We start from the raw sequence: 227552 nt of genomic DNA on the forward strand, positions 1-227552 counted from the left end.
TGTTCAGATATAACCATGTGAACGTGAATCATGAAATCAGGGGAGGTCAATGCACCTCTGTTCCTGAAATACTGAAGAATGGTCGGATAAGACTGCATGAAAAATGGAAGTGGATGGATCGTGAACAAAGCGAAGGGGAATCGGTAGTAGAGGAGTATTAAGGGGAGCAGGGGGACGGTTCTCATGCTCCTATAATCGTGACCATGGAAGCAGAAGAACCGTCCCCCCGCTTCCTAGCGAATAATCCCGAGTTGTTTTTCAACTTGTTCAAGCCTCTGGGACAGTGAGTATACCCTTCGATCCAGCATGGCATATTGTTTCCTGAGAATATCTAACTGTGTTTCAAACCCTCCAGGATATTGTCGCGTATAGCATTCTGAGGGATTGGCATATGGTGCTTGATGATTTCCTCTGTAATAAACCATAATCGTCACCTCCATTAACAGAATAGAAAAGGGAAGCACGGGGACGGTTCTCGTGCTTCTAAAGTCGTGTCAACGGAAGCAGAAGAACCGTCCCCGCGCTTCCTCCATTAAAAAAACATTCCCATCGCAAAGGAATGTCCCCAGTTGTCTCTACGAACGTTTTCTTGTTGTTACTTTAATTGTGGGAGAGGGATGAGTGGATGCCGGCTTCTGAGTGGGATGGGAAGGCGATGATAGCTCTTTTTCTATGGTGGCAGGAGGTTTTAACTTGTCATATGTGGTTCCGATGTATAATTGTCCCTTCAGGTCTTTAATTCCGAGATTCCCGAAGTTGTTACTCAGGTCGGCGTGATCGATGTTTACATTTTCAATGGATAAGTGCTCAATCACAATTTTTGCAGGTTCCTGCTGGCTGGAGATCGTGTCTTTGACGTCTGAAGCTAAGCCCTGTTTCAAGGATTGAATTTCCTTTTCAAGGGCCTGGATCTTGTCTTTCATCTCATTTTGCTCAGCATTCATGCTTTTTTGAATGTATGAAGTTAGTTTTTTCTGAAAGTAAGTATACAACATGTTCTCACATTCTTTTTAGTATTTTTTCATTGTGAGCCTCCGTGTAATGAAACGTCTTCTATTTTCCGGGGGTAGGCCACTTGGATGAGGCCATTGAGAAACTGGATGTTGATGGATTTAGCCTCGGCCGGTTCGGGGAGGGGAATCGTTCGTTCGAATTCCCCTGAGAACCGTTCTGCCTTGACTTCCATTTCTTTTGGGTATACGGGTCTGATCTGCCCTTTTATCAGAAGGTTTGTGTTGGAATTCAATGAAAACTTAATATCATCTTGGGTGATCCCCGGGGCATCCAGGATGATGCACACATGGGATTCGTTCTGATACACATCATAACGAGGGAATTCGTCATCTGTAGAAAAGAACTGGGAAGGGTTATTGTTTTCGAATACGCTGTTCCAGAAATTATCGCTTTTGTATTGGTTGGTCAGTTCCAGCCATTTTTTCATTTTTTCCATATCCATGGATTATCACCTCTTATGAAAACGCCTAAACTTGAACGGTATAAGGGATGGCCGGGTTGGCGATTTGGTCTTGATCGCTGACGTCCGGATCGAGTACCCCTGTATTCATTTGTGAGCCGGTAGGCGAGAAATCACCGAATGAAAAGTTGGCTCCGAATAGTTTCGCATTGGCGGTATGACTGTTGTGAACCGTCGGACCGATATCGACGTTCCCGTTCTGCGTCACGCCATTGACTTTGATATTAAATATGTTGATCTGATACGGCATGAGGATCCTCCTCTTCGGTTTCTCTTGGGTCTACGGGTACAGGAACCGGCAAAGGTGTTCCCGCATTGACTGAATCCGCATTGCTTAAAGATGATTGATCATTCACATCTGGATCGATATATACATTTTCCATCATTGATTCTGTCGGGGAAGTATCACCATAGGAAGAGTTGATTCCCTGGGACTTATTATTCGACGTATGACTGTTATGAACAGCTTCTCCAATGGTGATCGAACCATTGCCAGAGACGCTATTCACCTTCATACAGTATAGGTTTACTACAGTCTGCACAGTTTCCCACCTCTTTTGTCTTTGGGATACTATATGCGTTCGTCAGCCCATACGTTCATGAATTTATGCGTGGGAGTAAACGGAAGGGAGCGCCGACACCCGGTCGACGCTCCCTTTCTTACGGCTATTTTTAATGAATGTCCCTCTTCTTAAACCGTCCCCCGCGTACTTCATTGATATCTGCGACAGCAAGGAAGGCTGAAGGATCCAATTCTTCCACGATCGATTTTAATTTGGCTTCTTCCAGACGGGTAACGATGCAGAAGATGACTCGCTTATCGTCTCCGGAGTATCCGATGGGGAGGGAGAGGTGGTTATGGAGAATTAGAGGACCAGGGGACCAGTAAAGCCCCCGCCTTCATTTCTGACTCTTACTCCGTCATATACTCCTCCACCAACTCATAACAACGAGCCTTCGTCGACTCATACAACGAAATATACCACGCCACATTTTCGAACGTGCCGCCTTCATACTTCAATCTTTCCTTCTCTGCCTTTGCCTCTTTCTCCTCGATCCATTTCACTTGTTCTGATTTTAACTCAGCCATGACTTCAGGAGAAAGCTTTTCTTTCAGAAGGGAGTATATCTCATTCAACGCATCGTCATACTTTTCGTAGGATACGCCATAGTAGTTTTTCATGGCATTCGTGACACCTTTATCTGAATCCTTCTTATCAGGCATGGCATCCAGTTCCTTCTGGATGTTGTCCAGTTTATCTAAGTATGCCTGTTTTCCTTCCACCTTTGTGACGGCTGATTCTTGTTCCGGATGACTCTCTTCAACAGATGTCTCATCTGACTGAGCCTGTTCGTTTTCCCCGGATGCCGTCGTATATTCAGCCTGTGAATCATTGGAGTCATTACTCGCTGCAGACGCCTCGGAATGAGGTTTACTAGCGGCATCCTCCTCAGAAGATTGACTACAGGCAGACATTCCGACGAAGACCATCGCTGATAAAGTCGTGACGGTCAACCAATTGCTTTTCTTCATTATTACAGCTCCAATCTTTTATAAAAAATGCTCACTTGGATTATTTTAACATACCCAGATATATCCTTCTAATCTGGTCAGGGAGAAAGTCCGGGAGTCGATGCCATGACCTCCTTTACAAGCTATCTATTTTATATATAAACTGGTAAAATTAGGGTTACCAATCTAGTAAACGACAATGGAGCCTGGGGACTCATGGCTCACTGGAGGTGCCACATGCTTGATATCAAAACGGATTACGTGTTTAAAAAAGTCGACCCGATCAACAAGGGATGGTCGAGTGATAAGAAATATTTTGTGGAAACCGAGACGGGGGAAAGGCTGCTGCTCCGGACGGCGGATCGTTCTGAGTATGAAAGTAAGAAGAGCGAGTTCGAGGCGATGGAGCGTTTGGCCAAAACGGGGATTCCGATGTCTGTGCCCCTGGAGTTCGGGTTGTGTGAAAACGGCGATCAAGTGTATTCGCTCTTTACATGGTGTGAAGGGAAGGACGCCGCTGAGGTACTGCCTGGATTTACGGATACGGAGCAATATGAGCTTGGCTTGAAGTCGGGTCGTTACCTGAGGGAAATCCATTCCACTCCTGCACCGCCCGATGAAGAACGGTGGGAAACGAAGTTCAATCACAAGGTGGATAAAAAGATTCAGCAGTACCACGATTGTCCCCTTAAGATCGAAGCCGGCGATCTCATATTAGAATACATAGAAGCAAACAGACACCTCCTGAAGGGGCGACCGCAAACATTTCATCACGGTGATTACCACGTCGGGAATATGGTTATTTCGGAAAGCGGCGAACTCTCCATCATCGACTTCAACCGTCATGATTTCGGGGATCCGTGGGAAGAGTTCAACCGCATCGCCTTCAGTGCATCGGCGAGTCCCCATTTTGCCACGGGACAGCTGAACGGCTATTTTAACGGATGGCCTCCCGAAGATTTCTTCAAGCTCATGGCCTTTTACATCAGTAGCAATATGCTGTCATCCATCCCGTGGGCGATGAGATTCGGTGAAGAGGAATTCTCCTTCATGAAGGAGCAGGCGAAGGAAGTGCTGGGCTGGTTTGACGGGATGAGGAATCCGGTGCCGACGTGGTATGTGGAGGACTTTTATGTTCAGTACGTGGATGACATTCCGTGTAAATTAAAGGCACCGTTCGACTTTTCTTTTATTAAAAAGTACGGAGAAGTCTTTAAAGTCTATGATGATCAGGATTCGGGCAATATCTGTTTCGGGGTCAGGGACGGTGAGGAGAGACTGTTCATTAAATTCGCCGGTGCCCCGACCTCGCGATATGAAGGGAAGCCGGAAGAGGCGATCACCGCGTTGAAGGCTGCCGTGAACGTGTATGAAGACTTGCGTCATCCCCATTTAGTGAGATTGATTCGCGGAGAAGAAGTCGGTGGTGGGTTTGCGGCCATCTTTGAATGGAGCGACGGGGAGTGTATGGGGAAGATGTATCCCCTGTCCCGGGAAACATTCATGCAGCTTCCGGATAGTACAAGGCTAGACGTCTTCCATGCCATCCTCGATTTCCACATCCATGCAGTGGAGAAAGGATATGTGGCCATCGATTTCTATGACGGCAGCATACTCTATGATTTTTCCAAAGAAAAGACGTTGATCTGCGACATAGACCTATATTCCAAACGCCCTTATACCAATACGATGGGCAGGATGTGGGGATCGTCACGCTTCATGTCTCCCGAGGAATTCAGGGAAGGTGCCGGGATCGATGAAATCACGAATGTGTATGGGATGGGAGCCACCGCCTTCGCGTTGTTTGGCGGGGAGAAGGATCGGTCCAGGGAAAAATGGAGACTGAGCGACGGGTTATATGAAGTGGCGCTGAAGGCTGTGAGCGATGACAGGGAAGCACGTCAGCCGTCTTTGCTGGAGTTGAAGAGAGAGTGGGACAGGGAGACAGGTTCGGTGTCCCGATAAGGATCCAGGGGGCTGGCCCCCTGGATTCTCAATCCATTAAAGGCAGGCCCATTCAGAGCCTGCCTCTTCACCATCCATCAATCTCTCCCCACCTTCAGCGGCAGCGTGAACCCAACCGTGGTCCCTTTCTGATTGTTCCTTCTAATCAAAAGCTCCCCATGATGATGCTCGATGATTTGTTTGCAAATCGCCAGTCCAAGCCCGACTCCTTCTGTATTCTCGTTCACTTTATAAAACAGGGTGGACACATGCCTAAGGTGCTCTTCTTCAATTCCCTCGCCCTCATCTTCGACTTCAAACGTTAGATCATGTTCTCCCTTCCCATAACGAACCGTGATGGTGCTGTTTCGACCGGAATATTTGATGGCATTCTCGATGAGGTTGATAAGCACCTGACGGATTCTATTCTGATCAGCTACGAGTTTCAGGGGTTCATCATGGATCACGATGATCTCCTGTTCTTTTTGCTGGCGCTTTTTATCCAGCTGCAACAGAACTTCCTTCACAAGCTGGTCAAAATGAAAAGGGGACGGGTTGATTTCGAATGTCCCGTTTTGATAGCGGGAGAAGTCCAGCAGTTCCTCCACCATGTCGATCAGTCTGTCCGTTTCTTTCGTGATGATGGAAAGTCCCGTTTGGGTTTCTTCCACATTCTCCGGGTCCCCTGTCTGCAATGTCTCGCTCCACCCCTTGATGGAGGTGAGGGGAGTCCGGAGTTCATGGGACACGGAAGAGATGAATTCGTTTTTCATTTTTTCCGTCCTGAGGAGTTCTTTCCCCATATTGTTGAACGTCTGGCTCAGGGTGTGGAATTCATCTTTGTACTGCCCGTCCACCCTTGCTTCCAGGTCTCCTTCTGCCATCCGGTTCGAGACCTTCGTCAATTCGATGACGGGTTCCGTGATGATTCGTGAGAAAAAGGTACTGACCACGAATACGATCCCGAGGATGCCGATTCCGATCGCTGACAGGGTGATCAGGATCGTTTGAAAATTATTATCCAAAGCTTCGAGTGATGTGACAAAGCGGAGGATGCCAATCGTTTTATCGCTGGATTCTAATGGGACCGAGACGGCGAGGATGCGTTCGCCTGTTGCGGTATTGGTCCCGAACCAGGTTCCTTGTCCTTTTGAGAAAGCATCCTTCACGTCGGGATAATCCTGTTTTCCTCCTGGGATGAATCCACTTGAGGACGATAAGATTCTGCCGCTTCCGCTCAAAATTTGTGTTTCTGCCTGATCAATGGAGAAGTTGCTTTGAAGATCCTGCAGATTCTCCCTCAGATTGTACGTCGATAAATGACTATAACGCTTCGCAAATGAGGCCGAGTTCTGTGCATGATTTTGCAAAATTTCAGCCGTGCCGTTGTAATAATAATGATAGATGCCGGAAGTGACAATGCCGAGGAATAATAGGATCGTCATGGCGATCAGCGTCAGATTCTGTATGAGTAATCGCCGTCTAATTCCCATTATGCTTTCCTTCCCCGGATTCATCCCATCGGTATCCGTACCCCCATACGGTTAACAAATAACGGGGGGAGGAGGGATCTGCTTCAATTTTCCGACGGATCCTCCTGATGTTGACATCGACGATTTTCGGATCCCCCATATAATTGATCCCCCACACCTGGTCCAGGAGGTCATGGCGGCTGATGGCTTTCCCTTTTGCTTTCAGGATGGTGCTGATCAGCTCATATTCCACCGGGGACAAATCGACTTCCTTTCCCTTCAACTTCAGGAGGCGCCTGCTTTCATCCAGATAGATCGATGGAGCAGGCGCCTCCGGTTCAACAGGCCGGATCCGCCTCAGTAACGCTTCAATCCTCGCGATCAATTCATTCGGACTGAAAGGCTTGGAGATATAATCATCGGCCCCGTTCATCAATCCATGGACTTTATCCATCTCCTGTACTTTCGCCGTCAACATGATGATGCCGATGGATGAGTTCCATTCTCGGATCTCCTTGCACGCGTCGAACCCGTTCATTCCGGGCAGCATCACATCGAGAAGGACGATGTCGACGACCGTACCCTCCTCTTTCAACTGCTTGATGCCGGACTCGGCATTGTCCGCCTGAAGCACACTGTATCCATATCGTTTTAAATTGATTTCAATGAAGCCTCTGATCGATTCTTCATCTTCAATGATCATGATTCTCTTCATTTCCAACACCTGCATTTCATTTGAAAATAAACCGGTGGCTCCTATTCGGAAGACAGCGGATGAAAGGACTTCTTAAATTGGGACACCGGTGATTTCGTCAAATAGACAAACTGATTGCTTTCCATTAGGACATTCCATCCTTCGAGGGATTCCTTATCGTCTTTGTCCGCGACATACACATCAAAAAGAAGGGAACCATCCTCTTTCGAGAGGAATTTGACATATCTCCGTCCGTCGGATGCTTCGATGATGATATCAGGCCAGTCTTCCGGTAGCACCAGTTCATACTGATATGGATAGTTCTGATAGGAGCGCAGGGTGAACTGCGGTTGGCCGTCATCGGATAATTGATAGTACTCATGTATGAACGGCATGTCCACATACGGTTTGTCCGGGTTCGCCTCGATCAGAAGGGGAAACTCCAGGATGCCGTCCCCGTTTTTGTCTTCGCTGTTGGCGGATGTTGCCCGAAATAATTGATCTTTGAATTCTTTTGGCACAAGTTCCACGAGTTTCTTATTTTTCACACCGACGATGAACGAAGTCGAGGAATGGGCCCCTACAGTGGAATCGAATATCACCCCTTTGACTGATGGGGTGACATAGCCCGATGCCGAGTGATAGTAAGGATAGACATACGGATCAAGCTTCAGTTCATCCACCTTCTCCGATTTTCCTTTTGGAAAGGCATAAAGGGAGACCGTATGTTCCTGATTAGGTATCAATGAAGAAAGCAGGAGCTCGCCCTTGCCGTCTTCATTGTAATCATCCGCGAAGAAGGCGCTGTATTGGGATTCGAATAGTTTGTGAGGCTTTTTCCCTTCCAAATCATAAACGACTAGGGCAGAGTCAGACGCTTCTGCCGCATAGGAAAAGCCGATCAGGAGTTCCTTCGTTCCGTCCCCGTTTAAATCAGAGGCTTCCACCTTCATCAATTCCCTCCCGATATTTTTGATTCCGGCCACCTTCGTCCATTTGCCTTCTTTATTCTCAAGGACGATTCCCTCCATTTGAGATGTTTCCTCGGGAAGTCGGTAGAAGACGATCAACTCTTCTTCCCCGTCTCCATCGAGATCCGTCTCCTGGATGGTGTCTGCCGTTTTATCTTCGTTTGGAGAGAGCCACTCCGCCTGAGGAGGGACGAAGCTTTGAATGGCCTGTTTCAGTTCCTGCTGTTCGACAGGAAGCTCAGGAGGCTTCATCAAAGAAGAATTGGACTGAAATAACGAACAGCCGCTTGTGACAAACAGGATCCCGGTTAAGAGAACGATCATTTTTTTCATCTATATTTCACATCCTAGCCTTTGCTTTCAATAGTATAGTGTAAATCCATTCGACAAAAGTAACAAGAAAGTAACAAATTTCGCACCTTCATTGTAACCGCCTCGTAACCCTTTCCAACCCTTTTTCTCTTACTATAAATAGAGAATAAAACAGCCGGAGGAAAGGTGAAAAGCATGAGCAGAAAGAAAAGACGATTAAAGAAAAGACGATTAAAGAAAAGTGTGCGGCTGACATTCGCACTGATGTCAGCCCTCTTCATCCTAGTATCGACCATTTGGGTGATGGATATAGGCGAAGCGAAAAGTAACGAGGGACAGGAAAGCTTAGAAAAGGTCATGGCAAAAAAAACCGGAGAACAGCAGCCTGACGAAAAGCAAACTGAAGATGTGGAAGAGAAAGAGCCAGAGGAAAGCGTAGAGCTTCCTGGACAAGAGGCTCAGGAAGATGAACCAGTCGATTCTGTAACGGTTGATGAACCGGTTCAACAAGAGGAATCGACGGTCGACCAGCCTGGAGTGGAGGAATCATCCGAGGATCAACAGGATCAGGAAGAACAAGCCGTACAACAGTCGGTCTACCTCACATTTGATGACGGTCCGAATGAAAACACAGAAGGCATCCTGAACGTCCTCGAACGCTACGATGCCAAGGCGACATTCTTTATGCTTGAGCCGAATATGAAGAGATTCAAAGATTCCGTAGAGGACATGGCGGCAGAAGGCCATGCAGTCGGCATGCACGGTGTGACCCATGATGCGTCGAAATTCTATCAATCTAGTCAAACGGTTGTGGGTGAAATGAAAAAAGGACAAGAGACCCTGGAGTCCATCACCGGAATTCACAGCAACCTGATCAGGGTCCCTTACGGATCGGTGCCGAATATGACGCCAGCCTACCGGGAAGCCGTTGATCAAGCAGGGTTCCAAATGTGGGACTGGAACATTGACAGCGAGGACTGGAGGCTGTTAAGCGAAGAATATGTTCCGAATGTGATGGAACAGATCGATGATTTTCCTTATAAAGAATCTCCGAAAATCATTCTGCTTCATGAGAAAGATGTAACCCTTGAATATTTGGAAGAGCTTCTCGTAGATTTGACGGAAAAGGGATACAGCATGAAGGCACTGACAGAACAAATGGACACCGTAACATTTTAACGAAAGAGGAGCTGTAAAGAATGAATAAGAAATGGAAAGTAGGCATAACCGTCCTGATTGGATTGACGGTCTTATCAGGTGGACTTCTGTTCTTTGTTTTTTCAAAAGTGGGGGCGTTCTTCGATGAGACGTATGAACCAATTGACGTTCCTGACGCAGGAAATGAAGAGAAAGAACCTGCCCCAGACGATAAAATCCACATCCTGCTGATGGGAGTCGATAAACGGCCACATGATAAGGGAAGGCCGGATGTCATGATGGTAGTGGAAATAGATCCGAAGTCTGACAAAACCAAGGTCGTCAGTCTGCCCAGGGATACCAAAGTAACCATCCCGGGTCGAGATGAAAGCACCAAGCTGAATCATACGTACACATATGGAGGGACAAGCCTCACCGTGCAGACCGTTCAACAGTTATTGGACATCAACATTGACTATTATGCGAAAGTAAATATGAACGGGTTCGAAGGAGTCATCAATGAAGTAGGAGAACTGACCATCGACAATGAACTGGACTTCACGTTTGACGGTTACCACTTTTCCAAGGGGAAACTGACGTTGTCTCCCGACGAAGCACTCGCCTATGTCCGAATGAGAAAACAGGACCCCATGGGCGACGAAGGCCGGAACGAACGGCAGCGGAAAGTCATCAAGGCATCCGTCGATAAGCTCCTTGAGCAGAACGATTTCGGCAAAATCCTTGAGTTACTCGATACGGTATCTCCTTATCTCCAATGGAATATTCAAGAGAAGGATTTGAAAACGTTATACAGCCATTATTCACACGCCATGAAACAGATCCAATCGTCGGAACTGCCGGGTGAAGGGAAGCTTGGTGAAGATGGATTATGGTATTTTTTCGCAGAGGATCCGGAGCGGGTATTTTCGGACTGAGCAATTGAGGGGAATATGAGCCATTGATCGACGGGGAGGTCTGGTCGATAACATGCACACTGGACCTGTCCCTGTAGTTTTCATCAAAAAACAGAGGCTCCCAAGCAGTAGATTCTGCTTAGGGGCCTCTGTTTTGATTTATTCGCTCTTTTCCTTTTTTAATTCAAAATATTTATCCATCACCCGTTTGGAAATGACCTTATTGATGTAAGGGTCATGTTCCTGATGGGACCAAGGGACGACAGTTGAGAAGGCAATTTCCGGATGGTCGAATGGTGCATATCCGATAAGGGTCGTGTTGTAGGTTGGCTGTGCACTCTCCATGTCCGGTCCTTTGTAAAATGCTTCTGCTGTTCCTGATTTCCCTGCTCCATTGTACGGAGCATCCTTAAATAGATTGGCCGTACCTTCTGGACCATGGAAGACCCGGTAAAACCCTTTCTGTACATGTTCGATTTCTTCACTGGATGCATCGATCCGGTTCAGCACCTCTGGTTCCTGCTTGTACACGACACTTCCTAACCGGTGTGGCTGGTTGGAAGGTTCACGTACTTCTTTTAACAGATGGGGCTGCACGCGTTTTCCTCCGTTGGCGATTGTCGATACGTATTGAGCCAGCTGCAGGGGTGTGTACGTGTCGTACTGCCCAATCGCAAAGTCAAGGAGAAGTCCCGGATGTTCAGCGGTTCCTTGATATCCCGGAGATTCCCCTGGGAGATCGATCCCTGTCGGCACCCCCAGTCCCATTTGGGCAAAATGCTCCCTGAACGTACGGAATGCGTCACCTTTCAGTTCAATCGGTGCGTGAGGGACGTAGCGGTTCCCGGCAATCCGGAGGGCGACTTTCCACATATACGCGTTGGAGGATTTCTCCAGGGCATAGAGGTCACTGATCGGCCTCGTTTGATTTCCCCATACATTGAACCATGACGTTTTCTTTGGCGTGCCTTTAATATAAAGGGGTTCATCGACAATCATTTCACCGGGCTTGATATGATCCGTCATATAACCGGTCAGGAGGGTGGCACCTTTCACAACGGAGCCCGATTCATAGGACGTCGTGTATGTCCCCAATGAATAATCTTCGAATTCGATTTCCCCGTTCGGATGGATTTCCTTCACTTTCTGACCGACCATCGCTTCGATTTCCCCTGTATATGGGTTCATCATGACGACAAAAGCACGGTCGAGATAAGGAGATCCTTTCGTTCCAATATGTTTCGATAGTTCTTCCTGGACGATTTTCTCGATTGCTTTTTGCAATTCGACATCAATGCCGAGTACGAGATCTTTTCCGCTCTGTCCCTGCTGGATGACCTTTGTCCCGACGACCTGCCCGTCTTGTATGATGTTTTTCACTTTCTTCTTCTGACCGTTCAACAGGTCTTCATACTTTAATTCCAGGTAGCTGGTTCCCACGCGGTCATTCCGGTTATATCCTTCTGCCAGATATTCCTGGATCAAATCTTTCGGAATCCCTTCCCTGGTCGAAGACACGTCTCCGAGCACGGAACGGAGAGTGTGGTCAAGGGGATAAGACCTTGTCCAATCCGTGGTCACGTCCACCCCGGGCAATTCATCGAGATGTGCGCTTACCTGTGCATACTCCGTGATGGTCACCCCTTTATTCTTCACGATTTGAGGGGAAAGGGCGTACCCTTTGGAAATCGTTTGATAGATTGCGAGCACTTCATATTCTTCTTCTGAAAAAGAAGACCATTCCTTTTCACTGATGCGTTCAAGCTTCAATTGATAGATTTTCTGATCGGCCTCTTTGGTTGAGAGATCCTTCTCTCCCTGAATGTGTTTGATTTCTGACGCGGAGACTTTCTTATCCGCCTTTAAAGGATTCATCAAGATCCAGAAATCCTTTTTATCACGTGTCGTGAGGGAATCGGTCTCGACGTCAATCATGTCGGCCAGCTTCTTCGACACTTCCAATAAATCCTTCTGAGACGAATCCGACGTCCGGGTGAAAGTGATGGCCCTCTCTGGTTTATTATCGACGATCAACTTTCCGTTCCGGTCATATATGCTCCCTCGTGGCACGGGTGAATCCACCGTCACACTTTCCTTCTTCTCAACCGCCTTTTCATAAGACTGTCCATTCGCAATCTGAACCATCCCGAGCCTGACAATCAGCGTGCTGAATAAAAGAAACACGGTGACAAAGAGAATCTTCATGCGCTTCGGAAGGACCATTTTCTTTGTTCGCTCTGCTCTATTCTTGTCTTTCATACAATCACCCATTTTATGTATTTGACTTTATTACAATTAAAACAAAGCGATGACAAAAACCCAAGGGATATGATGAATCGTTCACGAAATCGTTTCATTCAGCCCTTGTTCCAAAAAACTTCCCATCCTGTACATAGATTGTTAATAGTTTCGTAACATTTACCCTCTAAGATGAAATCAACATCAAAGTTCAACAGGCAAAATCAATCGAGGAGGAAATAAACATGTTTGAACATAACAATCAAAATGAAGAAATGAATTCTACGGAAACAACCGATACAGACGTCCCTCAAAAAGAAGAAATGCAGCGTACCCCGAAACAGAAAAAGCCGTTTAAAGGCAGGGGGTTCCTCAACACGGTTGGTGCGGGGATCATCGGTTCGGTCCTGACGCTGACGGTATTGCCACAAACGGACTATTATCAGCACCTGGCTCAGCCAAGCGTCGAGCAATCGGCAGACAACGGACAGGCAAACACATCATCAAATTCAGGTATCACGCCCACATCGGTCTCAACCGGGGCAGGCGGCGATGTAGCGAATATTGTAGAGGATGCATCCCAATCCATCGTCGGCATCGTCAATTATCAGAGCCAAAGCCGAATGGGAGCCGCAGAGGCCACTCCGGCTGGGACAGGGTCCGGCGTCCTTTTTAAAAAAGAAGGGGATAGTGCTTTCATCATCACGAACAACCATGTGATTGAAGGGGCATCAAAGATTGAAGTTTCTCTCTATGACGGTGAAAAGACCGAGGGTGAGCTGATCGGAGCCGACCCGCTGACGGATCTTGCCGTCGTGAAGATCGACGGTAAATATGCAGACAACCTGCTGGAAGTCGGTGACTCCAGTGCCCTGCGCGCCGGTGAACAGGTCATCGCCATCGGGAACCCGCTCGGACTGGATCTTTCAAGAACGGTAACACAGGGAATCGTCAGTGCCGTCGACCGCACGATCCCTGTTCAGACATCCGAAGGGGAATCTGAACTGAACGTCATTCAAACAGACGCAGCCATCAACCCTGGTAACAGTGGGGGCGCACTCCTGAATTCCAAGGGTGAACTGATCGGGATCAACAGCGCGAAAATCTCGAACTCCGGTGTCGAAGGACTCGGCTTTGCGATTCCGAGCAAGGACTTCATGCCCATCGTCAGCGAAATCATCAAAACAGGTAAAATTGAGCGCCCATATATCGGAATCGGGATGAAGAACCTGGCAGATATCCCGCGTTCATACTTACCGAATCTGCCTCAATCCGTTGAATCCGGTGTGGTCGTCGCCAATATCGACCCGACCTCCGCAGCAGCGGACGCCGGAATCAAAGAAGGTGACGCCATCACCGAAATGGACGGCAAAGCAGTCGAGAATGTCGCCGATCTGAGAAGACAGCTGTACGGTGGCTTGAAAGTCGGGGATAAAATCGATTTGACCGTCTATCGTGATGGTAAAAAAATGACGGTGAGCCTGAAGCTTACCAGTAATTCGATGATGAATGGGTAATGGGTGAGGTGTGATGTGATGTGTGTACCTGGTACAGATCGGGTGACTGGTACCAGGTACAATCACTCCAAAGTGTACCAGGCACCAAAAAAACGACCAATAAACAAACAAAAAAGGAGTACGATTAAGTGACTAAAAAGAAACAAACGATCACATTATGGAGCATTATCGGAGGCGTTGTCCTCATCGGATCGCTGCTGGCGGTGTTTGGTTTTTCAAAAGAAGATGCAGTGGCCAAAGTGGGAAGTGAGACCATCAGTAAAGACGATCTGTATACGACGCTTGTGGATCAGTATGGGGATGGCGCCCTTGATACATTGATCGCGGAGAAGATCGTGAAGCTTGAGAGTGAGAAGAAAGATCTCACGGTTAAGGATAGTGAGATTAAAAAGGAATTGGAGAATATTAAAGGTCAATATGACAGTGAAGAGGCATTCAATGAGGCCCTCGCTTCAAGCGGGTCGGATCTGGACAGCGTCAAAGAAAATATCAAGACGTACCTGTTGACGGAGAAGTTGCTGAAGGATCGGGTCAAGATCACGGATGATCAGATCAAGGAATACTTCGAAGTGAATAAGGATACGTTTGCGCAAAAAGAGCAGGTTGAGGCCAGTCATATCTTAGTGGACGATGAAAAGACGGCACAGGAAGTGAAGAAGAAACTTGATGACGGCGGAGATTTTGCCGAGCTTGCGAAAGAGTATTCCACAGATACGTCGAATGCCGATTCAGGCGGGGAGCTTGGTTATTTTGGCAAAGGTGAGATGGTGACGGAGTTTGATGATAAGGCGTTTTCAATGAAAAAGGGTGAAATCAGTGAGCCTGTGAAGACGGAATTCGGCTACCATATCATCAAGGTGACGGGCAAGAAGGAAGCGAAAGAGGCGGTCCTTGCCGATCACAAAGATGAAATCAAGGACATCCTGTTTGATCAGGCCCTTCAGACGGAGTATGGTACGTGGCTGGCTGAGAAAAAGAAAGAGTATAAGATCGAAAAAACCTTAAAAGATTCATAAACCGGTCATGGTTTGTTCATGATTTGGCCATAACTTCTGGAAATAATGATAGAGCAGCTGCAACCTATAAAAAAGGAGGAAATCAATATGAACAATAAGAGAGCACTCGCACTCGCAGGCGTGTTAGCAATCGGGATCGCAGGGGCCATCCCGGCTTTTGCGGCAGAGGAGGATGCCGGGAAGACGGATGATACGGCGGTTGTCCGTGAAAAGTCCGAGCCGGTATTTGGCGGTCATCATGGCGGACCCGGGAAGTTCCAGTTGAATGAAGATCAGCTGAAGGAAAAAGCCGATGAACTTGGCATCGACACCAAGAATAAGGATACACGGGAACTCGCTAAAGAAATCATGGATGCAGAACTTGAGAAAAGAGCGGAAGCATTGGGAATTGATACCGATGGAAAAGAACCACGTGGCATCATGGACGAAATCCGCCAGGCGGAGCTGAACAAGAAGGCGAAGGAGCTGGGTATTTCGACTGACGGAAAAGATGGGAAAGAGCTCGCTCAAGAAGTAAGGGAAGCCTTGGTGAAACAACAAGCGAAAGAGCTTGGAGTCGAGACCGAGGGTAAGGATTTGAACACACTTGCTGATGAAGTGAGAGAAGCCTCTCTTACAAAACGAGCGAAGGATCTTGGCATTGAGACCGAAGGAAAAGATCATCATGAACTGCAGCAGGAAGTATTCGAAGCGTCGATCTTGAAAGCTGCGAAAGAACTGGGAATCAAAACAGACGGGAAAACGTCGAAAGAGCTGATGGACGAAATCATGAGTGATCATGCAGATGAAACGAATAAACTTGATTTCTTCCCTTTTAAAAAGGAAGAGGGCTTGTTTTTCCACATGGGAGGGAAAGGTCATCACGGTCCGGGACATGGGAAAGGAACTCGCCCATCAGAGCAGCCTGATCCATCATCTTCTGAAACTCAAAGTGAATCTCTATAAGGAAGGAAATCCCCGCTTATGCCGCGGGGGTTTTTCTATTGAAGGATATCAATAGAAGGAATTGGTCAAAACGACTATAATTTAGATAGAGAGAAATCGGGAAGGGAGCGATGTTCATGAACGTATTGGTCGTTGAAGACAATCAAAGCGTCACAAGTATGCTTGAGATGTTTTTTTCTAAAGAAGAGATAAAGGGTGAGTTTGTTCATGATGGCGCTGAGGGGTACCGTCGTTATCGGGAAGGCGAGTGGGATCTTGTCATCCTCGACTGGATGCTGCCCGGGATGGACGGTGTGACGATTTGCCGGAAAATCAGGGAGGAAGGTTCCCGGGTGCCTGTGATCATGCTGACGGCGAAAGACAGTGAGTCCGATCAGGTGCTTGGCCTTGAGCTCGGTGCCGATGATTATGTGACGAAGCCTTTTTCACCTCTTGCCCTGATGGCGAGGATCCGGGCGGTGACCCGTCGCTACCAGGGTCAAGGGGAAAAGAAAACGACTGAAACTCAGGATGTGGCCACGTCCGACTTCCGTATCAGCAAGGAAACCCGTGAAGTGTTCCTGAAAGGCGTACCCCTTACGAATTTGACACCGAAAGAGTTTGAACTTCTCTATTATCTTTCCCAGCATCCGCGGCAGGTGTTCTCCAGGGAGCAGCTCCTTGAACGGGTATGGGGCTATGATTTCTACGGGGACGAGCGGACGGTGGATGTACATATCAAACGGCTTCGGAACAAGATCGGCAGCAAGGACAAGCCGTATCTTCATACGGTGTGGGGCGTAGGGTATAAGTTCGATGAGGCGGCGACCGGGGATGAAGTTTAGGTATCTGTATCAGCTGCTTCTCAGTCATACGAGCGTCCTCGTCATCGCCTTCATGATCCTCGGACTCCTGTTTTCCCATTATGTCGAAAACCTGGTGTATGAAAATAAGGTGACGGAGCTTCGGACGTATGGGGATAAAATTTTATCAGATCTTGAACGGCCAAGTCCGAGACGTCCCCTGTATCTGGACGAATACAGCAACCTGCTTCACGCCCGGAACATTGATGTGATCACCTTTAATCGTCAGGGAGAAGTATCTTTTTCAAGTGGGGGGGTCTACCCCCGTATCGAGCTTTCAAAAGAAGAATGGCAAAAGATTGAGAGCGGGGAAACCGTCCCGTTGAAAAAAGATTTCGGCCGCTTTGATCAGGCGGTATCCCTCGTCATCATGCCCCGGGTGGTCAATGACCAGCTGACAGGCGGATTGATCCTGATTTCCCCGATCAGCGGGACGAGGGAAATGCTCAGTGAGATCAATCAATATCTGCTGTATATCGTCCTGCTGGCACTCGCCATCTCCGTTCTCGTCAGCTTGTTCCTATCGAAGCTCCATGTGAAACGGATTCAGCGGATGAGGGATGCCACGTCCAAGGTGTCGTCGGGAGATTACGATGTACATGTTCCAAGCTCTAACTTCGATGAAATCGGTGATCTGGCTGAAGACTTTAATGAAATGGTCACGAAACTCAGGGCATCGAAAGAGGAAATCGACGCCCTGGAGAATCGGAGACGGCAGTTCATGGCCGATGTGTCCCACGAACTGAGGACCCCGCTCACGACGATTCGCGGAGTCATGGAAGGAATCCGGAACGATATGATCCCGGAAGAACAGAAAGAGAAAAGCTTCGGTCTTGTGAGCCAGGAAACGATGCGGCTGATCCGCCTCGTGAACGAGAATCTGGATTATGAAAAAATCCGGTCCAATCAGGTGGTCCTTTCGAAAGTGACCCTGCCGTTACTCGATCTTTTCGAAGTCATCAAGGACCAGCTCGATCTGCAGGCAGAGGAAAAAGGCAACACCATCACCGTTCTTGCAGACGAAGGGGCAGTGGTACATGCCGACTACGACCGCCTCGTCCAAATCCTGATCAACATTACAAAAAACAGCATCCAGTTCACCACGGATGGAACGATCACCCTGAGTGGATCTTCTTCCGGAAACGAAACGGTCATTGAAATCCAAGACACCGGAATCGGCATGGACCCCGGGGAAATCAAGTCCATTTGGCGCCGTTTTTATAAAGCGGACCTGTCCCGGACGAATAATCCATACGGTGAATTCGGCATCGGACTCTCCATCGTGAAGCAATTGGTCCTGATGCATGAAGGGTCGATCGATGTGTTCAGTGAGAAGGGTGAGGGGACGAGGTTTGTGATCCGGCTGCCGCTTTGACGGGTGGTAAAGCCATGGGGACAGGCACCTTGGTCTTCTTAAGACGAGGTACCTGTCCAGCCCACTACGGCTTAATCCCAAGATATCTTTCAATACGCTCGACCCTCTCAAGCAGTCGCTGCACTTTTCGATTCAACTGGGAATAGTGTGCTTCGATCATATGCACATGGGTATCATACCCTCCTGTATATTGTCTGTGATAAGGATGGCACATGGGGTCAGGTGGAAAGACAACATGATTCACCGGTGTTCGGTATTGATACATACGGTCACTCTCCCATTTCTTTGGTCTATTCGGACGTTGAGATACTATATGCCTTTATCTGTCCATTCGTTCACTGCCGCCCGGGAGATGATCTTTATAAAGGTCGATGAACAAGGTGCCATTGCTGTTGATCACGGCATAATAGATGTCGTTCAATGTGATGCCTCTCTTGTTCGCTTCACTCTCCAACCATTGTAATGTGTAGGGGGGAGCCAGGTTTTTCGGAATGATCTTACCCTCCATCATTAATTCAATAGGGATGGAAGCAGAGGGGGAAGGATCCATCTTCATGTCAGCCTTCGTGAGTGGCAGGAAACGGTTTTTCTTTTTGATGGACAGTACCCCGCTCACTTCTAACAGGGCATATTCCACCTCGTTTATGTCAAACACCCCAAGTTCCCGGAGATGCTGATTCAAGTCATCCATCGTGAACTTTAATTTTTTCATATTCTCATCCAAAATTTTCCCCTTTTCCATCAGGATCGTGGGACGTCCGGATAACCATCGTCTGAATAGCCGGTTTTTCGAAGACAATATCAGAAATAAGTAAAATAATAAGACCAGCACGATAAAAGAAATGAAGATATTTGAAAAATCAAGCTCCGTATCAAAACCCATATTGGCAATGCAGGAACCTACTGTGATCGACAGGGCAAAGCTATAATGATTTTTGTGTGAGTTGATATGTTTGCCAATGGCTAACGTGACAATGACCAATAACAGAAAACTGATCACCGTTCTTCCGACAGCGATTAAAACTCCATCCATAGGGTATCTCCTTATCCAAAAAGCGTTCATTCCCATTATGGACAAAGGAGAGGGAATGAAGACGAGCATGCAAAATTCTGTCTAATAAAAATAAAACACAAGCCGTTCATTTCAGTTATAATAGAGTATAAAGTATGATTTTTTAAAATCTTTTAAAATTACTGAAAGTAGGGAAGAAATACCGATGAATCACTTTGAGCTATTGACCGGTCTGCTTCTTAACCTTCTTGCCATATTGATCATCATTTTACTGATAAGTTTTCATTACCTTTCCCGAAATAAAGTACATAAACTTCACATCAAACCGCTGTCGATCTATTTGGCCAGTTCGCTTCTTCTGTTACTCAGCCTGGCATTAAGTGTCCGATTGGAAGATGGATTTATGTATGACTTGCGGTTCATCCCTTTTTTAATTGGAGGGATATACGGCGGGAACCGGGTACTGCCCTGGCTCGCTCTTACAATGATCGCGGTCCGTGCCCCGATGATGGGACCTGGATTATGGGTGACCGTGGTCATGGCGGTTCTATTCACGCTGCTCATCCTGTATATGCGTCCGAGATGGGAGGGGAAAACGTGGATGACGAGGGTGTACTGGTATACGCTCTTTGCGTTCGGATACTCGGTCCTGTCTTTATGGATTCCGTCCATAATTTTTCATTTCGGGTATGACAATTCTTTCTTGATCTATTCGGCTGTCCTGACGGGATCGACGTTCTTCGTCTTTTACCTGTGTGAAATTATCCGGACCATCTATATTCTTCAATTGGAAGCGATCAAATACGAGAAGATGCAAGTGGTCAGTCACCTTGCGGCAAGCATGAGTCATGAAGTGAGGAATCCACTCACCACGGTAAAGGGATTCCTCCAACTTATACAGGAAGATCCAACCAATGTCAGTACAAATAGTGAGCTGTCGAAGGTCGCTGTCAGGGAGATCGACCGGGCCACTGAGGTGATCAATCAATATTTGGACTTCGCCCGTCCCCACCCAGAGGTTGAGGTGGAGGTGGAAATCCGGGGTGAAATGAACCGATCACAGGAAATCATCATGCCCCTGGCGGTGAAAAAAGGAATCATCCTGAAGGCGAACATCCTTCATCATCACTCCATTAAAGGGGATCCCAACAAGCTCCAACAGATCCTCATCAACATCATGAAGAATGGACTCGAGGCAATGGAAACGGGTGGTACGCTACGGATTTTCAGCTACCAGGACAATGAAAGGGTGTTCATCGTCATCAACGATACTGGGATCGGAATGACCAAAGAACAACTCATGCGCCTCGGCGAACCCTACTTCTCCATGAAAGGCAAAAATGGGACCGGCCTCGGCATGATGACCGTCTACCAACTCACAGAAGGCATGAAAGGCACCATCAAAGTCCAAAGCAAGCCAGGCAAAGGAACCTCCGTCATCCTCTCCTTCCCCATCTACAAAGAAGAAGGAGAAGGAACCCTTCCAACCCCGGCCCATTCCACAAAGGTCCGTCCCTCACTGCGGTAGGGACGGACTTTTTGTTGTGCGAAGGGAGAGGGACGGACCTCTGTTTTCAGCCCAATTTGGGGGTGAAACCCACTGGATATGGGATTTCAGCTTGAGTTTCAGAGGTCCGTCCCTCTCCATTTGAAACTTTTTACATGTCCGACCGTATAGATAAGTAAGAGTAATCGAGAAAGGATTGAATGGTGTGGATGGGATATTCTTGATCATCATATTAGCGGCCATCGGTTGTGCCATTGTGGGGACGGTCTTTCTAGCCAATAAAGCACTGGGTCAATACATGCACAACAAGAGAGGGATCGATCAGCAGTCAGTGATCGTCACTTGTCCGAAGTGCGGGGCAAAGAATAAGCGCCAGATGAATGGACAGCATTGCAGAGAGTGTTATGAGGCTTTTTAGGAAGTGGGTTGAGTTTCTTGAAAAGAGCCTTGCGATTTAGAAAGGAGGGTTTTCATATGATCTGGTTATTCCTATTGGGTCCGATCATTCTGGTCTCTGGCATCGCTATTTACTTGGAGAAAAAGTCAGGGATGACGCCTCCAGACCTGACGGAACACTCGATGAAAATCGATGAGGCGGATAAAAATGCTAATATGCACCAGAATTCGGGAGGTTTATAAAGAATGGTCAGCGGCTATATGCCCTGGCTATTTTTCGTTAAGGGACGGACCTCTATTTTCTGCCCTTTTCACTGGTGAAATTTATTTAAATCAACCTTTTCATTAAAATTTATGAGGTCCGTCCCTCTCGCCTAACGGCCGTTTCTTCTGTAAAATAAACAGAAAGACGAATGAAGGAAGTGAGCCGATTGATTAAGTATGAATGTCTACATCATGTGAGTTTGAATGTGACGGATCTTGAGAGGGCTAAAGCGTTTTACGATGAAATCCTTTGCTTAAAGGAAATTCCGCGTCCGGACTTCGGTTTTCCGGGAGCCTGGTATGACATTGAGGGCCAGCAGCTTCATCTGATCGCGGACGCGTCTTCCCAGACGATCCGGGAGGACAAGCATTTATCCAGCCGCGAAGGTCATTTTGCCCTTCGTGTGGAGAACTACCATGAGACGCTTCGGTGGTTAAAGGAAAGAGATGTGGAGGTTCTTGAGAAACCCCATTCCAAAAGCGGCTTTGCCCAGATCTTCTGTGCAGACCCGGATGGAAATCTGATTGAATTGAATGTGGATCAAAAAGAGTTGTAAATGAAATCAACAGGAGTATTTCCTCTCATGACAGGGATCTCTTGTTGGTTTCTTTTTTTGCGCCATGACCGTAATCATCCCTTTACCATTCAAATTTGCCATTCGTTTCATTGAATGTTCTTTCGGCCTTTATCAAATACTGATTAAATAGTAGATCAATCCAAAAGGGTGGTTTAGTTGAAAGAACAATGCAATAGCACGACGAAGATTAGCAATTGGTGTGTGGTAAGTATGGCATCGATTCCTTTGGTCATGACCTTGGGGAATTCCATGCTGATTCCTGTTCTGCCGATATTTGAAAAAGAGGTGGGGATCACTTCTTTTCAGACCAGTATGATTATTACAAGTTATTCGATTGCGTCGATCTTCCTGATTCCAGTGGCGGGATATTTGTCGGATCGCTTCGGCAGGAAGGTGGTCATCCTGCCGAGTTTGCTGATTGCGTTAATTGGGGGATTGGTCGCAGGCTTTGCTTCCTGGAAGATGGACGATCCTTTTACGTGGATCATTATTGGCCGTGTGCTCCAGGGAATCGGTGCAGCCGGGGCGGCTCCGATCATCCTGCCCCTGGTGGGTGATTTGTATAAGGATGATGATGAAAAGACGAGTTCCTGTCTTGGATTGATCGAGACGTCCAACACATTCGGCAAAGTGTTGAGTCCCATCTTAGGGGCTTTATTTGCTGCGTATTTATGGTATCTTCCGTTTTTCTCTATTTCTGTGTTCAGTCTCATTTCGATCGTCCTTGTTCTCTTTTTCATAAAAGTTCCTAAGAAGAAGGAAGAACCCGTAGCCCTTTCAGCTTTCATCCAGAGTACGAAGAAGATTTTCAAGCAAGAGGGAAAATGGATCTTCACTGTCTTTCTCGTCGGAATTTACATTATGCTCGTCCTGTTTGCCGTCCTGTTTTTCCTATCGGATTCATTGGAGAAAACCCACGGACTGTATGGGGTGAAAAAAGGCTTTGTTCTTGCCATTCCGTTACTGGCTCTCTGCATTTCTTCCTTTATTACTGGCAGGAAGATCAAGGGAGAGTTGAAGGTCATGAAGGTGATCATGACGGTGAGTTTGATCCTGATGAGCATCAGTGTCGCCTTGATCGGGTTTGTCGATCAGCGACTGGTTCTTCTCCTCGCTGTCTCAAGCTTCCTTGGCCTCTCGATCGGTGCACTCCTGCCGACGATGGACGCGTTGATCACTGAAAACATCGAGAAAGAAGAGAGGGGGACGATTTCCTCCTTCTATAGTTCTTCCCGTTTCATCGGGGTGGCTGCGGGTCCGCCATTGATGGCCGTATTGATGAAATCCCTCCTGAATATTAGTCTCATCGGGGCGGGGGGCCTTGGCATCCTGATGTTTCTGCTTGTATTGATTTTTATCAAGCCTGAAAAGTCTGGTTCAGCAGCATAAGAAAACCAACCTTACGAGGATAATGTAGCGTAACGGAGGAATAGTATAGAGACATACCCTTTTCCCTCTTCACTTGAAGAGGGATTTTTAGCGAAAGGACGGAGATGACATGGACTTGGATTGGATTTGGAAATCCATACTCATAGTGCTGGCGGGCACCTTATTGCTAAGGGTCGCCGGGAGAAAATCGATCTCCCAGATGACACTTGCCCAGACGGTCATCATGATCGGGATTGGGTCATTACTCATACAACCGGTGGCCGGTCAAAATATTTGGACGACGATCGGAGTCGGGCTGATTCTTGTCCTGACCCTCATCGTCATTGAGTACCTGCAAGTGAAATCAGATCGTGTCGAACAGTTCATCACCGGTAAGTCCAAAATTCTGATGGAAGATGGGGTTATCAATGAAAAGAACTTTAAAAAGTTACGGCTGACAGTCGACCAGCTTGAAATGAAATTAAGGCAGCAGGGAGTCAGTCAACTGTCAGATGTAAAATGGGCGACCCTTGAGCCGAATGGACAAGTGGGAGTGGAATTAATGCCTAGCGCAAAGCCGGTTACGATGAAGGAATTCGCCCAGCTCCAGGCAGAGGTCAAGAGACTGATCAATCTACTTCAAGTCCCGCAGACTACGGGCAGACCGGTCAGCCGGCAACTGGAGGGGGAGGACATTTTTACGGAAATTAAACACCATTCCTCTGTCAATCCTCCCCCAAAGCATCTTCAGTAATACAAGCAAACGAAGGAACTTCAGAAGACCCCTCACCTGAAAAGGTTTGGGGTCTTTTTCAGGATGGAGGGGACGAACCAAATTCCACATACCCGTCATGGCTGAAGTTCCTTCTGCATAACAATAGAAAGATATTGCCAAATCAGGAGGGAATACCTTGCATACGAATTATAAAGCGTATTATCCATACGTCAGTCCTTTTGATCCTTGTCCGCCGATCAAGAAAAAAGTGTACTCGACACCTCCAAATCTCTATATGGGATTTCAGCCTGCAAATCTGGAGCAGTTCACCCCGCGGGAGGCACTGCGGAACGGGACGCTCTGGAAGGCGTTCTACGATCCTTACTACAGCCCTTATGAACTGAATGGGGATGGTGATTCATGATGAAGCAGGTTCCGGCTCATTATTACGAAGTGATGGAGGAGCTACAGACCGTTGATTTCGTCATCGTCGAACTGACACTGTACTTAGATACTCATCCTGAAGATTACGAGGCCATCAAACAGTACAACGAATACGTACGGATGAGGAAAAAAATCAAAAAGAAATTCGAAAAGGAATTCGGTCCCCTGACCGGGTTCGGATACAGCTATTCAAATTATCCGTGGGACTGGAAAGACGCCCCTTGGCCGTGGCAGGTCTAATACGGAATAAAGGAGAGGATCGACACTATGTGGGTGTATGAAAAAAAACTTCAATATCCTGTACGGGTCAGTACATGTAATCCGAAGCTGGCCAAATTTCTGATCGAGCAATACGGCGGTGCCGACGGAGAGCTGGCGGCAGCTCTGAGATATTTGAATCAGCGATATACGATTCCCGATAAGGTCATCGGCTTACTGACCGACATCGGGACCGAAGAATTCGCTCATTTGGAAATGATTGCCACTATGGTGTATAAACTCATCAAAGATGCCACACCGCAGCAAATGAAAGACGCGGGACTCGATGCGAACTATGTAAATCACGACAATGCCATTTTTTATCAAAATGCGTCCGGTGTCCCCTTTACCGCCTCCTATATCCAGGCAAAAGGTGACCCGATCGCCGACCTCTACGAAGACATCGCCGCCGAAGAAAAGGCGAGAGCCACATATCAATGGATCATCAATATGAGCGATGACCCCGATTTGAATGATGGACTTCGTTTTTTGCGGGAAAGGGAAATCATCCATTCCCAACGTTTCCGGGAAGCGGTGGAGATATTGAAAGATGAGCGGGATCGGAAGGTGATCTTTTAAGTTGGACTGAAAGAAAAAAATGGTCAGCGGCTAAAAGCCCTGACCATTTTATATTATCCTTCTACAGTCGTTTCGACCGCAGCATTGGGTTTGAAGGCAGTGGCCAGTATGACGAGCATACTTCCAAGGCCAATCCAGACAAGCGTCGAAACGGAAGAACTCCATGTCAATCCCTTTCCGAAGAAGAACAATTCACGTAACCCTTCTACCATGAACTTCATCGGAAGCCATGAATAGAACCAATCCCGGTAAAATGATGACATCATTTCAGGGGCCATGGCAAGAAGCGGTGCCCCGAAGAACAACATTAATACAAAGAGAGGCATGCCCCTAAGGCCGATGAGAGAAAGGATGGCTGATATCATCAGGAAAAAGCTGAATGACGTGATACTCAGGAACAAGGCAGTATCCGACAAATCAGGAATATGGAACCCGATAAGTCCGTCGGCGATCCAAGTCAAGCCAAATCCGATGACAAGAGCCACAACCGCTCCAATCAGGATTTGCATGAATCTCGCCCTAAACTCTTTTCTTCGGCTGGAAACTGTTCGTTTGCTGACAGCGAGATAAATGACCGCAGCACTTGCCATGCTTGCCATCCAGAGTGGTTGGAACAATGACACAGGGGCATTTCCGTTAGCGCTATGCGTTCCGATTTCATTGACGTTCGTCACCGACTTGGTGAAAGGGGTTACAAGTTTTGAAACTTGTTGCGGCGTCAGCGTTGCACCCTGTTTCTCGAATCCATCGAGCAGTTGCTCGCGGACCGTACTGTTTAGATTGTCCACGACGCCATTCAGGATTTGGCCCGCAGCCGTGGCAGCCATTGTGTTCATCCCTTGATTGATGTAGATTTTCACTTCAGGGGAGGTGGGGTCCGGCGTGCGCAACGAAGCCTGCTTTGCACTGAAATCATTGGGGATGACGAGGGCTGCATAGTATTCCTGGTTATCCAGTCCTTTTTGTACAGCTTCTTCACTTTTCACGCTCACCCATTTAACTGGGGGGAGATCACCGGCAGATTTCCCCTGCATCTTTTCAACGATGGTTTCCCCCATATTCATCTTTGGTTGATCCGGCAACTGTACACCCTCGTCTTCATTCACGACTGCAATCGGCAGATTCTTCGGCTGAGGTTGAACCGATGGGAACAAAGTCAGGGAGAAAATAAAGACGATAGCCAATGCGATTAGAGGGGATGCGAGTACCAGTTTATTTTTGAAAATGGTCATGTGTTGGAACCTCCTTTAAGAAAGAAATATGATAGTGAGTAATCACTCACAAATAATATTACTTGGTTTTTTCGGAAAGTCAACAAAAAAGTGAGTGATCACTTTTTTACGGTTGTGTTGTAAATTAGTTATGGAGGAATGATTATGGTAAAGGCTCTTACATGTGTCGTCATGATGGAGTGGAGAGAAAAATGAGAGGGTTGGAAAGATTCTTTTCTTTGGTTTGTCAGGTGCAAAAGTCCTTCTGGTTTAATTGACAGAATTTTCAAATCTGGTATATTGGTAATGATTAGCAGGAATCATTACTGGAGGTACAAGATGAAACAACTCAAACAATCCGGCCTTGAAGCCGTTCTCATTATCATCGGGATCATTCTCGTCAGTGCCACATCCGGCCTGTTCACAACTCAGGCGTTTTCCCTCGTTACATACGGAAAGGAATTGATGGAGGTATGCAAGGAGCTAGTCGAGCCTCACCATCTGGTTTATACGAACCCCGTCTCGCATATCGAACGTCCACTATTTCCCATCATCCTGAAAGCTTTCCTGAGCAGTGCACGTATCTTTTTCCTGGCACTCGGTATGGCGTTAACATGTTCAATCCTGCTGATGATCCTCTATTTTTCCGTGGGGAAAAAGGTCCGGAAAGGAGTGGAAGGTGTCGCTTTCTTTATCGCCTCGCTGCCGGATATTTTTGTGATTGGTTTTCTTCAACTATCGGTCATCTGGTTCTTTAAACAATCCGGTATTCTGCTCCTCGATATCGCATCCCTGGGCGAAAATCAGGTCATCCTGTTCCCGGCGATCACGCTCTCGATCCTGCCGACGTTCTTTTTTCTGGGATCGATGGTGTCTTTTTTGAAGGAGGAAGAGGGGCTTCCCTATGTGGAGCTTGCGAAGGGGAAGGGTCTCGGCCGATTCCGGATCATGTTCATCCATATGATGCGGAATGTGCTCGTCAGTCTGACCTATCACGGCAAGCAGATCATCTGGATGATGCTGTCGAATCTATTAATCTTGGAATATTTATTCAATGTGTTCGGGGTCACGTCGTTTCTCTTTTCCTATAACACACCTGCGATCTTCGCGGTTACGTCGATCATGTTATTCGTTCCACTCTATCTCCTTTTAAAATTCATGCAGTTCGTGATCTCAAGAAAAATAGGAAGGGAGATGAGTCTATGAGAAAGTGGAATCGGCATCATGTCACCATCAGCATCTGTTTACTGTTCATCGTCGTGCTCGTCGGGTGGAGTATGATTTTTAATCTGACCGATGACAAAATTCCGAATACATATATCCTCTATGATGATGAGGCAAATATCATCGGGGATGCCCCGTTTCCTCCTTCAGCGGACTTTCCGTTTGGCACGGACCGGGAAGGGGACCACCTGTTTTACAAAGTATTGGAGGGGGCGCAGTATACCATTGGGGCCGCCATCCTGATTTCCCTTATCAGTTTCATCCTATCCTTTGCCATCGGGGTGCTGGGAGGGTTTACAAAATCCTGGGGGAAGAAGTGGACGCAATCGATGTTCACGTCCTTTTATTTTATCCCGCAATCGATCATCGCCTTCAATATGCTTTACCCCTTGCTATGGGAACCCAGGCAAGGATTTGAAACAAGTTTCACCGAACGGGTCATTTGGCAGTCCCTCGCCCTAGCCGTGATCATGGCTCCGACTACGGCGATTCTCCTAGCCAACGAAACCCGTCAGATTCTCGACAAAGAGTTCGTGACGTGCGCCCGGGTCCTTGGTGGAAGCAAGACTTTCCTGTTCAAGAACCATGTGCTTCCACACTTGAAGCCGCGGCTCTTTATCATTTTTCCGAAAATCATGATCCAGGCGCTTCTCATCATCGCCCACCTCGGATTCTTCGACCTATTCTTCGGTGGGACCGATGTGTGCTACGGCCCCATGTGCCCGCCGCCGCAACCCTTCGTCCAGGAATGGGCGAGCATCATGTCCATGAGCTATGTCGAATTGACCAACGCCTGGTGGATCTTTATGATCCCGATGTTCTTCTTCGCCCTGACGATTCTTTCCTTAACGGGGATTGCGCGAGGGCTTGAGGGGTTGTTGGAGGAGGATGAGGTGAAGTCGGGTTCGGTTGAGAAGAAGGCTGGGCGCAAGGAAAACGGTGCTTTGACGGAGAGGGATTTTATTTTGGTAGACCAGGGTGTTGATAGGGGCAGATAATGGATTAACAATAATCTCCTAACCCGTCACACCCAACTTTCTGCTATATTTATAGTACAATGAAGGAAAACGGTTAAGGGTAGGGGAGATGGATCATGACATTGAAAAAGATGAAAAGCATCCTGTTCATGTTGCTCGGGTTCATAGCCCTAGTGTGCGGGGTTGCCGGAACAGTCCTGCCCGTTCTGCCGGGTGGCCCGTTTTACTTGCTGGCGGTTTACTTCTTTTCCAAGAGCTCGAAGCGCATGGATGCCTGGTTTAAAAACACGTACATCTACAAAAAATACGTGGTTCCCTTTCTAGAAAAAAAGGGAATGACCCTGAAAGAAAAAATCAAGATCAATCTGACCGCAGACTTCTTTATTTTGCTTTCCGTCCTGTACGTCGACATTCTCCTTGTCCGGATCATCCTCATCGGACTCGCATTATATAAACATTATTATTTTATCAAGAAGATCAAGACGATCCCTCCTCAGTCGTATCAAGTGGAGGAAAGCCAGTGATCAGCGGGCTTTAGTCAACATGAAGAGATATCAATTAAAACGTGATTTCAGGGGAGTCAAAAAAGGCTCCTGTTTCTATCTGGTCGTTGAATCCGAATATATCGGCATCAAGGAATATGTCGTACGAACGCAGGATTTTTCAAGGAGACTGATCATCTCTGAGAGGGAGATGGAGAAGTATTTTAGAAGGATGATATAAAGGGCCCGTCGAATGTGACGAGGCTTTTTTTGTTGCCGAATAACCTAGCATGATTATGGTTAGAAACGGCATGAAAAGTAGGAATCCCGCATGAATATTCTGTAGCCCGCTCGATTCTTTCTTATCTCGCATGATTGTCCTCAAAACCGGCATGATTCTGGGGTTGAAGTATTTTCCAGTATACGCTAAACTAAATCTATATTGTATTGCAATATAGTTCCAATCCGGGAATTTTTTTAGATAACTATATTGCTTTGCAATGTAGTTGGGGTGTGGGAGAGGAGAAACGAGGATGTCGTCGAGTCAATTATTAAAGGGGATCCTGGAGGGGTGCCTGCTTTCCATCATTTCAAAAAGTGAAGTGTATGGATATGAAATGATGGAGAAGCTTGCGGCCAATGGATTCAAAATGGTCAAAGAAGGAAGCATTTATCCGTTGCTCCTTCGGATGAAAAAAGAAGGACTCGTGACAGCCTGTCAGAAAGAAATGCCTTCCGGCGGGCCGAAACGGAAATATTACTATATCACTCCAAAAGGAAAAGAGGAGTTGGAGGATTTTAAACTAAGATGGAGAGAAGTCTCTGAGAGTGTAAATCAATTATTGGAGGAGGAGTAAGCATGTCATTATCGAAAGAGAGCGAAGACTTTCTGGGGAATCTGAGAATCTATTTGATTTCAAGCGGGAAGAACGAACAAGAAGTAGATGAGATCGTGGGGGAACTGGAGGATCATTTGGTTGAAACGGAGAAAAGGGGAAAGAGCGTATCAGAGGTTACCGGTTTGACACCCCGGCAGTACATGAATCAAATTTCCGCAGAGATGCCCATCGATTACAAGAGTATCTTCGAGTATATCGTGATGGTATTAGTGAGCGCTTTCTCTTTTATCGTATTGAGTGACGCCTTAAGCGGGGACCTGACCTATTCGTTATTTGAATTAATCGGTTATCCACTTGTCATGATTGGGTTTTTATTCTGTACCTCAGTGGTGTTTAAATATGTTTCAAGCCATCCGGTGTCAAAAGCAAGAGAATGGACGTTATTTTCGATTCTTGGAGGAGTTCCCATCTTATTGTTCATGGGATTGTTATTTCTTGGACAGAACGTCGAGGCACCTACCGTTGTAATGGAAGGAATCGGAAGGCTATTTGCGCTCATTCTTGCCTTCGCGGCCATCATTGCCGTGTCTCTGTGGTCAAAAACGTGGATCATGATCATCCTGGCAATCCTTGTGAATGGACCGCAACTACTCATTCAACAAAGCTCCTTTCCAGAAGAAACGAAACTGATATTGACAGGTCTTTCCCTCCCCGTTTTTGTCGGTGGATACTTTTTGCTTCTTTTCGTCAAAGAGAAGAAGAAAGAAAAACATGCAGGGCCAGTGACATAATAAAAAAGCTTGAAGGACGATCCGTTTGGGGAGCGTCCATCTTTACATTCTCCAGGAAAGATAGGAGAAAATCCTGTCATAGAGGTATCACAAAAAGGAATTCGCCTCAAGAAGGGAGTATATATAACAAAAGGAACAGAACGTAAAAGGACGTGTTATCACATGATGAAATGGTCACTTCCCCTCCTTATTGGAGTCATGTCAGTACTTTATTTATTCATCCCATCCGATCCATTACCCGTGAAAGTGATCTTTAAGCTTATCCCCATGTTTCTCATTATCGTCTTTTCCTTCCGGCAGTTATCTTTCAACCCGGCAACGGCACTGCGTTTCATCCTCTTTGGCCTCTTCTTTTGCACGCTTGGAGATGCGTTCATTGCGGTTTCATTTATAGCAGGCCTCGGGGCGTTTCTGGTCGGACATCTTTTCTACTCGTGTGGCTTTATTACATTATCCCGCATGAACAAGTGGCGACTTGCAGCTGCCCTCCCGATTGCACTGTATTCGTTCATATTCGGACAGCAACTGATTTCAGCACTCCGAACAGATGGGGATACTGATCTCGTCATACCGGTCATTGCCTACATGCTCGTCATTTCCATCATGGCTTTATCTGCGATCCTGACCGGAAACAAGTGGGCCATTGCCGGGAGTCTCCTGTTCGTTCTATCCGATTCTATTTTGTCGTGGAATATGTTCGTATCAGAGATCCCTTTTTCAGCCGTCTTCATCATGACCACCTACTACTCCGCGCAGTTCCTGATTGCGTGTAGTCTCTCATCCCTCCAGCAAACAAAAGAAACAATTGTATGATCTGGAATGTTCTGTAATAATAAAAGCGGGCACTGACCCGTGAAAGCCTGCCCGAGGAGACTCGACAGGTTTTTATTTTTGGTTAAAATTGTAAAAAAACAAAACTTTTATCATTTGGGCTACGTCTAATGAATGATACATACAAAGCAGGTGAATTTTCTAAAATGGAAGAGCGGACGAAATCCGAGAAAGACCGGCTACTTGAGGAAGCCATGACTCAGTTCGGGAATGATGTCTATTATGTGGTTTATTCCTATGTAAAGGAACACAGCCTGGCCGAGGACCTGACACAGGAGGTCTTCATCAAGTTTTATCAAAAGATGGATACATTCAGGGAAGATTCCTCCCTGAAGACATGGATCATCTCTGTTGCCATTAACCACTGCAAGGATTATTTAAGGAGATGGGATACGAGGATGATCAGTATCTCCAATAAGATTAATGACATGGTGAAAGGGAAAATGGGGGCACCGGAACAGACCGTGATCAAAAATGAGCAGAATTCAGAGTTGATCCAAAAAGTCTTGGACCTGCCTGTTAAATATCGGGAAGTCATTTTTCTATACTATTTTGAGGAAATGAAGTTAGCCGAGATCGGTGCGAGTCTCGACATCAACACGAATACGGTGAAAACGCGGCTGACAAGAGGCAAGGCCCTGCTCGGTTCCACGATTAAACGAAGTGAGGTGTATAGGAATGGATGAATTGAAATCATTGCGCGGGTTGATGAAAGAAGAGACCTTCAAGGGGCGTGGTTTTACCAACAAGATGAGAGAGAATATCTTAAATGAAGTCCATTCTAATCCATCCAAGTCGTTTTCTATCTGGAAAAAGCCGATTTTTGCCCCTGTCCTGTCATTTCTATTTTTCACCGCATGCCTCTCGATCTTTGTATACTTTGGCGGAACACAGCTAGGGATCATCGGAAACAATGCGAGCGCGCCGTTATATGAAGCAAGCGATCGTCCGGATTTTCTGGGGAAAGAGTTCAAATTCATCACAAAAGTTCCTTTCAAAGTGGAAAATGTCAACACGGAAACAAAGGAAGGCCCCTACGGAAACGCACAAATCGTCACTCTCATGGGTCCGGAAAAGCAGACGATCACGATGTCATTTCAACTTCTTGAGCCTGGTTTAGATCTGACTTTATCTGAAGAACCGGTGAAGGTCGGTACTTCTAAAGGAAGCTATTCTGAAACAGAGGGCCCTTTAAAGATAAGTAGGCTGACATGGATGGAAGGCGAGGCGATATATGAAATGAAATACATGCCCGCAAGGTCCGGTATCACTCTCACGAAACAAGACATGATACAGATGGCGGAGTCTTTCCGTTAAGGAAAAAGGATGATGGCTGCCTGCGCCATCATCCTTTTACTGTTAGTCACCGTAGACCACTTTCACGATTTTTCCGCTGCTGTCATATGTGACCCTTTTCCACTGACTGCCGCCATTCGCGCTTATATATAAGACAACTGTATAACTGCCCGATGTAGTCCGGGAGGCTACTTTCCAAGTGACGCCACCTTGGCCACCGCCGTCTTCAATGACTTTCGTTCCGTCATTCATCATAGATCAACTCCTTTTGTTAGTGATTACCATTAATACATGACTATTATACTGTAAATCTTCTTGATGCCTCTTCTTTTTATACAGGGATGGGATGAGGCAATCGCCGGTAAAGATCTGGATAGCTATCGAAATCGACTCGAGATATTAATATTTTAATAAAAGTTCATAGAGGATAGGTGAAATAAAGGATATTCGATAAGTTGGCATGAATATCGAAAATCCCGCACGATAAACCCAATTCTTGCACGATAAATCTGAATCCGGAATGATTATGCAGAATCTCGCCTGAAAGTGAGTGAATTCCGCATGATTCAGGGGGGATTGTTTAAAACCTGTTTGTTTGAAATAATTGGTAGTGTGATACACGATTGGTTTTCCAAAAAGGAAAGATTGTTAGAAAGATTGACTCATTATAGGAGGAATGCCCCGATGTACACTCCCTTTATCCTTTGCATATGCCTGGGACTATTAATTGTATACACAGGTTACTTGATCTGGGTGAAGAAAAAGCTCAACCTCATTGCCGGGTATCAGGAGGATGTCTTTAAAGGTAATAAAGAAAAGCTGGCGAAAATATTCGGTCTCTATACAATAGTGGTCGGCATTATGACAATGATCCTTCCTTTTGCCCTTGAATATGTCGGTCTCTATACGGGAACGGTGTTTGGGATTGTGATAGGAGTGGGTGCCGTCGCCCTCAGTGTGTATGTGATGGGGAATCAGATGAGATCATGAGGGGAAATTCCAATCCGACCCAGAAAACAAAAGAAAAGGAAGTGAATCTTCTTGAGCACCGATCAATCCTCCGAACAGGCCAAATGGAGTGCGAAATACGGAAGTCTGGTTATTGCCTTCTGCAATTTGATAACGTGCATAACAAGCTGGGGAGAGAATTGGATTCTTACTGTTCTTTTAGGAATGGGCGTATTGGTTTGTGGAACGATAGGTATTTTTGACCTTAAGCGCCATATGAAAGGATAGTTGTTCCCTGGATTACCAGGGTTAATGATTAGTGAGACAGTAGAATCTGTTTCTTCCTACCACTACATTTGGTACAGAAATGATTGAAAAAGGAAGTTAAAAACATGATTGAAAATAAAAATTATCTCATCGCTTCGGGTATGATCCTGATTCTTTGTATGTCATTCTATTTCCCGTTTCCGAATGCCCCAATGGTTTACAAACGGATGGCGTTCATGTCTTTTCCTATCCAAGATCAAGATGGATACAATGTGCTGGCAATCATCGGTTCTTTCCTATTTATCTTTGCAATCGTTTTACTTGTAATAGGTCTTTCCAACTATCACATCCGCACTGTGATGGTCGTTGCAATTGTTTATTCTTTATTACCATTTGGACTTATAAAGGTTTATCAGGAAACCGTAGCGGATGGAATTAATGCCATTTCGTACAATGGGAAGGGTACCTGTGATTTTGAGAAGATAGAGGAAGAAGAATTTACAGGGGAATGTAACTTGCTTATCTCCAATCATAGCGGGGAGCCAGTGACCTTTGACATTGAATTCCTGGATACGTTCTTTCCAGGATCCGAGACGAGATTCACCTCTCTCATGAATGAAAACGGTCCCTACACCGTCACCATTGAGGCGAATCGTAAAAAATCAGTCAGTCTAAAGGAGGTTCTTGACTTATCGGATATTCCCAATCATGTGGATGGAGGCAGCTCGACGGAGGTCCATTTTAAAATCGAAGATGGGAGCAAAGAAAGGATTATGTAGTGAGCATTGGTTTTAATGTACTATAAAGGGTACCATTTGGAGGGAGAAACATTGACACTGATTGTATTGATCATGGGATTAATCGTGTACTTTATCGGAAGCACGAAGAAGAATCTCACCATTAAAGGAATGGGCATTGGATTTATTCTTGCACTATGCATTTTTAAGATTCCTAACTTCATTGAAGGATTTATTCAAGGAGTAACGAAGGGTTTCATGGGTTGAACATAAAACAGAAAGATCGACAGTACAGCATCATAAGGAGAGTAGCAGCATGGAAACACACCTCTTAGAATGGTTCAACACATTAGGCATCTATGCCATCGCATTAAGTATTTTACTAAACATCATCATTAGTGTTCTAGGTGTCCTACCGAGCGTCGTGATCACGGCTGCGAATATTACTTTTTTCGGATTTGAAAAAGGATTGGCTGTTTCAATCGCAGGAGAAGCGCTGGGAGCCATCGTCAGTTTTTATTTATATCGCAAGGGTATCAAGAAATTATTTCAACATAAGGAGATAAACAACGGGTTGTTGACACGATTACAGAATTCGAAGGGAGTTGAAGCTTTTTGCCTGATCATTGCCCTCAGGATCTTTCCTTTTATTCCATCCGGTCTGGTGACATTGGCTGCTGCCATCAGTAGAGTCGGGATCATGAACTATTCTATAGCGAGCACGATTGGAAAAATGCCGGCTCTGGTCATTGAAGCGTATTCGATTCAACAGGTGCTGGTGTGGAACTGGAAAGGAAAAATCATTTTGAGTGTGTTTTTACTTTTCATCATTTGGCTTGTTTTAAGCAGGAAGAAATCAGCAAAGGAGTGAACCGATTGAAAATCACCAAACGAAGGCTGATATGGCTCATTCCAAATGTATTTTGTTACCTCATGTGTGTAGGGGTGGCCCTTTTTATCACAATCTATTTTTAAGGGAGGCAAGAAATCCATCGTCCGGGAATGATTCTTCTTTTGATCGTTACCATGAACGACAGTTATACCATTTGGAAATGGATGAAAGAAGGAAGGAAGGCTGTAGGTGTAACGGTACAAGGCTTCGATCGGCCACTTGAGACCGATTAGGTAAAAACCTCAATTTCCCCCGAACTTCCTATTTTCGTATTCAGCACCACAAAGATCTTCAAAAAGTGTTAAAATGGAAATGAATCCCATAACGTGGCACGCTGAAAGGAGTCTCTTCATGTTTAAAAAAAGTATTCAATTACCCTTGGGTTTTTTTGTCGGTAAGATCCTCTACCAATTCATCAAAAACGAAGAAATCAGGTGGATTGAAAATATCAGTATCAGCTTCGCTATATTCTTATTTGTGTTGTTGTTTCATTGGGCAGATAAGCCTTATAATTGGAAAAAAGACAACGTTCAGGGGAAAGGCAAGTAGAAACGAAAGACGGAGAAAAAATGTGTGGGGTTCATGCTCTAATATGTTACCGTTCCACCCGGTTCTCAAGGTTGAATACCCGTTTATCGATGTCTGTCAGCCTTGTATTTAAGTAGTGAAATTCAGATTCTGTATGCTGTTTCTTCACTTTTAACAGAGTAATGACATCCTCGGTTTGTGATAGTTCAATTCGATTGACGGTTTCCTTGATATCCTTCACGTCAGCTTGGGTTGTTTTAAGGTCAGAGCGTATGCTGCGAACGTCAGCCTGGGTTGTTTTAAGGTCAGAGCGTATGCTGCGAACGTCAACTTTAGTTTCTTTCAAATCAGAACGGATGCTTCGAACGTCAGCTTGAGTTTCTTTTAAATCAGAACGGATGCTGCGAACATCAGCTTGAGTCGTCTTCAGCTCACTTCGAAATTCCTTCATGTCAGTGCGTACTTCTTTCATCTCACCGCGTAAATCCAACAGTATTTCAAGTATCTGCTTTTCCATTTTTCTCACCTCCTTCCCATAATTATAAAACAATTGAATGAGACATTCTCCCTTGAATCATTTCCTTTTTGGAAGAAAAAAGGGGACGATGAGATCGCCCCTCTGCTTCATTCATCCCGCATGGATCCTGCTTCCCGTGAAGTCATGGAACCTTGTCCCGCGGCGACATCTTTTTGAATTTGCTTTTTTACCTGCTGTGGGTCCGTCCTTGTTGTCATGGATTTCATCTCATTCTGATCAGGCTTTTTCATATACCAATCACCTCCAAATTTGTTTAGGCTCTTAGTATGGGCTGTGGACGGAGGGGATATAAATTCTCCTCTTGTCCAAAAAAAGGAAGAGAGATATAATAAGTATGAATCTTACATATTAAAGGAGGGAATATCATGCATACGTTCACTGTAGACATCAAAAAATATCGACTATTAATGATGTCTATTATTGGAATTTCAGCCGTCCTCGGGACACGTCTGTCCTTTTTTAGCTGATTTTTCATAGTGTGAACGAATGTATGATTTCCTGTAATAGCGAAAGCCATGGGGAATGATTATTCCCCATGGCTTTTTTTGATTTTATGTAGCGGTGGCGGCTCTGGAGTGGCCAGCTATTTAAGCTCCTGAAAATCCTGTTGGTGTTCAAGCCGCCTGCGCTTTTTAACGAGGGGACGAATCGAAATGATGAACATATTAAAAACAAAAAACAATATCTATTTACTATACTTTTATCTCTTTTTTGCCCAGCTGTTTTTCGACCGGGCCCTATGGGTCATCTATCTTGGCGACAAGGGGATGACGTTGGGCGAGATTGGGGTCCTTGAGGCGCTTCTCCACTTGGCCATTGTGTTATTCGAGGTACCAACCGGAATGATTGCCGATTTGTACGGGAGGAAGGTCAGCCTAGTGATCGGGAATCTGTTCAGTCTCCTATACGGACTGTTCATGCTCTTGAGCGGAAACTTCTCCATGTTCACCTTGGCGTTTCTGTCCATGGGGCTCATGGTCACCCTTCATTCCGGTGCCGAGCAGGCATTTGCCTACGATACATTGAAGAATGACAAACGGGAAAAGGATTACACACGGGTCATCGGAAGCATGACGGCGATATCACTGTTATCCCTGAGTCTCGCGAAATTCCTCGGTGGCTTCATGGCGGAAGTGAGCTGGGAATGGGTGTACGGGTCCACAATCGTCACCCACGTCCTGGCGGTGATTCCCCTTTTATTCATGAAGGAACCGGAGCGGGAGAAGACCGAAGAAATCAGCGGACGTTGGTACAACCAGTGGGTTCATCAATTCCGGCTGGGGGTCAATGTGTGGAGGAGTAATCGTATCATTCACGCACCAGTTGTCCTCTTTATCCTGGCAAGTGCCGTCATGGTGATCATGGTCTTCTACGGACAGGAATATTTCGTAGAACTGGGCTATTCGTCCGTCGTCGTCGGTGCCGTATTTACCATCGAAGGACTTCTCGGCGTCGTCATGGCAAAGATTGCGTACAAGGTGGAGGAACGATTTAAATTCTTCAACATCCTATATTACGGATTAGGCCTTTTTCTCGTATTTTTCGCCTTATTCATCTTCGCAACAGACTGGGCGATCCTGCTATCGTTTCTGATCCTAGCCCAGCTGTTAAGTCTGTTCGAACCGATCTTCAGCTCATTCGTGCAGGGCTTTTTGAAAAGCAACATACGGTCGACTTTCCTTTCCCTGATCGGTTTGATGGAGAGCTTTGTGATCATGATCAGCTTTCCGCTCTTCGGTTATGCCATTGAACGGACAGGATTCACCGACGGATTCGCCTGGCTGCTCTTGATTTTTTTTGTGTTGGCAGGTGGGTATTTGGTTGGTCAGAGGATGAAGATGAAGGGACGTATGTAAGAAAGGAGCTTCTCACTTTTTAAGTGGGGAGCTTATTTTTATATCGTAAAAAAGGAAAAATGTGTTAAAATTTGACTAGTAGAACAAAAGGAGATATGGACGTGAATGGTGAAAAAAGGAATGAAACGTTTCGAGTCGTTGGATTAAAAGGGAAAAGCAATTTTGCCGATTTTAGTACGGAAGTGCCAAGGCTTGCAAAGCAATTCTTGGAAAGGGTAGATGAACTCCAAGCTGTAACAGGTCCCGAAGTTGCAGTTTATGAACCGAAAAGGGACAGTGATCATGCTGAAGGAATTTATTATGTTGGGGTGATAGTGAACGAACCCCTCAACAACGTTCCTGACGGAATGACTTATATCGAATTGGACGAAGAATATGCTCTAGGGAAAGGTCAAGATATCGGGAATCTTCATAAAGATTTAAAAAAGTGGATAGAAGAACAGGGATATCAACGAAAAAACGAAGCGTATATTGTGGAGACGTATCATCCCTTGGAGGATGGCGGGGAGGAAGTGGTGGTTTATCTGCCGGTTCAAGGTGCTTAATCTAATGAGAATCAAATGTAGTAAGCCTGATAATTACACTATTATCCTTTGTAGAAAAGCTTCAGGACGGTGTTTTCCTGATAGCTTAACTTTAAAGAGTATGGTGCACCCACATTTAAAGACCACCAAGAAAAACGGTCGGAGGAATCAAACATGAAAACAGGTACGCTTTTATTCATTACAGGATTACTTCTCTTTATGCTGGGAGTCTATATATCTACATATATCGCAAGCCTGGGTGTGTTACTAAGTGTCGGTGGTGGGATGATGCTTGGCGTCAGCAGTTATTTCATGGGGACGCATAAGGTGAGACCAAGAAGAAGGGTGAATAAGTCATGAAAAAAGAAAGGCTCGTCACCAGAGAACATATTGTAAAAGATTTAAAGAAACTCGGTGTCACGAAAGGAATGACCGTCATCGTCCACTCTTCCTTAAAATCAATTGGCAGAGTCATAGGCGGACCGGTTTCCGTGATCCTGGCATTGGAGGAAGCCGTCGGTACCAGCGGGAATATTGTCATGCCTACCCAAACCGAGCATCTTTGCGATCCGGCGGAGTATGGAAGTGGCTATACAGATGAGGAACTGGAACTCATCCGGGAAAACATGCCGACTTTTCATCCCGATTTAACACCCACCTCGTTTATGGGATTCATCCCCGAGACGTTCAGAAAGCAGGATGGGGTGTACCGGAGTCCCCATCCACATACATCATTCGCTGCCTGGGGGGAAGATGCTGCCGGCATCACGCAAGAACATGGTCTCGACTTTTCCATGAATGAACACTCCCCATTAGGAAAGATATATGAACTGGGTGGCTACATTCTTCTCCTTGGAGCCCCGACGAATTCAAACACCTCATTGCACCTCGCTGAATACAGGCAAAACAACGCCTTTGTGAAAGAAAAAATATGGGATGTCAAAATAAAAAAAGGCATGAAAGAAGTGTGGACTACGTATCGTGATATCAATAATGAATCAGACGATTTTGACCGGTTGTTTGAGGATTTTTACAGTGAAACAGGCGCTGTGAAAGAGGGGCTGGTGGGGGAAGCGAGAACCTACTTCATACCGATGAGACAGATGGTGGACTATGCTATAGGTTGGATGGATAAGAACAGAAACTGACAGGGAGGTATTCTTCATGTCAATTGACGTGTTAACGTTGGTCGTTATCGGAGCTGTAGCTTCATGCGTTTTACAGGCTTTACAGAAGTATGGTATGATCCCTTCCTTTTTGAATGTGAAGTTATTCTTTGGGCTGGTCCTGATCTCTGTTTTATGCTGGATCATAAGTCTGGCCGTTGGCGGATGGGGCGGTTTGAGCTTAACTGCAATCGGTTTGAACGGATTGGTAGTAGCGGTATCGGGGGTGGTTTGTTCGTTTCTATTGAATATCCTATTACAGGACGGATAAAGAATGATTTTAATAAATCCGACATATGTAGATTAGAGAAGAGGAGGGGTACAATTGAAAAAAGTATTCAGTCTAGGTTCATTCATTATCTTTCTTATCGGTCTTGTATTCTATTTTTTAGCATTTTTAGGGAAAGACACATTCTTACTTCCGGCGGTCATCATGGCAGTCGTAGGATTTGTAGCAGGCTTGTTTGGTGAAAAAACAATCTACAGAAAAATCGGCCTGTTTGGAAATGGTCTCATACTAGTGGTCGGTCTGCTTCTTCCGTTTGTGGTGACGACGTTTTTTTGGAATAAGCCTTAAAGCCAGGAACTTCTTTCATAAAGAAGTTCCTTTATATTATAGAAGACGCTAGAAGAATAAGGGGCGAAACACAATGAACTTAGGAACTCCCGATGCAACAGGGAACACAGCTAAAGTCTATCTCTACAAAAATAAAATATACAAGGTCTTTAACGATTCATTACCTGGCGAGGAATCTATAAAAGAAGCAAAAAAGCAACAATACGCCCATTCATGCGGGCTGTCCGTACCTGAAGTCGTAGATGTCACAACCATTGACGGAAAACAGGTTATCATCATGGAGCACATTAAAGGAAGAACACTAGGTGATCTCCTGACTGACAACATGGAAAAAGCGGAGTACTATATGGGCATGTCTGTAGATATCCAAATGGGCATTCATCAGATCAAAGCTCATTCCATTGAACCGATGTCTGAAAAGCTGTATCGCCAAATAGAATCTGCACCAGAACTGGATAATGAGCTAAAGTCCGCTTTGTTCAAAAAACTAGAATCCATGACCTATAAAAAAACGCTCTGCCACGGTGATTTCCATTTATACAACTTAATTCTGTCAGATAATAACGTCACCATCATCGACTGGGTTGATTCCAGTGCAGGGGATAGGCGTGCCGATGTATACAGAACATATCTCCTGTATTCCCAGGTTTCCGTGGACCTCGCTGATATGTACATTCGCCTTTATTGCGAGAAAAGCGGGTTGTCAAAAGATGAAATCCTCGAATGGGCACCCATTATCGCTGCGGCAAGATTATCAGAGAAGGTTTCTTCCGAAAATCCAAACCGACTTTTGGAGATTGTGTATCAGGTTAGGTGAAAAGTCGTGGGGACAGGTTCGTTGGCACAAAATAAGCCACGGTACCTGTCCCCATGGCTTTTTGGTGATTACTGTATAATATTCTTGTCAATCACAAGGGACAGGCTATCAGCCATTTCCTGATAAGTTGCATCATTTGGATGGAAGTTGTCACTTGAAAGATCTCGTTTGGCATCCGTGACCAAATTGAAGGTGTCCACCACTTGAATGTCGTATTTCAAGCCTAATGTGCGGGCGGAGTCATTCCATTTTTGAATGACTGAGTCAAAGGAATCCCCGTCCGGTAATTCCTTAAAGGGATTATATAGTCCCATATAGAGGATGACGGCATCCTTATTAATATCACGAATGGTTTCAAACGTTTTTTCCAGGTTAGGAATTTCCGTTTTCAGAATGCCAAGGGCGGTGGCTTCTGAATAATTGTTTAAGATCTCACCAGAATTAAAGAGATTGTTCCCTCCAATTGTGATGGAAATGATTTTGGCGTCCTTAAGAGATCTCTTGACCTCCTTCTGTTCTAACTGGGCCAGTAAATCTTCCAACCTGGCACCCCGTATACCTAGGTTTTGGTACCGATCCACCTTATTGGTTTCTTTAAGTGAATCTCCTACCAGCGGGACAAAACCTTCTCCTTTTGAAGATCCTACCCCTCTTGTCAATGAGTCGCCAAGGGCAATATACGTTTCTCCAGGTGTAGCGGGGGCTTCTTCAGATTCTGCTGTGATCTTCTCTTGGGGAGGGTTGGCGATATCCGAATAGGCTCGCGCAAATCCATATCCAAATAGAACGGTCAGTGCAAGGGAAAGGGTGATAAATAGTTGCCACATCCATTTTTTCATCTCTTAATCTCTCCTTCTATTATGATTGTACCAACTTTTACTCATGCTGAGTATTGAAAAGAGCAATTGAGAAAAAAGTTCGCTAGAATAGATATAGGGTGATAAACATGAGCATAAAGCCAACCGTTCAATTGAAAAATGTAACGAAAGTAATAGGGAAAAAGACGATTATTGATAATATATCATTTGATATCTATCCAGGAGAAGTATTTGGATTCCTTGGTCCCAATGGTGCTGGGAAAACGACGACGATCCGGATGCTCGTCGGTCTGATCAAGCCAACATCGGGAGTTATTAAAGTCTGTGATTTTGATGTGAGAAAGCAATTTGTTCAGGCGATGCAGCGTCTTGGTTCGATCGTAGAAAATCCAGAGTTATATAAGTATTTGACCGGTCGGGAAAACCTGCAGCTGTTTGCACGGATGCTGCCTGGGGTGGACAGTGAACGAATACAGGAGGTCATTGATCTGGTTGATCTGACTGCACGGATTGATGACCAGGTACAGACCTATTCATTGGGGATGCGTCAGAGGCTTGGGATTGCACAAGCATTGTTGGGCCGGCCGGAAGTGCTTATTTTGGATGAACCTACGAACGGGTTGGATCCAATGGGAATAAAGGACCTTCGTACATTTATAAGGAAACTGGTCGATGAAACGGGTCTTTCCGTTCTTGTATCCAGTCATATATTAAGTGAAATCGAAATGCTTGCCGATCGTGTGGCGATCATGAGCCATGGGAGAATCGTGAAGGTAGGAAAGGTGAGGGATTTAGTGGATGAATTGTCATCAGGTGTGGACTGGAGAGTCAATGATGCTTTTCGTGCACTTGAAATCGTTAATGCATCTCCCTATGTCCAATCTGCAGAATTGTACGATGATCATACGATCCATACACTGATGGATGAAAGCAAAACATCGATCCTGAATGAATCGTTACTCCAGGCTGGAATCGAGGTATGGACCATTGAAAGAAAGGTCCAGACATTGGAGGACTTATTTATTGGTTTGACAGGGGGCGATCATATTGTCTAATCCGAATATGATGGGTCTGGTTCATAATGAAGTCATGAAAATTGCTTCTAAAAAACGCTTTGCCGTTGTCATCGCGATCTTAATCATTCTCGTCTCTATGTTTACATATGCACAATACCGAGAGATACAAGAGAAGATAGAAAAGCAGGGTACGCTGGACTGGCGGGTGGAGCTGCAGCAGGAGATCGTCGATCGGCAAAACCGACTGGCATCCAGTGGGATCCAGGATGAGGCCAGGCAATTCCTCGAATTGGACTTGAAGCAAAAGCAATACTACTTGGACAACAATATCAATCCGAACTATCCTGGAGCACCTACATTCATCCGTATCTTCTTCTCCCAGGGACTCACACTGGTCCTGCCTTTACTCATCATTATCATTATGGCGGATGTTGTGAGTGGGGAATACAATGATGGGACCATCAAAACATTACTATCCCGACCGATCAAACGATGGAAGATCCTGATGGCCAAATGGCTGACCGTTTTACTGTATACATCGATGCTGATAGCGGCTACGGTGGTTGTCTGCTATGGGATTTCGGGGATTGTCCTCGGATATGATGGTTGGACGGCACCCATTCTGACTGGCTTTCAAGCTTCTCCATCGGGTGAATTTTCGACGACCTATATCCATACCCTCCCGATGTGGGAATACTTGCTGATGTCAGCAGGTCTTGCATGGGTCGTGACAGCGACTGTTGCCACCATTAGCCTGATGATTTCAGTGCTTGTGAAGAATACAGCAACCGGTATCGGGGCGATGATGGCTGTGTTGATTGCAGGTACGCTCTTATCTTCTATCGGTTCAAGCTGGACGAGCTCAAAGTATTTGGTGAACTTGAATTTTGATCTAATCAATTACTTAGAAGGCCAAGCTCCTCCAATCGAAGGGATGTCACTGCCGTTTTCATTAACCGTACTTGCAGTATGGACTGCCGCTTGTCTTGCCGTTGCGTTTTGGAATTTTACTCAGAAGGATATGTATTAAGTGAAACGTAACAGAAGAAGCCCCCCTCCACAAACATGGAGGGGGGCTTCTTCTGTTTTTTCCCATTCCCGTTCCCTTTTGAAGAAAAGGACGATGATTGAAACGGAACATTCAATCAAGGTGATGAGATGACCCAGCACATAATAAACCATGATACCTGTCCCCACGGCTTAAAGGTCAGAATGGTATAAATCCATTAAGGATAGTTCTTTCGTGTGGTCTTTGTATTGGATCGATATTTTGTCATCAGCTGTCAGTTTTTTCTCTTTCCCATTATCCAGTAATAAAATGTTTTCATCCAAGAAGGTATAGGTAATGTTAATCTCATCCTTCAGGCTTTCTGGAGTTGAAAAATCTTCGCGCTTCTCATAAATAATCATCCAGTCTATATAGTCTTGATTCAGCTGTTCTTTTCTAGGTAAAAGGAAGCGGTTGTCTTGTTTTGATGTAAATGTCAGTGTAACCGTGTTTCCGTGTGTTTGGATGGTCGTTTGAACATCACTTGCATCTGCTATCCACATTCTTACAAAGAGCAGGTAATAGCTAAGCATCAAAATGAGGAAAAGGAATAGGAGAGAGGAGACAATCGTGAATATTTTCTTTCTGTTATTTGATCGTACTTTTTTGAAGTAGTCCACATTTCTATCCTCTTTTGCCTGTATATGCACATGTTCTGACATCCATTCTTCTCGCATGTCATGTACATATTCTCTACATTCTTTGCACTGCTCCATATGTACGTCCATCTGCCTATTGGTCTCTTCGCTCGTTAAATGTTCCAGATAGCTCGGAACCAGATCTTTAAACACATGATGATTCATTTAATGATCACCCTTTCTTATCTGTTGTTTGGCACGGTAAAATGTGACTCTTGCCCAATTCTCTGTTTCTCCCAATATTGAGCCGATGTCTTTGAACGATAAATTCCCCAATAACCTGAGATAAAGAAGTTCGCGTTTTTTCTCGCTAAGTTGTTGAGCCTGTTGAAAGAAATGGACTTTGTCTTCGTTTTGAATATATTGTTCTTCCACATTGTAAACAGGAGTGTGTTCACTGCTTAGTGATTCCACTAACCGGTGCTTCTTCCTTTCACGATTCACTTCTTTCAGCCAAACGTTCTTGGCGATTGAACAGAGCCAGGTGGAAAAAGAGGCTTTTCCGTTTTCTTGGAAATGGTCGATGGACTTAATGGCCTGATAAAATGTTTCTTGAGTCAACTCCTCTGCAGATTGAGCGTCATTTGTCAGGGTTACTAGGTATCTGAATATAAAATCTGCGTATTCTTGATAAACTTTTTCCTTATCCACGTCTTACCTCCTTTTCGATAAAGTTGTGGTCACAAGAGAATGAACCCTTTTAAAGACTTAATCATCTATTACTCCAGAAAACCGTTCATTCGTTACAAAAAATATGTAAAAATTTCTCAAGGACTAGATTACAGGAAAAACTTCCTTTAGAGAATGGTTTTTTTCTATTGTCATTGATTTCACACGCCGCGGTACCTGTCCCCATGACTCACAACGAAAAAGCCACCCGCAACTCGCGGGTGGCTGAATTCATCTTAAGCTACTTCCGTTTCTTCCTTCTCCCCAGTCCCTTTCGCCTTAAAGCTGATAAAGAATAGAACGGCTAGAAGGACGATGATCGAAACGAATACCATCATATTGGATTCAATAAGACTGACAAGGTTTCCAAGCACGATACCGACCAATCCGAAGTCTGCATCCCCAAACGTGGTTCCCTGGAATCCTAATGAGCTTAGCACCGGTAATAGTAGGGCCGGCAGGAAGCTGATCATGACTCCGTTCGCCATGGAACCGATGACGGCACCGCGGCGTCCGCCGGTTGCATTACCGAACACTCCGGCTGCTGCCCCTGTGAAGAAGTGAGGGACAAGTCCCGGAACGATAACTTTCAATCCTAGTAGTGGAAGGAAAAGCATGCTCACAAGTCCGGCGATGAAGCTGAATAGAAATCCGATGATGACGGCGTTCCCTGCGAATGGGAAGATTGCCGGGCAATCAAGGGCTGGTTTGGCATTTGGAACGACCTTATCTGCAATTCCTTTAAATGCCGGTACGATTTCACCAAGGAGCATACGCACTCCTGCTAAGATGATATACACACCAACGGCGAATGTGATCCCTTGCATAAAGGCGAAGACCAGGAAGTTCTGTCCACCGCTTAATTCTCCTTCGACGAAGGCTGAGCCTGCTGCGCCTGCTACGACGAAGAACAGGATGACCATCGTCAGTGAAACAGAGACGGATGTATCACGCAGGAAACCGAGTGATTTAGGTACCTTGATTTCTTCTGTGGATTTGCTTCCTTTTCCAACTGCCTTCCCGACCATGGCTGACACCAAATACCCGATGGAGCCGAAGTGACCGACGGCAAAGTCATCGGAACCGGTGACTTTACGTGTGAATGGCTGAAGCATGGCAGGTGACAGGACCATCAATGCCCCAAGGATGATCGAACCGAGAACGATCAACGGTACTCCCGTGAATCCTCCGGTTGTCAGGATGACGGCGATCATGCAGGCCATGAACATGGTATGATGTCCGGTTAAAAAGATGTATTTAAAAGGACTGAATCGTGCAATCAGAATATTGACCACCATACCGAACAGCATGATCATCGCGGTTTCCGTCCCGAAGCTTTCCTGTGCAAGAGCCACGATCGCTTCGTTGTTCGGGATGACTCCGTCGACTTCGAACGCATGATTGAACATGCTGCTGAATTGCCCGAGGGACTGGACGAGTACATTCGCACCCGCCCCGAGGATGACGAAGCCCATGACCGTTTTAAGGGTTCCGGACACGACATCCCCCGAATTCTTCCGTTGAATAAGGAGCCCGATTAAGGCGAATAGACCGACAAGGATCGCAGGTGTACCGAGTATATCCTTCATTATGATATCAATCATGTGTATCGCTCCTTCTTTTTAAAAGTGGACTAGATATTTTGTTCCAATGCTGCGCGAAGTTCATTCTTATCCATCAAGTTCTTCAACTTCACCACATTCTTGCGGCCATCTTCCAGGCTTTCGACGATATCCTCAGAACCGAGGAATAGATCCGCTTGTTCCGTTTTCGCTGTAGTCAGATCCGTGTGGGATACTTCCGCTTCTTTTCCCATATCCTTCAGTGCTGCCTTTACGTTCATTTCTACGATCATGCTGCTTCCTAATCCGTTTCCACATACCACTAATACTTTTTTCATTTTCATTTCCTCCTCAAATTTATACTTCGACTGTTTGATTGATTAATTTGATGATGGTTTCTTGATCGTTTGCTGCAATCAACTTTTCAACATTGCCTTCATTTGATAATAATTCGGTAAGCTGTGCGAGTGCTTTCAAGTGCGTTTGATTATCGATCGCCGCGAGCACGATGATGAGTTGGGCGCGGTGCTTTTCTTTTTCGGAAAAATAAACCGGTTCCTCAAGTCGCAGGAAGCTCATCCCCAGCTGTTCGACACCTGTTTCAGGACGTGCGTGGGGGATGGCGATATTCGGTGCGATGACGATATAAGGACCCAATTCCTTCACGTTCGTGATCATCGCTTCCACATAATCCGGTCGGATCGATTGCTGTTTGACAAGGGGCTCACTCGCCACCTTGATGGCTTCCTCCCAATCCGTGACACGGTCTTTCAGCTGGATCGTCTGTTCTGTCAGTAATTCATTAAGCATAGGCTTTCTGAGCTCCTTTATCGTGGGAGTAGTTTGTTCTAAAAGCTGGACCAGTTCTTTCTTCAATGCGTCTTCTTCATGGACGGTTGCGTATCGCTTGATCACATCCATCAGAAGATCGGTCCGGTTCTTTTCGGTCGGCTTCGAGTCGAAAAGCTCGTTCATCCTTTGCATGACCCGTTCCTTTTCGGAATTGGTCAAAATGGCGGGCACGTGGATGACGGGAATCTCTTTTTCTTTTATATAATTGGTGGAGAATATAATATCCGCCTCGTACTCGTTCGTTCGATAGTCCCTCATGGAGAGCGTCGTGATGACATTCAGCCCGGCAATCAGATTCTCGAGCTGGGTCCGGAGCATATTGGATGTCCCGATCCCGTTTTCACAGACGATCAGGGCTTTGAACTTCGTCTCGACCTTTTTCTTCTCTTTCGTCAACCACCCTCCGAAATGAAGGGTGATATAGGCTGCCTCTTCATCCGGTACCGCTTTTCCGACATAGAGTTCCAGATGCCTCATGACCCGCTTTGTCAGGTGAAAGATGTCCGGATACGTCGTTTGAATGCTGTCAGACAGATCATTCGCGATGGAGAGACCGTACTTAAGTCGGTAAAACGTCGGTTTAATATGGGAGATCAGGTTTTCCTCCAGTCCCTGTTTGTCATCGAATACGACACAGGAGTAAAGCTGGAAATCATGGATCATCCGTTGAACGACTTCCTTCAGCCCGGACAATTCCTGTTCCGTATAGCGGTTGAAGTTATCCTGCTGGACTTTCGATCCGAGCAGGTTCATCGTAATGAAACAAACCTCATCATCCGGGAAAGTGACGTCCAGCTTATTGGTGATATGAAGGGCTGCCCAGTAGGCTTCAGTCTGTTTCAACACTTCTTTTTCCTCGTCAGGGACCGAAATGAACCTGTGCAGCTCGATCCGCTTCATGATCATCAGGATTTGAAGCGACAGGATCTCGACCATTTCATCGGTCAGCGTCAATCCCAATTCCTTTTCCGCTTCATAAAGAATTTCCCGCACCAGGCGTCTTTGCTCCGTTTCCTGTGACCATGTATCCGCTTCCGGCTGAATCATCCGATGAACCTCATTCCGGACATTCTGCCAATCCTGATGGGAGAAGATGGTCGCAAGAATCGTGGAAAGCATCGTTCGCTTTGCCTCTTCGGGACCCTTTAACCGGTAGCCTGATCCCTTTTTGTAATAAAGGTGAAGACCGGCTTCACGAAATTCCTTTTTAATGTCTTTAATCACCTTCGCGATCGTTCCCCGGCTCATACTCGTAAGATCCATGAACCGCTGCATCGACGCATCCTGTTCCTCCAAGAGGATGGAGGCTTTAATCAGGACTTCGCGCTCTTCTTTCGATAACTGATACTGCCAATCTTCAAAACTCTGATCCTTCGAAATCATCAACTTCGATTTCGATTCAGGGGGTAAGAACAACCCCTTCCCATGCTGACTCTCGATTGGTTCCAACCCTTCTGTCCTTAACCAGCTGTTGATCTGATCAAGGTCGTAATAAATGGTCCGCTGGGACAAGTTCATCCTGGCGACCAGTTCCTTCGTCGGGACCGGGTGGGGCGAATGTTGAATGATGGATAATAAGTGTGCACGTCTTTTATCCAGTACCATGAGGATCCTCCTCTAGTTGATTTTGCATATTTATATTCTTGTTTAGTAGATGATCATCTTATGAGTCTAGTATATAGCGGATTAATCAGTAATGAAAGGGGTTTCACTGTGTAGAGTTTGTATGAGGTGTTTTTGCAAAATTGAACACTTAAGTGAAATAAGTGACGCTACGGGGATTTGGGATTGTCAAAGGAAGGGAGGTTTGAAATAATTGGAAATAGAAATTGTATTAGGGAGGTCAAACCATGACGAATGATTTTTATTGTGATGAGGTATTAAGCGGGAAAACAGAAGTGAAAAAGGTGCTCGAAACAGATAATGTCCTTGCCTACCATCACACCAGGCCGTTTTACCCTGTCCATATCGTGGCGATTCCCAAGAAACATGTTCCATCACTCCTCACACTGGAAGAAGAGGATAACGAATTATTGCTCGAACTATTAGGCGTCATAAAAAAAGTTGCGCGAATGGTCACGAATGAGCATGGTGCGTGTAAAGTCATCACAAATATGGGAGACTACCAGGACTCGAAGCACCTTCACTGGCATATTGTTTCTGGTAAGGCCTTGCGATAGAACTGAGAGTAAGAAAGGAGGAAACACATGACCAATCAAGAAACCTGTCCATTCTGCCATCCGGAACAGGACAAAGATCAATACATCGTATTCGAAAATGAATCCTGCTTTTTCTTGCAGCATAACAAGCACCAGGATGTACTGCAAGGGTCCGGGGTCATCGTGCCGAAAAGTCATCACGCCAATGCTTTCGAGTTAACAAAAAAAGAATGGAACGATACATATGAGTTGTTACAGCAAGCAAAAGTGTACCTAGACGAAGAGTATTCCCCGGACGGCTATACTCTTGGTTGGAATGTCGGAGAGGTATCCAATCAGTTTATTTTCCATTGCCACCTGCATGTGATCCCGCGATATAGTGACGAACCGCTGGCCGGAAAAGGGGTTCGTTACTGGTTAAAGCAACCAGAAAATAAAAGGAAGACTTCGAATGTAAAATAGGAAGAAATTTGAAACCTTCTGCACCCTTATCGCGTAAATATTTATATAGATAGATAGGAGTGATCAGAATGGAAGTAAAGGTATCGAGGAACAATGAGAATCTGCGAATCAAATGGCAGTTAAGTCGAATAGACATACCTCTTTCAGAAATCAAAGACGTATCGATGGATGATACATATGGTGGTGAGGATAAGAAGGCCATCCGAATCGGTCTTCCATATGGGCACACAGACCGAGTCGTCATCAGGACCCATTCTGAAACGTATATTCTGTATACGAGTAATGGTGGATTGAAAGATAAGATTCTCTCATTCATGGAAGCGAGTTAGATGGGTTTCTGGATGTGGGTCGCCATTTCCTTACCACTGGTTGGCGGTATCGTTGCTGCTCATTCCGGTAAGAAAAAAATGGAAAGAAAACATGTGGTTGCCCTGCTGGGATTTATCGTGGTCGTGATACTCTTTTTCTTTTGGTGGTTTAACAGAGGAATTTATTAGGGGGTGGCAATATGTTGATGTTAGAGGGATGGATGCCAATCATCGTGCTTTTTATCCTATCAGCTTGCCTGATTGTCGTGATGGCCAGGTATACCCGTAATCACATCGTACTAAGTTTGTCCTCACTATTGGGCCTGGTCTGCCTCGGTACCGTTCTATATAGTATCTTCATGGTCGGAGGCTGGGACGGGATGGCCATCGGTTTCTATGCCATTGCTGCGTTTCTTGGTCTAGCGATCGGAACGGCGATCAGCCCGTTCGTTAAGAAAAAGGCAGAGGTGGGTGAATGATTGCGCTATTGACGGCGATAGGAGATGTCATCGCGGCAGTTGCTGGCTCGCTTTTGAAAGAAAAGAAGAAATGATCCCCGGATCTACAAATGATCCCGCTTCTCTCCATGGAAGCGGGATTTTTAGATGGTTTTTGCCAAAAATCATCCTTATTTACCATAAAATAACGTGTGGTTTAATAGGGAAATATATATAGCTTCCTTTCGTTTTTCAGTAAAATAGAAGGTGTAGGTCAATTCACCCACCTGAATATTGAAAGCGCCTTCTGAAAATAAGCCATATAGGCCAAGAAAATTTCAGGGAAGGCATATAATATCGTTCAACAAGATTGTTCGGAATCCGATATAAATAAGAAAGCATCCCTTGACACCTTCTGCAGCGAAAATTCGTCTGGAGAAGCATAACATGATCACCTCACAAGGGATTCAACAGCTGCATGATCATAGTAAAAGGGGAGAGGTAGATGGAGTTTGTCCTGTTAGTCGCCATTTCATTCATTCCTGTCATCATATCAGGATCGCTATTATTCTATTCAACATCCACCTTAAGCAAAGCGCTATCCTTATTTTTATTCCTATTATGTTTATGGCAGATTGATATTGCCTTTTTATATGCCAATGACTATTTTTCGAAAGAATTGATTGATCATGCGTTCAGGATCTTCCGGATCGGTCCGATTCTGATCATGCCGGTCATGTATTATTTTGCGTATTACCTTGTAGAAAGGCATGATGAATTAAGGAAATATCACATGCTCTTCAATAAAAAGGTTCTCCTGATCCTCGTTGGATTCAGTCTCGTTGTATACGGGATAAATTTTACCAAGATCGGAGTCACCTCGTATGCGCTCGTTCCTGAAACGACGTTCGCCCCTTCTCATTTCATTCCCGTGTACGGGATGCTTAACTCTACTTTTATCATTAATGTGCTATTGGTGTTTGTTCACACGTTTTTCCTTCTTGGTCTTACATTAAAGCTGCATGACGCCTTTTTCCGTCTTTTTTATTCAAAGCTTGTGTTTGGTTCCTTCTTTGTTTTCTTAAACGGGGTCATCAGCGGTTTTGGTGTGCTGCCTTTATATTTCTCTAGTTTCAACTCCATCCTTGTCGCCATCCTCCTGTTTCTCGGCTTCTTCCAAATGCAATCCGAACAACTGAATGTGGCGAATGACAATCTCGTGAAACAAAGCAATCTGTTGGAAGAGATTATGAATATCAACCCGAACTATCTTGTTGTGTTAGATAAAGAGAATCGGATCGTAAAGATCAATCATTCCATTTGTGCCTTATTGTTGATATCCGGAGAACAGATGATGGGCATGAGATTTTCCAACTTCCTGAAGGCACATCAGTTGAAAATCACTCGCGGGGAACTGCAGAAACTGACACGTATCAATGGGGAAGTCCATTATATCCAATGGGGCACCTCGACCTTGCGCTATCATGACAAGGAACTGTACACCCTGTTTTATGGAATCGACTTCACGAATCAGAAGCAGAATGAACAGCTCCTACTCTCCACTGAAAAAAGCAAGGTCATTGGGGAACTCGCGGCAAGCATTGCCCATGAGATCCGAAATCCACTGACGACGGTGAGGGGCTTCATCCAACTCATGAAGGAAAAGAATGTGGACAGTCAGTATGAAGGAATCATGCTCGAAGAAATCGACCGGGTAAACGAAGTATTGAGGGAGCTATTGCTGCTCGCAAAGCCCGAAGCGAATGACGAGGCGGACTTCCGTGAAGAAGACATGGAGCTCAATATCCATCACGAAGTCAACCATGTCAGGATCCTGTTCGACGCCGTTGCCGCTGAGCAGAATAAAAGGATCTACATGTCGAGTTCGCTCCCGTCGGACACCCTGGTTGCCTTTCATGAATCTCACTTTAAACAGGTGCTCCTCAATACGATCAAGAACAGTCTCGAAGCAGTCGAGGAAAAAGGCATGATTAAAATTAAGCTTGATCAGACAAATGAGTGCATCCGGGTCCGGATTATCGACAATGGAAAAGGTATTTCCAAAAAACGTTTAGCCCGGATCGGAGAACCTTATTTCACCAATAAGGACAAAGGAACCGGGATTGGTCTCACTATCTGCTTCAAACTCATGAATGATTATAACGGTCGCATGACCGTAAAAAGTAAATTAGGTTGGGGGACCACCGTCACGCTCCTCTTGCCGAAGAAAAGCTGAGCCTCTTGTGAAAACGAGAGGTTTTCTTCATTGAAGTGAGTAGGGGATTGTGAAATGGTCTGATTTTTGAAATAATTGGGATTGAAGGATCAAACTGGTTTCATGGAGGTAGCTTATGTCACGCGAAGAAAAACTGACCGGCGGGAATGTCTCGGCCGTCTACCGCTCCGGAGATACTGTCCGTCGGGAACTGAAGCCTGAGAGCGCCCGAATTCACAAGCTTCTGAGTCATCTAGAAAAGAAGGGATTCCGGCACTCACCGGCGTTTCTCGGCATCGATGAGAAAGGCAGGGAAATCTTATCCTTCATCGAAGGGGAAGCCGGGAATTATCCGTTAAAGGAATACATGTGGTCAGATGAGGTACTGAGCGGTATTGCGAAGATGCTCAGGCATTATCATGACGCCGTGAGCGATTTCCCCATCGACGACGGCTGGGAGCCGATCGATCACACACCAGAGCCATTTGAGGTTTTATGCCACAATGACTTCGCTATATACAACATCATTTTCAACAAACAGCATCCTGTAGGAATCATCGATTTCGATGTGGCCGGACCCGGTCCAAGACGATGGGACATCGCCTATACATTGTACACCTGTGTACCTTTGAGCCGTGTACGTTATTCAGAGACGGGTGACGCTATGCATTACGATCGGGAACGGGATGCAGCGAGGATCAAAGAACGGGTGAAACGATTCTTTGAATCGTATGGTATAGATTTTGGACTGGAGGATCTTCAGATGGCTATCCGCCGATTGGAAGCAATCTGTCAAACCATCCACCGGAAAGCACGGGAAGGGGATCCCGCTTTTCAAAAGATGATAGAAGAAGGGCATGTGGAACACTACCAGAAAGATATCGCATTTGTCCGGGAAAACCTTAATGATTGGATAGAGGAGGCGTAAACGATGGCAGAATTGAAAAGCGTTGGAGAAGTGAAATTAGTGGGGTTCAGGGTCGTATGCCCCGGTGACGAGTACGTGAAGGAAATCCCGAAAGCGGCAGTGAGGTTACAAGAAAGAAAGGGAGAAATCCAAAACGCGTTGCAACCGGATCAGCAGATAGGTGCCTTTATCGTTGAAGAATCATCCCCGGAAGAAGACGGTTACTGGATCGGATTGCAGGTAAAGGAGTATGGAGACATTCCAACAGACATGACCAGCTTGACTATCCCGGCTCACACATATGGAACGATACTTCACCAGGGACCAAATCATGACATCCGGCAGAGCTACGAGCAGCTGCACCAGTGGATCCGTGAAAACGGGTATACCCGTTCCACGAAGAGCTGGAATCTTGAAATCTATCAAAAAGAAAACCAGCCTGGGGATCCTTATGATGTGCGGGTGGAATTGTATGATGCCATTCTGCCTCAAGTGGAGGAGTAGAGTTGAAAAGGACTTCCTTCATGATCGCAGGTTTATTATTGGTAGGCGGCTGCCAAGGCATCGATTCGGACCTGACGGAAGAACAGGCAAAAGCCATCGTCATGAAGCACCATGGAGGCACGGTTGAAATCATCTCCGTCACCAAGGGATGGAACAAGTTTATTGTTTCTTGGGAGAATGAAGAAAATTGTGAGTGGGGAAAAGACACGGTGAATTCTAAAGGTGAAATTGAAAAAGGGGAGACCTCTATATGTTGAGGCGTGGATCCACAATATTTATTGCGATTCTTATAATCCTTGGGTTAGGAGCCTGCACAACTGATATTGCAGGAAATGAAAAACAAAACATCGTCGTCGAGAAGCAGGTCGGAAATGAAGATGAATATGAAGAGTTTAACAAGGTCACGGATACCAAACAGGTGGAAGAGGTAAGGGGAATCCTCCGTGATGTCCACTGGCAGGATGCACAAGTTGACTTCATACGACCTCCTGATTATCGATTTATGTATGAATTTAAAAATCCAAATATTGATACAAAGGCCATGTTGCACCAGGTGTGGATCAGTCCGATGAAAGATGAACTCGAGGTCATGCAGGGGACAGATGAGTATGCCAAGCTGACAAAGGAAGACTCTGCTCGTTTGTTTGAAATTCTGACGGGGGAGAGTTTAGGAGACTGAGCGGGTATTTAAGTGTAAAGCTAATTCGACCAACCGGCACGATTATCACCTATCCCGCATGATAAATGTGAACCCCGCATGATTGTGTCAGATCTCGCATGAAAATGGTTGAAACCGGCATGATACCTACTTTAGGTGACCACCCAAGAGAGAAGATTGATCCATCCCCATTATAAAAAGAAAAATTTTTAGAGGTGAAAGGAGGAAATCAAAGTTTGAATACCCAAATCTATATGATAAGACACGGCGACTCACCGAAAGAAGGTCCTGAACGGACACGTGGACTAACGAAAAAAGGGATAGCCGATGCCCAAAAAGTTACCGAGCTGCTGAAAAAGGAAAACATGGACGTCGTGGTATCAAGTCCCTACCTCCGTTCAGTTCAAACGGTGGAAGGGATAAGTCAGCATATCGGACAATCTGTGATCGTGGAAGAAGACCTGAAGGAACGAATCTTTTCCACAAATAACAACCGGATTTCCGACCAGGAACTCGGACCATTGCTGGAGGCGTCGTTCCACGACCCGAATTTTTCCTTAGAAGGTGCGGAATCCAATGCCGAATGTCAAAGGCGGGCCGTTGCCTTATTGGATACTCTCTTACATACACATGAAGGAAAGAAAATTGCAGTCGGCACACACGGAGCCATCATGACGCTGATGATGGGCCATTATGACTCCCGCTATGATTTAGATTTCCTGCACAGTACATCCAAACCGGATATTTACCGGATGGAATTTAATGGTCACGAACTTGTAAGGGTCCAGCGGTTGTGGACAGAAGCGGAGAGGGTGACGATATGAGCGAAGTACCGATCAGATGCACAGGGATCGCTGTCGTCATATTGAAAAAAATCGATGATCAATACAAAGTATTACTCGTGAAAAGAGCCGAGTCTGTATTAAAAGATGCATGGTGCTATATCGGCGGAGGAATCGAAGAAGGCGAGAAAGCATGGGAATCCGCATGCAGAGAAGTGGAAGAAGAGACAGGCATCACAAACGTTTCCTTATATTCTGCCAACACCTTTGATCGGATCTATTCCATTGAAGGGAATTACATATACATTGCGCCTGTGTTTGTAGGATTCGTACAGGATGATCAGGAAGTGGTGTTAAACGAAGAGCATAGTGAGTATAAATGGCTGTCCTTTGAAGACGCCATGGGTATTGTGTCTTTACCTGGAAATGAGGAAGTACTATCGTTCATTGAGAAGCATTTTGTGAAGAAAGAAGCTCCGGATTACTTGCAGGTTAGAGGTTGAGAGGGTTTAGTAGATATCTTTTCATACATAAAGGAAATACAAGCTCGAAAATAGAATGACTAACCTATACACTTTTCAAAAATTGAGGAACTATAAATGGAGGCCCAAAGATGGATGTTTTTATAAATCAATATGAATGGATCCGCCGTACGAGAGAATTATTATTCCGTTATTGTGAAACGATGTCCCAAGCGGATTATGTAAAAGAACTTGAATCGTTTGGAGGAGACTCCATCCGCAATCTGCATGTTCACGTAGCGGATTGCTATCGAGTATGGCTGGGAAGCCGTGCTCTAGGTCGGTCCCTTCCGAAAATCACTGCGGATTCCGTAAACACAGTAGAGGAAATGCGTGACATTTTCAGGAAGACTGATGACCTGCTTCATGAATTCCTCCAGGAGTTCAAAGGGAAATGGGATCACACTATGCACATATCCTTCGGTGAAGGTGATAGTGCAGAAATCTCAGCTTTATGGCTGTATACGCATACTGTCACACACGAATTTCATCATAAAGGACAAATCGTGAAAATAGGTAGACAGCTGGGGTATATACCTCCGGATACAGATCTCATCGAGCCTTAATGAATAGTCGGCAAGCTGATTTTAATCGTTCAGATTGGTAGTCAGACTTGCCGGAACTATTCACAGTTCCCTGAATTTTCATTCCACACCAACGGTTTTACTCCTCCTCTCCAACAAAACCGTATCCCGCCAAACGCCGTTCATCTTGCCGATCCTTTCCCTGCGGCCGACGATACGAAAGCCATGTTTCTCATGGAGCCTGATGCTTGCCATATTTTCCGGGAATATCCCCGCTTGAAGCGTCCAATACCCGTGCTTTTCACTCTCTTTCACTAAGCTATGGAGAAGAAGAGTGCCAATCCCTTTACCCGCATGCTGGGTTGACACGTACACACTCACTTCGGCAACCCCTTTGTATACACATCTGCTTGAGACAGGACTTAGGGCAGCCAAGCCTAATATGGAATCCTCTGACCTCGCTACGATGCGACCGATTACTATATGGCTGGCATCCCATTCTTCCCAGGACGGAATGCCTTTTTGGAATGTTGCGTTCCCCGTCTCGATTCCTTCTTTGTAGATGGTAGATACTTGATTCCAGTCATCCTTTTTCATCTCATCTATAGATTCCATTTGCATGTAAGCCCCCTTTTTCTTAGAATAATACAGAAATGTCTTGTCATCTACATATAAGTGAACTATTATATAAGCATACATTTATATTCAGGGGGTGAGTGGATGGCTGAGTTAGACAAAGCGGCAACGATTTTAAAGTTGCTGGGGGATAAGACCCGGTTAACCATGGTAAAGATACTGGATACGAACGACTGTTGTGTGTGTGAATTTGTGGAGATCTTCAAAGCAAGTCAGCCCGCCATCAGTCAACACGTCAGAAAATTAAAGGACGTGGGGATTGTAAGGGAGAAGCGGCGCGGTCAATGGATCATTTACTCCCTTAACCGCGAGAGTGAATACTTCCCGATGATCCAAAGCCTCCTGGACCACCTGCCGAACCAGGACTTCAAACTGAAGGAATTGGAGGAGCAGGGCTTACGCATTTCATGTGAATAATAGGAGGTAAAAAAGGAATTATGATTATATTAGCATCTGTGATTTTTCTCATCACCCTCGTGCTTGTCATTTGGCAGCCAAAAGGGCTTTCCATCGGTTGGTCCGCAATGGGCGGAGCGTTACTCGCGCTGATTGTTGGGGTTGTCGATTTAAGCGATGTGGTCGATGTGACCGGCATCGTCTGGAATGCGACATTAGCATTTATTGCTATTATTATTATTTCTCTCATCCTTGATGAAATCGGATTTTTCGAATGGGCTGCCTTGCATATGGCAAGGGCGGCAAAAGGTAACGGTGTGAGAATGTTCGTTTATGTATCACTCCTAGGTGCAGTAGTGGCGGCTCTTTTCGCTAACGATGGAGCGGCTCTGATCCTGACACCGATCGTCCTTGCGATGGTACGGAACCTGAATTTCAGTGAAAAGCTTGTGTTTCCGTTCATCATAGCCAGCGGTTTCATCGCGGATACAACATCTCTTCCTTTAGTGGTGAGTAACCTGGTGAACATTGTGTCGGCTGACTTCTTCGGAATCGGGTTTGTGGAGTTTGCATCCCGCATGATCGTTCCGAATCTATTTTCATTAGGGGCAAGCATATTGGTCCTTTATCTCTTTTTCCGAAAGAGCATCCCGAAGAATTATGATGTTTCTCAGCTTAAGAAACCGGTGGATGCCATACAGGATATCAAGATGTTCCGTCTTTCCTGGGTGGTGCTCTCAATTCTCCTAATCGGCTATTTCGCCAGTGAATTCATTGGCCTGCCGGTTTCCATCATTGCAGGGATCGTAGCCATCTTCTTCTTGTTCATGGCCCGAAGAAGTGCAGCCGTCAATACGAAAACCGTCATCAAAGGGGCTCCTTGGGCGATAATGTTCTTCTCGATCGGTATGTACGTGGTCGTTTATGGCCTTCGTAACGTTGGCCTGACCAATGTATTAGCGGATGTCATCCAGATGACGGCGGATCAAGGATTATTTGCGGCCACGGTCGGAATGGGATTCATCGCGGCAATCCTATCGTCCATCATGAACAATATGCCGACAGTGATGATCGATGCCCTGGCGATTGCCGGTACGGATACGACCGGTGTCACCCGTGAAGCGTTGATCTATGCAAACGTCATCGGCTCGGATTTAGGACCGAAGATCACCCCGATTGGATCGCTGGCCACATTATTGTGGCTCCATGTCCTTTCATTAAAAGGAGTGAAAATCTCCTGGGGCACGTACTTTAAAACAGGCATCATCCTGACCATCCCAACCCTATTCATCACACTGGTCGGGCTTTATATCTGGTTATTAATCATCTAACAAACACTAGAGGAGAGATTCAATATGTCAAAGAAAACCATCTACTTTTTATGTACAGGGAATTCATGCCGAAGCCAAATGGCGGAAGGCTGGGCGAAAAAACATTTAGGTGACGAGTGGAATGTTTACAGCGCAGGAATCGAAGCGCACGGTTTAAATCCTAATGCGGTAAAAGCGATGAAAGAGGTCGATATCGACATTACAAATCAAACATCTGATATCATCGATCCTGAAATCCTGAATAACGCTGATCTTGTTGTCACACTATGTGGAGATGCAGCGGATAAATGTCCAATGACACCTCCTCATGTGAAACGTGTTCATTGGGGATTCGATGATCCTGCAAAGGCGGAAGGTACCGAAGAAGAGAAATGGGCATTCTTTCAGCGCGTACGTGATGAGGTTGGGGAAAGAATCCATCGTTTTGCGGAGACCGGTGAATAAAAACGGATAGGTAATAGTCGATACAACAGAACCCCTTCGGCCAGTGGGCCCAAGGGGTTCTGTCATTTTACGATCATCACGGGACACTTCACTCTCTTCGCTACTTTATGACTCACGCTTCCCAAGACCATTTCCTGAAGAGTGTTCAATCCTCTGCTCCCAATAACCACTGCATCAAATTGGTGTTCGTTCGCATGCTTGACGATCGTGGGACCCGGTTCCCCGTGTAAATAATGCGTTGTATAGTTAATCTTCGCATGTTTGATTTTCTGTTCGATGAGTATAAGCTTCTTCTTTCTATGATCAGCGGCATCGGTCCCCCAATGCTGCAGTACATCGTCTCTTGATTGTCTCCCATCAATGACATACACCACTTCAATGGTGCCGTTTTTTTGGCAGGAGGCAAGGGCGATGGCTTTTTCAGTTGCTCTAATAGAATGGTCCGACCCATCTGTTGCTAATAAAATTTTATTGAACATGATTGAATCTCCTTTCTATGTTGTTTCGAGATATGTAAGGTATTCGACTATCATCATCAAATATCCTTTACACTCATTTATGTAAAATTAATGGAAGGTTGAATCCTGTCGAAAATGAACGTATTTATAAGAAAATGAAAGAAAACGAGGTTTGTGAACGTTTAATTGGAGGCTTCACAATAGGTAGGATTCGTTATATAATGGCCCTTGTGTTTAACGGACCCGACTTTCATGAGAGTTGAAAGTCAACAACAAAATTTTTGAAAAAGAGGTGCATAATGAATTTATCAACAATTAAATCTCAGTGGTTTGGAAACATCCGAGGGGATGTCCTGGCAGGAACGGTTGTAGCCATGGCTTTGATTCCGGAAGCCATTGCGTTCTCGATCATAGCAGGTGTCGATCCGATGGTCGGATTGTACGCTTCCTTCTGTATTGCCGTGGTCATTGCGTTTGTAGGTGGGCGTCCCGGCATGATATCCGCCGCGACCGGTGCCACCGCTCTGGTGATGGTTAATCTTGTGGCCGATCATGGGCTGCAGTATCTATTGGCCGCCACCATTCTGACGGGTGTCATTCAGATCATTATGGGTGTATGTAAGTTAGGCCGATTAATGAAGTTCGTTCCGCGGTCCGTCATGATCGGGTTTGTCAATGCCTTGGCTATCCTGATCTTTACGGCGCAATTACCACACTTTGTAGGAGAGTCTTGGGTCATGTATGCGATGGTTGCCGGAGCATTGGCGATTATTTATATTCTCCCACGATTCACCAAAGCAGTTCCATCCCCGTTGGTGGCCATCATTGCCATCACAGTGGTTGCTGTTTTGATCAATAGTGATGTTAGAACGGTTGGTGACATGGGACAGCTTACTCAGTCGTTACCAATCTTCCTGATCCCGGATATTCCGTTTACCTTTGAAACGTTACAAATCATCTTTCCCTATTCGCTTTCCATTGCCATTGTCGGATTGGTTGAGTCCTTATTGACCGCATCCATCGTGGATGATATGACGGATACAACAAGTGATAAGAACCAGGAAGCAAAGGGACAAGGGATTGCGAATATCGTTTCTGCTTTCTTTGGCGGAATGGCTGGTTGTGCCATGATCGGTCAATCAGTCATCAACGTGAAGTCAGGCGGGAGAGGACGTTTGTCTACTCTGGTAGCCGGTGTTTTCTTAATGATCTTGATCCTGTTATTGAACGATTTCCTTGTCACCATTCCAATGGCTGCGTTAGTCGGTGTGATGTTCATGGTTTCCATCGGGACATTCGATTGGGCTTCCATCAAGAATCTTCACAAAACGCCATTAACGGATACGGTCGTGATGTTGGCGACGGTCGTGACCGTGCTCTTTACACATGATTTATCAAAAGGGGTACTGGTTGGAATCATTTTGAGTGCCGTATTCTTTGCCTCCAAGATTTCGAAAGTGAAGATCACGACGCTATCCACCGATCAACCGCATAAAAAGGTGTATCGGGTTTCGGGTCAATTGTTCTTTGCTTCCGTAACGGAGTTCGTTGAATCATTTGATTTTACTGAACAGGTGAAGGAAGTGACATTGGACCTTACAGATGCCCATCTTTGGGATGACTCAGCTGTTGGGGCCATTGATAAAGTGGTCATCAAATATCACCAGAACGGTGTGAAGGTCACCTTGATCGGATTGAATGAAGAAAGCAATAAACTTGTGAACAGGCTGGCTGTTCACAATCAGCCGGGCGGACTTGATAAAGCCGTCGGACATTAAAAGGAAGCTCTTTGTCTATGAACGACAAAGGGCTTTTTTGTTTTCGTTTAAAAAAAGAATCTCATGTAGAACAAATTATTGATCATTTTCTTGAGTAGTTTGCGTGGGTTTGGAATAATGAGGAGAGAGCGGACGTTCCCCATGGTTTAGCAGAGCCATTTGCCCCTCGAAAAACTACTTTCTCGTGGAGATTCTTCTTGATCATAAAGGAGAACCGCCAACCAATCGAGAAATATCTACATAAGAGATGATGCAAGCTTATAACAAGGGAATGATAAAGATGAATCTACAATATGAAGTAATTCCTGAAGAAGAGGCCGAATGCTGCCGGGATCTTTGCAATGAACTGATGCTCTTCCAAAAGTCGAAAGCATCCATTGCGCCGGAACGGTTTGACAGCATGAATTTTGAAACTCGGATGCTGCCGTCTATAGAAAATGCCGTACATAATTACCTGGTGGTCGTGAAGGATCACGATCGACAGGACGAAGTCATCGCTTATGTGTATACGAACATCTCACCAAAGGAAGCCTATTCGAATGACTTTGCCACGTTTTTCGACCTTTCGACTGTCCAAAGAGAGAACGTAGGGTGTCTCTCCCAGTTTTACATAAAAGAAGGGTATCGACAATTTGGAATTGGATCGAAACTGTACAATATGTCGATGGAATGGTTGGCGGATTTTGACAATGTTGAGGATTATTTTGTCTTCACCTCGAATGGGAATAATGATGCCCTGGCATTTTATCAGAGAAAGGGTTTCACGATTTCCCATGATATTCTGGACGGGTTTATCACAGTCTTACGAAGAAAAGCAGAGATAAGGAGGAAATAATATGGACGTCTTTTCAAGCTATTTAGAAGGTATCGATCATCCCGATCATCGTGCGCGGATGGAGGAAATCCTGACCTGGGTGCAGGAGACATTCCCGCAATTGGAACCTGTCATCAAGTGGAATACGCCGATGTTTACGGATCACGGTACCTTTATCATCGGGATTTCCACTGCGAAGCATCATGTAAGCGTTGCACCTGAAGAAGTCACAATGGTGCATTTCGCCGACCGCATTAAAGAAGCCGGCTACAGTGCGACGAAAGGTTTATTTCGCATCCCGTGGAAAGATCCCGTCAATTACAAACTGCTTGAGGATATGATCTCCTATAATATTCAAGAAAAAGCTGAATTCACAGGCTTTTGGCGTAAATAGAAGAAAGGAGTGGTGCATGTGATCAAGCCAAGTCGCAAGGTTGATGGATTCATTAAAAAAGCGAAGCAGTGGCAGGAAGAATATGAAAGGCTAAGAAGCATCCTTCTTTCCTTTGAGGAACTGGAGGAAGAAATCAAGTGGATGCATCCTTGCTACACGTTAGAGGGAAAAAACATCGTGTTGATGCATGGATTCAAAGACTACTGTGCCCTCTTGTTTCACAAAGGAGCGTTACTCAAGGATCCTCAAGGGATTCTGATCCAACAGACGGAGAATGTGCAGGCAGCCCGGCAGATCCGGTTCACCAGTGCAGAAGAGATCATTGAAATGAAGTCGACCCTGGAAGCGTACATACAGGAAGCGATAGAAGTCGAAAAAGCAGGGTTACAAGTGGAACTGAAGAAGACGGAAGAATATTCCGTGCCAGATGAACTTCAACAGAAATTCGAAGACATGCCTGAGCTGAAAACAGCATTTGAAGCTTTGACGCCTGGACGTCAGCGCGCCTATATCCTGTTTATTTCAAAAGCGAAACAATCGAAAACCCGGGAGTCGAGGGTTGAGAAATATGTACAGCACATCTTGGACGGTAAGGGTATGAATGATGATTAAAGGAAAGGGATGAAGCATAATACAAGCTTCATCCCTTTTTCATATTCCCGTAAAAGGGGCTTGCGGTTTTCGCTGCCAGCTTCGACTGAAGTTGAGAGACGGTGAGGAAATGATAACCCTCTTTTTCAAGAGTCGTAAGCAGGGTCGGTAACGCGTCGGCCGTGGTGGAGTGCACATCGTGGAGGAGGATGATGGCCCCGGGAGCGATTTCCTTCTGCACGACAGAAGTGATGGCAGCCGCATTCTGGTTTTTCCAATCAAGTGAGTCGACGGACCAGAGGACGAGTGAAGTCCCATTATCATTCGCTATCCTTTCTACATCTTCGTTGATCGCACCATAAGGCGGGCGCAGAATGATGGGGATTTCCTCCGTCGCATCCATGATTTTCTGACGGGAAGCCAAGACTTCCTGAGTCATCTGTTCTCTTCCTATTTTCGTTAAATCTTTATGATGATCCGTATGATTGCCGATTTCATGTCCGGCTTCTGCCACGCTCTTCGCAACGGCCGGGTATTTCTCTGCCTGACTGCCTAACATGAAAAAGGTTGCCTGGACGTCATGTTCTTTCAGTACGTTTAAAATTCGTGGTGTCACGTGAGGATCGGGGCCGTCATCAAAGGTGAGGGCCACATATTTCTCCCCCATTTCGATCGACGTCTTTGCCACTTCCAGAGTGTCGGCTGTCTTATCATCTAGATAGGGGAAAATGGCATGGATGGGGATTTCCACCCTGGTGGGACCGGCTTCTTCGATATCATTGAAATACAAGGTGAGTGCCTTCCCGTTTAATGTCCAATTCCAGGTTGCCGGATCCTTTAACGCTTCCTGCATTTTCGCATTGGGCTGCCTTTGAATACGGGTCCGGATCATCTGGATCATTTCATCATTCGTCGTCATGATGTCCGGCAGCTTGATGAACTTCCCTTCTGGCACATTGAGGGTAAAGGTCTTCACTTGCTCTTTTCCCCGTACATCATTGACCAGTTGGTACGAGTGAAACATGATGCTATATGTATCCTGTGTCGATTTCCTGCTGTCGGCCTGGATGATGAGGTGGGCCCGGTACCCTTCTCCAAGCTCTTTCTTGTTTTGTTTGACCCTTTTTAAAAAGCCTTTCTTTTCTTTCTTGATCCAGTCTTTGAGAGGCTTATTGATTTGTGGATCCTCCATAACCGGAGTTTCGATGGACATTGTATACGTATCTGCATCCGTCGATTCCGTCTTGAATTCAATGCCCGGTGGAGATGTTGCTTCCGATTCAGGGGCGAACCGGATCGCATCGACGAGCTGGGCCATCCCATAAATGAAAGAAAATCCTATTACGATCAGCACAACCCACCCAGGCCAACGTATCCGCCTGAATGGTATCTTTTTCAACATATGTCATCCTCTTTTCTGGTAATTGGAATTAAAATGGCAATTCCAATTATTTCAAATTAATAAGGGCAATTCAATGCTTATTTTTTATTATTTTGAATAAATGGGAAATGGTGGTTTTAGTGAAACTTAACGGTCTTCACAATCGTCTATTATAGAAGAGTGTTTTTTTGCTGTTCGGAAAATAAGGAGAAAAGGGGACTGAACATATTGGCAACGTGGATGGCACATTTCAGAATTGCAGAGAATCTGCTGAATAGAGGATTGCGGGCCTCTGAAAAAGAGTTTGTCGTGGGGAATATCGGGCCGGATTGTGGTTTGCCAGATCCAGAGACAGGCATCTTCTATCCTGACAAGATCGCAACCCACTTTAAAGATGATGGGAAAATAAACCCTGAATTGTTTTGGGAAAAATACATACAGGAGGAAGACAATTTCACCGATCCACGCTCGTCCTTTTACTTAGGATACTACCTTCATCTCGTGACGGATGTGGAGTGGAGCCGGATGCATCGTGAAAAGAAGAAAGAACCGGTTTATCAAACGATTCTCAGAACGCCTGAATATACGAAAAAGGTAAAAGGGGATTGGTATGGCTCGGACTTTGTGTACTTACAGGAAAACAAGGAAACGATTTTCCATCGGGTTTTCCAACATATTGATCGTTTCCCGGATTACCTGGACATCTTTCCGGAAAATCAGATTACGAGACAAATCAAGCGGATCACGGAGTTTTATCTTAGCGACTCGTATACCTTCGCTTTGGATCCGAATTATCCATTTGACTATTTAACCCCGGATGAAATTTCTCGGTTTGTTGAGGAGACGACGGAGAAGCTCGTAGATACACTGGATTCTAGGTTTCAAAGAGATACTCTTTGGAATATGAATCGAACCAATCTTATGAATACCTGAATCTACTTACACTGATCATTGTGACAGGCTATCATGGTAGCAAAAAATCCTAAACAAGAGGTGAGAATATGGATTTCCTTATAAAAGTCATTCTATACATCGTCTTCTTGCTGGGAGCCCTTTATTTTTATTTCGGGGGCACGAAAAAAGCTAAAAATGGTCACTACACTTTCATCATGGCCATCAGTGTGGTGTTAATAAGCTACTTTTATTGGTTCCACATTCAACTATAGAATTGAAATTCATAGAAAGTGAGTGCCTGCGCAGATGAATAGCATCCTGAATGGACTCTATCAATTTATTTTGTATATTGGTGTATTCATATTGATTTTTTATGTTAGTGAAAAAACAGTCAGGAAGAAATGGAATATTGTGAGGAGGCCTGAAGCGGAGGAAGTCAATACCCTGCATAAATGGGGGAAACGGATTCTGTGGATTATTTTCTTTGTCAATGTCGTATTTTTTCCTTCAGGGCTAAAGAATATGTTGATCCTCGCGGTTATTTTCCTATTTAACGCCTATATGCAGTGGAGATCTGGAGAGAAAGAGTATCTCGTTACATTACTCGGACTGGTTATATTCATCGTATTTATTACGGAGGGGTATTCGTTCAATATTTTTTCTGAATAACCAAAAAGAGGCATCACCCATCAAAGGATGATGCCTTTCTTCAAATTAACTGGAACGCGACGTGAGTGTCTCCTCGGGTGCCTGTTCTATCTTCTTGATGAAGAAGGACAGGACTAAGCTGACGGCTCCGATGATCATGATTGCGAAGTAGGTATCGTTGATGCCCCCGATCGATGCTTCCATGATCATATGGGCTTTCGATGCACCTGTGCCTTCCATCATAATGTCCTGGAGATGATCTTTCGTCCGGCTCGTCATGATCGTAACGAGGAGGGACGTCCCAATGGCACCGGCGACCTGCCTTGCCGTATTGGAAATGGCGGTCCCATGTGAATGGAGACTTGATGGGAGCTGGTTCAGCCCGGCCGTCTGCAACGGCATCAGGAAGAGGGCCATCCCTATTCGGCGTCCGGCGTACATCAGGATCAGATGCATATAGCTCGTGGAATCTGATAAATCCGTAAACGTGTACGTCGTGACCAGTATAATGGTGATTCCGATGACTGAAAGCCATTTTGCCCCGAAACGGTCAAACAATCTTCCCACCGCAGGACTCAAGAGCCCCATCAGTAATGCACCGGGCAGCATCAGGAATCCCGCTTCTAACGCAGTGAACCCACGGGCGTTTTGAAGATATAACGGAAGCAGGATCATATCTGCATACATGACCATCGTAATCACGCAATTAATGAGGGTGGTCAACGTGAACATATTGTAGCGGAATGCTTTAAGATCAAGAAATGGTCGTTCTGTGACCAGCTGCCTCCATGAAAAGAGCCCGACGGCCACAACCCCGACAGCCAGTGTAGCAATGACCTCGAAACTGCCCCAGCCTTCACTTCCTGCTTCACTGAACCCGTAAAGCAAGGCCCCGAATCCAATCGTGGAAAGGATCAAGCTGATCATATCCATCTTGCTTTCAATCGTTTCCGACACATTCCTGAGAAAAATAAATCCGCATATGATGATGATCAGAATGAACGGAATCATTCCATAAAATAACGTCTGCCAAGGGAACACATCAAGGACATAGCCTGTCAGTGTCGGGCCGATCGCCGGAGCGAAAATGATCGCCAGGCCGACGGTTCCCATGGCGGTTCCCCTTTTTTCCGGTGGATAGAGTTTCAGTACTACATTCATCAAGAGCGGCATGATGATCCCTGTGGATGCAGCCTGAATCAGCCGTCCCGTCAGCAAAACAGGGAAATTGGGTGCGAGGGCTGAAACAATCGTACCTACAAGAAAGATCAGCATGGCACTCAGGAATAGCTGCCTTGTCGTATAGCGCTGCATTAAAAAGCCGGTGACGGGAATCAGAACACCGTTCACGAGCATATATCCCGTCGTCAGCCATTGCCCTGTGGACGCATCAATGCTAAACACGTCCATGATCGTGGGAAGGGCGACGGTCATAGTCGTTTGATTAAATATGGTAAAAAAGGCGCCAAGAATCATAATGGTCATGACAGGGCCTTTTTTTATGGAGCTTGTAGCGGTACTCACTATTTTCCACTTCCTTTCGTGTGCTTAATTTACATTGTGTAGTATACTAAACAAAACATAAATTAAATTATAGAAGCTATCCGGGAAGCTTTCAATGAACAGTACAGTGGGTTGTGTTGATTAGTTAACACTCTGAATGACCTTGTTGTTTAATCCCGAAAAACTCAACAGAAACAATGAAATCGTCAATTAGTCTCGAGGAAGGGGAGATGATATGAATAAAAAGAAGAAACAGACCGATCCGAGGATCCTTCGCACACGCCAGCTGTTGAAAGACGCATTCGTCCAATTGTTACAGGAGATGGATCTTGAGAAATTAACCGTCAATCGGCTGACCGAAGCGGCTACCATCAATCGGGTGACGTTTTACCTGCATTATCAGGATATTTCGGATATGCTTGATAAGATGGCTGATGAGATGATCCTTGAGATTTCAAGCGTGTTGGGAGAACCGGAAACGGACGAGCACCCGGATCATGAAGAAAATATCAAGGTGCTGGAAAGGTTCCTTGAACATATCTCCCAGAATGGGAAGTTTTATAAGACGGTTCTTGCGACGAGGAGAATCCCCGTTTTCAAAGAGAGGATCCTGACCTTTTTCACAGACTGGCTCGTAACGAGGATCGAAAGCAGGGGAGAGGCGTCTTTCGTGCAAAAAGCAGGCATTCAGCAGGAAATCTTCATATGGTACGACGCGGCGGCGATCATCGGGACCATTGAATCGTGGCTGCGGAATGATATGCCTTATACCCCTGCATTTCTGGCACGGCAATTTTACTTGATTCATACAAGAGGATTCGATCAATCAAATGATGAAAGGAGGGAGACAACGTGACCAAAGAAGAATTGGAATACAAAGTCAACGAAGTGAAATTAGATTATATCCGCATCCAGGGGGATCTTGAGAAGCTCGAATCTTTCGGCAGAAACACGGATATCCAACAAAGGAAGCTGGACGAACTCGAGAATGAGCTTTCAGATTTACGTAAGCAGCTGGAGGCGATCGAGGTTTGATGAATATTGAGGGGCAAAGGAAAATAGGTATATAGAAAGACAAAGGGTACAAGTTTCATCTTGTACGATGCTCTTTGATTGGAGCTGATTTCTATGTATCGAAACCGGGACAGATTGGTCAACATCGTCATTATGGTGCTTCTGTGCATCCTGATCTTTCATATTATCCGCATCATCCTCCATGTAAGAGTCTATTTTGTATACAGCATGGGGATGGGCTATCTTTTATTTCTGGGAATGATCATTTTCCTTATTCTTTTCCTGTTATTTAAAAGATGAAGCAAGGGGCACTTTTCTGGATTGGCAAAGTGCCTCTTTTTTTGTTGGGGAGAATCACATATAGGAAAATTATGTTAAAATATAGAGAGTGCTAAAATCAAGAAAGAGGAGGTTAGCTATGAAAAACATGAATTCATTGGCTTTACTTGTGTCGCTCATCGTATTAGTCGGGTTTCCCATTCTCTTTCTCTTCGTCTCTTTGTACACGGGAGATTGGAGATATCTCATGTGGAGTCTTCCCCCATCATTTTTAGCGGGATTTACGGGGTTGATCTTGACACTTCAAACGATTAAAAAAGAAAAGAGTCTATCGAAATAAATAACAAGATAATGAAGACAGCGAGGGTCGGAATGTACATCTCTAAATTAAACCATGAACATCTCACAGAGGACCAAATGTCACAACTATTATTCTCTTCTATTCATGACGATCAATTGAAAGGGGATTGTATCTTTGTTGCAGGCAGCAGCAAAGCTGTGAAGTACCGATTACCGAAAGCGGTGGAGCTTTATAAAGAGGGAAGGGCTGGTAAGATTTTGTTTTCCGGTGGTGTGAAGTGGCCGGAAAATGAGTATACGGAAGCACTTCAATTAAAGGAAGAAGCAATATTATTAGGAGTTTCGGAGAAAGATATCTTAACAGAAGACCTTTCCCTGCATACCCTTGAAAATGTGCTTGCTTCCCTACTCGTCTTGGATCGGGAATTTCATTTGCACAATATCCAGCGCCTGCTCGTCGTGACGACTTCCTATCACATGAGAAGGCTGCATCTGACACTAAAAACGTATATGCCGGACTGGATCTCATTCACCCTATGTCCTGTAGATGATGACAATACCAACGAAGATAATTGGTTTCGGAGTGAAACTGGTGTCAAACGTGTTCACGGGGAAACGGAGAAACTGATTCGGTATGTGAAGCAGGGTGCTTTGGAGGATATCGATATTCACTTAAACACAGGAGCGATAACATGAAAAAAGAAAAAATGTATCCAAGATTTTGGCTGTTTGCCATGTACTTCACCGGCTTTTGGGTTCTATATGGCTGTTTTATCCTGTTCCAGGATGTAATCATCGAAGATCATTTCGATAGTCAGCCGATCTATCTGATCGGGGGCATGACCATTATGTTGGTACGGTCCGTGCAAGAATATAAAAGGACCAAAAGGCATGAGGAAGAAGTATCACAAAAATAAGGGGAAATCATGAAAGAGATTGACTTTTTCACACGGGAAAGGAGGAGTGAGGTTTTGTTAAGGATATTAGGCACTATTTTCTCTTTGGCGAGTTTCGTCTTGTTCACTTATGTACTGGTGATGCAGGAATTTAAATGGGTTGAACTCATGATGTTGATGGCTGGTCTGTCCATTGGAATCATGGGAATAGAAGAAATTCAGAGAAATCACAAGGGTAGGGGATGGTTACTGCTCTCAGCAGGCTTGCTTTGGCTTTACTCCTCGCTTCAAGGATTTTTGTTCTTCCATTAATGAGACGGTCTTACTTATGATCTACCATCAATTTCTGCAAAATAACGGATAAGTGGCGATCCGGTGATCTGGAAATGACAGTGGGTTGGTCCCAGATATTTTTCACGACCATCAGGATCAACTGTGCCGTCTCCGTCCTGCATCCCGTCACCCGATAGCCTGTCCGGAACATAAACCTTTCATAATCCTGATAAAACCTCTTGAAAGAATGCTGATCCCTGGATAGTAAACAGGTCATCAGATCCACCTTAGTCATTCTCATAGTTTCTTCACCTCATTTTGCTTACCCTTGACCATACCCTTCTTCTTCCAATCGATAACTCCATTACCAACAATTCTTGAATATTTCTATTCTTATGTGGTATACATACGTTAAAAGGTGGTGCAGAAATGTCGATCAAAATAAATACTGCAGCCCTCCTTCTAGGCAGTGCATTTCTTTTATCAGCCTGCAGCGGAGACGGGACTGCATCCGATCAGGACGAAAGCAATCAGTCGCAGGATCAAAATCAAACGGAAACTTCATCTGACATGAATGAAGATAACAATGGAGATAACAACGTTGGCGAGAATACAAACGGCGCTGATAGTGAGATTAATGAAGATGCTGGGGGCAGTAGTGACAAAACAAATAGTGATACCAGCAGTGAAAATGAAGATATCCAAAAGCAGCAGTATGAATCTGCTGAGGACGCTGCAGCGGTCATAAAAGGGTATGAGAAGGTCGAGCAGACGAACATCGATCTGGGCCATGGAATCAAAGGGCTTCAGGAAGGCGGAGCCGGTCATGAGTATCTATACTGGAATGAAGGTGACTGGCTGATCAAAGTCAACTTTCCCACAGATCCGGAGTATCGCATTGATGGATATGATGGAGCGGAGGACATGGGAAAGAAAGTCGTAGATTATCTTGAAAAGAACTACCTACCTGCACCAGACGAAAAGGGTGTCATTACGATCAACGGATTCAAGGAACATCCGGAAACTGTCGTGCAATGGCAAAAAGGAAAGACCGTCTATACGATCACTTCGAAAGAGAAAGAACCGTTTGATGCATTGGATACAGCAGTTGAATCTTAATCAATGGCGACGGGAAAAACCGTCGCTTTTTCTTTATCGTTTGAATGTGTGGTGATCTCTCTACTTAAATCACCACACATTGACCCGTGTCCATTTACACATGAATTGATATGGAAAAGTAAACGAATATTTACATAGACTTTAATTTTCCCCTCTTGTATTCATACTGCCTTAATCATCCCATGTTTTACTAGAATAGTAGCAAATACTTGAGGAGGTATTACAGATGAAAAAAAGACTATCAATTGGATTATCGATGGCATTACTTGCATCTTCATCCTTAACAGCCATGGCTCACGATAATGGGGAGCACGGAAAAAAGAAAGATTCACACAAGAAAATCGAGAGTGTTGAATTTTCTTCCATGAAAGCGCCTGATACGATTAAAAACATGGTAAAAACCTATACAACAGCAACAGTGAAAGTGACGTATAAAGATGGAACAGTTAAAGAATTACCTCTTAACTATGATCAGCTCTACCTATCAAAGGATAAAATCGTCTCCAACAAAGGGGAAATGATACCGGCTGGAACCCCGATTGATGTGAACGGTGATCCAATCATGGATACGAGCGTTCCAACAGATCCTTCCTATTTCATCTCGGATGCTCCAGATTCAAATAGCCTTCTGACGAAAGGGAACAAGTCATTTATGATTTCCCATTTCGAATACGATTCACAGAACAATGCCGGTGAGGAGATTTCCGGTCTGCCTGCTTCCATGACCCTTTCTGAACTTGACCAGGATAAGAAATCGGGCAAGCTTTCAGTGAAAGAAGCACATAAGATTGATTTTTCAAGTGTAGACGGACTATGGAATCCGTGTAACGGTTCCACTACGGACTGGGGAACTCATCTTGGTTCAGAGGAATATGAGCCGGATGCACGGGAATTTGCAAATAAAGATTCTGATGCTTACAAAGAAGTAAGCAACTTTGCCAAGTATTATTTTAACGATGAGTCCAAGGCGAATCCTTACAACTATGGATGGATTCCTGAAATCTCGGTATCTCATGATGGAGAGCCATCAGTCGTTAAACATTACAGCACCGGGCGCTTCTCTCATGAAATGATGAAAGTCCTTCCAGATAACAAAACGGCATTATTCGGAGACGACGGCGGCAATACGATGATGTTCATGTATGTAGCCGACAAAGCGGAAGATTTCTCAGCAGGAACTCTATACGCTGCCAAGTTCGAACAAACGGGTACAGAAAAAGGCGGATCTGGTGATTTAAATTGGATCAAGCTTGGACACGGTACAGATAAAGAAATCAAAGAAATGATCGACAGCGGAGTGACATTCAGTGATATTTTCGAAACAGCTGAAGAACCGATTGAAGGATTTACGGCTGTTAAGACCAATTCCCATGATTCTGTCGAATATCTAAAAGTGAAACCAGGGAAAGAAAAAGAAGCGGCTTTCTTAGAACCACGCCGTTACGGTGCCATCCTTGGTGCGACTTCTGAATTCAACAAAATGGAGGGACTTGCCGTCAACGCGGAAGATCATAAAGCGTACATGGCCATCTCTTATCAAGAAGGAAGCATGGAAAAGCAGGATGGAGCCGTTCAGGACGACATTCAACTTCCGAAGATTGAATCAGGTGTCACGTATGAATTGAACCTTCAAGAAGGTCAAACGGATCGTGACGATGAGAAGATTGACAGTGGCTATGTTCCTGCCAGCATGAGCGGATTTGTATTAGGAGAGGACCTAGGTTCTCCGGATGCACTAGGAAACACGGCAAACCCTGATTTAGTAGCAAACCCTGACAACCTGAGCTTCTCAGAAGATCTGAATACCCTCTTCATCGGAGAAGACAGCGACATGCACACGAACAACTTCGTGTGGGCGTACGATGTACAAACGAAAAAGCTTTCCAGAATCCTTTCCGTCCCGGTTGGAGCTGAAGCAACGGGATTAAGAGCGGTGGATTCAATGAAAGATTCGAATTATGTCCTAAGTAACTATCAACATCCTGGAGCGGATCTTGATGAAAAAGAAATCACAGCAGTCGATAAAAACGAATTGGAACAAGCGATGAAAGATACGCTGGGCATCATGGAAACGGGAGGAGTCGGCTATATCTCCGGCATTCCTGGTGTGAACAAGAAAGATGGCCACCATAAGAGCCATGTTGAGAAGCAAGATGAAGAGCGTGAAGATCACGATTCAGAAGAATAAGATTCGTGTAAAAAAGGTCTGTCGCTGACACGTTAACGTTTTAACGTGGAGGCGGCAGACCTCTTTTTTATGAAAGAAAATAGCCTTTGAGTTATTCATTGAGTTATCCGTCTTAATTTGAAATAATTGGTATATGGGTTTTATAAGGAGGGGGAAAATGCGCAACGATCGATTCTTTCTGGAATTGGCGCTTGAGGAAGCCGAAAAAGCATTAAACGATCAGACGTATCCGGTAGGGGCTGTCATCGTGGATGAAAATCAGAACATCATCTCCACAGGGAGAAACCGTGTCCATTCTCACCAGGATGCAACGGCCCATGCAGAAATGGACGCCATCCGAAATGCCGGTTCGTCCATATTCAAAGCGAAAATAGAAGGTGAGACATTAACGATCTACACTACTGTGGAACCGTGTCTCATGTGCACAGGCGGGATCCTTTTCTCTAAAATCAGGAGGGTGGTGTGGCTGCTGAATGATGGGGAAGGATTTGGCGGATATAAAAGAGTTTACGCTGCCGGCATCTTTGAACGAAAACTTAACGAAGTCGATGTACTGGAAGAACCGTATGCCGATTTAAAGTCGAAGCAGCTCGAACTCATGAGAAGGTGGGAAAAGAACCCCAATCATGTAGTGAACTTGCGAAAAACCTACGAAAAGAAAGAATGAATGGTATACATTATCGGTGAAGTAATACTAGTATAGGTGGTCTAGAACGCATCAAACCCTGAATAATTTTGATAAGCACGATACATACGAGGTGAAAGATTATGCATAAAGTCACCAAAGCATTATTGTCTCACTATCGACAACATCATCTAAAACATCGGCCTTTCATCGTCGGGATCGATGGCTTAGGTGGATCGGGAAAGACGACCCTGGCGCGAAGTTTGAAACAAGAATTAATACTCGCAAAGTGTGACGCGGTCATCCTCCATATGGACGACTATATTGTGGAAAAGAGCGAACGGTATGGAACGGGGAACGAGGAATGGTATGAATATTATGCCCTTCAGTGGAATATAGAACTGCTTCGGAAAGAACTTTTCGAAAGGTTACATGGAGGCAGTGACTCTATCACGTTACCTATCTATGAATCCAGTGCAGACTCAGTCGTGTCGAAACCCATTCACCTAGACGGGGTAAGGGTGGTCCTGATTGAAGGCGTCTTCCTGCAGCGGAAGGAATGGCGTGATTTCTTCGACTTTGTGATTTTTTTGGACTGTCCCACCGAACTCAGAACCGAAAGAGTCATCGGGCGGGACACCTATCTCGGGGATGAGCAGGCCAGGGTCGAAAAGTATAGGAGAAGATACTGGCTGGCAGAGGATCATTATCTTCTTCACGAAAATCCGGCCGGACAGGCAGACTATATTGAAAGAATCTGAAAATGTCGTAAATTGTTGAAATATTCTCTATCTTCATCTGATTTTTTGTTAAAATAGAACCATATATAAACAGAAGGCGAATGGTGCCCAGATGAGTATAGTGAAAGATTTCCTGCTGCAGCTCACCCTCATGATCATACCGATATTCAGTTATTTCACCTTTATTCTGGAAAAAGTAAAGAATGACCGCACAATCAAGATGTTCGTAGCCCTATTGTGGGGAGTGTCCATCGTGTTATGTATGTCATTCCCGGTGGAATATGCGGGAGGAGACCGCCTCGATTTGCGATTTATTCCGCTCCTTCTCGGGACATTATACCTCGGGATAGGTCCGGGGCTCTTTCTGTCGGTCCTGATTATCTTCTATCGCATGACCTCGGGAATCACCATGGGACTCTATACGACAATCCTTGTTCTGGTTATCACCCTGCCTGTCATTTTGTACGTTCAACGAATGTTTATGCGGGAGAAAAAGGATCGAAGAGTGATGATTGCAGCGGGATTATCTTTCCTATATTGCCTCTGTGGCATGACGGTGTTCAGTCTTATAAATGGAATCTCACTCCCCGTCTTGAAAGTGCAAGGTATCCATCTTCTTTTTACAGTGGCCGTTACCTGTTTCTGTACGGTATTGATTGAAAAAATCCGCGAGACCCATCAGCTGAGGCTAGAGGTCCAGGATGCGGAGAAATTCAGGATGATCAGTGAGCTGACCAGTGTGTTTGCCCATGAAATCCGAAACCCTATGCAGGTGACCCGTGGATTTCTTCAGCTACTCGATGAGCCGGACTTACCTCAACATAAGAAGGAATATATCAAGGTATCCATTGAAGAATTGGACCGTGCCAATGAAATCATCAGCGACTTCCTGGCGTTCGGCAAGCCTTCCCTCAATACATATGGGACCATCAATGTCGGTGAACAGTTAAAGCGTGTCACCACGCTCATTCAAACATTCAACATAAACCAGCAGGTGGAGTTTAAATCCGATATAGCGGATGACTGCTGGATCCAAGCAAACCCTCAAAAGCTGAACCAAACCCTGATCAATATCCTGAAAAATGCCGTGGAATCCATGCCGGAAGGTGGAACCGTCTGGATCGCCTGTCACTCATCCGATGACGGACATATCAGGATCATCATCAAAGACCAGGGAATCGGCATGAACCCGAACCAAGTCGACCGCCTTGGCTCTCCCTATTATTCTCTCAAAGAAAAGGGTACCGGTCTCGGGATGATGGTCAGCTATCAAATCATCCGTTCCTTCCAAGGGCGCATCACGGTGGAAAGTGAAGAAGGGATCGGTACGGAGTTTGTCATCGAATTTCCGCGTGTTGAAACGTGAAAAACGGCTTAGACCTTTATCAGTCAAAGCCGTTTTTTTTGGTGCTTCCAAATTAAGAAGATTCGACGTTGAGGCTTGATTCCACTTGAAACCGGCATGATTAAATCCAGTCTCGCACGATTATCTTCAGTCCAGCATGAAAAATCCAGAACCCGCACGATTTTTTAAAATCCCGCATGATTACCGGGCAAGGAATGTCTTTACCCAAGAAAGGATTGAGTTTATATGAATATTTTGGAATAATTGGTATGTAACTGACTACATAGGAGGAGAACGATTAGTTGGATCATTTTTTAGTAAAGAGTTTCCTATTCTTATCAATCTACGCTCTGTCCATCTTCCTATTTAATGCAGGAATGAGAAAAATACTGAACGTCAAAAGAAAGAAGAGGTTCTCGTATAACCATGTGAATGATCATCATAAAAAACTGGATTGGATGATTCGAATCACATTTCTGATCCTCATTGTCATTGGAGGCATCTATCATGCTTTCAATATGGATCAAGAAGGAAGAGTATGGTACTTGCAACCGTATATAATGGTATTCGGTTTTTGCCTGGTATCGGAAACAGTCAGGGCCATCTTTGAAAAGAAACATTCAGAGAATCCCAATGATTATAAATTCACCCTTTCACAGCTAGCCTATTTATCCATCACGTTACTCCTATTCTTCACAACCGAATTTTTCGGAATATTCACCTAATGGGGGGCCATGATGAACAATCCTGCACAAAAAAGAATCCGGGACTACGAAGTGAATATAGGAAAGTTAGAAACGGGTCCCAACAATTCAATCACTGATGTAGAAGGAGTGACGGTCGGGCACGTCACCCTTAGTGAAAAAGATAGGCAAACGGGCGTCACGGCGATCCTGCCTCACCAGGGAAACCTATTCAAAGAGAAGCTCATCTCCTCCACCCATGTCATCAACGGGTTCGGCAAAACGATGGGGACGATTCAGATCAATGAACTAGGAACCTTGGAAACTCCCATTCTATTAACGAATACATTAAGCATCGGTACAGCCGCCGACGCCCTGATCGATTACATGCTCGAACAAAATCCGGAAATCGGCAGAACGACAGGGACTGTCAATCCTGTGGTGTGTGAGTGCAATGACATGTTTTTAAACGACATTAGGGCACGTTTCATCACGAAAGACCATTTCCGGCAGGCGTTGGAAAACACTTCCTCATTCGTTGAAGAGGGGACGGTAGGAGCCGGTACCGGCATGCTCTGTTACTCCCTTAAAGGAGGAATCGGGACGGCTTCACGGATCATGAAGATGGAGCACGGGACCTACACAATGGGTGTCCTCGTTTTGACAAATTTCGGGATATTAAGCGACCTGACCATAAACGGAAGGGCCATCGGAGAAGAACTGAAGGAAAAAATCCTCCAATCCTGCGAAGAACAGGACAAAGGCTCGATCATCATCATTGCAGGGACGGACCTCCCCGTGTCCGAAAGACAGCTCAACCGAATCATCAAGCGGACGATTACAGGATTATCCCGTACAGGCTCCATCATCACAACCGGGAGCGGGGAAGTGGTCATTGGATTCTCGACGGCAACGAAGATCCCCCATGACCAAACGTCTCAATTTATGTCTGTCCCGATGATTCATGAAGAAGAAATCGATCTTGCATTCCGCGCCATTGGAGAAGCGACGGAAGAAGCAGTATTGAACTCATTGATCACGGCAACGCACGTGGTGGGCAGGGATGGAAATGAAAGACCGGCATTAAAAGATTTACTGGAAAAATACACTATAGAGCTATAACCACCTGGGAGGAATTATGGAATCAACATTGATCATCATACGAGGAAATTCCGGCAGCGGAAAGACAACGACCGCCAAACGTCTTCAAGAACATTTTGGAAGGGGGACGCTCCTTGTTTCCCAAGATGTCGTCCGCCGCGACATGTTAAAGGTACAGGACCGGGACGGCAACCTGTCCATGGAACTGATCAGGCAGATCGCAGAATACGGCAGAGGGAAATGTGAATACGTCATAGTGGAAGGAATCTTTTCCGAACAACGCTACGGGGATGTGCTTCGGCAGTTGATCCAATTTTATAACGGAAAAGCCCATACCTACTACTACGATTTATCGTTTCAAGAAACCGTCCGTCGACATAACGCCCGTTCAAAAAGGACAGAATTCGGTGAGGATTCTTTACGTGCCTGGTGGAATGCGGAGGACTATCTCCATGTGGATGGAGAAGTGCAATTAACGGATGAAATGACGCAGGATGAGATAGTGGAAATGATTTTAGAACAAATATGAAAAAAGGAAGTGCAACATGTTAAACGTTAAACCATTAGAAGAAAGAGACTATGAACTGATCAAAGAAGCAGAAAGAGTCATAGAAACGAATTATCGGTACGGTCGGCACCACATCGGTTCAGCCGTCAGAGCAACATCCGGAGAAGTCTATGCAGCTGTCCACGTCGAAGCAAACGTCGGCAGGATCACCGTATGCGGCGAAGCGATGGCCCTTGGGAAATCCATCTCTGAAGGAGACCACGAATTTGAAACGATTGTTGCTGTAGCACACCCCCATCCACACGAAGACATCGAGAAATGCTGGGTCGTCGCACCTTGTGGGATGTGCCGGGAATTAATCAGTGATTACGGGTCCCAAACCGATGTCATCCTTTCTTACCGGGGTGAATTAGTGAAGTGTAATGTGATGGAACTTCTGCCAGAAAAGTATGAGAGCGATATGGAATAAAAAAGCAATACAAGGAGGAAACCGTGAATACACAAGAACATGAATTATTTTTTATCAGCGAAAGAAAAGGGTTCACACCAGAAATCGGAAGACTGATTTCCATGATGGACTATACGAGACATACTACAATGTGTGAAATCAAAGGGCTGTCACAGGAGGAACTCGATTACCACTTTGATGAGAACAGCAATTCAATCGGCATGCTCCTGTACCATATGGCAAGCCTTGAGAAAGCATTTCAGATCATGACATTTGAAGCCAGGGACCTGACCGATGAAGAGTGGGAAGAATTAAGTGTCGGCATCGTTCTTGGCGAGGATGCTAAGCAAGAAATCAGAGGCAAGGACCTGGCATTTTATGAACATGCACTCGAAAATACGAGATTGAAAACACTGAATTTCTTAGCCGCTGCAAATGACGAATGGTTAGAACATGTTACCCCTTATGGTTGGGATCATCCTGCCAACAACTACTTCAAATGGTTCCACGTGTTCGAAGATGAATTGAACCATCGGGGGCAGATCAGGATGATTAAGAAGAGGTTTAGAGTGACGTAGTATCTACAAGTTACGGCGGTGACGGAGGAGAGGTATGGAGATTAGAGAAGCGATCCAAAGCGATATGACAGAGTTAGCAGAATTAATGAATCAGCTCGGCTATCCGACAAGCCTGGAAGGGATGAGGTCTAGATTTGATCGGATTGAATCAAGCCCTGATTACCGTACATTAGTAGCTGTTTGTAATGAGAAAGTGGCCGGGATGATCGGATTGGTAAAGGGATATTATTACGAAATGGATGGTTGCTATGTCCGGATTGTCGCCCTCGTTGTCGATTCAACTTTTCGCAATAAAGGCATTGGGCATGAATTAGTGGCTGAGGCAGAGCAATGGGCAAAATATATAGGCGCTACCGGTATTGGATTGAACAGTGGAAATAGGGATGAGAGATTGAAGGCACATGCATTCTATCGAAACAGAGGATATGTGGCTAAAAGTACCGGATTTGCCAAAAGTTTAAAAGAGTAGATTTACATGACATAAGGAGGTACCCATGATCCATTTTACAAATGAACACCTAACCGTCTTTCAAAGCTCGTTATATCAAACAACATCCGCCGTCATTCAAACTGACGAAGTGATGATCCTGACCGATCCCAATTGGCTTCCCCAGGAAGTCCAGGCCATTCGTGAGTATGTGGATAGAGAGTTAGGGGAAAAGTCCCTATATATCATTTACACCCACAGTGATTTTGATCATATCATCGGTTCAGGTGCCTTCCCGGAAGCAAAGGTAATCGCATCGGAAGAACTCAAAAATCATGAATATAAAAACGAAATCGTTCAAAAGATTCATCAGTTCGATCAGCGGTATTATATAAAAAGAGACTACGAGCCCCACTATCCTCAAGTGGATCACGCGATTTCCCGTGATGGTGAAAAACTCGATCTCGGTGATCTTTCACTCACATTCTACAAAGCACCGGGCCACACACACGATGGCCTCTTCACGGTTGTAGAGCCCTTGGGTATCTTTTTATCAGGAGACTATTTATCTGATGTTGAGTTCCCGTTTATATTCAGCAGTTACATAGATTATAAGAAAACGTTGAAGAAGACTGAATCGATTCTGCGAGATCATACGGTGCATGTTCATGTCCCGGGTCACGGTTCCGTGACGGGGGACCTCGCTGATGTGGAGCGAAGAATCAAGGAATCGACTTATTACGTAGACAACCTTCTAAAGGATAGTGAAAACGTCGGAGCCTTTTGCCGGGAACGGTATGCTTTTTTTGAAGGAATGAAGAATATTCATTCTGAGAACATCGAGACGGCGAAGAAAGAGGCTGAAAAAGCCGATCAGAGCCCTGATATCAGATCGGATTCATAGAGCGAAACAAAAGAGGGGGCATTTCAATGAAACTCATCTTACTATTCGGACCCCAGGCCGTCGGGAAAATGACGGTAGGCCAGGAATTAGAAAAGAGAACAGAACTGAAACTATTTCATAACCACATGACCATCGAGCTGCTTCAGCCTTTCTTCGGATTTACGGAGGAAATGTGGAGAATATGCGGAATGATGAGAGAAGAAATTTTTCAATCATTTGCGAAAACGGATCAGTACGGAATGATCTTCACCTTCATGTGGGCATTCAACGAAGAACAGGACTGGAAATGGGTCGAGAAGGTCACAACCATTTTTGAATCCAACGGGGCAGAGGTATACTTCGTTGAGCTTGAATCCGACCTTGAGGTGAGGCTTCAAAGGAACATTACTCCGAACCGCCTGCAGCATAAACCGTCCAAACGTAATATTGAGGACTCTGAAAAAAGATTGCTGGCGTCCCTGGAGAAGCTTCGATTGAACTCCCTCGAAGGAGAAATAGAAAGAGAGAATTATATAAAGATTAATAATACGGATATGAGTCCGGAAGAGGTTGCAGAGAAGATAATAGAGGAATTTAAGCTTTAAGCTTTTAGGAGTTTTTTTATGATTACAATAAAATTTAAACAACATGATGATGGGATAAGAGGTTTTTCAATATCAGGTCATGCCTTATTCTCAAATCATGGTGAAGATATCGTATGTGCAAGTGTATCCGTCCTTGCACTAGGGACAATTAATTCAATCATACGAATATGTGAAAAACAACCTGACATAAAAGAGGGGGATGGATTCCTAGAGATGTCTTTACCAGGGAGTATTAGAAAAAGCATAGAAGCTCAAACGCTTCTTAAGTCGATGTTATATAACCTGCAAGATATTGAGGATCAGTATCCGGACCATGTTTGTGTCTGCATTAAGGCAAAATAACGTGAATTCTAAATAACACCTGAAGAACCACGGAGGAACAAAAGTGAAACCCATAAACATCCTACACTACGACGCATTTACCACCATCCCGGACAAAGGGAATCCCGCTGGAATCGTATTACATGGTGACAGCCTTACAGATGAAGAAATGCAGGAGATTGCTTTCAAGGTCGGATTTAATGAGACATCTTTTCCAGTAGCATCCGATGTTGCCGACCTCGGGATCCGATTTTTTACACCAGGGAATGAAATGAACCTGTGTGGACACGGTACTATTGGCACAATATATGCATTAAGATCAAGAGGGTTATTCGAGGATAAATCACATTATACAATTGAAACAAAAGCAGGTATCCTCCCGATTAAGATTGAAGGCGACGATACCATCTCAATGAAACAGGCTAAACCTCAGTTCCGTGAGTTTCAAGGATCATTGGACGAATTAGCTCATTCCATAGGACTCAAGCGAGAGGATATCGATGAAGATTTGCCAATGGTATATGGAAGTACCGGCAATTGGACACTATTAGTCCCTGTCAAATCACTGCACATCTTCCAGAAAATGAAACCTGAAAATAAACGATTTTCAACAATCTTAACAGAAATTCCTCATGCCTCGATCCATCCGTTCTGCTTGGAAACACATGATCCAAAGGCAGACATGCACGGCCGGCATTTCTCTTCTGCCTATTCCGGAACAGCAGAGGATCCGGTCACAGGCACGGCGTCAGCTGTGATGGGTGTCTATTACGCTGAATATCTATCAAACCAACCTTCTCACACTCTCCTGATCGAACAAGGCAAAGAAATGAACAAAGACGGAAGAGTGAAGGTCCATATCACGAAAGAAAATGGGGAGTATGAAGTCGAAATTAGCGGTCATGCCGTATTCGTAAAAGAATTTGAGATTCAATACGGTTGAGGGACGGACCATAAACGTATTGAAAAGGGAAGGATAGGTACGTATGAAAACCAATATTTTTCAATCACCGCCAACCTTAGAAAACGAGAAAATAAAGCTGATTCCCCTGGAGGTCCACCATTCAGCTACTCTTCTTGAAGCAAACGATCCTGAGATTTGGCGTTTTATGCTGACGGAAATTACTACGCATGATCAAATGGAACAATGGGTCACCGCCGCCATTCGTTTGCGGGACCAGCAGACTGCCATCCCTTTTGCAGTGGTGCTGAAAGAACAGAATAAGATCATTGGGTCTACCCGATTATTCGAAATCAATCTTACACAAAAATCCTGTGAACTCGGTTCAACTTGGTACAGCAAAGATCATCAAAGGTCCTTCGTGAATTCCAACTGCAAGTTTCTGAGCCTTCGCTATTGCTTTGAAACGTTAGGGATGATGCGGGTCCAGATCAAAACCGATGAACGGAATCTTCGTTCTCAGAGAGCCATTGAGCGGTTGGGTGCCGTGAAAGAGGGAGTCTTGAGGAAAGAAAGGATTTTGTCGGGAGGATATGTCAGAAATGCCGTTGTTTACTCGATCATTGATGAGGAGTGGCCTTCTATAAAGGAAGGGTTTGCTATGAGGAATTCGAAATATTGAACGTGAAGGGGCTTTGATTGAAGGGAAGTTTGAGACAGATGTGTTTATGAGTATGTTGGATAGGGAGTACCACGTCTTGAAAGACAGGTGGCATATTCAATGATAAAGAAAGGAGGTGAAGTTGTTGGGATTCATGACAACACTGTTACTGAAAGTTCTACTTATTCTAGGGATTTATGCCATTTTGGATACCTTCTTTCATCGTGTGACAAGCAAACGGCTCGGTGTGAAAAGGAGGTCATTCTTTTCTTCTGAAACAGTCAATGATCATCATGAAAGAGGAGATAAGCTATTAAGTTATTTGACATTGTTGGTACTATTAGCCGGTTTTATCTTTCATGTTGTGACTGACTTCGATAGTGAATACTGGTTTTTTCACCCATATTTCATTGTGGCTATCTTTTACGTTGCGAGGAATTTATGGAAATCTTTTGTCGAAAACAAAGTGTTCAGTGACAAGAGAGAGTCTATTTATACGTTGATGGAAACAGGTATGAATATTTTACTCTTCACTGCGTTATTCACCTCGGGTTTTTGGTTCTTTTAAGATAGGGGGAGAAGTACATTCAAAAAGACTGGTTGCTTAACAAGTTTGATGAATTAAAAAACAGGATGTTAAAAGCGCTTGCTCAAATGACGGATGAACAAGTTAATTGGAGACCAGGAAACACCGGTCATAGTGTGTCAACGCTGATACGTCACATCAATGGAAATATTATGGAAAGAATTCACAAAGGGATTTGCAATGGAGACTATACCAGAAACCGAGAAGAAGAATTCAGGCCTGTGTATGTCTCAAACGCGGATATAGAACAGATGGTTATGGATCAATTTCAATTCGTAATCGATACCATACGTGAAATGTCTGAGGAGTCTCTCCTCGAAACTCAGTTAGTCAGAGGCAGGGAACGGACAAATGTAGAGATTCTGCATCAATGTGCTGCACACTTTTCCGAACATATGGGACAAATTCTGTATATCGCTAAGCTGTGTTTAAAAGATGAATATACATCCACTTCAATTTAAGAAACGAAGGAGACATCACCATGTCCTATCTTAAAAACGGAGAATTCACAGTGACTCTTAATGGAATCAATCACTGGGTGAAAATCGAAGGCGCTGAAAATCAAACCATCCCCCTTATTCTTATTCACGGTGGACCTGGAGGCAATCATTATGTGTTTGAAAGGACGGCTGGTCCGTTATTGGCGAAATCCAGGACGATTGTTTACTATGAGCAACGCGGTTGTGGGAGATCGGATAAGCCTTCCGCTGATGATCAATATTCAATTGACGAACTGACTGAAGATTTCAAAGAGCTGAAAAAATGGTTAGGCGTCGGAAAGGTCGACCTACTTGGATATTCATTTGGAGGAGAGCTGGCTCTTGAGATCACCCATTCCTTTCCTGAAGAGATTCATCACCTCATCCTCTCAGCCCCAAGTCTCCTACATACAGATGTTCAAAAAATGGTGCAGATAACTGGTTTCATGTCTATTGGAGTATCCGATCTATTTAATCGACTATCAGAGCATTTTCAAACAGGAGCGACTGTTGAAGAAATCTATAACGAGGTTTGGGAGATGGTGAGCCCTGAAATTGTGGACCTGTTATTATTTGAAGACCAGGAGGTTGCCAGGGAAAATCGCGGGTTGTGGGAGGAAAGCGATCTCGTTAACACGGGCCTGATGAGCCGTGCCCTCACTAACAGCCCAGTGGCAGTCCCCCTTCTTGACCGTCTCAAGGAGATTCAGCACCAGACACTCATTCTAACCGGAGTCTTCGATCGAAATACAGGAGTGCCTATTTCGAAACTGATTCATTCCAACCTGCCAAACTGCAGACTTGTACTTTTCGGGAAGAGTGCCCATTTTCCTGACCTGGAGGAAACGAATAAATTTGTGAAGGAAATCAATATGTTTTTTGACTATACGAATTGCATTGGATATCCAAACAAAGCGAGGTTGTCTTAATGAATCATACTCAAACAGAACTGAAAGTCGTCATTGGAGCAGGAGAATACCGTAATAATCCTGGTTGGTTACATACTCAGGAAGAAGAGGTAGACTTACTAAATGAAACGACGTGGAAAAACATGTTTAAAGAAAACTCCATTTCCGCTATTTTAGCTGAGCATGTTTGGGAACACCTTACATATGAAGAAGGGCTACAGGCAGCAAAGACTTGTATGAAGTACCTTAAGCCATTTGGATACATTCGCTGTGCTGTACCTGATGGGTACTTCCCTGATGAAACCTATCAAAGTATCGTGCAGATAGGAGGTCCAGGGCCCGAAGATCATCCTGCAGCGAGTCATAAGATTGTTTACAACTATAAGTTGTTAATTGAGTTATTTGAAGCGGCAGGGTTTGAAGTCAGTTTACTAGAGTATTGTGACGAAAACGGACAGTTCCATCAGTATGGCTGGGATGGTGCTGACGGCGTTATCTTCCGGTCAAAAAAGTTCGATCCAAGAAATCAGGCAGAAAGGCTAGTTGCACCTTCTCTTATCATTGACGCCTTTAAAAGGGGAAATCGATAAATCTTCAAATTGTATTGAAAACCATCTTCTGCCGTGCTAACATAAGTGAAAATAAGAGGTGGATAAAAATGACTTTCATCAACAAGCAACGCTCATTCACACAATTCCATCATCATATCGAGTAACCTTGCTATCCGATTTTTAACAATCGCACATAGGAAGGTTATTTCCCATAGAACCGCATTTGATTAAGTTATTCGCTTATCAAGTGTGGTTCTTTTTTTATACAAAAAAGGAGGAGAAGAAAGATGAAGATGAAGAAAATGGATTATCAAAATGTCAAAGGGACGCAGGATTATTTACCGGAGGCGGAAGTGATCAGAAGGGAAGTCAGGAGGACGCTGGAGGAGGTTTTTATCCAATACGGCTGCAAACCCCTCGAGACCCCGATCCTGAATTACACAGAATTACTCGCCTCGAAATATGCAGGAGGGGCTGAGATCCTGGAAGAGATGTACACCTTAACGGACAGGGGTGAAAGGGACCTTGCCCTGCGCTATGATTTGACGATTCCTTTTGCCAAGGTGGCGGCCATGAACCCGACCATCCCCCTGCCGTTCAAACGCTATGAAATCGGAAAAGTGTTCAGGGACGGACCAATCAAGGCGGGAAGGTTTCGGGAATTCACTCAGTGCGATGTAGATATAGTGGGCGTTGAATCACAGGTGGCGGAAGCGGAGCTGATGATGATGGCCGTGGATGCATTCGGAAAGCTCGATATGAAGGTGACCATTCAATACAATAACCGGAAACTGCTGACGGGAATGCTTGAAGTGTTCGGTGTGGAAGCGGATCGAATCAATCAAGCAGTTTTAATCCTCGATAAACTCGAAAAGATTGGTGTCGATGCGGTTATCTCAGAACTCTCTGACCTGTCCATTGCGGACAGCACTAACCGATTGATCCAACAATTTTTAACAGCCACGGACAATAACCGATGGGGCTATTTCGAATCATCCGCCGATCAAAACGGCCAAATCAGGGAAGGATTGGATGAATTAAAGGAACTGACTTCCTATCTTGACTTCCTGGAAATCAACGAACAATGCGTGTTTAATCCCTTTTTGGCAAGAGGTCTGGAAATCTACACGGGAACCATTTATGAAATATTCTTAACGGATGGGTCCATCACATCAAGTATCGGTAGCGGAGGACGGTATGACAATGCTATCGGTGGTCTATTGGGAACAGGTGAAAATGTCTCGACCGTCGGTATCTCCTTTGGATTGGATGTCATATATGCAGCGATCATGACGACTAAGCAAAATGGGAAGAAAAGTGCCACCGTTGACTATTACGTCATTCCACTTGGTACCGGGAAGGAAGCTTTACGGGTGGCACATGATTTAAGGAAAAAAGGCTATATTGTCGAAGTTGAGATGAGCAGCCGGAAATTAGGAAAGCTCTTGGAGAAAGCAAATAAAGAAGGGGTACGGAATGTGATTGTTATAGGAGAAGAGGAGGTCCGGAAGAATCAGTTTAAGGTGAAGGATATGGAAACCGGAGAGGAGAAAGTATGGGAGATGAACGCTTTGAAGTAGGCTGCATGATAAGCAAATAATACTACATCACAGTACTTTTTCCTTTTTGTAAAAATCCCTAAGGAAATAGATCGAAATTTCTTCACACAACCTTTATTAAGATGGGTACCGAACTACATACCCACTTAACATCCCTTCCCTAAAATGTAGTCGAATACATATTAGGAATAGGAGATGAAGAACATGAACAAAAAGTTGTTAGTTGGTACAGGAATTGCGGTTTCATTGTTATTGAGTCCGTTCAGCCTGGCGTTTGCAGAAGAGCCATCAGCAGGTGAGGAAAAGCAGGTAGAGAATATTGCACACCGCGGGGCGGCAGCTTATGCACCTGAAAATACGATCGCAAGCTATGATCTGGCAGTGGATATGAAGGCGGATTATATCGAAATCGATGTTCAACGAAGCAAAGATGGTGAATTGGTTGTCATCCATGACACATCAGTGGATCGCACAACCGATGGATCGGGAAAAGTAGGGGATCTGACACTCGAGGAAATGAAGAGTCTTGATGCAGGCAGTTGGAAAGGTGAACAATTTGCAGGAGAAGAGATTCCTACATTTGAAGAGGTCCTGGATCGCTATCATGGAAAAGTGGGGATCTTAATCGAAATGAAGTCTCCTGAGCTTTATCCTGGTATAGAGGAACAAGTAGCTGATGCATTAAAGGAACGTCACCTCGATACACCGCAAAATGAAAAAATCATTCTTCAATCGTTTAATTTTGACTCTATGAAAAAGATGGATCAACTCCTTCCAAAAGTCCCAGTCGGAGTTTTAGCCTGGAGTCAGTCGCAAGCGACACCTGAAGCATTAAAAGAAATTTCTGAGTATGCAGAATGGTTCAATCCAAGCTATGGTATCGTCACAGAACAAGTAGTAGAAGATGTTCACTCCCTTGATATGCAAATCGGGTCGTGGACAGTGAGGAGTCATGAAGCGGCAGATTTTTTATTCGACATGGACGTTGATGCAATTATTACGGATTATCCGGATTACGTGGATCCTAGAAATTAATAGGTTGATAAAAAGGAGTAGCAGAAGCTGCTTCTTTTTTCTATTATTCTATTTAAAATCTCTATAGCGAATGAAAAAATTTCCTCAGGGTGGTATCGCACCAGCCATTTACTACAAAGAAAGTTTTGAAAAACAGCATCAATTAAAAGAAATCCACCCAGTTAAATCTCCGCATTCCCTTTTCTCGACAACCCTACAATCATCTGTTACTATATAATAGTTACTCATGATAACCATTACCCAAGATAACTATATAAAAAGGAGGATCCACCAAATGAAATCGGAGCAACAGTTTTTTCAGGAGCTGATCAGGCTCTACAGACCATTTGAGAATCAATTGAACGTTCAGCTGAATGAACACGGTCTGCATAGGGCTCAGTGGACGATTTTATATAATCTTTATCATAACGGACCTGCCTCCAATGTGGAGATCTCCAACTATCAGAGTGTGGAGAAACCCACGATTACGAGGACGGTTCATCAGTTGGAGGAAGCAGGTTATATCGAGCGGATTCCCGGGAAGGATCGCCGGGAAAAGCGGATGCAGCTGACGGAGGCGGGGATTGAAGTGTATGAGAATGCCCGCAAAACCATCGACCGTTTTGAACAGTCCATCATGGAAGGAATTAGCGAAGAGAAACAGCTTGAGATGATGGAAATGATGAAAAAAATCAAAGAAAACTTGAACAGATAGGAGTTTTACAGATGAGTCAGACACAGTCAAAGCTATGGACGAAGGACTTCACGCTCATGTCCATCGCCAACTTTTTCATCTATTTAATCTTTTATTTATTGCTTGTTACCATGGCGGTCTATGCCGTGGATCAATTCGGTGCATCGGAAAGTCAGGCGGGACTTGTGACCGGGATCTTCATCATCGGGACCTTGATTGGACGTCTATTCCTTGGTCGGATGATCACGACGATCGGAAATAAGAAAATGCTGTTTGTCGGCATGATTGCTTTCATTGCCACCTCATGCCTGTATTTCGTGGAGGGTGGCATCAGTTTCTTGCTGCTTACCCGTTTTCTACACGGGGTGGCACTCGGAATGGTCAGTACGGCTACCGGTACCATCGTAGCGGAAATCATCCCTGGGAGCCGGAAAGGGGAAGGAATAGGTTACTACAGTATGAGTATCACACTCGCAACCGCTGTTGGGCCATTCTTCGGTCTTTTCTTAAGTCAGCATGCAAGCTTCACAACGATCTTTGCCTTCTGTCTTGCACTTGGGGTCATCAGCTACATCATTACACTGTTCGTGAAAATCCCGGTTGTCAAGAAACCGGCTGGAAAAAAAGCGGAGAAAGAACGCCTGAGCCTGTCAAGCTTCATCGAGCCAAAGGCACTGCCTATCGCTCTTGTCGTGCTATTCGTTTCCCTTGCTTACTCAAGTGTCCTGTCGTTCATTAATTTCTATGCTATCGACATCGATCTTGTGGAAGCTGCGAGCGTGTTCTTTGTGGTGTATGCCGTAGCGATCCTCGTATCGCGTCCATTCACTGGAAGACTGATGGATGCAAAAGGTGCCAAGGCCGTCATGCTGCCGGCGTTTGTCCTGTTTGCGGCGGGCTTGTTCCTATTAAGTGCGGCAGGTAACACGATGATCCTGCTTCTTTCAGGTGTTCTGATCGGACTTGGATTCGGTAATATGCAATCCGTCACACAGGCGATTGCGGTGAAGGCCGTTCCACCTGAGCGTGTGGGGCTCGCCACTTCAACCTATTACATTTCCCTGGATGCAGGCCTTGGGTTCGGACCTTATGTACTTGGCCTCCTGATTCCCTTGACCGGCTACCGTTCCCTGTACATGATCATGGGAATCCTGGTTGCCGCAACACTCGTACTCTACTACTTCCAGGAAAGAAAACAATCGCGCACAGTACTTGCGCATGAATAAGATTCACTTAAAGGAGTCCGGCCCCATGGCTGGACTCCTTTTTTTGAGGGACGGACCTCCAAAAGGTCTATTTACTCTATAGATTTCCCGCCCATAAAGGTCCGTCCCTCACCTGTCTATCATGAGCAAGAATGGACAGGAGGGTGTCTTGAATTTCTACTATATTAGTAGAGTGTTGGTGAGAAGAGAGGGGGGAGAGGAATGGAGTTTAAAGAAGTGGTGAAGGAATCTTTTGTTGTGGTCGGGTATAGCGCTCCGGGAAGCTGGGGTGGAGATGTTGCGTATCCGATCCCTGACCTATGGGAGAAAGCGAAGGAATTCATCACAACGGATCAGGTGGATCAGATTGTAGGGGTCTGCCTTCCCCCGAGAAGCGATGACTACTATTACACCTGTGGGATGGAGATGGATTCTGTAGCTTTTCGAAGAATAAGAAAGGACTTGACGGTACATCTTTTCCCGAAGCAGAAATACGTCGTATTCAAGCATACAGGTCCGTCCCGAAACATTTCTGCAACCTACCACAAGCTGTGGAAGGTCTTCGATGAGGAAGGATATCTTATTGAAAAAGGAATGCCCGAGATTGAAGTGGTGGACGCGCATTTGTTTGGAAATGAAGATAGCAATGAATATGAAATGGACATCTGGATTCCGGTTGGTGAGCATCCCCACGCATAAGGGGGTGCTTTTTATTTATCAATAAACATATCTTAAAAAATAATAAAAATTTATTGTAAAACAATAAACAACATGTTAAATTCATATTATATTATCAAGTGAGGTGCTATGAATGAAACGGGAAACACTCTTCTTGAAGATTGCTCTTTTTCTTATAGGGACCCCCATTGCTGCTTTATGCTTCTTCGGGTTACCCCTGCTCGCAATGAATGTAGCTGGCACGAGCTTTGCCAGTATGGTCTATGGGATTCTTGCCGTCATGTACGCATCGGCGATTCCTTTCTACGCCGCATTGTTTCAGGCATTCAAACTGTTAACGTTTATTGATCGGAACGATGCATTCTCGGATTCATCAGTCATAGCGTTAAAGAAGATCAAAACATGTGCCATCGTCATCGGTTCCTTCTACACAGCGGGCATGCCGCTCTTTTATATGGTGGCGGAAGCAGATGACGCGCCTGGAGTCATCGTGATCGGTATGATCTTTATCTTCGGCTCAGCTGTGATCGCCGTCTTTGCAGCCGTTCTCCAGAAGCTATTGAACAATGCCATCGAAATCAAATCTGAAAATGATTTAACGGTCTGAGGTGAAATTATGGCAATTATAATCAATATAGATGTGATGCTTGCGAAACGGAAAATGAGTGTGACGGAGCTTTCGGAAAAAGTGGGAATCACAATGGCTAACCTTTCGATCCTGAAAAACGGGAAGGCAAAGGCGGTTCGTTTATCTACCCTGGACGCGATCTGCAAGGCACTTGATTGTCAGCCGGGAGATTTGCTTGAGTATCAACGGGATGAAGAAGCAGAATCATGATCATGAGAGCGGGCAAACAACTCCTTCGTTTCGGCTGGGAGCAGGCTCTGTCCTGCTTGTTTCCTGTGGTCATCTTTGCGTCTTTAGCGTTGACGCAAATCATTCCACTTCCCTTCCTGCCAAGGTATGACTGGCTGCTCTTGATCTGTCTTGTCATGCAATGGGGAATGGTGAAATCGGGTCTCGAAACCCGGGATGAACTGAAAGTCATCACCCTATTCCATCTGATCGGCCTTGCCCTTGAACTGTTCAAGGTACATATGGGCTCGTGGTCCTATCCAGGGGAAGGCTATTCCAAGCTGTTCGGCGTCCCTTTATACAGTGGATTCATGTATGCAAGTGTAGCAAGTTACCTGTGCCAGGCGTGGAGGAGGCTCAAGGTGGAGCTGATCCGGTGGCCGCCGTTTTGGACAGTCGTAGTTCTTGCCGCAGCGATATACTTGAACTTCTTTACCCACCATTATTGGATCGACATCCGCTGGTGGCTTTCGGGCCTTGTCATCGTCGTCTTTTGGAAAACGTGGGTCGAATATGAGGTGGGTGGGACACGTTACCACATGCCCCTCGCTCTATCATTTGTCCTTATAGGTTTCTTCATCTGGATCGCTGAAAACATCGCAACCTTCTTCGGTGCCTGGGAATACCCGAACCAGACCGAAGCCTGGAGCCTTGTCCACCTTGGGAAGGTAAGCTCATGGCTTCTCCTCGTCATTGTCAGCTTTTTGATTGTGGCAACGTTGAAACGCGTGAAAGGTAAGGGTGGAGCAATCCACGTCCCAACGAAACATTCCCAGCAAGGTCAGGAGGGAACAGTATGAAGAAGCTGGCTTTCGTATTCATATTGGTCTACTTCATCATCTTTATCCTGTGGATCATGAATTCAGGATATTTATTCTCACCGTATGGAATGTTGGCTTGGATCGCCATCGTAGCAATCGGGTTTATGATTCAAATCAAGCTGGAAAACGTGTGGATGGTCAGACGGGTACTCGCCATTTCAAATGGCTGGATGGTGTTTCTGATGGTGGCAACCGTGTTTATCTATTTTGCTGTCAGCTCTATGCCTTAATCTATAGTAAGGACAGGTCCCTTGGTACGCCAATGGGGCTTATTTTAGTAAAAATATGGAACCTTTCTGGAGCTGAAACGTACATGTACTAACATGAAAAATTGGGAGGAATCACTATGGACTTCGGTTTGCTGGTGATCGGTCTTGCTCTTGTCCTCGTTTCATATTTAGTCGGTGTCAAAAAACAAACTTGGCTGCTCGCAGGCTTCAATGAAAAGATGATCAAAAATAAGTCTTTGCTAGGAACGGTAACGGGATTTCTCTTTTTTCTTCCATTAGGGTTGATCGTGATCATCGATAGCTTAATTGATTATCCCTACGAGGGAACCATTCTTGTGGTGGTCATGTTGACTCTTTTAGCGGGTGTGTATGTATTCATTAATAGGAGGCTAATGGATTGATGGAAGAAAAGTATGTCATAATAAATGGAAAGAACGTTTTTATTACTAAAAAAGGAGAAGGTGAGCCGATTGTTTTCCTCCATGGAGGACCAGGTGGAAGTTCTGACTATTTCCTCCCTCACATGGAGCCTTTAGGGAAAAGCTTTCAGATCATTTTTTATGATCAAACCGGGTGCGGAAGATCTGAAGTAGAGGAAGGACATTCATATTCCATAGACGATGAAGTCAACAATCTCGAAGAAATCAGAAAAGCCCTCAACCTGGAGAAAATGACGCTTTTCGGTGAGTCGTGGGGAAGCATCCTGGCCCTATCCTATGCGTCGAAGCATCCGGACCGCATCCATAAACTGATTCTCACTGCTGCCATAGGTTTAACCTCTAAGGATTATCGGGCGTTCAAAGAATACCTTTTACGGAAACTCGGCTTATACAAGAAAATGCTTCTCGCGTATTATTCTTTTTCTTCTCTCTTGGGTCTTGATTCTTCCCGGAAACTTGAACAACTTTTCGACCCTCATTACGTGTATTCAGTCGACACATTAAAAAAGAAAACGATGATCTCATACAACCAGGATGCCCTTAAGCATATTGGGAAAGAACTTGACCACCATTACAACCTGATTCCGGCCGTGCCTGTATTCCGGACCCTCCCCATCATGATTGCTCAAGGATCACATGATATATTACCCCCTGCCTATATGAGAGAAAACGTTTTGGTACATTTGAATAATGTCATCCTTAAAGAAGTAGAAGAAAGCGGGCACTGGACCATACTCGAACAACCGGAAAAGATGGTTGTTTTAACACATGAATTTATGAGTTTCACAGGGACAGTCACCCCGGTTCACTTTTAAGAGTCAAGGTGCCTGTCTCCTTGGCATGCCAACACATCGGCACATACTCAATAAAGGATAAACCAACTCCCTCCTCGAATAGAAATAGATAGAACGGAGGGATGTTCATGAATGGCAGGATTGAAGTGGAGAATCTAACCAAAACATTTAAAAAAGGAAATGTGCAGGCAGTGAAGGATGTATCTTTCCATGTCGAGGAAGGGGAGTTTTTTGCTTTTTTAGGTCCCAATGGTGCTGGGAAATCGACGACGGTCCAGATTTTGACGACCCTCATCAATGCTTCCTCTGGAAAAGTGGAGGTAGCCGGATACGATGTTATCGGGGAGCCGGAACGCGTCCGCCGGCATATCGGCGTCGCCCTTCAGGAGACGGGGGTCGACCCGGATTTGACCGGCCGCGAGATGGTGGAGCTTCAGGCGTTTATTTTCGGCTTCGGTAAGGAAGAAGGGAAACGACGGGCACAGGAGCTTCTCGAGATTGTAGATTTATCAGAAGCATCTGAGCGAAGGATCGGTGGGTATTCCGGGGGGATGAGAAGGAGACTGGATCTTGCCCTCACCCTGGTCAACGAACCGAATATCCTATTCCTTGACGAACCGACGACGGGACTGGATCCCTCGAGCCGGGCAGCAATCTGGAAAGAGCTTCGCCGGCTGAATAAGGAAAAGGGCACGACCATCTTTCTCACAACGCAGTATTTGGAGGAAGCCGATTCCCTGGCAGACCGGATCGGTATCATCAATAAAGGCGAAATCGTCGCCATGGGATCTCCGAAGGACTTGAAGGCTGAGATCGGGCAGGATCTCATTACCATCACCTTGAAAGATCGTGATGTGATCGAACACAGTGTGAACCTGATTCGCACCCAAATGGAAGGAGTCGATGTTCTCGCTCAACAAGAAAAGATCCTCGTATATGTAGAAGAGGGAACGAGGCAGCTTCTCGAGGTCGTCCGAATCCTTGACACGGAGGAAATCGGGATTGTCGACATTCAATTGTCTTCCCCTACCCTGGATGATATCTTCCTGAAATTGACGAGCGAGACGAAGGAAGGGGTGAAGAGCCGTGGGGAATAATGTATTCAAGGACACGTGGCTCATGACGGTCCGGAACATCAAAACCACCATTCGAAACCCGTTTTCATTCATTCCTAATCTGATTATTTCTGCTTTCTTCCTTCTGGTGTACGAGGGAGGACTGAGCGGGATATCCCAGTTGCCGACCTTTGAAGGTGCCGATTACCTGGCCTTCATTCTTCCCGTATCGATTGTATCGGCTGCCATCGGTGGAGCAGGGGGAGCGGGTCAGAGCATCGTAAAGGATATTGAAACCGGCTTTTTCTCAAGACTGCTTTTGACACCGGCATCGCGCCTTGCCATCGTCCTCGGTCCGATCATTGCCGGAATGCTGCAGCTACTCGTCCAGACGCTCCTTATCATTGGAATGGCCTTTTTACTCGGTCTGAACGTCAAAACAGGATTTGCCGGGGTTTTGTTTGTCCTCTTGATCGCGATTGGCTGGGGACTTGCCTTTGCCGGGTATTCCGTCGGGATTGCCCTGCGGACGAGAAATGCCCAGGCTGCCCAGGCGGGGACATTCATCTTTTTCCCGCTCATTTTCTTAAGCACGACCTTTGTTCCACTTGAATTGATCGAGGCTCAGTGGTTAAAGATTGCCGCCACGATCAACCCGACGACCTATGTGTTTGAAAGCATGCGGACCGCTCTCATAGACGGTTGGGTATTTTGGGATTTGATGCAGGGTGTCATCGCCATCGTGATTGTCTGTGCCATCACGATTACATTCGCCGCCGTTTCTGCGAAAGGTGCCGTTTCAAGAAAATAGAGTGGTATAAGGAATTCTTCTCTAATGGGGAAGGATTCTTCTTTTTATCAGTTTTATAAGTCCTCTTTTGTTTATATAAGCTTCTTGTCAAAAAACTTCGAAGAATTCAATGAGGTCAATCTTACGTTTATCCATTTAGCTTATCGGGTAAGGAATAATCATAACGGTCAAAAAAGAGTTTTCTAAAAAGAGTTGACATCTTTAACTGTAAATATTATTATTACAGTGTACCCGAAATCAGGAGTGCATTTATTTTAATTATAACTGTTACTTTTTTTATTACATTTAACAAGGAGTGTGTAAAAACATGGTCAATCTATTTCTGACACCAAGCTGTACGTCCTGCCGCAAAGCGAGAGCGTGGCTTGAGGAACATTCCATTGAATTCGTAGAACGCAACATGCTGACAGAACCATTGACGCCTGATGAAATCAAGTCAATCCTCCGCCTGACGGAAAATGGCACAGAGGACATCATTTCTAAACAATCAAAGGCGTACCAGGAGTTGAAAGTAGACATTGATTCGTTGCCACTCCAGGATTTATATAAACTAATCAGGGAAAATCCACTCATATTGAAACGGCCGATCATGCTGGATGAAAAAAGATTGCAGATTGGATATAACGACGAAGAAATTCGCAGCTTTCTCCCAAGGAAAGTGCGTAACTTCGAATACAGTGAGTTGCAAAAGCTGGCCAATTAACCGGGAAACCGGATTCTTGACAGTGTGAACTGTAAAAGTTACCATTACAGTAACATCCGGGAAGGAGGCAGTCCATGAATAGCGACTTTACCTTAGCCATCCATAGTTTGACGTATCTGGCACTGCAGACGGACCGCATGTCGACAAGCGATGCGATCTCGGAAAGTGCAGGGGTTCATCCGGTCCGGATCCGTAAAGTCCTCAGTCTTCTGAAAAAGCAGGGATTCATTGCGTCTAAAGAAGGGACAGGCGGCGGATTCATCTTTGCCATGGACCTGAGCGACATTAATCTGTGGGATATTTATAAAATCACATCAGAGGGCGCCCTTCAGCCAAAATGCACCGCTACCAATGATAAGTGTCTCGTCGGCGCCAATATGAAGAATGTCCTGTTCCAGATCTTCCTCGGTGCAGAAGAAAAACTGGGGGATTACTTAAAGGACTATACGATTAAAGACATCGTCGAGATGATCCATCAGGAGAAAGCGTAGAAGGCTTTCTTTTTGACTAAATGTAACAAATAACATTACAGTTTGGAAGGTGAAAAGGAATGTCAAACGAGCAAACACTATTAAAAATTGGAGATTGGGTCAAAGGGAAATTACTTACCGGAGAACTGGTCATCGGCTATATTGAGAACCTGGACACCAAAGGAGAAGCTGTTAAAGCGAAAATTGTGACCAGCGATAATAAAACCATCGAAGGGAAAATCCTTCCCCTGTTAAACAGACAAATAAACAAAATTCCCGATACACATGTCAAAAATAAAGAACAGATCCAGTACCTGATCGACCTGGCCCTCGAAACGGGAGACGAAGAGTGGTTCCTGGAGCTGACAGCTCAGTTGAACTCTATGCGTGAACTGGTTGAGGGTGTGAAATGAATAGAGTGAAGAAAAAGCTGAAGGGGTGAACTCTTCAGCTTTTTTGCATGTGGGGGGATTTCAACTTCTCTGCTTGTTAAAGACTATTCCGGATAAAAACAACACAATCATCGTATACACCGCAAACATACCTGCATACAGATAAGGCATGATGATATCACCCAGATCTCTAATCGGTTCGGGTGGATATAGACTGATACCAAAAGAAGCAAAAAGTAGATAGAAAAGACCCGTACTGAACGAAATCACAATGATATCTTTTCTATCCCAATTTTTCTTCCTTTTATAGAAAAGAAATACAACAATCGTGAGAAGGAGTGACCAAGCAAAAGAGCCCCATAAACTGTCAACTATGCGAATGAAAAGAAACGAAAGTAATGAGAGTAAACTAAATAGCATTCCTGAAAGATAGCTTTTCATATTGCCCCCTTATTTTCTTTTAAGATTTTTATCCCTAAACCAGAAAGAAAAGCTAAGCAGGTATACACAAAAACCCATAGCAGAAACGAATCGTTGAAAACAGTAAACGTGGCAACAAGCGCAGATAGAAGGACGAATATAGGTGAGACAAAGAGGTTTCTAAAGAAGAAATATCCCAGAATTCCTGCAATGATGGACAAAATCGGAAAGCCAACTAAAACCATGAAAAAGATATCCAATGTAAAAATCACTCCTTTAGTGTAATATTACACTAAATAGACGTAGTTATCAATTGGATTTTGAGGACCTTGTAGATCTTTGAATTAAAATTTATCGATAGGCTCGCCAGATTCTGAGCTACCTATGGGAACGTACGCTTGATTCAAGAATCCTTTTAACCATTGCCGGTAGCAAAGAGGTTCTGGACGTGAACTTTCAGGATTGGGTAACAGGGGGCGACATTCTCAGAAAGAAACTGAGTGGCTACATAGAGTGAATAGAGAAAAGCTGATCCCATGCCAAGACGGGATCAGCTTTTTCTTCATCCAAAAGTCGTAGAAACCATCCGCCCCAACGACCGAAGATAGGGACGGAGAGGATGAATATACTTAATTTATACAGTATTCAAATTATAGTGAATATTTTCTTCCGTTGGTATAAAATAGAATTTTGTGAGGGGGTTCAACATGAACTTATTAAAAATAACGTTAAACCATTTTAAGCCTTATTGGAGGAAGCTAATGGTTGCACTCCTGTTTTCCGTCATCGGCGGTCTCTTTACGATCGTGCCGTCAATTCTTGTGAAGCGATTGGTGGATGACGTCATTGTCGGAGGGGATCTGAATTTTCTTGTTTGGGTAGTAGGCGGGATTCTCGGTGCGTATCTCGGTAAATCCCTATTCGAGACGATGCAGGAATACGTGCAGGTGAAGATCGGTCTTGATGTGATCACAGATATGCAGATCCGGGCGTTCAGAAAGCTGCACCGGACCCCGATGTCGTTTTTCTCGAAGACGCCGAGGGGGGATATGCTCTTCCGTCTGACACATGATGTGGAATCGATTCAGAACCTGAACAATACGGTCGTTCCCCGTATCCTGCAGCAGGTGGTGGGAGCGGTCGCTGCCTTTTCCACCGTGTTTGTTTTATTCTGGCCTGCTGCGATCGTCATGTTCGCGGTTTATGCCATTTATATCATCCCTTCCTTCACCTTGGGTAAAAAAATGCGGAAGATGAGCGCGGTCCAGCGGGAGATGAGTGCGGATATGTATCAGCACCTGCAGGAAAGCATTGAAAGTGTTCGATTGGTGAGGACTTATCAGACACAGGATATAGAAATTGGCACTCAGGAGAAGAAGCTGAGTGATTGGAAGCAATTCTCGATCCGGGCAGCGTTGATCGGAAAGGTGAACTGGCGCCTCGGGAATCTCTTTAATATCGCAGCACCGGGTGTCGTCATGCTGATCGGGGGCTGGGCGATCTGGGATGGAACGATCACCATCGGTACGCTCGTTGCCTGCCTGAGCTTCATTCCCATCATGTTTTTACCGGTAAGATCCATGGCAGAGCATGCCTTGACAATACAGCAGGCGATTCCTGCCCTGCAACGGATTTATGAATATTTCGATCTGCCGGAAGAACATGAAGAGAAGCTTCCCTCTTTTGGTCCTGTAAAAGGAAAAATAGACTTGGAGAATCTATGGTTTTCGTATCCCGGTACGGATAAACAGGTGTTAAAAGGTGTTTCTTTGTCACTCAACCAGGGGAATCATATCGGGATCGTCGGAACGAGCGGCGGAGGGAAAAGCACCCTTGTCCAGCTATTGTTAGGACTCTATGAACCGCAACAGGGTTCGGTGATGATCGATGACAAGAATTTATTTGATTATAACCGGAACAGTTTCCGACAGCAGGTAGGGGTCGTATCCCAGGAGACGTTCTTATTGAATAGTACCTTAAGGCAGAATCTGTTATACGGAAAACCCGATGCGACGACAGAAGAACTGGATCAGGCTGTTGAAGCCGCAGGGTTGAAGGAGCTGATCCTTTCGCTGGAGGAAGGATATGAAACCATCGTCGGGGAGAGGGGATTGAAGCTTTCAGGCGGTCAGAGGCAAAGGGTGGCCATGGCTCGTGCCATCCTCAGACAGCCACCTGTCCTGATCTTTGATGAAGCGACTTCTTCCCTTGACGGAGAGACGGAGGAGCGGGTGCAGGCTTCCCTGGAAAAGCTGATTCCGGGACGGACCACGATTACCATCGCCCACCGTCTTGTCACCGTAAGGAATGCCGATGTCATCATTCTTCTCGATGGAGGAGTTGTGGCGGAAAAAGGCACTCATGAAGAACTGCTTTTGAAACAAGGCAAATACTATGAATTATACAAAGCTCAGTACAGCGAGCTTGAGAGGGAGATGATCGGATGAGCGCGAAGAAGAATCGCGACGGTAGAAGAGTGCTGAGCTTTCTCCGTCCTTATAAAAAATGGGTCATCGCGGATTCCGTCGTCATCGCGATCAGCCAGGTGTTTTCGGCACTGATCCCGACTCTTGCCTTAAGCTGGCTCGTGGATACGATCATTCCGAATGAACATTATAACTGGCTTTGGGGACTGATGTGGCTCTTGATCCTTTCAGCGGTTCTGGATCTGGTCATGATGGTCATCGACGAATATTTCTGTCACCAGACGGCGAAGACGGTGACGAATTGGCAGAAGCTTCGTCTGTTCCGCCATCTGCAGATCGTCCCGTATTCTTTTTACCATCATAATTCCACGGGAGAGGTGCTTGCGAGGGTGTCGGATGATCCGGATACGCTTCATAATTTCCTTGCGTGGGAAGGCTCAACTTTCATGGCAAGCGTGCAGGGAGTATTCATTTACAGTCTGGTGCTCCTATGGATTCATCCTTATCTGATGATCACAAGCGTCGTCCTTGGCGTAATCTTCTATTGGACCTCCAATATGGTAGGGGCAAGGACACGATTGGCGTCAGCGGATGCCAGGAAAGAAGCCTCGAGATACCTTGAACGATTGAGAGAATCCGTGACGGGGATCCATCTGTCCAGGGTCATGGGTGTGTCGGAGAGTGAAGTGGACAGCGTAATCGCAATCCGTGACAGCTTCGTGCAGCACTCGGTGAAAGAACTGAAAGCGAGGATGCAATCGGTCGTGGTCATTGCAAGTTATAACGGGTTTGCCCTGGGACTGGTTTATTTGATCAGTACGCTCTTAATCTGGAATCAAGGACTGACAAGTGGCCAGATGCTGACAGCCGGTGGACTCGTCACCATTGCGGCGAATGAGATGCAGCGCCTGCTCAGAAACTGGCTTTCTGTCAGACGGACCGGTCCGGCGTTGGATCGGTCGGAAGTTTTGCTTGCCGAGGAAGTTTCGGAAGCTGAGGTGTCAGAAGGCATCACCGGTGAGCGGGCAATCGGCAGCATCCGCCTTCAGGACGTCGCATTTTCTTATCCGGGTATAGATGAAAATGTATTAAAAGGTGTATCTTTTTCCATCGGTGCCGGGGAAAAATGGGCATTGGTCGGCCCAAGCGGCTCGGGTAAATCCACGATTGTCGATCTCTTATTCAAGCTCTATGATACGGGAGTAGGGCGGATTGAAGTGGATGGCAGGGACATCAGGGAGTGGGACACAGCGTGGCTGCGTTCGCAAATGGCCATTGTCACCCAGGATGTCATGCTGAGGAGTGGAACACTCGCTGATAACCTGCGGATCGGGAAACGGGATGCGACGGATGAGGAGCTATTGAAAGCCCTCGAAGACAGCGGGCTCGGTGAATTGATCGAGACATTGCCTGAAGGGCTCTATACTTCGGTCGGTGAAAGGGGGAGCCTGCTTTCCGGAGGACAGAAACAGCGTCTGTCCCTTGCAAGGGCCCTTTTAAAAGATGCTCCCATTCTTATTCTGGATGAAGCAAGCTCCGCCCTTGATCCCATAACGGAAACGAAGATCAACGAAGCGGTGCTGCGCGCCGGAAAGAATCAAACGATCATCATCGTTTCTCACCGTTTATCCACGGTCCTGTCCGCCGATCAAATCGTCGTCCTGGAGGATGGACGGATCGCGGAGCAAGGGAAGCATGGGGAGTTATTACAGAATCAGACAGGTGTGTACGCACGGTTGTTTGGCAGGGAAGCGGAAATTGGCGGTGCGACAATTGATTATGTGTCGTGAGATCATATAGGTCAGACTTAGTAGAAAAAACGATTAGTAGAACATAAAAGAGGACCCATTCCCTACTTCAAATCAGTTGGGAACGGTCCTCTTATTATTATTGTAATATTTAATTATCCCACACTCTGAATTTCCTTCAATTCCTCCGTCAACCGCAGGAATTCTTTTTTATTCCGGTTACATAATGCCTGGTCAATCCCTTGTGCGATTTGCTCTTTCCGAAATGTCAGCAGTGCCTCGTCCAATATCATTTCTGCAAATAGTGAATCCATGTGATTTACATCAGACTGTGGTGAGTTCAGCAAATACTTCTTCATGAAAATCAGCTCCTTGACCTTTTTTCTATTATACTAACCATTTATAGAATATTCAAACATTTTATTAAAAAAATATTCTTGCCCTCAACCTTGGTTCAGGGTTTATTCTGAATTTAGAACAACAAAACGAAGTACATGGAGGAAAGACATATGACAAAATATGCTTTGGTAACAGGAGCGAATAAAGGAATTGGATATGAGGTCGTTCGACAGCTGGCGGAGAATGGGTTTGAAGTTTTCTTAGGAGCACGGAACGAGGAGCTTGGGAAGAAAGCGGCGGAGTCCCTTGGTAAATCGAATGTAACATTTGTTCAATTGGATATCTCCAGTTCACAATCCATTCAGGACTCAGTCCGTACTATTAAGGGAATGACGGATCACCTTGACTTACTGATCAATAATGCCGGAATCGCATTGGATTTCAACATTCAACCGAGTGAAGTGAAGGTCGAAATGCTGCGTGACATTTTTGATGTGAACTTCTTTGGGACATTTCAAATGATGCAAGCGTATCTTCCCTTATTGAAAAAAGCGGAGGGAAGTAAGATGGTGAACGTTACGACGGATATGGCATCCCAGACCATGTTCGACAATGGGGATGTTCATCCCCTCAATATCCTCGGATATAATTCTTCCAAGACGGCTGTGAATTCACTGACATTATCCTTCAGTAAAGAACTGGGAAGTGAGGGTCCTGAAGTCATGGGTATCACACCTGGTTTCACTTCCACTGATTTAAACGGGAATGCCCCAGGCGGGAAAACGACGGCCCAAGGAGCAGAAGTCATTGTGAAATACGCTTTGAGTGAGACAAACTATCATGGTAAAATCCTTAATAACGACGGGATTATTCCTTGGTAGAGAGAAGGTACAGAATGGATTATTCAATTGGGCAAGTGGCCAAGATGAACAATATGACGATATCGCAACTGCATTACTATGATCGGCAAGGGTTGTTACCCTTTATTAACAGGACGGAAAATGGCGACCGCACTTTCGATGAAGGCTCCCTTAAGTTCCTTGAAATGATCCTCTGTCTGAAAAATACGGGGATGCCGATCAAAAAGATCAAGGAATTTGTCCAGTGGACGATGGAGGGAGATCAAACCCTGCCTGCACGCCTGGACATGATGCTCGACCAGGAACAAAACGTCCAACAGCAGATAAGGGATATGCAAGCAAACCTTGAGAAAATTCAAATGAAAATCAAAAGATATGAAAATGAAATGAAGTAATAGGAAAAACCCCGATTCTTTTATAAAATCGGGGTTTTCATCTTCCTATTTATCAAAAAACAACAAAGACTTCAGAGGATTCTTGAACGTCTTCTTCGTTGCTTCATAATCAAACACGCCGCTGTTACATTCCTCGACTTCTCCAAATCCGATGAAATTCATCCTCATGTCCCTGGAGAGATTCCGTGCATATTCCCATTCTCCCCATTTTTCAAATAAGTTCACTTGCAGTTCGTGTGCCTTCAATTGGCTTTTAAGGGTTAGCGTGTTTTCATCCTGTTCCTTGGTGAACTCTTCCACTTCGCCGAACTTGTTCAGGATAAAATCGATCTCTTCCTGCAGTTTTTCAGGTTCGTTCTCGTATTCATCTGATAAGTTGATTTGACAATTAATGTGGATCTTCATTTTACCCATTGTATTCCTCCATTCATGTTTCTCCTTATCTACTTTTACGGATGGGGCACAGCAGAGGTTTCAATCGTTTCTATCATCCATCATAAGCAATTTGCCCAAGTGGATTCCAGTGATATCCATTTTTGGGTAAAATGAAAGGTCCGTCCCTGCCTGAGGGACGGACCTTTCATTTGTCGATCGGTGATTCGTCATGGACTGGGGATTTGTCCCTTTGGCGTGCCTTCACCAGATAATACGCTGTGATGGCAGAGGTTACGGGGATTGCAAGGGCCACTCCGAGTCCTGCTGAGCCATTGAAGATCATTTCAGAGGTGAATACTTTGGAGTTCACGATGTCCCCGATGGAGTAGGAAAGGTCCTTGAACCAAATCAGGAGCCCCATGTGGCCACCGAAGAAAGCAAAGAACAGCGTATTGGCGCTTGTCCCCAATATATCCCTCCCAAGCCTGATTCCCGATGTGAATAAATCCTTTCGGCTGATACCGGGATTGTGATAGGCAATTTCCCTCATGGGGGAAGAAATCGAAATTGTGACATCGATGATCGCACCGATCGTGCTCATGATGATCATGGACGCACCAATTTTGACGAAATCGACTCCGACATACAGGATTTCTTCTGTTTCTTCCTCACTGCAACTCCTTTGTGGCACTATTGCTGAATACTGGGGTACTTCTGCTGGCCATCATCATGATGAATGATCCGGATACGAAAACGCAGATGGCTAGAAAGGATAATACTAGTATGAAAAAAAGTGTCCACATTCATGAACACTTTTGAAGGAGATTGTCACGCCGCCTTTGAAGCGTTACGCCAATCAGAAGAAAAGCAATTGCTTAGCTTCTGGAATCTAATGCTAAGGTATGAAACGCGTTTCAGAGCAAGAAATATTTTTTATCAACAGGAAAAAATGAATTGAAGACAAAAAACTGGCAGCAAATAATGCTGCCAGTTATAGGTTAAGGACATCCAATAATAAACGATGTTGGATCACTTGGAGCGGTAAATGGCACCAGAGTCTCAAAAGTAGTCGTCGTATTATCCGTTGCGAAGATGGTCCACGTAATCGTATTATTGTTTTTATTGAGTACAGCAGTGATTTTGGCATCAAAAGATCGGGATGGACCGTTATTGATCCGGCCGTTGATGGTTCCCTCTACGATGGCTGTCGTTAGATTATTCTCGCAGGAGATGCTGGTTCTCCGGCCCTGGGTGAATTGGAAGTTGTCACCGTTCGAGGCGTTAAATACAAAGTTGAAATTGTCGACGGCAGGGTTACAAATTCCTTGAATACCTGATCCACATTGCACGACCGTAATATTTAACCGCCCCGTATAATCCTCTACGTGATCAAATCGTACAACACGTATACGGGCACCAGGCTGTGCTCCGCCTTGAGTATTTAACCTGAAACGGCATGGACATTCAGGTGGCGGGACCGGACAGTTTAGGTTAACTTGGAAAGGTCCTGCTGTGATGCCGTTTCCAGCTACAGCTGTTGTAGCAGTGAGCTCCACTGGTCCGATTGCCCCCTGATTTGGAGTGATAACGGCAGAATAATTTCCATTTGCATCCGTGATGGCAGGGTTTGGGGATACAAACGCAATACTTGGATCGACAGAGAAGAATACCGCCACATTTTGAGCTGGTGTATTTCCGCACAGAACTCTACCTGATAATGGGGCTCCATCACAGCCTACTGTACCTGCGGGAGGTATTAAGGTGAGGGACTGTCCATCGCACACGAGACATTCCGCGCGTACAAAGTTCGTATTAAATACAGGTATTCCGAAGACGACAGCTTCTGCCGTATAAGGGACACCTTCTTGAACCGGGGTGATCGGCTGGACCGTAACGACACTCGAGTAGGATCCATCTGGCCCCGTGACGGGATTGGGTGTTTCGAAATTCAATAATGGACTACTCAAGTTCACGGTTACGCCCGGTACGGGAAGTCCCTGGCAAAGGACACGGCCGGTAATGACTGCACTGCAACTGATCGGCCCAGGGTTATCTAATTCGATGACGGGGTTCTCACAAACGCAGTTCACAGAGGCATTCCGTGGTTCCGAGGTCACTTCTTCTCCGCTGAACATGGAGGAGGCCTGGATGGTGATGGTCTCTGTCACGTTCAGGCCTGGCTGGATGGTAGCGTTAAAGATGCCATCCGCATTGGTGATGGCAGGGTTAGGATTCACCGTGACGGTACCAGAAGACATGACCGTGAAGAAGACAGGAGTATTGATGATCGGTTCACCACTACAGGTGAATTGGCCGGTGATGGTCCCTCCGTCGCACCCGATTGGAGACAATGGCTGATTTAATGTTAATAATGGATTATTGCATCGAACACAGTCGACAAACACATTACCGGAAGCCGTAACGTCGATACCCGTAAAGGTAGCCGACGCCGTATAGTCTGCTTCCTGTCCTTCTGTATCAAAATTGATTGTTACTAGAGAAGTGAATTCACCGTTCTCGTTGGTTACGGGATTAGGGTTAATAATATTCAATACGGATGATCCTGTAAGCGCAACGGGTACATTAGCCACAGGCTCCCCGTCACATGTCAGTCTGCCTGACAGAAATCCATTGCAACTGATTTGAGGGGGGCTGTCCAATGTGATTGAGAGATTTTCACAACCCGGACAATTGATTTCGTATTCTACCGGTTCTGAACGGAATGTATTTCCCCCGATTGTAGCTGTTGTCACGATGGTTACGATTTCAAGTGCTCCTGGAAATGGCAGGATGGTAGCTTCATATACTCCATCATTATTCGTAAGCGTGGGGTTTGGGGTTACGATGACTTTACCGGAAGGAGAATCCACTTCAAATCCGATTTCGACATTCGGTACCGGCAATCCTTGACAGGTCACCCTGCCGTCAATTGGGATGCCCGGGCAGGTAACAGCCTGTAATTGGGATGCGAAAGCTTGTACCGCTTCAGGGGAGGTGACAATTAAATTGGAGCAATTGAGGCATTCCACTCTTGCAGTGATAGTGTCGGTGATGGTTTCTTCGACAACGACGGCTCTTGCCGTAATACTGACATTAGGCGTGACGGGGGTATTACGGTCGACAATGACGGTTGTGGAGAATTCGCCCCTGCTATTGGTTACAGGGTTAGGATTTTGAAATGTTAAAAGATCAGACGGTGAGGTAAGGTTAACCGTCACTCCCTGCAAAGGACGAAGATCACATCTTACTTTTCCGCTAATCGTGGCATCGCAACTGATTGTTCCCACTTTATCCAGTGTAATGGTGGGGTTTGTACATATTCCCCGTGGAAAAAGACCTGGACAGCCAGGCGGGAAGATTTGTTTTGAAGCATTTGATGCTTTTTTTCTCACATCTATCACGTTCCTTTTTGAAAAAAGTTTATCCCTCCATTATATGCTTTGAAAAACAGGATGGTTCTCTTTTCTATCTAATATAGTCGGAAGTGTAGTGTTTGAGTTTTATCATTAAAGAATAGTTTGGGGAGTGCCACCTCTAAAAGAGGAGGCACTCCCCAAATAACTTTCTTATATTTTAGTAGAATAAATGTAAGAAATCACTACAGGGTGCAAAATAGTGAACATGGCAAAAAGACTAGAAAGGTGGTGAAAAGTTCTGAAATGGAAGCCATCACTAGATATAGGATACCTGACATGAGCAAAGGAACCGACCAGAGAATCAATTGTTTGGATCCAAAACGATTGATTTTCACCCATGCTTCTTTTGATTTAAAAGATTTAGGGAAACGAATTCCATAGAGGGAGTCATTTTAATCTTTCCCTGAAGGAAGGGAAGGCTTAATCCAATAAAGAGTAGAGCAGATAAGATGATCACTAGTGAAACGCTGATATTTTTCAATGATTTGACCGCCTTTTTGTTAGACCATTGGAGTTCTAGAATCGCTTGTAATCCTATCCAAAAAGCCGCGAATTTCCCTACATGCCTTCATTTCATTTTGTTTCTTCGAGAATCCGTGTCCTTCATCGTCAAATGTTAAGTAGTTAACATCGATCCCTCTTTGATTTAAATGATCTATGATTCGCTCCGACTCCTCCGTCTTCACCCTCGGATCGTTCTCCCCGTGGATGATGAACATCGGAGAATTCATATGGTCGATATAGGTAATAGGTGAGTCTCTTACAAGCTTCTCATAGTCTGTTTCAGGATTTCCCACCATTTGATCCATAAGGGTTCTCCAACTTGCCGGAACATTATTTAGGAAAGTTAAAAGATTCGATATGCCAAATATGTCGACAATCCCACAGAAATACTCGGGATGTCTTCCTGCTAGAAGCAGACTCATATAACCGCCATAGCTTCCGCCCATCGCCACGATTTTGCCCTTTTCAGCAAACTCCTCTTGTATGAGCCATTCCATTCCAGCGACACAGTCGTGTCGAGGTCCGTCCCCCCAGTTCTGTTCCACCATCTTCTCGAATGTTGCCCCGTAGCATTTACTGCCCCGGAAGTTGGGGGCGAAGAGGGTGTAGCCGCTTTGGACGAGGTACTGGAGCACAGGTCTGTAGATCATACGCTCTGCTTTCTGAGGTCCCCCATGCGGCCAGAGGATGGTGATTCCATTGGGATTTTCCGGTTTGTACAGCAGGGCTTCAATTTCCAGACCATCATGGCTTTCGTAGTGGACGATGTCCGGCTTAATCATGTTACCTTCAGGCACGCCAAGTACTTTGGTATTCGTCACCTGTGTCCAGCAGCCGTTCGCTTCCCTTTTGAAAATGGTATCCGTTTTGTCAGCAGAAATTCCAAGCACATAGAGGTTTCCATTGTTAGTGACTATTATTTTTTTGATAACATCGCAGGGGGTATCGATTCTCTCTCCCTCATCCGTAGACAAATCATAGATATATAGATGATCCCTTACGCCTTTTTCCGCTGTGATGACGATCTTATTTGATTGTTGATGGAACCGGATCGAAGTGATTTCTTCTTTATCCAATGTAAAAAGAGGATGGAATTCATAGGTTGAAAGGTTAAAAGAAGCAAGATATGAAAATTCTTTTCCATAGTTCGTTGTGAAATAGATAAACTCCTTGGTCAAGCAAATGTCCTTGATTGTATGAGCGGTGTGAACATCCGGTACCAGGGGCACTTTACTATCGCCAGTCTGGTAAAAGGCAGTGGCATGGGTGTTGGAGTACGTTTCTGTATAGACATAAGACCCGTCGGAAGAGGCGGCCGCCACAACGATCGGAACATGATCACCTTGTTGGATAAGGGTGGTATGGCCCGTTTGTATATCAGTTTTGTAAATGTTCAACAATGGGTTTTCATGATTGGAAGAGTAATACATTTCCTGATCTGTAAAACAGGCGTGATAACAGGTTGAACCGGATTCCTCTTCATGGAAGGGGATTGGGGTCCCGCCTGATTTAGGCAAATGGTGCAATTGGTGATTTTCATCCCCATCCTTCTCGAATGTGGCAACAATTTGATCTTGATGGATATGGATGAGACTGCTATTTTGATTGATGGTCGTTAGCCGATAAGGGAACAAGTGGGGAAGATCCATGGCCCAAAGATTAAAGGTCCCGTTAAGGTTCGTGCTGAACACAAGTGTGTCTTCGTTTTCATTAATGGTGAACGTGCTGATTTCAGTAGTGTGGAAATAATGTTCGACTTCCGTTGCAGTGCGGATAGGTCATTCCTCCTTGGAAATACACTTAGTTATAGGTATATTATTCCATTTGGTGGGAGGATAGGCAAGAAAAATAAATGAGGATGAATTTCAGGAAATGAATCAATTTCTGTTACAAGTAGCCTGGATGGAGATTCGATAGGCAATAATCTTACATACTTCTACAACTATTTCCCTGGAAATTGATAAATACTTATACAATTCGACGCAGCTTCCGCTTCCATGAACAAAAAAGGAGCCAGGGGGACCTGTCCCATGGCTCCTACAGATTATATCGCCACTTTTATGCTGTACTCTTTCAACCACCCATTCACTTGGATTAAATAATCCAATAAACCTTTTGCACTAGAATCAGGAAGGCTGCTTTCTCCGTCGGCAATCTTTCTGACAGCTTCTACATCGATCAACTGGAGAATCGGGGAGGTTGAATCATCCAATATATTGATCATCCACTTCTGGACTCCTGCGAGATACGCATCATCCTTCGTACTAGGATAGGCACTCTTTCTTCTATTCCGCACATCATTGGGTAGATATCCCTCGAATGCCCGGCGAAGGATGCCCTTTTCGATGTCATCGATATTTTTCATCTCGAACGGGATATTCCATAAATATTCGACGAGTCGGTAATCACAGAATGGTACACGCACTTCAAAGCCCGTCATCATACTCGCCCGGTCTTTGCGGTCAAGCATGAACGGAAGGAAGCGGGTGATGAACATATACGACATCCGCCTTTGCTTTGCTTCAGTATCGCTTTCGCCTTCTAACACGGGTAGCTCAGCGAGTGCTTCCTGATAGCGCTGCTTTTGATATTCCTTGATGTTCAGCCTATCTTTCAAGTCTTCCTTCAGGACACCGGCGATCCCTCCTATATTCAGGAGCCACGGGAACACATCGGCAGCGAGGAACTCCTCCTGGTGGAACCACGGATAACCGGAGAACACTTCATCTGCGGATTCCCCCGACAATGCTACGGTGGCATCCTTTTTCATTTCCTTAAATAAAAGGTAGAGGGAGGTCTCGATTTCGCCGACTCCCGGCAGGTCCCTTGCACGCATAGGGATGAGAAGATTATCCACAAGTTTCTCCGCATCAAAGACAATCGAAGTATGGTCCGTCCCTACATGATCTGATACCCGCTTTACCCATGGTTCATCAAGGTCGCGCCTCAGGAAATCTTCCTTGAAGCTTTCTTCATTGTTCACGAAGTCGATGGAGTAGGTTGGAAGCACCTTGTTTTCCTCCTTGAACTCCTTTCCTGCAATCGCGGTGAGTCCACTTGAATCGAGGCCGCCGGAGAGCATCGATACAAGCGGTTTATCTGCGATTAGCTGTCTCTTGACCGTATCTTCCAGCAGTCCGCGAATGGTTCGTACGGTCGTCTCGACATCATCCGTATGTTCTTTACTTTCAAGTTTCCAATATTGGACGGTTTCTCGATCATTTTTCGTGACGGTCATATAATGGCCTGCACGCACTTCATATATATCTTTGAATATGGCTTTCCCAGGTGTCTTCATCGGACCGAGTCCGAATACTTCAGATAATCCTTCTGTATCAATTTCTGCCTGAACGTCAGGGTGGGCAAGTAAGGCTTTGATTTCGGAGCCGAACAATATCTGGTCCTCTTTTATCGTATAAAATAAAGGTTTTACCCCCAAATGGTCACGACCGAGTATGAGTTTTTCTTTTTCCTCATCCCAGATCCCGAACGCAAAGATGCCGTTGAAATGACGGACGCAGTCTTCACCCCATTCAAGATACGCATGAAGAAGCACCTCTGTATCGGAGTTCGTTGTAAATGGATGATTCTTCTCCGTCAGCTCTTTCCGGAGCTCCAGATAGTTATAAAGTTCCCCGTTGTACGTTAAAGCAATGGTGTTTTTTTCGTTTTGATAGAGCATGGGCTGCTTGCCGCCATCCGGATCGATGACAATCAATCTGCGGTGCCCGAGTGCAGCATGACCCTTCAGCCAACTTCCCTCTGCATCCGGTCCACGGTGCTCAATGGCATCGGTCATATTCTTTAAGGTCCGTCCCTCATTCGTAAGGTCTTTGGACCAATCAATCCAACCTGCAATTCCACACATATTCCATACGCCTTCTTTCTTTCATTACATTCATGTTGAGCGCTCAACTATGAAATGGGTTTTGAAGCATTTATATAACGATCCCTGTTACGGGTTCACGTTAAATGGTAAATCTACTGTCTTGTGAACGTCAAAGGATTACCGTTTGTTTTTGAGAAAAAATGTAAAAGGTCGTTCTTTCTTTCCAAAAAACTCCTAAAAAGGCATGTCCTTTGCCTTAATAAAATTGAAGCGGACTTTTGAGCATACTTTTTTCTTTCTTTTATAGGTGGGACATAGTACATTACTCGTATAAGGATAAAAATGATGATTTAAGAGTGGACTATTAAACGATTGAACATCCTTTAAAGAAAGTAGGTTGAATATGCAAGTATCGGAACAGTTTTATGAATTTATGAGCGAACGAACGTGGCAGTTGACGGAGAATTGGTACGAATCATTGGATAAAAGCGATCCCACTGGCGTATATGCCTCCCAAGATCTTAAAGTGATCCAGACATTGAAGGAACAAAACCATGCGTTCCACGAACGATTCTGTAACCTTTTTAAAGATGTGGACCAGGATACACTATGCAACTTTGAACAATGGATCGAAGAGATTGCCAAGGATGAAGAACACTTGCAGACCCCTACACATTTCATTCTTAGGGAGTTTTTCAGGACTCAGGACCAATATCTAGATATATTAAAAGAGTTTATTCGTATGTATGGCAATGATTATTCACTTGACGAACTTGAGTCATTAAGAAATATCATCATCAAAACCTTCAGCCTTGTTATCTCCAAATTTGCTGAAGAAAATTACGAGTATTCCCAAAGAAGGTTGAATGCCCAGCAGGAAATGATCAGGGAATTGAGTTCTCCAGTCATCTTGTTGAATAAAAAAACCGGAGTCCTGCCTTTGATCGGCGACATCGATACGGGAAGGGCCAGATACATTCTTGAGAATACCCTCGCTGAGTGTGTCGATAAAAATGTTGAGCATCTTTTTATTGATTTATCAGGGGTCATAATGGTAGACACAATGGTTGCCCACCAGCTATTTCAAATTATCGAAAGCCTGAATTTAATCGGAGTGAAGAGTACCATTTCCGGAATTCGCCCGGAAATTGCCCAAACGGCGATTCAGTTGGGCATTTCATTTCAGAATGTTTCGGTCACATCGACTCTCGAACGTGCATTGAACGAACAAGTATAGTAGATTGAAAGATAAAGTGCGTTTATAAAAACGCTCTTTTTTTTATTTAATTTACTCATACTTTGTTTGAAGTCATTTTATATAGGGAATTACCTCCATTATAGAGTGAATTTGGCAAGGTATGCCCTTGAATAAAATTCACCGTAGAAGGAGGGGGCGACATGCAATTCGTCAAGATGATCCGTTTTCATCAAAATGGATTCACATGTGAATCACCTGCTAGACATAAGGAGAAGGATCCGGGTTTCATCAACCGTGTCGTTCATAATCTGTTTCATACCGGTCAAACGATTTTTACAACAGAAATTATCTTTCCGAAAGAGGCAGACCGTGACTGGGACGGTTGTTTCTGCTATCTGGAGGAGAATACGATGCAAACGTCAGGTACGAGGACGATTGGGTTCCTTCCCAGGGAAAGTACCATATGGGTGAGGAACATAAGCCATTTTGGTGATGGCATCCCATACTACAATCGTTCCCTTCATCCATTGGTGGAAGATGAATCCGGTGATGGAGAGAATATGATCACCGATACATGGGTGCAGATGAGTGTGGAGGATGCACTGGAGCGAACCCGTCTTTGGAAGGAGAAGAGTGTCCACCTGCCTGATTGGGTCACCGAGTGTTATCTGACGGAGCTCCAGGTGGAGAGGTTGATCTATCCTTCCACAAATGAAAAGGTCATGGAGTTTTGGTTGAGTAAAAACTAACACATTGGAGTGTCTGCCTGTGCCGTTTTTTTGTTATACTACATAGTAGTTAATCTTACAATCTAAGAGGACCTGAAGTGCGACGTTCTTTCGTTCACTATCTATGTACGATATAAAGGGGAATTCACTTGAAATTTGAAGAATTGAATCCGGATCTCGTGGCACTTTGTCAGACAGCTGATCATTTTCACATGGCAGAAACCGTGATCGGCAGTCCCTTAAGAGGATTAGATATCCTTTCGTTGAAGGGGATAGAACGTAAGAAGAACCTTCCAGTCGACGTGACCAATTTGTTGATCATCTATTTCTTTACAGAGGTGAAAGGCACGGTCTATCACCGGAACGCCCTGGCTAAATTATATAATCACTGGGTATCGAATGAAGTGTTTACCTTTTCTAAAGCACAAGAGATGGTGAAGTTGGATATGCAATCCCAGTTGGGTGAAATCGATCGATTATAATAATAAGAAGGAGGTCTGGATCTAACGTGATCCTGACCTTCTTTTTGTATAATCGAAGTAGAATACCAGAGGACTCAATCAATTTTCAAGAAAAGCATTGTGAAGTATTGGGAATTTTGAAATAATTATGAGTAGGAAAAAGGAAGGAGGGAAGACGGTTATGGCAAAACTGGAAACCGGTACTGTACCGGTGAGCAGGACCTATGAACGGGAAATGGAATCGATCATTGCCCGGTACGAAGAGGATAGGCATTCGTTCTATGCATTGGCTCGCGTATATATGAATCATCAGGAAATGGAGGGTCTTTTTTACCGCTCGATTATCCGCCTGGAGGAGGAAGGGCGAAAACGGAAGAAGGCTCATTCGGCTGCGGCTACAAGGATTTTTCTGGAGGAATGTCAAAAGGTATCGGAACCATCTGTGAGTTCAGATGATGATCCCTTTCACCCATTTCATCACCTGGGTGCAGATGACAAAGAAGCGGTGGCCTTAGTCTATATGAAAGGGTGCGACCAGGATAACGCCGCCCATATTCTTGATATTTCGATAGATGAAGTCAAGTCCCGCTTGTTCAGAGGCATACGGAAGCTTCGTGAAATGATGGGGAAGGACCCTGAAGTGGAAGGCTGCCACAAGTATCAGAAGCATTATCTGGATTACTTAGGAAGAACGATGGATCGACCGGAAAAGGTGGATTTTGAAATACATATATATCATTGCACGGATTGTCAGGAAGACCTCGCTTCATTTCAGGAAGTGACTCTCGCCCTTGCCGAATTGGCAGAAGAGACCCATCTACCGGCAGATGTCATGGAGAGAGTCAGAAACAGACTGGATCAAAGGGAAGCACAGAGACAGAAGCGGAGGAAGAAACGGAAATCGATCCTCCTTTCCTTCGCGGGAGTATTTGTACTCCTGATTGTCACAGGGTTTATCACCGGTGGGTTTGCTAGTCTCTACTATTCTTACACGGAGGATGATGAACAGCTCCGGGCCATTCTCCAGCACAATCTTGGTGAACGTCTCGACCTGGAGTCGGAGAGTGACGGTGTAAAGGTTACGATCAAGAGTGTTGTCGCGGATGACGTGCAGACGCTCGTCTTTTATGAAGTAGAAGACATGAAGGGGGAAAATCGTTATATGATGAACCCTTATGAAGGGGTCATCATCGAAAACGAATACGATGTCATGAAGAGGGACGAGCAATCCAGTTTCTATTCTCCTCCCCGGGATCAGGAAAACCTACATAATGATAAGAAAAATGTCTATAGGGGAACCATCAGTCTCCAGCCGGTCTCAGTGGACGAGGGGACGATAAAATTACAGATTGTCCGACTCATGCAATTAAACGAAGATCCTTCAACCGGCGAATTAATCGGCGGCGGGGAAATGAGATTTGCCGAAGGGGGTTGGAGCTTTGAGATTCCATTCGAAAAGCAGCCATCCCGTGTCCATAAGCTGGATAAGAAGATGGAAGTGGCAGGCATACCGGTCCGATTGGATCAAATGACGATCGCGCCAACTGCAACAGTTCTTGAATATAGCTTTCAGGAGCAAGAAAAGGATGGTCGGATCGATATGATGACCTTTGAGTCGGTTGAATCGAAAGATAAAAAATGGGAGGCGGATCAATTCGGGGGCATGATGTATGGAGGAGCTTCTGATAATGAGGGATGGAATTCCTTTAAAACGGCCTTTGACACTCTCTATTTTGATGATCCTAAGATGGTGACCATCCGATTTGGATCGGCTCATCTTTTTGTAAAGGATCAAAAAGTCATTGAACTAGATGTAAATAAAGAGTTGCCGGATACGATAGAGTATCTCGGTAACACGATCACCATCGATGACATCAAAATCGGTAGCCCGACACAGGTGACCCTCACACACGACTTGCCGAAAGATCGTGAGTATGAAAGTGTAAACTATTTATATTATAAGACTGCGGAAGAAGAGGAAGATTACTACTCAATGGGAGTCAGTGGCGGGGATGGCATATTGATGGACAAGGATGGCAAGAAGTATGAGCCGGGTTCCTATGAGTACGAGAAGCTGGACCAGCCCCGTTATTTTGAAACGGAACAAACCATTGATTTTTACAACGATGGCTCCAGTGATGACGTCGTGCCGACAGAGCTTGTCATCGACGGCTACAGCACCACCAAATACCTGGACGATTCGGTGAAGGTGAAGCTGGAATAACGGCTTAAAGGGAACAGTACCATGCTGTTCCCTTTTTTCTTGATCCACCACCGGAATATCTTCCCCATTCAGAGAAACAATAGGTTTGTCGTCACCAGGGTGACAAAGTTAGTTTTCATCATTCTTGAAACCCCCATGCTGGAAGGCCTATCATTAAAATAAGAAATCATTATTTATACATGAAAGGATGAGAGAAGTGGCGCAATCCAATATGAAAGTTGCGGTACAAAAGTTTGGTAACTTCCTCAGTTCTATGGTTCTGCCGAATATAGGTGCATTTATCGCTTGGGGTTTAATTACAGCGTTGTTCATACCAACTGGGTTCTTTCCAAATGAAAGCCTTGCCAAACTGGTCGGGCCGATGGTTACGTACCTGTTACCATTATTGATCGGGTATACAGGAGGTAAACTCGTACACGACCAGCGAGGCGGGGTCGTGGGTGCCATCGCGACAATGGGTGTCATTGTCGGTGCACCGGATACACCAATGTTCTTAGGTGCCATGGTTATGGGGCCGCTCGGAGCATATGTGATCAAGAAGTTTGACGGAGTGATCGAAGGGAAGATCAGAGCAGGATTTGAAATGCTTGTGAATAACTTCTCGGCGGGTATCCTTGGGGGAATCCTTGCCATTTTGGCATTCTTAGGTGTCGGACCTGCAGTAGATGCCTTCACAAGTCTTCTCGTTGAAGGTGTTGACTGGCTGGTTGCAGCAGGCCTGCTTCCATTAACCAGTATCCTGATCGAACCAGCGAAGATTCTATTTTTAAATAATGCCATCAACCACGGTGTCCTGTCACCAATCGGGCTGGAGCAGGTTCAACAGGGTGGAAAATCGATTCTATTCCTATTGGAGGCTAACCCGGGACCAGGTCTTGGTGTCCTGCTTGCATTTATGTTCTTTGGAAAAGGAACGGCGAAACAATCAGCACCTGGAGCAGGAATCATTCACTTCTTTGGTGGGATTCATGAAATCTACTTCCCATACGTATTAATGAAGCCGATGCTATTCATCTCCGTCATCCTTGGTGGAATGAGCGGAGTATTTACTCTTGTTTTATTAGGTGGAGGACTGGTTTCACCAGCGTCACCTGGAAGTATCATTGCCATTACGGCCGTTACTCCTCCTGAAGGAATGGCGTATCTGGCAAACTTCGCAGCAGTATTCGTTGCTGCAGCCGTTTCCTTCATCGTATCGGCCATCGTCTTGAAATCAAGCAAAACGACAGATGAAGACATCGAAGGCGCTACAAAGAAAATGCAGGAAATGAAAGGTAAGAAAAGTTCCGTTGCAGGTCATGTGAGCAAAGGAACACTGCCTGAAGAAGTAAATAAAATCGTCTTTGCCTGTGATGCAGGAATGGGCTCAAGTGCCATGGGTGCTTCCCTTCTGCGTAAGAAAGTGAAGGCAGCGAATCTCGATGTCAGCGTGACAAATACATCGATCAGCAATCTTCCATCAGATGCTCAGGTCGTCATCACACAAGAAGAACTGACGCCTCGTGCAAAAAATAAACTACCGAATGTGTATCACATCTCTGTGGATAACTTCCTATCCAGTCCTGAGTACGACAAGCTGATTGCGAGTCTTCAAGACGGGATCACGGATGAACAGGCAGAGGTTGTGGAAGAAGCAGAAGAGGAAGCCGTTAACGCTGAACCGAATGCAGATCACGATGACGATCTTCTTCTGGAAGAGAACATCTTCATGAATCAGTCATTTGCCACAAAAGAAGAAGCGATCCGGTTCGCCGGGGAAGCTCTTGTCAAAGCAGGGTATGTGGAAGAAAGCTATGTAGATGCTATGATTGATAGAGAAGGAATCACATCTACGTATATGGGTAATAATGTAGCGATCCCACACGGTACGGAAGACGCAAAGAAAGCCGTCATCAAATCCGGGTTCACGGTCGTTCAAGTTCCGGACGGCGTCGACTTCAATGGCGAAAAGGCGAAGATGATCTTCGGTATCGCCGGTAAAGACGGTACGCATCTTGAAATCCTATCCGGCATCGCCGTTGTCTGCTCAGAGCAAGAAAACGTCGACCAGATGGTTCAGGCAAAGTCAGCCAAGGAACTGAAAGACATCATCAACAGCAACTAGAGAAATCATTCAGAAAGGCGGGATTCCTGCCTTTCTGTTCTCATTTGTTTTGAAAAAAAGCTCATGCCAGGGAAAGAGGGGAAAGGATGTTTATTACCTCAAGGGAAAAATCCATTATTGAATTGATAGTAAAAACATCAGGGAAACATACCGTGTACTCTCTTTCTGCATTTTTGAATGTGAGCGGAAGAACCGTACAGCGAAATTTGAAATCAATCGAAAGCATTTTAAAACAGTACCATCTGGAATTGAAAAGGACGGCCAATGAAGGTCTGTTCATCGAGGGGAAGAATGAGCATATCTATCGTTTAATACAAAACCTTGCGGATGTGAGTCCGACTGACGAAACACCTGAGGAACGAAAGCTGAACCTCCTGATCATCCTTCTGCATGAAGGCCCTTCTTTTAAAAAACAGGTACTGGCGAGTCAGCTCGGGATCAGCGTGACAACCTTGTCTTCTTACCTGGATGAGCTTGCCGATTGGCTTCAGAAGTATGGGATCACCCTGACGAGGAAACGAGGGGTGGGGGTGGAGCTCGTGGCGGAAGAAGCCGACAAGCGTCATGCCCTGGCAAGTTTTTTCCTGGTCCATTTTTATGAAGACATCATCGAGACCCTGTATGGGATGCAAGAGGGCCATCATCTTGATGAACCGGTTCTCGGTTATTTCAAACCGGACTATTTACTCGCCGTCGACCAGGTGGTGAATCATCATTTGGCGGACGAGCAGATCACGTTAACGGACAGTGATTATATCGGTCTTATCGTGCATATCTGCCTGACAGTCCAGCGAACTGAAATGGGCTTCGGATTACAGCAGAAGGAACCCTCTGAAGAAGAGGGACCCCGGGAGTTTCTGTTGATGGACAAGATATGCGGGGAACTGAAACAGCGGCTTTCCGTATCAATCAACCATCTGGATGTACAATTCTTGACGGTCATTTTGAAAGGATCAAAGGTGCAGGATCCAGAAGTCGTATACTATGACAGTATCCTCCTTGGTCACCTTATCAAAAATATCATAAAAGATGTTTCGGCAGACCTCCACGTGGATCTGTCCGATGATTTTTCTCTGTTTCAGGGACTCCTTGCCCATATGGGACCGTCCATCTTCCGTTTGCAACAGGAGCTCGATCTTTTCAATCCCCTGACGGATGAAATCAGGAAGAAGTATCCGGTCTTATTTTTAGCCGTGAAAAAGAGTCTGGAGATGGAGTTCAAGGATATCTCGTTTCCAGATGATGAGGTGGCGTTCATCGTCCTTCATTTCGGATCCGCCATGCTGATGAATGAAGAAAAGGTCAATATCCAAGCTGTAGTGGTGTGTCCCACAGGAATCGGGACGTCCAAGATGCTCGCAAGCCGCATCCAGCGGGAGTTGAGCATGATCAACAAGGTGGAAATCCTGTCTATCAAGGATTTTCAGAATGCGGATCTCGAGGAGTACGACATTGTCATTTCCACCGTCAGGCTTCCCTTTACGGAAGTGGAATATATTCTGGTGAGTCCATTATTGAGTGAGAAGGACATCGGTTTCATCCAAAGTTACCTCCAGAATAACGTCGAGAAGCTGACGAGGAAAAAATATTTGAAACCATCCCCGAAGTCTGACGGGAAAGCCGAAGTGAGAATGCTCCTTCAGGAGATCAAAGATGTCCATACCAGCATGGAAGCCATCCTTACCAATTTTCGCGTATACCGGAAGCAGTCTGCGGGCAATCACGTCAGGATCCTGAGTGAAATGGTGGGGCAGGCAGACCGGGATGGACTTCTACAACAGCCTCAAGTGGTCATGGACCAACTGATGGAAAGGGAGAAGAAAGGCGGACTGGGCATCCCGAACACGAATATGGGGCTTTTCCATTGCCGGGATCATAACGTAAATAAGCTGATCTTTCAGGTGGCCCATCTGGATGAACCTTGCAAGATCAAGGGGATGGATGGTGCTGAGATGGAGATGAAGAGCCTTCTCCTGATGCTTGCCCCGGAAGAGTTGAGCAGACGGGAGCAGGAAATCCTCAGCCTGATCTCAACAAGTTTAATCGAAGATCATCGATCGATGATGATTTATTCGTCCACGAACGAAGCGATCATTTTAAAGAAATTAGAAGAAATCTTTCTGGACTACTTACAAACTAATTTGATAAAGGAATGATGATGTTGAAACAAGCCGTACATTTTGGAGCAGGAAACATAGGCAGAGGGTTTATCGGAGCATTGTTTTCCCAATCAGGTTACCATGTGACCTTTGTGGATATTGCGGAACAAGTGATCAATAAACTGAATCAAGAAGGACGCTATGAGGTGAAGCTTGCAACGGAAACGATGGAAACAGAAACGATTGAGAATGTGTCCGGCCTGAACAACCTTCATCAGGAAGGGGAAGTAATCGATACGATCGTCTCGTCTACCTACCTGACGACGGCAATCGGACCGAACATCCTGCCACGGATCTCACCCCTGATTGCTAAAGGGATCACTAAGAGAGTGGCCTCTTCAGATGATCCGTTATACGTCATCGCATGTGAAAACCAGATCGGTGCAACGGATATTTTGAAAAAGCATATCTTGGAAAATCTTGATGAAGATACGGCTGCAAAGCTTGAAGGCAAAGTCTTCTTCTTCAATTCAGCGGTGGATCGCATTGTACCGATGCAGGATCAAGGATCATTGGACGTCCTCGTTGAGCCATACTACGAGTGGGTGGTTGAGACGACCGAAGAAATCCCGCCTGTTGAAGGAATGACGATCGTGGAAGATCTTGCACCGTTCATCGAGCGGAAGCTGTTCACGGTGAACACAGGGCATGCTGTCATTGCTTACCTTGGATATCTGCAAGGGAAATCGACCATTGATCAGACATTGGCCGATGAAGAAATCGCTGCACAAGTGAAGGAAACGTTGAAAGAAACAGGTGCCTACCTTGTGAAGCAATATGGTCTCGATGAAAACGACCATCTTGCTTATATTGATAAAAACATCGAACGCTTCAAAAATGCCTATTTGAATGATGATGTGACCCGTGTGGGACGCGCGCCGATCAGGAAGCTTGGTCCCGATGACCGCTTGATCCGTCCGACCACGGAAGCTCAAAAAGCAGGACTGTCTTATTCGTATCTCGCCAAAGCGATTGCAGCAGCGCTACTGTTCGACAATCCTGAAGACGAACAGGCCATGGAAATCCAGGGCATGATCAAGGACCATGGACCAGCTCATGTTTTGAAAGAAGTGAGTGGATTGGATGCGGATAGTGAAATCGTGAAGGAAGTAATGGTTCAGTATGAAGCATTGAAGAAATAAATGGATGGACTGTCGGATGGGATCCGGCAGTCTTTTTTTATGGGTTTTGACTACGTGTCCTTTCTGTGACATCCATCAACCCACGCCAATCCTACACCTGAGTCATCCTCTTTATTTTTCAGCGGAAAATGAAAAAATAAAGATAGAATTCCCCTCATCCCGGGTGTAAAATATATAAAAATACACTCTCATATTTTGACATGCAGGAGGAAACAACCGAATAAAATATACAGTTATGCCTAACGTTGCTTTCGTTTTTCCAGTCTGGAAGATTCAAAGAATGCTTCCACCAATATAAGAATTCAGAATGTTAAAAATACGATAAGAGGTTGATGAAAGTTGGCAATGGATACGAATGAAATAGCTGTAAAGGAACAAACGATTTTTCACCATACGGGGAATAAGATCAAGACGGAAGACCGGGACATTCACATCATTGCGAAAATGGAGGAGCCCCTGATCGTCGTGCTTGGCAATGTGCTGAGTCATGAAGAATGTGATGAACTCATCCAATTGTCAATTGATCGGGTCGAGCGCTCGAAGATCGGGAATACACGGACGGTCGATGGACTGAGAACGAGCAGTTCTGTCTTTTTGGAAGAAAGTCATGACGTCGTGACACGTGTTGAAAAGCGAGTCTCTCAAATTATGAATATACCCGTTGAGCATGGGGAGGGTCTTCAAATCCTGAACTATAAACCGGGGCAGGAGTACAAGGCTCATTTCGATTTCTTCTCTGCATCGGCAAGGCCCGTAAAGAATCCGAGAATCAGTACCCTTGTCATGTATTTGAACGACGTAGAGGAAGGCGGGGAAACCTACTTCCCGAAGCTGAATCTCTCTGTTTCCCCTCAAAAGGGAATGGCGGTTTACTTCGAATATTTCTATGATAATCAGGAACTGAACGATTTAACGCTGCATGGCGGTGCACCGGTTGTCATCGGGGACAAATGGGCTGCGACCCAGTGGATGAGAAGGCGGGTATTTAAATAATCGGAAAGGAGGAGTATCCCCAGTGAGGGATGCTCCTCCTTTTTTAGCTAGCGGATTTTACTGGCTTCACGACTCCGGCATTCATTTTTTTCACGTTGACGGTGTGGATGATCATGCCGGCGATGATCAGGATGATGCCGAGGAGAGCAAACCCTGACGGAAGGGGAACGGAAAGGATGGCCGCTTCTCCCATGATGACGAACAGGATCTGGGTCGACTGGGTCGCTTCCACTGCCGCGAGTTTCCCGGGATGATGCCTTGCCATGTTCGTCGCAAGGAAAAAGAGGGAAGTCGCAATCACGCCTGAGCAAACGGCGACGATAAAGGATTGTGTCACTTGACCAGTGGAGGGGACGCCTACTTTGAAAAATGCATAGCTTCCAAGGATCAGCCAGAAGGGAGTGCTTGCGATCGTCATCCCGAGTACCCGTTGAAAGGTATCAAGTTTTCCGCCGCATACCTCCATCATTTTACGGTTCCCAAGGGGGTAAGCGAACGCTGCGACAATCACCGGTAAAACTCCTGTGATCATTTCTGAAAGAGACAGCCCACGGGCATTTTCCTGTTGGATGAACATCACCCCGATTAGAATGATCGAGGAAATGCCGAGAGCCCTTTTTTGAATGGTGAGCCTGCGTCTCACAGGTCCTGATGTGAAAAACAAGGGAGCGAGCAGGATCCCGGCCACAATCGTGAATTGCCACGTCCCCGCAACAAGCCAGCCGGGTCCATATGCCGCCGCATACGTCAAAGGACCATAAAAGAGGACAAACCCGACAAAGCTCCACGTCAGCCACTCGTATGGCTTCTTCCTCATTTCAATCCACACTTGATTTATATTCTTCCGTAAACCTACAATAAGGAAAAGGAAAGGGAGCATGAACAAAAAACGCAGGGACGAACTCCACATCCAGCTTCCGCCGGCAAGTTCCATGGACCGGTTCAGGATGAAGGTGACGGCAAAGAACATGGATGAAATGATACCGATAGTCAGTTCTTTGATGGGAAGCACTCCTTTCTAATGACATACACTATCGTTTATTTTAAATTCATTTTAGAGGAAAAATCCTCACTAAGGAAGTTAAAAATAGTTTTTTTAATCGTTGATTGGTGGTTTTTAAGGGCTTGAGACTATCACATTCACATCATTGTGGAAAAATCGTCCTTGATTGCGTCGTTTTGGAGGGTGATTGCGTCATTATGGAAGTAATTGCGTCGTTTTTAAATTAATTGCGTCATTCCCCATAGTTTATGCGTGTTTTTGAAATAAATGGTAATGTGAACTCCGAAATCACGCTATATCCAAAAACCAATTGACAACCATTTCAAGAGAATGATATAGTTATGCCAATAAAAAATATACAGTCACTCTCTGATAATAGAGGCGCGAGAATGATGAGTACCTTCTTTGAGAATAATGGATTCCGGGATAAGTTGGGAAAGGCAGATCGCCGAAGCAGAAAATAGCCAATTCTATTTTTTGTTGGGCCAGCATTGAAGAAATGCTGGACTGTCACAATGCAAAAGTTGTGGAGCACTATTGAAGAGATGTTAATACATAGTCTTCATCTTGGTTCCGTAACCTTTGATGAAAAACCGTATGAGCATCTGCTTCATACGGTTTTTTTGTGTTTTTTAGAGAGTCAAAAGGAGTTAGGGATATGAGTACAGTTGATGTGAATGTTCAAGGGGATTTAACGATCGGTGGGATCGGTACGGGTGATTTGGTCGAAAGATACGGGACACCCCTGATGGTTTATGATGAAGGGATGATTCGCGGGAATGCTAAATTGTTCCGGGATGCATTCCATGAAAGTGGTCTGAAATATCAGGTGGCCTATGCGAGTAAGGCATTTCTTTGTAAAGAAATGGTGCGCCTGGCGGAACAAGAAAACCTCTCCCTGGATGTGGTCTCAGGAGGGGAATTGTATACGGCCCTTGAAGCTGGTTTCCCGGCAGCACGCATCCATTTTCACGGGAACAACAAATCCGAAGAGGAGCTTCTAATGGCACTTGAAGCTGAAATTGGCTGCTTTGTCGTCGATAGTTTCCTTGAACTTGAACTGCTCCATGACCTGGCAAAAGAGCGGGAGCAGGAGGTGCAGATCCTCATCAGGGTCACACCTGGCGTGGAAGCCCATACTCATGAATACATCACGACGGGCCAGGAAGATTCGAAGTTCGGATTCAGCATTTCAAACGGTCAGGCGGCTACGGCGATCGGGCTTGCGATCAGGAAGCCATACTTCTCATTGCTCGGCCTCCATTCCCATATCGGATCTCAGATCTTTGAACAGGAAGGCTTCGATCAGGCGATCCGGGTGCTGTCTGATTTCATGCAGCGGATCCGGATCGACTTGGACATTACGATGCCTGTCTTGAATATCGGTGGCGGATTCGGTGTCCGGTACACGGATGAAGACCAGCCTCTGCCGATTCCGACCTATGTCAAAGGGATTACGGATAGTGTGAAAACCTATTTTGCGAAAAATGAATACCCGCTCCCGGAAGTCTGGGTGGAGCCGGGTCGAAGCATGGTGGCGGAAGCAGGTACGACGTTGTATAAAGTGGGCTCAAAGAAAATCATCCCGGATGTGCGCACGTATGTGGCGATTGACGGAGGGATGACGGATAATATACGCCCGGCGCTGTATCAGGCGAAGTATCACGCGGTACTGGCAAACCGTCCGAATGAAGAATGTACGGAACGTGTAAGCATCGCGGGGAAATGCTGCGAGTCGGGTGACATGCTCATCTGGGACCTGATGCTGCCGCCGACGAATTACGGTGATATTCTGGCTGTGTTCAGTACGGGGGCATACGGGTATTCTATGGCGAGTAACTATAATCGGATACCGAGACCGGCTGTTGTGTTTGTGGATAACGGGGAATCCCGGGTCGTGATCGAGCGGGAGACGTATGCGGACCTTGTAAGAAAAGATCGGTAGGGGAAAGAAAGGTGGAGTCCAGAAGCGGCTTTACCTTTTTTTATGGGATTTTTTGGCTTGTTATGGTAATGTAAAGGTAACTTTATCCAATGAATTCGGAGGATCAATCTATGAATCTCAAATCGATCGGTTCCATGGTTTTGAAATTTGTCTTCGTTCTGTTCGGAATCATCCTTCTGACAGGCCTCATCGGTTTGTTCAATGAAGGGGTGGATCTCAGTTTGAAACAATATGTCCTCAACATTGTGGAGATATCGACCTCCCTCATCCATTCTGAATCGATGACCATCACGAATGAATCGAACAACTCATATCCGATGTTCCCGGCCTTCTGGGATCCGTATTTCTATTCTGTTTCGATTTTTTTGTCTGCCTTTCTTTTATCCATCCTCATGGGCATCTTCCTTGCGTACCTCACACACTTGCTGCCATCCGCCTGGTCAACGTTCATCCTTAGGGCGACTAACTTGCTCGAGTCCACACCTGATATCTTCATCTTGATCGTCATTCAATACAGCGTCATTTTCATCTTGAAAGAAACAGGGGTGCTTCTGTTTCCAATCGTCGGCTCCCAGGAAAAGGTGTATTTCGTTCCTATTGTGACTTTGTCTATTTTACCGACGATCATGTTGTTCAGGATCATCTATCTGTTGGTGAATGATGAATACGGGAAGACGTATGTTGATCTGATCAGAAGCAGGGGGATGTCCAAGCACTGGATTTTCTTCATCCATGTCCTGCGGAATATCGCGTTCAGTTTATTGAATCATTCCAAATCCATCATTCTGTTTCTCTTATCATCATTGATCGTATTTGAAAGATTATTTAATATTTATGGCATCACTCATTTCATCCTATCATTCTCTCAAATGGATGTGATCTGTTTCAGTCTGATCATGTTCTATCTGCCGGTTTTTGTCCTGCTCATCCTCATCAGAACCATCGTTGATCGTAAGACCGGGCAGAAGGTGGCGATATGATGCTGAAAAAATTGATGAAGAATCCGTCATTCATAATAGGCTTTATCTTTTTGTTTGGTATGTTTGCCGCAAGTCTTGTTTATTATGTCGGGTGGGGGGATGAGGTGCCGAAGTTGGATCTTTTGAAAAATGAAGAAGGGGAGCTTCTCAGCCCTCCCTATTCACCAGTGGAGTATCCACCCCTTGGTACCGACAATTTTAACCGGAATATCTTCCTTCTCATCATCGTTGGCGCGAAATATACCATTGGGGCAGCGCTGGCGATCACGCTATGCAGAGTATTGCCTTCGGTGTTCATGGGGTTGATCCTTCACTTTTATTTAAAACCATTCAGGAGAATCATTGATCACATGGTGGATGCCGCCAACTATTTTCCGCCTACCTTATTATCTTTTTTATTATTGAATTGGATGATGTTGGACGGTCCGTTGCATCATCCTGAGGGATTTCCTTATGATTTTACGGATAAAACGATTTTTTACCTGATCATTCTTATCGTGATTTCACTTCCGAGTCTCACCCTGCTATTTACGAATGAATATGACCGGATCATGAGTCACGAGTTCATTGATAGTGCGAAAGTGCTGGGAGCAACGAAGCGTCATTACATCAGGAATCATATTCGTCCTTTTATTCTCCCGCAGATTCTTCTCGTGTCGATCAGGGAATTTATGATCATCATGCTGTTGATTGCACATCTTGGGGTATTGAACATTTATATAGGGGGATCATCACTTGAGGTAGACCTTTTTGACAATCCGTTCCTGGCTTCCCTATCTCATGAATGGTCGGGTCTTCTCGGCGGATGGTGGCAATTCCTGTGGACCACCTATCCGTGGATATCCTTCATCCCTGTCGTTTTCTTTACTTTGACGATCCTGTCTGCAAAGTTGATGCTGATCGGGTCGACACAAGTGGTGGAAACCCTTATGGAATCCTCAATAGAAGAAGGATCGGCTGAAGAAACTGAAACTACAAGCCTAAAAGACAAAGAAATATTCCAACTTGTGAAAGAAGCGAAGTGAGTGGCTGTATCTATTAGCCTATGTTTATAGTCCGGTATAGGGAATGATCAAGAAGGCAGCATCTGCCAGGGTGCTGCCTTCTTTCTTTTCTGTTTCATCCTGATAGCCCGGGTCAAGCGGGGAATGTGCGATTTGAACGCTTATTCCATGGAGTTTTTCACGATTATATAAGAGGACTTTAGTCTTCAGAGAATGGAATGGAAAGCTACTTTTCGTTACTCTCCCCATGATATCCTTCTCCTGCCACTGAGTAACTGCACCTAATTTCATAGAATTGTTTCCTGCTCTCCGGGGAGCGGGGGCCATCCTAGTACTCTCGTCCCGGAAAATAACCCCAATTGAGGAATCCATGTTCACACCCTTACAATTCAATTAACGACATGAGGTTCAATCGACTTCCAGGGCATACCTTTTAAATCCAATCAAGGAGGCGGTGGCATACTGTTTTTCCCGTAGTCTATCAATTATGCAACAGATGTTGTGACTACATACTTTATTCTTTTTTTCTTACCTAGATTCTACCCTTAGCCTGTATGAAGACTTTAATAGAATAGGAGAATGATAATGAAAAAGCATAACGTTAAACCGCTTCTGGTCGGATCAATCGCTGCCTCGATGATTGCGGGCTCGATGTTCCAAGTGGATGCAAAAGGCGCCCCTACAAAGGACGTCAATCCTGAACAGTCAACCGTTGATGTAAAAGACAGCAAAAAAGGGGAGCATACCATCACCCTCATAACCGGAGACGTGGTGAAAGTCTCTACGTTAAACAATGGAAAACAAATCATCAATGTGGAGCCGGCAGAGAAGAACGGTGAGGGAGTCAGGGTCATGACGATCAAAGATGAAACCTTCGTCTTCCCGAACTATGCGATGCCTTATATGTCAGCGGGTAAGCTGGATGAAGATTTGTTTAACATTACAAAATTGATCGAGTATGGGTATGATGACAAAAACACAGATGCTGTACCGGTCATTGTCGAATACAAAGAAACGAAAGCGAAATCGATCAACGCTGCACCAAAGGGGTCCAAGAAAGTAAGGGAATTGGAAAGTATCCAGGGAGCCGCACTTTCTGCAGAAAAAAAGCATGCTGAAGTTTTTTGGAATGACGTGGCGGTTCAACATGATGAGAAGCAAGTGACATCTCAATTTAAAAACGGTGTCGACAAAATCTGGCTAGACGGCCGTGCGGAAGCAGCGCTCGATCAAAGTGTGCCGCAAATCGGAGCAGACGAGGCTTGGGAACAAGGGTATACAGGAGAAGGCGTCAAGGTGGCGGTCCTGGATACAGGGATTGACTCGGAACATCCCGACATTACAGGTCAGTTAGATGAAGCAGTCAGTTTTGTGCCTGGAGAAGAAGTAAAGGACGTCCATGGTCACGGTACCCATGTGGCCTCGACGGTTCTCGGTACTGGAGCGGGTGACGGTAAGCATAAGGGAGTTGCACCTGATGCCCGTTTATTGGTAGGAAAGGTTTTGAGTGATGAAGGATATGGACAGGATTCCTGGATTATTGATGGAATGGAATGGGCATCTGAGCATGCCAAAATCGTCAATATGAGTCTTAGCAGTGATATGCCGAGTGATGGAACAGACCCAATGTCAGAAGCGGTCAATCGATTGACTGACGAAAAAGGGACACTATTTGTCATCGCTGCAGGAAATAGAGGCGGGGAAGGGACCATTGGTTCTCCAGGGGCGGCCGATTCTGCATTGACGGTTGGAGCCGTGGATAAGTCGGACGAACTTGCCTACTTCTCTTCCAAGGGTCCGAGATATGGAGATATGGGTCTGAAACCTGATCTATCAGCACCAGGAGTAGACATCGTGGCGGCCCGTTCCCACTATTCAAGTGGAGAAGGATTGTATAAAAGCATGAGTGGTACTTCGATGGCCACGCCTCATGTAGTAGGAGCAGCAGCGATTTTAGCAGAGAAGCATCCAGAGTGGGACGGAGAAACATTGAAACAGGCCCTCATGAATACGACCAAGAAGCTTGATGGGTATCAGCCTTATCATGTGGGGACAGGTCGGGTGGACATCCCGGCGGCACTCGACGCAGAGGTAAGGGTGACTGAATCCGTTTCATTCGGCTTCTTCAAATGGCCGCATGATGGGGCAGAACCAGTTGAAAAGGTGGTCACATACACCAACGAGGGCAAAGAAGAAGTGACGCTGGAATTGGATGCCACTTTTACGAATGCGGAAGGAAATGAAGCTCCTGCCGGTATGCTGACTCTTTCTCAAGAATCAGTCACGGTGCCAGCGGGTGGAAAAGTGGATGTTAACGTAACCCTCGATTCAACTCTGGGTGAAACAGGCTCACGTTATCAAGGATTTCTGACAGCGAAAGCAGATGGAACAGAGCTTGTCCGTACGACAATGGCCATGGTCAAGGAAGAGGAACGTTACCCGCTGACCCTGAATGCAACTGATCGTGACGGGGAGAAAGGACTTGCTTATGTTGTGTTGTTCAGTGAAAAGATGGAGCCTGAAGTCGTGGCTGTTGATGGATCACTCGAGCTTCGATTGCCACCTGGTACGTATTCAGCCATGTCACTTATGGATGTAGATGCTGATACAGATGATATGGGGGTTGCGCTTGTAGGGGATCCTGAAGTGAAACTGGACGGACCGAAGACGGTTGAGCTTGATGCACGTAAAGCCAAGGAAATCAAAGTAGTCGTTCCAAAGAAAGCCGAAGCGAACTATAAGCGTCTGGAATATCATCAAACCATCGGAGACATGCCGATGACAAGTCTTTACTTAATGCCTGTCTGGATTGATAAGATGTATGCCGTACCGACTAAAGAAGTGAAGAGTGGGTATTTTGAGCAGCTGACACGCTGGCGTCTGACAAAGCCGACCTTGACAATTAATTTTAAAGGGAAAGAATTGGATGATATCCCACTGGCGGGAAGTACGTTGTTAGATGGGAAGTATAATCTGTCCACAGTCTATGCGGGTAAAGGGAGCGCTGCTGACTTTGATCGCCTCAAAGCAAAAGGAAAAGCTGTCGTAGTCGATCGTAATGCAGAAGTGAGCGTGTCCCAGCAAGCGACAAATGCTGCTGAAGCAGGGGCAAAGCTTGTGATCATTGTGAATAATGAAGACAAAGAATTCAGTGTATACGCGGGAACTCCTGAATATACCGATAATCCTGTTGCTGTTGCGGGTATTAGTAAAAGCGAAGGGGACAAGCTCGTCAAAGCGGTCCGTTCAGGAAATGTAAAGTTAAAGGTGGAAGGAACGGTCGATTCACCTTACCTTTATGATTTGATGGATGTGCATGAAGGCTCAATTCCTAAAGATTTGACCTATGCACCAAAAGGGAAGCAATTAGCGAAAATCGAAACAAATTATACTTCACCTGTTGAAACGGATGGCGGGGAGTTCCGATATGATCTGCGCCCTCACACGATGAGAGCAATTGGATTCCTGCAAAAAGTGTCACTGCCAAGCGCCCGGACTGAATATGTATCGGCGACAGAAGGCACAGGTTGGTATCATCAGGCAAACGTACTCGATGAGACCTGGCAGGTGCGACAACCGCTGATGACCTATGATGGAGGAGAGAAAATTTCTGAGAACTGGTTCTCGCCAGTGGTTCGTCCGAGTCTCGGAGATGGATACTGGCCTCCGAGAAGACAGGGTAACTCACTTCAAATCAATGTTCCTGCATGGGCTGACGGCGGGAAAGGGAACACCGGTGGCACGGATTGGGATGTCTCAAACCAAAATCAGACCACCCAGTTATACAAAGGTGACATGTTACTGAAGGAAGGAAAAGGGCAGTCCTTGAATGTTTGGGACATCTTACCGCAAGAACGCACTCAATACCGATTCGTCACAGATGCCAAACGGGATGAAAACCGCTGGAACACTTCTACACGCACCCATACGGAGTGGACATTCTGGACAGAAGCAACAGAGAATTGGATGGAAGACCTGCCATTCCTGATCCTTGACTATAAGGTGGATACAGATGTGAATGGAGACGCCCTATTGAATCGTCCAACCGAACTCAAACTTTCTGTAGAGAAGGTAGAAGGAGCCATCGGTTATGGGGATGTAAAAGATGCAGCCTTAGAAGTGTCCTTCAACGAAGGGAAGTCATGGAAGAAAGTAAAGCTTGAACGGGATGGAGATACGTTCAAAGCGATCATCAACAACCCGAAAAATGCCAAGAATGTATCACTGAAAGCCAGTGCCTGGGATGATAAAGGGAATAAGATCAGCCAGGAAATTATAAAGGCTTATGGATTGAGATAGATTTATAGTAGGAAGATGCCTGAATCATCAGGGCATCTTCTTTTATTTCACTGAAACCATTTTGGCATAGGCCCGTATAGTAAGGTGACAAACGTTAAGAGTAGCTCTTTACTGAGAGACTATTACGAGGATTTGATCTAGGAGGAAGAATGATGAATAAACCTTTGGAAAGTATTTTCTTTCTGTCCGTCTGGATCGGGAAATGGATTGGAAAAAGAATTGGGAGAGAAGTAAAGGGGCTTATCAGTTTCGTACTCATCTACTTCATCTTTAAATTACTCCTCTCAATCTTGACCGATATGATTGGAAGTCCGTTCATTGATCAGTTGTTTTACTTTTTCAATACATATCTTTTGTTAGGAATGTTTTATGTATATGCTTATGATTGGAAGAGCTCAAAAAAATAGTCCTGGCAGATTAGAGAGACCAATAGGAGTTCATGAAGGAGTCAATTATTAATTGAAAGGAATGACTGTATGAAACCTGAAATCGTAAATGTACACTCTAAGAAACTGATCGGAAAATCCAAGATGATGTCCCTTGGGGAGGATGCAACAAGAGAACTGTGGCAAAGCTTCATGCCTCATCGGAATTCGATTCCTCATCGTGTAGATGAAAAACTATATAATATGAAGGTATTTAAACAAGGGACTGATGTGAGGAATTTAAACCTTACTACTCCTTTTCTTAAATGGGCTGCTATAGAAGTAGAGTCCATTGAAACTGGACTGAATGGGATGGAGACCTATACTCTTCAAGGTGGACTGTACGCCAAATTTCTTCACCGCGGTCCCGCTAGTCGTTTCCACCAAACCCTTGAGTATATTCACACAGAATGGATGCCTGCATCCGAATACAAGCTAGACGATCGCGAACACTTCGAACGCTTCGACGAACACTATAACCCAGCCAATCCCAACTCAGTCGAAGAGGTCTGGATTCCCATTAAGAGAGGGACGGACCTCTAAATTCCAGGCAAACCCCAGTAGGGACGGACCTTCATTTGCAAAAATGAAGGTCCGTCCCTTTATAGTTGATTCAGCTTCTTCCCGATGTGCTGGAAGTAGTTGATCATGAAGGGGTGAAACTCTTTGGAGGTTCGCGTGAAATGTCTTCGTTTGGACCAGCCGAGGCCGATGGTGCGCACGCAAGTTGGGCTTTTGATCCGGATTTTGTGAGGAAATGGTGTCCGGCGATTCATCCATGAGATGGCTGGGATGAAGGCGATGCCGAGACCTTGCCTGACCAAGTCCCCTATGACGCCGGGTTCATCTCCTTCGAAGGAAATCACGGGTGAGAATCCCGCCTGTAAACAGATCTCATCTGTCAGGTTCCTGAGGCCGTACCCTGTATTCATGCTGATGAACGGTTCATCCTTCACTTCGATTAAATCGATTTCCTCCCTGTCTTCCAACCAGTGACCGGGAGGGACGATGAGGAAGATTTCCTCTGTCATCAGCGGCTCCCATACGATATCTTCATCATCTTCCAAGGGGATGGAAGAAATGCAGTAATCCACTTCACCATTTTTTAACTGTTCTTTCATTTCAGCCATCGAGTGGACGAATTGCTGAAATCGGACGTGGGGATTATCCTTCAAGAACGACCCGACCAGATCCGGTAGGACCCTTGGGATGGTGACGGCCATCCGGATGGTATGTTCCTCTAGGTTCATCGCCTCCCTGATCTCTCTTTTTCCTTCATAGATTTCCATGAATATACGTTCTACCCGGTTAAGAAAGAGTTTTCCAAAGCGGTTTAGTTTGATCTGTCGGTGCTGTCGTTCGAATAACGGCACTCCCAGATCTTCTTCCAGACGTGCAATCGTCTTGCTGAGTGAGGGCTGGGCAATTCTTAGTTCCTCTGCAGCCCTGGTCATATGTTCCAGTCGGGCAACGGTCTGAAAGTAGTGGAGCTGTTGTAGTTCCATAAGAACACATCCTTTCATAGACTGAAAGCTATATATGTATAACTCATTATGTATTATACATTATCATTTTATCCACGTATGATAAATGGATGTAAATGAGTATAAGAAGGAGTTTGTTATGAAAGGATTCACATTATTAGTACAAGATTTAAAAGCCATGGTCAGCCATAAGCACAGAAGGATCGCCCTGGGCTTTCTTCTTTTAGTTCCATTAATCTATTCGGGTTTATTCCTGTCAGGCTACTGGAATCCATACGGAAAGCTTGAACAATTACCTGTTGCCATCGTCAATGAAGACGAGGGAAGCGTAATGGAGGATGAACCGATAGAGGCAGGGAAGGATTTTGTAAAGGAACTGAAAAAGTCAGAAGATCTGAACTACAAGTTCGTTTCCTCTACTAAGGCCAATGAAGGTCTTAAAGAAGGCACGTACTACATGGTCGTGACCATCCCTAAAGACTTCTCGGAAAAGGTGAGCACCTTGATGGATGAACATCCCGAGCCTGCCGAACTACTTTATAAGGACAACCCTGGTAAAAATTTCGTCGCCTCGCAAATCAGTTCGAGTGCCACGGAAAAAATGAAAAGCAAGCTGTCTGATACGATTTCCAAATCCTATGCAGATGGAGTGTTCTCAAAGTTTGAGGAATTAGGGAAGGGATTAACGAAAGCGAGTGATGGAGCGAACCGGCTGCATGAAGGGATCGCAGATGAAAAGGCAGGAATGAACAAGTTTGCAGCCGGAATCGACTCACTTGGTGAAGGTTCTCTCACTCTTCAAGCTGGCAGTGAAAAACTATCTGATGGAGCAGGTTCCTTTGAAAGTGGGCTTCATCATCTCGATTCAAGCTCAGCTCAACTAGCCGGCGGGATGAAGAGCCTGTCACAAGCCGGAGAGAAAATGAATAATGGCACCGAACAACTGGCGAGTCAAACGAAACAGCTTGCAGGTGCAGAGAATAGGCTTACAGAGCAGCAAACGGAAGCGAACCAAGAGGCAGAAGAGCTGAAAAACCAGCTTCAAGCCTATCAGGAATCACATCCAGAGGCGGAAAACGATCCTGCATTCGCAACAATTCAATCACAGGCGGAAAAATTGTCAGCCTCCACCTCGGAGCTTGAAAATGAACAAGTGAAACTTCATCAACAATCAGAACAGCTTGCCGGTGGGCAAAGTAAGCTGCATGCAGGTTTTTCCCAATTTGCAGACAAACTGAACCATGCATCCAACGGGGCTTCTGATTTAGCGTCGGGTACATCCACGCTCTCTTCCGGCTTTGCCGATTGGAACAAGGGCTTCAGAACCCTGACTGCAGGAATCGACCGCTTAACCAACGGAACGGACAAGTTTTCTTCAGGAGTCGGTGCTTTGAATGAAGGATTGACAAACCTGGAAGCAGGCTCAGGAGAATTATCATCGAAACTCAGGGATGCTGCAGAAAAAACTTCAGCCGTTCATTCAACGGATGAGTTATCATCCATGTTCTCAGATCCCGTCCATCTTGTGAAATCCAATGTGTCCAAGGTTCCGAATTATGGAACAGGGATTGCTCCCTATTTCTTGTCATTGGCGTTATACGTCGGAGGAATCATGGCAGCGAATATCCTGCCACTCGCTAGACGCAATGATCTTCGCGTAAATGGAACGACCCATTTCATCAATAAATTGGGATTGGTGTTTTTCATCGGGGCCATTCAGGCACTCATTGTCGACGGGGTCCTTTTGTTTGGATTCCATTTAGAGGTCGTGAATATACCGCTGTTTATCCTATCGAGTGTCATCGTTTCTTTTACGTTCATGACATTTATCTTCATGCTGATCACCGTGTTCGGTTTCGTCGGGAAGTTTCTGGCCGTCACCTTCCTTGTCCTGCAATTGGCGACATGCGGAGGGACCTTCCCGAGAGACTTGAATACACCGATATTGCGCATCATTGGGGAGAACTTACCGATGGCGCACTCATTAAGCAGCTTCCAGGAAGTCATTACCCTCGGGGACTTTACTCAGCTGACGCACCAGCTGTGGATCCTGTTTGCTTATTTGGCTGTGGCCGGTGGGATCGCCTGGTTTACCACCCATATGCAACATTCCAAAGCCGCTGAAGTCGCGGAATGATCATAAAAATGCCTGCCCCCGATCGAAAGGGGGGCAGGCATTTTTTGTTAAGATAAGGCATCCATGACATATCTCTTCGTTACATCCTGATAAAATCCGGCCTGGACCGTCAAAACGGATACAATCATGACATTAAGGACTTTGGTGAGGTTTTCCTCCGCAATTCCGTCAAACGTTGCCAGCATAGCCCGGCACTCATCCTTGATGAATCCATCGATATGCTCGTTCACTGAACCATCCGCCGTTTTGATTGACGGGAGGGACTGGTGGTGGATCTGATCGAAAATGGATGCATAGGCAAGATAAAGATCCGTGGGATTGACGATGTCATCGGTTCGGTCTTCAATATTATTGAACACAAGAGTCAGGATCTTACGAATTGATTCGAAATCAAGGGTCGCTTTCAGGTCTTCGACGATGAATAACATGGCGGCCTGTTCGGTGGTGTACTTTTTACCGAGTTGGGGGGACCCGATCAATCCTCTTACATCCCGTTTCACCCAGTTCTGGACGGTGCTTTGGGGAAAATTGGTGAATTCGATCAGGTTTCCCAGGGAGACGATCTCTTTAAGGGAAAAGCCGATGTCGCCTTTGACTGGTTTAAGGATTTTTTGGATGATGGGAGGACGCTCCCTTTGAATGGGGTCCGACCAAATTGCCCCGATCACCGCATGTGGAGTCCTGCTCGCAGTGCCGTTCAGAGAGAGCAGCAGGTCGGCCATATTTTTGCGTGTCAGTTTAAACGTTTCCATCGTGATTACCCCGTCTCTTTTGCAAATATCTTCTTCTATACTACTGGTTAGGTGAAGTCTCGTCAATTTCACCTTTTGCTTGTATTTTGAACATGAAGGATTTATAATATTATCAGATACAGGTTCATTTGAACTTGAAATAGGAGTGAGAAAAGATGGGGAAACGAATATTTTATTTCCTGTTAACGAACGTTTTAGTACTACTGACGATTAGCATCATTTTTTCCGTCACAGGAGCGGGGAATTACATCACGGCTTCAGGCGGATTGGATTTAGGGGCACTGCTCGTATTCAGTGCGATCATCGGTTTTTCCGGATCGTTCATCTCTTTAGCGATGTCACGCTGGATGGCGAAGAGGATGATGGGTGTACAGGTATTGAATCCGGATGGGGCTTTATCATCTGAGGAACGTGCCGTTGTCGAGAAAGTCCACCGTCTATCAAAAGCGGCAGGACTCATGCATATGCCGGAAGTGGGAATCTACCATTCTCCCGAAGTGAATGCATTTGCAACAGGACCTTCTAAGAAACGCTCCCTTGTTGCCGTTTCAACTGGATTGCTTCGTGAAATGGATGATGATGCGGTTGAAGGTGTCATTGCCCATGAAGTGGCCCACGTGGCGAACGGGGATATGGTGACGATGACCCTGCTGCAAGGTGTGGTCAATACATTCGTTGTCTTCCTCGCACGGATCGCCGCATGGATTGCATCCCGATTTGCAAGGGAAGAAATGGCACCGATCGTGCATTTCATTGCTGTGATCGTATTCCAAATCGTCTTCTCGATTTTGGGAAGTCTAGTTGTCTTCGCTTATTCACGTCATCGTGAGTATCACGCAGATAGAGGCGGAGCGGATCTTGCCGGTAAGGATAAAATGGTCCATGCCCTTCAGATGCTGAAAGCTTACTCAAGCCGCATGAAGGGGGAAGACGACACGGCGATTTCTACGTTGAAAATCAATGGACGACGTAAATCGGCGATGTTCTCGACTCACCCGGATTTGGATGAGCGGATCAGCCGTTTGCAGGCGAAATAATAGAAGATTAAAAGGTGTCTGACTCCATTAAGGGGAGTCGGGCACTTTTTTTATGGGTTCTTATCAGCATCCCAAACCATCTCTTCGCTGTCCTTTACATCACGTTAACATTATTTCAGAATAGTTTTACGTTTGGTTAATCTCCTATTTACTTTGGTTCCCTATGATGAGGGTGTAATACAAAAGAAAACAAAAATGATTCAAAACTAGGAGGAGACATCCATGAAGAAGAACTCATTGTTAAAGGTATTAACGGTTGGGGTGACTTCCGCTTTCCTTATGGCGGGCTGTTCTGGAAATGATAACGCAGAAGGAAGCAAGATCGATACTAGTAATCTATCATTGGATCAAATAGAAAAGAAGGCAAAAGAAGAAGGGGAAGTGAACTCAGTCGGAATGCCTGATTCATGGGCAAACTGGGGACAGACATGGAAGGATATCTCAAAAAAATATGATATCAAGCATACAGATACAGACATGTCGAGTGCTGAGGAACTTGCCAAGTTTGAAACAGGAAATGTCGATGTAGGAGATGTAGGTGTGGCATTCGGTCCCCTTGCGGAAGAGAAAGAATTGACGCTTCCATATAAACCGACGCACTGGGATGAAATCCCCGATTGGGCGAAAGACGACAATGGAGACTGGGTGGTCGGCTATACCGGCACCATGGCTTTCATTATCGATAAGAATAACGTGAAGAATCCGCCTTCTTCATGGAGTGACCTCCTAAAGGGTGACTATAAGGTGGATGTAGGTGACGTGATGAAAGCCAATCAGGCTCAATTCGCTGTCCTCGCAGCAGCATTTGCCAACGGTGGAGACGAGAAGAATATTGAACCGGGGATCGAGTTCTTCCAAAAACTCGCGAAACAGAAGCGCCTGCAGACGACGGATCCATCCTTGACGTCTCTTGAAAAAGGGGAGACAGATGTCGCGATTGTGTGGGATTTCAACGCACTGAACTATCGTGATCAAATTAATAAAGATCGTTTTGAAGTCGTGATTCCATCAGATTCATCTGTCGTGTCGGGATATGCGAATGTCATCAATAAAAAGGCCAAAGATCCACACGCAGCAATGCTGACACGTGAATACATCCTATCTGATGAAGGACAGGCAAACCTTGCCCGAGGTTATGCAAGACCGATCCGTGAAGATGTGGAGCTGCCAGAAGATGCGAAAGCAAAGCTTCTTCCTGATAGCATGTATAAGAATGTACGACCGGTAGAGGATGCAGGCGCATGGGAAAAGGCAACAAAAGCCCTACCGCAAAAATGGCAGGAAGAAGTGTTGGTCCATGTCAACTAACGATAAGCTGATCTTCATCATGATCGACGGTCTTCGTTTTGACACGGCTGTAGATAATATGGGATATCTCCATCATTTGGTGGAGAAGGGACAGGCTTCACGATTTAAGGTGATCTCCGAGGTGCCGAGCATGTCCCGGCCCCTTTACGAAGTCTTGTTGACAGGAACACCTCCCTATCAAAATGGTATCACGTCCAATCAGGTTGTCCGTGGCTCAAAGGAAGAGAGCATCTTTCACTTAACGAGTAAACAAGGATTGAAGAATGCAACGGCAAGCTATCACTGGGTGAGTGAGCTCTATCATTCCGCTCCATTCAACCCAATGACGGACCGCATCAAGCTTGACGGGAATGGCCCGATTCAGAACGGAATTTTCTATTGGGAGGATCACTATCCAGATACTCATCTATTTGCAGATGCCAACTATATGAAAACGACGAAGGATCCTGATTTCCTCTACATTCACAGTATGAATGTAGACGATGATGGACACAAATACACGGCGGATTCAGCCGGATACAGAAATCGTGTGATCGCCGTGGACGTCATGCTTGCGTCTATTCTTCCAGATTGGATCAAGGAAGGATATCAGATCATCATTTCTGCTGATCATGGCATGAATAAGGATGGTCAGCATGGAGGAACGACGAGGGAAGATCGGGAAGTCCCGTTATTCGTCATCAGTCCGAAAATCGAAGCGGGAATCTATGAAGAGGAGGTTCCTCAGCTTCAAATCGCACCATTCGTATGTAAACTATTAAACATTCAACCGTCACCTGCCATGCAGGAAATAACGATTCCAGGCCTCGTTTAGGTCATGTAGTCCCAATCAGGGTGATGGGTAACTACCCTGTCATCCTGAGCACAGGGACAATGGTGTAAAAGGAGTGAATACTAATGAAAAAGAGGAGATCCGGAATTTTTTTGACAATGGTCCCTTTGTTGGCCTTTATTCTATTATTCTTACTCGTTCCTTTAGTTTCAATGATTCATGCAAGCTTTACAAAGGGTGGGGAAACATCTTTCACTATTGAAAATTACCTGGAGATTTTTACGAATCCCTATTATTATAAATCGTTTGAAAACAGTATTATCATTTCATTCTCATCCACAGTGGTAGCGATTATCTTTGCGCTCTTTGCCGCATATGCCATTACGTTTTTCCGTAAAAAGACTCAGGACCGGATTTTAGTACTTGCAAATCTGACTTCCAATTTCGCAGGGATTCCATTGTCCTTTGCCTTTATTGTCTTATTGGGAAATAGCGGTGTGTTTACGATTTTAGCGGAGAAACTGGATGTGGCTTTGTTGAATCATTTTAATCTGTATTCTTGGACTGGCCTCATTCTCATCTATATTTACTTTCAATTGCCCCTGGCCGTCATGCTCATGTTCCCTGCATTCCATGGCATCAAGGAGCAGTGGAGGGAATCGGCTTATCTTCTCGGTGCATCACCGCTTATGTTCTGGAAGCGAATCGGGATTCCAATCCTGCTGCCGAGCGTCGCAGGGACAGCGAGCATACTGTTTGCGAATTCAATGGGAGCTTATGCCTCTGCCTATGCGTTGACAGGAAGTACGTATAATCTTGCTACCATCAGGATCGGGGCGTTGATATCAGGAGACATCTTTGCTCAGCCTGAACTTGGAAGCGCCCTTGCCGTGTTATTGGGCGTCACCCTGATCGTTGCGATGTTGATCAATGAATGGCTCACTAGGAAGGTAAGGAGGGATGTAGGATGAAGAAAAGCCGTTTATCGTTCGTTCCCCTGGTCATTGTGTTTGCTTATTTAATTTTGCCACTATTAGCAACGTTCTTATATTCGGTTTCGACTAAATGGAATCAGACGGTTCTGCCTGAAGGGATCACGTTCAAGTGGTATACAGAGTTATTCAGTGACGGAGCATTCACTTCAGCCGTCCTGCGTTCCCTTATGCTTTCAGGAGGAGCCACGGTTCTTTCAGCACTAATCATGGTGCCTGCGATATTTGCCATCGTCGTCTATGCACCACGTTTGGAAAAAGGTTTGCAGGCGCTGGTACTTCTGACTTATGCCATGCCGGGAGTCATTATGGCAGTAGGGCTGTTAAGGGCGTATTCGAAAGTGGGAGTTCCCATGGTCCTGGTGACGGTCGGTGCGTATTTCATCGGGATCATGCCGTATATGTATCAGGGTACCCGAAATAGTCTCAGAAACATTCATGCCGTATCCTTGATGGAATCGGCTGAACTGCTGGGGGCATCCAAGGTATCGGCCTTCAGGAAAATCATCGTTCCCAATATCATGACGGGCATCCTGGTGTCAGCCCTTCTTTCATTCTCGATTCTATTTGGGGAATTCGTCCTGGCGAACTTATTGGTCGGTGGCAGCTATGAAACCGTACAAATTTATTTGTATCAGCAATTAAAGAAAAGTGGTCATTTCTCCAGTGCCATCGTCGTGTGTTATTTCGTATTCATCAGTATCCTATCAAGCTTGGTAGTGAAATTTGCCCAGCGTAAAAAGGAGTCGTTCTAATATGAGCTTTATCACATTGAATCACATCCAAAAATCCTTTGAAGGCCAGACGGTCATTCAAGATATGAATCTGGAAATCGAGAAAGGGGAACTTGTGACGTTCCTGGGTCCAAGCGGCTGCGGGAAGAGTACTCTCCTCAGGATGGTTGCAGGTCTTGTCACACCGGAAGAAGGTTCCATTTCGATTGATGGAAGAGATGTAACCCATGTCTCGCCGAAGTATAGAGGAGTGGGAATGGTGTTTCAATCGTATGCCTTGTTTCCAAATATGAATGTGTATGAAAATGTCGCCTTCGGATTGAAGATGAAGAAGATGGGGAAGGACGATATTCATGAAAAAGTGATGAGTATGATTGAGCTGGTAGGATTGACAGGTAAAGAAAAAGCATATCCCCATGAGTTATCGGGTGGTCAGCAGCAAAGGGTGGCTCTTGCGAGAAGTGTTGTTGTCGAGCCGAAAGTCCTCCTGTTGGATGAACCCCTGAGTGCTCTTGATGCTCAGATCCGTAAGAATCTTCAACAACTGCTACGTTCAATTCAGCAGAGACTAGGCATTACGATGATTCTTGTGACCCACGATCAGGAAGAGGCCATGGTTGTGAGTGATCGGATTGTGCTTCTGAATAATGGGCAAATGGTTCAGAGCGGCCATCCTCATGATATCTACATGAATCCTGCTACAGAATTTTCAGCACGATTCATAGGACATTATAACGTCCTGGGTGCACATGATCTAAAGACTTTGTTCGGACAGGCTCTTAAGGCAGACGGGATGTATGCCATCCGCCCGGAAGCGTTTCAAAGAACTGAATCCGGTCCCTCTTATGCCATAAAAGGCGTGGTGAAAGACGTGGCAGTATTAGGAAACATCGTCCGCTATTCCATGGAATCAAACTCTGTGTCTTTTTCAGCCGACTTACTTCAGCAACGAAACTCTGGTCTATCTCCAGAAAGTGAAGTCACACTATATATTTTAAAAGAGGATGTGATTCCCCTGGCATGAGTGCATTTGCATCGGACCGGCACAAATTAATAGAAGACATCCTTCAAGAGGATGAGAAAATATATGTCACACAATTAGCAGAAAAAATGGGTGTGACACCTGAAACCATCCGAAAGGATCTGGCGTTTCTAGAGAAAGAAAATCGTCTCACCCGCGTCCATGGAGGAGCGGTGAAATACGTCCCTGTCGTCCAAGAGCCGTTGTTCCGGCAAAAGATGAACGTCCAGCTGGAGGCGAAACGGAGGATTGGTAAACTTGCCTCCCGTTATATTCAAGACGGGGATACAATCATGCTAGATGTTGGTACCACCACCTATCAATTGGCAAATGCTCTTGCCGGGCTTCAGCGTTTGACGATCGTCACTAATTCCCTGGCTTCGGCGGAAATCATCAATAAGAGTCTTGAGGCTAAGGTCTTTGACGGGAAGCTTGTCATGCTTGGCGGGATGAGCAATCCTGAACAGAAATCCGTATCAGGTGCCATGACGATTCAAATGCTCCGTCATTTTCAATTTGACAAAGTGTTTCTGTCTTGTGGAGGGGTCACCATGACAGATATTTTCGATTACGATTTGGAAGAATCCCTTGTGTCTGAAAACGTCATGAATCAGGGAAGGGAAATCTATCTGCTGGTTGATTCCTCCAAATTGAACCAGACTTCCTTTTGCAGAATCGGTCCAATGGCAAAACTTGACTATGTGGTATGTGATGCACCGATGCCCAAAGAATGGCAGAAAAGTAAGCATCGTACGTTTAAAAAATGGATTTCACCATAAGGAGGAGACCTCATGAGTGTCGATTATCATGTACATCTGGAAGAAGGGCCTTACTCATTTCGATGGCTGGAACGTACGAGCCGGGCACTTCAGCATTTTTATCCTGTAACAGGGGAGGCCCATCACAGAAGCTGGATTCAATCCAGCTATAAGCTTCTGAGTGAGCGGTTGGAAAAAGGCCCATATTCATCCGAATGGCTGGATTTATACTTACAGAAAGCCAAGGAACGAAACTTGAAAGAAGTAGGTATTGTCGATCATTTATATCGTTTCAGGGAAACGAGAGACTATTTCGAGAAGAACATGGATATTAGTGAAACGGACCTGGGGAGAAAACAACACCAGTGGTTGAAGCAGGTCATGACCGAAAACATGGGAGACTATGTCGACTTCATAGAAAGTCAAAAACAGAAGTGGGCAGAGCATGGCATTAAGCTGAAGCTTGGGATGGAAGCTGACTACTTTCCTGGTTGCCATAATCAGTTGAAGGAATTGTTATCGACGCATAGATGGGATTATGTGATCGGTTCGGTTCACTTTGTGGATGGGTGGGGATTTGATAACCCTGAAGCCATAGACCAATTTGAGCACTATGGATTAGAAGATTTGTATGGACGCTTCTTCCAGATTGTTGAAGAAGCCATCCGTAGCGGCTTATTTGACTTCGTCGCCCACCTCGACAATCTGAAAGTCTTCAACTTCAGACCCCATGAAGAAATTCTTCTCCCCCATTACGAGAAGGTTGCACGTGCATTGGTAGATACCAATACAGCGACAGAAGTGAATGCCGGTTTATTCTATCGCTACCCAATTAAAGAGATGTGCCCGAGCCCGAGCTTTCTGAAAGTGCTGGCTGAGGCAGGTGTGAGGTTCACAACCTCTTCTGATTCCCACTTCCCCGATGATATCGGACTTTATGTAAATGAAAACACAGAGCGGTTAAAGGCATTGGGGATTCACCAGATTGCGACTTTCTAAGTCATAGAATTGATTTTTTATAGTTTAATCGTTTATGTGCCTGTCTCCGTTAGTGGGGACAGGCGCCTTTTTATGTTTTCTCATGAAAATGATAAACATTCCTCTATGAAATGATTCTATTCTTTTCCCCTTGCCGTGACCATTTGTACAAGCTGTGAATATTTTACTAGTAAAGGAGGATACAAAATATGGTAAAATCTAGTGATTATTTAATAGCATTGGATGATGGTCACGGTCTTGGGACAGCTGGTAAACGGACGCCTTATATTCCGTCCATCGGAAGGCAGATCCAGGAAAATGAATTCAATGAAAAAGTGACCTTATTTTTGAAATGGGAATTGGAGAGATGTGGATTCCGGACGCTGTTAACGGCTCCGACCGATGCAGATACCCCGCTTCAGGCGAGAACCGATGCCGCGAATTCCATGGGGGCGGATGCATTGGTTTCCAATCACTACAATGCCTTCGATGGGAAGTTTGATGACCCGGGGAAGGATGCAGAAGGGCATTCGCTTCATGTATATTATAATGATGCAAAGGATAGGAAACTTGCTGAGAGCATTGCAAAGTACTTGAAACAGGGGACAAAGCAAGTGTACCGGGGGATCATTGAGCAGAATCTTCATATGACGAGGGAGTTTGATGGGCCGGCGGTGCTTGTAGAGAATGGGTTCATGGATAATGAGAGGGAAGCGTTGCTCATGATCAACGAGGATTTTCAACGTGAGACGGCAAGGGAGCAGGCACTGGGAGTGTGTGATTTCTTCGGGGTGCCATATGTGGCTGCAGGCAACGGCGGAAACGTCGGGTCACCTCCCGTATCCGGTGGGACAAGCACCGGAAATGTTGTCGGCAAACGCGTTGAGAGTATTTACAGAGGAGCAGAAGGTCTTGACTTTTACAGCCGGCCTACTTTTGATGATACCTACCGTGCTGGAATACTGAAGTACGGGTATGGATTTCCGACGATTGTCCGGAAGCTGAAGGTGGAAGGGGCCAATATGTATGAAGTCATGAACTCCAGGGGGCATGTGTATTATGTGACCGCATCACCGAAATATGTGAAGGTGGAAGGAAGTGGACAGCAGGGGGGCCAAGCCTCACCGCCGCCTGCAACAGGAGGGCCGATTGCCATTGGGGAAATCACCATAATAGGAGTCGCCAATGCCGCCATCATACAAGATCGTCCGGATCGTTTGACATCCAAAGATCTGGGTACCATCAGAAAAGGCCGTACCATTCCCGTCACGGGATCCGTCAGAGGGAAAAACAGCAGCTCAGGCTATTGGGAAGTCGTCTACAACGGAAGACGAGCTTATATCACCGGTGAATTCGGACGTTACAAAGCCTATTAGTCTGTTTCTATCAAAGAGGAGCCTTGCATGCAAGGCTCCTTCTTTGTGTTGTTTGCCCCTATATCCCTGTTGCATTCCGCCTCCATTTTTAATAAAGTATAGAGTTAGAGAGCAATTTGAAGGAGGACGTAGATAGTGTCGAATATCAAACCGGAAACGATGGTTGCTACTATAGAAGAATTAGATCAAAAAGGCTCGGGACAGGCTGTGATCTGGCGTGAGAATGAGCTGGGGAATCCGAAGAAGCTGCGACTCACCATCCCTCAGACCCTGATCGGGGAAAAGGTGAAGGTGACGGTCGATCAACCGGACCGCAGGAGACGTAAGGCAATGGCGGATGAAATCCTGGAGGCGAACCCAGAGCGCATCGAGCCACCTTGTCCACATTTTGATCGCTGTGGAGGTTGTGTGTGGCAGCATTGGGACTATGAGGGTCAGCTGAAGCACAAGACCGATCATGTGAAAGAAGCTCTTAAAGGGCAGGGGTTTGATCCCGCACTTGTCCGTGACACGATGGGAATGGACAACCCTTGGCGTTACCGCAATAAGATGGAGTTTACCTTCTCACCGGAGGGAGAACTTGGTTTACATGAGCAGGGGAATTTCCGGAAGATCATTTCACTTGAAACCTGCCTGATTGCAAGTGAGGAGATGGTGGAAGCGACGATGGAAGTCGCTGATTGGGTGAAGGATCATGACTTGCAGGGGTATGACAAAGATAAGCATGAAGGGTTATTGCGCCATTTGATGGTTCGCCAATCGTTTGCGACGGGTGAATTAATGCTTGCTGTGTTCGCTACGGAAGCACCTGATCTCCACTCAGATGCGGTTAAAGATTTAATGAAACGTGTTGAAGAGAAATTCCCACATGTGAAGAGTCTATTATGGCTTGAAAACACGGCATGGGCTGACCGTACCCAGGCAGAGGAAATCCACCTGCTTTCGGGACGTGATTTCATCTATGACGAAATGGACGGCTACCGTTTCCGCTTATGGTTCGATACGTTCTTCCAAACGAATCCGACTCAGGCACAGAAGCTTGTGGACCTGGCGGTTGAGATGAGTCAGCCGAAGAAAACGGAGAAGATGATCGATCTTTTCTGTGGAGTAGGGACATTCTCCCTTCCATTTGCAAGCAAAGTAGAGGAGCTTGCTGGTATCGAGATCGTGGAAAGCTCCATTGAATCGGCGAAACGGAATGCAGATGATAACGGAATCTCCAATACGACATTCCTCGCAAAGGATGCACGGAAAGGAATCGACCAGATGCTCGAAACGTTCGGTCACCCACAGCTGTTGATGCTGGATCCGCCGCGTTCCGGTGCAGGAGGTAAGGTGATGAGAAGGATCGGACGTGCAAAACCGGAGCGGATCGTGTACGTTTCATGCAACCCGGATACATTCGCGACGGATATCAAGGAGCTTGAGCCATTCGGCTACACCCTTGATGCCGTTCAACCTGTAGACCTTTTCCCTCATACTGTACACGTGGAATGTGTTGCCACACTGACATTGAACGTATAGCAAAGACGGATGAACTGCACATAGTAAAATCCCTGCCCAACGATAATTGGCAGGGATTTTTTTTGAGGGACGGACCTCTACTTCACACTCCGCCAAAGAACTTCTGGCCCGTTTAGAGGTCCGTCCCTCAAGATTCTTCTTTTATCGCCCTGGATTTGTTCGGAATATTGGTGAGGTTCCATTTGGCGCCGTCTCCGTTCGGATCGGTGATGCTTACAATGGGGGCGGAGAGGATCATTCCGGATAAGGTGTTTTCGTTGTATTCGAAGTCAAAGTATCCGATGTTGGGTGCGATGCCTTCACCCCAGAAGCCGTAGATTTCCTGGATTTTTGACTTTTGGATGGCTGGATTGAAGATCACCTCTAGTTTGTAACGTGAGTCCGGATTCACACGTTTCAATTTGATTTGGAAGTTCCCTTTTTCATCCACCACCCCGGTGCTTTCTGCAGCATATTCTTCGTCTTCTACCGCCTGCCAACTGATGACCTTTGGATAAGACTCGAATTTCCCATAATCCTTGATCCCGGCAAACATGATGCTATCCTCCGGCAGATTGGACTTTCCTTCGACGATGAGTTCATCTCCATTCAGCAGGACGTTTCCGGAAAAATCAATTCTGACCCCTGATGGTGCCTCGGGTTTTTGAGGCAGTTCCGTTGCCATTTCTACACGGCATCCAGTCAGGAGAATGACACAGGCAGACAGAATGTAAAGCAGTCGGTTACTCAATGGAATCCCTCCTTTGAAGCACTGCTGAATGAAAAAGGGTCCTCAAGCCTAGAAGGAGATGCCGGTATGTCAGTGGAGGTCTGTCCCTCACTGACCGGGAGCGCATCTTCCAACAGAACCTCTTTTAAAAATCTGGTGATCTCATTGATGCAAAAGATCGAGACGGCAAAGAATGCGAGAGGGGTCAGCACCAGCCATGTATGAAGAAAGATCATCTGAATATTGATACTCATCGTGGCTGCCCACTCATTTGTGAAAGAGAAGTATTCCGGAATTGGCGTGTCAATACCGAAATCTGCTATTTTCAGCCCTCCCAGGCAGATGTGAAGAACTCCAAGCTGAATCAGTAAGTAAAGGGTTTGGGAAATCTGTTCTGAAAACATGACCAGGGCATGGCGGCTGAATTGAGGGCGCAGGTGCTGTTTGATGATGTGAAATCTGCTTGCGCCTATTTGCCTGGAGACTGAAATGAAATCATTCTTCAAATATTCTTTCATTTCCTCTCCCAAATACATTCCAAGTGAAGGAATGACAATGATGGCGATCACGACAACCTCAATGATCAGAAATTGAAATGAATACAAAGCCCCGGATTCAAAAGCATCCTGCAATGGCGTGAGGAGTACAAAGGCAATGATGGCAAGGGGGATAAAATTGAATGTATCCCCGACCCCTTTAATCATTTGTCTCAGTCCATCGGGAAGAAATGCATACAGCAATCCAAATGCGAACCCTCCGACCATTCGGAGAAGAGCAATGACGATGGCGGACAAGAGCGTGTATTTTGCTCCCGCCAGAAGTAAATAAAATACATTCCTCCCAAGTTTATCACTACCGAGAGGTGCCATTTGTTCCATGGTATAAGGAGGGTCTGCAATCACCCTTCCGGAATCATCCTTTAAATACGCGGGCCCGGGCTCTAGAAGATCCGGGAAAAGGTATGGCGCGATAAAGCTTGATGAAAGCATCAACAGCAGAAAGCCCATTGGTAGCCAAAATCTGAATGATCTTAAGATTTTCATCAGCCGACCTCCTCTCCGGATAACCATTTCTTCAGAATGGCTGAACCTAATGTAAACACGACGAAAAACGGTATGTAAATCATAAGCATCCCTATAAAGAACGCAGTGGGAGTATTGATAGACATATCCAAAAGCACATTCATGAACCCATTGATGTTAAATAAGATCTCGATGATCAAGAGGTTCGACAGCATGAGCAGGAAGATGGGTTTTATATGATAATAGAAATGGACCCATACATTTCGGAACAAATGAACCCATATGGTATAAGCTTTAGAAAACCCTTTGGAATACGAATACTCTACATATGGCTTCTCTTCTTCTTCACGAAGCTGAAACAAGAAATTCTTAGTTAAAAAAGCAATCGGCATGATTGCAAGGCAAACAATGGGAAGCAGATAGATCTTTTCATCGCCAAGAGTATAAATGTCGAACAGCAGAATATTGGTCTTCTTGAAAAACCAGACAATGAACAGCTGGATGAATACGATGATCATGACGTCCGGAAGTGAGTCCAGGGAGTCCAGTAGCCTGAAGCATATGCGATATACTTTCTTTGGCAGAAACATAAACAAGTAGCTTACGAGAGAAGATGCGATGGCGGCCAGGAAGAATGCAAGGAGTAAGAGAGAAAACGAATAGCCAAACAGTTGAAAAAATATAGGGTAAATCGGATAGCTTTTGGAGTCCATTGGATCGCCTACCATGATGATGATGGAGCCGGGATCCGATAAATTCTTACCCATTTCTTGCAACGTCTGTAGATATTTCCCCAGCATAATCACTAATTCATCATCGTAATCGAGTAACGAACCCGCCCCGCTGAACAGGAATAACCCGATACACGTGAGAACAAATTGCATGGGAAGACCCATAAATTGAAGTTTTCTCAGTAGAACCACCCCCGACTTCTTTTAGAATTAGTATAACTTCACATTACAAAAATTTCAAAATAATTTTAATTTTTACAATAATGTTAATTGGCTGGAAGGCTGCTTTTTGAATAGTTATAACAGTCAATGAAAAACCTATGAGTATGTGAACCTTACGAAAGGATGGTTGGATGAAGGACGAGCATTTATTAACCCAGACGGTAGCCCATCACCAACAGAAGAAGCAGGAGAAAAGGGAAGGGACCAAGCTCAGCTGGTGGCAACTGTCCCTGATCGGGATCGGGTCCGTCATCGGAGCAGGATTCTTTCTCGGAACGGGGTTATCCATCAAGACGGCCGGTCCGTCCATTCTCATCGACTATATGATCGCAGGAGTGACCGCTTATTTTGTGTTCAGTGCCCTGGCGGAAATGATCACCAATGATCCACAAAAGGGAACATTCAGGATTTACGCGAAGAAGGCATTCGGACATTCATTCGGCTTTGTCTCAGGATGGATGTATTGGTTATCAGGTATCCTGATTATGTCCAGTGAAATCGTGGCGTTATCGACGTTCACCCAGTTTTGGTTTCCCCACGTCCCGTTATGGATTTTCTCCATTCTTTATGCGGTCCTGGGTTTTGGCATCAATCTACTGGGGGCAAGTAATTTCGGTAAGATCGAATCGGTATTTGCCGTGATCAAATTGTCGACCTTGCTTATATTCATCGTTTTCGGTGCCCTGCTTTTGTTTCATATCATTACACCATCCGAGCTTCAATCTGCCAAAAATGCCGGTATTTCTCCTTTTATGCCAATGGGTATCAAGGGAACATGGGCGGCTTTGATTTTCGTGTTTTTTTCTTTTGGTGGCATTGCCGTTCTTGGTATCGCTTCGAATGAACTGCGTGACAAGAAAGATGTCCCGAAAGCGGGGAAGGGCACGCTTTTTTCCCTGGTGACGGTGTATGTTCTTTCCTTGTTCTTTGTCATGAGCATGGTGTCATGGACCAAGATCAACGAGTCAGAAAGCCCGTTTGTAACGGCGCTCTCGGCGTATCACATCCCGTTCCTTGATTCGATTTTCAATATCATCATCATCAGTGCGGCCTTCTCGACGATGGTCGGGGCCTTATTCTCCATTACGAATGTGATGATTTCCCTGGCTGTCGATGGAGATGCGCCGAAAGGATTCGCTGAAAAAAATGATCGGGGTGTGGCAGTGAAATCTTTGATGATCACAGCGATCGGGCTCGGTATATCGATTCTGTTTTCCTTTCTCCTCCCCAATGAAGTGTATGAATATATCACCACTGCAGCCGGAGTCATGTTGATTTTGAACTGGGGAATCATCCTTGTATCCCATATTAAGCTCCATCCAACTTATGATGCAGCGAATGGAAAGTTTAAGATGTTTGGCTATCCCTTTACCTCCTACCTCGGGATCGCTCTGATTCTCCTGGCGATTTCGGGTGCCATGGTCCACGCTAATCAGCGGATTGGGTTATTCATCTCATTGGGATTGATCGTTGTGATTTACCTTTCGTATTGGGGTGTTTTCCGGAGGGGCCATAAAGGACATTAGGGGGAAAGAAAGGTATAATGAAAGGGAGATAAAAGGGAACTTCACCAAAAAATCATAGAACATGTCTATGGTTTTTTGTTTTATTTATTGAACAGGAGGAGAGGACGATGATGGAAAAGAAAGCAGGTTGGAATCTCAAAAACAGCTATAAAAGCCTTCCTGGAACATTTTTCACCCTTCAGGTTCCTGAACCTGTGCGTGCCCCAAAGCTGGTGGTTCTAAATGATAGGGTTGCTGAGTCCCTAGGGCTCCATGCCGAAAAACTGGAGGCGGGTGTCTTGTCAGGCAATGAAATCCCTGAAGGAGCCGAGCCCCTTGCCCAAGCCTATGCGGGCCACCAGTTCGGACATTTCAATATGCTGGGTGACGGACGGGCTGTCCTGATTGGCGAGCAGATCACGCCGGAAGGAAAACGATTTGATATTCAGCTTAAAGGGGGAGGAAGAACTCCTTATTCCCGTGGAGGGGACGGTCGGGCAGGACTTGGTCCCATGCTCCGGGAGCACATCATCAGTGAAGCCATGCACGGACTTGGAATACCGACTACCAGGAGTCTAGCGGTAGTGACAACGGGTGATCCCATTTACCGGGAAACGGAACAAGAGGGTGCGATCCTGACAAGGGTGGCGGCCAGTCATCTCCGTGTCGGGACATTCCAGTTTGCTTCAAGATTCGGAGAGGTGGATGATCTTCGGGCCCTGGCAGACTATGCCCTGGAGCGCCATTATCCAGAGGGCATGGATGCTCCAAACCGCTACCTTTTCCTACTGAAGGAAGTCATCAAACGGCAGGCAGCCCTTATCGCCAAGTGGCAGATGGTGGGCTTCATCCACGGAGTCATGAATACTGACAATATGACGATCAGCGGGGAAACGATTGATTACGGACCCTGTGCTTTCATGGATGCGTATGATCCGAAAACGGTCTTCAGTTCCATCGATGCACAAGGAAGGTATGCATACGGGAATCAGCCGCCGATCGCTGGATGGAACCTCGCCCGCTTTGCTGAAAGCCTGCTCCCGGTCCTTCATCCTGAACAGGAAGAATCCCTCAAGCTTGCCCAGGAGGCGGTTCTGGAATTTCCTAAGTTATATGAAGGACACTGGCTTGACGGCATGAGGGCCAAGCTTGGGATATTCAATGAAGAAAAAGGGGATCGCGCGTTGGCTGAAGAACTGCTGGATCTCATGAATAAGCATCAGTCAGACTTTACGAATACGTTCCGGAGCCTGACATTGGGGCGTGAAGAGTCAGATGTATTCAACACATCTGAATTTACATCTTGGAAGGAACGATGGAAAGAAAGGCTGAGCAGACAGGACGAGACGATGGAAGCGTCCAAGCAGCGGATGCGCACGAGTAATCCGTCGGTCATCCCGCGTAACCACAGGGTGGAAGAAGCACTTCAGGCGGCAGTGGAAGAAGATGATTTCAGTGTCATGACCGACTTGCTTTCGGTTCTGGAAGATCCATACGCTTACTCTTCAGATCAGGAAGAGTATTGTAAGCTTCCGAGTCCGACGAATCGTCCTTACCGAACCTTTTGTGGAACTTAAAGGGGTTGAGGGTAAGGGTTTCGGCAACACTATAACCAGAAAAATGGAAAGGTGGAACGCACATGAAGGCCGTTCAAGTTACAGGATATGGAGATGTCAACAAGCTCGAAGTCTCTGAGATTCCGGTTCCCGTCCCTCAAAAGGGGGAAGTTCTTGTCAAAGTAAAGGCGTGTGCCATTAACAATACTGAAATCTGGATGAGAGAAGGCGCATATGGAACGGAAGAGAAGTCTGGGTGGAGGCCTGAAGGGGTTCAGTTTCCAAGGGTTCCCGGTTCGGATATCACAGGTGAAGTGGTAGAAGTGGGAGCGGATGTTTCCGAAACCATGCTGGGTAAAGATGTTGTCCTGTTCCCATTCACTTCAAGCGGCACGGAAGGAAGCGAACATATATCAGACGATATGTCGTTCATCGGCTCTGAATATGATGGGGGATATGCTGAATACGTCGTATGGCCATCGGAACTCTGTTATGACATGCCTCTCTCCACATATGAAGAAAGTGCAGTGTTTTCCGTCAGCGGTTTGACGGCCTGGCATATGGTGGAACAGATCAAGGCTCAGCCTTCGGAAACGATCGTCGTGACCGGTGCCAACGGCGGTGTGGGATCATTGAATGTTCAAATTGCTTCCAGGGTATTCGGTGCAAAGGTCATTGCCATAGTAGGGGACTTGGCTTTGGAAGACAGGATGAAAGAGCTCGGTGCGACACACGTATTGTCCTATAAGTCGCCAAACCTTGCCGGTGAAATACTTGATGTAAATGGTGGTCCGGTTGATTCTGTATTGGATGTAGTAGGGGATGCACTATTCGAAACATCCCTTGAAGTCTTGAAAAAAGGCGGCAAATTCTGTATATCAGGGTCGGCCGGTGGTCAGAAAACACAACTCGACTTCAGAACCCTTTATTTAAAGCATATCACGTTCTATGGTTCGGTCCTGGGGACAAGGGAAGAGTTCAAACGCATGCTTGCTGCGATCTCGGAAGGAAAAATCAAGCCGGTCATTGACCGGACGTTCCCGCTCGAGCAAGCCCGTGAAGCACAAACCTATTTTAAACATTCAGGAAAGCTGGGGAAGATCGTCCTGCTTCCCTGACATACACGCGATGAAGCTCGGAGTCGAATGTGATTCCGGGCTTTTTTTTGTTGTATGAAAGGATTGTAAGGGGGATAAGCCGAACTATACACATATAGGCTTAGGGCGGTTCATGATGAAAAAGATGACCGAACGACATCCGTTTAAAAGAGGACTAAAATCGTAAAGGGGTTTTGTAAGTGAAGCAGGCATTACTTGTCATTGATGTGCAACAGGAATTAGTGGAAGGCAACGAAAAGGAACAGGCTGTCTTTCAAAAAGAAAAACTGATCGAGACCATCAACAGAGTGGTCGCAAAGGCAAAGGGAGTGGACGCCCACATCATCTTCATCAGGGATAAAGACGTCGCAGGTGGTACCGGCGAAGGGTTCGGGGTACATCGGGACCTAGAGATTCCGGATCATGCCGAGGTATTCGATAAGCTTGCGACCAATTCATTTTACGGGACGCCGTTACTCTCCTTTTTAAAAGAAAAAGAGGTAGAGCATCTCGTGATTGCGGGCTGTCAGACCGAGTACTGCATCGACACGGCTGTCCGTTATGCGACGGTCAGCGGATTCGATGTCACACTGGTGGCAGACGGCCATTCCACCAAGGACTCCCAAGCGTTGAAGGCCGAGCAAATCATCGCCCATCATAATCTTGCTTTAAGAGGGCATTACAATGTGGATCATTTCTCGGATGTGAGACCATCCAGTGAGGAACTGTTCCAGCCAAAGCATGATGAGTATCGGAAGGAATATGGTATGTAAGAAGTACGAGCCCATTTCATTTGATGAAGTGGGCTTTATTATTTCTGAGACAAGCACGGTTTGACAATCAATATTCTTCCAGTTAAAATATGAATGTATTCATAAATAAACGCGTTCATATTTTATAACCAAAGGAGCATTGATCATGGCAGGATTACGTGAAGATAAAAAACGGCAAACCCAGCTGAACATCATGGAATCAGCAAAGAACATTTTTTCTCAAAAGGGATTCGAAACGGCTTCCATGGTTGAAATAGCGAAGGATGCAGGAGTGGGGACCGGTACCATCTATAATTATTTTCCTTCTAAGGGGTCTTTGCTATTGCGGATTTTCACTGAAGAAGCGGAGGGGATGAAAGAAGCGCTTCAAAATCCGTTTTCCTCAGAAGAGGGTGGAGATCTGGTAGAAAGTGTGGTTGGTGCCATGCAGGGATTTGCAGCATTTTTTCAGCATTATCCGAAAGCATTTTGGCGCGAGCTGTTTCACGTGATGACGGGAGAAGTGGAAGAGAGCATCCGGTTGAGACAGGGGTTATTCGGCATTGATGAAGAGATGATGAAGTGGGTCATGAATTTAATCGAAAGCCATTCAGATTGCTTTGCCGTAAAGATCGATCCTGAAGAAGCGGCTTATGCCATCTATAGTGCAGCCATGTCCGATACGATGTTCTATATGTATAACGAAGAAATGGATCATGAAGCTTACAAGGAGCAGTTGGCGAGACACATACGATTTTTATTTGAAGGAAAAATGAAATCGGGAAAGAAGGAATGAACATGAGCATCTTGAGCATCAATGGAGTTCATAAAACCTACCAAAGCGGTCAAACCACCTTTCAGGCACTGACGGATATTCATGTAGAGGTGGAGGAGGGGGAGATTGTCGTCATCCTCGGTCCCTCGGGTTCCGGGAAGTCCACATTGTTGAATGCCATTGGAGGCATTGACGCAATTGATTCCGGGAGCATTGTGGTCAATAAGAAAGATATCGGCCGATTGAGTGACCGAGAGCTTGTGGATTATAGAAGGGAAGACGTTGGCTTTGTCTTTCAAATGTATAATCTGATCCCGAATTTAACGGTCTATGAAAATATCGAGTTGACGGCTAATATCAGCCGGGAGGCAATGTCAATTCCGGAGGTGATCCATGCTGTTGGATTGTCGGGGATGGAGGATCGCTTTCCCCGTGAATTAAGCGGAGGGCAGCAGCAACGGGTGTCAATCGCCCGTGCCGTCGTGAAGGCTCCGAAACTATTATTATGTGATGAACCGACTGGAGCATTGGATTCGGTCACATCAAAAGATATTCTGCAGTTGATCGAGAAAGTGAATAAAGAATTTAAAACGACTGTCCTTATCATCACCCATAACCAGGCAATCAAAAGCATGGCGAACCGGGTTATCACATTGAAGGACGGAAAGGTAGAATCCGACTTTGTCAATGAACATCAAACCTCCGCTGAAGGGGTTGAGTGGTGATGCCTCTTCGGAAAAAGCTTTTTCGGACCATAATGGAAAAAAAGGCGCAGTTCTTTTCAGCGTGGTGTCTGATTGCCATCAGCTCCATCGTATTTTACGCATTCACAGCAGCCGGAGCAAATCTCATTGATAATCTACAGATATTTTTTAACGAGAATAAAGTAGAAGATGCGCAGTTCATGACACAACAGCCTTTGAATGAAATCGAAGAATTGGAAAAGGAAAGTGGCGCGGAAATCGAGCAAAGGATGGCAATCGATCTTCCATATAGTAAAGATTCGACTCTCAGGTTGTTGGATGAGACGGATGACCTCAATCTTCCTACTATAGTGGAGGGGGAAAAACTGTCTTCGGACCGTGATATATTAGTGGATAAAGGTTTCGCCAAAGCCCATGGTGTGGCGATTGGAAATGAGGTTGAACTGGGAGGGGAAACGTTCCAGGTTGCAGGCTATATGGCGATTCCGGATTACATCTATCCATTAAAGGATGAATCGGGTTTCCTGAAAAATCCGGATGCATTCGGTGTCGCCGTCGTGAAACCATCTGTTTTATCAAAGTGGGAAAATCACCGGATTTACTATAGTATCCGTCTACCGGATGCTTCTCCGGAAGAACTGAAGAAGAGGATCAATCAAACGAATCAGATCATTAAATGGACGGATAAAAAAGATAATAACCGCATTTCCTTCATCAAAGGGGATATTGCCGGTGTCAAAAAGATGGGACAATTTCTTCCGATCGGTATTTTATTCATTAGTATGGTGATCATTCTTATATTATTGTGGCGCTTAATGAAGAAGGAATATGTACAGATCGGTACATTGTATGCCCTCGGCTACAGGAAAAGGGAAATTATCCGTCATTATCTTTCTTATGCCGGAATTCTTGCCACAACAGGAAGCGTGGTCGGTACGTTCTTTGGCTGGATATTCCTGCATCCATTGCTTTCCACTTTCGCGGCTTATTATAATCTGCCTGTACTGGATGTGAAACTGCATGTGGGTTATTTACTTGTGAGTATGTTTCTGCCACTTGTGCTGTTCATCCCGTTTACCTATTACTTGGTTCACCGTGTCTTGAAGATCCCGCCGGTGAGTTTGATAAAAGGTGGGGAACGAAAGGTCAAAGTGAAAAGGCTTGAGCGGTTGTTTAAAATGAAGAAGCTGCCGTTCCACCGGAAATTCGTGATCAGGGAAATCATGAGAAACCTTCCCAGGGCACTGTTTTTAATCATAGGTGTGATGTTTGCGACATTATTATTGTTGTTCGGATTCGTCACCAAGAATTCGATGGAGTACCTGGTGACATATCATTTTCAGCAAGTATATGACTATGAGTATAGCTATCTATTCAATGCTCCACAGACCATAGAGCCGGAATCGGGACAGGTGGGATCCGTGGCACCATTTACGACAGATGAGGAGAGTGTCATGATCACTGGCCTGAAGCCGGACAATACAGCCATTCGATTGCAGGACGGAAGCGGAGAAAGGCTGACATTCGATTCAGTGATCATGAATAAATCACTTTCAGATAAATTGGGGATTCAAGAGGGGGATTCAATTCATGTGACAAATGAATTGACGGACAAATCCTTTACTCTCACCATTGATCACATCGCTGAATCCTATCTTGGAAATATGATCTATATGCCACTCGATGAATTCAACCGATTAAATGATTATCCTTCGGGAAGTTATATGGAAATTTATTCAAACAAGGAACTCCACTTACCGGAAGATCAGATTGTCTCGATGACAAAGTCATCCGATACGATTGACGGTTTCAAGGAAATGATCAAGCCGTTGAACTATGGTGTGGTAGCGATTGCCCTTGTTGCTGCCATCATTGCGGTCATCATCATCTATATATTGATTTCATTATTAATCGAGGAAAATTCATTCAAAATTTCACTCATGAAAGTCATCGGCTACCGGGAGAAGTCGATCATGAACATGATGATCGGCTATAACATTTGGTTTATCATCCTTGGGTATGCGATAGGCATTCCCGTGACGATATTCTCGATTTCAGCCTTTATGAATTCCATCACTTCAGAAATGAATGTGACGATTCCTGTCAGGTTGGATTGGATGAGTGTCATTATCAGTTTCATCATCATGATCCTATCGTATTATGTTTCCCTGTGGCTGAATCGTCGGAAATTAAAAGGGATTTCAATGAAAGAAGCGATTAACCGGAGTACGGAATAGAAACTGTGGTTTGACGTTAAGCGGATAAAAGGGTCCGTGGCATTAAGATTGCCACGGACCCTTTTATCGATCATACGATTCCCTGACAAACCGGACAATGGTAAAGCCTTCTTGAAGAGGCCACCGTCTTCTCGATTTCGCTTCCACAGATGAAGCAAGATTCCCCTTCACGGTTAAAGACCCAGTGACGATAGCGGGATCGCTTCACACCTTTGGCTTTCAGTTTCTGTGCAAGGACGGGATCGTTAGTGATCCCCCCCGTTTCATACGATTGCTTTACTAAATCCATGATGGCATGGGCAGCTTTGTTTAATTGATCTTCCGTACAGTCTACAGGCCTTAGGGAAGGGTGTATGCCGGCAACAAACATAACTTCAGATCGCAAATAATTACCGATTCCGGCGACAAAGCCTTGATCAAGCAATAAAATCGACCATTTTCGGTTTCGGAATCTTTTATCTTTCATCCGCCCGACCAGCTCATCTACGGATACCTCTTCGCTTAAAAGGTCTGGACCGACTTTTGAGATGAATGGGTGAGATGGCACCTCTTCGTCCCTGAGAACCTCGATATCCGACGCACTATAGAGAAGGGCGGATTTTTTCTCGTTATGTAGGGCTAATCGGAGCTGACGATTTGTTTTAGGATAATTGTAGGTGTTTCTGATATACCATTTTCCGTAAAGTTGATTGTGGGAGTAGATGGTGTATCCATTATCAAAGCGGATGAGCATGGCTTTTCCTTTCGTATCGACTCTTCTTACGATAGACCCCTTCAGCAGATCTTCGTAGTCTTCTAAATGAGGGAAAGCAAAATAAACATCTTCCACTGTTTTATTTATAAGAGCACGCTCAACGTTATCGGCAGCTCTTCTGATTTCTGGACCTTCTGGCATGGCGGTTTCTCCTTTTTTACTTAGTTGTTCCCTTTTTATTCCTCAATGTAACCATTGGATGGGCTGGGCTATTCATCCGTTTCAGGGTATTGACATTATTCCGATATATTGATAAAGTTTTAAAAAATCAAAATATTTTCTTATCCAGAGAGGTGGAGGGACTGGCCCTTTGAAGCCTCAGCAACAGGTCTGCGAAGATACTGTGCTAATTCCAGCGGGTGATTCAAACCCTGATAGATAGGAGCAATCTTTTATTTGTCGGTGACGCACTCGTTCAGGGTGCGTTTTTTGTTTGTTCACTCATTCCTCAATTAACTTAGAAGGAAGGGTGTTTGTATGGAAAACGCAGGACAGAGTTTCAAAAGAAAGATGAAGACACGGCATTTAGTGATGCTGAGTCTTGGAGGGGTGATCGGAACCGGGCTTTTCTTGAGTTCGGGTTATACCATTCATCAGGCTGGTCCATTTGGGACCATCCTTGCATATTTAATCGGTGCGCTGGTGGTGTATCTCGTGATGCTGTGTTTAGGCGAGCTATCTGTCCATATGCCGGAGACCGGATCCTTTCATAGTTATGCTGCAAAATTCATTGGTCCGGGGACCGGTTATACAGTGGGCTGGTTATATTGGCTGACATGGACGGTGGCATTGGGGTCGGAGTTCACGGCGGCCGGCTTGATGATGCAGCGCTGGTTCCCTTCGATTAGTGTGTGGATTTGGAGCGCGGTCTTCGCTGCGTTGATTTTTTTCCTTAATGCATTGTCGGTGCGTTTTTTTGCTGAATCTGAATTTTGGTTTTCTTTAGTGAAAGTGATTGCGATTGTGGGGTTTATTGTGATTGGGGCAGGGGCGATCTTCGGGTTCATCCCCCTTGGTCATTCAGAGCCCGTTCCATTTTTCTCGAATATCACCGATTCAGGGTTATTTCCGAACGGGGCATTTGCCATCTTGATGACCATGCTTGCCGTGAATTTTGCTTTTTCAGGAACAGAACTGATCGGAGTAGCGGCGGGAGAAACAGAGAATCCATCCAGATCGATTCCTAAAGCCATCCGCACTACGCTTGTGAGATTGATTCTCTTTTATGTAGGGACGATTGTCGTATTATCTGCATTATTACCGAGCCAGTCAGCCGGTGTATTGGAAAGCCCTTTTGTCGCAGTGCTTGGACGGATTGGAATTCCTTTTGCCGCAGATATCATGAATTTTGTCATTATCACGGCTATCTTATCAGCGGCAAACTCAGGTCTGTATGCTTCCTCCAGAATGCTATGGTCTCTGGCTGATAAGCAAACGATCTCCCCGATTTTTGCCAAATTGACTGATAGGGGGATCCCTCTTAATGCGATTGTATGTAGCATGCTTGGAGGGGGACTGTCCTTGCTTTCAAGCATCATTGCACCGGGGACGGTCTACATCGTATTGGTTTCGGTCTCAGGTCTTGCCGTCGTGATCGTGTGGATGAGCATCAGTGCTGCCCAATTTCTATTTCGAAGACAATACATAAGGGAAGGAAACGATGTGAAAGACCTGGCCTATCGGACGCCGCTCTATCCACTGGTTCCCGTTACGTCATTTCTGCTTTGTCTCGCTTCCTGTATCGGCATTGCCTTTGATCCCACTCAGAGGATTGCCCTTTATTGCGGGATCCCGTTTATCGCCCTTTGCTATGGAAGTTATTATCTAACACAATACGTGAAGAAAAGAGGTACAGATCATGTCGAAGCAACTGAAGCTGAATCCCATTGAGGAGATTTTACAAACACATTCCCTGATGATTTTGGATGGAGCATTAGCCACAGAGCTGGAATCACATGGCTGTGATTTAAATGATCCCCTTTGGTCAGCCCGTGTACTCCTAGAAGAACCGGAAGCGATTCAGAAGGTTCATGCTGATTATTTCCGTGCGGGAGCCGATTGTGCGATTACAGCCAGCTACCAGGCATCGGTGGATGGTTTTCTGAAGCGTGGAATAGAGAAACCTGAAGCGCTGGAGTTAATTAAGAAAACAGTTACTCTTGCCAGACAGGCTCGGGATGAATTTTGGAAGGAAAAGAAGGTGAATTGGGATCGTCCGAAACCAATCGTCGCCGGTTCTGTAGGACCTTACGGGGCATACCTTGCTGACGGCTCTGAATATGTAGGGGACTATGGTGTAAGTGATCAACTTTTAGCAGATTTCCATTATCCGAGAATCAAGGCATTAGTGGAGGCGGGTGCTGATGTGCTGGCATTCGAAACCATCCCATCTTTCCAGGAAGCAAAAGTACTCGCTTCGCTTTTAAAAGAATTTCCGGAAACTTGGGCATGGCTGTCTTTTTCATTAAAGGATGGAGAGACGATAAGTGATGGAACGGGGATTGAAGAGTGCGCGCGTGTGTTCAATGATCATGAACAAATCGCTGCGATTGGTGTGAATTGTACACCGATTCCCGCGGCTAAGCTTGCGATGAGCGTACTAAACAAGCATACTGATAAGCCAATCATTGTGTACCCCAACTCAGGTGAAACGTACGAAGCTGAGACTAAAACGTGGAATGGGGAGGAAGCCTATTGTGCGTTTGATGAGGATTCAGTAGTTTTGTATGAAGCAGGAGCCCGTATCATTGGTGGTTGCTGCCGTACACATCCGGGGGATATTGAGGCGTTGGTGAAGAGGTGGAGGTAATCCATATGCTTACATGCAAAGGCCCAAGTGGTGAACCACTTGGGCCTTTGCATGATTATGGCTACTATTATTGAATAGAAAACCTCTCTTTGGCGAGATATAGGGGGTGGGTTACGTGCCCCTCCCACTATGGCAAGGCTCCCCTTCGTTCAATTAGTCGACCATTCCCACAATTCTTTCACAAATCTCATGGGTGATCAAAGAATCCTCGATGGAAGGGTCCGGTTCCTGCCCTTTTTCCACACATTCGAGGAAGTGATCGACCAAATCATAGAATCCCCGTTTATACAGCGTGGGTTCCCAATCCCCAAAGGAGGAAACACTCATTTCTTTGTTATGATAATGTGTCGTTTCAACAAGGCTGTTGACGACATATTTGTGATGGCCTGCAGAGTATTCGATGATTTCTTCCGTCACGCCTCCGTCACGATTCATGATGCCGACTGCCGTACAGTCTTCACCGATGAGCTGTATGACGAGATGGTGAAGGAGATCTCCTTTTTTCAATGACTGAACCTTTACATCTTTTACAGTTGAATCCATCAGGAAGCGGAGAGTGTCTACTACATGAATGAAATCTTCGACAACAAATCTTCTTGCCTTGTCCGGTGCAGCAAACCTATTTTTCTGCATCAACAAGAAGCTCGGTTTCCCGTGCTCTTTCAGTTCCTTTACCTTTGGAATGAAGCGTCGGTTGAATCCAACCATGGCAATCTTCCCGTTCTCTTTTGTAAGTTGAACGATTCGTTCGGTTTCCCTGAAGTTGAGGGAGATCGGTTTGTCTATGTATACATGAATGCCGTTCTCAAGGAGCTTCTCCGATATTTCATAGTGGGCTTCAGTGGCAGTACTGACGAAGGCAGCATCGATGTTTGCTGCTATCAGTTCTTCAACCGTCTGAACCCTTTTCTCCACTCGATATTTATCTCCAAGTGCATGTAGCGTCTTGGCATTTCTTGTGCAAAGGACCAATTCAATGCCTTCTTTTTCAGATAGGACAGGAAGATAAGCTTTCTTTGCGATGTCCCCTAATCCGATAAGACCGATTTTCATCGTCTTCACCTCTTCATTTTTTCTTTTATTATAGTATTCTACAATAGGATTTCAAATTTAACGCTTTCAAACTGACAGAGAGACATTCTTTTAAACACGAACAATAACTAAATTAATTAAAATAAAATTCGTATTTAGGTTGATTAAAAGAAAAGGGTTTGTTATAGTTACACCGTACCACCATTACATATCGTTACTCGTATATCCTCAGTAATATGGTCTGAGCGTTTCTACCCGGTTCCCATTATAAGAACCGGACTACGGGTTGAAGTATTCGGTTTTTACGGTTTTTTTGCCGTTTTGCTTTTACTTTGACTTCTGAGATCTGGAACGTAGATGCACTCTACCATGACAGGTCTTTTTCTTTTGACCAAAATCAGCGGGATCCAATCACCAAGAAAAGGGAGAGATTCACATGAAAAAGAAAATCGCATCACTCGCAGCAGTATCTGTACTAGGATTATCCTTATTTACGGGATGCAGCTCAACGAAACAAACGGAAGCGAAAGAAAAAAAGGAAGAACAGCCGATTCTGATTCAGGGGCCGATGCCCATTGAAGCAGAAAAGTTTGCAGGGAAACTTGAGAATGTGAACGAAGAAACATCCGGCTCATTCGTTTTTTATAAAGGAACATTGGACGATTACCCGGTCATCGTCGCAAAGACGGGTAAAGGAATGGAAAATACAGCAGCAGCCACGGCTGTCGCCATTGAAAAATACGATCCAGTCGCCATCATCAACCAAGGGACATCAGGCGGTCATGATCCTGCATTGAACGTGTTTGATATCGTACTCGGTGAAAGAACCGTCAATCTCGGTTCGTTAAAAACAGGGAGCATGGCAGATGAAGAAGGAATCGAACCCACTGCCTGGAAGCCGATGGACCTGATGGCGTCTGAAGGAAGTGCCGGGGAAGACCCGAATGCAGAAAAAATTCGTTATTACGATGGAGACAAGACACTGCTTGCGGCTGCTAACGCCGTAAAGGACACATATAAAAAAGGCAAGGTCGTCGAAGGCACAATTGGCTCTGCTGACGTGTGGAATAACGAAGTGGACCGTATCCAATGGTTCCATGAGAAATACGGTACATCCGTAGAGGAAATGGAAGGGGCAGCTGCGGCACAGATCGCCGGGGCATACGATGTACCTTTCCTTGGAATCCGTATTCTCTCAAATAACAAAACGAATGGTGGAGCATATAATCCCGACACAGCAGCTGCGAACCAGGGGTATGTGTATGAAGTGGTGAAAGAATATATTAAAGAGATGGAGTAATTCATCATGAGGGACCGACCGTAGTCGGTCCCTTTTATATTGATAAAGTTTTACTGATTCTGTTAAAGGGAAGAACATACCATACCAGATTGCCAAGGAGGAAACAGAATGGATAAAACAATTTTCATTACTGGCGCGGGAAGCGGTCTCGCGAAGGGAGCGTCTCTTGGTCTTGCGAAGAAGGGCCACCGTGTCATTGCGACGACAGAACTAACCTCGCAAAAGACCAACCTCATGAGGGAAGCGGATGAACAAGGATTGGATATGGAGGTATTTAAGCTTGATATAACGAATGCAAGGGACCGCGAGCAAATATCGAAGTATGAGTTCGATGTCTTCGTAGCCAATGCAGCCATCAATGAAGGAGGACCACTCGGGGAAGTGCCGATGGATCGTTTTCGTGCCCTCTTTGAAGTGAACGTGTTCGCCACCTTGGAAACGGTTCAGTTGGCCGCCAAAAATCTTGTGAGGAAAGGCAGTGGGAAAATCGTGTTCATGAGTTCCATGGCCGGGATTTCAGCAACACCTTATGTCGGTCCGTATACGGCAACGAAACACGCGATTGAAGGGATTGCCCAAACCTTGAAGTCCGAGCTTGAAGAATTTGGAGTGAAGGTCGCAACCATCAATCCAGGTGCCTTCGAAACCGGATTCAATAAGCGGAGCGGGGAAGAAATCTGGAAATGGTTCGATGACGAGAAGAACTTCACCCGGAAAGAAGATATTCTTGAACAGCAGAAAGGGCTGGAAGATCAGTTCGATCCTGAAGATATGATTCAAAAGATGATTGAAATCATCCCTGCTGAAAACCACAAATTCCGTACTGTTTATCCGGAAGAAACGGAAAAACAGTTGAAACAGACACAAGCAGAGCGCTGGGAAATGGAAATCTGATTCCGTCAATAAGGAGGGAGGAGACCCTGTGAAGGGGTCCCTTCCTTTTTTGTGATACAATGGAGAAATGCAAAACCTCACACGGAGTTGATTACAATAGAAACGAAACACTATTTATATACGTTTTCATGGGAGCCGAACGAAGAGTCCTTATGTGCGTTGGAAAGACGCAGCCTGTTCGGAGAGGCTTCTGAATCTAGTATTCTTGAAAGTACAGTGAAGGTCGATCCAAGCAGAAGCCCTTTCATCCGGGAGAGACTGGAGATCATATGCGAAGGTGCTGAATGGGAAGAATTACTTCATCACATAGAGCGATTAGACGCAGTGGATGGATTCAAGGTCGTGTTTGTACAAAATCCTGATGGGGACAGAGTCGGCTTTAAGAAACTGCGGAGGATCGAGAAGGAAATCGGCATGCATCTGAAAGGCGAAGCGGAACTTGTCGATCCCCATATTTGGTACGGTGTCATCAACACCGGTGAACGCTGGGTGTTTGGGGCTTATATGAAAAATGAAGCGATATGGCTTCATCATGTAAAAAAGCCTCACAGCTATTCCACTGCACTGAGTACCCGTGTGGCAAGAGCCGTCGTGAACATTGCGGCGCCGGAAACCGAAGGCATCAAGATGATCGATCCATGCTGTGGAATCGGGACAGTCCTGGTAGAAGCCCTGTCCATGGGTATCGACATTGTAGGCAGTGATCGCAATCCGTTGATCCTTGACGGAGTAAGGGAGAATATCGCTCATTTTGGATTGGAAGGGGAAGTGTCATTAAGAGACATCAATGATGTAACCGGCAGCTACGATGTCGCTGTCATTGATCTACCTTATAATCTCTGCTCCGTCATAACGGATGATGAACAACTTGAAATGCTCAAGAGTGCGAGGCGATTCGCTGAAAAGGTCGTGGTCGTGACGTTGGAAGATGTGGATAGAAACGTTGAAAATGCGGGCTTCGATATTGTCGACCGTTGTGAAGTAAGTAAAGGAAGATTTGTCAGACAGATACTAGTATGCGCGTAAAGAGTGTGGGAGACCACGCTCTTTTTTTATGACACTTTTTCACCAAAACAAGAATATAATTCTTTTTCTCAAAAATAATAAAGGTAAATTGAACGTTACGATGAGTGAGAGGAAGTCAGTATTATCAAGGGTTTCAGGTAATGTAAACGCATGACATTTTCTCCCTTATGACATTTGTCATGCCCAGCATATGACACCTACTACTAACACGATGATCCCCCTTATCCTATAATGAATCCAACGCCTTAAACGAAGGGAATAATGACATGACAAATATAAAAACGTTGAAAAAAGAAGTTGCCCCTTATGAAAAGTCTACAACGAAAGAAAGTGTATGGCAGATGATCAACACGCTTGGACCGTTCTTTCTATTATGGTTCCTTGCGTATCAAAGTCTGTCGGTATCATACTGGCTCGCACTCGTTCCAATCGTGATTGCCGCCGGATTCTTGACCAGGATCTTCATCATCTTTCATGATTGCACCCATTTCTCTTTCTTTAAAAGCCGTAAAGCCAACCGGGCAGTCGGAACGGCCATGGGTGTCCTGACTCTGTTCCCGTTCGATCAGTGGGGACACGATCATGCCGTGCATCATGCGACAAGCGGAAATTTGGATAAACGGGGAACCGGTGACATCTGGACCCTTACAATCGATGAATATGTAGCAGCACCTTTGAAAACTCGTTTAGCGTATCGGTTTTACCGCAATCCGCTCGTCATGTTCGTATTAGGACCGATTTATGTATTCCTTTTGAAAAATCGATTTAATCGCAAAAATGCACGTAAGAAAGAGCGCAATAACACGTATTTAGTCAATGTGATCATCGTCGCACTCATCGCACTACTCTCTGTCATGCTTGGATGGCAGGAATTCTTACTCGTTCAAGGTTCGATCTTCATGATCTCAGGATCAATCGGGATCTGGTTGTTCTATGTACAGCATACCTTTGAAGATTCGTATTTTGAAGAAGACAAAGAGTGGCAGTATGTCCTGGCGGCTGTTGAGGGGAGCTCATTCTATAAGCTCCCGAAAATCATGCAGTTCCTGACCGGGAACATCGGATATCACCATGTCCACCACTTAAGTCCAAGAGTGCCGAATTATAAGCTGGAAGAAGCTCACGAAAACACGGTGCCATTACAGAATGTACCGACGATTTCTCTGGCAACAAGCCTGAAATCCCTTCGCTTTAAACTATGGGACGAAGAAAATAAGACGTTTGTAAGCTTTAGAGGGATTAAATCCTCAAGGAAATCGAACGCGCGCATTGCTACAGAAGCCAAACCTGAATTATAAACAATACCCACTCTCCTTATGAAGATTCATATAAGGGGAGTCTTTACTTGATACGGTGTTTAAAGGAGAGGACGCATATGATTCGCATTGTAATAGCCGAGGATAAAGAATGGGTGTTAAGGACAATCGGCTCTCTGCTCAACCTTGAAGAAGACATGGAAGTAGTGGGGAAGGCGAGGGACAGGGACCATGCACTAGAGCTCATCCACCACCTGCAGCCAGACATCCTGATTCTCGATATCGAACATCTCTTGAGGGACGGACCTCTGAAAGTGCCGGAATGTCGACTGCTGGTACTCGCAACATTCCCTAAAGAGGGATATCTGGAAAAGGTACAGGAAACCGGTGCAGACGGGTACTTATTGAAGGATAGTCCGAGTGAAGAATTGACCTCTTCCATTCGCCGTATGATGGAGGGGACGGAAGTATATTCTTCAAAACTAATGGAGAAAAAAGAACCTGCATTATACGAAATCCCCCACGCACCAGGACCGGTGAAAAAGAATTATTTCACGATGATCATAGATAAGATGAAGCATCCGACAGGGTGAATGATTCGTCAGCACCTCACAACATCACAGTGGGGGCTGGCTTTTTTATTTGTCATCATCAGCATCCGGCACTCATATACGTATTAAAATGTTAAAATGTAGAAAAAGAGTCAAAGGGGAGAAAAGAGTATGTATGGTGGTGGAGATTTTATATTTCAAGCGGTCCCGATTTTTATTGGGATCATCTTTGTGATTGTGATATCGTTCATTTTGTTTTCTGCCGTAAAAGGAGTGACACAGTGGAGTCAGAATAATCAATCGCCTACCTTGAATGTATGGGCAAAAGTGCTCGGTAAACGTACAGCCGTAAAGGGCGGAGGAGAAAGCAGGGCCTATAGCCATTATTACATCACCTTTGAAGTGGAAAGCGGGGACAGGGTCGAATTAAAAGTGAAAGATACGGATTATGGGATGCTCGTCGAAGGGGACGAGGGGGATTTGACTTTCCAGGGGACACGGTACCTGGGGTTCGAACGTAGTCATCTAAAGGCAGAACGATAAAAGGAAGTCAGAGGGGGATTCCCTTCTGACTTCCTTCTTATTAGAAAAATAAATTTAAGATACTACATTACCATTCCTTCGGTTCGTAATCCAAATCCTGAAATAATCGATTCTTCTCTTTCTTGGAAAGATCCCGCCATTGGCCAACAGGAAGATTTCCCAATTGAATATTCATGATCCGTGTACGCTGCAATCGGTATACCTCATATCCAAGAGCTTCACACATGCGGCGGATCTGTCGGTTCAACCCTTGGGTGAGGGTGATCTGAAATACATATTTCGAAATCTGCTCCACTTTACATGGCAGTGTTTTCGTTCCAAGAATCTTGACGCCCTCTGACATCTGCTTGAGGAAGTCTTCTGAAATCGGGCGGTCAACCGTGACAATATATTCTTTCTCATGCTGATTTTCCGCACGGAGGATTTCATTGACGATATCCCCGTCGTTCGTCAGGAGAATCAGTCCATCGGAGTCCTTGTCCAGGCGGCCGATATTGAATATTCGCAGGGGATGATTAACGAGATCCACGATATTCCCCTTGACCCCTTTTTCTGTTGTACTCGTTATTCCAACAGGCTTATTCAGAGCGATGTATACATTATTCCGGGCGACCCTTACAGGTGCTCCGCTCACCAACACATCGTCACCTGGGTTCACCTGGTCACCGATCTTCGCCACACGTCCATTGATCGTGACCCTGCCTTCCGTGATCAACTTGTCGGCACCGCGTCTCGACGCCTTCCCAGCTTCACTGATATATTTATTAATTCGCATATTCAACACAACCTTATACTCAAAGTGATTATACTAAGAATATCGGACTGGCACGTTATTTTCAAGGAAATCAACATTCGCCCTTTTTGGAAGAAATCCCTTTACATTCACGCTGCGTCAACCTGTAAAGTAAGAAATGTCAGGAGGTGACATCATGGAATATACCGTCAAAAAATTGGGGGAGATCGCTGGGGTGAGCACAAGGACTATCCGTTATTATGATGAAATTGAGCTTCTGAAGCCGGCCAGGATCAATTCGTCAGGATACAGGATTTACGGACAGGAGGAAGTCGATCGCCTGCAGCAGATCCTCTTTTACAAAGAATTAAGTGTTGGACTAGATGAAATCAAGGATATTCTCGATGATCCCGCCTTTGACGCAACACTTGCATTACGGGAACACCGGAAAATATTACTGAACAGACGCGATCAGCTTGATCAACTGATTGCGAATGTCGATAAAACACTAGGTGTAAAAGAAGGGAGAATGACCATGTCGGATAAAGAAAAATTTAATGGATTCAAAGAAAAAATGGTGGAAGAGAATGAGAAAAAGTATGGGAAAGAAGTGAGGGGGAAATATGGTGACAAGAGTGTGGATGAATCCAACGCGAAAGTCATGAACATGTCAGAGGAAGAGTATGAAAAGGTCACGGGACTCGAGCAGGAAATCAAAAAAATACTGGGAGAAGCATTTCAAGACGGTGATCCTGGAAGTGAAATGGCACAGAAAGCGGCTGATCTTCACAGACAGTGGATTTCCTTCTATTGGGGTCACTACAGCAAGGAAGCCCATGCAGGACTCTCCCAGATGTACGTGGACGATGAACGATTCAAGGCCTATTATGATGGGGAACAAGAGGGAGTGGCCGAATTCCTGAGGGATGCGATCCACATTTATACCGGGCAGAAAAAAGAAGTGGAATAAACAAGAAGTACCCTGACCGACTAATCCGTGTTATGATATGGGGACGAACTTGAAAGAACGAACCTGATCATAACGGAGTGAAAAAATGAGTAAACCTAAGAAAAAGAGCGGAACAGGCCAGGGCACCGGCAAAAAAGGCTGGAACCGGTGGCAGGCAGGCGCCAATAAGAAAAAGAGCAATAAGCCTTATACGAGTAAAGGTGTAAAACACGGAAACAAGCAGGAAGACTAAGAATGCACGTCCATTTCCTTTTGGGAATGGGCTTTTTTTCTGGAGGTAGGAAAAAACAGGGAAATATCATCTTCTTTCTATATTTAATGAGAGTGGTGAAACACGACTTTCCCTAAAGCATTTTTTAAAAATGTAAAAAGAATTTGCTATTTTTACGATTTCCTGTTATTCTAAGAAAGAATTATTTTTGTTCGGTCTGTAAGGAATGAAAGTATTTAAACTTTTCGCCTTTGATATCTAATTGAGCAATAATAGTAATAAATTGTGGATACAATGTCCACACAGGAGGATACACACATGCAAGAAGGTACAGTAAAATGGTTTAACGCAGAAAAAGGTTTCGGTTTTATCGAAATCGAAGGTGGAGAAGATGTATTCGTACATTTCTCAGCTATCCAAGGCGAAGGATTTAAATCTTTAGACGAAGGTCAAAAAGTTTCATTCGAAACTGAGCAAGGTCAACGCGGACTTCAAGCGACTAACGTTAACAAAATCTAATTGCTTTAAAAAGAAGGACTCTCTCTGAGGGTCCTTTTTTTTGCAAAAAAAAGTGCCTGCAATTAGGCACCATTTTAGTTACGTCAATGCGTATTTTATTATTCCCTGAATGTAGATGAACGTTTCCTTCAACTCACATTCCCTGATTTTGATCTTTCCTTCTCTTTCTAATTCAGCTGCCACATTTTTGATGGTTTCCGCTTCTTCCCTGGATTGCACAGGAAGTTCGATCGTGAAAAAGTTTCCGCGACTTGTTTGATTCAGCTTTTTTAGTAATGTACTTTTATTCATTCGGCCATCCCCTTTATATCTTTACTTTCGACAAAGGAACGGTATATTCCTTTAAGTAGAGAGAGTGGGAGTGAATTTTCGGATGGATTTGCTTTTTATCAGATTATCTGTTAGTCTTAGTAAGAATTATTTTTGTTCGGTCTGTAAGGAAAGAATAAGTTTTAAACTTTTCGCCTTTGATATCTAACTTGAGCAACGATAGTAATAAAACGTGGATTCAATATCCACACAGGAGGATACACACATGCAAGAAGGTACAGTAAAATGGTTTAACGCAGAAAAAGGTTTCGGTTTCATCGAAATCGAAGGTGGAGAAGATGTATTCGTACATTTCTCAGCTATCCAAGGCGAAGGATTTAAATCTTTAGACGAAGGTCAAAAAGTTACATTTGACACTGAGCAAGGTCAACGTGGACTTCAAGCGACTAACGTTGTTAAAGCGTAATAGCTTTTAAGAAAAAAGGACTCTCTCAGGAGGGTCCTTTTTTTATTGGTGATGAGACGTTTTGGGTGGATCTGGGGCCACCTGTGTTTTAGGTGACTGCTAGCTCCGGCGGCTAGAGGCTCGAGGTCATAAGTCAAACAGGCCAAAAAGGCAAAGAGCGGCTTTCCGGCCTGTTCGCCTTATGCTTGTCGCCTCTGGGCGAGCCGCCTCCGCTTTAGGTGACTGCTAGCTCCGGCGGCTAGAGGCTCGAGGTCATAAGCTAAATAGGCCAGGAAGGCAAAGAGCGCCTTCCCAGCCTATTCATCTTATGCTTGTCGCCTCTGAACGAGCCGCCTGCGCTTTAGATATAAAAAGGGACCGACAGCGTTCGTCGGTCCCGGAGACAACATGTTACAAGTTAAAAATGGTTAGGTAAAGCATAACACACTATTGGGGGATTGCCTAAATAAATTTGAAAAGAATTTATGTGGACGTGATTTTGTGAATAGAATGTGTACTTTCCTATGAAAATAAGAAAAACTAAATGAGGTTATGATATGTCAATCAAACAGTTTAAGGATTATAAGCTCAGTGGAGAGATTGTCAGGGCGCTGTCCGGTTTAGGATATGAAGCTCCTACAGACGTACAATCCAAGGTACTCCCACTTGCTTTAGAGAGAAATGATCTTGTTGTCCGTTCTCAAACGGGGAGCGGAAAGACGGCTTCTTTCGGGATTCCCCTATGCGAGATGGTGGAGTGGGAGGAAAATAAACCTCAGGCGCTTATTTTGACCCCGACACGGGAGCTTGCGGTTCAAGTCAAAGAAGATATTACGAATATTGGGAGATATAAGCGGATTAAAGCGGCAGCCGTATACGGGAAATCCCCTTTCCATCGCCAAAAGCTTGAGTTGAAGCAGAAAAATCATATCGTCGTCGGTACACCGGGCCGTGTCCTCGACCATATTGAAAAAGGTACCTTTCCACTGGATAAATTGACGTACCTTGTCATTGATGAAGCCGATGAAATGCTTAACATGGGCTTTATCGATCAAGTAAAAGCGATCATTCAGGAACTGCCGGCTGATCGGGTGACCCTGACATTTTCTGCGACCTTACCAGAGGATGTCGAAGCACTCTGTCATAAATATATGAAGCAACCGGTTCATATTGAAATCAAGGCAACGGGAATCACGACGGATAAAATCGAGCATTCGGTTCTAGAAGTGAGGGAAGAGGATAAAATGTCCCTTCTGAAAAATGTGACCACTGTAGAAAACCCGGATAGCTGCATCATCTTTTGCCGGACGAAGGAAAATGTCGACACATTATGTGAAGAGCTGGACCGGTCGGGCTACCCTGTGGATAAAATCCATGGCGGCATGATCCAGGAAGCCAGATTTGAAGTCATGGACGATTTTAAGAGGGGAGATTTCCGATACCTGGTGGCAACGGACGTGGCGGCGCGGGGGATCGATATTGAGAACATCACCCACGTGATTAATTATGATATGCCCATGGAAAAGGAAAGCTATGTCCACCGTACCGGGAGAACGGGGAGAGCAGGACAGACAGGTAAAGCAATTACGTTCTGCACTCCTTATGAAGAGAAATTCCTTGATGAAATTGAGGGGTATATCGGATTTAAGATCCCTAAGCTTACGGCACCTACGCGGGAAGCTGTGGATAGGACGAAACAAGAGTTTGAACGGAAGCTTTCTGAGGAACCCGATTTTAAAATGGACAAAAGTCAGCAGCTGAATAGAGATATCATGAAGCTCTATTTCAATGGCGGGAAGAAAAAGAAAATCAGGGCAGTCGATTTTGTCGGAACGATTGCGAAAATCGATGGCGTGACAGCTGAAGACATCGGCATCATCACCATCCAGGAAAACCTGTCGTATGTGGAGATCCTCAATGGAAAAGGGCCGTTGGTTTTGCAGGCCATGAAGAAAACGACGGTAAAAGGGAAGATGCTTAAGGTACATGAAGCAAGGAAATAAATGTAGTGACCTTCTCCTGTGAGGAGGTCTTTTTTACATCCTGCAACATGGGGCACGATATGTCGGGTTGATAGGTTTCATTCTTGCTATTCTTATGAAGAAGGAGGTCATGGAAATGGATACATTGAAGACGATGAATGACGCTTTACACTATATTGAAGAAAACCTGACGGAAGAAATCGATTATGAGAAAGTGGCCAGGCGTGCCTATTGCTCGGAATATCACTTTAAACGGATGTTTTCATTCCTTGCCGGGATTTCACTGTCGGAATATATCCGACGACGTCGTTTGACCATGGCGGCACTTGAACTGCAAAACGGAAATGTAAAGGTGATTGATATAGCCTTAAAATATGGCTACGCATCACCCGATTCCTTTACTAGGGTCTTTCAAAAAATGCACGGGATCACTCCGTCACAAGCAAAGGGCCATTCCATCAAATCATTTCCACCGATGACCTTCCAGTTATCTATTAAAGGAGGCAATGAAATGAATTATCGAATCGTAGAGAAAGAACCGTTCTCCATTGTAGGAATCATGAAACGAGTACCCATCGTGTTTAATGGGGTGAATCCTGACATTGCAGGCATGTGGCAGAGCTTGGATGAAGACATGATCAAGAGGTTAAAGAGCCTATCTAATGTTGAACCACAAGGATTGATTAGTGCATCTGTCAACTTTTCCGAGGGCAGGATGGAAGAGAAGGGTGAGCTTGATCATTATATTGGGGCAGCGACAACAGAGGAATGTACCGACGGATTATCGAAACTTGATGTCCCTCGTCTAACTTGGGCAGTTTTTGAAGCGGTCGGTCCATTTCCGGATACTCTGCAGCAGGTATGGGGGAGAATCTATTCTGAATGGTTTCCAACTTCAAGCTATGAACAAGCAGAAGGACCGGAGATATTGTGGAATGAAAGTAAAGATGTTACGTCTGAAGCGTTTAGAAGTGAAATATGGATACCGGTTAGGAAAAGATGAGGAAGAGGCAGCGAATTCATTTGGATTCGCTGTTTTTTATTGGTCGGGTTTCCGAAAGCCTTCTCCGGATATAGCCGGAATCTTACGTGTCCCCAACCAACGTTATAGAAAAATAATATTGTAATCGTTTTCAACCTGTTGTATTATTCAGATAAAGGAAATCCGAAACGTTTTGGGAGATGTGCAAGTGACTACGATTAAAGATATTGCAAGAGTAGCTGGGGTGTCCGTTACGACGGTTTCAAGGGCGTTGAATGGATACTCGGATGTCAATGAAGATACAAGAAAGAAGATTGCCCAAGTGGCAAAAGAATTGAATTACAGCCCGAATTCCATTGCACGGAGTCTGGTGATGAAGAAATCGAAAACGATTGGATTACTCGTTTCCGGATTCACGAAGGAAAGTGTGAAGGATAATTTTATCGTGGAAGTTCTTGCGGGCATTAATGATTTTGTGTCAGGTTCTGATTACGACCTTGTATTATTTAATACGAATTCATCGAAGCAACGAGAAAAGACCTACACTCAGCTTTGCAGGGAACGAAGAGTGGATGGAGTGATCATCCAGGGGATCAGAACCGATGATCCTTATCTACATGAAGTGGTGGAAAGTGATATTCCCTGTGTATTGATCGATATCCCCCTTGAGTCTTCAAATGTAAGTCATGTGACAACAGATAATGTCTTAGGGGCTGAAAAAGCGGTCCGGCATTTAATCGACCAGGGCCACAGGAATATCGGGATGATCAATGGGCACGAGTTTGCGTTTGTCAGTCAGCAGCGACTGGAAGGTTATCATGCCGCCTTGCATCAAGCACAAATAGAAAGTAAACCCGCCTACATCGTAAACGGTGCATTTACTGAAGAAAGCGGAAGGACAGCAGCGCATGGATTGCTTTCCTCAAACCCGGAAATCACAGCCATCTTTTGCTCCAGTGATTTAATGGCCATCGGGGCAATGAATGTTGCGAAAGAGTTGGATTTGAAAATTCCGGAAGATCTTTCGATTGTTGGATATGATGATATCCTGCTTGCTTCGTACGTAAGCCCGAAGCTTACGACCATCCGACAAAATAAGTTTCAATTGGGCTATGAAGCTGCGAAATTATTATTGGATTTGTTAACGAATCAATCTGAAACCCATCGAATGGTGCTGGAAACAAAGTTGATTGAGAGGGAAAGTACCAACCGAATAATCGAATAATAGTTGGTGTGTAATTTCAAAGACCAGCCATTATTCGGTGGGAATCCGAAACGTTTTGGATGAAATGAATATTTTTTTACTCTTTTACCAAAACGTTTCGGAAACCGTTAAAACAATGTATGAAAGTAGGAGGAACCGATATGAATTACAGAGTGATTAAAGAAAACAACTTATTTCTTCTTACAGATGAACAGGGAGATATCACATCAGAGCATAGTTACGGACTGGGCTTATACAAGAATGATACCAGGTATTTAAGCAAGTTAAATGTGAAAATCAATCATCAAAAACCGATTCTATTACATTCGGATGGATCTGAAAACTATATGTCTACGATTCTATCGACAAATCCCCACCAGGAAGAGGAGGGCCATCTTATTCTGTGGCGAGAGTCCGTCGAGATCGAACGTAAGCGCTTTATTTATGATGATGTGTTATATGAAACGATCAAAACAAAAAACTATTATCCAAAGCCGGTCTCCTTTGAGTTGAATATAGAAGTCGATGTGGACTTTAACGATATGTTCATCGTACGTGGCTTTCAAACGGGAAAGGTAGGGAAAAGAACGGGACAGAAAGTGGAAGATCAATCCCTCGTCTTCCAATACGAAGGAGCAGACGGTATCGATCGCGCAACCAACATTCACTGGGATGCCAAAGAGAAAAATGTAAATGAAACTGGAGAGGTCACATTCCAGGTAGAGCTTCAGCATGAGGAAGAGCGATCCATTACATTTATGATTGTGCCCCTGGAAAATGGAGAATCGAGAGATGACATTTTACCGGTCGAAGAGGCTCTACAAAGATTAAGAGTTTCTTATAAAGAATGGTCTGCTGGGTTAACAACGGTAGAAACCGATTACGAACCACTTCAGCGTCTGGTGGACAGAGGGTTATCCGATCTTAGGGTGTTATTGAACGACACTGGATACGGTCAGTTTCCTGTAGCTGGTCTGCCTTGGTTCGGGGTACCATTTGGCCGGGATAGTCTTATTGCGGCACTGCAAATGATTGCCTTCCAGCCACAGGTTGCAAAAGGCACCCTGTTTACGATGGCGAGCGAACAAGGAACGAAGGTGGATCCGTGGAGAGACGAACAACCAGGGAAGATCATGCACGAAATTCGCTACGGAGAGCTTGCAAATACGAACCAGATTCCGTTCACGCCTTATTACGGGACGATTGATGCCACACCGTTATTCCTTGTCCTTCTAACGGAGTATGTGAAATGGACGGGTGATTTTGGCACATTCCGAAAGCTCTCAGACAACGTAAAGAGCGCTTTGAAGTGGATCGATCAATATGGAGATCGTGATGGAGATCTTTTCCTTGAGTATCACCAGGAATCTTCCAAAGGAATTGCCAATCAGGGCTGGAAGGATTCAGGGGATTCCATCGTTCACCGAAACGGGGACTACGCGGATACGCCAATCGCGTTGGTAGAGGTCCAAGGCTATGTGTACCAGGCAAAACGGGGACTGGCTGCCATTTATGAAGCACTAGAGGACCATGAGACAGCTTCCAGATTAAAGGCAGAAGCGAAAAACCTCCAAGAACGATTTGAACAGGAGTTTTGGATGGATGACCTTGAATTCTACGCCATTGCCCTTGATCGAAAGAAAGAAAAGGTAGGTACGATTACATCGAATCCTGGGCATGTGTTGTTTTCCGGGATAATGACAGGTGATCGCGCTGAAAAAGTCAGTCAAACATTAACAGGTGACAGCATGTTTACCGGTTACGGAATCCGTACGATGGGGAAAGGGGAAGCTGGCTATAACCCGATGAGCTACCATGATGGAAGTGTCTGGCCTCATGATAATAGTATGACTTTGCTCGGATTAAGCAAGCTGGGATTAACGGCTGAAGCCAAGAAGGTCATGAGTGGGCTGATTGAGGCGTCCCATCATTTCGAATACGACCGTCTTCCCGAATTATTCTGTGGATACGAGTCAACAATCGGAAAGGCAGTAAAGTATCCTGTCGCATGTTCTCCGCAAGCATGGGCAGCAGGGACACCTCTTGTGTTTGTTCAATCTTTATTGGGACTTTTCCCGAACAGCCTTCAAAAAGAGATCCATTTATATCCGATTTTACTCAATGGGATGAATACCTTAACGGTTCAAAATATAGCGATTGGTGATGGAGTGCTTTCTCTCTCCGTGGTGCGAAATGGTGACATAGTAGATACCACCATTATGGAAAACACAACGGGCTATGACATTGTAAAAGAAAAACAAACAGTCTAGGTACACCTGGGAATAAGCTTCCTATTTTTCATAAATCAATAAAGGGGTTGGAAGAAATGGTGAAAACAAAGTGGATGGCGAGTTTAGGGATTACGACGATGTTAGTGGGATCAGTGCTTGCGGGCTGCAGCGGTTCGGATGAGAAAGCAAGTTCAAACGGTGGGGAAAATGGTGATAAGGTCGAAATCACCTTAGCCGGCTGGGGAGGGAATCCTTCAGAGCAAAAGCTCCTGAAGCAAACCCTTGCTGACTTTGAAGAGAAGCATCCAAATATCGATGTGAAGCACGAAGTCATTTCTGAGCAGTACATGGATGTCTTGAAAACAAGACTAATCGGTGGCGAAGGACCTGATGTCTTTTATCTCGATGCCCTGGAAGCACCTGCCCTGATTGATACCGGGGTCGTGGAACCACTGGATGATTATGTGACGGAAGACTTCGATGTGAAAGATTTCGAAAAGCCGATGCTTGAAGCATTTCAAGTCGATGGGAAAACATACGGATTTCCGAAAGATTACTCGACTTTAGCGCTCTTCTATAATAAGAAGATGTTTGAAGAGGCGGGTGTCGAAGTTCCGAAAACATGGGATGAACTCCGTGAAGTTTCAAAAGCCCTGACGAAAGAGGGCGTCTATGGATTTGGTGTCGCACCTGAACTTGCCCGTCTTTACCACATCGCACAGGCAACGGGTGGGGAAGTCGTGAAGGATGACAAAGCGAACTTTGCTTCTGATAAAGTGGTGAATGCCCTTCAGCCAATCATCGACCAGCATAACAAAGACAAAACCTCTGCACAGGCCTCAGAAGTCGGAGCGAACTGGGGTGGAGAAATGTTCGGACAACAAAAAGCGGCCATGGTCATCGAAGGAAACTGGGCGATTCCATTTTTAGCCGATACATTCCCGGATGTTGACTACGGAACGGCTGAATTACCGACCATTGATGGAAAAAAAGGAACAATGGCTTACACGGTGGGATATGTGATGAATGCCGCATCTGAAAAGAAGGAAGCTTCATGGGAATTGATTTCTTATCTGACAGGTAAAGAAGGAATGGAAACTTGGACGTCCAAAGGTTTTGCCCTTCCGACACGTAAGTCAGTTGCTGAAAAATTGGGGTATGACAAAGATGAATTACGGGGTGCCCTCGTAGCAGGAGCACCATATGCAACAGTTTGGGCAGAAGGAAAGAATCTGCCGATCATCATGAATAACTTTAACAACCAGTTCATCGCAGCCTTCCTCGGAGACCGCCCATTGGATGAAGCTCTGAAAGAAGCACAGGAACAGGCGAATAGCGAAATTCAATAATCTTTCTAAAGGTACCTGGCACTCATGATCGTGTCAGGTACAACTTTACCATTGACTGTATTCTTTCTTCTTAGGTCTTGTCTTGTAGACCTTGGCGGAAAGAATACAGGTAATAGGTGTAGGTTAAAGAGACAGATAGAAAGTAGGGATAAGAATGAACAAACCATCTTCCAAAAAGAGATTAAAAGATGCAGGACAAGGATACTTATTTATGTCACCGACACTGCTGGTATTAGCCGTGTTTATCATTGGACCGATTCTATACGCCATTTTTTTATCCTTTCATAAAGTTCAACTCCTTGGTGATATGAGTTTCGATTTTGTGGCTTTCGACAATTTTACCCGGATCATGGAAGACAACAGGGCCATCATTGCCTTGAAAAACACAGCGAAATATGTGCTGATCGTGGTACCGACCCAAACCTTCCTCGCACTGGTATTAGCAGCCACGTTAAATGCAGGATTAAAGGGTGAGAAGCTGTTCCGGATCGTCTACTTTTTGCCGACGTTAACGTCTTCAGCCGTATTGACCCTGATCTTCATGTGGATGTACAACAAAGAAGGTTTGATCAATAACATATTAGATAAAGTCGGTTTGCCCACCTACAATTTTCTGGGGGATCCCGATATAGCCTTGAATGCCATCATGCTGATGAATATTTGGGCGACGGCTCCGTTTTTTATGGTCATTTATCTTGCTGCCCTTCAAGATATTCCCGACTCGTTATACGAAGCCGCTGAACTGGACGGAGCGAGTGCCATTCAGAAGTTCTTCTATGTAACTGTTCCGTTCCTCAGACCGGTTACATCCTTCGTCGTAATCATGGGAGTCATCGGCACGTTCCAGTTGTTTGATCAATCGTATATCTTCTCAGGGGGATCCGGAGGACCCAATAACTCGACGTTAACGGTCGTGCTCTTAATCTATCAATATGCGTTTAAATCATTGGGATCCATGGGATATGCAGCGGCCCTTGCCTTTGCACTGGCTCTCATCATCCTGGTGGCCACATTGATACAACGTAAATTCTCTAAAGAAGAATCACTCTATTAATGGGGGGACTAAAGCATGAATTCAAAGAAAAAGACGTTCAGTAAACGTCTCCTGTACATCGTTTTGATCGGCTATGCCATCACGACCCTGATCCCATTTCTATGGGCACTGTCTTCTTCATTTAAAACGCTGGAAGAAATCATTAGTGGGACAATGAATTTCATACCAAGAAATTTCACTTTAGATAATTATAAACAAATCTTCATCAAACAAGAGCTGTTTCCAAGATGGCTGTTCAACAGTCTGTTCATTGCTGTAGTCGGTACCGGTTTGAATATCATTTTTAATTCCATGTCGGGGTATGCCTTGGCACGATTGAGTTTTCCTGGGAAAAAGGCATTGTTCATCATAATCCTGGCTGTCCTGATGATCCCTGCACAGGTCACCATGATCCCGAACTACTTAATTTTAAAGGAAATCGGATGGCTTAACTCGTATCAAGGGATGATTGTACCGGCCATGATCAATGCGACCTTCATCTTCATGATGAGACAATTTTTCATCAATTTTCCGAAGGAACTGGAAGAGGCTGCCCAAATCGATGGTCTCAGCCGCTTCGGTATCTTCTTTAAAGTGGTATTGCCATTGGCAAAACCGGCCCTGGCTGCCCAGGCGATCTTTGTCTTTATGGGCTTTTGGAACAACTTCATGACTCCATTGATTGTTATGACAGATACTGAAATGTATACGTTGCCGTTAGGGTTGAACACCTTCAAAGGACAGTATGTCAGCTATTGGAATTACATCATGGCAGCATCGATGGTGTTTACACTTCCTGTTCTGTTGTTGTATGCATTCTTTAATCGGTACTTTATTAAGGGGATTTCGTTTACAGGGGGGAAATGATAGGAGAGGGAGCTTCCAATGGGAAACTCCCTTTTTTAAGTTTGCCAAACACTCACAAAGTATGTTAGAAATGTCCAAATCTATCACCAAAAAAAAAAGCGAACCCAATAAGGATTCGCTTCTCTTACATCATGCCCCTGCCCAAACATCCTTCGCGTATCGACCATCCTCTTCCAATGATCTCAGCCATTTATCAGCTTCTTCTTTCGATGTTTGATAGAGACGCATATAGCTTTCTACTAATGTCTTTTCAACATCCGGAGCCATCTTGCTTCCGTCCCCACAGATGTATAGTCGTCCGCCTTCTTTCAATAATGGCAGGATTTCCTCTGCATTTTCTGCAAGTCGGTGCTGGACGTATGCTTTTTCTTGACCCGGGCATCTTGAGAATGCCGTATGAAGGGTGACAATCCCTTCTTGTTCCGCTCGTTCCAATTCGCTCTGATACAGGTAGTCGTGCTCAGGATTGCGGCAACCGAAGTAGAGATGGGCCACACCGAGTGATCTTCCTTGCTCCTTAAGAACGCTGCGTGCCTGGATGAATCCTCTGAATGGAGCGATTCCCGTTCCTGGTCCGATCATGACAATCGGGGTTTCCGCATCCTCTGGCAGCTGGAAGTTCGATTGCGGTGTAGAGATAAAGCAGGCGACTTTGTCCCCTTGGGATCGCTCTGCAAGATAGTTGGATGCGATTCCTTTGTATACACCATGCCCGCTCCAGGCCTCTCCACGGACGACGCTGACGGTGATGGTTGCTTCTCCGTTTTTGTATAAAGGTGAGCTTGAAATCGAATAATAGCGTGCCTTCAATGATGGAAGAAGTGCAAGGAAACTTTCAAACGGTATTTCACATGCCATGTACTTCTCCACCAGGTCGAGCATCGTTATACGTTTACTTAATACCGCTTCTTTATACGTTTCATCCTTCAACAGTTCCTCGAGCTCAACGACGTGAGGAGGGCAGACGGTATGAGCAGCCAGGGTCCTGATTTGAGAACGGGTAGCGGGTTCTTGGAACTCTACATAATTGGCCAGTAATTCATAAAGTTTTACAGGCTTCTCTGTAGGGAGGTGCGCCGCTTTACCAGAATCGCCCGTCAAGGTAACGAAGTCCTGCCCGTTCAGGTTGAATCGACTGAGCACTCGCTCGACAAGAGACGCCGGATTTTGCGGAAGAACCCCGATATGGTCGCCTTCCTGATAGGTAACACCTTCTGGCAGCGTGAGGGTGATATGTCTCGTGCTCCTGCCGCTTTCTGCGTGGTGTAACTCTCTATTCTCATTTACCACTGCGGTAAAGGCATGGTGCGTGCGTGCCAGTGGTGTGTCGCTCACGTCACTGACATAATTCATTGTAATGGAGCTATTAGATCCATCGTTCTGATGCAGTTCGATGTTCAATTCGTCAGCCAGATTCGGCCAAAGGGAGTCTGCCCATTTTTCATAATCCCCTTCAAAGTCATCGCTTGCATCACCGTGCCCGATTTCTGCGATGCGGTGTCCGCCTTTTTCAAAAAGCTGTTCATCTATGAAGTTAGGGATCCTCTGATACGTAGTCGCCCAGTTATGGTCACCACATCCGAACACTGCGTAATGAACCCCTTCAAAGTCATCAGGCCGACTTTCTTTCAGCATGGAAATGAATTGACCTGCGTTGTCAGGAGGGTTTCCGTTGTAGGAAGCAGAAACCATGATGACCGCTCCTTCTGTTGGGAGTCCATCACTGTACTCATCCAATGTAGCGATCTCTGTCCGGAATCCTTGTTGACGGCCTGTTTCCCCCAGATCCCGGGCAATTCCTTCCGCCGTTCCCATGTTTGAGCCATAGAGGACGAGCAAGGGCGTGCCGTGGGATGATTCTACCTGGACAGATGTAGCCGCTTTTTCCGGTGTAGCTTCTTCGGAGGAAGCGATGGAGAATGCCATAGCAGGCTTACGGGGTAAAACCCGCATCGTCAATCCATCAGGCTTGAGAGTCAGCGTCTCTTTGACATCCAGTTGATAGTCTTGATGATCGATCAGGTCAAAATGCTGCAAGACCATTCCGAGCACCAGTGTCGCTTCATGAAGGGCGAACTGCTGTCCGATGCAGGCACGCTGTCCATTACCGAACGGTTTGTATGCGTGATAGGGAATGGAAGACGGGTCCTCGAATCGTTCAGGAATGAAGGCTTCCACGTCATCTCCCCATACGGATGAATCCCGATGTAATTCAGGGATTACGAGTGTGAACACATCATCTTTTTTGACATCATATTGGCCGCCAAGAGTTGTGTCGTCTTTGGCATATACAGAAAATGCAGGGGCGGTCGGCCACAGTCTCAGCGTTTCATTCAAGACCATGCGGACATACTTCAACTGTTTCACTTGCTTATAGTCAGGAATGGAATCTCCCACCACACGATCGACTTCCTCCTGAGCCTTTTTCAATTTTTCCCGGTTGTTCATCAGGTAGTAAAGGGCGAAGGAGAGGAGTCCACTTGTGGTTTCATGACCTGCAATCAAGAAGGTAATGATTTGAAAGCGGATGTTCTCGTCACTGAGCGCCTCGCCTGTTTCGGGATCTGTTCCTTTCAACATATAGGAGAGAAGATCTTCTTCCCCTTGATCCCCGGTTGCCTTGCGGTCGGCAATCAATTCGTCGACAAGTGAGAACATGTACTCGATGTCTTCCCTGAATTGTTTCTTCGATTTGATCATCAGTTTATCTTGAAGACCGAGGCGCTGTGATTGGTTCATCGCTTCATCCAGAGCCCGGACCATACTATCGACAAAGGGATGGGAGGTTTCCCGGTAGAAGCTGTTAAAACGGTAATTGAAACCACAGAGGCCGATGGTATCCAGGGTCAGACGGGTCATATCCTCGGGGACGTCGATTTCATCTGCAGGGTTAAGACGTGCCCATTTTTGGATGAGCTGGGTGGCGAGATCCACCATCTTTGAGTGGTATCCTTTCATGGCCTGCTGGCTGAAACTTGGCAGCAGGATATTATGCGCCTTCTTCCAATTCATCTCTGTCGTTTCACTGGTGAAAAGTCCGTCTCCACCGAAGGCTCTCACTTTTTGCAGGGCCGGTCCGACTTTTTTATCAAAACGGGTTTCGTCGCATATTTCTTTTGCAAGGGACGCACTGGAAACAAAGGTGCTCATTCTGCCGGGAAACTGGAACTGATAGATGGGTCCCAGCTCCCTGGAAAGCTTCATAAATGATTGAAGGGGCTTTTCTTTATCGATTACGGGCAAATTCCCGAGTGGTCCATACGTTTTCGGTTGTGGGTATTGAGATTGTTGTGTCATGGTTCCTTCACCTCGTATTAAAGTTTGGTTGTTGCGGAATGAACGTTCATTCCGCTTGAGATATGAGAAACGAATCGCTTCTCACATATGTAATCGTACAGCGTCCCACATACTTTCCTCTACATCAGTAAGCATAGAGGTATCAGGCTCCAATTCTCCGATCCGGACAAGTCGCTGAAGTTCGAGAAAGGCACCATAAAGGATGGCGATCAAAGCCGTGGAAGGCAGATTCTTGATGATCTTCTTCTCTTTTCCAGAATCGAAGAAGCATTTAAATAGATTCAACAGTTCTTCGAAGCATGTGTGACTTTCCTCGTTGAGGAAGTGGGCGCTGCTGTGTGTCCTGATGAAGTAGAGCGCCTGGCTCTGTTCTTTTGTAAATTGAATCATCGATTGGAAAATATGATGAAATTGATTCCGTATCGACTTCTCATACGGGAAATCATTTTCCACTGTTTCAGTAAAAATTTTCACATATTCTTGAAAAATCGTATTCCCAAGGACTTCTTTATTTTCAAAATAGCGATAGATCGTTCCTGCTCCCACGCCTGCGGACGAGGCAATCATGGGAATCGTCGTGGCGTCATAACCCCGTTCTGCAAATAGAGCCAGTGAACTCGCTACAATGCTGTCCCGCTTATTTAATGCCATTGACATACCAATTCAGCCTTTCATAACGGTAATGCGGAATGAATGTTCATTCCAGTATAGTGTATACCCATGTGAAAGTGTTCTCAATCACACGAAATACCCATTATTTGTGAAGGTTTTGTTAAGACGGGGGTATGGCCCTTTTTTTCTTTTCTATTATAATTGCCGGTCCAACTCTATCATTTTTTCATAGAATAACCTTGTAAGAGAGCTCACTTACTAGAGTTATAAAAAGAAAGGGGGGATTTTAGATGTCTTTAGGACTTGTCACCTTTCTGATTGCCGTATTATTACTTGTTGCTTGGTTGTTGGTATCGATCTTGGCTCCAAACAGCAATCTGGTATCTGTGTTGAAAAACGCCGTTTGCAGTACTTTGGGATGTTAATCTAAGTTCTTTTAATAGGGACGGACCTCCAAATGCCTTTCATTCGAAGATGAAACAGGCCCTGTGGAGGTCCGTCCCTCTCTATGTTTACTATTTCACATAAGGGGAAAATACTATCCATGAGATATTTCAAGGAGGTATTACTTTATGAGAAGGCTAGAAGATAAGGTCGCGGTGATTACAGGAGCTGCCACTGGGATCGGGGCAGCGACTGCCAAAGTGTTCGCCCGTGAAGGTGCGACGGTGGTTTGTGCAGATATTAATGAAAAGGAAATGAATAAGACAGTCGATGGGATCAGAAGCGATGGTGGAAAGGCAGAAGCATTCCATCTCGATGTTTCCAGTGAGGAAAGTGTCACGTCGCTTGCTGAAAAGATAAAGGAGAAATTTGGTGTGATCGATGTCCTCTTTAACAACGCCGGGGTCGATGAACAGGGTGGTAAGGTGCATGAATATCCTGTGGAACTATTTGATCGGATCATCGCAGTCGATTTGCGAGGGACTTTTTTATGCAGCAAGTATCTAATCCCACTTATGCTTGAAAATGGCGGATCCATTATCAATACGGCGTCCATGTCCGGCCATGCGGCAGATCTGGACCGGTCTGGCTACAATGCGGCAAAGGGTGGAATCATCAACTTTACGAAAGCCATGGCCATTGATTATGCGAGACATGGCATCCGAGTGAATTCCCTCTCACCCGGAACAATCGAGACCCCACTGATTGACGATCTCGTCGGGAGCAAACAGGAAAAGATGGGTGAGGAATTCAGGGAGGCCAATAAGTGGATCACACCGATGGGCCGTTTGGGAAGACCGGAAGAAATGGCGACGGTGGCCCTGTTCCTCGCATCGGACGACAGCTCCTACGTGACAGGTGAAGACATCACAGCAGACGGAGGCATCATGGCTTACACTTGGCCGGGTAAAATGTTGATCGAGGAAGAAGAGTGGAGAAAGGGTACAGAATAATATGAGGGACGGACCTCCAATCTTACGGCAGCCTTTGCATCAAAGGTTGTATGTGGGGTGGGGGTCTTTTTTTGTTTGAATAACGGAAGAGAATTTATAAAATTCAGAGGATAATAGTTGTTAAATGGAGGTCTAACTAGTAGGATAGTCTTACAAATATATGAGTTGGAAGCGAAGATCATTCACTGGTGAAATGGGCGCTGTTTGTGAATAGGAGCGAGTGGCGCAACCGGCCAGCACATTGCCAAGCGGAGAGCCTCCATAAAACGACTACTATCTCTTTGGTACATATTTGTTTTGTCTCTACTAATTTTTTTGAGAAAGAGGAAGTGTTGCGAAGTGCTGAAAACCAAATCAAGAAATAGTACTCAAGTATTTAAGGAGTCTGCTATACTTGCAGCCATTGAAGAATCGCTTGCTATGATAGAATTCGATGGGAACGGAAATGTGCTCTGGGTGAATGGGAATTTTGCAAGGACGATGGAATATGATATAGAAGAAATGATTGGGATGCACCATCAGACATTTTGTACAACGGAGTTTGCCGGCAGTCTGGATTATAAGAAGTTGTGGCGGGATTTAAGGAATGGGAAAAGCTTTCAGGAGAAAATTCAGCGGGTCACGAAGACCGGGAAACTTCTTTGGTTGGAGGCTACATATACACCGGTATATAGTGAAGAAGGAAAACTTGAAGGTGTTGTAAAGATCGCGACGGATATTACAGAACGGGAAACAACGATTGGAAAGGTTGCCTCTGAATTACAGAAGATGTCTGAAGAGCTAAGTGAAAAAGCTGAGCAGGGGATAACAAGAAGTGAAGAAGCGGCTATTGCCACCGGGAAACTGGTCGAGGACTCAAATGAAAATATGAAAACCTTGGAGTCTCTTACTCTGCAGGCACATTCGATCGGGAATATTGTCAAGACGATCAGGGAGATTGCGACTCAAACCAATCTTCTTGCACTGAATGCCGCCATTGAAGCGGCACGTGCCGGAGAACATGGAAGAGGATTCAATGTGGTAGCAGGTGAAGTGAGAAAGCTTGCCACAAGGGTCCAGGATTCCATTCAGGAAGTGAACGCCCATGTGGAAGGAATCACAGGCGAAATCAAAAAAATCAATGAAGGAACAATCCGGTCACAATCAGGCATTTCAAACAACCAGGGCCTCAACGAACACGCCGTCCTGGCCTTCAAAGAAATCGGCCGTGCAGCCCGACGCCTCGACCTACAGGCGCGGGACTTCAAAGATATCCTGTAAGCTTGAGGGACGGACCTCCAATTTCCCCCGATCCGGTTGTGAATTCATCGGAAAAGGTGAAGGATTGGGGGTTCTTTTCTTTAGTCGGGTAACGTGGTGAGGGACGGACCTCAAAATATCCATTGGAGGATCCATAATTAATGGTTTTGGAGGTCCGTCCCTCAAACCATATCTTCCCATCCATCACGGGGTGTGGTAGAATGGGGGTAACTTATGAGAAATGGAGGTTTTCCTTTTGATTTTGATCAGACTACGTATCCGCAATTTGAACGCTTAATTGAATATGTTCAAAGGCTCTGCCTGTGTGCAGGGTAAATGGGATTGGTCTGACTATTTTTAAAGGAATTCTTCATTTAACGTGAAATGAAGGTGAAGGGAGTGCGCATGGCACTCTCTTAAAAATAGAATTGAATACGTACCGAGAGGCGCTATAGTGTGTTTTTTTATTGAAAAACATGCAGGGGGAAAATGCGGTCTTCTTCTTGCGCCATTGGTATATTCAAATCCATTTACAAAAAGCACAGGCGGAGGCCTGTGTTTTTTTCTGCACCATATGACCAAAATAAACAAACAGGAAGTGACTATGTAATGGAAGAAAGATTAAAAGCGATCGCCATAGGCGTTAATACGAAGGATAAAAACAATGACTTTGAGTATTCGATGTTAGAGTTGAAAGGATTGGCCGATGCCAGGCAAATCGATGTCGTGGGGGAACTGACTCAGAACCTGCCCCGGCCGAATCATGTGCATTATATCGGAAAAGGGAAGATTGACGAACTGCTGCCGCTCATAGAAGAGTGGGAAGCGGATGTTCTGATTACAAACGATGAACTTGCGCCTTCTCAGATCCGGGTCCTCGAAGAAAAGCTTGATGTCCGGGTGATGGACAGAACGATGCTGATTCTCGATATCTTTGCAGAACGGGCGAAAACCCGTGAAGCTCAGTTGCAAGTCGAGGTGGCACAGCTGCAATACATGCTTCCCCGTCTGGTTGGACGCAGGGAATCACTGGGCCGTCAAGGTGGCGGGTCGGGACTTGCCAACCGTGGAGCCGGTGAAACGAAGCTAGAGCTTGACCGCCGCCGGATCGAAGAAAAAATAACGGCCTTGAATAAAGAACTGGATTCACTGGTCGACCTGAGAACCACGCAGCGGAAACAGCGTAAAAAGAGTGAAATCCCCGTCGTTTCCCTGGTCGGGTACACGAATGCGGGTAAATCGACGACCATGAATGCATTTGTCGAAACCTTCCATCCGAATGAGAACAAGCAGGTATTCGAGAAGGATATGTTATTTGCGACCCTGGAAACATCGGTCAGAAACATCACCTTACCGGACAAAAAGGAATTTCTTCTGACAGATACGGTAGGGTTCGTAAACAAACTCCCCCATCAGCTGGTCAAGGCATTCCGTTCCACCCTTGAAGAGGTGGTCGAAGCGGATCTCATTGTTCATGTGGTGGATTATTCAGATCCTCATTACGAGAAATTGATGAAGGTGACGGATCAAACCCTTGATGAACTTGGGACCGGCGACATTCCAATCATTTATGCATTCAACAAGGCTGAATTGGTTGATGAGGAAGTGCCGAGAGTAGAGAAGGACCGCATCTATTTTTCCGCGAAAAATCGAATCGGGATCGACGAGCTCCTTCAAGTCGTAAAAAGCTATATTTTTAAAGACTATAAACGGTGTCAGATGTTGATTCCGTTTGATAAGGGGCAATTGATATCGTATTTTAATGAGAATGCCACTGTGTTAGAAACGGAATATGAAGAAAATGGAACGAAGCTGACCCTGGAATGCAAGACGAGTGATGCTGAGAGATTTAAAGAATATATCATCTGAGTGATATGAACCTTCACCACCTGTGGTGTGAGGGTTCTTTTTTTGAGGGGAGATGGACATACTCCAATATCTGGGCTTCTGCATACAGTAAGCTTTAGGAGGGATGCAGTATGTTTTTTCAACGACGCTATCCGGTTTATCCAACAGCGTATGAGTGTTACCCGTTTGGAGCAGAAGTGAGAAACGATTATGAAGATATGTTCTTACCACATACTTATCCGCAATACATTCCACAGTATGATTACTATCCGCAGAATCACCCTTATCAGGGATATATCCAAGAGCCTGTCTACACCACGGATCCATTTGACTCCCGGGCCAATTGGAGGGAATGGGAGGATCTTGGTGCACCGCCGCGTGGGATGAAGGGTTCACCTGCCGTTGCATCCTGGCAGGCCAACCGGCTGGATACGTTTGTCAGAAGTGAAAACGACAGAATGTATCATAAATGGTGGGACGGTTCGCGATGGAGTAATTGGGAAGACCTCGGAGCCCCGAGAAGAGGGCTGAAGAGTTCGCCTGCTGCTGTATCATGGGGGCCGAATCGGATCGATACCTTTGTCAGAGGGAACCGAGATATCCTTTTTCACAAATGGTGGGACGGCAGAAGCTGGAGTGAATGGGAAGACCTTGGAGGGCCTCCACGTGGCTTCAAGGGAGATCCGGCAGTGTCATCCTGGTCAGCCAATCGGCTGGATGTGTTCGTCCAAGGATACGACAATAATCTTTGGCATAAATGGTGGGACGGACGGAACTGGAGTCAATGGGAGAACCTTGGCGCACCAAGGGGCGGCCTGAGGGATTCACCGGGTGCCGTATCCTGGGGACCAAATCGGATCGATTGCTTTATACGTGGAAACAATGACCGGATGTGGCATAAGTGGTGGAACGGTTCAAGATGGAGTAATTGGGAAGATCTCGGATCGCCTCCTCGTGGATTCGAAGGGGCTCCGGCAGCCTCTTCATGGGCAACCAATCGAATCGACACCTTCGTCCGTGGAGACAACAACACTATGTGGCACAAATGGTGGAACGGTTCCCGTTGGAGCAACTGGGAGGATCTTGGTGCACCGCGTGGAGGCGTACGTTCATCACCGGGAGTCGTTTCCTGGGGACCAAACCGGGTGGACGCCTTTGCCAGAGGAAGAAATGACCATATGTGGCATAAGTGGTATGCCTGATGAATGGAACCATCCCTATGTGTGAAGAGGGATGGTTTTTTTTATGCCTGGAAATTAAGACTATGTTATGATTTGGTAAAACAAGGAAGGGAGCGGTTTACCATGGTAGAAGAGATTCTAGATATCAGACTAGCGAAAAAGGAAGATTTTGAAGAAGTGTTGGAGTTATTGGTGAATGCAGCAGGATGGTTACGTTCTAAAGGAACGACGCAGTGGGATTATTACCTGACTGATCTTGAAGGAAACAAAGAAGAAGTCATGGCTTCCATTGAAAATGACTCCACCTATATCGTAGAACAGGATGGAAAGGCGATTGGCACCCTGACACTTGAATCGGCACCGAATGAGTGGGATATGGATATTTGGGGAAAGGCAGCAGGGGAAGATGTTGCATACTTACATAGATTGGCGGTTCACAGAAATTTTGCGGGAAAAGGGGTTGGGACAAGCCTTTTGGATTGGGCTGAAAATGCTATGAGAGCGTCCGGTAAAAAAAGCATCCGCTTCGATTGCATCGCAGACAATGAGGGGCTGAACCGCTATTACCAAAAACGGTATCCGTTAAAGGAAGTCATCAATATCCATGGCCGCCATTGTAAATATGAAGTTCCACTAATGAAAAAACCGTTGTGATGACGTTATCACAACGGGTTTTTAGTTTAACTGGCTTTTCTTTTAGGCTGAGCTTCCATCATCGGCATGTATTCGTTGAAATAATGATTTGTCTCCGAAACGATGACTTTATAGAGTAATAGTAAGGCAATCAGGTTCGGAATCATCATCAAGGCATTGGACATGTCGGCAAAGGCCCAAACCAGGTCTAGATTCGCGACTGCACCAAGTCCGGTGGCAAAAATGTAAATAAGCCTGTAGGAATTGGCAAAGCGGTAATTCGTGATATATTCGAAGCATTTCTCTCCGTACATATACCATCCGACAATCGTGGAGAATCCAAAGAAGATGACGGAGAAGGATACAATATACTCTCCGACTACACCAAGAGCATGTCCAAACGCGGCGCTCGTCAATGCCCCTCCATCAAGGCTTGGTGCGTGCTCGACACCTGATATCGCTCCGCCTGTCGGATCCCAGAAACCTGTGATCAAGAGAACGAGACCGGTCATCGTACACACGACAATCGTGACGATGAATGTTCCTGTCATGGCGACAAGAGCCTGCTTGACCGGATGATCCGTTTTCGCATTACCGGCAATCAGTGCTGCCGTACCAAGACCTGCTTCGTTTGAGAAGATTCCTCTTGATACCCCGCTGCGAATCGCTTCTGAAATAATGATCCCTGTAAATCCACCAGCAGCTGCCACAGGATTGAAAGCGTAGAAGAAGATCATTTTAAACGCTGGAATGATCATGTCATAATTTAAGGCGATAATCAGAAGGGAACCTCCGATGTACAGGAACGCCATGACCGGAACAAAGAAGGAAGCGACGGTACTGATCCGCTGAATCCCTCCAAAGATGATTAATCCTGTGAGGACGGCGAGAATGATACCCGTTGTCAGATTGTTAATGTGAAAGCTTGTGTCCATGACGTCAGCAATCGTATTCGACTGTACGCTGTTCCCGATTCCGAGAGCGGCGAAAGCACCGAACAACGCGAATGCGACGGCCAGCCACTTCCACTTGCTGCCTAGGCCTTTTTCTACGTAATACATAGGACCGCCTGAGTATTCCCCATTTTTATTTTTCACACGGTATTTCATGGCAAGCAGGGCTTCTGCGTATTTCGTTGCCATCCCAAGGAGGCCGACGATCCACATCCAGAAGATCGCCCCGGGTCCCCCAATGGTGAGGGCCGTTGCCACTCCGGCAATGTTCCCGTTTCCGATCGTTGCGGATAAAGCCGTCATTAGCGTTTTAAAGTTACTGATATCCCCTTCAGATTGATCAGAGGATGCAGAAGGTTTTTCCTTCGTAAAAGCCAGTTTAAAAGCATACATCAGTTTGCGGAACTGAAGGCCTTTCAGCATAAATGTCAGGAAAAGACCTGTCCCGAATAATAGCACTAAACTTGGTGTCCCCCATAAAAATGAATTAATCTTGTCTAGCACATCTAACATAGAATCCTCCTTGTCATCTCGTGTTGTAAACGTTTTCTTTGTGAGTTTCCATCTACTATTTATATAGTATTCCGAACAATCTGTCCATAATAATTGTCGAATTTCCAGAGATTGAGCCTTTTTTAGTAGGGACGGACCTCGGTTTCGGGTGAATAATGGAAGTGTCCGACAGGAATACAAATCGTGGAAACCGCATAAAGAAAGGGACGGAGCTCAAATCAGCAGGACGTTTGCGTCACGTCCTGGCCTGATTTTTGAGGTCCGTCCCTCTACGTCATAGGAGCGTCACGATCAGTATGAGGAGTAGTGGTCCGATGAGGACGATGTATCCCAGGGGTCTGGCGAAGTTCAGGGTCCAGCCCACTCCGAAGCGTTTTTCGACAAAGATGGAAGGGTCTTCGGGATTGAAGTAGATGAGGCCGCCTTTCCAGTATTGATCGTCGTCAGCGTTGATCACATCACCGGGGCTTTCATCGATGATTTCAACATCCAGGTCTGAATCCTTTTTCCCCACTTTAATGGCGAGTATGACTGTCCCGACCAGGACAAGTGCAGAGAATGCAAGTGGCATCGTGATGATCAAAAGGTCACTGACGCTGTTTTCGTACAGAGTGGTGAACTGCAGGAACGTAAACAGCATGGACACCAGGATGGAAATGAAGAACAATAGCCAGCTCGTGTACTTTCGAAGGCGTAGCTGACGGACGCGGGATGCCTTGACATTCCCGGCGCTCAGCTTGATGCCGGAATTTCTTGTGAGTTCATTGATCCCGAGGAACATGGCATTCATCACCAGTAGCACGAGAGGAAGTGTCAGAGCGGAAAGATACGTTTTACCGGTGAAAGCATCGGGCTTACCATCCGCTCCCCAGTGGGTAGGAATCTGGTCCGGGAGGTTTGCGTAATTTAATAAAGTAAACACCACTAACCCGATTGTGATGACCATGGGAATGACATACACGATCCATGGGAGCATTTCATCCTTTGTTCTGAGGTTCAATTCAGAAACGCGAACCTGTTTTCGGTCCTTGAACCACTGCTCTTGCTTTTTCAATTGCGTCACTTTCATATGAAAATAAAAATAAAGAGCCATCGAGATTAATAAGATGACAAAGGGCATAAACAATCCAGCAAATATCAGTACATTTTCAGTGAGGGTGTTCATTGATGACCAGATGAAATAGGTGGCCAACACGATGATTGAGACGAACAATGTCAGGATGGCATAAAGTTTTTTATAATGACGAAGTTGTGTATTCTTTATCTCATCAACAGGTATGGTTACACCGAACACCACCGTTCGCTTCACAATGAAAGGAACCGCCATTTGAAGTGCTGCCAGAAAGCCTATCGTGACGAAAATAAGAGTCATTTCCATTTTTTAATCCCCCTTAACGTTTGAAATGATCGATGCGACTAATTCTGTAATTTCTTCTTCGTTCATGCCGGCGACCAGTGATTCGACTAAGATCGGCCGTAATTCTTCTGAAATCTGATTCAACCTTTGCGGAGGAATCGTTCCCTCGGAAGGTGAACAAATGACTGCACCCGACTTCGGAACAATCCGGATCACTCCTTTGCTTTCCAATTCATGATAGCTTTTATTCACGGTATGCATGTTCACACCAAGGTCACCGGCAAGACTCCGTACAGAAGGAAGGATATCTCCTGGAATCAATTCACCTCTGACAATCCCTTCCATGATCCCGTTTGTTACCTGTGCATAAATCGGTGTATCCGATTGAGGTTCAATTTGGATAAACAAAGCGTCACCTCCTAGTTTTGTTATATGTTAAGTATAACAGAATTGTTCTAGTATGTGTATAACAAGAGTGTGGAAATTCCAAAAAAAGTTAGAAGGTTGGGTGATTACTCGTTATACTTGATTATAGAAATGATGGAGGAGAAGAACAGGTGAGAAATAAAAAAATTCGCGGGTTGAAAAGAAGGACGGATTCCATGGTTAAGAGGATTGTAGTTGCAACGAAATGTTTTCCTACTCAATTCATACATGGATACTGGCATTTACCTTTGCCGGCTGGCAGGGATTTTATTTCTTCCGGCAAAACCCCTTTTAAAATTAAACGCTTGTGCGTACAAATATTGCTTGATAGAGCTGGACGTTTGTCCAAATTAAAAACCGAGAAAGAAATGCATACGAGGGTCATTGTCATGATTGATCTTTCAGATTTATGGAACTCCCACATCATCGTTTTTAACCAAGAAGATGCCTTCAAGGCTTTTTTTGAACGGAACTTCGTGGATCAGAAATGGATACCTCAGGTAATGAATGGGAAGTTATTGAAAAGGTGGGGGATTAAGATTCCAAGGAGTCTAGAGGCCGTATGTTATTTGGAGGAAATCATGGACGAAGATATAGGCTGTAGGGAGAGGGAACTTTGGTTTTTTGGGGAATTTACATAAATAGTATAGTAGTTTAAAGGTTCCAGCTTGTTATGAAATTTAACAGGTATGTTGCTGAAATGAAATTTGTAATCTTTAATAAAGATAATAATAGATTCGCAAGGGAAGGTGTCCACGATGAAGAAAGACCTGGAAATGAAAGAACTGACAACCATAGAAGAGCATATAGTTGAGCTTTCCCACCTATTAAGGACAGTCGTGGACGACGGGGCGTCCATAGGTTTTTTATCCCCCATGGAACATTCTACTGCAGTGGAGTTCTGGGGTGATGCGCTGCGTCCCCATGTGATCCTTTATATAGCCTGGGTGGATGAAGTCATTGCAGGAACTGTGCAACTTCATCTTTGCACCAAACAAAACGGTACTCACAGAGCCGAAATCGCCAAAATGATGGTTCACCCCGCGTTCCGCCAAAAAGGCATCGCCAAAAAACTCATGCAATCCGCAGAGAAAAGAGCAAAAGAAGAGGGACGGACCTTGCTCATTCTCGATACAGTAGAAGGAGCTCCTTCAAATCATTTGTACACCTCCCTAGGGTTCGTAAAGGGAGGACGCATACCGGATTACGCCACCTCGCCTTACGGGGAACTAGAGCCGACCATCATTTATTATAAGCACATTTAGAAATGGAAGAGGGGACCTTAAAACAAATCAGTAGTAGAGGTCCGTCCCTCAAATGAATAGTAAAATAGAATCAGAAACTAATAGCTTTCTGGTTCGTATGTGTAGATAGCGAAGAAGTTTAGAGGAGGAAGACATGAGGGAGAAACGTTCTTTTTTGATTTTAGTTCTGTGTTTGTTGAGCAGTTTCCTGTTTGTGACGGCATGCAGTGACTCGAATGCCAGCAGCGAGGGAAAGAAAGACGATAAAAGGGAAGAAGATCCGTATGAAAAAGAAGTAAAGAAAATGAATGATGAAATAGGAGAAGAGGAGCCTCTGAAACTCACATCCTATAGCGAGGAGATCGGCGTCACAATCGATGAGCCGGTATATAAAGAATTCGCTGCAAATGGAAAGGTGAGCGTGAAGGGGGAAATTGAAAAGTATAAAGATCTGAAATCGGACTTTGCCTGGATTAAGGTCAGGGCGAATGAAGAAGGGCCAGGAGGAAGGCAGCTCGAATATTACACAATGATCGAAGACGGCAAGTTCAAACAGGATATCCATTTTTTTAACGGGGAAGGTGAGTATAGCGTTTCTGTGCAGCTCCCGAGCAAGGACCGTGAAAATTACTACTATGATACGGCATCTTTTACCGTCCATAATGTGAATCCTGAGATCAAGAGGGATGTGACAATGACACCATTTGGTCAGGATGCGGAACTGTCATTAAGTACGAATTCCAGCTATGTCAAAGGCAATCAAGTCTTTTCTTTAAAAGGAGAGGCTGCCAGTCTTTCGGATAATGATACGATCATGCTCAGACTAAAGAAGGATTCAGATCATTGGAAGCATGTCATCCCCGTGAAGGATGGGTCATTTAACTATGATGTTCCCTTGTTTTACGGAAAAGGGGTGCACGAGCTTGAAGTGCTGGTTCCGGATGGAGACCGTGAAAATTACTACCAGACGGCGACCACTCTTCTTATAGATAACGAGTCCGACCGGGTGATGAGCCCCATTGAGTATGCGGATACGTATCGTGAGCGGGGCGTGGACCTAGAATCTCCTCAATTTGGGGGAGAGGAGTCGGATGGCCAATACAGAGTTAAGGGAAGCATCGATCCGAAAGCAGAATTCGGCCCGGAAACGTCGCATATTTATATCACGACCAAAAAAGGGGAGGACGAAGCATTGGATGTCATCCCTGTTGAAGATTTCACTTTTGATGATTCGTTTTACCTGCGCTTTGGACCGGGAACGTATGAAGTGACCCTCAGTGTGCCTGAAATCAAGGAAGAGAACAGTGATTACTTCAGGTTTTTCGGCTTTGCGAAGTTTGAAGTGGAATCCACAGGTGAAGACAAGCGGGATCTCCTGCCTTCACGCGGTGTTCAGTCTGATTCCCCTGAAATCAAGAAGCAGGCAGAAACCGTCACTTCAGGAAAATCAAGTGACAGGGACAAGGCAAAAGCCATCTATGATTATGTCGCAAAGAATGTTTCATATGATGTTAAAAAGTATGAAAATGATGATTTCAACTGGGATGACAGTGCGTTGAAAACACTGGGATCCAAAACCGGCGTGTGCCAGGATTATGCGTATCTCGCGATTGCCATGCTTCGTGCCAGCGATATTGAGGCGAGATTCGTGGAAGGCAGGGCTGGCGGTATTTTCCCGGGAAGGCATGCGTGGGTGGAGGCGAATCTTGACGGGGAATGGGTGACCCTGGATCCGACATGGGGATCCGGTTACTTGAAGGACGGTAAGTTCGTCCCTGCATTCAATGAAGATTATTTCGACCCGGATATGAGTGAATTTAAGAAGACGCACACACGGACGGGTGTATCGTATTAGAAAGTTTGAGCCGGCTCTCTTTAGGAGAGCTGGTTCTTTTTGATTGTGACAGGAAATTTTTAGCTGTATTGTGAATGAAAGCCATAAATAGTACACTTGGATAAGAAGAAATTCTTATATTCAGGAGCGTAATGAATGTTATTGACACAAAATAAGAAAACAGTCCTCATCCTTTTTATTACCATGATCTTCTTGGAAATCCTCGATTTTTCATGGAAGACAAACGATCAAACGAAATGGGAAGGGTCACTATTCCTTCACACAGGTTTAGTGTTCTGTATGCTTGCTCTATTGTTCATCCTTTTTAGGGGCAATTGGAGTGCTTCCAGGGAATTATCCAATAGCAATAAGAATTTAAACAATATTTTTGATACGTTGGATGTGGCCATTTGGTCCCATGATTTAAAATCAGATGTTCTCTTGATCACCCCTGGAATTGAAAATTTGTACGGATATCCATTAAATGACTTCTATCAGGATACACTTCTGTGGAAAAAAGTGATTTATCCTGAAGACATGCCAGTATTGGAAGAGAGAGCGAAGAATCTTGGTTCCGGTCAGGCATGTGTGAGCATTTACCGGATCATTAGGCCGGATGGACAGGTTCGCTGGATACAGGACCGGGGCATCCCGACCTTGGATGAACACGGGGAAATGACTTCTTTTACCAGTGTGCTGTTTGATATCACCAACCGCAAGGAGAGCGAAGATCAATATCGCAGTTTAGTCGACTTGTCACCTGATATCATTGCAGTGATCAGTAACCAAACCTTTGATTATATCAATGAAGCGGGAAGCAGGCTGATCGGTGCAGAGAGCCCGGCTGATATCCTAAACCAACATGTTTCCCGATTTACCAGTGATGAGAATATCAGGATGATCAGGGAAGGTACCAATGGTTCTACTTCAGGTGAACGTTTTGAACTGACCGTTTACCGCCTTAACGGTGATGAGATAGAGTTGGAGATTTCCGCCATGCCCATTTTATATGGGGGAAGGATGGCTATTCAATTGATCGGCCGGGATATCACCAATCGGAAGAAAGCGGAAAAGACGATCCATGCGATGGCCTATTATGATTCACTGACTGGCCTTCCGAATCGGAATAAATTCAAACAACATTTAAGCGGATCATTGCGTGACCATCCTGATCAACCGATGGCAATATTATTTTTAGATTTGGATCGCTTTAAAGTCATTAATGATACAAAAGGACATACTACTGGAGACGCTATCTTGGGGAAAGTCGCCTTTCGCTTGAAAAAGGTGGTAAGCGACAAGGGGATTGTGTTTAGACAAGGTGGAGATGAATTTATTATTATCCTCTCCAATATGAGTGAAGGAGAGGTTGCAGCAACGACGAAAGAAATTTTACAAAGTTTCATCAGGCCGATCTTCATTCAGGAACAGGAATTCTTTGTCACCCCGAGTATCGGAATCAGTATGTATCCAATGGATGGGAAAGATCAGGAGAGTTTGATTAAACATGCCGACACAGCCATGTATTTAGCCAAGGAACAAGGGAAGAACAATTATCAATTCTATTACCCGGAACTTGAAAAAGCATCTTCAAGGAATATGGAGATTGAAAATGGATTACGAAAAGTATTGGAATTCGACCAATTGTGCCTTCATTATCAGCCCAAGGTGGACCTTGCTACCCGTAACATAATTGGAGTGGAAGCCTTGATACGTTGGCATCATCCTACATTGGGGATGGTTTCCCCGGCTGAATTCATTCCCCTGGCAGAAGAGACCGGGTTGATCGTTCCAATCGGGGAGTGGGTTTTAAGAGAGGCGTGTAAACAGAGCAAAGAGTGGGAAGAGACCGGGATGGGCATTATTCCTGTTGCAGTCAATATTTCCGTCAGGCAGATGAAGGATGGCGGATTTGTTGAAATGGTAAAAGGAATTTTAGCAGAATATGAGTTTAAGCCGGACCGACTTGAGCTGGAAATAACAGAGAGCATTATGCAGGACTTTGAAATATCGACGAATGTCCTCAATCTGTTAAAAAAAGTGGGCGTCATGATCTCCATGGATGACTTTGGGACGGGTTACTCGTCATTGAGTAATTTAAGGCACTTACCAATCGATAGTATTAAAATCGATAAATCGTTTGTAGATGATATTATGGAAGATTCCAACCAGGTATCCATTGTCAAAGCCATCATCGATATGAGCCAAAACATGAATTTCACCACCATCGCAGAAGGCATTGAAACGGAAAATCAAATGTTGTTCCTGAAAAGGAATGGATGCCAGGTAGGACAAGGATATCACTTCAGCAGGCCATTGCCTGCGTCTGAGTTGAGATTATCTTTCCTGGAGACGAGAACGACTCAAGCTAATATGACGTAAGTGAGGGACGGACCTCCCATAAGCAATGAACCCAAGGGGTGTATGCTTATAGGAGGTCGGTCCCTCTTACATATCCTCCAGAACTTCTTTAAGCACGACGGCATGGTTGTGCTTCTCATCTTTTGCTCCGTAGAGAAGGACTACGCGTTCGTTCTCTGACATTTCCTTCAGTTTCCGCAATATTTTTTGTTTTTCTTCATCATGATGGAGTTCGTCTTTATAGGCTTGTTTGAACTTCTCGAACTTTTCGGGGTCGTGGTTAAACCACTTCCGTAAAGAGGGACTGGGTGTAATCTCTTTCATCCACTCCTCAAGGTCTGCATCTTCTTTTGATATTCCACGGGGCCAGACACGGTCGATCAGGATTCGGTGACCTCCTAACCGGGGAGGTTCATCATAGATTCGTTTCAAAATGATAGACATTGTAAACCCTCCTTCTATTATCAGGATAAAGGGGAAGGGGGCTGGAAGCAACGTTTAGAAATCTGGTCATACTCATCCCTGCACATAGCCTCATCATCCAAACAACAAGGTCCGTCCCTCATATGTTTTCAAATATTTGTCATGTGTTTGTAGTATTTCTGTTATAATTGTTAAAAAATTCAAAAATAAGGGGGCTTTTGGATGGTGAATGGGGTCAAGGTTGATGGGGTATCTAAGGTATATAAAGGTGAAGGCGTTGAGACGCATGCTTTATTGAATGTAACGGCTGAATTTCAACAAGGGGAATTTGTTTCTGTGGTAGGGTCATCCGGTTCGGGAAAGTCAACGCTATTGAGTGTGATTGGGACGTTGGACCGTCCGACAGGTGGAAATATCTTATTTGAGTCGAAGAAAGTAACAGAATTCAGTCAGCGCGAGATGGCTGACTTCAGGTTTGAGAACATCGGTTTCATCTTTCAACAATTCCATTTGATCCCTACGATGACAGCAATGGAGAATGTGATGGCCCCCCTTTTCTCAAGGAAAGTTCCGTATGATAAAAAACAGCGGGCGAAAGAATTGCTGGAATCCATAGGGCTTGGTGATAAGCTGGATTCCCTTCCTTCACAACTGTCTGGCGGACAGCAGCAGAGGGTCGCGATTGCACGGGCTTTGGTACATGAGCCTAAGTGGCTATTGGCCGATGAACCGACAGGCAACCTGGATACGGAAACAGGGGAGCTCATCTTTCAAATTATAAAATCACTCAATAAGGAAAAAGGCTGTGGGGTCATCTTTGTCACCCATGACTCGGAACTTGCTGAGAAAGCGGATCGAATCATTGAAATGAAGGATGGCAGGATTCTATCTGATCGGATGGTGGGAGCCCTGTGATCCGCTTTATATGGAATACATGGTGGCGCAACAAGCAGCGGTTCATCCTGCTGATCATCGGAGTCCTGCTTTTAAGTGTCGGACTGAGTTATCTCGTCGGGATGACCCAAACCAATAACGGAACGATTGTGAATGAACTGCAGAAAAGGTGGAAATCTTCCTATCATATGGTTGTGAGGCCGCCTGACTCCAGAAGTGTCACGGAAGATATGAATCTATTGGAACCAAACTATTTGAGTGGACTCGACGGAGGTATCACTCTGGAACAATATGAAACCATCAAGGGAATGGACGATGTCAAGATTGCAGCACCCATCTCTGTGATGGGGTATGTATTCAATGACGTTCAAATGGGAGAGTTGAACATAACAGAGCCGGGAATTTACCGGTTGAATCAAAAAGAAACGGTTCAGACCGGGGTGAAAGCGGAGGTTAACGACGGGAACTATTATTTTACAGTGGGTGGCGGACAGTATTCGATGGATCGGGCTTATGGGGTTGGGGAGTCAATAGGTGAGTTATCTTACGGTACACAGGTCCTCGTTGCAGGGATTGATCCCGAACAGGAAGCAAAGCTTGTCGGACTGGACAATGCTATGGTGGATGGAAAAGGGAGCCGGTATTTTTCAGAGAATGACGAGGTCATGGATATACCATTGGAAGGCAACCTGAACGATATTTCCATACCGGTCATTCTAAGCAACCGTGAATTCGTTGATGGGGAAATACACTATACAGTGGAAAAGCTCGATATGCCATTCGATCCCGATCAACAGGGTGCAACGATGGAAAAAGTGAAGAAGAATGGCGGGGAGAAATATTTAGAGCAGCAAACAGGGAGTGTTGTGGAAGAAAGGAGTTTCACGACAGAGGAAGCGCACAAAAAAATTGTCAATTCCGTCATGAACCCAAGTTTCGAATCAGGTTTGGGAGGTATGAGTTGGATGGCCTTCAAGCCGTCGCCGGTGGAATACAAACCGGTGACCAGCCCATTTCGGGAAAGGTGGGCATTCAGTTATGAAGTGGAACCATACAACTTACCGGAGGATTCTCTTCTGGCAGTCGACCAGGCGTACAGGCCGGTTGAGTCGTTCGGAGAGGATAGCTCAAGCTGGCCGAGGTTGCGACTGGACTACATCGGGATCTTTGATGCCCAGAAGCTGACCATTTCGAAAGACCCCTTGACTGAGCTGCCCGTTGAAACGTACTTTCCTTCTAAAGCCAGCTGGGTAGTAGATGAGAAAGGGGATCCCATCAATCCACCCGTCACGATGAAGCCTGCAAATAATCCTTATGGTTTCCTGACGAAGCCTCCTTTGATGTTGACGACACTGGATGCGGCGGCTCATGTTCTGGGGGACAAACCCATCTCAGCGATACGTGTCAACGTAAAGGGGGTTGACACCTTCAATGAAGATAGTGAAGCAGTCCTTCAAAAAATGGCAAAAGAAATCGAAGAGAAAACGGGATTGATCGTGGATATCACGTTAGGGTCCTCCCCGCAGCCTGCTTTGACCCATATCCCGGGCATTCAGGGGGAAAAGGGCTTTGGCTGGATCGAACAGCCGTGGATTAAGATTGGTTCTTCCATCACGATTTTTAAAGAAGCAAAGCTTGGAGTGTCAGGAGTAGTGGGGAGCGTCATCCTGGTGGCGATCGTGTATGTGTTTTCCTCCAATCTCATCATGATGTACGCCCGGAAAAAGGAGTTTGCCGTTTTGCTTTCATTGGGCTGGCGTCCGAATCAGCTTTCAAGGCTCCTTCTTCTTGAAGCACTATTGCTGGGTATGGTCGTATCTTTTATCAGCTGGCTCATACTGGCATGGTTTTCAGTGACAAGCGAACTGGGAACATCCTATATTCGAGTGGCCCTCATCGGATTGATCGGACTGACGATTTATATCGCGGGTGCACTCATTCCCGCCTATCTTGTGAAAAAAATCAGACCATACGAAGCGATGCGTTCAGGGGAAATTTCCATGAAACACAAACGGGTGGCAAGGTCTGAATCCGTGGTCGGAATGGCCATCAATTCAATGGTGTCCAGGTGGAAACGGACCGTTTTATCCGTCGTTTCCATGGGTCTGCCGACAGGTCTTCTTGTCTTTTACTTATTCATCACCTTTCGATTGAAAGGAGTTATGTATACGACCTGGTTAGGGGAGTACGTGGCCATGGAAGTGAGTACGATGCATTATGTGGCAATGGGGATCGCCCTCTCGATCGCCATCCTGACTACGGCTGAAATCATCTGGCAGAATGTAGCGGAAAGACAGCCCGAAATATCGGTGTTTAAAGCTCTTGGCTGGAAAAATGGTACCGTCCGGATACTTGTCATTTTGGAAGGGGTGTTTTCAGGGGCACTAGCCGGTGTCGTCGGACTGCTTTTTGCCTTTACGTTAGTCTGGAAGGTTTACGGAAGCGTCCCTTTCACCCTTTGGTGGATCTATGTGGCCGCCCTATCGATCCCGGTCGTCACCGGGATCATCGCAGCCGTCCTGCCTGCGGGGAAAGCTGCCAATACTCCTCCTTATCAGGGACTGAATGGAGGATACAGCAACGATAAGAAAGTGGAAAAGCAATTCAAATACATTCTTTCAGGGGCAGCTGTCATCCTCCTCCTCGGTGTCATGACCTTAGTGTGGAAGGGAATTCCCGAAGTACAGAAAGTGGAAACCGCCAAAGTGGCATCTCCCTTGGAAGAACAAGGAACGGAAGGGAAAACAACGTCGGTCTTTGCACCGGAAAAGAAAGAGGAGGATGAGCCACAGGAGGATGCTCCCCTCGCATTTTTAAAAGCGAAAGAACTTGCAGGAAAGCAGGCAGAGCTTGGTGAAAAACTGGACATTGATCAGCAAACAATCCTGATTGAGTCACCTAGTAAAACGCCACCGGAATTAAAGGCAAAAAAGAAACATCAGCTCATCACGATACCTGTCAGCTGGGACATTAAATATAGTGATCCCAATTCAAGCAATCTCTCATTCAAACCAGGTGCCTATTTCCTATTGGATGAGAAGGAAAAGAAGTATTATCCTTTGAAAACGGACATTGTGGATGCACTCAATTACCGTGGTGGAAGATTGAAGTTTCCAGGTAGAGTGACGGCTTTATTAACGTTTGAAGTGCCCGAGAAGTATGAGCGCTTTCTGATAAGCGGAAGGATTCCTGATCATTCCAAAGATGTAGTGGCCGAACTTACGAGAGAAGACCTGAGAAAAAGCAGGGAACCTTTTACGTTGAAGAAAACCGGTGTTTCCCCGGGTGCAACAGGGGATTACACGATGAAGATAAAAATGGATAAAGAGAAAAACTGGAGTGTGGAAACCGATATCAGGGTGACCAATCATTCAGAAGAAGCGTTTCGAGATATTGGGTTTTATTTCATTCCGAATGCATTTACGGAAAAAAATAAACCGGATTTCGTGAAAGGTCATGCCGAAACCAGCATTCACACTATAAACAGTACCGGTGAGAATCTCCAGTACACCTTAAATGGGAATAAGCTCCTTGTCGACCTTGACGAAAAGCTGCAGCCTGGTGAAACGAAATCGATCAGTATCGACTACAGCTTGAAACTTCCGGAAGATGGATTGCGTTTGTCTCAGAAAGGGGAAGACTTCTTTCTAGCACAATGGTATCCGATGCTCGCTACGTATCAAGATGGTTGGGATATAGAGCCTTTCGATCCGAAAGGCGAATCCTATGATACAACCTATGGAAATTATCGTGTTTCCTTTGAAACTCCAGAGGAATATCTGGTGGCAAGCTCCGGGGAAGATGCGTCGGAAGAACCGGTGAATAAAGGGGAAATCGAAGGAAGCAGCATCCGGGATTTCTATCTCGCATTCCTGAACCCCGATGAATGGGAACAAAAAACAGAAAAAGTGAAAGTCGGGATGTATCGAAACGTGGCCATCCGGGCTTTTATGAAAAAAGAACAAGATTCCATTATGGATGATGTGCTCAAAAAAGCAGCAGATTCTTTCCTTTTTTACCACGAAAACATCGGAGAGAATCCGACCGGTGAATTGGATCTCATTGCAAATAATGGGGACATGGAATACTCGAATATCGTGGAAATATCGGGTGATCCTGATGGATACGAGCACCCATTGTTCCATGAAATTGCCCATCAATGGTTCTACCAGGGAGTGGCGAACAATCCTTATCGGGATGCATGGCTTGATGAAAGTCTCGCAGAGTTACTATCCTCCTTCTATCTCGCATATGCATATAAGGACGAGGGAAAAGCCTTTGCGTTTTCGAATCAAGTGCTGAATACTATGAAACCGGAAAAGTTCCTGAATACCCCGTTGAATGAATTTCAACGGAATTATATTTCAACTGTATACGGAAAAGGCCCGCTCCTGTTGAATGAGTTTTTCGAGGGTAATGGAGGAAGAACGGAAGCATTGAACTTCTTAGCGGCTTACTACAAAGAGTATCAATTCAAACATGTAGATTCAGACACCTTTGCACAGTTCTTCGAAGAATACTACGAAGGCAGCCAAAAAGAATTCCTGACAGGATGGCTTGAATAGAAAGTGAGAGGGACGGACCTCCAAACGGTTCTCATGGAATTCATTGAGGGATTTGTTGGAGGTCCGTCCCTGTTTTTGAATTCTCCTCTTCACAACTTATGAAAATTAAGTTATTATATAAAAAACTTAATTAAATGAGGTTTTTCATTATGGATGCTTATGATAAAAAGATTTTGGATGCGATTATGCACGATTCGAGGCTTAAGTGGTCTGATTTAGCAGCTACGATCGGACTAAGTGCCCCGGCCACGGCGGACAGGGTCAATCGTCTTATAGAGAAGGGTGTAATCAAGCATTTTGGAGCCATCCTGGATGCTCCCAGCTTGGGATCTGAACTCACTGCCTTTGTAGCCGTATCACTGGAACGACCGGAGCACCGAGGACCTTTTCTTCAATTGATCAATGAGTTGGTTGAAGTCCAGGAATGCCACCATATTGCAGGGGAAGATGACTATCTTTTGAAAATCCGGAGCAGGAACACGAAAGATCTTGATCGTATCATCAGTCATGAAATAAAAAGTCTTCACGGGATCATCCGGACGAAGACCACGATTGTGATGGATTCTATTAAAGAGAGTACGATTTTGCCACTGCCATCAGGTGGGTTTTCTTCAGAATAAGGAGAGGAAACAATGACTTCTGTATTATTATTTCTTAAGAGTCTTATGATTGGCGTGGCCATTGCGGCACCAGTTGGGCCAATCGGAATTCTTTGCATTCAAAGGACATTGACTTACGGGAAAAGGATAGGTTTCCTTTCAGGATTAGGGGCAGCCACAGCAGATGCCCTTTTCGGCTTGATTGCCGTTATGGGGCTGACAATGGTTTCGGGATTTCTTCTGGATCATCAGTTCTGGATTCAATTATGGGGAGGGGTGTTCCTTTTGCTTTTAGGGTGGAAGACATTCACCTCACAACCTGCTGCAAAGCTGCTGGATGAACCCGATACTAATTCTTCAGTGAAAGGATTTGTGTCGGTTTTCTTATTAACTCTCACGAATCCAATGACGATCCTTGCTTTTATAGCGATCTTTGGAGTATTCCGGGTGGCAGGTTCAGAGGATTTCGTCACCGTGCTGACAGTAGTATCAGGCGTCTTTTCAGGATCGGCGCTCTGGTGGTGGGGGCTTGCTTTCGTTTCTGGATGGATCGGAAGCAGGATTGGGTCTGCCTCTTTAAGAGTGATCAACCGAGCAGCGGGTATCGTCCTGACGATTTTCAGTGTACTCTTTTTGATCGATCTGTTATAAACGGGATATTTATGAAGAAAGGATCCATACATCATGTTATTACTTAAAAGCTTCATTTTGGGATTTTCTGTTTCGGCCCCAGTTGGCCCAATTGGGTTGCTTTGCATACAAAGGGTATTATCACAAGGCTTCACTGCAGGGTTTTTGACAGGTCTTGGTGCGGCGACTGCCAATATTATTTATGCCAGTATTGCTGCTTTTGGATTCACTGTTGTTTCAGCATTCATGTTGGAACAGCAAGTGTTTTTTAAAATGGTCGGCTTGGTTTTCCTGGTATATCTGGGAATCAAAACGTTTCAGAAGAAACCCCCACAGGAATCTGTAAGAGTCAAAGGGGAGAGCTCATCATGCCAATTGTTTGCATCAACATTGCTCCTAATGATCACAAATCCTGTCACCATCCTCAACTTTGCTGCCATGTTTGCAGGTTTAGGGTTTTCTAATGAAAGCAGCTCTATCCGAATGGCGGTTACGCTCATGCTTGGCGTCTTTATGGGCGCAGTCACCTGGTGGCTTGTATTGAGTATAGGAGTAAACCTATTTAAAAAGAACATCACCCCTCATCTCCCCATCGTCAATAAAGTAGCGGGCCTCCTCATCATCCTGCTGGCATTTCTATCACTAGCATAATAAGAGGGACGGACCTCCAAAACGGATTTCTACTTTACATAAGATTCCCGCTTGGAGGTCCGTCCCTCTCTCTTCTTTTAAAACTCCCCATGCTCATTCCCCCACTCGTGCATGTGGTGAAGGATGGGCATGAGGGTCATGCCGAGGTCGGTCATGGAGTATTCAACTTTAGGCGGGATGGTGTCGTACGGGGTACGGTTGATGAAGCCGTCTTCTTCGAGTTCTTTCAGCTGCTGGCTCAGTACTTTGTGGGCGACACCCGGGAGGAGCCTGCGCAGTTCATTGTACCGGTGGGTACCCTCTGTCCCGAGGTGCCAGAGGATGACGGTCTTCCATTTCCCTCCGATTTTCCTCAATGTGTACTCGATTGAACACTTCAGTTTACCGTGCTGATCGATGGGTGTTTCCATATCATATCCAGTCCTTTCTTACCTAAAGGTTAGTTTCTCACAAAAAAGTGCATTCTTACATAGAGCCACTCATCTTCGTATAATGAAGTCGTGTTAGATGAAACTAATCAAAACGAAGGAGGAGTCTTGTACGATGTTACCATATCCAAGATCATTTTCTCATATTGGACTATCCGTCCCGAGCCTTGAAGAAGCGATAAAATTTTACCAAGAGGTTTTCGGCTGGTATGTCATCATGGAACCATCTGATGTCGAGAATGACGACACAGCGATCGGTCAGATGTGCCGCGACGTGTTCGGTAACGACTGGAAGAAGTTCAGGATCGCCCACATGGCAACAGGTGATAAAATAGGGATCGAGCTATTTGAATTCCCTCATAATGAAAAACCGGAGAATAACTTCGAATACTGGAAGACGGGATTATTCCACTTCTGTATCCAGGATCCTGATGTAGAAGGCATGGTCGAAAAGATCAAGCAGCACGGAGGAAAACAGCGTATGCCGGTCCGTGAGTATTATCCTGGTGAAAAACCTTATCGCATGGTGTATGTGGAAGACCCATTCGGGAATATTTTCGAGATATATTCCCACAGCTATGAATTAACCTACTCCGATGGGGCTTACTAATTAATGCATAAAAGGCACGTTCAGCTCTTGAATGTGCCTTTTTCTTTTTGGAAAAAGGTTTTCTGTCACGGATGAAGAATACAGTAGTGTAACATTCAATAAGTGAGAAAGGAAAACCGCGATGAAAATAATTGAATTACATAAAGGTTCAAGCATGTTTGAAGAAGCAGTGAATGTGTTCTGGGGACAATGGGGAAATGAGGATAATTACAGGTTCTACCATGACTGCATGTTTCATTCCTGCCAGACGGAAGCGGACCTTCCCCGTTTTTATATCGCTGTGCGTGAGGGGGACATCATCGGCACCTACGCATTACTAAGAAACGATCTTAACAGCCGTCAGGACCTGTATCCGTGGTTGGCATGTCTGTATGTTCATCCTGACCAGAGGGGGGAAGGTCTTGGTTCGACCCTCCTCGACCATGCTCTCCGGGAAGCTCATAAAAAAGGGTACGACAGTCTTTACCTGACGACTGACCTCGAAGGCTATTATGAAAAATACGGCTGGACTCATTCAACAGAAGCCATTGGACTCAGTGGAGATTCTATGAACGTTTATCAAAAACGGACCAGTATATAAAAAAGCAGCAAGGGAAATGTGATGGGTCACATTCGCTTGCTGCTTTTTTTAGGGAGGTCCGTCCCTCAAATGATTTTCTTTTGAAAGAGGTCCAGTCCGTATCCGATGATGACGGCGAATAGGGCGGGGGTGGTCCAGGCGAGTCCATTTGCACTTAAGGGAAGATGACTGATGACGTCCTGAATTCCTTCCATTTTCAAGTTGAGGCTTGCGAGCATTTCGTATAAGGAAAAGACCGCTGCTATGCTGACACCATATACATACATCCTTCTGCTTTCCCCGAAAAAGTGTTGAAAGAGGGAAAGGGCTACGAGTACTATCGCCACGGGGTAAATGAGAACAAGCAGAGGCGTGGCGACCTTTAATATCATATTCAGTCCCAGGTTGGTCACGGCCATCCCAATCAGGATGAAAATCAGTACATATGCTCTATAGGAGTATCTTGGATAGATCTCATGAAAAAAGCGGCCGCACGCATTAATCAGTCCGATGCATGTCGTCAAACAGGCAATCATTACAATCAAACCAAATAGGAGGTTGCCGCTGTATCCAAATAGTTGCCGAGATGCTAACACGAGTATTTCTGCGCCATTATTGATCGGTGCTTCATGGGGAATCACCCGTCCGATCCACCCGAGGGAAAGATACACCATCACGAGTCCAATGGCGGCAATCATTCCGGCGCTGATGGTTCCGCGGATCAGCTCTTTTTTACCGGAAGCTCCTTTCTCTTTCAATCCATTGATGATGACAATGCCGAAAGCCAGGGCTGCCACGGCGTCCATTGTAAAATACCCTTCAAGGAAGCCTTTCAGGAACGGTGCTGACTGGAATTTCTCGCTGGCTGCTGCATCAGTGTAATCAAAGGTGAAAAAAGCCTGTATGCACAATACAGCCAGTACGATGAGCAGTATAGGTGTTAAGAATTGCCCGACAAGATCAATCACTTTTTTAGGATTAATGCTAAGCAAATAGGTTAATCCAAAGAAAGCGATCGAGAATACTAATAAGGGAAGCCGCCCTTCCACACTGACGATCTGCAAAAATCCCAATTCGTACGCGACATTGGAAGCCCTCGGGATTCCGTAAAGAGCACCTATGGACATATAAATGACGACGGCAAAAACAATCCCGAAAACGGGGTGGACCCTTTCACCAATCGATAATAATCCATTTTTTGAAAGGGATACGGAAATGATCGTCAAAAAGGGCAGGAACACTGCCGTTAAAATAAATCCGGAAATCGCTGCAGCAAAGTGGGTTCCGGATTCCATCCCGAGATAGGGGGGGAATATTAAATTCCCTGCACCAAAAAATAACGAAAAAAGCATAAATCCCGAAATCAGGACATCTTTTTTTCTCATAAATACGCCTCCAAATTCATGACCGACTGATAGGCCATCCGTCACATTTTACATCACACATGAAAAAACCCGCCCCTGATCAGGGACGAGTCTGAACTCGCATGACTAACCATATTCCGTATGGTCCAAACTTTGATATGCAAAAGCGGATATATTCATACAATTCTTCTTTTTTAAAATTTCATTAATACTCACAATCTAGCACAGGCCATTTGTGTCGTCAATGAATTTTCCTACTATAATGTTAATTTCTTGTCTCTCTAAAGTTATGCAAGCAACAAGTCTGGAATATGTATATAGAAAAAGCAGGTAGGAGCTGGTTCCATGAAGCATATTGCGGCGGCAATCTATCTCTCTTTCGGGATGCTATTCTTATTTATGCAAGGATTTGACGGATTTACCGGCCCGGAAAATATGAACTTTATCATTTTCTTATTCCTTATGGCCGGGGCATTGTATCTGTACAGGGAAATTAGGGGACGTTTTCAAAAAAAATAGACAAAGGCACGCATGGGGATGCGTGCCTTTGTTTGTGCTTATAATCCAAGGGAAATATACTTCACTTCCAAAAATTCCTCTATGCCCTGGTGACCGCCTTCACGGCCGAGGCCGCTTTGTTTGAATCCTCCGAATGGAGCTTGTGGAGTCGATGGCAACCCATCGTTCAATCCGACAATACCGTACTCAAGTTGTTCACTGATCCGGATTCCCTTCGTGATATTCTCGGTGAACACATAGGCAGCGAGGCCATAAATGGAGTCATTGGCCCGTTCGATGGCTTCTTCTTCGGTTTTGAAGGTAGTGATCGGAGCGACCGGTCCGAATGTTTCGTCATTCATGCACAGCATGTCATCGTTCACGTTCGTCAAAACAGTCGGCTCAAAATATAGACCCTCTATTCCTTTTCCTCCGTAGGCAACGGAAGCACCTTTGTCTACGGCATCTTCCACATGCTTGCGGACTTTCTCGATGGCATCTTCATCGATCAATGGACCGATATCGACGCCTTCTTCGAGTCCATTTCCGACTTTCAGCGCTTTTACTTTTTCAACCAGTTTTTCAGAAAAAGTATCTGCGATGGATTCATGGACATAAATCCGATTGGAGCAGACGCAGGTCTGGCCGGCATTCCTGAATTTGGAGGCTATGACCCCATCTACTGCCTTCTCTAGATCAGAGTCGGCCATTACGATGACAGGTGCATGCCCGCCGAGCTCCAGGGATATTTTCTTAACGGTGTCCGCTGATCCCTTCATCAGGACCTTTCCGACTTCCGTTGAACCCGTGAAGGTCAGTTTCCGGACTCGCGTGTCTTCCATCCACGCTTCGCCGATGGATTTCGAATCTCCTGTCACGACGTTTACAACGCCTTTCGGGATTCCGGCTTCTTCAGCAAGTGCAGCCATCTTTAATGCAGTCAAAGGGGTCTGGTTTGCCGGTTTGATCACGACCGTACAGCCGGTGGCAAGTGCCGGTGCAACCTTGCGTGTGATCATTGCCGCAGGGAAGTTCCACGGAGTGATGACGGCTACGACCCCTACCGGCTGCTTATGGACGAATAATCGCTTGTTCCGCTGAGTGGCAGGGATCTGTTCCCCGTAAACCCGCTTTCCTTCTTCAGCGTACCAGGAGATGAATCCGTTGGCATATTGAATTTCACCGAGTGCCTCTTTAAGCGGTTTTCCTTGCTCGATGGTCATCGTGCGTGCAAGATCCTCTTTGTTTTCATTAATAAGATCATACCATTTTCGAATGAGTTCACTTCGTTCGTAAGCCGAGAATTGGGACCATTCCTTGAATGCCTCATGAGCGGCATCCACCGCCTTCGAAGCCTCATTTTTACCTCCATTGGGAATGGTGGCGATCACTTCCGATGTCGCAGGATTGGTTACCTCTTTCTTGTCAAGATCCGATCCGGTTTGTTCTCCATTGATGATGAGATTGTAGTGTTGCATCGTGTTCCTCCTTTAGAAAGATAGATTCCCATATGCTTATGACTATGTAGTTTGTCTTAAATTTACAATAGTGTGAGGGAAGAATCCAGTAATACACTTATAATTTATGACGATGGGCTTTCTATTGTTTAAATACCCTGAATAAGAGGGAAGATAAACCGTATGTTCAAAAACAAGGAGGGCGTAGTGATATGAAAGCCATCATCATCAACCAGTACGGAGACAAGGACGTTTTACAGGAGAAGGAAATCGACCAGCCGTCAATCGGCGACAATCAAATACTGCTCGAAAATCATGCCACATCCATCAACCCCATCGATTGGAAGGTGAGGGCAGGGTATCTGAAAGATATGCTGGACTTTGAATTCCCGATCATCCTGGGATGGGATGCAGCGGGAGTGATCGCTGAAAAAGGGAAGAATGTAAAAGGGTTTGAAGTAGGTGATCGTGTATTTGCCAGGCCGGCTACGACAAGGGAAGGTACCTACGCTGAATATGTGGCTGTGGATGAAAACCTGCTCGCTAAAATGCCTGAAAGCATGCGCTTTGAAGAAGCGGCGGCCATCCCACTTGCCGGATTGACAGCCTGGCAATGCTTAGTCGGCTTTGGTGAAATCAAAGAAGGCGATAAGGTGCTGATTCATGCAGGTTCCGGTGGCGTCGGGAACTTCGCCATTCAGATTGCCAAAAGCTTTGGAGCGCATGTCGCGACCACGGCAAGCGGTAAAAATGAGGATTTCGTCAAATCATTGGGTGCCGATCAGTTCATCAATTATAAAGAAGAAGACTTTAGTGAAGTGTTACAAGGCTTCGACCTGGTGCTGGACACCATGGGCGGGGACATTCAGTCGAACAGCTATAAAGTCCTCAAGGAAAATGGGAAGCTCGTATCGATTGCAGAGCCCCCGAAAGAGGACGAAGCGGCTAAGTACGGAGTGAAAGCGGAATTCCTTTGGTTGGATCCAAAAGGAGAACAACTCTCAAAGCTTGCCGACCTGTACGAATCCGGTCAATTAAAGCCCGTGATCGGAGAAACATTCCAACTGAGCGAACAAGGGTTAAAAGACGCTCACGCACTCAGTGAAACGCACCATGCAAAAGGGAAAATCGTGATTAAAGTGAAATAAACGTAGGAGGGACGGACCTTTGGAAGAAGGTCCGTCCCTCTATTTATGTTCAAGAATCCCCGCTACCCGTCGATACCGATACAGTTGCAACAGTGGTGATCATCGTCGCCTGCTGTGCCTGGATGAGCGCTTCAATCGCAGTGGATAAACTGACTTGCAACACAGCATTGTGTTCGATCTTATCGCTGATGAGCATGTTCACGGCCATCATCAGGTTGATGTCTTTATGCCACTTGAAAGCCTTGCTCGAGTTCAATTCTTCCCACACATGTTTCACCTGGTTCACCATGGAATGAGCTTCGTCCACGAAGGAAAGCAGTGCGATTTGAGGATAGAACATGGCTTTCGGCTTGATGCCCACTTGCTTAAACGTGTCATACAAGTGAATGCAGCGTTGAACCAGCTTATCTTGAGACCCTTCAGAGTGAAGGGATAGGATATGACTCATGCTTTGAAGGTCATTTCCCTTTCTGAACCCTGCCGAGTTCAACTGATGATAGAAGCCCTCGATTCGATCAATAAGAGCATAATGATTACCTTCCCTTTGGGAGAGGAGCAGGGCGAATGGATAATCGCTTTGTCCGGTAAGAAAAAAGTGTTGGTCCCTCATTTTTTTATACACTTCCATCCCATGCACGGCGAAGTCCTGTCTCCGGCTACCATCAGAAAGCATCGTCATTGCCGAGATGTAGGAAAATGGTCCTCTTGAAAATCCAGCATCGATCAAGGAATCATATAATGAGAGAAACTCATGGAAACGAGATGAATAGTCATCAAAACGTGTATCGAGCATGCCCGCAAAAGTGAAGCGGATCTCATGCTTTAACGACGAAAAAGCCCTCACTTCATCTTTAATATAGTCACTGATTTCCATAAATCGATCAATGTGAAAGGCACGTTTATTCGTTACATACAACGAAGCCACCATCATCAATGATCGTGAATCGGATACTTTCCATCGTAAACGTTCCTTTAACTGCGAATAGATCTCCCGGTAGTCCTCAAGCTTCCTCATCACTTCCTCCATAAGTGTCCACATCCCTTTTTATAATCGTTAGTAGGAAATACGTATGAATGATAAAAAAGTTTCATTTGAAATATGTAAAGGATACTTGACGTAAAGTTTCCTTTACAATATCATATGGAAATATAAGGAGGTAGCTCTCTTTGAAAAATAAACTGGTAGAATACCGAAAGACATTTGGGTACTCACAGGAAAGATTAGCTGCGAGACTCGGAGTATCAAGACAAACCATCATTTCAATTGAAAAGGGGAAGTATGATCCTTCTTTGAATTTGGCTTTTCAGTTGGCACATGTATTTGAAACATCAATTGAAAAGATCTTTGTTTATGAGGAGAAAAAGGGGGAGAAATCGTGACGAAAGGTTATCTGATTATAGGGTGGATTATGGCGATCCAGACTGGGTTTTTGTTTTTTGTCGGCATCATGGCTAAAGATTTTCCATACTATGCTCTTACTCCTCTGTCATTGACTGTAATGAGTTTTTGTATGCACTATCTTTATCCACAGTTCAAAGAAAAAGATGAGCGGATGAAGATGATCAGGGAAAAGGGGATCTTTTACTCGTACTTTGCCATATTAGGTTTTTTCATCATCATCATGTCAACTCTCGGGATTGGTCTGATTGACCTAACCGCTATGAATCTAATGTACGTCATAACCAGCCTTACCATCATGACCGTATTCATCTCCATGGTCATCATGGCGAAAATCTACTAAAAAAGAGGGGCGGACCTTTGGAGCAAAGGTCCGTCCCTCTTTTCAATCCGTTCTATTGTTGACTTCATAGGCGGCACGTATGGCTGATTCGATTGCCCCTTCCACCCAGCCGTGGAAAGGGGAGGTGTGTTCTCCGGCAAAGTGGATGCGGTGTTCCGGTAAGTACAGGGAATCGGAAAAGTCCGTAGCCTGGTTGGGGGCGAATAGGGTGAAGCATCCGGCAGAGAATTGGTTTTCCCCCCAACTGTATGAGGCGCCTTTTGAAAATTCTTTGTACACCTGATCTCCGTATATTTTATACAGTCCCTGAAGTGCTTCGCGAATTCGCTCATCTTCAGGCAAACTGTTCCACAGATTGGCATTCTGTCCCCAGCTGTAACTGCCTAACATGACGCCGGGACCTGAGACACCGATGCCATGGCTTGGGCGGTACGTGTATCGGATGGGAAGATCCGTTATGATATTCCCAATTTTAAAAGTCTCCCAGAATTTTGATTTAAACTCCAAACCGATTTTTACAGATGAGACATAATTCAGCTCCCGTATCGCCTTCCACTTCTGAAATGAGATGGAATCGTGAGGATGGACGTCAATGAATTGGAATACAGAATAGGGGACCGTCACGATGGTGTAGTCCCCCAGAAAACGATGATAACGGTTAGTCGCGCGATCTCTTGTAATGACCTCGACGCCGTCATCCTTCTGAACAATTCCATGGACCTTTTGGGAGTAGAAGATATTCTGATGAAGCTCCGGCAAGAAAGAGTAGGGAAGCTTATCGTTTCCACCATCTATTTCATAAAACTTTAATTTATCATTGAAGACGGTTCGGACAATATCAAGAAGAATATCAACGAATGATAGCTCGGGAAACCCTTCTATACCCAGGATGACCTTTACGATACGAATGGCTTCGGGGGAAAGGGAGGTTCCGATTGGATTGAACCGCAAGAAAACATCGAATGAATAATGATCAAACTTTAATCGTAACCGTTCTTGTTCCTCAGGGCTTGCTTTTTCGTACAAGTCTAAAAAGGGTTTTACGGCGGAGGATAATAATTCGATGGCTGTTTTGCCCTGTTCTTCAGGGGGGAAGGGATAGTTGAAGATATTCGGATTTTTGTTGTAATTCCAATCTGTTGTTTGGACTCCATTTACGAGATAGAGATCACTCTTATTGATGAATTCATTGGTGGGTAAGTTGAATTTACGAATATATTCAAATACTAAATCATGGGTTTCCGGAAATCGCATGGCACCTACATCGAGGTATTGACCTTCTGAAAAAGGTTGCCGTAACGTATATACCCTTCCGCCAATCCGGTCATTCCCTTCAAGGATCGTAACGGAGTGACCTGCTTTTTTCAAAAGGGATCCTGCCACCAAGCCGGCCATACCTGCACCGATGATAATCACTTTCCTTGGTTTTTGTGTGGGAACCAATCCATTTTTAACGATGGATACCATATCATCCGGATAAGAAAGATCACCATAATGATGATCATCAGCTCTATTTCCCAATTCGTTCTCCCCCCTTAAGCCGAAGCTGCATTATCTATATATATGATAGAGGGGAAGATGAATAGACGGGGAAGACGTAGTTCCAACTCTCTAATTTGTAAAAAATAAACAGGGACGGACCGTGAATCTTAAGGTCCGTCCCTCTTCGCTATTCTTCATTATTCTCTTCCAGAACGTATTTCAGCTTGGTCAGTTTATTGCTCCAGAACTGTTCGTAATAGGCTAACCAGTCTTTTAGTTCTCCGAGGGGTTCAGGCTGGAGGCGATAGATTTTTTCCCTGCCGATTTTTTCTCCTGAAACCAACTCGGCTTCTGTCAGGATGGCAAGATGCTTTGCAATGGCGGTCCGGCTCATGGGAAAGTGGGAAGTCAGAGCCGAAATCGGCATTTCTTTTTCCGAAAGAAGGCGAAGCACTTCCCGGCGGGTCGGGTCTGCAATCGCCTGGAAAACGTCATGTTTAACGGCAGACACTTATTCCTCCACAACCTTCCGAAGGCGCTGGTCCACTATGCCGACCCAGCCGTTCGCCATTCGTTCCCGGATAACGGAGCTTTTTTCGTTCGGTTTAGAAACAACCGCATCATCATGCTTCCAGCCACCATGAATCAATGTGAACTCCGTTTGTGTCCCGACCTCTTTTAAAAGAAATGTGACGAACCAGCCATCCGTATCCCAGGAAAAGGTCAGCTTATGAGGCGCATCCACTTCCAATACCTTACATGGAGACGGGCCGAAAGGGGACTGAATATGGAATTCGTATCCCTCCTCTGGTTGGAAATCATTCGGCATGAACCATGTAGATATGCCTTCTGAAGTAGAGACCGTGTCCCATACCTTTTGAATGGGGGCATTGAAGAGGACGGTTTGGGTAATATCTTGAAGTTGATTGCTTTGATTTGATTTCATATTTCTCGCCTGCTTTCTGTGAATGAAAATAACACCAATTGGTTTCGTTTTAATGATATAACACCATATGGTTTCGTGTCAATGAAAAGAGGAAATAGGTGAAAGAGTGTAGAAGTAGTGTCTTGGTAAAGATTAGTATGAGCATAGCAGCTACTAATTATCGAATAGAATATAACCGGTCATAACCGTGCACAAATTGACAGGTGTACCGATTAGTTGAATGGTACATTAGGGTAGTGGGGAGAAGATCAGAAATGGAAATGCTTCATAGGATGAATGACTGCATTCAGTATATTGAGGAAAATCTTGAAGGGGAGATCAAGATGGAGGAGCTTGCCAGGCTCTCACTGAACTCGAAGTTTCACTTTCAACGGCTGTTTTCACTAGTCACAGGCTGCACTGTAGCCGAGTACATCCGGAGAAGAAGGCTGACTCTTGCGGCACAGGAACTGAATCATGCGAATGTGAAGGTCATCGATGTCGCTTTCAGGTATGGGTACGAAACACCGGAATCCTTCTCGAAGGCGTTTCGTAAAGCTCACGGTGTGTCGCCATCCCAGGTGAGAGAATCAGGAACTCCTTTAAAAGCATTCCCGCGTATCTCCTTCCAAATCCAATTAAAAGGGGAAGTTGAAATGAATTATAGAATTGTTGAAAAAGAAGCCTTTCAGGTGATTGGAAAAGGGAAAAGAGTCTCAACCCATAATGGCCAAAACTTAAAGGAGATTCCGACACTTTGGGATGAGGTGAATACTTCCGGCTTGGACAGTGAGATTTGCGAGGCTGCGGGTAATGATGAAATGCTCGGAATCTGCATGGAGTTTGATGACCCTAATGAAGAGTTCACCTATTTTATCGGATCAGAAAAGAAGTCTGACACTCATCCCCCGCTGGAGGTTAAGGAGATACCTGCTTCCACATGGGCCGTATTTGAATCGATCGGTCCGATGCCTGACGCGATCCAGGATGTGTGGAAACGGATTTTCTCTGAATGGTTCCCGTCTACAGGGTATGTGCATGGAAGTGCACCTGAATTTGAATTATATCCGCCGGGGAATCCGAATGACGAGGATTACAGGTGCGAGGTCTGGGTTCCCGTAATGAAGAAATAAGATGATTTTGCCTCCAGTGCGGAGGCTTTTTTTTATTTACCTTATCACCACATACGGTCGCATCATCTCATAATCCTCATGCTCCAGTATATGACAGTGCCATACGTACAAGCCGGTGTAAGGACCGAATGCCACAATGATCCGGGTCATTTCCCAGGGGTTTGCACAAACTGTATCTTTCCATCCTTGTTCATTGGGCTCTGGTTTGATACGGGGACCAGTGGGGATAATCCTTCCTTCGTTTTGATAGATTTTTTTATCAATGGTCTGCCGGTCCAGAACCTGAAACCGTACCAGATGCAAGTGGATGGGGTGGGACCCTTCCGTAATGTTGATAAAGTTCCATACTTCACTACTCCCTAAACGTGGCATCTCCGTAATCGGATCATCCCATAATTGATGATTTAATAGATGCATCTCCCGCCCATATTGATCATGTACCATATTTAAAAAAAGATCCCTGGTTTGAATGGCATGCCTTTTCTTCAATCTTGGTACATGCCGTAATGTCGATGGAATCCTGCTCATATCCTGACCTTGAAGCGTCTTAATTACGCGGAACTGCATCAGCACTCCTGTCGTGTCAGGGTCTGGCACCGAACCGGTTGGAAAGGGAGCCGGTGCACGGTTATGAATGGTGATGTATTCTCCCATTGCGCTAGAAAAATCAATGATGACATCCGCCCGTTCAGCAGGGGCAAGCAAGATTTCTGAAACATGGACAGGGGCAGAGAGTAGCCCTTGATCAGCTCCTATTTGAATGAACGGCTTTCCGTTTGAAAGAGAAAGCTGATATGTCCGGGAATTCGAAGCATTGATCAATCGGAAGCGATACCGTCTTGGCTCAACTTCAAGGAATGGCCAGACCTTCCCATTCACCAGGATTGTTTCCCCGAAGAAAGTAGAAACAGTGGAGGGACGGACCTCTGAAACCGGGGGATCCGGTTCGGAAGGATAATAAAGCGAACCGTCTTTATTGAACGACCGATCCATGATCACAAGCGGGATATCGTATGGATGAGCAGGCAGAGACATAGCCTCCTCTTCATCATCGTGGATGATATAAGCCCCGGCGAGTCCGGCATAGATATTCAACCTTGTGATGCCGATCGCATGGTCGTGATACCAGAGTGTGGTAGCTTGTTGCCGGTTGGGATATGTGTAAACTTCCCCGGCGAAGAAGGGCCCCGTCTCTTTAAACCCTTTTGTAAACCAGGCATCCGGGTAACCGTCACTCGTATCAGGTGTCGCCCCTCCATGTAGATGGACAACGGTGCGGACCTCGGGCTGATTTTTTCCTGCTCCATGAACGGTGGTATCGATAGGGAGGAAATGCTTCTCTGGAAGCTCATTTTTCCATAAGACCCGAACCGTTTGATTTCGTTTCACCTTGAATGTTGGACCGGGTATTTGTCCGTTGTATCCCCAAATCGAAGTAGGGGGGAGGTCCCGGTGAAGTTGCTGCTTCCCTTCCTTCATGGTCACTTCGTAATAGTCAGAGCCTTTGTGGGCAGAAAAGGGTTGAATCGTATTCATGACGGGAAGCGGATCGACGAATTTCTCAAGCATATAAGAACCTCCTCTAAATGGTGCTATTATTCCATATGTATTGAGAGGTAGGCTGGAATATCCTCTTTCTATAAAAAGAAGAAGCACCTGACCTGCAGGTGCTTCTTCTTAATTGGCGTCTTTATACCGGTAGCGATATTGAATGTTTGCAGTACGCTCATCCGTATCAATGGTAAACCGATTCCACAGGCTGTTGTCCTCCGTGGTTTCACTTTGCGGGAGGGAGGGGATGGTTTGATTGGCACCAATGGACATTGTACCCGTTTCAATGGTGTCCATGACATTCCCCGAAGAATCATAAAACGCGATTTGAGCTTGGACCAGCAGATCACGGTCTTCAAAGTTCCTCATGAATACGAGGTTGGAATAATCCGATCCCCTACAGGATGAAGAGTTTGTTCCTATACCCGCCTAGTTCAAAAGGCATTCCTTTTTCAGGTGAATAATAGCTGGTGGTTCGAATTTTTTTCTTTGCCTCCTTTTTTTGATACACTAATTTAGTTGCTAAATTGTTTATCATTGGAGGAAATAATGTCAAATCGAAATAAAGGCATATTACTTTTATTATTATCAGCGTTTGGTTTCTCCTTGATGGCTGCATTTGTCAAGTTATCGGGGGATGTGCCGACGATCCAGAAAACATTCTTTCGGAATATCGTCTCTGCATTCATTGCATTCGGTTTTGTCCGGTATCATAAGGAAAGGCTATTTGGAAAAAGAGAAAATCAAAAGCTTCTATTGCTGCGTTCCTCATTAGGGGCTGTTGGAATTGTGCTGTTCTTTTATGCGATCGATCATCTCGTGTTATCGGATGCCGATATGCTGAACAAGCTGAGTCCATTTTTGACCATTATCTTTTCTGCTCTATTCTTGAAGGAACGGACGCGAGTCTTTCAGGTGGTGGCGATCATCATTGCGTTCATCGGGACATTGTTCATCATTAAACCGGCTTTTTCTTTTGATGTCATCCCATACGTTGCAGGGGTGTTTTCCGCTATTTTTGCAGCAGGTGCCTACACGGTCCTCCGGGTGCTCGGGAGCAGGGAGAAGTTTTATACAGTCGTCTTTTACTTTTCCTTTTTCACGACGGTCGTGCTGCTTCCGTTTGTCATCGGGTTTTATGAACCGATGAGCGCGAAACAGTGGGTGTACCTGTTATCCGCAGGTGTCTTTGCGACAGTCGGTCAGTTCGGGATCACGATCGCGTATAAGTTTGCACCGGCAAGGGAGATATCGATCTTCTTCTATTCGACGGTTGTATACTCCGCTCTCATTAGCATCTTCCTGTTCGGACAGATTCCTGACGTATACAGCATCATTGGGTACATTGTGATTTTCGGAGCATCATTGTATATGTTCTTGAAAAATAATGTAGAAGGCAAGAAACAGGCAGCCTGATTCAAACCTATCCATCAAACGATGGATAAGTTTTTTCATGCAAAAAAATGAAACATTTTCCAATTTTACACCGTATATATAGTAACCGTTAATAGACAGGAGAGGAGAAAATGAAGCTTGCTTTATTCATCATAGGAGTAATCTTGATCATCGCATTGATCGTCATGGTGGCTGGGATTAGACAGCATGCGGGAAAGAGGGATGCCGACTATCTGTTAGACTACTTGAAGCATAACGAAAATTGGAGTTTAACGGTGGTTCGGAATGGTGAAACACTTGTGTCTGTCAGGGAAGATGAGATGTATCCTTTAGCAAGTGCGATGAAGACTATCATAGCCATTGAATATGCGAAGCGATGCGGAGAACAGACATTAGATCCTTCCCGCAGCATTTCTCTGGAAGAACTTGATCGATACTATATTCCGGATACGGATGGGGGAGCCCATAAAGCCTGGATAGCGTATTCAAAGGATAAGGGACTTCTCCTTGGGAATAGTACTACCCTTGAAAATGTGGTGAAAGGAATGATGGCTTTCAGTTCCAATGCCAACACGGACTATTTAATTGATCTCTTGGGAATGGAAGCGATCAACGAATCACTGGATGAACTGCACATTGAAAAACATGAGGCGCTTTACCCGGTCACGGGGGCCATGCTGATTCCAACGTATTTGAAGATGAAAGATCCTTCCTATACGGATGACTATATTGAGACGAAGATAAAGGAGATGTCAAAAGAGAAATACATACAAATCGCTCAAACCATTGCACAACGTTTAAAAGAGGGGGAAAAAGGACTGTATATTGAAAATGGGCATTCAAGTAAGCGTCTGGACAAAATTTGGTCTGACAGACTGACCCGGAGTACCACTTTTGAATACTCCACTCTCATGGGGAAGTTGAATTCAAAGAACTTTTTTGAAAAAGAAACACAGGATCGATTGGATTCAGTCATGGAAGGTCTCATGGAAAGTCCCATCAATCAAGAGTGGTTAAAGCATGCCGGACAAAAAGGGGGATCGACAGAGTTCCTCGTCACGAATGCTGCGTATGCAACGGATAAAGAAGGAAATTCAACAGAGGTTGCACTCTTTACAAACGAGTTGGGAGCAGGGGAGTTAGATAAGATCTCAGGGAGTTTGAATTCATTCATGCTGAATATTCTAAGAGACGAAGATTTCCGGAACGAGCTGAAAGAGTTATAATGTAAGTAAATGGAATAGGTGTCAATTGGAGGTGTGAACATGGTTCTACGAAACTCGAAATGGTCACTATGGGCACTTGCCCTGTTAACACTCGTCCTCTTCAGCAATGTCATGCTTTATCAACCAATCGTGCAGCAGTTCCTGGCCATTGAACTTGATCGAGGCGCCGTACTTGGATCCTTAGTGGATCTGGTCATCATTTCACCGGCACTTGCTTATGCCGCATTTAAAGTGTCAAAGAAGCAGGCCGCCGGATTCGTCGTATTTGGATTGGTCATGGCAAGAGTCATCATTCCTGAAGAATTCTTTGCACCCTATACGATTCTCCTGTACTCGGGGATAAGCTTTGAGGCCTTGTTCTTTCTGGCGGAACTGGGACTGATCTTCCTTCTGCTCAAGAGAATGCCGGTCATCTGGGCCGAAATGAGATCATCGGAAACAGGTCCGATCTTTTCATTCCTTCCTTCAGTAGAAAAAAAGGTAAGTAGACTTCCTCTTGTCCGAATCGTGGCATCTGAGATTCTGATGGTGTACTACGCCTTCTTCAGCTGGAGGAAGAAACCTCCTATTCATGACGGGGTGGTGACGATGCATCATAAGACCAGTGCCATCGCCATGAATATCATGCTCATCCATGCCGTAGCCATCGAAACAATCGGACTTCACTGGTGGTTGCATACCAAACTTCCTATCCTGTCATTCATTCTGCTCTTTCTAAACGTGTACAGTATTCTGCTCGAACTGGCAGAAATCCAGATTACACGTTTGCATCCTGTTGAAGTAGAAAATGGTGAATTGCGTGTGGTGCAGGGATTAAGGCAGCGACTGATTCTGCCCCTGTCAAACATCGAAGAGATAGAATGGGGAGAGAAGAAACCAGGTAAAGGCACCATGGTCTTTATGCAGAAAGACTTTGAGGAGATTCACCCTCAAGTGATCCTGATCTTTAAAGAGCCCGTCGAAGCGACGCTGTTCATGGGTAAAAAAGAAGTGGTATCTAAAGTGGCTTTGAGAGTGGATGATCCTGAGAAGTTAAAGCGGTTATTAGAGCAACACGAAAAGCGTGCCTGATTCTTTCCAGGCACGCTCCTTTCCTATCCCATCCGATAAACCCAATCACAATCTCCGATCATCGCCTCGTCATGAGTGACCATAATAGTAGCAATATTTCTTTCCTTCGTTTCTTTTACTAATAATTCCACCACGGATTTCCCCCGTTCCCGGTCAAGGCTTGCTGTAGGTTCATCGGCAAGGATCAGCTTTGGTTCATTCATGAGGGCACGGGCGATGGCGACCCGTTGCTGTTCGCCTCCGGAGAGTTGTTCAGGATAATGAGCTTTCCGTTCTTCAAGTCCAAGGTGAGACAATAAATCCAATGCCCGTTCCTGAAGGTGGTCCTTCTGCTTGGTAAGCTTCCTAACGAGTAACAGTTGTTCTTCCACTGTTAAAAAAGGAACCAGGTTCGATTGCTGAAAGATGAAGCCGATTTCCTTCAGACGAAGAGCCGTTTGTTCTTTTCCGGTCATGTCGTGTACATTTCTTCCGTTTAGAGTCACCTCACCACTTGTGGGACTGGTCAACGCCCCGATGATGGAAAGGAGAGTGCTTTTCCCCGAACCGGACGGACCAAGTATCGCACCGAACTCCCCACTATTGACTTTCATGCAAATATGATCCAGGACCGTGAGCCGTTCATGTCCCTGTTTGTATGTCTTCGTAACTCCGTTTAATTCCAAGATTGATGTCATCTTATTTCACCCCTCCGATTGCTTCTAATGGAT

Annotated in this window: 251 protein-coding genes, 3 pseudogenes and 4 riboswitches (2 of these 258 running past the window's edge); of the genes and pseudogenes, 188 read left to right on the forward strand and 66 right to left on the reverse strand. The window is 45.3% G+C overall.

What is annotated here, in order from left to right; genetic code table 11:
• On the forward strand, window positions 1-161 hold the 3' portion of the coding sequence (locus tag M1J35_RS07270; RefSeq protein WP_254653221.1) for an avidin-fold protein. The gene continues 178 nt to the left of window position 1, outside the view; the window shows 161 of its 339 coding nt (coding positions 179-339); its start codon lies beyond the left edge, outside the window; it ends in the stop codon at window positions 159-161.
• Window positions 162-233: 72 nt separating this feature from the next.
• Here the strand turns inward: M1J35_RS07270 and M1J35_RS07275 are convergent, their stop codons facing one another.
• The 7 genes and pseudogenes from M1J35_RS07275 to M1J35_RS07305 form a co-directional block, all read right to left on the reverse strand.
• Window positions 234-425 carry a hypothetical protein gene (locus tag M1J35_RS07275; RefSeq protein ID WP_254653222.1) on the reverse strand — a complete coding sequence of 64 codons (192 nt, stop codon included), beginning with the start codon at window positions 423-425 and terminating at the stop codon, window positions 234-236.
• Between the two features lie 150 nt (window positions 426-575).
• Entirely contained in the window at window positions 576-944 is a 369-nt protein-coding gene (locus tag M1J35_RS07280; RefSeq protein ID WP_254653223.1) for a hypothetical protein, read from the reverse strand.
• A gap of 77 nt (window positions 945-1021) precedes the next feature.
• Window positions 1022-1456 (reverse strand): Hsp20/alpha crystallin family protein, encoded by a 435-nt coding sequence (locus M1J35_RS07285; RefSeq protein ID WP_254653224.1) that lies wholly within the window; start codon window positions 1454-1456, stop codon window positions 1022-1024.
• A gap of 25 nt (window positions 1457-1481) precedes the next feature.
• Window positions 1482-1724, reverse strand: a complete 243-nt coding sequence (locus tag M1J35_RS07290; protein ID WP_224520951.1) for a spore germination protein — start codon at window positions 1722-1724, stop codon at window positions 1482-1484.
• Window positions 1699-1989 carry a spore germination protein gene (locus M1J35_RS07295; RefSeq protein WP_254653225.1) on the reverse strand — a complete coding sequence of 97 codons (291 nt, stop codon included), beginning with the start codon at window positions 1987-1989 and terminating at the stop codon, window positions 1699-1701. The genes M1J35_RS07290 and M1J35_RS07295 overlap by 26 nt, the downstream gene beginning before the upstream one ends.
• Window positions 1990-2146: 157 nt before the next feature.
• A pseudogene (locus tag M1J35_RS07300) lies at window positions 2147-2308 on the reverse strand (DUF2179 domain-containing protein); the annotation flags it as partial.
• Between the two features lie 79 nt (window positions 2309-2387).
• Window positions 2388-3008, reverse strand: a complete 621-nt coding sequence (locus tag M1J35_RS07305) for a lysozyme inhibitor LprI family protein (RefSeq protein ID WP_254653226.1) — start codon at window positions 3006-3008, stop codon at window positions 2388-2390.
• A 216-nt stretch (window positions 3009-3224) separates the two neighbouring features.
• Here M1J35_RS07305 and M1J35_RS22815 point away from each other — a divergent pair.
• Both M1J35_RS22815 and M1J35_RS22820 read left to right on the forward strand, forming a co-directional pair.
• A pseudogene (locus M1J35_RS22815) lies at window positions 3225-3890 on the forward strand (aminoglycoside phosphotransferase family protein); the annotation flags it as partial.
• 189 nt (window positions 3891-4079) lie between these two features.
• Complete coding sequence (locus M1J35_RS22820; protein ID WP_371928747.1) at window positions 4080-4952, forward strand: serine/threonine-protein kinase; 873 nt, start codon at window positions 4080-4082, stop codon at window positions 4950-4952.
• Between the two features lie 77 nt (window positions 4953-5029).
• On the opposite strand, the gene M1J35_RS07315 is transcribed toward M1J35_RS22820, so the two are convergent.
• The 3 genes from M1J35_RS07315 to M1J35_RS07325 are packed head-to-tail and all read right to left on the reverse strand — an operon-like array spanning window position 5030 to window position 8401.
• A complete protein-coding gene (locus tag M1J35_RS07315; RefSeq protein WP_254653228.1) occupies window positions 5030-6424 on the reverse strand; it encodes a sensor histidine kinase in 1395 nt (464 codons plus the stop codon).
• A complete protein-coding gene (locus M1J35_RS07320) occupies window positions 6414-7118 on the reverse strand; it encodes a response regulator transcription factor (RefSeq protein ID WP_254653229.1) in 705 nt (234 codons plus the stop codon). The genes M1J35_RS07315 and M1J35_RS07320 overlap by 11 nt, the downstream gene beginning before the upstream one ends.
• A gap of 41 nt (window positions 7119-7159) precedes the next feature.
• Window positions 7160-8401, reverse strand: coding sequence for an FG-GAP repeat domain-containing protein (locus tag M1J35_RS07325; protein WP_254653230.1), 1242 nt, complete (start codon window positions 8399-8401; stop codon window positions 7160-7162).
• Window positions 8402-8575: 174 nt separating this feature from the next.
• Here M1J35_RS07325 and M1J35_RS07330 point away from each other — a divergent pair, with 174 nt between their 5' ends.
• Both M1J35_RS07330 and M1J35_RS07335 read left to right on the forward strand, forming a co-directional pair.
• Window positions 8576-9559, forward strand: a complete 984-nt coding sequence (locus M1J35_RS07330) for a polysaccharide deacetylase family protein (protein WP_254653231.1) — start codon at window positions 8576-8578, stop codon at window positions 9557-9559.
• 20 nt (window positions 9560-9579) lie between these two features.
• Window positions 9580-10452 (forward strand): LCP family glycopolymer transferase, encoded by an 873-nt coding sequence (locus tag M1J35_RS07335; RefSeq protein ID WP_254653232.1) that lies wholly within the window; start codon window positions 9580-9582, stop codon window positions 10450-10452.
• A gap of 138 nt (window positions 10453-10590) precedes the next feature.
• Here the strand turns inward: M1J35_RS07335 and M1J35_RS07340 are convergent, their stop codons facing one another.
• Entirely contained in the window at window positions 10591-12690 is a 2100-nt protein-coding gene (locus tag M1J35_RS07340) for a peptidoglycan D,D-transpeptidase FtsI family protein (protein ID WP_254653233.1), read from the reverse strand.
• A 224-nt stretch (window positions 12691-12914) separates the two neighbouring features.
• Here M1J35_RS07340 and M1J35_RS07345 point away from each other — a divergent pair, with 224 nt between their 5' ends.
• The 5 genes from M1J35_RS07345 to M1J35_RS07365 all read left to right on the forward strand — a co-directional run bounded on the left by M1J35_RS07345 (window position 12915) and on the right by M1J35_RS07365 (window position 18364).
• Window positions 12915-14186 (forward strand): S1C family serine protease, encoded by a 1272-nt coding sequence (locus M1J35_RS07345; protein WP_254653234.1) that lies wholly within the window; start codon window positions 12915-12917, stop codon window positions 14184-14186.
• Window positions 14187-14314: 128 nt separating this feature from the next.
• Entirely contained in the window at window positions 14315-15202 is an 888-nt protein-coding gene (locus M1J35_RS07350) for a peptidylprolyl isomerase (RefSeq protein ID WP_254653235.1), read from the forward strand.
• Window positions 15203-15289: 87 nt separating this feature from the next.
• A complete protein-coding gene (locus M1J35_RS07355) occupies window positions 15290-16147 on the forward strand; it encodes a hypothetical protein (protein WP_254653236.1) in 858 nt (285 codons plus the stop codon).
• 116 nt (window positions 16148-16263) lie between these two features.
• Window positions 16264-16971 (forward strand): response regulator transcription factor, encoded by a 708-nt coding sequence (locus M1J35_RS07360; RefSeq protein ID WP_254653237.1) that lies wholly within the window; start codon window positions 16264-16266, stop codon window positions 16969-16971.
• Window positions 16961-18364, forward strand: a complete 1404-nt coding sequence (locus M1J35_RS07365) for a sensor histidine kinase (protein ID WP_254653238.1) — start codon at window positions 16961-16963, stop codon at window positions 18362-18364. The genes M1J35_RS07360 and M1J35_RS07365 overlap by 11 nt, the downstream gene beginning before the upstream one ends.
• Before the next feature lie 64 nt (window positions 18365-18428).
• On the opposite strand, the gene M1J35_RS07370 is transcribed toward M1J35_RS07365, so the two are convergent.
• Window positions 18429-18629: a hypothetical protein gene (locus M1J35_RS07370; RefSeq protein ID WP_224520936.1), complete on the reverse strand. Its 201-nt coding sequence runs from the start codon at window positions 18627-18629 to the stop codon at window positions 18429-18431.
• A gap of 54 nt (window positions 18630-18683) precedes the next feature.
• A complete protein-coding gene (locus M1J35_RS07375) occupies window positions 18684-19397 on the reverse strand; it encodes a DUF421 domain-containing protein (RefSeq protein WP_224520935.1) in 714 nt (237 codons plus the stop codon).
• A 184-nt stretch (window positions 19398-19581) separates the two neighbouring features.
• On the opposite strand from M1J35_RS07375, the gene M1J35_RS07380 reads away from it, so the two are divergent.
• The 9 genes from M1J35_RS07380 (at window position 19582) to M1J35_RS07420 (ending at window position 25485) form a co-directional block, all read left to right on the forward strand.
• Window positions 19582-20904 carry a sensor histidine kinase gene (locus M1J35_RS07380; protein WP_254653239.1) on the forward strand — a complete coding sequence of 441 codons (1323 nt, stop codon included), beginning with the start codon at window positions 19582-19584 and terminating at the stop codon, window positions 20902-20904.
• 199 nt (window positions 20905-21103) lie between these two features.
• On the forward strand, window positions 21104-21301 hold the full coding sequence (locus M1J35_RS07385) for a hypothetical protein (protein ID WP_254653240.1): 198 nt from the start codon (window positions 21104-21106) through the stop codon (window positions 21299-21301).
• 56 nt (window positions 21302-21357) lie between these two features.
• Complete coding sequence (locus M1J35_RS07390) at window positions 21358-21522, forward strand: hypothetical protein (RefSeq protein WP_254653241.1); 165 nt, start codon at window positions 21358-21360, stop codon at window positions 21520-21522.
• A 188-nt stretch (window positions 21523-21710) separates the two neighbouring features.
• Window positions 21711-22100, forward strand: a complete 390-nt coding sequence (locus M1J35_RS07395) for a VOC family protein (RefSeq protein ID WP_254653242.1) — start codon at window positions 21711-21713, stop codon at window positions 22098-22100.
• Between the two features lie 231 nt (window positions 22101-22331).
• A complete protein-coding gene (locus M1J35_RS07400) occupies window positions 22332-23510 on the forward strand; it encodes an MFS transporter (protein WP_254653700.1) in 1179 nt (392 codons plus the stop codon).
• Between the two features lie 109 nt (window positions 23511-23619).
• A complete protein-coding gene (locus tag M1J35_RS07405) occupies window positions 23620-24243 on the forward strand; it encodes a DUF421 domain-containing protein (protein ID WP_254653243.1) in 624 nt (207 codons plus the stop codon).
• 157 nt (window positions 24244-24400) lie between these two features.
• Window positions 24401-24628: a spore coat associated protein CotJA gene (locus tag M1J35_RS07410; protein WP_254653244.1), complete on the forward strand. Its 228-nt coding sequence runs from the start codon at window positions 24401-24403 to the stop codon at window positions 24626-24628.
• Window positions 24628-24888, forward strand: coding sequence for a spore coat protein CotJB (locus M1J35_RS07415; protein ID WP_079531356.1), 261 nt, complete (start codon window positions 24628-24630; stop codon window positions 24886-24888). Before M1J35_RS07410 ends, M1J35_RS07415 begins: the two co-directional genes overlap by 1 nt.
• 27 nt (window positions 24889-24915) lie before the next feature.
• Window positions 24916-25485, forward strand: coding sequence for a manganese catalase family protein (locus tag M1J35_RS07420; RefSeq protein ID WP_229593018.1), 570 nt, complete (start codon window positions 24916-24918; stop codon window positions 25483-25485).
• A 53-nt stretch (window positions 25486-25538) separates the two neighbouring features.
• On the opposite strand, the gene M1J35_RS07425 is transcribed toward M1J35_RS07420, so the two are convergent.
• Entirely contained in the window at window positions 25539-26711 is a 1173-nt protein-coding gene (locus M1J35_RS07425) for a YhgE/Pip domain-containing protein (RefSeq protein ID WP_254653701.1), read from the reverse strand.
• A 324-nt stretch (window positions 26712-27035) separates the two neighbouring features.
• On the opposite strand from M1J35_RS07425, the gene M1J35_RS07430 reads away from it, so the two are divergent.
• From M1J35_RS07430 to M1J35_RS07470, 9 genes are all read left to right on the forward strand, one after another.
• Window positions 27036-27902 (forward strand): ABC transporter permease subunit, encoded by an 867-nt coding sequence (locus M1J35_RS07430; RefSeq protein WP_254653246.1) that lies wholly within the window; start codon window positions 27036-27038, stop codon window positions 27900-27902.
• Window positions 27899-28918 (forward strand): ABC transporter permease, encoded by a 1020-nt coding sequence (locus tag M1J35_RS07435; RefSeq protein WP_254653247.1) that lies wholly within the window; start codon window positions 27899-27901, stop codon window positions 28916-28918. Before M1J35_RS07430 ends, M1J35_RS07435 begins: the two co-directional genes overlap by 4 nt.
• Window positions 28919-29013: 95 nt before the next feature.
• Window positions 29014-29421, forward strand: coding sequence for a YbaN family protein (locus M1J35_RS07440; RefSeq protein WP_254653248.1), 408 nt, complete (start codon window positions 29014-29016; stop codon window positions 29419-29421).
• Between the two features lie 19 nt (window positions 29422-29440).
• Window positions 29441-29620: a hypothetical protein gene (locus M1J35_RS07445; RefSeq protein WP_034762029.1), complete on the forward strand. Its 180-nt coding sequence runs from the start codon at window positions 29441-29443 to the stop codon at window positions 29618-29620.
• A 292-nt stretch (window positions 29621-29912) separates the two neighbouring features.
• The gene (locus M1J35_RS07450) at window positions 29913-30236 is read left to right on the forward strand and encodes a PadR family transcriptional regulator (RefSeq protein WP_254653249.1); all 324 of its coding nucleotides are present in this window, start codon (window positions 29913-29915) and stop codon (window positions 30234-30236) included.
• Window positions 30237-30238: 2 nt separating this feature from the next.
• Window positions 30239-31009 carry a DUF1129 family protein gene (locus M1J35_RS07455; RefSeq protein WP_254653250.1) on the forward strand — a complete coding sequence of 257 codons (771 nt, stop codon included), beginning with the start codon at window positions 30239-30241 and terminating at the stop codon, window positions 31007-31009.
• A 162-nt stretch (window positions 31010-31171) separates the two neighbouring features.
• Complete coding sequence (locus M1J35_RS07460) at window positions 31172-31822, forward strand: lysoplasmalogenase (protein WP_254653251.1); 651 nt, start codon at window positions 31172-31174, stop codon at window positions 31820-31822.
• 128 nt (window positions 31823-31950) lie between these two features.
• A complete protein-coding gene (locus M1J35_RS07465; protein ID WP_254653252.1) occupies window positions 31951-32526 on the forward strand; it encodes a sigma-70 family RNA polymerase sigma factor in 576 nt (191 codons plus the stop codon).
• Complete coding sequence (locus tag M1J35_RS07470; protein WP_254653253.1) at window positions 32519-33157, forward strand: hypothetical protein; 639 nt, start codon at window positions 32519-32521, stop codon at window positions 33155-33157. Before M1J35_RS07465 ends, M1J35_RS07470 begins: the two co-directional genes overlap by 8 nt.
• A gap of 42 nt (window positions 33158-33199) precedes the next feature.
• On the opposite strand, the gene M1J35_RS07475 is transcribed toward M1J35_RS07470, so the two are convergent.
• Window positions 33200-33391 carry a hypothetical protein gene (locus tag M1J35_RS07475; RefSeq protein WP_034762042.1) on the reverse strand — a complete coding sequence of 64 codons (192 nt, stop codon included), beginning with the start codon at window positions 33389-33391 and terminating at the stop codon, window positions 33200-33202.
• Between the two features lie 429 nt (window positions 33392-33820).
• On the opposite strand from M1J35_RS07475, the gene M1J35_RS07480 reads away from it, so the two are divergent.
• The 5 genes from M1J35_RS07480 to M1J35_RS07500 all read left to right on the forward strand — a co-directional run bounded on the left by M1J35_RS07480 (window position 33821) and on the right by M1J35_RS07500 (window position 36529).
• Entirely contained in the window at window positions 33821-34126 is a 306-nt protein-coding gene (locus M1J35_RS07480) for a DUF3784 domain-containing protein (RefSeq protein WP_254653254.1), read from the forward strand.
• Between the two features lie 350 nt (window positions 34127-34476).
• Window positions 34477-35130 carry a hypothetical protein gene (locus M1J35_RS07485; protein ID WP_254653255.1) on the forward strand — a complete coding sequence of 218 codons (654 nt, stop codon included), beginning with the start codon at window positions 34477-34479 and terminating at the stop codon, window positions 35128-35130.
• 51 nt (window positions 35131-35181) lie between these two features.
• Window positions 35182-35355, forward strand: a complete 174-nt coding sequence (locus tag M1J35_RS07490; RefSeq protein WP_224520914.1) for a hypothetical protein — start codon at window positions 35182-35184, stop codon at window positions 35353-35355.
• A gap of 49 nt (window positions 35356-35404) precedes the next feature.
• A complete protein-coding gene (locus M1J35_RS07495; protein WP_254653256.1) occupies window positions 35405-35959 on the forward strand; it encodes a TVP38/TMEM64 family protein in 555 nt (184 codons plus the stop codon).
• A gap of 372 nt (window positions 35960-36331) precedes the next feature.
• Window positions 36332-36529, forward strand: a complete 198-nt coding sequence (locus tag M1J35_RS07500) for a hypothetical protein (protein ID WP_254653257.1) — start codon at window positions 36332-36334, stop codon at window positions 36527-36529.
• A gap of 46 nt (window positions 36530-36575) precedes the next feature.
• On the opposite strand, the gene M1J35_RS07505 is transcribed toward M1J35_RS07500, so the two are convergent.
• Both M1J35_RS07505 and M1J35_RS07510 read right to left on the reverse strand, forming a co-directional pair.
• Window positions 36576-37025 carry a hypothetical protein gene (locus M1J35_RS07505; protein ID WP_254653258.1) on the reverse strand — a complete coding sequence of 150 codons (450 nt, stop codon included), beginning with the start codon at window positions 37023-37025 and terminating at the stop codon, window positions 36576-36578.
• Window positions 37026-37132: 107 nt separating this feature from the next.
• Window positions 37133-37276: a hypothetical protein gene (locus M1J35_RS07510; RefSeq protein ID WP_224520910.1), complete on the reverse strand. Its 144-nt coding sequence runs from the start codon at window positions 37274-37276 to the stop codon at window positions 37133-37135.
• Between the two features lie 423 nt (window positions 37277-37699).
• Between M1J35_RS07510 and M1J35_RS07515 the strand changes: the two genes are divergently transcribed.
• From M1J35_RS07515 to M1J35_RS07545, 7 genes are all read left to right on the forward strand, one after another.
• On the forward strand, window positions 37700-38902 hold the full coding sequence (locus M1J35_RS07515; RefSeq protein WP_254653259.1) for an MFS transporter: 1203 nt from the start codon (window positions 37700-37702) through the stop codon (window positions 38900-38902).
• A 101-nt stretch (window positions 38903-39003) separates the two neighbouring features.
• Window positions 39004-39447 (forward strand): GyrI-like domain-containing protein, encoded by a 444-nt coding sequence (locus M1J35_RS07520; protein ID WP_254653260.1) that lies wholly within the window; start codon window positions 39004-39006, stop codon window positions 39445-39447.
• Between the two features lie 153 nt (window positions 39448-39600).
• The gene (locus M1J35_RS07525; protein ID WP_254653261.1) at window positions 39601-39786 is read left to right on the forward strand and encodes a hypothetical protein; all 186 of its coding nucleotides are present in this window, start codon (window positions 39601-39603) and stop codon (window positions 39784-39786) included.
• Window positions 39783-40574 carry an AAC(3) family N-acetyltransferase gene (locus M1J35_RS07530; protein ID WP_254653262.1) on the forward strand — a complete coding sequence of 264 codons (792 nt, stop codon included), beginning with the start codon at window positions 39783-39785 and terminating at the stop codon, window positions 40572-40574. The genes M1J35_RS07525 and M1J35_RS07530 overlap by 4 nt, the downstream gene beginning before the upstream one ends.
• Before the next feature lie 16 nt (window positions 40575-40590).
• Window positions 40591-40863, forward strand: coding sequence for a hypothetical protein (locus M1J35_RS07535; RefSeq protein WP_254653263.1), 273 nt, complete (start codon window positions 40591-40593; stop codon window positions 40861-40863).
• Window positions 40864-40917: 54 nt separating this feature from the next.
• A complete protein-coding gene (locus M1J35_RS07540; protein ID WP_254653264.1) occupies window positions 40918-41169 on the forward strand; it encodes a hypothetical protein in 252 nt (83 codons plus the stop codon).
• A gap of 73 nt (window positions 41170-41242) precedes the next feature.
• Window positions 41243-41986: a phosphotransferase family protein gene (locus M1J35_RS07545; RefSeq protein ID WP_254653265.1), complete on the forward strand. Its 744-nt coding sequence runs from the start codon at window positions 41243-41245 to the stop codon at window positions 41984-41986.
• A gap of 68 nt (window positions 41987-42054) precedes the next feature.
• Here M1J35_RS07545 and M1J35_RS07550 read toward each other — a convergent pair whose 3' ends face one another.
• Window positions 42055-42825, reverse strand: a complete 771-nt coding sequence (locus M1J35_RS07550) for an SGNH/GDSL hydrolase family protein (protein ID WP_254653266.1) — start codon at window positions 42823-42825, stop codon at window positions 42055-42057.
• Window positions 42826-42932: 107 nt separating this feature from the next.
• Between M1J35_RS07550 and M1J35_RS07555 the strand changes: the two genes are divergently transcribed.
• Together M1J35_RS07555 and M1J35_RS07560 are read left to right on the forward strand one after the other, a co-directional pair.
• Entirely contained in the window at window positions 42933-43859 is a 927-nt protein-coding gene (locus M1J35_RS07555) for an ABC transporter ATP-binding protein (protein ID WP_254653267.1), read from the forward strand.
• On the forward strand, window positions 43852-44850 hold the full coding sequence (locus M1J35_RS07560; protein ID WP_254653268.1) for an ABC transporter permease: 999 nt from the start codon (window positions 43852-43854) through the stop codon (window positions 44848-44850). Before M1J35_RS07555 ends, M1J35_RS07560 begins: the two co-directional genes overlap by 8 nt.
• Here M1J35_RS07560 and M1J35_RS07565 read toward each other — a convergent pair.
• The 6 genes from M1J35_RS07565 to M1J35_RS07590 all read right to left on the reverse strand — a co-directional run bounded on the left by M1J35_RS07565 (window position 44847) and on the right by M1J35_RS07590 (window position 50194).
• A complete protein-coding gene (locus tag M1J35_RS07565) occupies window positions 44847-45002 on the reverse strand; it encodes a hypothetical protein (RefSeq protein ID WP_254653269.1) in 156 nt (51 codons plus the stop codon). The genes M1J35_RS07560 and M1J35_RS07565 overlap by 4 nt on opposite strands.
• A gap of 18 nt (window positions 45003-45020) precedes the next feature.
• Window positions 45021-45671 (reverse strand): zf-HC2 domain-containing protein, encoded by a 651-nt coding sequence (locus M1J35_RS07570; protein ID WP_254653270.1) that lies wholly within the window; start codon window positions 45669-45671, stop codon window positions 45021-45023.
• Window positions 45672-46157, reverse strand: coding sequence for an RNA polymerase sigma factor (locus M1J35_RS07575; RefSeq protein ID WP_254653271.1), 486 nt, complete (start codon window positions 46155-46157; stop codon window positions 45672-45674).
• A 254-nt stretch (window positions 46158-46411) separates the two neighbouring features.
• Window positions 46412-47779, reverse strand: a complete 1368-nt coding sequence (locus tag M1J35_RS07580; protein ID WP_224520897.1) for a PTS ascorbate transporter subunit IIC — start codon at window positions 47777-47779, stop codon at window positions 46412-46414.
• 29 nt (window positions 47780-47808) lie between these two features.
• Window positions 47809-48075 (reverse strand): PTS sugar transporter subunit IIB, encoded by a 267-nt coding sequence (locus M1J35_RS07585; RefSeq protein ID WP_044338820.1) that lies wholly within the window; start codon window positions 48073-48075, stop codon window positions 47809-47811.
• Between the two features lie 19 nt (window positions 48076-48094).
• A complete protein-coding gene (locus M1J35_RS07590; RefSeq protein ID WP_254653272.1) occupies window positions 48095-50194 on the reverse strand; it encodes a BglG family transcription antiterminator in 2100 nt (699 codons plus the stop codon).
• Between the two features lie 245 nt (window positions 50195-50439).
• Between M1J35_RS07590 and M1J35_RS07595 the strand changes: the two genes are divergently transcribed.
• The 13 genes from M1J35_RS07595 to M1J35_RS07655 all read left to right on the forward strand — a co-directional run bounded on the left by M1J35_RS07595 (window position 50440) and on the right by M1J35_RS07655 (window position 58108).
• Window positions 50440-50769, forward strand: coding sequence for an HIT domain-containing protein (locus tag M1J35_RS07595; RefSeq protein ID WP_079531321.1), 330 nt, complete (start codon window positions 50440-50442; stop codon window positions 50767-50769).
• 27 nt (window positions 50770-50796) lie between these two features.
• Entirely contained in the window at window positions 50797-51210 is a 414-nt protein-coding gene (locus M1J35_RS07600; RefSeq protein ID WP_254653273.1) for an HIT family protein, read from the forward strand.
• A gap of 68 nt (window positions 51211-51278) precedes the next feature.
• Entirely contained in the window at window positions 51279-51539 is a 261-nt protein-coding gene (locus tag M1J35_RS07605) for a SunI/YnzG family protein (RefSeq protein ID WP_254653274.1), read from the forward strand.
• The gene (locus M1J35_RS07610; RefSeq protein ID WP_254653275.1) at window positions 51540-51707 is read left to right on the forward strand and encodes a hypothetical protein; all 168 of its coding nucleotides are present in this window, start codon (window positions 51540-51542) and stop codon (window positions 51705-51707) included.
• Between the two features lie 11 nt (window positions 51708-51718).
• On the forward strand, window positions 51719-51997 hold the full coding sequence (locus M1J35_RS07615; protein ID WP_254653276.1) for a YesK-like family protein: 279 nt from the start codon (window positions 51719-51721) through the stop codon (window positions 51995-51997).
• A 463-nt stretch (window positions 51998-52460) separates the two neighbouring features.
• On the forward strand, window positions 52461-54191 hold the full coding sequence (locus tag M1J35_RS07620; protein ID WP_254653277.1) for an ATP-binding protein: 1731 nt from the start codon (window positions 52461-52463) through the stop codon (window positions 54189-54191).
• A 115-nt stretch (window positions 54192-54306) separates the two neighbouring features.
• On the forward strand, window positions 54307-55098 hold the full coding sequence (locus tag M1J35_RS07625) for a phosphotransferase (protein ID WP_224520889.1): 792 nt from the start codon (window positions 54307-54309) through the stop codon (window positions 55096-55098).
• Between the two features lie 3 nt (window positions 55099-55101).
• Entirely contained in the window at window positions 55102-55581 is a 480-nt protein-coding gene (locus M1J35_RS07630; protein WP_254653278.1) for a GyrI-like domain-containing protein, read from the forward strand.
• A 20-nt stretch (window positions 55582-55601) separates the two neighbouring features.
• Entirely contained in the window at window positions 55602-55838 is a 237-nt protein-coding gene (locus M1J35_RS07635) for a hypothetical protein (protein WP_254653279.1), read from the forward strand.
• Window positions 55832-56260, forward strand: coding sequence for a YhfM domain-containing protein (locus M1J35_RS07640; RefSeq protein ID WP_254653280.1), 429 nt, complete (start codon window positions 55832-55834; stop codon window positions 56258-56260). Before M1J35_RS07635 ends, M1J35_RS07640 begins: the two co-directional genes overlap by 7 nt.
• 215 nt (window positions 56261-56475) lie before the next feature.
• Complete coding sequence (locus tag M1J35_RS07645; RefSeq protein ID WP_254653281.1) at window positions 56476-57063, forward strand: histidine phosphatase family protein; 588 nt, start codon at window positions 56476-56478, stop codon at window positions 57061-57063.
• Complete coding sequence (locus tag M1J35_RS07650) at window positions 57060-57524, forward strand: NUDIX hydrolase (RefSeq protein WP_254653282.1); 465 nt, start codon at window positions 57060-57062, stop codon at window positions 57522-57524. Before M1J35_RS07645 ends, M1J35_RS07650 begins: the two co-directional genes overlap by 4 nt.
• A 110-nt stretch (window positions 57525-57634) precedes the next feature.
• Complete coding sequence (locus tag M1J35_RS07655) at window positions 57635-58108, forward strand: DinB family protein (protein ID WP_254653283.1); 474 nt, start codon at window positions 57635-57637, stop codon at window positions 58106-58108.
• A gap of 78 nt (window positions 58109-58186) precedes the next feature.
• Here M1J35_RS07655 and M1J35_RS07660 read toward each other — a convergent pair whose 3' ends face one another.
• The gene (locus tag M1J35_RS07660) at window positions 58187-58687 is read right to left on the reverse strand and encodes a GNAT family N-acetyltransferase (RefSeq protein WP_371928714.1); all 501 of its coding nucleotides are present in this window, start codon (window positions 58685-58687) and stop codon (window positions 58187-58189) included.
• A gap of 99 nt (window positions 58688-58786) precedes the next feature.
• Here M1J35_RS07660 and M1J35_RS07665 point away from each other — a divergent pair, with 99 nt between their 5' ends.
• From M1J35_RS07665 to arsC, 3 genes are read left to right on the forward strand one after another with little or no spacing between them, the layout of a single operon-like run.
• A complete protein-coding gene (locus M1J35_RS07665) occupies window positions 58787-59119 on the forward strand; it encodes an ArsR/SmtB family transcription factor (RefSeq protein WP_254653284.1) in 333 nt (110 codons plus the stop codon).
• Between the two features lie 20 nt (window positions 59120-59139).
• On the forward strand, window positions 59140-60429 hold the full coding sequence (locus tag M1J35_RS07670) for an arsenic transporter (protein WP_305882337.1): 1290 nt from the start codon (window positions 59140-59142) through the stop codon (window positions 60427-60429).
• A 24-nt stretch (window positions 60430-60453) separates the two neighbouring features.
• Window positions 60454-60873 carry an arsenate reductase (thioredoxin) gene (arsC, locus tag M1J35_RS07675; protein WP_034762123.1) on the forward strand — a complete coding sequence of 140 codons (420 nt, stop codon included), beginning with the start codon at window positions 60454-60456 and terminating at the stop codon, window positions 60871-60873.
• Between the two features lie 62 nt (window positions 60874-60935).
• Here arsC and M1J35_RS07680 read toward each other — a convergent pair whose 3' ends face one another.
• Window positions 60936-61352: a universal stress protein gene (locus M1J35_RS07680; protein WP_224520880.1), complete on the reverse strand. Its 417-nt coding sequence runs from the start codon at window positions 61350-61352 to the stop codon at window positions 60936-60938.
• Window positions 61353-61630: 278 nt separating this feature from the next.
• Here M1J35_RS07680 and M1J35_RS07685 point away from each other — a divergent pair, with 278 nt between their 5' ends.
• The 4 genes from M1J35_RS07685 (at window position 61631) to M1J35_RS07700 (ending at window position 64929) form a co-directional block, all read left to right on the forward strand.
• Window positions 61631-63109 carry a SulP family inorganic anion transporter gene (locus tag M1J35_RS07685; RefSeq protein ID WP_254653285.1) on the forward strand — a complete coding sequence of 493 codons (1479 nt, stop codon included), beginning with the start codon at window positions 61631-61633 and terminating at the stop codon, window positions 63107-63109.
• A 280-nt stretch (window positions 63110-63389) separates the two neighbouring features.
• Window positions 63390-63944 (forward strand): GNAT family N-acetyltransferase, encoded by a 555-nt coding sequence (locus tag M1J35_RS07690; RefSeq protein ID WP_254653286.1) that lies wholly within the window; start codon window positions 63390-63392, stop codon window positions 63942-63944.
• Window position 63945: 1 nt separating this feature from the next.
• Window positions 63946-64317 carry an iron chaperone gene (locus M1J35_RS07695; protein ID WP_254653287.1) on the forward strand — a complete coding sequence of 124 codons (372 nt, stop codon included), beginning with the start codon at window positions 63946-63948 and terminating at the stop codon, window positions 64315-64317.
• Window positions 64318-64335: 18 nt separating this feature from the next.
• The gene (locus M1J35_RS07700; protein WP_371928715.1) at window positions 64336-64929 is read left to right on the forward strand and encodes a YdeI/OmpD-associated family protein; all 594 of its coding nucleotides are present in this window, start codon (window positions 64336-64338) and stop codon (window positions 64927-64929) included.
• A gap of 28 nt (window positions 64930-64957) precedes the next feature.
• Here M1J35_RS07700 and M1J35_RS07705 read toward each other — a convergent pair whose 3' ends face one another.
• A complete protein-coding gene (locus M1J35_RS07705) occupies window positions 64958-66310 on the reverse strand; it encodes a polysaccharide deacetylase family protein (RefSeq protein WP_254653288.1) in 1353 nt (450 codons plus the stop codon).
• 207 nt (window positions 66311-66517) lie between these two features.
• Here M1J35_RS07705 and M1J35_RS07710 point away from each other — a divergent pair, with 207 nt between their 5' ends.
• The 3 genes from M1J35_RS07710 (at window position 66518) to M1J35_RS07720 (ending at window position 67852) form a co-directional block, all read left to right on the forward strand.
• Window positions 66518-67222, forward strand: a complete 705-nt coding sequence (locus M1J35_RS07710) for a zinc dependent phospholipase C family protein (RefSeq protein ID WP_254653289.1) — start codon at window positions 66518-66520, stop codon at window positions 67220-67222.
• Window positions 67223-67290: 68 nt separating this feature from the next.
• Window positions 67291-67455, forward strand: coding sequence for a hypothetical protein (locus M1J35_RS07715; protein WP_254653290.1), 165 nt, complete (start codon window positions 67291-67293; stop codon window positions 67453-67455).
• Window positions 67456-67489: 34 nt separating this feature from the next.
• Window positions 67490-67852 carry a DUF4181 domain-containing protein gene (locus M1J35_RS07720; RefSeq protein ID WP_254653291.1) on the forward strand — a complete coding sequence of 121 codons (363 nt, stop codon included), beginning with the start codon at window positions 67490-67492 and terminating at the stop codon, window positions 67850-67852.
• A 45-nt stretch (window positions 67853-67897) separates the two neighbouring features.
• Here M1J35_RS07720 and M1J35_RS07725 read toward each other — a convergent pair whose 3' ends face one another.
• Window positions 67898-69316, reverse strand: coding sequence for a DHA2 family efflux MFS transporter permease subunit (locus M1J35_RS07725; RefSeq protein WP_254653292.1), 1419 nt, complete (start codon window positions 69314-69316; stop codon window positions 67898-67900).
• 253 nt (window positions 69317-69569) lie between these two features.
• Here M1J35_RS07725 and M1J35_RS07730 point away from each other — a divergent pair, with 253 nt between their 5' ends.
• From M1J35_RS07730 to M1J35_RS07760, 7 genes are all read left to right on the forward strand, one after another.
• Complete coding sequence (locus M1J35_RS07730) at window positions 69570-70190, forward strand: TetR/AcrR family transcriptional regulator (RefSeq protein WP_254653293.1); 621 nt, start codon at window positions 69570-69572, stop codon at window positions 70188-70190.
• On the forward strand, window positions 70187-70369 hold the full coding sequence (locus tag M1J35_RS07735; protein ID WP_159361495.1) for an SE1832 family protein: 183 nt from the start codon (window positions 70187-70189) through the stop codon (window positions 70367-70369). Before M1J35_RS07730 ends, M1J35_RS07735 begins: the two co-directional genes overlap by 4 nt.
• A 93-nt stretch (window positions 70370-70462) precedes the next feature.
• The gene (locus M1J35_RS07740; RefSeq protein WP_254653294.1) at window positions 70463-70648 is read left to right on the forward strand and encodes a hypothetical protein; all 186 of its coding nucleotides are present in this window, start codon (window positions 70463-70465) and stop codon (window positions 70646-70648) included.
• Between the two features lie 118 nt (window positions 70649-70766).
• The gene (locus M1J35_RS07745; RefSeq protein WP_224520866.1) at window positions 70767-70967 is read left to right on the forward strand and encodes a hypothetical protein; all 201 of its coding nucleotides are present in this window, start codon (window positions 70767-70769) and stop codon (window positions 70965-70967) included.
• Window positions 70968-70978: 11 nt separating this feature from the next.
• Window positions 70979-71623 carry a YdcF family protein gene (locus M1J35_RS07750; protein WP_254653295.1) on the forward strand — a complete coding sequence of 215 codons (645 nt, stop codon included), beginning with the start codon at window positions 70979-70981 and terminating at the stop codon, window positions 71621-71623.
• Window positions 71620-71844 (forward strand): hypothetical protein, encoded by a 225-nt coding sequence (locus M1J35_RS07755; protein WP_254653296.1) that lies wholly within the window; start codon window positions 71620-71622, stop codon window positions 71842-71844. Before M1J35_RS07750 ends, M1J35_RS07755 begins: the two co-directional genes overlap by 4 nt.
• Before the next feature lie 9 nt (window positions 71845-71853).
• Complete coding sequence (locus tag M1J35_RS07760; protein ID WP_254653297.1) at window positions 71854-72135, forward strand: hypothetical protein; 282 nt, start codon at window positions 71854-71856, stop codon at window positions 72133-72135.
• A gap of 10 nt (window positions 72136-72145) precedes the next feature.
• On the opposite strand, the gene M1J35_RS07765 is transcribed toward M1J35_RS07760, so the two are convergent.
• Complete coding sequence (locus tag M1J35_RS07765) at window positions 72146-72397, reverse strand: hypothetical protein (protein WP_254653298.1); 252 nt, start codon at window positions 72395-72397, stop codon at window positions 72146-72148.
• A gap of 128 nt (window positions 72398-72525) precedes the next feature.
• Here M1J35_RS07765 and M1J35_RS07770 point away from each other — a divergent pair, with 128 nt between their 5' ends.
• From M1J35_RS07770 to M1J35_RS07945, 36 genes are all read left to right on the forward strand, one after another.
• The gene (locus M1J35_RS07770) at window positions 72526-73215 is read left to right on the forward strand and encodes a hypothetical protein (RefSeq protein WP_254653299.1); all 690 of its coding nucleotides are present in this window, start codon (window positions 72526-72528) and stop codon (window positions 73213-73215) included.
• A 226-nt stretch (window positions 73216-73441) separates the two neighbouring features.
• Window positions 73442-75403 carry a PhoX family protein gene (locus tag M1J35_RS07775; protein WP_254653300.1) on the forward strand — a complete coding sequence of 654 codons (1962 nt, stop codon included), beginning with the start codon at window positions 73442-73444 and terminating at the stop codon, window positions 75401-75403.
• A gap of 157 nt (window positions 75404-75560) precedes the next feature.
• Window positions 75561-76070, forward strand: a complete 510-nt coding sequence (locus tag M1J35_RS07780; RefSeq protein WP_254653301.1) for a nucleoside deaminase — start codon at window positions 75561-75563, stop codon at window positions 76068-76070.
• Window positions 76071-76171: 101 nt separating this feature from the next.
• Window positions 76172-76789 carry a kinase gene (locus M1J35_RS07785; protein WP_254653302.1) on the forward strand — a complete coding sequence of 206 codons (618 nt, stop codon included), beginning with the start codon at window positions 76172-76174 and terminating at the stop codon, window positions 76787-76789.
• A 91-nt stretch (window positions 76790-76880) separates the two neighbouring features.
• A complete protein-coding gene (locus M1J35_RS07790) occupies window positions 76881-78134 on the forward strand; it encodes an ATP-binding protein (RefSeq protein WP_254653303.1) in 1254 nt (417 codons plus the stop codon).
• A 281-nt stretch (window positions 78135-78415) separates the two neighbouring features.
• Window positions 78416-78838: a DUF4181 domain-containing protein gene (locus M1J35_RS07795; protein ID WP_254653304.1), complete on the forward strand. Its 423-nt coding sequence runs from the start codon at window positions 78416-78418 to the stop codon at window positions 78836-78838.
• Window positions 78839-78850: 12 nt separating this feature from the next.
• Entirely contained in the window at window positions 78851-79918 is a 1068-nt protein-coding gene (locus M1J35_RS07800) for a DmpA family aminopeptidase (RefSeq protein ID WP_254653704.1), read from the forward strand.
• 16 nt (window positions 79919-79934) lie between these two features.
• On the forward strand, window positions 79935-80426 hold the full coding sequence (locus M1J35_RS07805; protein WP_254653305.1) for a kinase: 492 nt from the start codon (window positions 79935-79937) through the stop codon (window positions 80424-80426).
• A gap of 16 nt (window positions 80427-80442) precedes the next feature.
• Window positions 80443-80874, forward strand: coding sequence for a cytidine deaminase (locus M1J35_RS07810; protein WP_254653306.1), 432 nt, complete (start codon window positions 80443-80445; stop codon window positions 80872-80874).
• A 101-nt stretch (window positions 80875-80975) separates the two neighbouring features.
• Window positions 80976-81431 (forward strand): DinB family protein, encoded by a 456-nt coding sequence (locus M1J35_RS07815; protein ID WP_254653705.1) that lies wholly within the window; start codon window positions 80976-80978, stop codon window positions 81429-81431.
• Window positions 81432-81465: 34 nt separating this feature from the next.
• Window positions 81466-81900: a GNAT family N-acetyltransferase gene (locus M1J35_RS07820; RefSeq protein WP_254653307.1), complete on the forward strand. Its 435-nt coding sequence runs from the start codon at window positions 81466-81468 to the stop codon at window positions 81898-81900.
• Window positions 81901-81925: 25 nt separating this feature from the next.
• Window positions 81926-82762: an MBL fold metallo-hydrolase gene (locus M1J35_RS07825; RefSeq protein WP_254653308.1), complete on the forward strand. Its 837-nt coding sequence runs from the start codon at window positions 81926-81928 to the stop codon at window positions 82760-82762.
• Window positions 82763-82788: 26 nt separating this feature from the next.
• Window positions 82789-83346, forward strand: a complete 558-nt coding sequence (locus M1J35_RS07830; RefSeq protein WP_254653309.1) for a DEAD/DEAH box helicase family protein — start codon at window positions 82789-82791, stop codon at window positions 83344-83346.
• A gap of 18 nt (window positions 83347-83364) precedes the next feature.
• Window positions 83365-83688, forward strand: coding sequence for a ribosomal-processing cysteine protease Prp (locus tag M1J35_RS07835; RefSeq protein ID WP_254653310.1), 324 nt, complete (start codon window positions 83365-83367; stop codon window positions 83686-83688).
• A 43-nt stretch (window positions 83689-83731) separates the two neighbouring features.
• Complete coding sequence (locus M1J35_RS07840) at window positions 83732-84610, forward strand: PhzF family phenazine biosynthesis protein (protein WP_254653311.1); 879 nt, start codon at window positions 83732-83734, stop codon at window positions 84608-84610.
• Between the two features lie 43 nt (window positions 84611-84653).
• The gene (locus tag M1J35_RS07845; RefSeq protein WP_254653312.1) at window positions 84654-85250 is read left to right on the forward strand and encodes a GNAT family N-acetyltransferase; all 597 of its coding nucleotides are present in this window, start codon (window positions 84654-84656) and stop codon (window positions 85248-85250) included.
• A gap of 133 nt (window positions 85251-85383) precedes the next feature.
• Complete coding sequence (locus tag M1J35_RS07850; protein ID WP_254653706.1) at window positions 85384-85797, forward strand: DUF4181 domain-containing protein; 414 nt, start codon at window positions 85384-85386, stop codon at window positions 85795-85797.
• 32 nt (window positions 85798-85829) lie between these two features.
• A complete protein-coding gene (locus tag M1J35_RS07855) occupies window positions 85830-86276 on the forward strand; it encodes a DinB family protein (protein ID WP_254653313.1) in 447 nt (148 codons plus the stop codon).
• Between the two features lie 20 nt (window positions 86277-86296).
• Entirely contained in the window at window positions 86297-87223 is a 927-nt protein-coding gene (locus M1J35_RS07860) for an alpha/beta fold hydrolase (RefSeq protein ID WP_254653314.1), read from the forward strand.
• The gene (locus M1J35_RS07865; RefSeq protein ID WP_254653315.1) at window positions 87223-87792 is read left to right on the forward strand and encodes a class I SAM-dependent methyltransferase; all 570 of its coding nucleotides are present in this window, start codon (window positions 87223-87225) and stop codon (window positions 87790-87792) included. Before M1J35_RS07860 ends, M1J35_RS07865 begins: the two co-directional genes overlap by 1 nt.
• A 254-nt stretch (window positions 87793-88046) precedes the next feature.
• Window positions 88047-89333, forward strand: a complete 1287-nt coding sequence (locus tag M1J35_RS07870; protein WP_254653707.1) for a histidine--tRNA ligase — start codon at window positions 88047-88049, stop codon at window positions 89331-89333.
• Window positions 89334-89516: 183 nt separating this feature from the next.
• On the forward strand, window positions 89517-90347 hold the full coding sequence (locus tag M1J35_RS07875; RefSeq protein ID WP_254653316.1) for a glycerophosphodiester phosphodiesterase: 831 nt from the start codon (window positions 89517-89519) through the stop codon (window positions 90345-90347).
• A gap of 274 nt (window positions 90348-90621) precedes the next feature.
• The gene (locus tag M1J35_RS07880; RefSeq protein WP_224520843.1) at window positions 90622-91041 is read left to right on the forward strand and encodes a MarR family winged helix-turn-helix transcriptional regulator; all 420 of its coding nucleotides are present in this window, start codon (window positions 90622-90624) and stop codon (window positions 91039-91041) included.
• A gap of 11 nt (window positions 91042-91052) precedes the next feature.
• Entirely contained in the window at window positions 91053-92246 is a 1194-nt protein-coding gene (locus tag M1J35_RS07885) for an MFS transporter (protein ID WP_254653317.1), read from the forward strand.
• A 201-nt stretch (window positions 92247-92447) separates the two neighbouring features.
• Entirely contained in the window at window positions 92448-92924 is a 477-nt protein-coding gene (locus M1J35_RS07890) for a GyrI-like domain-containing protein (protein ID WP_254653318.1), read from the forward strand.
• A gap of 112 nt (window positions 92925-93036) precedes the next feature.
• Window positions 93037-93510 (forward strand): DUF2975 domain-containing protein, encoded by a 474-nt coding sequence (locus M1J35_RS07895; RefSeq protein WP_254653319.1) that lies wholly within the window; start codon window positions 93037-93039, stop codon window positions 93508-93510.
• A gap of 9 nt (window positions 93511-93519) precedes the next feature.
• Window positions 93520-93741: a helix-turn-helix domain-containing protein gene (locus tag M1J35_RS07900; RefSeq protein ID WP_034762209.1), complete on the forward strand. Its 222-nt coding sequence runs from the start codon at window positions 93520-93522 to the stop codon at window positions 93739-93741.
• A gap of 2 nt (window positions 93742-93743) precedes the next feature.
• On the forward strand, window positions 93744-94559 hold the full coding sequence (locus tag M1J35_RS07905; protein ID WP_254653708.1) for a DUF817 domain-containing protein: 816 nt from the start codon (window positions 93744-93746) through the stop codon (window positions 94557-94559).
• Complete coding sequence (locus M1J35_RS07910; protein ID WP_254653320.1) at window positions 94556-94810, forward strand: hypothetical protein; 255 nt, start codon at window positions 94556-94558, stop codon at window positions 94808-94810. The genes M1J35_RS07905 and M1J35_RS07910 overlap by 4 nt, the downstream gene beginning before the upstream one ends.
• A gap of 116 nt (window positions 94811-94926) precedes the next feature.
• Window positions 94927-95211: a DUF3784 domain-containing protein gene (locus M1J35_RS07915; RefSeq protein WP_254653321.1), complete on the forward strand. Its 285-nt coding sequence runs from the start codon at window positions 94927-94929 to the stop codon at window positions 95209-95211.
• A complete protein-coding gene (locus M1J35_RS07920) occupies window positions 95211-96065 on the forward strand; it encodes an alpha/beta fold hydrolase (protein WP_254653709.1) in 855 nt (284 codons plus the stop codon). Before M1J35_RS07915 ends, M1J35_RS07920 begins: the two co-directional genes overlap by 1 nt.
• Window positions 96066-96172: 107 nt before the next feature.
• Window positions 96173-97141: an ATP-binding cassette domain-containing protein gene (locus M1J35_RS07925; protein WP_254653322.1), complete on the forward strand. Its 969-nt coding sequence runs from the start codon at window positions 96173-96175 to the stop codon at window positions 97139-97141.
• Window positions 97131-97910, forward strand: a complete 780-nt coding sequence (locus tag M1J35_RS07930) for an ABC transporter permease (protein ID WP_174523023.1) — start codon at window positions 97131-97133, stop codon at window positions 97908-97910. Before M1J35_RS07925 ends, M1J35_RS07930 begins: the two co-directional genes overlap by 11 nt.
• 307 nt (window positions 97911-98217) lie before the next feature.
• Entirely contained in the window at window positions 98218-98613 is a 396-nt protein-coding gene (gene spxA / locus M1J35_RS07935) for a transcriptional regulator SpxA (protein ID WP_034762215.1), read from the forward strand.
• A gap of 74 nt (window positions 98614-98687) precedes the next feature.
• The gene (locus M1J35_RS07940) at window positions 98688-99104 is read left to right on the forward strand and encodes an RrF2 family transcriptional regulator (RefSeq protein WP_034762217.1); all 417 of its coding nucleotides are present in this window, start codon (window positions 98688-98690) and stop codon (window positions 99102-99104) included.
• Between the two features lie 59 nt (window positions 99105-99163).
• Complete coding sequence (locus tag M1J35_RS07945; protein WP_079531264.1) at window positions 99164-99496, forward strand: IDEAL domain-containing protein; 333 nt, start codon at window positions 99164-99166, stop codon at window positions 99494-99496.
• Between the two features lie 60 nt (window positions 99497-99556).
• On the opposite strand, the gene M1J35_RS07950 is transcribed toward M1J35_RS07945, so the two are convergent.
• Together M1J35_RS07950 and M1J35_RS22825 are read right to left on the reverse strand one after the other, a co-directional pair.
• Window positions 99557-99916 carry a hypothetical protein gene (locus M1J35_RS07950; RefSeq protein ID WP_254653323.1) on the reverse strand — a complete coding sequence of 120 codons (360 nt, stop codon included), beginning with the start codon at window positions 99914-99916 and terminating at the stop codon, window positions 99557-99559.
• A complete protein-coding gene (locus M1J35_RS22825; RefSeq protein WP_371928716.1) occupies window positions 99913-100140 on the reverse strand; it encodes a DUF2651 family protein in 228 nt (75 codons plus the stop codon). The genes M1J35_RS07950 and M1J35_RS22825 overlap by 4 nt, the downstream gene beginning before the upstream one ends.
• Before the next feature lie 462 nt (window positions 100141-100602).
• Here M1J35_RS22825 and M1J35_RS07960 point away from each other — a divergent pair, with 462 nt between their 5' ends.
• Complete coding sequence (locus tag M1J35_RS07960; protein ID WP_254653325.1) at window positions 100603-102342, forward strand: ABC transporter ATP-binding protein; 1740 nt, start codon at window positions 100603-100605, stop codon at window positions 102340-102342.
• A complete protein-coding gene (locus M1J35_RS07965) occupies window positions 102339-104111 on the forward strand; it encodes an ABC transporter ATP-binding protein (protein ID WP_254653326.1) in 1773 nt (590 codons plus the stop codon). Before M1J35_RS07960 ends, M1J35_RS07965 begins: the two co-directional genes overlap by 4 nt.
• A gap of 113 nt (window positions 104112-104224) precedes the next feature.
• Here M1J35_RS07965 and M1J35_RS07970 read toward each other — a convergent pair whose 3' ends face one another.
• Window positions 104225-104428: an IDEAL domain-containing protein gene (locus M1J35_RS07970; protein ID WP_061810063.1), complete on the reverse strand. Its 204-nt coding sequence runs from the start codon at window positions 104426-104428 to the stop codon at window positions 104225-104227.
• Window positions 104429-104578: 150 nt separating this feature from the next.
• Here M1J35_RS07970 and M1J35_RS07975 point away from each other — a divergent pair, with 150 nt between their 5' ends.
• Both M1J35_RS07975 and M1J35_RS07980 read left to right on the forward strand, forming a co-directional pair.
• Window positions 104579-105289: an SDR family NAD(P)-dependent oxidoreductase gene (locus M1J35_RS07975; protein ID WP_254653327.1), complete on the forward strand. Its 711-nt coding sequence runs from the start codon at window positions 104579-104581 to the stop codon at window positions 105287-105289.
• A gap of 14 nt (window positions 105290-105303) precedes the next feature.
• A complete protein-coding gene (locus M1J35_RS07980) occupies window positions 105304-105663 on the forward strand; it encodes a MerR family transcriptional regulator (protein ID WP_254653328.1) in 360 nt (119 codons plus the stop codon).
• Between the two features lie 45 nt (window positions 105664-105708).
• Here M1J35_RS07980 and M1J35_RS07985 read toward each other — a convergent pair whose 3' ends face one another.
• The 6 genes and pseudogenes from M1J35_RS07985 to asnB all read right to left on the reverse strand — a co-directional run bounded on the left by M1J35_RS07985 (window position 105709) and on the right by asnB (window position 113826).
• Window positions 105709-106077 (reverse strand): hypothetical protein, encoded by a 369-nt coding sequence (locus M1J35_RS07985; RefSeq protein ID WP_254653329.1) that lies wholly within the window; start codon window positions 106075-106077, stop codon window positions 105709-105711.
• Between the two features lie 166 nt (window positions 106078-106243).
• Window positions 106244-106708, reverse strand: a pseudogene (locus M1J35_RS07990) (YibE/F family protein); the annotation flags it as partial.
• Window positions 106709-107036: 328 nt separating this feature from the next.
• Entirely contained in the window at window positions 107037-109430 is a 2394-nt protein-coding gene (locus M1J35_RS07995; protein ID WP_254653330.1) for a transthyretin-like family protein, read from the reverse strand.
• A gap of 206 nt (window positions 109431-109636) precedes the next feature.
• Window positions 109637-109789 carry a hypothetical protein gene (locus M1J35_RS22830; RefSeq protein WP_371928718.1) on the reverse strand — a complete coding sequence of 51 codons (153 nt, stop codon included), beginning with the start codon at window positions 109787-109789 and terminating at the stop codon, window positions 109637-109639.
• Between the two features lie 165 nt (window positions 109790-109954).
• Complete coding sequence (locus M1J35_RS08000; protein WP_254653331.1) at window positions 109955-111649, reverse strand: S9 family peptidase; 1695 nt, start codon at window positions 111647-111649, stop codon at window positions 109955-109957.
• Window positions 111650-112002: 353 nt separating this feature from the next.
• Window positions 112003-113826, reverse strand: coding sequence for an asparagine synthase (glutamine-hydrolyzing) (asnB, locus tag M1J35_RS08005; RefSeq protein WP_254653332.1), 1824 nt, complete (start codon window positions 113824-113826; stop codon window positions 112003-112005).
• Between the two features lie 394 nt (window positions 113827-114220).
• On the opposite strand from asnB, the gene M1J35_RS08010 reads away from it, so the two are divergent.
• From M1J35_RS08010 to M1J35_RS08045, 8 genes are all read left to right on the forward strand, one after another.
• A complete protein-coding gene (locus M1J35_RS08010; RefSeq protein ID WP_254653333.1) occupies window positions 114221-115024 on the forward strand; it encodes an STAS domain-containing protein in 804 nt (267 codons plus the stop codon).
• A gap of 161 nt (window positions 115025-115185) precedes the next feature.
• Window positions 115186-115734: a hypothetical protein gene (locus tag M1J35_RS08015; protein ID WP_254653334.1), complete on the forward strand. Its 549-nt coding sequence runs from the start codon at window positions 115186-115188 to the stop codon at window positions 115732-115734.
• A gap of 128 nt (window positions 115735-115862) precedes the next feature.
• On the forward strand, window positions 115863-116195 hold the full coding sequence (locus M1J35_RS08020; RefSeq protein WP_051758405.1) for a hypothetical protein: 333 nt from the start codon (window positions 115863-115865) through the stop codon (window positions 116193-116195).
• A gap of 160 nt (window positions 116196-116355) precedes the next feature.
• The gene (locus M1J35_RS08025; RefSeq protein ID WP_254653335.1) at window positions 116356-118398 is read left to right on the forward strand and encodes a DUF4179 domain-containing protein; all 2043 of its coding nucleotides are present in this window, start codon (window positions 116356-116358) and stop codon (window positions 118396-118398) included.
• A 196-nt stretch (window positions 118399-118594) separates the two neighbouring features.
• Window positions 118595-120502 (forward strand): PTS mannitol transporter subunit IICBA, encoded by a 1908-nt coding sequence (locus M1J35_RS08030; protein ID WP_305882343.1) that lies wholly within the window; start codon window positions 118595-118597, stop codon window positions 120500-120502.
• Between the two features lie 86 nt (window positions 120503-120588).
• On the forward strand, window positions 120589-122658 hold the full coding sequence (locus M1J35_RS08035; RefSeq protein WP_254653337.1) for a BglG family transcription antiterminator: 2070 nt from the start codon (window positions 120589-120591) through the stop codon (window positions 122656-122658).
• Window positions 122659-122663: 5 nt separating this feature from the next.
• Window positions 122664-123803 (forward strand): mannitol-1-phosphate 5-dehydrogenase, encoded by a 1140-nt coding sequence (locus M1J35_RS08040; protein ID WP_254653710.1) that lies wholly within the window; start codon window positions 122664-122666, stop codon window positions 123801-123803.
• Window positions 123804-124148: 345 nt separating this feature from the next.
• Window positions 124149-124796: a 2OG-Fe(II) oxygenase gene (locus M1J35_RS08045; protein ID WP_254653711.1), complete on the forward strand. Its 648-nt coding sequence runs from the start codon at window positions 124149-124151 to the stop codon at window positions 124794-124796.
• A gap of 43 nt (window positions 124797-124839) precedes the next feature.
• Here M1J35_RS08045 and M1J35_RS08050 read toward each other — a convergent pair whose 3' ends face one another.
• Complete coding sequence (locus tag M1J35_RS08050; RefSeq protein ID WP_254653712.1) at window positions 124840-125799, reverse strand: DMT family transporter; 960 nt, start codon at window positions 125797-125799, stop codon at window positions 124840-124842.
• A 368-nt stretch (window positions 125800-126167) separates the two neighbouring features.
• Window positions 126168-126344, forward strand: a riboswitch (Lysine riboswitch).
• A 113-nt stretch (window positions 126345-126457) separates the two neighbouring features.
• Here M1J35_RS08050 and lysA point away from each other — a divergent pair.
• The 3 genes from lysA to M1J35_RS08065 all read left to right on the forward strand — a co-directional run bounded on the left by lysA (window position 126458) and on the right by M1J35_RS08065 (window position 129749).
• On the forward strand, window positions 126458-127744 hold the full coding sequence (gene lysA / locus M1J35_RS08055; RefSeq protein WP_034762257.1) for a diaminopimelate decarboxylase: 1287 nt from the start codon (window positions 126458-126460) through the stop codon (window positions 127742-127744).
• A 110-nt stretch (window positions 127745-127854) separates the two neighbouring features.
• Window positions 127855-128724 carry an ABC transporter permease subunit gene (locus tag M1J35_RS08060; RefSeq protein ID WP_254653338.1) on the forward strand — a complete coding sequence of 290 codons (870 nt, stop codon included), beginning with the start codon at window positions 127855-127857 and terminating at the stop codon, window positions 128722-128724.
• Window positions 128721-129749 (forward strand): ABC transporter permease subunit, encoded by a 1029-nt coding sequence (locus M1J35_RS08065; protein WP_254653339.1) that lies wholly within the window; start codon window positions 128721-128723, stop codon window positions 129747-129749. The genes M1J35_RS08060 and M1J35_RS08065 overlap by 4 nt, the downstream gene beginning before the upstream one ends.
• A gap of 24 nt (window positions 129750-129773) precedes the next feature.
• Here M1J35_RS08065 and M1J35_RS08070 read toward each other — a convergent pair whose 3' ends face one another.
• Window positions 129774-130019 carry a hypothetical protein gene (locus M1J35_RS08070; protein ID WP_254653340.1) on the reverse strand — a complete coding sequence of 82 codons (246 nt, stop codon included), beginning with the start codon at window positions 130017-130019 and terminating at the stop codon, window positions 129774-129776.
• A gap of 294 nt (window positions 130020-130313) precedes the next feature.
• Here M1J35_RS08070 and M1J35_RS08075 point away from each other — a divergent pair, with 294 nt between their 5' ends.
• The 3 genes from M1J35_RS08075 (at window position 130314) to M1J35_RS08085 (ending at window position 134995) form a co-directional block, all read left to right on the forward strand.
• Window positions 130314-134027 (forward strand): S8 family peptidase, encoded by a 3714-nt coding sequence (locus tag M1J35_RS08075; protein ID WP_254653341.1) that lies wholly within the window; start codon window positions 130314-130316, stop codon window positions 134025-134027.
• Between the two features lie 149 nt (window positions 134028-134176).
• Window positions 134177-134434, forward strand: coding sequence for a hypothetical protein (locus tag M1J35_RS08080; protein WP_254653342.1), 258 nt, complete (start codon window positions 134177-134179; stop codon window positions 134432-134434).
• 69 nt (window positions 134435-134503) lie between these two features.
• Window positions 134504-134995, forward strand: coding sequence for a GyrI-like domain-containing protein (locus tag M1J35_RS08085; protein ID WP_034762265.1), 492 nt, complete (start codon window positions 134504-134506; stop codon window positions 134993-134995).
• Window positions 134996-135054: 59 nt separating this feature from the next.
• On the opposite strand, the gene M1J35_RS08090 is transcribed toward M1J35_RS08085, so the two are convergent.
• A complete protein-coding gene (locus M1J35_RS08090) occupies window positions 135055-135957 on the reverse strand; it encodes a LysR family transcriptional regulator (protein WP_254653343.1) in 903 nt (300 codons plus the stop codon).
• Window positions 135958-136075: 118 nt separating this feature from the next.
• Between M1J35_RS08090 and M1J35_RS08095 the strand changes: the two genes are divergently transcribed.
• Window positions 136076-138073 carry a YhgE/Pip domain-containing protein gene (locus tag M1J35_RS08095; protein ID WP_254653344.1) on the forward strand — a complete coding sequence of 666 codons (1998 nt, stop codon included), beginning with the start codon at window positions 136076-136078 and terminating at the stop codon, window positions 138071-138073.
• A gap of 47 nt (window positions 138074-138120) precedes the next feature.
• Here the strand turns inward: M1J35_RS08095 and M1J35_RS08100 are convergent, their stop codons facing one another.
• On the reverse strand, window positions 138121-138825 hold the full coding sequence (locus M1J35_RS08100; RefSeq protein WP_224520813.1) for a DUF1836 domain-containing protein: 705 nt from the start codon (window positions 138823-138825) through the stop codon (window positions 138121-138123).
• Window positions 138826-138980: 155 nt separating this feature from the next.
• Between M1J35_RS08100 and htpX the strand changes: the two genes are divergently transcribed.
• From htpX to rlmD, 10 genes are all read left to right on the forward strand, one after another.
• Window positions 138981-139862: a protease HtpX gene (gene htpX / locus M1J35_RS08105; protein WP_034762272.1), complete on the forward strand. Its 882-nt coding sequence runs from the start codon at window positions 138981-138983 to the stop codon at window positions 139860-139862.
• Window positions 139863-140084: 222 nt separating this feature from the next.
• The gene (locus tag M1J35_RS08110; RefSeq protein ID WP_254653345.1) at window positions 140085-141170 is read left to right on the forward strand and encodes an ABC transporter substrate-binding protein; all 1086 of its coding nucleotides are present in this window, start codon (window positions 140085-140087) and stop codon (window positions 141168-141170) included.
• Window positions 141160-141984 (forward strand): alkaline phosphatase family protein, encoded by an 825-nt coding sequence (locus M1J35_RS08115; RefSeq protein WP_254653346.1) that lies wholly within the window; start codon window positions 141160-141162, stop codon window positions 141982-141984. The genes M1J35_RS08110 and M1J35_RS08115 overlap by 11 nt, the downstream gene beginning before the upstream one ends.
• Window positions 141985-142067: 83 nt before the next feature.
• Complete coding sequence (locus tag M1J35_RS08120; protein WP_254653347.1) at window positions 142068-142913, forward strand: ABC transporter permease; 846 nt, start codon at window positions 142068-142070, stop codon at window positions 142911-142913.
• The gene (locus M1J35_RS08125; protein ID WP_254653348.1) at window positions 142910-143689 is read left to right on the forward strand and encodes an ABC transporter permease; all 780 of its coding nucleotides are present in this window, start codon (window positions 142910-142912) and stop codon (window positions 143687-143689) included. Before M1J35_RS08120 ends, M1J35_RS08125 begins: the two co-directional genes overlap by 4 nt.
• Window position 143690: 1 nt before the next feature.
• Window positions 143691-144692: an ABC transporter ATP-binding protein gene (locus M1J35_RS08130; protein ID WP_254653349.1), complete on the forward strand. Its 1002-nt coding sequence runs from the start codon at window positions 143691-143693 to the stop codon at window positions 144690-144692.
• Window positions 144689-145468, forward strand: a complete 780-nt coding sequence (locus M1J35_RS08135; RefSeq protein WP_254653350.1) for a DeoR/GlpR family DNA-binding transcription regulator — start codon at window positions 144689-144691, stop codon at window positions 145466-145468. The genes M1J35_RS08130 and M1J35_RS08135 overlap by 4 nt, the downstream gene beginning before the upstream one ends.
• 12 nt (window positions 145469-145480) lie before the next feature.
• Window positions 145481-146446 carry a histidinol phosphate phosphatase domain-containing protein gene (locus tag M1J35_RS08140; RefSeq protein WP_254653351.1) on the forward strand — a complete coding sequence of 322 codons (966 nt, stop codon included), beginning with the start codon at window positions 145481-145483 and terminating at the stop codon, window positions 146444-146446.
• Between the two features lie 188 nt (window positions 146447-146634).
• Window positions 146635-147801, forward strand: coding sequence for an N-acetylmuramoyl-L-alanine amidase family protein (locus M1J35_RS08145; protein WP_254653352.1), 1167 nt, complete (start codon window positions 146635-146637; stop codon window positions 147799-147801).
• 159 nt (window positions 147802-147960) lie between these two features.
• Window positions 147961-149325: a 23S rRNA (uracil(1939)-C(5))-methyltransferase RlmD gene (gene rlmD / locus M1J35_RS08150; protein WP_371928748.1), complete on the forward strand. Its 1365-nt coding sequence runs from the start codon at window positions 147961-147963 to the stop codon at window positions 149323-149325.
• Window positions 149326-149452: 127 nt separating this feature from the next.
• Here the strand turns inward: rlmD and M1J35_RS08155 are convergent, their stop codons facing one another.
• From M1J35_RS08155 to M1J35_RS08165, 3 genes are read right to left on the reverse strand one after another with little or no spacing between them, the layout of a single operon-like run.
• Window positions 149453-150055: a hypothetical protein gene (locus M1J35_RS08155; protein ID WP_224520802.1), complete on the reverse strand. Its 603-nt coding sequence runs from the start codon at window positions 150053-150055 to the stop codon at window positions 149453-149455.
• A complete protein-coding gene (locus M1J35_RS08160) occupies window positions 150052-151077 on the reverse strand; it encodes an ABC transporter permease subunit (RefSeq protein WP_254653354.1) in 1026 nt (341 codons plus the stop codon). Before M1J35_RS08160 ends, M1J35_RS08155 begins: the two co-directional genes overlap by 4 nt.
• Window positions 151077-151952, reverse strand: a complete 876-nt coding sequence (locus M1J35_RS08165) for an ABC transporter permease subunit (RefSeq protein ID WP_254653355.1) — start codon at window positions 151950-151952, stop codon at window positions 151077-151079. The genes M1J35_RS08160 and M1J35_RS08165 overlap by 1 nt, the downstream gene beginning before the upstream one ends.
• Window positions 151953-152140: 188 nt before the next feature.
• Between M1J35_RS08165 and M1J35_RS08170 the strand changes: the two genes are divergently transcribed.
• From M1J35_RS08170 to M1J35_RS08200, 7 genes are all read left to right on the forward strand, one after another.
• Window positions 152141-153535, forward strand: coding sequence for an amino acid permease (locus M1J35_RS08170; protein WP_254653356.1), 1395 nt, complete (start codon window positions 152141-152143; stop codon window positions 153533-153535).
• A 107-nt stretch (window positions 153536-153642) separates the two neighbouring features.
• Window positions 153643-155091, forward strand: a complete 1449-nt coding sequence (locus M1J35_RS08175; RefSeq protein ID WP_254653357.1) for a protein adenylyltransferase SelO — start codon at window positions 153643-153645, stop codon at window positions 155089-155091.
• 62 nt (window positions 155092-155153) lie between these two features.
• On the forward strand, window positions 155154-156188 hold the full coding sequence (locus M1J35_RS08180; protein WP_229593285.1) for a zinc-binding dehydrogenase: 1035 nt from the start codon (window positions 155154-155156) through the stop codon (window positions 156186-156188).
• A gap of 179 nt (window positions 156189-156367) precedes the next feature.
• The gene (locus M1J35_RS08185) at window positions 156368-156940 is read left to right on the forward strand and encodes a cysteine hydrolase family protein (protein ID WP_224520796.1); all 573 of its coding nucleotides are present in this window, start codon (window positions 156368-156370) and stop codon (window positions 156938-156940) included.
• A gap of 145 nt (window positions 156941-157085) precedes the next feature.
• Window positions 157086-157715, forward strand: coding sequence for a TetR/AcrR family transcriptional regulator (locus M1J35_RS08190; RefSeq protein ID WP_254653358.1), 630 nt, complete (start codon window positions 157086-157088; stop codon window positions 157713-157715).
• A gap of 2 nt (window positions 157716-157717) precedes the next feature.
• Complete coding sequence (locus tag M1J35_RS08195) at window positions 157718-158419, forward strand: ABC transporter ATP-binding protein (protein ID WP_254653359.1); 702 nt, start codon at window positions 157718-157720, stop codon at window positions 158417-158419.
• Between the two features lie 32 nt (window positions 158420-158451).
• Window positions 158452-160635, forward strand: coding sequence for an ABC transporter permease (locus tag M1J35_RS08200; protein ID WP_254653360.1), 2184 nt, complete (start codon window positions 158452-158454; stop codon window positions 160633-160635).
• A 70-nt stretch (window positions 160636-160705) separates the two neighbouring features.
• On the opposite strand, the gene nei is transcribed toward M1J35_RS08200, so the two are convergent.
• Window positions 160706-161530 carry an endonuclease VIII gene (gene nei / locus M1J35_RS08205; RefSeq protein WP_254653361.1) on the reverse strand — a complete coding sequence of 275 codons (825 nt, stop codon included), beginning with the start codon at window positions 161528-161530 and terminating at the stop codon, window positions 160706-160708.
• A 137-nt stretch (window positions 161531-161667) separates the two neighbouring features.
• A riboswitch (SAM riboswitch) is annotated at window positions 161668-161774 on the forward strand.
• A gap of 92 nt (window positions 161775-161866) precedes the next feature.
• Here nei and mmuP point away from each other — a divergent pair.
• Window positions 161867-163279, forward strand: a complete 1413-nt coding sequence (gene mmuP, locus M1J35_RS08210) for an S-methylmethionine permease (protein WP_254653362.1) — start codon at window positions 161867-161869, stop codon at window positions 163277-163279.
• Window positions 163248-164198 (forward strand): homocysteine S-methyltransferase, encoded by a 951-nt coding sequence (mmuM, locus tag M1J35_RS08215; RefSeq protein WP_254653363.1) that lies wholly within the window; start codon window positions 163248-163250, stop codon window positions 164196-164198. Before mmuP ends, mmuM begins: the two co-directional genes overlap by 32 nt.
• A gap of 153 nt (window positions 164199-164351) precedes the next feature.
• On the opposite strand, the gene M1J35_RS08220 is transcribed toward mmuM, so the two are convergent.
• Window positions 164352-165251 (reverse strand): Gfo/Idh/MocA family protein, encoded by a 900-nt coding sequence (locus M1J35_RS08220; protein WP_254653364.1) that lies wholly within the window; start codon window positions 165249-165251, stop codon window positions 164352-164354.
• Between the two features lie 177 nt (window positions 165252-165428).
• Window positions 165429-165532: riboswitch (purine riboswitch) on the forward strand.
• 134 nt (window positions 165533-165666) lie between these two features.
• Between M1J35_RS08220 and M1J35_RS08225 the strand changes: the two genes are divergently transcribed.
• The 6 genes from M1J35_RS08225 (at window position 165667) to M1J35_RS08250 (ending at window position 170800) form a co-directional block, all read left to right on the forward strand.
• Complete coding sequence (locus tag M1J35_RS08225) at window positions 165667-166530, forward strand: 5'-methylthioadenosine/S-adenosylhomocysteine nucleosidase (protein WP_254653365.1); 864 nt, start codon at window positions 165667-165669, stop codon at window positions 166528-166530.
• A 108-nt stretch (window positions 166531-166638) separates the two neighbouring features.
• Window positions 166639-167424, forward strand: coding sequence for an SDR family oxidoreductase (locus M1J35_RS08230; RefSeq protein WP_254653366.1), 786 nt, complete (start codon window positions 166639-166641; stop codon window positions 167422-167424).
• 87 nt (window positions 167425-167511) lie between these two features.
• A complete protein-coding gene (locus M1J35_RS08235; protein ID WP_254653367.1) occupies window positions 167512-168450 on the forward strand; it encodes a TRM11 family SAM-dependent methyltransferase in 939 nt (312 codons plus the stop codon).
• Between the two features lie 266 nt (window positions 168451-168716).
• Entirely contained in the window at window positions 168717-169748 is a 1032-nt protein-coding gene (locus M1J35_RS08240) for a Delta(5) desaturase DesA (protein ID WP_254653368.1), read from the forward strand.
• Between the two features lie 77 nt (window positions 169749-169825).
• Entirely contained in the window at window positions 169826-170299 is a 474-nt protein-coding gene (locus M1J35_RS08245; RefSeq protein WP_254653369.1) for a response regulator, read from the forward strand.
• Between the two features lie 129 nt (window positions 170300-170428).
• The gene (locus M1J35_RS08250) at window positions 170429-170800 is read left to right on the forward strand and encodes a DUF2500 domain-containing protein (protein ID WP_254653370.1); all 372 of its coding nucleotides are present in this window, start codon (window positions 170429-170431) and stop codon (window positions 170798-170800) included.
• A 67-nt stretch (window positions 170801-170867) separates the two neighbouring features.
• On the opposite strand, the gene rluF is transcribed toward M1J35_RS08250, so the two are convergent.
• Window positions 170868-171575 carry a 23S rRNA pseudouridine(2604) synthase RluF gene (gene rluF / locus M1J35_RS08255; RefSeq protein WP_098441382.1) on the reverse strand — a complete coding sequence of 236 codons (708 nt, stop codon included), beginning with the start codon at window positions 171573-171575 and terminating at the stop codon, window positions 170868-170870.
• Between the two features lie 154 nt (window positions 171576-171729).
• Here rluF and M1J35_RS08260 point away from each other — a divergent pair, with 154 nt between their 5' ends.
• The 3 genes from M1J35_RS08260 (at window position 171730) to M1J35_RS08270 (ending at window position 173233) form a co-directional block, all read left to right on the forward strand.
• A complete protein-coding gene (locus M1J35_RS08260) occupies window positions 171730-172503 on the forward strand; it encodes a MerR family transcriptional regulator (RefSeq protein ID WP_254653371.1) in 774 nt (257 codons plus the stop codon).
• Window positions 172504-172588: 85 nt separating this feature from the next.
• Window positions 172589-172735 carry a DUF3934 family protein gene (locus tag M1J35_RS08265; RefSeq protein ID WP_082386265.1) on the forward strand — a complete coding sequence of 49 codons (147 nt, stop codon included), beginning with the start codon at window positions 172589-172591 and terminating at the stop codon, window positions 172733-172735.
• Window positions 172736-173032: 297 nt separating this feature from the next.
• Window positions 173033-173233: a cold-shock protein gene (locus M1J35_RS08270; RefSeq protein WP_034762311.1), complete on the forward strand. Its 201-nt coding sequence runs from the start codon at window positions 173033-173035 to the stop codon at window positions 173231-173233.
• A gap of 78 nt (window positions 173234-173311) precedes the next feature.
• On the opposite strand, the gene M1J35_RS08275 is transcribed toward M1J35_RS08270, so the two are convergent.
• On the reverse strand, window positions 173312-173524 hold the full coding sequence (locus M1J35_RS08275) for a hypothetical protein (protein ID WP_224520780.1): 213 nt from the start codon (window positions 173522-173524) through the stop codon (window positions 173312-173314).
• A gap of 244 nt (window positions 173525-173768) precedes the next feature.
• Here M1J35_RS08275 and M1J35_RS08280 point away from each other — a divergent pair, with 244 nt between their 5' ends.
• From M1J35_RS08280 to M1J35_RS08315, 8 genes are all read left to right on the forward strand, one after another.
• Window positions 173769-173969, forward strand: a complete 201-nt coding sequence (locus M1J35_RS08280; protein WP_034762315.1) for a cold-shock protein — start codon at window positions 173769-173771, stop codon at window positions 173967-173969.
• Between the two features lie 536 nt (window positions 173970-174505).
• Window positions 174506-175951: a DEAD/DEAH box helicase gene (locus M1J35_RS08285; protein WP_254653372.1), complete on the forward strand. Its 1446-nt coding sequence runs from the start codon at window positions 174506-174508 to the stop codon at window positions 175949-175951.
• Between the two features lie 115 nt (window positions 175952-176066).
• The gene (locus tag M1J35_RS08290) at window positions 176067-176933 is read left to right on the forward strand and encodes an AraC family transcriptional regulator (protein ID WP_254653373.1); all 867 of its coding nucleotides are present in this window, start codon (window positions 176067-176069) and stop codon (window positions 176931-176933) included.
• A gap of 187 nt (window positions 176934-177120) precedes the next feature.
• Window positions 177121-178137 carry a LacI family DNA-binding transcriptional regulator gene (locus M1J35_RS08295; RefSeq protein ID WP_224520777.1) on the forward strand — a complete coding sequence of 339 codons (1017 nt, stop codon included), beginning with the start codon at window positions 177121-177123 and terminating at the stop codon, window positions 178135-178137.
• A gap of 140 nt (window positions 178138-178277) precedes the next feature.
• Window positions 178278-180386 (forward strand): amylo-alpha-1,6-glucosidase, encoded by a 2109-nt coding sequence (locus M1J35_RS08300; RefSeq protein ID WP_254653374.1) that lies wholly within the window; start codon window positions 178278-178280, stop codon window positions 180384-180386.
• A gap of 56 nt (window positions 180387-180442) precedes the next feature.
• Window positions 180443-181696, forward strand: coding sequence for an ABC transporter substrate-binding protein (locus M1J35_RS08305; protein WP_224520775.1), 1254 nt, complete (start codon window positions 180443-180445; stop codon window positions 181694-181696).
• 154 nt (window positions 181697-181850) lie between these two features.
• On the forward strand, window positions 181851-182750 hold the full coding sequence (locus M1J35_RS08310; protein WP_229593329.1) for a carbohydrate ABC transporter permease: 900 nt from the start codon (window positions 181851-181853) through the stop codon (window positions 182748-182750).
• Between the two features lie 15 nt (window positions 182751-182765).
• Entirely contained in the window at window positions 182766-183596 is an 831-nt protein-coding gene (locus M1J35_RS08315; RefSeq protein WP_224520773.1) for a carbohydrate ABC transporter permease, read from the forward strand.
• Window positions 183597-183725: 129 nt separating this feature from the next.
• Here the strand turns inward: M1J35_RS08315 and M1J35_RS08320 are convergent, their stop codons facing one another.
• Entirely contained in the window at window positions 183726-186893 is a 3168-nt protein-coding gene (locus M1J35_RS08320) for a bifunctional cytochrome P450/NADPH--P450 reductase (protein WP_254653375.1), read from the reverse strand.
• Window positions 186894-186974: 81 nt separating this feature from the next.
• On the reverse strand, window positions 186975-187550 hold the full coding sequence (locus M1J35_RS08325; RefSeq protein ID WP_224520771.1) for a TetR/AcrR family transcriptional regulator: 576 nt from the start codon (window positions 187548-187550) through the stop codon (window positions 186975-186977).
• A 245-nt stretch (window positions 187551-187795) separates the two neighbouring features.
• On the opposite strand from M1J35_RS08325, the gene M1J35_RS22690 reads away from it, so the two are divergent.
• From M1J35_RS22690 to M1J35_RS08355, 6 genes are all read left to right on the forward strand, one after another.
• Window positions 187796-187930 carry a hypothetical protein gene (locus M1J35_RS22690; protein ID WP_256504009.1) on the forward strand — a complete coding sequence of 45 codons (135 nt, stop codon included), beginning with the start codon at window positions 187796-187798 and terminating at the stop codon, window positions 187928-187930.
• A gap of 147 nt (window positions 187931-188077) precedes the next feature.
• Complete coding sequence (locus tag M1J35_RS08330; protein WP_254653376.1) at window positions 188078-188902, forward strand: SDR family oxidoreductase; 825 nt, start codon at window positions 188078-188080, stop codon at window positions 188900-188902.
• A gap of 158 nt (window positions 188903-189060) precedes the next feature.
• A riboswitch (cyclic di-GMP riboswitch) is annotated at window positions 189061-189146 on the forward strand.
• A gap of 95 nt (window positions 189147-189241) precedes the next feature.
• Window positions 189242-190162 carry a methyl-accepting chemotaxis protein gene (locus M1J35_RS22755; RefSeq protein WP_279726343.1) on the forward strand — a complete coding sequence of 307 codons (921 nt, stop codon included), beginning with the start codon at window positions 189242-189244 and terminating at the stop codon, window positions 190160-190162.
• Window positions 190163-190750: 588 nt separating this feature from the next.
• Entirely contained in the window at window positions 190751-192010 is a 1260-nt protein-coding gene (gene hflX / locus M1J35_RS08345) for a GTPase HflX (RefSeq protein WP_224520769.1), read from the forward strand.
• Window positions 192011-192120: 110 nt separating this feature from the next.
• Complete coding sequence (locus M1J35_RS08350) at window positions 192121-193191, forward strand: PLL family lectin (protein WP_254653377.1); 1071 nt, start codon at window positions 192121-192123, stop codon at window positions 193189-193191.
• A 102-nt stretch (window positions 193192-193293) separates the two neighbouring features.
• Complete coding sequence (locus M1J35_RS08355; protein WP_254653378.1) at window positions 193294-193824, forward strand: GNAT family N-acetyltransferase; 531 nt, start codon at window positions 193294-193296, stop codon at window positions 193822-193824.
• A 26-nt stretch (window positions 193825-193850) separates the two neighbouring features.
• Here the strand turns inward: M1J35_RS08355 and M1J35_RS08360 are convergent, their stop codons facing one another.
• From M1J35_RS08360 to M1J35_RS08370, 3 genes are all read right to left on the reverse strand, one after another.
• Window positions 193851-195269: an alanine/glycine:cation symporter family protein gene (locus M1J35_RS08360; RefSeq protein ID WP_224520766.1), complete on the reverse strand. Its 1419-nt coding sequence runs from the start codon at window positions 195267-195269 to the stop codon at window positions 193851-193853.
• Window positions 195270-195543: 274 nt separating this feature from the next.
• Window positions 195544-196647 (reverse strand): DUF1648 domain-containing protein, encoded by a 1104-nt coding sequence (locus M1J35_RS08365; protein ID WP_254653379.1) that lies wholly within the window; start codon window positions 196645-196647, stop codon window positions 195544-195546.
• Between the two features lie 3 nt (window positions 196648-196650).
• A complete protein-coding gene (locus tag M1J35_RS08370; RefSeq protein WP_034762336.1) occupies window positions 196651-197034 on the reverse strand; it encodes a GntR family transcriptional regulator in 384 nt (127 codons plus the stop codon).
• 194 nt (window positions 197035-197228) lie between these two features.
• Between M1J35_RS08370 and M1J35_RS08375 the strand changes: the two genes are divergently transcribed.
• The 4 genes from M1J35_RS08375 to M1J35_RS08390 all read left to right on the forward strand — a co-directional run bounded on the left by M1J35_RS08375 (window position 197229) and on the right by M1J35_RS08390 (window position 202512).
• Window positions 197229-197693 carry a DUF3916 domain-containing protein gene (locus tag M1J35_RS08375; protein WP_254653380.1) on the forward strand — a complete coding sequence of 155 codons (465 nt, stop codon included), beginning with the start codon at window positions 197229-197231 and terminating at the stop codon, window positions 197691-197693.
• Window positions 197694-197810: 117 nt separating this feature from the next.
• Entirely contained in the window at window positions 197811-198317 is a 507-nt protein-coding gene (locus M1J35_RS08380; RefSeq protein WP_254653381.1) for a GNAT family N-acetyltransferase, read from the forward strand.
• Window positions 198318-198450: 133 nt separating this feature from the next.
• Window positions 198451-200151: a transglutaminase domain-containing protein gene (locus M1J35_RS08385; protein ID WP_254653382.1), complete on the forward strand. Its 1701-nt coding sequence runs from the start codon at window positions 198451-198453 to the stop codon at window positions 200149-200151.
• Between the two features lie 135 nt (window positions 200152-200286).
• A complete protein-coding gene (locus tag M1J35_RS08390) occupies window positions 200287-202512 on the forward strand; it encodes a sensor domain-containing protein (RefSeq protein ID WP_254653383.1) in 2226 nt (741 codons plus the stop codon).
• A gap of 66 nt (window positions 202513-202578) precedes the next feature.
• Here the strand turns inward: M1J35_RS08390 and M1J35_RS08395 are convergent, their stop codons facing one another.
• Complete coding sequence (locus M1J35_RS08395; protein ID WP_254653384.1) at window positions 202579-202935, reverse strand: DUF488 domain-containing protein; 357 nt, start codon at window positions 202933-202935, stop codon at window positions 202579-202581.
• Window positions 202936-203136: 201 nt separating this feature from the next.
• On the opposite strand from M1J35_RS08395, the gene M1J35_RS08400 reads away from it, so the two are divergent.
• The 5 genes from M1J35_RS08400 to M1J35_RS08420 all read left to right on the forward strand — a co-directional run bounded on the left by M1J35_RS08400 (window position 203137) and on the right by M1J35_RS08420 (window position 210253).
• The gene (locus M1J35_RS08400; RefSeq protein WP_254653385.1) at window positions 203137-203829 is read left to right on the forward strand and encodes an ABC transporter ATP-binding protein; all 693 of its coding nucleotides are present in this window, start codon (window positions 203137-203139) and stop codon (window positions 203827-203829) included.
• On the forward strand, window positions 203826-208373 hold the full coding sequence (locus M1J35_RS08405; protein ID WP_254653386.1) for an FtsX-like permease family protein: 4548 nt from the start codon (window positions 203826-203828) through the stop codon (window positions 208371-208373). The genes M1J35_RS08400 and M1J35_RS08405 overlap by 4 nt, the downstream gene beginning before the upstream one ends.
• 149 nt (window positions 208374-208522) lie before the next feature.
• A complete protein-coding gene (locus M1J35_RS08410; protein WP_254653387.1) occupies window positions 208523-208993 on the forward strand; it encodes an Lrp/AsnC family transcriptional regulator in 471 nt (156 codons plus the stop codon).
• A 12-nt stretch (window positions 208994-209005) separates the two neighbouring features.
• Window positions 209006-209623 (forward strand): LysE family translocator, encoded by a 618-nt coding sequence (locus M1J35_RS08415; protein WP_254653388.1) that lies wholly within the window; start codon window positions 209006-209008, stop codon window positions 209621-209623.
• 33 nt (window positions 209624-209656) lie between these two features.
• A complete protein-coding gene (locus M1J35_RS08420) occupies window positions 209657-210253 on the forward strand; it encodes a LysE family translocator (RefSeq protein WP_254653389.1) in 597 nt (198 codons plus the stop codon).
• A 77-nt stretch (window positions 210254-210330) separates the two neighbouring features.
• On the opposite strand, the gene M1J35_RS08425 is transcribed toward M1J35_RS08420, so the two are convergent.
• A complete protein-coding gene (locus M1J35_RS08425) occupies window positions 210331-210663 on the reverse strand; it encodes a winged helix-turn-helix transcriptional regulator (RefSeq protein WP_254653390.1) in 333 nt (110 codons plus the stop codon).
• A 133-nt stretch (window positions 210664-210796) separates the two neighbouring features.
• Here M1J35_RS08425 and M1J35_RS08430 point away from each other — a divergent pair, with 133 nt between their 5' ends.
• Together M1J35_RS08430 and M1J35_RS08435 are read left to right on the forward strand one after the other, a co-directional pair.
• The gene (locus tag M1J35_RS08430) at window positions 210797-211291 is read left to right on the forward strand and encodes a lactoylglutathione lyase family protein (protein WP_224520753.1); all 495 of its coding nucleotides are present in this window, start codon (window positions 210797-210799) and stop codon (window positions 211289-211291) included.
• Between the two features lie 121 nt (window positions 211292-211412).
• A complete protein-coding gene (locus M1J35_RS08435) occupies window positions 211413-211871 on the forward strand; it encodes a GNAT family N-acetyltransferase (protein ID WP_254653391.1) in 459 nt (152 codons plus the stop codon).
• Between the two features lie 65 nt (window positions 211872-211936).
• On the opposite strand, the gene brnQ is transcribed toward M1J35_RS08435, so the two are convergent.
• The gene (gene brnQ / locus M1J35_RS08440; RefSeq protein ID WP_254653392.1) at window positions 211937-213235 is read right to left on the reverse strand and encodes a branched-chain amino acid transport system II carrier protein; all 1299 of its coding nucleotides are present in this window, start codon (window positions 213233-213235) and stop codon (window positions 211937-211939) included.
• Between the two features lie 324 nt (window positions 213236-213559).
• Between brnQ and M1J35_RS08445 the strand changes: the two genes are divergently transcribed.
• A complete protein-coding gene (locus tag M1J35_RS08445) occupies window positions 213560-213733 on the forward strand; it encodes a hypothetical protein (RefSeq protein WP_224520750.1) in 174 nt (57 codons plus the stop codon).
• 38 nt (window positions 213734-213771) lie between these two features.
• Here M1J35_RS08445 and M1J35_RS08450 read toward each other — a convergent pair whose 3' ends face one another.
• Window positions 213772-215190 (reverse strand): NAD-dependent succinate-semialdehyde dehydrogenase, encoded by a 1419-nt coding sequence (locus M1J35_RS08450; RefSeq protein ID WP_254653393.1) that lies wholly within the window; start codon window positions 215188-215190, stop codon window positions 213772-213774.
• 191 nt (window positions 215191-215381) lie between these two features.
• Between M1J35_RS08450 and M1J35_RS08455 the strand changes: the two genes are divergently transcribed.
• On the forward strand, window positions 215382-216317 hold the full coding sequence (locus M1J35_RS08455; protein ID WP_254653394.1) for an NADP-dependent oxidoreductase: 936 nt from the start codon (window positions 215382-215384) through the stop codon (window positions 216315-216317).
• A gap of 49 nt (window positions 216318-216366) precedes the next feature.
• Here the strand turns inward: M1J35_RS08455 and M1J35_RS08460 are convergent, their stop codons facing one another.
• Window positions 216367-217344: a DUF4003 family protein gene (locus M1J35_RS08460; RefSeq protein ID WP_254653395.1), complete on the reverse strand. Its 978-nt coding sequence runs from the start codon at window positions 217342-217344 to the stop codon at window positions 216367-216369.
• A gap of 140 nt (window positions 217345-217484) precedes the next feature.
• Between M1J35_RS08460 and M1J35_RS08465 the strand changes: the two genes are divergently transcribed.
• Entirely contained in the window at window positions 217485-217697 is a 213-nt protein-coding gene (locus tag M1J35_RS08465; protein WP_254653396.1) for a helix-turn-helix transcriptional regulator, read from the forward strand.
• Window positions 217694-218059: a permease gene (locus tag M1J35_RS08470; RefSeq protein ID WP_254653397.1), complete on the forward strand. Its 366-nt coding sequence runs from the start codon at window positions 217694-217696 to the stop codon at window positions 218057-218059. The genes M1J35_RS08465 and M1J35_RS08470 overlap by 4 nt, the downstream gene beginning before the upstream one ends.
• Before the next feature lie 42 nt (window positions 218060-218101).
• Here M1J35_RS08470 and M1J35_RS08475 read toward each other — a convergent pair whose 3' ends face one another.
• The 3 genes from M1J35_RS08475 to M1J35_RS08485 form a co-directional block, all read right to left on the reverse strand.
• On the reverse strand, window positions 218102-219580 hold the full coding sequence (locus tag M1J35_RS08475) for a flavin monoamine oxidase family protein (RefSeq protein ID WP_254653398.1): 1479 nt from the start codon (window positions 219578-219580) through the stop codon (window positions 218102-218104).
• 148 nt (window positions 219581-219728) lie between these two features.
• Window positions 219729-220052: an ArsR/SmtB family transcription factor gene (locus tag M1J35_RS08480; protein WP_034762371.1), complete on the reverse strand. Its 324-nt coding sequence runs from the start codon at window positions 220050-220052 to the stop codon at window positions 219729-219731.
• Entirely contained in the window at window positions 220053-220487 is a 435-nt protein-coding gene (locus M1J35_RS08485) for an SRPBCC family protein (RefSeq protein WP_079531187.1), read from the reverse strand. It lies immediately after the preceding gene.
• A 254-nt stretch (window positions 220488-220741) separates the two neighbouring features.
• Between M1J35_RS08485 and M1J35_RS08490 the strand changes: the two genes are divergently transcribed.
• Window positions 220742-221599, forward strand: coding sequence for an AraC family transcriptional regulator (locus M1J35_RS08490; RefSeq protein WP_254653399.1), 858 nt, complete (start codon window positions 220742-220744; stop codon window positions 221597-221599).
• A 36-nt stretch (window positions 221600-221635) separates the two neighbouring features.
• Here M1J35_RS08490 and M1J35_RS08495 read toward each other — a convergent pair whose 3' ends face one another.
• On the reverse strand, window positions 221636-223168 hold the full coding sequence (locus tag M1J35_RS08495) for a multicopper oxidase family protein (RefSeq protein WP_254653400.1): 1533 nt from the start codon (window positions 223166-223168) through the stop codon (window positions 221636-221638).
• Between the two features lie 108 nt (window positions 223169-223276).
• A complete protein-coding gene (locus M1J35_RS08500; protein ID WP_254653401.1) occupies window positions 223277-223519 on the reverse strand; it encodes a hypothetical protein in 243 nt (80 codons plus the stop codon).
• Between the two features lie 180 nt (window positions 223520-223699).
• On the opposite strand from M1J35_RS08500, the gene M1J35_RS08505 reads away from it, so the two are divergent.
• The 3 genes from M1J35_RS08505 to M1J35_RS08515 all read left to right on the forward strand — a co-directional run bounded on the left by M1J35_RS08505 (window position 223700) and on the right by M1J35_RS08515 (window position 226842).
• Window positions 223700-224566 (forward strand): DMT family transporter, encoded by an 867-nt coding sequence (locus M1J35_RS08505; RefSeq protein WP_159361580.1) that lies wholly within the window; start codon window positions 223700-223702, stop codon window positions 224564-224566.
• 110 nt (window positions 224567-224676) lie between these two features.
• Window positions 224677-225771, forward strand: a complete 1095-nt coding sequence (locus M1J35_RS08510) for a serine hydrolase (protein WP_254653402.1) — start codon at window positions 224677-224679, stop codon at window positions 225769-225771.
• 39 nt (window positions 225772-225810) lie between these two features.
• Entirely contained in the window at window positions 225811-226842 is a 1032-nt protein-coding gene (locus tag M1J35_RS08515) for a beta-carotene 15,15'-monooxygenase (RefSeq protein WP_254653403.1), read from the forward strand.
• Window positions 226843-226865: 23 nt separating this feature from the next.
• Here M1J35_RS08515 and M1J35_RS08520 read toward each other — a convergent pair whose 3' ends face one another.
• Both M1J35_RS08520 and M1J35_RS08525 read right to left on the reverse strand, forming a co-directional pair.
• Window positions 226866-227519, reverse strand: a complete 654-nt coding sequence (locus M1J35_RS08520) for an ABC transporter ATP-binding protein (protein ID WP_254653404.1) — start codon at window positions 227517-227519, stop codon at window positions 226866-226868.
• 1 nt (window position 227520) lies between these two features.
• Window positions 227521-227552, reverse strand: partial view of an ABC transporter permease gene (locus M1J35_RS08525; RefSeq protein WP_254653405.1) — the end only. It continues 1006 nt past the right edge of the window; the window shows 32 of its 1038 coding nt (coding positions 1007-1038); its start codon lies beyond the right edge, outside the window; the stop codon is at window positions 227521-227523.

This window comes from Rossellomorea sp. KS-H15a (assembly GCF_024195245.1).
Lineage (GTDB): Bacteria > Bacillota > Bacilli > Bacillales > Bacillaceae_B > Rossellomorea > Rossellomorea vietnamensis.

What these genes read in the sequence shown, in the direction of transcription:
- M1J35_RS07275 (WP_254653222.1), bottom strand. Translation starts at nt 425, where the DNA reads ATGGTTTATTACAGAGGAAATCATCAAGCACCATATGCCAATCCCTCA.
- M1J35_RS07280 (WP_254653223.1), bottom strand. Translation starts at nt 944, where the DNA reads ATGAATGCTGAGCAAAATGAGATGAAAGACAAGATCCAGGCCCTTGAA.
- M1J35_RS07285 (WP_254653224.1), bottom strand. Translation starts at nt 1,456, where the DNA reads ATGGATATGGAAAAAATGAAAAAATGGCTGGAACTGACCAACCAATAC.
- M1J35_RS07290 (WP_224520951.1), bottom strand. Translation starts at nt 1,724, where the DNA reads ATGCCGTATCAGATCAACATATTTAATATCAAAGTCAATGGCGTGACG.
- M1J35_RS07295 (WP_254653225.1), bottom strand. Translation starts at nt 1,989, where the DNA reads ATGAAGGTGAATAGCGTCTCTGGCAATGGTTCGATCACCATTGGAGAA.
- M1J35_RS07305 (WP_254653226.1), bottom strand. Translation starts at nt 3,008, where the DNA reads ATGAAGAAAAGCAATTGGTTGACCGTCACGACTTTATCAGCGATGGTC.
- M1J35_RS22820 (WP_371928747.1), top strand. Translation starts at nt 4,080, where the DNA reads ATGAGGAATCCGGTGCCGACGTGGTATGTGGAGGACTTTTATGTTCAG.
- M1J35_RS07315 (WP_254653228.1), bottom strand. Translation starts at nt 6,424, where the DNA reads ATGGGAATTAGACGGCGATTACTCATACAGAATCTGACGCTGATCGCC.
- M1J35_RS07320 (WP_254653229.1), bottom strand. Translation starts at nt 7,118, where the DNA reads ATGAAGAGAATCATGATCATTGAAGATGAAGAATCGATCAGAGGCTTC.
- M1J35_RS07325 (WP_254653230.1), bottom strand. Translation starts at nt 8,401, where the DNA reads ATGAAAAAAATGATCGTTCTCTTAACCGGGATCCTGTTTGTCACAAGC.
- M1J35_RS07330 (WP_254653231.1), top strand. Translation starts at nt 8,576, where the DNA reads ATGAGCAGAAAGAAAAGACGATTAAAGAAAAGACGATTAAAGAAAAGT.
- M1J35_RS07335 (WP_254653232.1), top strand. Translation starts at nt 9,580, where the DNA reads ATGAATAAGAAATGGAAAGTAGGCATAACCGTCCTGATTGGATTGACG.
- M1J35_RS07340 (WP_254653233.1), bottom strand. Translation starts at nt 12,690, where the DNA reads ATGAAAGACAAGAATAGAGCAGAGCGAACAAAGAAAATGGTCCTTCCG.
- M1J35_RS07345 (WP_254653234.1), top strand. Translation starts at nt 12,915, where the DNA reads ATGTTTGAACATAACAATCAAAATGAAGAAATGAATTCTACGGAAACA.
- M1J35_RS07355 (WP_254653236.1), top strand. Translation starts at nt 15,290, where the DNA reads ATGAACAATAAGAGAGCACTCGCACTCGCAGGCGTGTTAGCAATCGGG.
- M1J35_RS07360 (WP_254653237.1), top strand. Translation starts at nt 16,264, where the DNA reads ATGAACGTATTGGTCGTTGAAGACAATCAAAGCGTCACAAGTATGCTT.
- M1J35_RS07365 (WP_254653238.1), top strand. Translation starts at nt 16,961, where the DNA reads ATGAAGTTTAGGTATCTGTATCAGCTGCTTCTCAGTCATACGAGCGTC.
- M1J35_RS07370 (WP_224520936.1), bottom strand. Translation starts at nt 18,629, where the DNA reads ATGTATCAATACCGAACACCGGTGAATCATGTTGTCTTTCCACCTGAC.
- M1J35_RS07375 (WP_224520935.1), bottom strand. Translation starts at nt 19,397, where the DNA reads ATGGATGGAGTTTTAATCGCTGTCGGAAGAACGGTGATCAGTTTTCTG.
- M1J35_RS07380 (WP_254653239.1), top strand. Translation starts at nt 19,582, where the DNA reads ATGAATCACTTTGAGCTATTGACCGGTCTGCTTCTTAACCTTCTTGCC.
- M1J35_RS07390 (WP_254653241.1), top strand. Translation starts at nt 21,358, where the DNA reads ATGATCTGGTTATTCCTATTGGGTCCGATCATTCTGGTCTCTGGCATC.
- M1J35_RS07400 (WP_254653700.1), top strand. Translation starts at nt 22,332, where the DNA reads ATGGCATCGATTCCTTTGGTCATGACCTTGGGGAATTCCATGCTGATT.
- M1J35_RS07405 (WP_254653243.1), top strand. Translation starts at nt 23,620, where the DNA reads ATGGACTTGGATTGGATTTGGAAATCCATACTCATAGTGCTGGCGGGC.
- M1J35_RS07415 (WP_079531356.1), top strand. Translation starts at nt 24,628, where the DNA reads ATGAAGCAGGTTCCGGCTCATTATTACGAAGTGATGGAGGAGCTACAG.
- M1J35_RS07420 (WP_229593018.1), top strand. Translation starts at nt 24,916, where the DNA reads ATGTGGGTGTATGAAAAAAAACTTCAATATCCTGTACGGGTCAGTACA.
- M1J35_RS07430 (WP_254653246.1), top strand. Translation starts at nt 27,036, where the DNA reads ATGAAACAACTCAAACAATCCGGCCTTGAAGCCGTTCTCATTATCATC.
- M1J35_RS07435 (WP_254653247.1), top strand. Translation starts at nt 27,899, where the DNA reads ATGAGAAAGTGGAATCGGCATCATGTCACCATCAGCATCTGTTTACTG.
- M1J35_RS07440 (WP_254653248.1), top strand. Translation starts at nt 29,014, where the DNA reads ATGACATTGAAAAAGATGAAAAGCATCCTGTTCATGTTGCTCGGGTTC.
- M1J35_RS07445 (WP_034762029.1), top strand. Translation starts at nt 29,441, where the DNA reads ATGAAGAGATATCAATTAAAACGTGATTTCAGGGGAGTCAAAAAAGGC.
- M1J35_RS07450 (WP_254653249.1), top strand. Translation starts at nt 29,913, where the DNA reads ATGTCGTCGAGTCAATTATTAAAGGGGATCCTGGAGGGGTGCCTGCTT.
- M1J35_RS07455 (WP_254653250.1), top strand. Translation starts at nt 30,239, where the DNA reads ATGTCATTATCGAAAGAGAGCGAAGACTTTCTGGGGAATCTGAGAATC.
- M1J35_RS07460 (WP_254653251.1), top strand. Translation starts at nt 31,172, where the DNA reads ATGATGAAATGGTCACTTCCCCTCCTTATTGGAGTCATGTCAGTACTT.
- M1J35_RS07465 (WP_254653252.1), top strand. Translation starts at nt 31,951, where the DNA reads ATGAATGATACATACAAAGCAGGTGAATTTTCTAAAATGGAAGAGCGG.
- M1J35_RS07470 (WP_254653253.1), top strand. Translation starts at nt 32,519, where the DNA reads ATGGATGAATTGAAATCATTGCGCGGGTTGATGAAAGAAGAGACCTTC.
- M1J35_RS07475 (WP_034762042.1), bottom strand. Translation starts at nt 33,391, where the DNA reads ATGATGAATGACGGAACGAAAGTCATTGAAGACGGCGGTGGCCAAGGT.
- M1J35_RS07480 (WP_254653254.1), top strand. Translation starts at nt 33,821, where the DNA reads ATGTACACTCCCTTTATCCTTTGCATATGCCTGGGACTATTAATTGTA.
- M1J35_RS07485 (WP_254653255.1), top strand. Translation starts at nt 34,477, where the DNA reads ATGATTGAAAATAAAAATTATCTCATCGCTTCGGGTATGATCCTGATT.
- M1J35_RS07495 (WP_254653256.1), top strand. Translation starts at nt 35,405, where the DNA reads ATGGAAACACACCTCTTAGAATGGTTCAACACATTAGGCATCTATGCC.
- M1J35_RS07500 (WP_254653257.1), top strand. Translation starts at nt 36,332, where the DNA reads ATGTTTAAAAAAAGTATTCAATTACCCTTGGGTTTTTTTGTCGGTAAG.
- M1J35_RS07505 (WP_254653258.1), bottom strand. Translation starts at nt 37,025, where the DNA reads ATGGAAAAGCAGATACTTGAAATACTGTTGGATTTACGCGGTGAGATG.
- M1J35_RS07510 (WP_224520910.1), bottom strand. Translation starts at nt 37,276, where the DNA reads ATGAAAAAGCCTGATCAGAATGAGATGAAATCCATGACAACAAGGACG.
- M1J35_RS07515 (WP_254653259.1), top strand. Translation starts at nt 37,700, where the DNA reads ATGATGAACATATTAAAAACAAAAAACAATATCTATTTACTATACTTT.
- M1J35_RS07525 (WP_254653261.1), top strand. Translation starts at nt 39,601, where the DNA reads ATGAAAACAGGTACGCTTTTATTCATTACAGGATTACTTCTCTTTATG.
- M1J35_RS07530 (WP_254653262.1), top strand. Translation starts at nt 39,783, where the DNA reads ATGAAAAAAGAAAGGCTCGTCACCAGAGAACATATTGTAAAAGATTTA.
- M1J35_RS07535 (WP_254653263.1), top strand. Translation starts at nt 40,591, where the DNA reads ATGTCAATTGACGTGTTAACGTTGGTCGTTATCGGAGCTGTAGCTTCA.
- M1J35_RS07545 (WP_254653265.1), top strand. Translation starts at nt 41,243, where the DNA reads ATGAACTTAGGAACTCCCGATGCAACAGGGAACACAGCTAAAGTCTAT.
- M1J35_RS07550 (WP_254653266.1), bottom strand. Translation starts at nt 42,825, where the DNA reads ATGAAAAAATGGATGTGGCAACTATTTATCACCCTTTCCCTTGCACTG.
- M1J35_RS07555 (WP_254653267.1), top strand. Translation starts at nt 42,933, where the DNA reads ATGAGCATAAAGCCAACCGTTCAATTGAAAAATGTAACGAAAGTAATA.
- M1J35_RS07565 (WP_254653269.1), bottom strand. Translation starts at nt 45,002, where the DNA reads ATGGTTTATTATGTGCTGGGTCATCTCATCACCTTGATTGAATGTTCC.
- M1J35_RS07570 (WP_254653270.1), bottom strand. Translation starts at nt 45,671, where the DNA reads ATGAATCATCATGTGTTTAAAGATCTGGTTCCGAGCTATCTGGAACAT.
- M1J35_RS07580 (WP_224520897.1), bottom strand. Translation starts at nt 47,779, where the DNA reads ATGATTGATATCATAATGAAGGATATACTCGGTACACCTGCGATCCTT.
- M1J35_RS07585 (WP_044338820.1), bottom strand. Translation starts at nt 48,075, where the DNA reads ATGAAAAAAGTATTAGTGGTATGTGGAAACGGATTAGGAAGCAGCATG.
- M1J35_RS07590 (WP_254653272.1), bottom strand. Translation starts at nt 50,194, where the DNA reads ATGGTACTGGATAAAAGACGTGCACACTTATTATCCATCATTCAACAT.
- M1J35_RS07595 (WP_079531321.1), top strand. Translation starts at nt 50,440, where the DNA reads ATGACGAATGATTTTTATTGTGATGAGGTATTAAGCGGGAAAACAGAA.
- M1J35_RS07600 (WP_254653273.1), top strand. Translation starts at nt 50,797, where the DNA reads ATGACCAATCAAGAAACCTGTCCATTCTGCCATCCGGAACAGGACAAA.
- M1J35_RS07605 (WP_254653274.1), top strand. Translation starts at nt 51,279, where the DNA reads ATGGAAGTAAAGGTATCGAGGAACAATGAGAATCTGCGAATCAAATGG.
- M1J35_RS07610 (WP_254653275.1), top strand. Translation starts at nt 51,540, where the DNA reads ATGGGTTTCTGGATGTGGGTCGCCATTTCCTTACCACTGGTTGGCGGT.
- M1J35_RS07615 (WP_254653276.1), top strand. Translation starts at nt 51,719, where the DNA reads ATGTTGATGTTAGAGGGATGGATGCCAATCATCGTGCTTTTTATCCTA.
- M1J35_RS07620 (WP_254653277.1), top strand. Translation starts at nt 52,461, where the DNA reads ATGGAGTTTGTCCTGTTAGTCGCCATTTCATTCATTCCTGTCATCATA.
- M1J35_RS07625 (WP_224520889.1), top strand. Translation starts at nt 54,307, where the DNA reads ATGTCACGCGAAGAAAAACTGACCGGCGGGAATGTCTCGGCCGTCTAC.
- M1J35_RS07630 (WP_254653278.1), top strand. Translation starts at nt 55,102, where the DNA reads ATGGCAGAATTGAAAAGCGTTGGAGAAGTGAAATTAGTGGGGTTCAGG.
- M1J35_RS07635 (WP_254653279.1), top strand. Translation starts at nt 55,602, where the DNA reads ATGATCGCAGGTTTATTATTGGTAGGCGGCTGCCAAGGCATCGATTCG.
- M1J35_RS07640 (WP_254653280.1), top strand. Translation starts at nt 55,832, where the DNA reads ATGTTGAGGCGTGGATCCACAATATTTATTGCGATTCTTATAATCCTT.
- M1J35_RS07650 (WP_254653282.1), top strand. Translation starts at nt 57,060, where the DNA reads ATGAGCGAAGTACCGATCAGATGCACAGGGATCGCTGTCGTCATATTG.
- M1J35_RS07655 (WP_254653283.1), top strand. Translation starts at nt 57,635, where the DNA reads ATGGATGTTTTTATAAATCAATATGAATGGATCCGCCGTACGAGAGAA.
- M1J35_RS07660 (WP_371928714.1), bottom strand. Translation starts at nt 58,687, where the DNA reads ATGCAAATGGAATCTATAGATGAGATGAAAAAGGATGACTGGAATCAA.
- M1J35_RS07665 (WP_254653284.1), top strand. Translation starts at nt 58,787, where the DNA reads ATGGCTGAGTTAGACAAAGCGGCAACGATTTTAAAGTTGCTGGGGGAT.
- M1J35_RS07670 (WP_305882337.1), top strand. Translation starts at nt 59,140, where the DNA reads ATGATTATATTAGCATCTGTGATTTTTCTCATCACCCTCGTGCTTGTC.
- arsC (WP_034762123.1), top strand. Translation starts at nt 60,454, where the DNA reads ATGTCAAAGAAAACCATCTACTTTTTATGTACAGGGAATTCATGCCGA.
- M1J35_RS07680 (WP_224520880.1), bottom strand. Translation starts at nt 61,352, where the DNA reads ATGTTCAATAAAATTTTATTAGCAACAGATGGGTCGGACCATTCTATT.
- M1J35_RS07685 (WP_254653285.1), top strand. Translation starts at nt 61,631, where the DNA reads ATGAATTTATCAACAATTAAATCTCAGTGGTTTGGAAACATCCGAGGG.
- M1J35_RS07690 (WP_254653286.1), top strand. Translation starts at nt 63,390, where the DNA reads ATGAATCTACAATATGAAGTAATTCCTGAAGAAGAGGCCGAATGCTGC.
- M1J35_RS07695 (WP_254653287.1), top strand. Translation starts at nt 63,946, where the DNA reads ATGGACGTCTTTTCAAGCTATTTAGAAGGTATCGATCATCCCGATCAT.
- M1J35_RS07705 (WP_254653288.1), bottom strand. Translation starts at nt 66,310, where the DNA reads ATGTTGAAAAAGATACCATTCAGGCGGATACGTTGGCCTGGGTGGGTT.
- M1J35_RS07715 (WP_254653290.1), top strand. Translation starts at nt 67,291, where the DNA reads ATGGATTTCCTTATAAAAGTCATTCTATACATCGTCTTCTTGCTGGGA.
- M1J35_RS07720 (WP_254653291.1), top strand. Translation starts at nt 67,490, where the DNA reads ATGAATAGCATCCTGAATGGACTCTATCAATTTATTTTGTATATTGGT.
- M1J35_RS07725 (WP_254653292.1), bottom strand. Translation starts at nt 69,316, where the DNA reads ATGACCATTATGATTCTTGGCGCCTTTTTTACCATATTTAATCAAACG.
- M1J35_RS07730 (WP_254653293.1), top strand. Translation starts at nt 69,570, where the DNA reads ATGAATAAAAAGAAGAAACAGACCGATCCGAGGATCCTTCGCACACGC.
- M1J35_RS07740 (WP_254653294.1), top strand. Translation starts at nt 70,463, where the DNA reads ATGTATCGAAACCGGGACAGATTGGTCAACATCGTCATTATGGTGCTT.
- M1J35_RS07745 (WP_224520866.1), top strand. Translation starts at nt 70,767, where the DNA reads ATGAAAAACATGAATTCATTGGCTTTACTTGTGTCGCTCATCGTATTA.
- M1J35_RS07750 (WP_254653295.1), top strand. Translation starts at nt 70,979, where the DNA reads ATGAAGACAGCGAGGGTCGGAATGTACATCTCTAAATTAAACCATGAA.
- M1J35_RS07755 (WP_254653296.1), top strand. Translation starts at nt 71,620, where the DNA reads ATGAAAAAAGAAAAAATGTATCCAAGATTTTGGCTGTTTGCCATGTAC.
- M1J35_RS07760 (WP_254653297.1), top strand. Translation starts at nt 71,854, where the DNA reads ATGAAAGAGATTGACTTTTTCACACGGGAAAGGAGGAGTGAGGTTTTG.
- M1J35_RS07765 (WP_254653298.1), bottom strand. Translation starts at nt 72,397, where the DNA reads ATGAGAATGACTAAGGTGGATCTGATGACCTGTTTACTATCCAGGGAT.
- M1J35_RS07770 (WP_254653299.1), top strand. Translation starts at nt 72,526, where the DNA reads ATGTCGATCAAAATAAATACTGCAGCCCTCCTTCTAGGCAGTGCATTT.
- M1J35_RS07775 (WP_254653300.1), top strand. Translation starts at nt 73,442, where the DNA reads ATGAAAAAAAGACTATCAATTGGATTATCGATGGCATTACTTGCATCT.
- M1J35_RS07780 (WP_254653301.1), top strand. Translation starts at nt 75,561, where the DNA reads ATGCGCAACGATCGATTCTTTCTGGAATTGGCGCTTGAGGAAGCCGAA.
- M1J35_RS07785 (WP_254653302.1), top strand. Translation starts at nt 76,172, where the DNA reads ATGCATAAAGTCACCAAAGCATTATTGTCTCACTATCGACAACATCAT.
- M1J35_RS07790 (WP_254653303.1), top strand. Translation starts at nt 76,881, where the DNA reads ATGAGTATAGTGAAAGATTTCCTGCTGCAGCTCACCCTCATGATCATA.
- M1J35_RS07800 (WP_254653704.1), top strand. Translation starts at nt 78,851, where the DNA reads ATGAACAATCCTGCACAAAAAAGAATCCGGGACTACGAAGTGAATATA.
- M1J35_RS07805 (WP_254653305.1), top strand. Translation starts at nt 79,935, where the DNA reads ATGGAATCAACATTGATCATCATACGAGGAAATTCCGGCAGCGGAAAG.
- M1J35_RS07810 (WP_254653306.1), top strand. Translation starts at nt 80,443, where the DNA reads ATGTTAAACGTTAAACCATTAGAAGAAAGAGACTATGAACTGATCAAA.
- M1J35_RS07815 (WP_254653705.1), top strand. Translation starts at nt 80,976, where the DNA reads ATGATGGACTATACGAGACATACTACAATGTGTGAAATCAAAGGGCTG.
- M1J35_RS07820 (WP_254653307.1), top strand. Translation starts at nt 81,466, where the DNA reads ATGGAGATTAGAGAAGCGATCCAAAGCGATATGACAGAGTTAGCAGAA.
- M1J35_RS07825 (WP_254653308.1), top strand. Translation starts at nt 81,926, where the DNA reads ATGATCCATTTTACAAATGAACACCTAACCGTCTTTCAAAGCTCGTTA.
- M1J35_RS07830 (WP_254653309.1), top strand. Translation starts at nt 82,789, where the DNA reads ATGAAACTCATCTTACTATTCGGACCCCAGGCCGTCGGGAAAATGACG.
- M1J35_RS07835 (WP_254653310.1), top strand. Translation starts at nt 83,365, where the DNA reads ATGATTACAATAAAATTTAAACAACATGATGATGGGATAAGAGGTTTT.
- M1J35_RS07845 (WP_254653312.1), top strand. Translation starts at nt 84,654, where the DNA reads ATGAAAACCAATATTTTTCAATCACCGCCAACCTTAGAAAACGAGAAA.
- M1J35_RS07850 (WP_254653706.1), top strand. Translation starts at nt 85,384, where the DNA reads ATGACAACACTGTTACTGAAAGTTCTACTTATTCTAGGGATTTATGCC.
- M1J35_RS07860 (WP_254653314.1), top strand. Translation starts at nt 86,297, where the DNA reads ATGTCCTATCTTAAAAACGGAGAATTCACAGTGACTCTTAATGGAATC.
- M1J35_RS07865 (WP_254653315.1), top strand. Translation starts at nt 87,223, where the DNA reads ATGAATCATACTCAAACAGAACTGAAAGTCGTCATTGGAGCAGGAGAA.
- M1J35_RS07870 (WP_254653707.1), top strand. Translation starts at nt 88,047, where the DNA reads ATGAAGAAAATGGATTATCAAAATGTCAAAGGGACGCAGGATTATTTA.
- M1J35_RS07875 (WP_254653316.1), top strand. Translation starts at nt 89,517, where the DNA reads ATGAACAAAAAGTTGTTAGTTGGTACAGGAATTGCGGTTTCATTGTTA.
- M1J35_RS07880 (WP_224520843.1), top strand. Translation starts at nt 90,622, where the DNA reads ATGAAATCGGAGCAACAGTTTTTTCAGGAGCTGATCAGGCTCTACAGA.
- M1J35_RS07885 (WP_254653317.1), top strand. Translation starts at nt 91,053, where the DNA reads ATGAGTCAGACACAGTCAAAGCTATGGACGAAGGACTTCACGCTCATG.
- M1J35_RS07890 (WP_254653318.1), top strand. Translation starts at nt 92,448, where the DNA reads ATGGAGTTTAAAGAAGTGGTGAAGGAATCTTTTGTTGTGGTCGGGTAT.
- M1J35_RS07895 (WP_254653319.1), top strand. Translation starts at nt 93,037, where the DNA reads ATGAAACGGGAAACACTCTTCTTGAAGATTGCTCTTTTTCTTATAGGG.
- M1J35_RS07900 (WP_034762209.1), top strand. Translation starts at nt 93,520, where the DNA reads ATGGCAATTATAATCAATATAGATGTGATGCTTGCGAAACGGAAAATG.
- M1J35_RS07905 (WP_254653708.1), top strand. Translation starts at nt 93,744, where the DNA reads ATGAGAGCGGGCAAACAACTCCTTCGTTTCGGCTGGGAGCAGGCTCTG.
- M1J35_RS07910 (WP_254653320.1), top strand. Translation starts at nt 94,556, where the DNA reads ATGAAGAAGCTGGCTTTCGTATTCATATTGGTCTACTTCATCATCTTT.
- M1J35_RS07915 (WP_254653321.1), top strand. Translation starts at nt 94,927, where the DNA reads ATGGACTTCGGTTTGCTGGTGATCGGTCTTGCTCTTGTCCTCGTTTCA.
- M1J35_RS07920 (WP_254653709.1), top strand. Translation starts at nt 95,211, where the DNA reads ATGGAAGAAAAGTATGTCATAATAAATGGAAAGAACGTTTTTATTACT.
- M1J35_RS07925 (WP_254653322.1), top strand. Translation starts at nt 96,173, where the DNA reads ATGAATGGCAGGATTGAAGTGGAGAATCTAACCAAAACATTTAAAAAA.
- spxA (WP_034762215.1), top strand. Translation starts at nt 98,218, where the DNA reads ATGGTCAATCTATTTCTGACACCAAGCTGTACGTCCTGCCGCAAAGCG.
- M1J35_RS07940 (WP_034762217.1), top strand. Translation starts at nt 98,688, where the DNA reads ATGAATAGCGACTTTACCTTAGCCATCCATAGTTTGACGTATCTGGCA.
- M1J35_RS07945 (WP_079531264.1), top strand. Translation starts at nt 99,164, where the DNA reads ATGTCAAACGAGCAAACACTATTAAAAATTGGAGATTGGGTCAAAGGG.
- M1J35_RS07950 (WP_254653323.1), bottom strand. Translation starts at nt 99,916, where the DNA reads ATGAAAAGCTATCTTTCAGGAATGCTATTTAGTTTACTCTCATTACTT.
- M1J35_RS22825 (WP_371928716.1), bottom strand. Translation starts at nt 100,140, where the DNA reads ATGGTTTTAGTTGGCTTTCCGATTTTGTCCATCATTGCAGGAATTCTG.
- M1J35_RS07960 (WP_254653325.1), top strand. Translation starts at nt 100,603, where the DNA reads ATGAACTTATTAAAAATAACGTTAAACCATTTTAAGCCTTATTGGAGG.
- M1J35_RS07965 (WP_254653326.1), top strand. Translation starts at nt 102,339, where the DNA reads ATGAGCGCGAAGAAGAATCGCGACGGTAGAAGAGTGCTGAGCTTTCTC.
- M1J35_RS07970 (WP_061810063.1), bottom strand. Translation starts at nt 104,428, where the DNA reads ATGAAGAAGTATTTGCTGAACTCACCACAGTCTGATGTAAATCACATG.
- M1J35_RS07975 (WP_254653327.1), top strand. Translation starts at nt 104,579, where the DNA reads ATGACAAAATATGCTTTGGTAACAGGAGCGAATAAAGGAATTGGATAT.
- M1J35_RS07980 (WP_254653328.1), top strand. Translation starts at nt 105,304, where the DNA reads ATGGATTATTCAATTGGGCAAGTGGCCAAGATGAACAATATGACGATA.
- M1J35_RS07985 (WP_254653329.1), bottom strand. Translation starts at nt 106,077, where the DNA reads ATGGGTAAAATGAAGATCCACATTAATTGTCAAATCAACTTATCAGAT.
- asnB (WP_254653332.1), bottom strand. Translation starts at nt 113,826, where the DNA reads ATGTGTGGAATTGCAGGTTGGATTGATTGGTCCAAAGACCTTACGAAT.
- M1J35_RS08010 (WP_254653333.1), top strand. Translation starts at nt 114,221, where the DNA reads ATGAGCGAACGAACGTGGCAGTTGACGGAGAATTGGTACGAATCATTG.
- M1J35_RS08015 (WP_254653334.1), top strand. Translation starts at nt 115,186, where the DNA reads ATGCAATTCGTCAAGATGATCCGTTTTCATCAAAATGGATTCACATGT.
- M1J35_RS08025 (WP_254653335.1), top strand. Translation starts at nt 116,356, where the DNA reads ATGGCAAAACTGGAAACCGGTACTGTACCGGTGAGCAGGACCTATGAA.
- M1J35_RS08035 (WP_254653337.1), top strand. Translation starts at nt 120,589, where the DNA reads ATGTTTATTACCTCAAGGGAAAAATCCATTATTGAATTGATAGTAAAA.
- M1J35_RS08045 (WP_254653711.1), top strand. Translation starts at nt 124,149, where the DNA reads ATGGATACGAATGAAATAGCTGTAAAGGAACAAACGATTTTTCACCAT.
- lysA (WP_034762257.1), top strand. Translation starts at nt 126,458, where the DNA reads ATGAGTACAGTTGATGTGAATGTTCAAGGGGATTTAACGATCGGTGGG.
- M1J35_RS08060 (WP_254653338.1), top strand. Translation starts at nt 127,855, where the DNA reads ATGAATCTCAAATCGATCGGTTCCATGGTTTTGAAATTTGTCTTCGTT.
- M1J35_RS08065 (WP_254653339.1), top strand. Translation starts at nt 128,721, where the DNA reads ATGATGCTGAAAAAATTGATGAAGAATCCGTCATTCATAATAGGCTTT.
- M1J35_RS08070 (WP_254653340.1), bottom strand. Translation starts at nt 130,019, where the DNA reads ATGAAATTAGGTGCAGTTACTCAGTGGCAGGAGAAGGATATCATGGGG.
- M1J35_RS08075 (WP_254653341.1), top strand. Translation starts at nt 130,314, where the DNA reads ATGAAAAAGCATAACGTTAAACCGCTTCTGGTCGGATCAATCGCTGCC.
- M1J35_RS08080 (WP_254653342.1), top strand. Translation starts at nt 134,177, where the DNA reads ATGATGAATAAACCTTTGGAAAGTATTTTCTTTCTGTCCGTCTGGATC.
- M1J35_RS08085 (WP_034762265.1), top strand. Translation starts at nt 134,504, where the DNA reads ATGAAACCTGAAATCGTAAATGTACACTCTAAGAAACTGATCGGAAAA.
- M1J35_RS08090 (WP_254653343.1), bottom strand. Translation starts at nt 135,957, where the DNA reads ATGGAACTACAACAGCTCCACTACTTTCAGACCGTTGCCCGACTGGAA.
- M1J35_RS08095 (WP_254653344.1), top strand. Translation starts at nt 136,076, where the DNA reads ATGAAAGGATTCACATTATTAGTACAAGATTTAAAAGCCATGGTCAGC.
- M1J35_RS08100 (WP_224520813.1), bottom strand. Translation starts at nt 138,825, where the DNA reads ATGGAAACGTTTAAACTGACACGCAAAAATATGGCCGACCTGCTGCTC.
- htpX (WP_034762272.1), top strand. Translation starts at nt 138,981, where the DNA reads ATGGGGAAACGAATATTTTATTTCCTGTTAACGAACGTTTTAGTACTA.
- M1J35_RS08110 (WP_254653345.1), top strand. Translation starts at nt 140,085, where the DNA reads ATGAAGAAGAACTCATTGTTAAAGGTATTAACGGTTGGGGTGACTTCC.
- M1J35_RS08115 (WP_254653346.1), top strand. Translation starts at nt 141,160, where the DNA reads ATGTCAACTAACGATAAGCTGATCTTCATCATGATCGACGGTCTTCGT.
- M1J35_RS08120 (WP_254653347.1), top strand. Translation starts at nt 142,068, where the DNA reads ATGAAAAAGAGGAGATCCGGAATTTTTTTGACAATGGTCCCTTTGTTG.
- M1J35_RS08125 (WP_254653348.1), top strand. Translation starts at nt 142,910, where the DNA reads ATGAAGAAAAGCCGTTTATCGTTCGTTCCCCTGGTCATTGTGTTTGCT.
- M1J35_RS08130 (WP_254653349.1), top strand. Translation starts at nt 143,691, where the DNA reads ATGAGCTTTATCACATTGAATCACATCCAAAAATCCTTTGAAGGCCAG.
- M1J35_RS08135 (WP_254653350.1), top strand. Translation starts at nt 144,689, where the DNA reads ATGAGTGCATTTGCATCGGACCGGCACAAATTAATAGAAGACATCCTT.
- M1J35_RS08140 (WP_254653351.1), top strand. Translation starts at nt 145,481, where the DNA reads ATGAGTGTCGATTATCATGTACATCTGGAAGAAGGGCCTTACTCATTT.
- M1J35_RS08145 (WP_254653352.1), top strand. Translation starts at nt 146,635, where the DNA reads ATGGTAAAATCTAGTGATTATTTAATAGCATTGGATGATGGTCACGGT.
- rlmD (WP_371928748.1), top strand. Translation starts at nt 147,961, where the DNA reads ATGGTTGCTACTATAGAAGAATTAGATCAAAAAGGCTCGGGACAGGCT.
- M1J35_RS08160 (WP_254653354.1), bottom strand. Translation starts at nt 151,077, where the DNA reads ATGAAAATCTTAAGATCATTCAGATTTTGGCTACCAATGGGCTTTCTG.
- M1J35_RS08165 (WP_254653355.1), bottom strand. Translation starts at nt 151,952, where the DNA reads ATGGGTCTTCCCATGCAATTTGTTCTCACGTGTATCGGGTTATTCCTG.
- M1J35_RS08170 (WP_254653356.1), top strand. Translation starts at nt 152,141, where the DNA reads ATGAAGGACGAGCATTTATTAACCCAGACGGTAGCCCATCACCAACAG.
- M1J35_RS08175 (WP_254653357.1), top strand. Translation starts at nt 153,643, where the DNA reads ATGATGGAAAAGAAAGCAGGTTGGAATCTCAAAAACAGCTATAAAAGC.
- M1J35_RS08180 (WP_229593285.1), top strand. Translation starts at nt 155,154, where the DNA reads ATGAAGGCCGTTCAAGTTACAGGATATGGAGATGTCAACAAGCTCGAA.
- M1J35_RS08190 (WP_254653358.1), top strand. Translation starts at nt 157,086, where the DNA reads ATGGCAGGATTACGTGAAGATAAAAAACGGCAAACCCAGCTGAACATC.
- M1J35_RS08195 (WP_254653359.1), top strand. Translation starts at nt 157,718, where the DNA reads ATGAGCATCTTGAGCATCAATGGAGTTCATAAAACCTACCAAAGCGGT.
- M1J35_RS08200 (WP_254653360.1), top strand. Translation starts at nt 158,452, where the DNA reads ATGGAAAAAAAGGCGCAGTTCTTTTCAGCGTGGTGTCTGATTGCCATC.
- nei (WP_254653361.1), bottom strand. Translation starts at nt 161,530, where the DNA reads ATGCCAGAAGGTCCAGAAATCAGAAGAGCTGCCGATAACGTTGAGCGT.
- mmuP (WP_254653362.1), top strand. Translation starts at nt 161,867, where the DNA reads ATGGAAAACGCAGGACAGAGTTTCAAAAGAAAGATGAAGACACGGCAT.
- mmuM (WP_254653363.1), top strand. Translation starts at nt 163,248, where the DNA reads ATGTCGAAGCAACTGAAGCTGAATCCCATTGAGGAGATTTTACAAACA.
- M1J35_RS08220 (WP_254653364.1), bottom strand. Translation starts at nt 165,251, where the DNA reads ATGAAAATCGGTCTTATCGGATTAGGGGACATCGCAAAGAAAGCTTAT.
- M1J35_RS08225 (WP_254653365.1), top strand. Translation starts at nt 165,667, where the DNA reads ATGAAAAAGAAAATCGCATCACTCGCAGCAGTATCTGTACTAGGATTA.
- M1J35_RS08230 (WP_254653366.1), top strand. Translation starts at nt 166,639, where the DNA reads ATGGATAAAACAATTTTCATTACTGGCGCGGGAAGCGGTCTCGCGAAG.
- M1J35_RS08240 (WP_254653368.1), top strand. Translation starts at nt 168,717, where the DNA reads ATGACAAATATAAAAACGTTGAAAAAAGAAGTTGCCCCTTATGAAAAG.
- M1J35_RS08245 (WP_254653369.1), top strand. Translation starts at nt 169,826, where the DNA reads ATGATTCGCATTGTAATAGCCGAGGATAAAGAATGGGTGTTAAGGACA.
- M1J35_RS08250 (WP_254653370.1), top strand. Translation starts at nt 170,429, where the DNA reads ATGTATGGTGGTGGAGATTTTATATTTCAAGCGGTCCCGATTTTTATT.
- rluF (WP_098441382.1), bottom strand. Translation starts at nt 171,575, where the DNA reads ATGCGAATTAATAAATATATCAGTGAAGCTGGGAAGGCGTCGAGACGC.
- M1J35_RS08260 (WP_254653371.1), top strand. Translation starts at nt 171,730, where the DNA reads ATGGAATATACCGTCAAAAAATTGGGGGAGATCGCTGGGGTGAGCACA.
- M1J35_RS08265 (WP_082386265.1), top strand. Translation starts at nt 172,589, where the DNA reads ATGAGTAAACCTAAGAAAAAGAGCGGAACAGGCCAGGGCACCGGCAAA.
- M1J35_RS08270 (WP_034762311.1), top strand. Translation starts at nt 173,033, where the DNA reads ATGCAAGAAGGTACAGTAAAATGGTTTAACGCAGAAAAAGGTTTCGGT.
- M1J35_RS08275 (WP_224520780.1), bottom strand. Translation starts at nt 173,524, where the DNA reads ATGAATAAAAGTACATTACTAAAAAAGCTGAATCAAACAAGTCGCGGA.
- M1J35_RS08280 (WP_034762315.1), top strand. Translation starts at nt 173,769, where the DNA reads ATGCAAGAAGGTACAGTAAAATGGTTTAACGCAGAAAAAGGTTTCGGT.
- M1J35_RS08285 (WP_254653372.1), top strand. Translation starts at nt 174,506, where the DNA reads ATGTCAATCAAACAGTTTAAGGATTATAAGCTCAGTGGAGAGATTGTC.
- M1J35_RS08290 (WP_254653373.1), top strand. Translation starts at nt 176,067, where the DNA reads ATGGATACATTGAAGACGATGAATGACGCTTTACACTATATTGAAGAA.
- M1J35_RS08300 (WP_254653374.1), top strand. Translation starts at nt 178,278, where the DNA reads ATGAATTACAGAGTGATTAAAGAAAACAACTTATTTCTTCTTACAGAT.
- M1J35_RS08305 (WP_224520775.1), top strand. Translation starts at nt 180,443, where the DNA reads ATGGTGAAAACAAAGTGGATGGCGAGTTTAGGGATTACGACGATGTTA.
- M1J35_RS08310 (WP_229593329.1), top strand. Translation starts at nt 181,851, where the DNA reads ATGAACAAACCATCTTCCAAAAAGAGATTAAAAGATGCAGGACAAGGA.
- M1J35_RS08315 (WP_224520773.1), top strand. Translation starts at nt 182,766, where the DNA reads ATGAATTCAAAGAAAAAGACGTTCAGTAAACGTCTCCTGTACATCGTT.
- M1J35_RS08320 (WP_254653375.1), bottom strand. Translation starts at nt 186,893, where the DNA reads ATGACACAACAATCTCAATACCCACAACCGAAAACGTATGGACCACTC.
- M1J35_RS08325 (WP_224520771.1), bottom strand. Translation starts at nt 187,550, where the DNA reads ATGTCAATGGCATTAAATAAGCGGGACAGCATTGTAGCGAGTTCACTG.
- M1J35_RS22690 (WP_256504009.1), top strand. Translation starts at nt 187,796, where the DNA reads ATGTCTTTAGGACTTGTCACCTTTCTGATTGCCGTATTATTACTTGTT.
- M1J35_RS08330 (WP_254653376.1), top strand. Translation starts at nt 188,078, where the DNA reads ATGAGAAGGCTAGAAGATAAGGTCGCGGTGATTACAGGAGCTGCCACT.
- hflX (WP_224520769.1), top strand. Translation starts at nt 190,751, where the DNA reads ATGGAAGAAAGATTAAAAGCGATCGCCATAGGCGTTAATACGAAGGAT.
- M1J35_RS08350 (WP_254653377.1), top strand. Translation starts at nt 192,121, where the DNA reads ATGTTTTTTCAACGACGCTATCCGGTTTATCCAACAGCGTATGAGTGT.
- M1J35_RS08355 (WP_254653378.1), top strand. Translation starts at nt 193,294, where the DNA reads ATGGTAGAAGAGATTCTAGATATCAGACTAGCGAAAAAGGAAGATTTT.
- M1J35_RS08360 (WP_224520766.1), bottom strand. Translation starts at nt 195,269, where the DNA reads ATGTTAGATGTGCTAGACAAGATTAATTCATTTTTATGGGGGACACCA.
- M1J35_RS08365 (WP_254653379.1), bottom strand. Translation starts at nt 196,647, where the DNA reads ATGGAAATGACTCTTATTTTCGTCACGATAGGCTTTCTGGCAGCACTT.
- M1J35_RS08375 (WP_254653380.1), top strand. Translation starts at nt 197,229, where the DNA reads ATGGTTAAGAGGATTGTAGTTGCAACGAAATGTTTTCCTACTCAATTC.
- M1J35_RS08380 (WP_254653381.1), top strand. Translation starts at nt 197,811, where the DNA reads ATGAAGAAAGACCTGGAAATGAAAGAACTGACAACCATAGAAGAGCAT.
- M1J35_RS08385 (WP_254653382.1), top strand. Translation starts at nt 198,451, where the DNA reads ATGAGGGAGAAACGTTCTTTTTTGATTTTAGTTCTGTGTTTGTTGAGC.
- M1J35_RS08390 (WP_254653383.1), top strand. Translation starts at nt 200,287, where the DNA reads ATGTTATTGACACAAAATAAGAAAACAGTCCTCATCCTTTTTATTACC.
- M1J35_RS08395 (WP_254653384.1), bottom strand. Translation starts at nt 202,935, where the DNA reads ATGTCTATCATTTTGAAACGAATCTATGATGAACCTCCCCGGTTAGGA.
- M1J35_RS08400 (WP_254653385.1), top strand. Translation starts at nt 203,137, where the DNA reads ATGGTGAATGGGGTCAAGGTTGATGGGGTATCTAAGGTATATAAAGGT.
- M1J35_RS08410 (WP_254653387.1), top strand. Translation starts at nt 208,523, where the DNA reads ATGGATGCTTATGATAAAAAGATTTTGGATGCGATTATGCACGATTCG.
- M1J35_RS08415 (WP_254653388.1), top strand. Translation starts at nt 209,006, where the DNA reads ATGACTTCTGTATTATTATTTCTTAAGAGTCTTATGATTGGCGTGGCC.
- M1J35_RS08420 (WP_254653389.1), top strand. Translation starts at nt 209,657, where the DNA reads ATGTTATTACTTAAAAGCTTCATTTTGGGATTTTCTGTTTCGGCCCCA.
- M1J35_RS08425 (WP_254653390.1), bottom strand. Translation starts at nt 210,663, where the DNA reads ATGGAAACACCCATCGATCAGCACGGTAAACTGAAGTGTTCAATCGAG.
- M1J35_RS08430 (WP_224520753.1), top strand. Translation starts at nt 210,797, where the DNA reads ATGTTACCATATCCAAGATCATTTTCTCATATTGGACTATCCGTCCCG.
- M1J35_RS08435 (WP_254653391.1), top strand. Translation starts at nt 211,413, where the DNA reads ATGAAAATAATTGAATTACATAAAGGTTCAAGCATGTTTGAAGAAGCA.
- brnQ (WP_254653392.1), bottom strand. Translation starts at nt 213,235, where the DNA reads ATGAGAAAAAAAGATGTCCTGATTTCGGGATTTATGCTTTTTTCGTTA.
- M1J35_RS08445 (WP_224520750.1), top strand. Translation starts at nt 213,560, where the DNA reads ATGAAGCATATTGCGGCGGCAATCTATCTCTCTTTCGGGATGCTATTC.
- M1J35_RS08450 (WP_254653393.1), bottom strand. Translation starts at nt 215,190, where the DNA reads ATGCAACACTACAATCTCATCATCAATGGAGAACAAACCGGATCGGAT.
- M1J35_RS08455 (WP_254653394.1), top strand. Translation starts at nt 215,382, where the DNA reads ATGAAAGCCATCATCATCAACCAGTACGGAGACAAGGACGTTTTACAG.
- M1J35_RS08460 (WP_254653395.1), bottom strand. Translation starts at nt 217,344, where the DNA reads ATGGAGGAAGTGATGAGGAAGCTTGAGGACTACCGGGAGATCTATTCG.
- M1J35_RS08485 (WP_079531187.1), bottom strand. Translation starts at nt 220,487, where the DNA reads ATGAAATCAAATCAAAGCAATCAACTTCAAGATATTACCCAAACCGTC.
- M1J35_RS08490 (WP_254653399.1), top strand. Translation starts at nt 220,742, where the DNA reads ATGGAAATGCTTCATAGGATGAATGACTGCATTCAGTATATTGAGGAA.
- M1J35_RS08495 (WP_254653400.1), bottom strand. Translation starts at nt 223,168, where the DNA reads ATGCTTGAGAAATTCGTCGATCCGCTTCCCGTCATGAATACGATTCAA.
- M1J35_RS08500 (WP_254653401.1), bottom strand. Translation starts at nt 223,519, where the DNA reads ATGAGGAACTTTGAAGACCGTGATCTGCTGGTCCAAGCTCAAATCGCG.
- M1J35_RS08505 (WP_159361580.1), top strand. Translation starts at nt 223,700, where the DNA reads ATGTCAAATCGAAATAAAGGCATATTACTTTTATTATTATCAGCGTTT.
- M1J35_RS08510 (WP_254653402.1), top strand. Translation starts at nt 224,677, where the DNA reads ATGAAGCTTGCTTTATTCATCATAGGAGTAATCTTGATCATCGCATTG.
- M1J35_RS08515 (WP_254653403.1), top strand. Translation starts at nt 225,811, where the DNA reads ATGGTTCTACGAAACTCGAAATGGTCACTATGGGCACTTGCCCTGTTA.
- M1J35_RS08520 (WP_254653404.1), bottom strand. Translation starts at nt 227,519, where the DNA reads ATGACATCAATCTTGGAATTAAACGGAGTTACGAAGACATACAAACAG.